Annotated in this window: 209 protein-coding genes, 2 tRNA genes and 2 pseudogenes (2 of these 213 running past the window's edge); 82 read left to right on the top strand and 131 right to left on the bottom strand. The window is 61.5% G+C overall.

Annotation, left to right across the window (positions count from 1 at the left end; genetic code table 11):
• A protein-coding gene (locus LUU92_RS15010; protein WP_222539634.1) for an amino acid permease crosses the window boundary here: on the top strand, positions 1-608 show its 3' end. The gene continues 790 nt to the left of window position 1, outside the view; 608 of the gene's 1,398 nt are visible here — the last part of the coding sequence; the start codon falls outside the window, past its left edge; it ends in the stop codon at positions 606-608.
• 203 nt (positions 609-811) lie between these two features.
• Here the strand turns inward: LUU92_RS15010 and LUU92_RS15005 are convergent, their stop codons facing one another.
• The 22 genes and pseudogenes from LUU92_RS15005 to LUU92_RS14905 form a co-directional block, all read right to left on the bottom strand.
• Positions 812-1,291, bottom strand: a complete 480-nt coding sequence (locus LUU92_RS15005) for a cytochrome P460 family protein (protein WP_071488155.1) — start codon at positions 1,289-1,291, stop codon at positions 812-814.
• Positions 1,291-2,319 carry an alpha/beta fold hydrolase gene (locus LUU92_RS15000; RefSeq protein ID WP_222539636.1) on the bottom strand — a complete coding sequence of 343 codons (1,029 nt, stop codon included), beginning with the start codon at positions 2,317-2,319 and terminating at the stop codon, positions 1,291-1,293. The genes LUU92_RS15005 and LUU92_RS15000 overlap by 1 nt, the downstream gene beginning before the upstream one ends.
• A gap of 131 nt (positions 2,320-2,450) precedes the next feature.
• Positions 2,451-4,862 carry an autotransporter family protein gene (locus LUU92_RS14995; RefSeq protein WP_257102195.1) on the bottom strand — a complete coding sequence of 804 codons (2,412 nt, stop codon included), beginning with the start codon at positions 4,860-4,862 and terminating at the stop codon, positions 2,451-2,453.
• 246 nt (positions 4,863-5,108) lie between these two features.
• Positions 5,109-5,870, bottom strand: coding sequence for a PIG-L deacetylase family protein (locus tag LUU92_RS14990; protein WP_257102194.1), 762 nt, complete (start codon positions 5,868-5,870; stop codon positions 5,109-5,111).
• A gap of 178 nt (positions 5,871-6,048) precedes the next feature.
• Positions 6,049-6,708, bottom strand: a complete 660-nt coding sequence (locus LUU92_RS14985) for a glycosyltransferase family 2 protein (RefSeq protein WP_071488159.1) — start codon at positions 6,706-6,708, stop codon at positions 6,049-6,051.
• Positions 6,705-7,304: an SAM-dependent methyltransferase gene (locus tag LUU92_RS14980; protein ID WP_071488160.1), complete on the bottom strand. Its 600-nt coding sequence runs from the start codon at positions 7,302-7,304 to the stop codon at positions 6,705-6,707. Before LUU92_RS14980 ends, LUU92_RS14985 begins: the two co-directional genes overlap by 4 nt.
• A complete protein-coding gene (locus LUU92_RS14975) occupies positions 7,301-8,059 on the bottom strand; it encodes a PIG-L deacetylase family protein (protein ID WP_071488161.1) in 759 nt (252 codons plus the stop codon). Before LUU92_RS14975 ends, LUU92_RS14980 begins: the two co-directional genes overlap by 4 nt.
• On the bottom strand, positions 8,056-9,054 hold the full coding sequence (locus LUU92_RS14970; protein ID WP_257102193.1) for an acyl-CoA dehydrogenase family protein: 999 nt from the start codon (positions 9,052-9,054) through the stop codon (positions 8,056-8,058). Before LUU92_RS14970 ends, LUU92_RS14975 begins: the two co-directional genes overlap by 4 nt.
• A 1-nt stretch (position 9,055) precedes the next feature.
• On the bottom strand, positions 9,056-11,215 hold the full coding sequence (gene glgX, locus LUU92_RS14965; protein WP_071488163.1) for a glycogen debranching protein GlgX: 2,160 nt from the start codon (positions 11,213-11,215) through the stop codon (positions 9,056-9,058).
• 120 nt (positions 11,216-11,335) lie between these two features.
• Entirely contained in the window at positions 11,336-11,584 is a 249-nt protein-coding gene (locus LUU92_RS14960) for a DUF2934 domain-containing protein (RefSeq protein ID WP_222539639.1), read from the bottom strand.
• Between the two features lie 25 nt (positions 11,585-11,609).
• Positions 11,610-14,360, bottom strand: a complete 2,751-nt coding sequence (locus LUU92_RS14955) for a malto-oligosyltrehalose synthase (RefSeq protein ID WP_222539640.1) — start codon at positions 14,358-14,360, stop codon at positions 11,610-11,612.
• Complete coding sequence (malQ, locus tag LUU92_RS14950; RefSeq protein WP_257102192.1) at positions 14,357-16,441, bottom strand: 4-alpha-glucanotransferase; 2,085 nt, start codon at positions 16,439-16,441, stop codon at positions 14,357-14,359. Before malQ ends, LUU92_RS14955 begins: the two co-directional genes overlap by 4 nt.
• Positions 16,438-18,183 carry a malto-oligosyltrehalose trehalohydrolase gene (treZ, locus tag LUU92_RS14945; protein ID WP_257102191.1) on the bottom strand — a complete coding sequence of 582 codons (1,746 nt, stop codon included), beginning with the start codon at positions 18,181-18,183 and terminating at the stop codon, positions 16,438-16,440. The genes malQ and treZ overlap by 4 nt, the downstream gene beginning before the upstream one ends.
• A 20-nt stretch (positions 18,184-18,203) precedes the next feature.
• Positions 18,204-19,757 (bottom strand): glycogen synthase GlgA, encoded by a 1,554-nt coding sequence (gene glgA / locus LUU92_RS14940; RefSeq protein WP_071488168.1) that lies wholly within the window; start codon positions 19,755-19,757, stop codon positions 18,204-18,206.
• 516 nt (positions 19,758-20,273) lie between these two features.
• Positions 20,274-21,227, bottom strand: a complete 954-nt coding sequence (locus LUU92_RS14935; RefSeq protein ID WP_257102190.1) for a D-2-hydroxyacid dehydrogenase family protein — start codon at positions 21,225-21,227, stop codon at positions 20,274-20,276.
• 26 nt (positions 21,228-21,253) lie between these two features.
• Positions 21,254-22,255, bottom strand: a complete 1,002-nt coding sequence (locus LUU92_RS14930; protein ID WP_071488170.1) for an alpha/beta fold hydrolase — start codon at positions 22,253-22,255, stop codon at positions 21,254-21,256.
• Positions 22,256-22,311: 56 nt separating this feature from the next.
• Positions 22,312-22,743 carry a YqaA family protein gene (locus tag LUU92_RS14925; RefSeq protein WP_257102189.1) on the bottom strand — a complete coding sequence of 144 codons (432 nt, stop codon included), beginning with the start codon at positions 22,741-22,743 and terminating at the stop codon, positions 22,312-22,314.
• On the bottom strand, positions 22,740-23,186 hold the full coding sequence (locus LUU92_RS14920; protein WP_092243878.1) for a DUF411 domain-containing protein: 447 nt from the start codon (positions 23,184-23,186) through the stop codon (positions 22,740-22,742). The genes LUU92_RS14925 and LUU92_RS14920 overlap by 4 nt, the downstream gene beginning before the upstream one ends.
• A gap of 87 nt (positions 23,187-23,273) precedes the next feature.
• Positions 23,274-23,732, bottom strand: a complete 459-nt coding sequence (locus LUU92_RS14915) for an SRPBCC family protein (RefSeq protein WP_071488173.1) — start codon at positions 23,730-23,732, stop codon at positions 23,274-23,276.
• A 78-nt stretch (positions 23,733-23,810) separates the two neighbouring features.
• Positions 23,811-24,623, bottom strand: coding sequence for a methyl-accepting chemotaxis protein (locus LUU92_RS29385; protein ID WP_503366965.1), 813 nt, complete (start codon positions 24,621-24,623; stop codon positions 23,811-23,813).
• Positions 24,624-24,671: 48 nt separating this feature from the next.
• Positions 24,672-25,805, bottom strand: a pseudogene (locus LUU92_RS29380) (HAMP domain-containing protein); the annotation flags it as partial.
• 134 nt (positions 25,806-25,939) lie between these two features.
• Positions 25,940-26,935, bottom strand: a complete 996-nt coding sequence (locus LUU92_RS14905) for an aldo/keto reductase (RefSeq protein WP_071488175.1) — start codon at positions 26,933-26,935, stop codon at positions 25,940-25,942.
• 119 nt (positions 26,936-27,054) lie between these two features.
• Here LUU92_RS14905 and LUU92_RS14900 point away from each other — a divergent pair, with 119 nt between their 5' ends.
• Positions 27,055-27,972, top strand: coding sequence for a LysR family transcriptional regulator (locus LUU92_RS14900; protein ID WP_071488176.1), 918 nt, complete (start codon positions 27,055-27,057; stop codon positions 27,970-27,972).
• Between the two features lie 23 nt (positions 27,973-27,995).
• On the opposite strand, the gene LUU92_RS14895 is transcribed toward LUU92_RS14900, so the two are convergent.
• Positions 27,996-29,363, bottom strand: coding sequence for a M91 family zinc metallopeptidase (locus LUU92_RS14895; protein ID WP_257102187.1), 1,368 nt, complete (start codon positions 29,361-29,363; stop codon positions 27,996-27,998).
• A gap of 272 nt (positions 29,364-29,635) precedes the next feature.
• Positions 29,636-30,547, bottom strand: a complete 912-nt coding sequence (locus tag LUU92_RS14890) for an AraC family transcriptional regulator (RefSeq protein ID WP_257102186.1) — start codon at positions 30,545-30,547, stop codon at positions 29,636-29,638.
• A gap of 102 nt (positions 30,548-30,649) precedes the next feature.
• Between LUU92_RS14890 and LUU92_RS14885 the strand changes: the two genes are divergently transcribed.
• Genes LUU92_RS14885 through LUU92_RS14865 form a run of 5 tightly spaced genes read left to right on the top strand, consistent with a single transcriptional unit; the run spans position 30,650 to position 35,054 of the window.
• Positions 30,650-31,210, top strand: a complete 561-nt coding sequence (locus tag LUU92_RS14885; protein ID WP_071488178.1) for a carboxymuconolactone decarboxylase family protein — start codon at positions 30,650-30,652, stop codon at positions 31,208-31,210.
• Between the two features lie 35 nt (positions 31,211-31,245).
• Entirely contained in the window at positions 31,246-32,307 is a 1,062-nt protein-coding gene (locus LUU92_RS14880; RefSeq protein ID WP_071488179.1) for an acyl-CoA dehydrogenase family protein, read from the top strand.
• Entirely contained in the window at positions 32,304-33,107 is an 804-nt protein-coding gene (locus LUU92_RS14875; protein ID WP_071488180.1) for an ABC transporter ATP-binding protein, read from the top strand. The genes LUU92_RS14880 and LUU92_RS14875 overlap by 4 nt, the downstream gene beginning before the upstream one ends.
• On the top strand, positions 33,094-34,293 hold the full coding sequence (locus LUU92_RS14870) for an ABC transporter substrate-binding protein (protein ID WP_071488181.1): 1,200 nt from the start codon (positions 33,094-33,096) through the stop codon (positions 34,291-34,293). The genes LUU92_RS14875 and LUU92_RS14870 overlap by 14 nt, the downstream gene beginning before the upstream one ends.
• Positions 34,294-34,304: 11 nt before the next feature.
• On the top strand, positions 34,305-35,054 hold the full coding sequence (locus tag LUU92_RS14865; RefSeq protein ID WP_173668608.1) for an ABC transporter permease: 750 nt from the start codon (positions 34,305-34,307) through the stop codon (positions 35,052-35,054).
• A 60-nt stretch (positions 35,055-35,114) separates the two neighbouring features.
• On the opposite strand, the gene LUU92_RS14860 is transcribed toward LUU92_RS14865, so the two are convergent.
• Positions 35,115-38,633: a membrane-targeted effector domain-containing toxin gene (locus LUU92_RS14860; protein ID WP_257102185.1), complete on the bottom strand. Its 3,519-nt coding sequence runs from the start codon at positions 38,631-38,633 to the stop codon at positions 35,115-35,117.
• Between the two features lie 338 nt (positions 38,634-38,971).
• On the opposite strand from LUU92_RS14860, the gene LUU92_RS14855 reads away from it, so the two are divergent.
• A complete protein-coding gene (locus LUU92_RS14855; RefSeq protein ID WP_010210250.1) occupies positions 38,972-39,160 on the top strand; it encodes a hypothetical protein in 189 nt (62 codons plus the stop codon).
• A 6-nt stretch (positions 39,161-39,166) separates the two neighbouring features.
• Here LUU92_RS14855 and LUU92_RS14850 read toward each other — a convergent pair whose 3' ends face one another.
• The gene (locus tag LUU92_RS14850; protein ID WP_071488184.1) at positions 39,167-39,547 is read right to left on the bottom strand and encodes a fe2+ zn2+ uptake regulation protein; all 381 of its coding nucleotides are present in this window, start codon (positions 39,545-39,547) and stop codon (positions 39,167-39,169) included.
• Between the two features lie 237 nt (positions 39,548-39,784).
• Between LUU92_RS14850 and pvdQ the strand changes: the two genes are divergently transcribed.
• Together pvdQ and LUU92_RS14840 are read left to right on the top strand one after the other, a co-directional pair.
• Positions 39,785-42,070, top strand: a complete 2,286-nt coding sequence (gene pvdQ, locus LUU92_RS14845) for a bifunctional acylase PvdQ (RefSeq protein ID WP_306459253.1) — start codon at positions 39,785-39,787, stop codon at positions 42,068-42,070.
• A 212-nt stretch (positions 42,071-42,282) separates the two neighbouring features.
• Positions 42,283-42,356 (top strand) — tRNA-Cys (locus tag LUU92_RS14840).
• Positions 42,357-42,503: 147 nt separating this feature from the next.
• Here the strand turns inward: LUU92_RS14840 and LUU92_RS14835 are convergent.
• The 5 genes from LUU92_RS14835 to LUU92_RS14815 all read right to left on the bottom strand — a co-directional run bounded on the left by LUU92_RS14835 (position 42,504) and on the right by LUU92_RS14815 (position 47,527).
• Complete coding sequence (locus LUU92_RS14835) at positions 42,504-42,890, bottom strand: DUF1090 family protein (protein WP_071488186.1); 387 nt, start codon at positions 42,888-42,890, stop codon at positions 42,504-42,506.
• Positions 42,891-43,087: 197 nt separating this feature from the next.
• Positions 43,088-43,342 carry a hypothetical protein gene (locus LUU92_RS14830; protein ID WP_257102184.1) on the bottom strand — a complete coding sequence of 85 codons (255 nt, stop codon included), beginning with the start codon at positions 43,340-43,342 and terminating at the stop codon, positions 43,088-43,090.
• Positions 43,343-43,441: 99 nt separating this feature from the next.
• Complete coding sequence (locus LUU92_RS14825; protein ID WP_093513307.1) at positions 43,442-44,860, bottom strand: efflux transporter outer membrane subunit; 1,419 nt, start codon at positions 44,858-44,860, stop codon at positions 43,442-43,444.
• Positions 44,857-46,425 carry a DHA2 family efflux MFS transporter permease subunit gene (locus tag LUU92_RS14820; protein ID WP_083351452.1) on the bottom strand — a complete coding sequence of 523 codons (1,569 nt, stop codon included), beginning with the start codon at positions 46,423-46,425 and terminating at the stop codon, positions 44,857-44,859. Before LUU92_RS14820 ends, LUU92_RS14825 begins: the two co-directional genes overlap by 4 nt.
• Positions 46,418-47,527 (bottom strand): HlyD family secretion protein, encoded by a 1,110-nt coding sequence (locus LUU92_RS14815; protein WP_257102183.1) that lies wholly within the window; start codon positions 47,525-47,527, stop codon positions 46,418-46,420. Before LUU92_RS14815 ends, LUU92_RS14820 begins: the two co-directional genes overlap by 8 nt.
• Positions 47,528-47,626: 99 nt before the next feature.
• Between LUU92_RS14815 and LUU92_RS14810 the strand changes: the two genes are divergently transcribed.
• Positions 47,627-48,340 carry a CerR family C-terminal domain-containing protein gene (locus tag LUU92_RS14810; protein ID WP_071488191.1) on the top strand — a complete coding sequence of 238 codons (714 nt, stop codon included), beginning with the start codon at positions 47,627-47,629 and terminating at the stop codon, positions 48,338-48,340.
• A gap of 14 nt (positions 48,341-48,354) precedes the next feature.
• On the opposite strand, the gene LUU92_RS14805 is transcribed toward LUU92_RS14810, so the two are convergent.
• From LUU92_RS14805 to gcvA, 3 genes are all read right to left on the bottom strand, one after another.
• Positions 48,355-49,116, bottom strand: coding sequence for an SDR family oxidoreductase (locus LUU92_RS14805; protein WP_071488192.1), 762 nt, complete (start codon positions 49,114-49,116; stop codon positions 48,355-48,357).
• 29 nt (positions 49,117-49,145) lie between these two features.
• A complete protein-coding gene (locus LUU92_RS14800; RefSeq protein WP_071488193.1) occupies positions 49,146-49,973 on the bottom strand; it encodes a DMT family transporter in 828 nt (275 codons plus the stop codon).
• Between the two features lie 75 nt (positions 49,974-50,048).
• On the bottom strand, positions 50,049-50,954 hold the full coding sequence (gene gcvA / locus LUU92_RS14795) for a transcriptional regulator GcvA (protein ID WP_092243828.1): 906 nt from the start codon (positions 50,952-50,954) through the stop codon (positions 50,049-50,051).
• 207 nt (positions 50,955-51,161) lie between these two features.
• Between gcvA and LUU92_RS14790 the strand changes: the two genes are divergently transcribed.
• The 3 genes from LUU92_RS14790 (at position 51,162) to souR (ending at position 53,960) form a co-directional block, all read left to right on the top strand.
• Complete coding sequence (locus LUU92_RS14790) at positions 51,162-51,626, top strand: hypothetical protein (RefSeq protein ID WP_071488195.1); 465 nt, start codon at positions 51,162-51,164, stop codon at positions 51,624-51,626.
• 250 nt (positions 51,627-51,876) lie between these two features.
• Positions 51,877-52,485 (top strand): LysE family translocator, encoded by a 609-nt coding sequence (locus LUU92_RS14785; protein WP_071488196.1) that lies wholly within the window; start codon positions 51,877-51,879, stop codon positions 52,483-52,485.
• A 467-nt stretch (positions 52,486-52,952) separates the two neighbouring features.
• The gene (souR, locus tag LUU92_RS14780; protein WP_371322020.1) at positions 52,953-53,960 is read left to right on the top strand and encodes a transcriptional regulator SouR; all 1,008 of its coding nucleotides are present in this window, start codon (positions 52,953-52,955) and stop codon (positions 53,958-53,960) included.
• A 217-nt stretch (positions 53,961-54,177) separates the two neighbouring features.
• Here souR and LUU92_RS14775 read toward each other — a convergent pair whose 3' ends face one another.
• The 5 genes from LUU92_RS14775 to LUU92_RS14755 form a co-directional block, all read right to left on the bottom strand.
• The gene (locus LUU92_RS14775) at positions 54,178-55,416 is read right to left on the bottom strand and encodes an NAD(P)/FAD-dependent oxidoreductase (protein WP_257102182.1); all 1,239 of its coding nucleotides are present in this window, start codon (positions 55,414-55,416) and stop codon (positions 54,178-54,180) included.
• Between the two features lie 3 nt (positions 55,417-55,419).
• Positions 55,420-56,991, bottom strand: a complete 1,572-nt coding sequence (locus LUU92_RS14770; RefSeq protein WP_222539654.1) for an aldehyde dehydrogenase (NADP(+)) — start codon at positions 56,989-56,991, stop codon at positions 55,420-55,422.
• A 61-nt stretch (positions 56,992-57,052) separates the two neighbouring features.
• Positions 57,053-58,000 carry a dihydrodipicolinate synthase family protein gene (locus tag LUU92_RS14765; protein WP_257102181.1) on the bottom strand — a complete coding sequence of 316 codons (948 nt, stop codon included), beginning with the start codon at positions 57,998-58,000 and terminating at the stop codon, positions 57,053-57,055.
• A gap of 33 nt (positions 58,001-58,033) precedes the next feature.
• Positions 58,034-58,960 carry a 4-hydroxyproline epimerase gene (locus LUU92_RS14760; RefSeq protein ID WP_257102180.1) on the bottom strand — a complete coding sequence of 309 codons (927 nt, stop codon included), beginning with the start codon at positions 58,958-58,960 and terminating at the stop codon, positions 58,034-58,036.
• A 14-nt stretch (positions 58,961-58,974) separates the two neighbouring features.
• On the bottom strand, positions 58,975-60,594 hold the full coding sequence (locus tag LUU92_RS14755; protein ID WP_257102179.1) for an APC family permease: 1,620 nt from the start codon (positions 60,592-60,594) through the stop codon (positions 58,975-58,977).
• A 186-nt stretch (positions 60,595-60,780) separates the two neighbouring features.
• Between LUU92_RS14755 and LUU92_RS14750 the strand changes: the two genes are divergently transcribed.
• Together LUU92_RS14750 and treS are read left to right on the top strand one after the other, a co-directional pair.
• The gene (locus tag LUU92_RS14750; RefSeq protein ID WP_222539656.1) at positions 60,781-61,548 is read left to right on the top strand and encodes an AraC family transcriptional regulator; all 768 of its coding nucleotides are present in this window, start codon (positions 60,781-60,783) and stop codon (positions 61,546-61,548) included.
• A gap of 86 nt (positions 61,549-61,634) precedes the next feature.
• Entirely contained in the window at positions 61,635-63,698 is a 2,064-nt protein-coding gene (gene treS, locus LUU92_RS14745; protein WP_222539657.1) for a maltose alpha-D-glucosyltransferase, read from the top strand.
• A gap of 18 nt (positions 63,699-63,716) precedes the next feature.
• Here the strand turns inward: treS and ppk2 are convergent, their stop codons facing one another.
• Positions 63,717-64,634, bottom strand: a complete 918-nt coding sequence (gene ppk2 / locus LUU92_RS14740; RefSeq protein ID WP_257102178.1) for a polyphosphate kinase 2 — start codon at positions 64,632-64,634, stop codon at positions 63,717-63,719.
• Positions 64,635-64,820: 186 nt separating this feature from the next.
• On the opposite strand from ppk2, the gene pstS reads away from it, so the two are divergent.
• The 6 genes from pstS (at position 64,821) to LUU92_RS14710 (ending at position 69,938) form a co-directional block, all read left to right on the top strand.
• Positions 64,821-65,849 (top strand): phosphate ABC transporter substrate-binding protein PstS, encoded by a 1,029-nt coding sequence (gene pstS / locus LUU92_RS14735; protein ID WP_071488206.1) that lies wholly within the window; start codon positions 64,821-64,823, stop codon positions 65,847-65,849.
• 74 nt (positions 65,850-65,923) lie between these two features.
• The gene (pstC, locus tag LUU92_RS14730; RefSeq protein WP_092243790.1) at positions 65,924-66,889 is read left to right on the top strand and encodes a phosphate ABC transporter permease subunit PstC; all 966 of its coding nucleotides are present in this window, start codon (positions 65,924-65,926) and stop codon (positions 66,887-66,889) included.
• The gene (pstA, locus tag LUU92_RS14725; protein ID WP_058427836.1) at positions 66,889-67,782 is read left to right on the top strand and encodes a phosphate ABC transporter permease PstA; all 894 of its coding nucleotides are present in this window, start codon (positions 66,889-66,891) and stop codon (positions 67,780-67,782) included. The genes pstC and pstA overlap by 1 nt, the downstream gene beginning before the upstream one ends.
• A gap of 76 nt (positions 67,783-67,858) precedes the next feature.
• Positions 67,859-68,620, top strand: coding sequence for a phosphate ABC transporter ATP-binding protein PstB (pstB, locus tag LUU92_RS14720; RefSeq protein ID WP_217649954.1), 762 nt, complete (start codon positions 67,859-67,861; stop codon positions 68,618-68,620).
• Positions 68,621-68,649: 29 nt separating this feature from the next.
• On the top strand, positions 68,650-69,348 hold the full coding sequence (locus LUU92_RS14715; RefSeq protein WP_071488208.1) for a hypothetical protein: 699 nt from the start codon (positions 68,650-68,652) through the stop codon (positions 69,346-69,348).
• A complete protein-coding gene (locus LUU92_RS14710; RefSeq protein ID WP_071488209.1) occupies positions 69,348-69,938 on the top strand; it encodes a hypothetical protein in 591 nt (196 codons plus the stop codon). The genes LUU92_RS14715 and LUU92_RS14710 overlap by 1 nt, the downstream gene beginning before the upstream one ends.
• Before the next feature lie 57 nt (positions 69,939-69,995).
• Here LUU92_RS14710 and LUU92_RS14705 read toward each other — a convergent pair whose 3' ends face one another.
• Positions 69,996-70,601 carry a cysteine hydrolase family protein gene (locus LUU92_RS14705; protein WP_222539658.1) on the bottom strand — a complete coding sequence of 202 codons (606 nt, stop codon included), beginning with the start codon at positions 70,599-70,601 and terminating at the stop codon, positions 69,996-69,998.
• A 197-nt stretch (positions 70,602-70,798) separates the two neighbouring features.
• On the opposite strand from LUU92_RS14705, the gene LUU92_RS14700 reads away from it, so the two are divergent.
• Positions 70,799-70,996 carry a hypothetical protein gene (locus LUU92_RS14700; protein WP_071488211.1) on the top strand — a complete coding sequence of 66 codons (198 nt, stop codon included), beginning with the start codon at positions 70,799-70,801 and terminating at the stop codon, positions 70,994-70,996.
• A gap of 247 nt (positions 70,997-71,243) precedes the next feature.
• Here LUU92_RS14700 and LUU92_RS14695 read toward each other — a convergent pair.
• Positions 71,244-71,330 (bottom strand) — tRNA-Leu (locus tag LUU92_RS14695).
• A gap of 271 nt (positions 71,331-71,601) precedes the next feature.
• Here LUU92_RS14695 and LUU92_RS14690 point away from each other — a divergent pair.
• Positions 71,602-71,787 carry a DUF2188 domain-containing protein gene (locus tag LUU92_RS14690; RefSeq protein ID WP_071488252.1) on the top strand — a complete coding sequence of 62 codons (186 nt, stop codon included), beginning with the start codon at positions 71,602-71,604 and terminating at the stop codon, positions 71,785-71,787.
• A gap of 20 nt (positions 71,788-71,807) precedes the next feature.
• On the opposite strand, the gene LUU92_RS14685 is transcribed toward LUU92_RS14690, so the two are convergent.
• Entirely contained in the window at positions 71,808-72,335 is a 528-nt protein-coding gene (locus tag LUU92_RS14685; RefSeq protein ID WP_071488212.1) for a DinB family protein, read from the bottom strand.
• A 125-nt stretch (positions 72,336-72,460) separates the two neighbouring features.
• Here LUU92_RS14685 and LUU92_RS14680 point away from each other — a divergent pair, with 125 nt between their 5' ends.
• Entirely contained in the window at positions 72,461-73,150 is a 690-nt protein-coding gene (locus tag LUU92_RS14680; protein WP_071488213.1) for a tellurite resistance TerB family protein, read from the top strand.
• Here LUU92_RS14680 and LUU92_RS14675 read toward each other — a convergent pair.
• The 4 genes from LUU92_RS14675 to LUU92_RS14660 form a co-directional block, all read right to left on the bottom strand.
• Positions 73,147-73,968 (bottom strand): PA4824 family protein, encoded by an 822-nt coding sequence (locus LUU92_RS14675; protein ID WP_257102177.1) that lies wholly within the window; start codon positions 73,966-73,968, stop codon positions 73,147-73,149. The two genes, LUU92_RS14680 and LUU92_RS14675, sit on opposite strands and share 4 nt — an antisense overlap.
• A gap of 18 nt (positions 73,969-73,986) precedes the next feature.
• A complete protein-coding gene (locus tag LUU92_RS14670; protein WP_025999705.1) occupies positions 73,987-74,334 on the bottom strand; it encodes a DUF2493 domain-containing protein in 348 nt (115 codons plus the stop codon).
• A gap of 65 nt (positions 74,335-74,399) precedes the next feature.
• The gene (gene mgtA, locus LUU92_RS14665; protein ID WP_252992366.1) at positions 74,400-77,114 is read right to left on the bottom strand and encodes a magnesium-translocating P-type ATPase; all 2,715 of its coding nucleotides are present in this window, start codon (positions 77,112-77,114) and stop codon (positions 74,400-74,402) included.
• Between the two features lie 237 nt (positions 77,115-77,351).
• Entirely contained in the window at positions 77,352-77,645 is a 294-nt protein-coding gene (locus LUU92_RS14660) for a hypothetical protein (protein ID WP_071488216.1), read from the bottom strand.
• Between the two features lie 440 nt (positions 77,646-78,085).
• Here LUU92_RS14660 and LUU92_RS14655 point away from each other — a divergent pair, with 440 nt between their 5' ends.
• Complete coding sequence (locus tag LUU92_RS14655) at positions 78,086-78,352, top strand: metal-sensing transcriptional repressor (protein WP_257102176.1); 267 nt, start codon at positions 78,086-78,088, stop codon at positions 78,350-78,352.
• 21 nt (positions 78,353-78,373) lie between these two features.
• On the top strand, positions 78,374-79,681 hold the full coding sequence (locus tag LUU92_RS14650) for an MFS transporter (protein ID WP_257102175.1): 1,308 nt from the start codon (positions 78,374-78,376) through the stop codon (positions 79,679-79,681).
• On the opposite strand, the gene LUU92_RS14645 is transcribed toward LUU92_RS14650, so the two are convergent.
• From LUU92_RS14645 to LUU92_RS14620, 6 genes are all read right to left on the bottom strand, one after another.
• Positions 79,682-80,293, bottom strand: coding sequence for a LysE family transporter (locus LUU92_RS14645; RefSeq protein ID WP_257102174.1), 612 nt, complete (start codon positions 80,291-80,293; stop codon positions 79,682-79,684).
• A gap of 75 nt (positions 80,294-80,368) precedes the next feature.
• Positions 80,369-81,160, bottom strand: coding sequence for an AraC family transcriptional regulator (locus LUU92_RS14640; protein WP_071488220.1), 792 nt, complete (start codon positions 81,158-81,160; stop codon positions 80,369-80,371).
• Between the two features lie 49 nt (positions 81,161-81,209).
• Positions 81,210-81,896 carry an arsenical resistance protein ArsH gene (gene arsH / locus LUU92_RS14635; protein ID WP_257102173.1) on the bottom strand — a complete coding sequence of 229 codons (687 nt, stop codon included), beginning with the start codon at positions 81,894-81,896 and terminating at the stop codon, positions 81,210-81,212.
• Between the two features lie 11 nt (positions 81,897-81,907).
• Positions 81,908-82,378, bottom strand: a complete 471-nt coding sequence (locus LUU92_RS14630) for an arsenate reductase ArsC (RefSeq protein ID WP_257102172.1) — start codon at positions 82,376-82,378, stop codon at positions 81,908-81,910.
• Between the two features lie 13 nt (positions 82,379-82,391).
• Positions 82,392-83,675, bottom strand: a complete 1,284-nt coding sequence (locus tag LUU92_RS14625; RefSeq protein ID WP_071488223.1) for an arsenic transporter — start codon at positions 83,673-83,675, stop codon at positions 82,392-82,394.
• A 19-nt stretch (positions 83,676-83,694) separates the two neighbouring features.
• Positions 83,695-84,051, bottom strand: coding sequence for a metalloregulator ArsR/SmtB family transcription factor (locus LUU92_RS14620; RefSeq protein ID WP_257102171.1), 357 nt, complete (start codon positions 84,049-84,051; stop codon positions 83,695-83,697).
• 177 nt (positions 84,052-84,228) lie between these two features.
• Here LUU92_RS14620 and LUU92_RS14615 point away from each other — a divergent pair, with 177 nt between their 5' ends.
• From LUU92_RS14615 to LUU92_RS14600, 4 genes are all read left to right on the top strand, one after another.
• Positions 84,229-84,444 (top strand): hypothetical protein, encoded by a 216-nt coding sequence (locus LUU92_RS14615; RefSeq protein WP_025856028.1) that lies wholly within the window; start codon positions 84,229-84,231, stop codon positions 84,442-84,444.
• A 71-nt stretch (positions 84,445-84,515) separates the two neighbouring features.
• Positions 84,516-85,211, top strand: a complete 696-nt coding sequence (locus LUU92_RS14610; RefSeq protein ID WP_071488225.1) for an AzlC family ABC transporter permease — start codon at positions 84,516-84,518, stop codon at positions 85,209-85,211.
• The gene (locus LUU92_RS14605; protein ID WP_071488226.1) at positions 85,208-85,519 is read left to right on the top strand and encodes a branched-chain amino acid transport AzlD family protein; all 312 of its coding nucleotides are present in this window, start codon (positions 85,208-85,210) and stop codon (positions 85,517-85,519) included. The genes LUU92_RS14610 and LUU92_RS14605 overlap by 4 nt, the downstream gene beginning before the upstream one ends.
• Positions 85,520-85,695: 176 nt before the next feature.
• Complete coding sequence (locus LUU92_RS14600; RefSeq protein WP_257102170.1) at positions 85,696-86,049, top strand: hypothetical protein; 354 nt, start codon at positions 85,696-85,698, stop codon at positions 86,047-86,049.
• Positions 86,050-86,193: 144 nt separating this feature from the next.
• On the opposite strand, the gene LUU92_RS14595 is transcribed toward LUU92_RS14600, so the two are convergent.
• The 8 genes from LUU92_RS14595 to LUU92_RS14560 form a co-directional block, all read right to left on the bottom strand.
• Positions 86,194-86,898 (bottom strand): YoaK family protein, encoded by a 705-nt coding sequence (locus LUU92_RS14595; RefSeq protein WP_071488228.1) that lies wholly within the window; start codon positions 86,896-86,898, stop codon positions 86,194-86,196.
• Between the two features lie 69 nt (positions 86,899-86,967).
• Positions 86,968-88,590 carry an ABC-F family ATP-binding cassette domain-containing protein gene (locus LUU92_RS14590; protein WP_257102169.1) on the bottom strand — a complete coding sequence of 541 codons (1,623 nt, stop codon included), beginning with the start codon at positions 88,588-88,590 and terminating at the stop codon, positions 86,968-86,970.
• 124 nt (positions 88,591-88,714) lie between these two features.
• Positions 88,715-89,752, bottom strand: coding sequence for a DNA topoisomerase IB (locus LUU92_RS14585; RefSeq protein ID WP_071488230.1), 1,038 nt, complete (start codon positions 89,750-89,752; stop codon positions 88,715-88,717).
• Positions 89,753-89,830: 78 nt separating this feature from the next.
• Positions 89,831-90,910 (bottom strand): molybdenum ABC transporter ATP-binding protein, encoded by a 1,080-nt coding sequence (gene modC / locus LUU92_RS14580; RefSeq protein ID WP_257103856.1) that lies wholly within the window; start codon positions 90,908-90,910, stop codon positions 89,831-89,833.
• A gap of 5 nt (positions 90,911-90,915) precedes the next feature.
• Positions 90,916-91,596: a molybdate ABC transporter permease subunit gene (modB, locus tag LUU92_RS14575; RefSeq protein WP_257102168.1), complete on the bottom strand. Its 681-nt coding sequence runs from the start codon at positions 91,594-91,596 to the stop codon at positions 90,916-90,918.
• Complete coding sequence (gene modA, locus LUU92_RS14570) at positions 91,597-92,355, bottom strand: molybdate ABC transporter substrate-binding protein (protein ID WP_071488232.1); 759 nt, start codon at positions 92,353-92,355, stop codon at positions 91,597-91,599.
• Positions 92,356-92,474: 119 nt separating this feature from the next.
• A complete protein-coding gene (locus tag LUU92_RS14565) occupies positions 92,475-93,533 on the bottom strand; it encodes an NAD(P)H-dependent flavin oxidoreductase (protein WP_222539735.1) in 1,059 nt (352 codons plus the stop codon).
• A 109-nt stretch (positions 93,534-93,642) separates the two neighbouring features.
• Positions 93,643-94,521, bottom strand: a complete 879-nt coding sequence (locus LUU92_RS14560; RefSeq protein ID WP_257102167.1) for an alpha/beta fold hydrolase — start codon at positions 94,519-94,521, stop codon at positions 93,643-93,645.
• Positions 94,522-94,694: 173 nt separating this feature from the next.
• On the opposite strand from LUU92_RS14560, the gene LUU92_RS14555 reads away from it, so the two are divergent.
• Positions 94,695-95,288 (top strand): CGNR zinc finger domain-containing protein, encoded by a 594-nt coding sequence (locus tag LUU92_RS14555; RefSeq protein WP_071488235.1) that lies wholly within the window; start codon positions 94,695-94,697, stop codon positions 95,286-95,288.
• 56 nt (positions 95,289-95,344) lie between these two features.
• Here LUU92_RS14555 and ada read toward each other — a convergent pair whose 3' ends face one another.
• The 4 genes from ada to LUU92_RS14535 all read right to left on the bottom strand — a co-directional run bounded on the left by ada (position 95,345) and on the right by LUU92_RS14535 (position 97,638).
• Positions 95,345-96,397, bottom strand: a complete 1,053-nt coding sequence (gene ada, locus LUU92_RS14550) for a bifunctional DNA-binding transcriptional regulator/O6-methylguanine-DNA methyltransferase Ada (RefSeq protein ID WP_257102166.1) — start codon at positions 96,395-96,397, stop codon at positions 95,345-95,347.
• 75 nt (positions 96,398-96,472) lie between these two features.
• Positions 96,473-97,138 carry a DNA oxidative demethylase AlkB gene (gene alkB / locus LUU92_RS14545; protein WP_071488237.1) on the bottom strand — a complete coding sequence of 222 codons (666 nt, stop codon included), beginning with the start codon at positions 97,136-97,138 and terminating at the stop codon, positions 96,473-96,475.
• A gap of 4 nt (positions 97,139-97,142) precedes the next feature.
• The gene (locus LUU92_RS14540) at positions 97,143-97,310 is read right to left on the bottom strand and encodes a hypothetical protein (protein WP_012724160.1); all 168 of its coding nucleotides are present in this window, start codon (positions 97,308-97,310) and stop codon (positions 97,143-97,145) included.
• A 25-nt stretch (positions 97,311-97,335) separates the two neighbouring features.
• Positions 97,336-97,638 (bottom strand): DUF1883 domain-containing protein, encoded by a 303-nt coding sequence (locus LUU92_RS14535; protein ID WP_003191319.1) that lies wholly within the window; start codon positions 97,636-97,638, stop codon positions 97,336-97,338.
• Positions 97,639-97,850: 212 nt separating this feature from the next.
• Here LUU92_RS14535 and LUU92_RS14530 point away from each other — a divergent pair, with 212 nt between their 5' ends.
• Together LUU92_RS14530 and LUU92_RS14525 are read left to right on the top strand one after the other, a co-directional pair.
• On the top strand, positions 97,851-98,204 hold the full coding sequence (locus tag LUU92_RS14530; protein ID WP_071488238.1) for a hypothetical protein: 354 nt from the start codon (positions 97,851-97,853) through the stop codon (positions 98,202-98,204).
• Positions 98,205-98,319: 115 nt separating this feature from the next.
• The gene (locus tag LUU92_RS14525) at positions 98,320-98,550 is read left to right on the top strand and encodes a hypothetical protein (RefSeq protein ID WP_071488239.1); all 231 of its coding nucleotides are present in this window, start codon (positions 98,320-98,322) and stop codon (positions 98,548-98,550) included.
• 9 nt (positions 98,551-98,559) lie between these two features.
• Here LUU92_RS14525 and LUU92_RS14520 read toward each other — a convergent pair whose 3' ends face one another.
• Positions 98,560-98,841, bottom strand: coding sequence for a hypothetical protein (locus tag LUU92_RS14520; RefSeq protein WP_071488240.1), 282 nt, complete (start codon positions 98,839-98,841; stop codon positions 98,560-98,562).
• 143 nt (positions 98,842-98,984) lie between these two features.
• Positions 98,985-99,170, bottom strand: a complete 186-nt coding sequence (locus LUU92_RS14515; RefSeq protein WP_012724166.1) for a hypothetical protein — start codon at positions 99,168-99,170, stop codon at positions 98,985-98,987.
• Between the two features lie 308 nt (positions 99,171-99,478).
• On the opposite strand from LUU92_RS14515, the gene galU reads away from it, so the two are divergent.
• Both galU and gorA read left to right on the top strand, forming a co-directional pair.
• Positions 99,479-100,318 carry a UTP--glucose-1-phosphate uridylyltransferase GalU gene (gene galU / locus LUU92_RS14510; protein WP_003173830.1) on the top strand — a complete coding sequence of 280 codons (840 nt, stop codon included), beginning with the start codon at positions 99,479-99,481 and terminating at the stop codon, positions 100,316-100,318.
• 105 nt (positions 100,319-100,423) lie between these two features.
• Positions 100,424-101,782, top strand: coding sequence for a glutathione-disulfide reductase (gene gorA, locus LUU92_RS14505; protein WP_257102165.1), 1,359 nt, complete (start codon positions 100,424-100,426; stop codon positions 101,780-101,782).
• On the opposite strand, the gene LUU92_RS14500 is transcribed toward gorA, so the two are convergent.
• Positions 101,783-102,790 (bottom strand): DNA-binding protein, encoded by a 1,008-nt coding sequence (locus LUU92_RS14500; RefSeq protein ID WP_257102164.1) that lies wholly within the window; start codon positions 102,788-102,790, stop codon positions 101,783-101,785.
• A gap of 170 nt (positions 102,791-102,960) precedes the next feature.
• Here LUU92_RS14500 and LUU92_RS14495 point away from each other — a divergent pair, with 170 nt between their 5' ends.
• The 3 genes from LUU92_RS14495 (at position 102,961) to ahpF (ending at position 106,294) form a co-directional block, all read left to right on the top strand.
• Positions 102,961-103,893 (top strand): site-specific integrase, encoded by a 933-nt coding sequence (locus tag LUU92_RS14495; protein WP_071488243.1) that lies wholly within the window; start codon positions 102,961-102,963, stop codon positions 103,891-103,893.
• 144 nt (positions 103,894-104,037) lie between these two features.
• Positions 104,038-104,601: an alkyl hydroperoxide reductase subunit C gene (gene ahpC / locus LUU92_RS14490; protein ID WP_010210361.1), complete on the top strand. Its 564-nt coding sequence runs from the start codon at positions 104,038-104,040 to the stop codon at positions 104,599-104,601.
• Positions 104,602-104,728: 127 nt separating this feature from the next.
• Entirely contained in the window at positions 104,729-106,294 is a 1,566-nt protein-coding gene (ahpF, locus tag LUU92_RS14485) for an alkyl hydroperoxide reductase subunit F (protein WP_257102163.1), read from the top strand.
• A gap of 50 nt (positions 106,295-106,344) precedes the next feature.
• Here ahpF and gloA read toward each other — a convergent pair whose 3' ends face one another.
• The gene (gene gloA / locus LUU92_RS14480; protein ID WP_071488245.1) at positions 106,345-106,866 is read right to left on the bottom strand and encodes a lactoylglutathione lyase; all 522 of its coding nucleotides are present in this window, start codon (positions 106,864-106,866) and stop codon (positions 106,345-106,347) included.
• 195 nt (positions 106,867-107,061) lie between these two features.
• Here gloA and LUU92_RS14475 point away from each other — a divergent pair, with 195 nt between their 5' ends.
• Positions 107,062-107,598 (top strand): DUF4946 domain-containing protein, encoded by a 537-nt coding sequence (locus LUU92_RS14475; protein ID WP_071488254.1) that lies wholly within the window; start codon positions 107,062-107,064, stop codon positions 107,596-107,598.
• A 113-nt stretch (positions 107,599-107,711) separates the two neighbouring features.
• On the opposite strand, the gene LUU92_RS14470 is transcribed toward LUU92_RS14475, so the two are convergent.
• From LUU92_RS14470 to LUU92_RS14460, 3 genes are all read right to left on the bottom strand, one after another.
• Positions 107,712-108,074 carry a histone-like nucleoid-structuring protein, MvaT/MvaU family gene (locus tag LUU92_RS14470; protein WP_071488246.1) on the bottom strand — a complete coding sequence of 121 codons (363 nt, stop codon included), beginning with the start codon at positions 108,072-108,074 and terminating at the stop codon, positions 107,712-107,714.
• Between the two features lie 198 nt (positions 108,075-108,272).
• Entirely contained in the window at positions 108,273-109,814 is a 1,542-nt protein-coding gene (locus LUU92_RS14465; protein WP_222539743.1) for an EAL domain-containing protein, read from the bottom strand.
• A 346-nt stretch (positions 109,815-110,160) separates the two neighbouring features.
• A complete protein-coding gene (locus LUU92_RS14460; protein ID WP_222539744.1) occupies positions 110,161-111,048 on the bottom strand; it encodes a LysR family transcriptional regulator in 888 nt (295 codons plus the stop codon).
• 78 nt (positions 111,049-111,126) lie between these two features.
• Here LUU92_RS14460 and LUU92_RS14455 point away from each other — a divergent pair, with 78 nt between their 5' ends.
• Both LUU92_RS14455 and hppD read left to right on the top strand, forming a co-directional pair.
• Positions 111,127-112,050, top strand: a complete 924-nt coding sequence (locus LUU92_RS14455) for a DMT family transporter (RefSeq protein WP_257102162.1) — start codon at positions 111,127-111,129, stop codon at positions 112,048-112,050.
• A 246-nt stretch (positions 112,051-112,296) separates the two neighbouring features.
• The gene (gene hppD, locus LUU92_RS14450) at positions 112,297-113,373 is read left to right on the top strand and encodes a 4-hydroxyphenylpyruvate dioxygenase (protein ID WP_058425843.1); all 1,077 of its coding nucleotides are present in this window, start codon (positions 112,297-112,299) and stop codon (positions 113,371-113,373) included.
• A gap of 57 nt (positions 113,374-113,430) precedes the next feature.
• On the opposite strand, the gene rarD is transcribed toward hppD, so the two are convergent.
• The 3 genes from rarD to LUU92_RS14435 all read right to left on the bottom strand — a co-directional run bounded on the left by rarD (position 113,431) and on the right by LUU92_RS14435 (position 116,577).
• Complete coding sequence (rarD, locus tag LUU92_RS14445) at positions 113,431-114,312, bottom strand: EamA family transporter RarD (RefSeq protein ID WP_093513417.1); 882 nt, start codon at positions 114,310-114,312, stop codon at positions 113,431-113,433.
• Between the two features lie 264 nt (positions 114,313-114,576).
• Positions 114,577-115,593, bottom strand: a complete 1,017-nt coding sequence (locus LUU92_RS14440; protein ID WP_257102161.1) for an aldo/keto reductase — start codon at positions 115,591-115,593, stop codon at positions 114,577-114,579.
• An 81-nt stretch (positions 115,594-115,674) separates the two neighbouring features.
• Positions 115,675-116,577: a LysR family transcriptional regulator gene (locus LUU92_RS14435; protein ID WP_071488270.1), complete on the bottom strand. Its 903-nt coding sequence runs from the start codon at positions 116,575-116,577 to the stop codon at positions 115,675-115,677.
• A gap of 100 nt (positions 116,578-116,677) precedes the next feature.
• Here LUU92_RS14435 and LUU92_RS14430 point away from each other — a divergent pair, with 100 nt between their 5' ends.
• On the top strand, positions 116,678-117,382 hold the full coding sequence (locus LUU92_RS14430) for an SDR family oxidoreductase (RefSeq protein WP_222539748.1): 705 nt from the start codon (positions 116,678-116,680) through the stop codon (positions 117,380-117,382).
• A 285-nt stretch (positions 117,383-117,667) separates the two neighbouring features.
• Here LUU92_RS14430 and LUU92_RS14425 read toward each other — a convergent pair whose 3' ends face one another.
• A complete protein-coding gene (locus LUU92_RS14425) occupies positions 117,668-118,978 on the bottom strand; it encodes an MFS transporter (protein ID WP_071488273.1) in 1,311 nt (436 codons plus the stop codon).
• A 160-nt stretch (positions 118,979-119,138) separates the two neighbouring features.
• Here LUU92_RS14425 and LUU92_RS14420 point away from each other — a divergent pair, with 160 nt between their 5' ends.
• From LUU92_RS14420 to LUU92_RS14405, 4 genes are all read left to right on the top strand, one after another.
• Positions 119,139-120,245 carry a sugar diacid recognition domain-containing protein gene (locus LUU92_RS14420; RefSeq protein WP_071488274.1) on the top strand — a complete coding sequence of 369 codons (1,107 nt, stop codon included), beginning with the start codon at positions 119,139-119,141 and terminating at the stop codon, positions 120,243-120,245.
• A 91-nt stretch (positions 120,246-120,336) separates the two neighbouring features.
• Positions 120,337-121,476: a glycerate kinase gene (locus LUU92_RS14415; protein WP_257102160.1), complete on the top strand. Its 1,140-nt coding sequence runs from the start codon at positions 120,337-120,339 to the stop codon at positions 121,474-121,476.
• A gap of 53 nt (positions 121,477-121,529) precedes the next feature.
• A complete protein-coding gene (locus tag LUU92_RS14410; protein WP_071488276.1) occupies positions 121,530-122,594 on the top strand; it encodes a DUF1176 domain-containing protein in 1,065 nt (354 codons plus the stop codon).
• Between the two features lie 61 nt (positions 122,595-122,655).
• Positions 122,656-123,168: a GNAT family N-acetyltransferase gene (locus LUU92_RS14405; RefSeq protein ID WP_257102159.1), complete on the top strand. Its 513-nt coding sequence runs from the start codon at positions 122,656-122,658 to the stop codon at positions 123,166-123,168.
• Here the strand turns inward: LUU92_RS14405 and LUU92_RS14400 are convergent.
• From LUU92_RS14400 to ccoN, 3 genes are all read right to left on the bottom strand, one after another.
• Complete coding sequence (locus LUU92_RS14400; RefSeq protein ID WP_257102158.1) at positions 123,165-123,854, bottom strand: aspartate/glutamate racemase family protein; 690 nt, start codon at positions 123,852-123,854, stop codon at positions 123,165-123,167. The two genes, LUU92_RS14405 and LUU92_RS14400, sit on opposite strands and share 4 nt — an antisense overlap.
• A gap of 90 nt (positions 123,855-123,944) precedes the next feature.
• Positions 123,945-124,154 carry a cbb3-type cytochrome c oxidase subunit 3 gene (locus LUU92_RS14395; protein ID WP_257102157.1) on the bottom strand — a complete coding sequence of 70 codons (210 nt, stop codon included), beginning with the start codon at positions 124,152-124,154 and terminating at the stop codon, positions 123,945-123,947.
• 1 nt (position 124,155) lies between these two features.
• Positions 124,156-125,583, bottom strand: a complete 1,428-nt coding sequence (gene ccoN, locus LUU92_RS14390) for a cytochrome-c oxidase, cbb3-type subunit I (RefSeq protein WP_071488280.1) — start codon at positions 125,581-125,583, stop codon at positions 124,156-124,158.
• Between the two features lie 166 nt (positions 125,584-125,749).
• Between ccoN and LUU92_RS14385 the strand changes: the two genes are divergently transcribed.
• The gene (locus LUU92_RS14385; RefSeq protein ID WP_071488281.1) at positions 125,750-126,244 is read left to right on the top strand and encodes a hypothetical protein; all 495 of its coding nucleotides are present in this window, start codon (positions 125,750-125,752) and stop codon (positions 126,242-126,244) included.
• 90 nt (positions 126,245-126,334) lie between these two features.
• Positions 126,335-127,003: a DUF3313 domain-containing protein gene (locus LUU92_RS14380; protein ID WP_071488282.1), complete on the top strand. Its 669-nt coding sequence runs from the start codon at positions 126,335-126,337 to the stop codon at positions 127,001-127,003.
• 60 nt (positions 127,004-127,063) lie between these two features.
• Here the strand turns inward: LUU92_RS14380 and LUU92_RS14375 are convergent, their stop codons facing one another.
• The 3 genes from LUU92_RS14375 to LUU92_RS14365 all read right to left on the bottom strand — a co-directional run bounded on the left by LUU92_RS14375 (position 127,064) and on the right by LUU92_RS14365 (position 132,855).
• On the bottom strand, positions 127,064-128,464 hold the full coding sequence (locus LUU92_RS14375; protein WP_257102156.1) for a DUF1254 domain-containing protein: 1,401 nt from the start codon (positions 128,462-128,464) through the stop codon (positions 127,064-127,066).
• A gap of 158 nt (positions 128,465-128,622) precedes the next feature.
• Complete coding sequence (locus LUU92_RS14370; protein ID WP_222539759.1) at positions 128,623-128,988, bottom strand: response regulator; 366 nt, start codon at positions 128,986-128,988, stop codon at positions 128,623-128,625.
• A gap of 330 nt (positions 128,989-129,318) precedes the next feature.
• The gene (locus LUU92_RS14365; protein ID WP_257102155.1) at positions 129,319-132,855 is read right to left on the bottom strand and encodes an Mcf1 protease effector domain-containing protein; all 3,537 of its coding nucleotides are present in this window, start codon (positions 132,853-132,855) and stop codon (positions 129,319-129,321) included.
• 278 nt (positions 132,856-133,133) lie between these two features.
• Here LUU92_RS14365 and LUU92_RS14360 point away from each other — a divergent pair, with 278 nt between their 5' ends.
• From LUU92_RS14360 to LUU92_RS14340, 5 genes are all read left to right on the top strand, one after another.
• Positions 133,134-136,631, top strand: a complete 3,498-nt coding sequence (locus LUU92_RS14360) for a response regulator (protein ID WP_222539761.1) — start codon at positions 133,134-133,136, stop codon at positions 136,629-136,631.
• Positions 136,632-137,462 (top strand): CheR family methyltransferase, encoded by an 831-nt coding sequence (locus tag LUU92_RS14355; protein ID WP_371322019.1) that lies wholly within the window; start codon positions 136,632-136,634, stop codon positions 137,460-137,462.
• Positions 137,459-138,064 (top strand): chemotaxis protein CheB, encoded by a 606-nt coding sequence (locus LUU92_RS14350; RefSeq protein ID WP_071488287.1) that lies wholly within the window; start codon positions 137,459-137,461, stop codon positions 138,062-138,064. Before LUU92_RS14355 ends, LUU92_RS14350 begins: the two co-directional genes overlap by 4 nt.
• Positions 138,058-139,251: a hybrid sensor histidine kinase/response regulator gene (locus LUU92_RS14345; RefSeq protein WP_071488288.1), complete on the top strand. Its 1,194-nt coding sequence runs from the start codon at positions 138,058-138,060 to the stop codon at positions 139,249-139,251. Before LUU92_RS14350 ends, LUU92_RS14345 begins: the two co-directional genes overlap by 7 nt.
• 78 nt (positions 139,252-139,329) lie before the next feature.
• A complete protein-coding gene (locus LUU92_RS14340) occupies positions 139,330-139,707 on the top strand; it encodes a response regulator (protein ID WP_071488289.1) in 378 nt (125 codons plus the stop codon).
• Positions 139,708-139,735: 28 nt separating this feature from the next.
• Here LUU92_RS14340 and LUU92_RS14335 read toward each other — a convergent pair whose 3' ends face one another.
• The 4 genes from LUU92_RS14335 to LUU92_RS14320 all read right to left on the bottom strand — a co-directional run bounded on the left by LUU92_RS14335 (position 139,736) and on the right by LUU92_RS14320 (position 145,037).
• Positions 139,736-141,406: an ATP-binding protein gene (locus LUU92_RS14335; RefSeq protein ID WP_071488290.1), complete on the bottom strand. Its 1,671-nt coding sequence runs from the start codon at positions 141,404-141,406 to the stop codon at positions 139,736-139,738.
• Positions 141,403-142,908, bottom strand: a complete 1,506-nt coding sequence (locus LUU92_RS14330; RefSeq protein ID WP_071488291.1) for an ATPase domain-containing protein — start codon at positions 142,906-142,908, stop codon at positions 141,403-141,405. Before LUU92_RS14330 ends, LUU92_RS14335 begins: the two co-directional genes overlap by 4 nt.
• A 106-nt stretch (positions 142,909-143,014) precedes the next feature.
• Positions 143,015-144,073, bottom strand: coding sequence for a tetratricopeptide repeat protein (locus LUU92_RS14325; RefSeq protein WP_071488292.1), 1,059 nt, complete (start codon positions 144,071-144,073; stop codon positions 143,015-143,017).
• Between the two features lie 70 nt (positions 144,074-144,143).
• The gene (locus LUU92_RS14320; RefSeq protein WP_071488293.1) at positions 144,144-145,037 is read right to left on the bottom strand and encodes a bestrophin family protein; all 894 of its coding nucleotides are present in this window, start codon (positions 145,035-145,037) and stop codon (positions 144,144-144,146) included.
• Positions 145,038-145,238: 201 nt separating this feature from the next.
• Between LUU92_RS14320 and LUU92_RS14315 the strand changes: the two genes are divergently transcribed.
• Genes LUU92_RS14315 through LUU92_RS14300 form a run of 4 tightly spaced genes read left to right on the top strand, consistent with a single transcriptional unit; the run spans position 145,239 to position 149,125 of the window.
• On the top strand, positions 145,239-146,006 hold the full coding sequence (locus LUU92_RS14315) for an SDR family NAD(P)-dependent oxidoreductase (protein ID WP_071488294.1): 768 nt from the start codon (positions 145,239-145,241) through the stop codon (positions 146,004-146,006).
• 12 nt (positions 146,007-146,018) lie between these two features.
• Positions 146,019-147,203, top strand: a complete 1,185-nt coding sequence (locus tag LUU92_RS14310; RefSeq protein WP_257102154.1) for an acetyl-CoA C-acyltransferase — start codon at positions 146,019-146,021, stop codon at positions 147,201-147,203.
• 9 nt (positions 147,204-147,212) lie between these two features.
• Positions 147,213-148,340, top strand: a complete 1,128-nt coding sequence (locus LUU92_RS14305; RefSeq protein ID WP_257102153.1) for an acyl-CoA dehydrogenase — start codon at positions 147,213-147,215, stop codon at positions 148,338-148,340.
• Positions 148,341-148,351: 11 nt separating this feature from the next.
• On the top strand, positions 148,352-149,125 hold the full coding sequence (locus LUU92_RS14300) for an enoyl-CoA hydratase (protein ID WP_017738134.1): 774 nt from the start codon (positions 148,352-148,354) through the stop codon (positions 149,123-149,125).
• A 56-nt stretch (positions 149,126-149,181) separates the two neighbouring features.
• On the opposite strand, the gene LUU92_RS14295 is transcribed toward LUU92_RS14300, so the two are convergent.
• The 12 genes from LUU92_RS14295 to arnC all read right to left on the bottom strand — a co-directional run bounded on the left by LUU92_RS14295 (position 149,182) and on the right by arnC (position 162,181).
• The gene (locus LUU92_RS14295; RefSeq protein WP_092243608.1) at positions 149,182-150,333 is read right to left on the bottom strand and encodes an acyl-CoA dehydrogenase family protein; all 1,152 of its coding nucleotides are present in this window, start codon (positions 150,331-150,333) and stop codon (positions 149,182-149,184) included.
• A 3-nt stretch (positions 150,334-150,336) separates the two neighbouring features.
• Positions 150,337-151,440, bottom strand: a complete 1,104-nt coding sequence (locus tag LUU92_RS14290; RefSeq protein WP_257102152.1) for an enoyl-CoA hydratase/isomerase family protein — start codon at positions 151,438-151,440, stop codon at positions 150,337-150,339.
• A 141-nt stretch (positions 151,441-151,581) separates the two neighbouring features.
• Positions 151,582-152,292: an HPP family protein gene (locus LUU92_RS14285; RefSeq protein WP_071488300.1), complete on the bottom strand. Its 711-nt coding sequence runs from the start codon at positions 152,290-152,292 to the stop codon at positions 151,582-151,584.
• Positions 152,293-152,467: 175 nt separating this feature from the next.
• Complete coding sequence (locus LUU92_RS14280) at positions 152,468-152,701, bottom strand: type VI secretion system contractile sheath small subunit (RefSeq protein ID WP_130898151.1); 234 nt, start codon at positions 152,699-152,701, stop codon at positions 152,468-152,470.
• A 168-nt stretch (positions 152,702-152,869) separates the two neighbouring features.
• Positions 152,870-154,492 (bottom strand): ArnT family glycosyltransferase, encoded by a 1,623-nt coding sequence (locus LUU92_RS14275; protein WP_257102151.1) that lies wholly within the window; start codon positions 154,490-154,492, stop codon positions 152,870-152,872.
• 3 nt (positions 154,493-154,495) lie between these two features.
• Positions 154,496-155,875 (bottom strand): UDP-glucose dehydrogenase family protein, encoded by a 1,380-nt coding sequence (locus LUU92_RS14270; RefSeq protein ID WP_071488303.1) that lies wholly within the window; start codon positions 155,873-155,875, stop codon positions 154,496-154,498.
• Complete coding sequence (arnF, locus tag LUU92_RS14265) at positions 155,872-156,285, bottom strand: 4-amino-4-deoxy-L-arabinose-phosphoundecaprenol flippase subunit ArnF (RefSeq protein ID WP_257102150.1); 414 nt, start codon at positions 156,283-156,285, stop codon at positions 155,872-155,874. Before arnF ends, LUU92_RS14270 begins: the two co-directional genes overlap by 4 nt.
• Entirely contained in the window at positions 156,282-156,629 is a 348-nt protein-coding gene (gene arnE / locus LUU92_RS14260) for a 4-amino-4-deoxy-L-arabinose-phosphoundecaprenol flippase subunit ArnE (protein ID WP_071488305.1), read from the bottom strand. The genes arnF and arnE overlap by 4 nt, the downstream gene beginning before the upstream one ends.
• Entirely contained in the window at positions 156,626-158,281 is a 1,656-nt protein-coding gene (gene arnT / locus LUU92_RS14255) for a lipid IV(A) 4-amino-4-deoxy-L-arabinosyltransferase (protein ID WP_257102149.1), read from the bottom strand. Before arnT ends, arnE begins: the two co-directional genes overlap by 4 nt.
• On the bottom strand, positions 158,278-159,162 hold the full coding sequence (gene arnD / locus LUU92_RS14250) for a 4-deoxy-4-formamido-L-arabinose-phosphoundecaprenol deformylase (RefSeq protein ID WP_071488307.1): 885 nt from the start codon (positions 159,160-159,162) through the stop codon (positions 158,278-158,280). Before arnD ends, arnT begins: the two co-directional genes overlap by 4 nt.
• The gene (gene arnA / locus LUU92_RS14245) at positions 159,162-161,153 is read right to left on the bottom strand and encodes a bifunctional UDP-4-amino-4-deoxy-L-arabinose formyltransferase/UDP-glucuronic acid oxidase ArnA (protein ID WP_071488308.1); all 1,992 of its coding nucleotides are present in this window, start codon (positions 161,151-161,153) and stop codon (positions 159,162-159,164) included. The genes arnD and arnA overlap by 1 nt, the downstream gene beginning before the upstream one ends.
• 2 nt (positions 161,154-161,155) lie before the next feature.
• The gene (gene arnC / locus LUU92_RS14240) at positions 161,156-162,181 is read right to left on the bottom strand and encodes an undecaprenyl-phosphate 4-deoxy-4-formamido-L-arabinose transferase (protein ID WP_071488309.1); all 1,026 of its coding nucleotides are present in this window, start codon (positions 162,179-162,181) and stop codon (positions 161,156-161,158) included.
• Between the two features lie 377 nt (positions 162,182-162,558).
• Between arnC and LUU92_RS14235 the strand changes: the two genes are divergently transcribed.
• Complete coding sequence (locus tag LUU92_RS14235; RefSeq protein WP_071488310.1) at positions 162,559-163,356, top strand: M949_RS01915 family surface polysaccharide biosynthesis protein; 798 nt, start codon at positions 162,559-162,561, stop codon at positions 163,354-163,356.
• A 25-nt stretch (positions 163,357-163,381) separates the two neighbouring features.
• Here the strand turns inward: LUU92_RS14235 and LUU92_RS14230 are convergent, their stop codons facing one another.
• Positions 163,382-163,879: a hypothetical protein gene (locus LUU92_RS14230; protein ID WP_130898152.1), complete on the bottom strand. Its 498-nt coding sequence runs from the start codon at positions 163,877-163,879 to the stop codon at positions 163,382-163,384.
• 284 nt (positions 163,880-164,163) lie between these two features.
• On the opposite strand from LUU92_RS14230, the gene LUU92_RS14225 reads away from it, so the two are divergent.
• On the top strand, positions 164,164-165,078 hold the full coding sequence (locus tag LUU92_RS14225; RefSeq protein WP_093513243.1) for a site-specific integrase: 915 nt from the start codon (positions 164,164-164,166) through the stop codon (positions 165,076-165,078).
• A 43-nt stretch (positions 165,079-165,121) separates the two neighbouring features.
• On the opposite strand, the gene LUU92_RS14220 is transcribed toward LUU92_RS14225, so the two are convergent.
• Both LUU92_RS14220 and LUU92_RS14215 read right to left on the bottom strand, forming a co-directional pair.
• The gene (locus tag LUU92_RS14220; protein ID WP_071488313.1) at positions 165,122-165,979 is read right to left on the bottom strand and encodes an SDR family oxidoreductase; all 858 of its coding nucleotides are present in this window, start codon (positions 165,977-165,979) and stop codon (positions 165,122-165,124) included.
• A 139-nt stretch (positions 165,980-166,118) separates the two neighbouring features.
• Positions 166,119-167,327 (bottom strand): multidrug effflux MFS transporter, encoded by a 1,209-nt coding sequence (locus tag LUU92_RS14215; RefSeq protein ID WP_071488314.1) that lies wholly within the window; start codon positions 167,325-167,327, stop codon positions 166,119-166,121.
• Positions 167,328-167,458: 131 nt separating this feature from the next.
• Here LUU92_RS14215 and LUU92_RS29225 point away from each other — a divergent pair.
• Both LUU92_RS29225 and LUU92_RS29220 read left to right on the top strand, forming a co-directional pair.
• Positions 167,459-168,238: pseudogene (locus LUU92_RS29225) on the top strand (MCP four helix bundle domain-containing protein); the annotation flags it as partial.
• Positions 168,233-169,096 (top strand): methyl-accepting chemotaxis protein, encoded by an 864-nt coding sequence (locus LUU92_RS29220; RefSeq protein ID WP_371322057.1) that lies wholly within the window; start codon positions 168,233-168,235, stop codon positions 169,094-169,096. The pseudogene LUU92_RS29225 and the gene LUU92_RS29220, both read left to right, overlap by 6 nt.
• 60 nt (positions 169,097-169,156) lie before the next feature.
• On the opposite strand, the gene LUU92_RS14205 is transcribed toward LUU92_RS29220, so the two are convergent.
• Positions 169,157-169,516, bottom strand: coding sequence for a winged helix-turn-helix transcriptional regulator (locus tag LUU92_RS14205; RefSeq protein WP_071488316.1), 360 nt, complete (start codon positions 169,514-169,516; stop codon positions 169,157-169,159).
• A gap of 101 nt (positions 169,517-169,617) precedes the next feature.
• Here LUU92_RS14205 and LUU92_RS14200 point away from each other — a divergent pair, with 101 nt between their 5' ends.
• Entirely contained in the window at positions 169,618-170,367 is a 750-nt protein-coding gene (locus LUU92_RS14200) for an SDR family NAD(P)-dependent oxidoreductase (RefSeq protein ID WP_071488317.1), read from the top strand.
• Positions 170,368-170,474: 107 nt separating this feature from the next.
• On the opposite strand, the gene LUU92_RS14195 is transcribed toward LUU92_RS14200, so the two are convergent.
• The 4 genes from LUU92_RS14195 to LUU92_RS14180 all read right to left on the bottom strand — a co-directional run bounded on the left by LUU92_RS14195 (position 170,475) and on the right by LUU92_RS14180 (position 173,984).
• Complete coding sequence (locus tag LUU92_RS14195; protein ID WP_257102148.1) at positions 170,475-171,089, bottom strand: dTMP kinase; 615 nt, start codon at positions 171,087-171,089, stop codon at positions 170,475-170,477.
• A gap of 134 nt (positions 171,090-171,223) precedes the next feature.
• The gene (locus tag LUU92_RS14190) at positions 171,224-172,120 is read right to left on the bottom strand and encodes an alpha/beta hydrolase (protein ID WP_071488319.1); all 897 of its coding nucleotides are present in this window, start codon (positions 172,118-172,120) and stop codon (positions 171,224-171,226) included.
• Complete coding sequence (locus LUU92_RS14185; RefSeq protein ID WP_257102147.1) at positions 172,117-172,989, bottom strand: LysR family transcriptional regulator; 873 nt, start codon at positions 172,987-172,989, stop codon at positions 172,117-172,119. The genes LUU92_RS14190 and LUU92_RS14185 overlap by 4 nt, the downstream gene beginning before the upstream one ends.
• A gap of 47 nt (positions 172,990-173,036) precedes the next feature.
• Positions 173,037-173,984: an MBL fold metallo-hydrolase gene (locus tag LUU92_RS14180; RefSeq protein ID WP_257102146.1), complete on the bottom strand. Its 948-nt coding sequence runs from the start codon at positions 173,982-173,984 to the stop codon at positions 173,037-173,039.
• A 604-nt stretch (positions 173,985-174,588) separates the two neighbouring features.
• On the opposite strand from LUU92_RS14180, the gene LUU92_RS14175 reads away from it, so the two are divergent.
• Positions 174,589-175,458, top strand: coding sequence for an oxaloacetate decarboxylase (locus tag LUU92_RS14175; RefSeq protein ID WP_071488322.1), 870 nt, complete (start codon positions 174,589-174,591; stop codon positions 175,456-175,458).
• A gap of 42 nt (positions 175,459-175,500) precedes the next feature.
• Here LUU92_RS14175 and LUU92_RS29025 read toward each other — a convergent pair whose 3' ends face one another.
• Entirely contained in the window at positions 175,501-178,500 is a 3,000-nt protein-coding gene (locus tag LUU92_RS29025; protein WP_306459234.1) for a type III effector HrpK domain-containing protein, read from the bottom strand.
• A 492-nt stretch (positions 178,501-178,992) separates the two neighbouring features.
• On the opposite strand from LUU92_RS29025, the gene LUU92_RS14160 reads away from it, so the two are divergent.
• The gene (locus LUU92_RS14160; protein ID WP_257102145.1) at positions 178,993-180,315 is read left to right on the top strand and encodes an OprD family porin; all 1,323 of its coding nucleotides are present in this window, start codon (positions 178,993-178,995) and stop codon (positions 180,313-180,315) included.
• A 48-nt stretch (positions 180,316-180,363) separates the two neighbouring features.
• On the opposite strand, the gene LUU92_RS29020 is transcribed toward LUU92_RS14160, so the two are convergent.
• Complete coding sequence (locus tag LUU92_RS29020; protein WP_071488325.1) at positions 180,364-181,719, bottom strand: methyl-accepting chemotaxis protein; 1,356 nt, start codon at positions 181,717-181,719, stop codon at positions 180,364-180,366.
• 114 nt (positions 181,720-181,833) lie between these two features.
• Complete coding sequence (locus LUU92_RS14145; protein ID WP_257102144.1) at positions 181,834-182,322, bottom strand: winged helix-turn-helix transcriptional regulator; 489 nt, start codon at positions 182,320-182,322, stop codon at positions 181,834-181,836.
• Between the two features lie 107 nt (positions 182,323-182,429).
• Between LUU92_RS14145 and fabF the strand changes: the two genes are divergently transcribed.
• The 3 genes from fabF to LUU92_RS14130 all read left to right on the top strand — a co-directional run bounded on the left by fabF (position 182,430) and on the right by LUU92_RS14130 (position 186,193).
• Positions 182,430-183,698: a beta-ketoacyl-ACP synthase II gene (fabF, locus tag LUU92_RS14140; RefSeq protein ID WP_071488327.1), complete on the top strand. Its 1,269-nt coding sequence runs from the start codon at positions 182,430-182,432 to the stop codon at positions 183,696-183,698.
• Between the two features lie 64 nt (positions 183,699-183,762).
• A complete protein-coding gene (locus tag LUU92_RS14135) occupies positions 183,763-184,143 on the top strand; it encodes a RidA family protein (protein WP_028616142.1) in 381 nt (126 codons plus the stop codon).
• Between the two features lie 70 nt (positions 184,144-184,213).
• Complete coding sequence (locus LUU92_RS14130) at positions 184,214-186,193, top strand: peptidase U32 family protein (protein ID WP_071488328.1); 1,980 nt, start codon at positions 184,214-184,216, stop codon at positions 186,191-186,193.
• Here LUU92_RS14130 and LUU92_RS14125 read toward each other — a convergent pair.
• A complete protein-coding gene (locus LUU92_RS14125; RefSeq protein ID WP_071488329.1) occupies positions 186,171-187,073 on the bottom strand; it encodes a DMT family transporter in 903 nt (300 codons plus the stop codon). The genes LUU92_RS14130 and LUU92_RS14125 overlap by 23 nt on opposite strands.
• Positions 187,074-187,182: 109 nt before the next feature.
• Between LUU92_RS14125 and LUU92_RS14120 the strand changes: the two genes are divergently transcribed.
• The gene (locus LUU92_RS14120; RefSeq protein WP_071488330.1) at positions 187,183-187,623 is read left to right on the top strand and encodes an Lrp/AsnC family transcriptional regulator; all 441 of its coding nucleotides are present in this window, start codon (positions 187,183-187,185) and stop codon (positions 187,621-187,623) included.
• A gap of 186 nt (positions 187,624-187,809) precedes the next feature.
• Entirely contained in the window at positions 187,810-188,268 is a 459-nt protein-coding gene (locus LUU92_RS14115; protein ID WP_071488331.1) for an REP-associated tyrosine transposase, read from the top strand.
• 189 nt (positions 188,269-188,457) lie between these two features.
• Here LUU92_RS14115 and xylB read toward each other — a convergent pair whose 3' ends face one another.
• From xylB to LUU92_RS14090, 5 genes are read right to left on the bottom strand one after another with little or no spacing between them, the layout of a single operon-like run.
• The gene (gene xylB / locus LUU92_RS14110) at positions 188,458-189,918 is read right to left on the bottom strand and encodes a xylulokinase (protein WP_257102143.1); all 1,461 of its coding nucleotides are present in this window, start codon (positions 189,916-189,918) and stop codon (positions 188,458-188,460) included.
• A gap of 7 nt (positions 189,919-189,925) precedes the next feature.
• Positions 189,926-190,927 (bottom strand): LacI family DNA-binding transcriptional regulator, encoded by a 1,002-nt coding sequence (locus tag LUU92_RS14105; protein WP_071488333.1) that lies wholly within the window; start codon positions 190,925-190,927, stop codon positions 189,926-189,928.
• A 21-nt stretch (positions 190,928-190,948) separates the two neighbouring features.
• Entirely contained in the window at positions 190,949-191,881 is a 933-nt protein-coding gene (locus tag LUU92_RS14100; protein ID WP_071488334.1) for an ABC transporter substrate-binding protein, read from the bottom strand.
• 34 nt (positions 191,882-191,915) lie between these two features.
• Positions 191,916-192,893 carry an ABC transporter permease subunit gene (locus tag LUU92_RS14095; protein ID WP_025854715.1) on the bottom strand — a complete coding sequence of 326 codons (978 nt, stop codon included), beginning with the start codon at positions 192,891-192,893 and terminating at the stop codon, positions 191,916-191,918.
• Complete coding sequence (locus tag LUU92_RS14090) at positions 192,886-194,418, bottom strand: sugar ABC transporter ATP-binding protein (RefSeq protein ID WP_257102142.1); 1,533 nt, start codon at positions 194,416-194,418, stop codon at positions 192,886-192,888. The genes LUU92_RS14095 and LUU92_RS14090 overlap by 8 nt, the downstream gene beginning before the upstream one ends.
• 323 nt (positions 194,419-194,741) lie before the next feature.
• Here LUU92_RS14090 and LUU92_RS14085 point away from each other — a divergent pair, with 323 nt between their 5' ends.
• Genes LUU92_RS14085 through LUU92_RS14075 form a run of 3 tightly spaced genes read left to right on the top strand, consistent with a single transcriptional unit; the run spans position 194,742 to position 197,689 of the window.
• Positions 194,742-196,082 carry a sensor histidine kinase gene (locus LUU92_RS14085; RefSeq protein ID WP_071488336.1) on the top strand — a complete coding sequence of 447 codons (1,341 nt, stop codon included), beginning with the start codon at positions 194,742-194,744 and terminating at the stop codon, positions 196,080-196,082.
• Positions 196,067-196,450: a response regulator gene (locus tag LUU92_RS14080; protein ID WP_071488337.1), complete on the top strand. Its 384-nt coding sequence runs from the start codon at positions 196,067-196,069 to the stop codon at positions 196,448-196,450. Before LUU92_RS14085 ends, LUU92_RS14080 begins: the two co-directional genes overlap by 16 nt.
• Positions 196,451-196,459: 9 nt before the next feature.
• On the top strand, positions 196,460-197,689 hold the full coding sequence (locus tag LUU92_RS14075; protein WP_071488338.1) for an EAL domain-containing response regulator: 1,230 nt from the start codon (positions 196,460-196,462) through the stop codon (positions 197,687-197,689).
• Here the strand turns inward: LUU92_RS14075 and LUU92_RS14070 are convergent.
• On the bottom strand, positions 197,675-198,520 hold the full coding sequence (locus LUU92_RS14070) for a LysR family transcriptional regulator (RefSeq protein WP_257102141.1): 846 nt from the start codon (positions 198,518-198,520) through the stop codon (positions 197,675-197,677). The genes LUU92_RS14075 and LUU92_RS14070 overlap by 15 nt on opposite strands.
• A gap of 114 nt (positions 198,521-198,634) precedes the next feature.
• Between LUU92_RS14070 and LUU92_RS14065 the strand changes: the two genes are divergently transcribed.
• The 4 genes from LUU92_RS14065 (at position 198,635) to LUU92_RS14050 (ending at position 202,716) form a co-directional block, all read left to right on the top strand.
• Positions 198,635-199,339, top strand: coding sequence for a haloacid dehalogenase type II (locus LUU92_RS14065; RefSeq protein ID WP_257102140.1), 705 nt, complete (start codon positions 198,635-198,637; stop codon positions 199,337-199,339).
• Between the two features lie 3 nt (positions 199,340-199,342).
• Positions 199,343-200,131, top strand: coding sequence for an aldolase (locus LUU92_RS14060; protein WP_257102139.1), 789 nt, complete (start codon positions 199,343-199,345; stop codon positions 200,129-200,131).
• 247 nt (positions 200,132-200,378) lie between these two features.
• A complete protein-coding gene (locus LUU92_RS14055) occupies positions 200,379-201,305 on the top strand; it encodes a LysR family transcriptional regulator (protein WP_071488342.1) in 927 nt (308 codons plus the stop codon).
• Positions 201,306-201,363: 58 nt separating this feature from the next.
• On the top strand, positions 201,364-202,716 hold the full coding sequence (locus LUU92_RS14050) for a cation:proton antiporter (RefSeq protein ID WP_257103828.1): 1,353 nt from the start codon (positions 201,364-201,366) through the stop codon (positions 202,714-202,716).
• Here LUU92_RS14050 and LUU92_RS14045 read toward each other — a convergent pair.
• The 3 genes from LUU92_RS14045 to LUU92_RS14035 all read right to left on the bottom strand — a co-directional run bounded on the left by LUU92_RS14045 (position 202,707) and on the right by LUU92_RS14035 (position 203,696).
• A complete protein-coding gene (locus LUU92_RS14045; RefSeq protein ID WP_257103827.1) occupies positions 202,707-202,841 on the bottom strand; it encodes a hypothetical protein in 135 nt (44 codons plus the stop codon). The two genes, LUU92_RS14050 and LUU92_RS14045, sit on opposite strands and share 10 nt — an antisense overlap.
• 11 nt (positions 202,842-202,852) lie before the next feature.
• Positions 202,853-203,065: a hypothetical protein gene (locus LUU92_RS14040; RefSeq protein ID WP_257103826.1), complete on the bottom strand. Its 213-nt coding sequence runs from the start codon at positions 203,063-203,065 to the stop codon at positions 202,853-202,855.
• A gap of 85 nt (positions 203,066-203,150) precedes the next feature.
• A complete protein-coding gene (locus tag LUU92_RS14035) occupies positions 203,151-203,696 on the bottom strand; it encodes a hypothetical protein (protein WP_071488345.1) in 546 nt (181 codons plus the stop codon).
• Positions 203,697-204,068: 372 nt separating this feature from the next.
• Between LUU92_RS14035 and LUU92_RS14030 the strand changes: the two genes are divergently transcribed.
• Together LUU92_RS14030 and LUU92_RS14025 are read left to right on the top strand one after the other, a co-directional pair.
• Positions 204,069-205,478 (top strand): circularly permuted type 2 ATP-grasp protein, encoded by a 1,410-nt coding sequence (locus LUU92_RS14030; RefSeq protein WP_058425921.1) that lies wholly within the window; start codon positions 204,069-204,071, stop codon positions 205,476-205,478.
• Between the two features lie 2 nt (positions 205,479-205,480).
• Positions 205,481-206,431, top strand: a complete 951-nt coding sequence (locus tag LUU92_RS14025; protein ID WP_012724311.1) for an alpha-E domain-containing protein — start codon at positions 205,481-205,483, stop codon at positions 206,429-206,431.
• Positions 206,432-206,444: 13 nt separating this feature from the next.
• On the opposite strand, the gene msrA is transcribed toward LUU92_RS14025, so the two are convergent.
• From msrA to msrB, 3 genes are read right to left on the bottom strand one after another with little or no spacing between them, the layout of a single operon-like run.
• The gene (gene msrA, locus LUU92_RS14020) at positions 206,445-207,143 is read right to left on the bottom strand and encodes a peptide-methionine (S)-S-oxide reductase MsrA (RefSeq protein WP_257103825.1); all 699 of its coding nucleotides are present in this window, start codon (positions 207,141-207,143) and stop codon (positions 206,445-206,447) included.
• Between the two features lie 15 nt (positions 207,144-207,158).
• Positions 207,159-208,859 (bottom strand): cytochrome c biogenesis protein DipZ, encoded by a 1,701-nt coding sequence (locus tag LUU92_RS14015; RefSeq protein ID WP_071488347.1) that lies wholly within the window; start codon positions 208,857-208,859, stop codon positions 207,159-207,161.
• A 32-nt stretch (positions 208,860-208,891) separates the two neighbouring features.
• Positions 208,892-209,392: a peptide-methionine (R)-S-oxide reductase MsrB gene (gene msrB / locus LUU92_RS14010; RefSeq protein WP_071488348.1), complete on the bottom strand. Its 501-nt coding sequence runs from the start codon at positions 209,390-209,392 to the stop codon at positions 208,892-208,894.
• A gap of 140 nt (positions 209,393-209,532) precedes the next feature.
• Here msrB and LUU92_RS14005 point away from each other — a divergent pair, with 140 nt between their 5' ends.
• Complete coding sequence (locus LUU92_RS14005) at positions 209,533-210,243, top strand: response regulator transcription factor (RefSeq protein WP_071488349.1); 711 nt, start codon at positions 209,533-209,535, stop codon at positions 210,241-210,243.
• Positions 210,240-211,706, top strand: a complete 1,467-nt coding sequence (locus LUU92_RS14000) for a sensor histidine kinase (protein WP_257103824.1) — start codon at positions 210,240-210,242, stop codon at positions 211,704-211,706. The genes LUU92_RS14005 and LUU92_RS14000 overlap by 4 nt, the downstream gene beginning before the upstream one ends.
• A gap of 74 nt (positions 211,707-211,780) precedes the next feature.
• On the opposite strand, the gene LUU92_RS13995 is transcribed toward LUU92_RS14000, so the two are convergent.
• Positions 211,781-214,036 carry an ATP-dependent DNA helicase gene (locus tag LUU92_RS13995; protein ID WP_257103823.1) on the bottom strand — a complete coding sequence of 752 codons (2,256 nt, stop codon included), beginning with the start codon at positions 214,034-214,036 and terminating at the stop codon, positions 211,781-211,783.
• Positions 214,033-215,679, bottom strand: a complete 1,647-nt coding sequence (locus tag LUU92_RS13990) for a VRR-NUC domain-containing protein (RefSeq protein ID WP_257103822.1) — start codon at positions 215,677-215,679, stop codon at positions 214,033-214,035. Before LUU92_RS13990 ends, LUU92_RS13995 begins: the two co-directional genes overlap by 4 nt.
• Before the next feature lie 186 nt (positions 215,680-215,865).
• Here LUU92_RS13990 and LUU92_RS13985 point away from each other — a divergent pair, with 186 nt between their 5' ends.
• The gene (locus tag LUU92_RS13985) at positions 215,866-216,090 is read left to right on the top strand and encodes a YgdI/YgdR family lipoprotein (RefSeq protein ID WP_071488353.1); all 225 of its coding nucleotides are present in this window, start codon (positions 215,866-215,868) and stop codon (positions 216,088-216,090) included.
• 47 nt (positions 216,091-216,137) lie between these two features.
• Here LUU92_RS13985 and LUU92_RS13980 read toward each other — a convergent pair whose 3' ends face one another.
• The 7 genes from LUU92_RS13980 to LUU92_RS13950 form a co-directional block, all read right to left on the bottom strand.
• The gene (locus LUU92_RS13980; protein WP_165447925.1) at positions 216,138-216,302 is read right to left on the bottom strand and encodes a hypothetical protein; all 165 of its coding nucleotides are present in this window, start codon (positions 216,300-216,302) and stop codon (positions 216,138-216,140) included.
• A gap of 184 nt (positions 216,303-216,486) precedes the next feature.
• Positions 216,487-217,917: a polyurethane esterase gene (locus LUU92_RS13975; RefSeq protein ID WP_257103821.1), complete on the bottom strand. Its 1,431-nt coding sequence runs from the start codon at positions 217,915-217,917 to the stop codon at positions 216,487-216,489.
• A gap of 87 nt (positions 217,918-218,004) precedes the next feature.
• Positions 218,005-221,115 carry an autotransporter serine protease gene (locus LUU92_RS13970; RefSeq protein WP_257103820.1) on the bottom strand — a complete coding sequence of 1,037 codons (3,111 nt, stop codon included), beginning with the start codon at positions 221,113-221,115 and terminating at the stop codon, positions 218,005-218,007.
• Between the two features lie 43 nt (positions 221,116-221,158).
• Entirely contained in the window at positions 221,159-224,116 is a 2,958-nt protein-coding gene (gene eprS / locus LUU92_RS13965; RefSeq protein WP_257103819.1) for an autotransporter serine peptidase EprS, read from the bottom strand.
• A 30-nt stretch (positions 224,117-224,146) separates the two neighbouring features.
• Positions 224,147-225,481 (bottom strand): TolC family outer membrane protein, encoded by a 1,335-nt coding sequence (locus tag LUU92_RS13960; RefSeq protein WP_257103818.1) that lies wholly within the window; start codon positions 225,479-225,481, stop codon positions 224,147-224,149.
• Between the two features lie 2 nt (positions 225,482-225,483).
• A complete protein-coding gene (locus tag LUU92_RS13955; RefSeq protein WP_257103817.1) occupies positions 225,484-226,797 on the bottom strand; it encodes an HlyD family type I secretion periplasmic adaptor subunit in 1,314 nt (437 codons plus the stop codon).
• On the bottom strand, positions 226,794-227,457 hold the end of the coding sequence (locus tag LUU92_RS13950) for a type I secretion system permease/ATPase (RefSeq protein WP_071488359.1). Its footprint extends 1,088 nt past the window's final position; 664 of the gene's 1,752 nt are visible here — the last part of the coding sequence; the start codon falls outside the window, past its right edge; the stop codon is at positions 226,794-226,796. The genes LUU92_RS13955 and LUU92_RS13950 overlap by 4 nt, the downstream gene beginning before the upstream one ends.

The raw sequence follows: 227,457 nt of genomic DNA, 5'->3' as shown, positions 1-227,457 counted from the left end.
CGGTGACCTCCTGGCAGCAGGTGTCGCCGAGCAAGAGCCCGTTTGTCGAGTTGTTCCTCGTCGCAGGGTTTCCCGCCGCAGCGGGCATCGTGAACTTTGTGGTGCTGACCTCGGCAGCGTCGTCGGCCAACAGCGGGGTGTTTTCCGCCAGCCGCATGTTGTTCGGCCTGGCCGACCTGGGTGATGCGCCGGATATCTTCCGGCGCTTGTCCAACAGCAGCGTGCCGTTTATCAGCCTGGCGTTTACCAGTTTGCTGATGTTGCTGGGGCTGGTGTTGCTGTTTGTGGTGCCGGAGGTGATGACCGCCTTCACCATCGTGTCGACGGTGTCGGCGATCCTGGTGATTTTTACCTGGTCGACCATCCTCGCGTCCTACCTCGCCTACCGCAAAAAACGCCCGGACCTGCACGCCCAATCCACCTACAAGATGCCAGGCGGCGTGCCGATGGCCTGGTTTGCCCTGGCGTTTCTCGCGTTTGTACTGGGCCTGCTGGCGTTGCGGCCGGATACGCGCCTCGCGCTGTGCGTGATGCCGGCCTGGTTCATCTGGCTGGGAATCGCCTATCAGTTTTCGCGTTTTCAGGGTCTGCGCTTTCAAGGTCGTTGAAAAACCGGCCATATCTGGCTGATACCCTCCCATTTGTGGTGAGCGGGCTTGCCCCGCGTTGGGTTGCGAAGCGACCCTGGAAGGAGGCATGCGGTGAATCAGGCACTCTTCGGCCGCTGGTGTTGGGGCTGCTCCGCAGCCCAGCGCGGGGCAAGCCCGCTCGCCACAGGGTACTTATCGCCAGACCTTTAACGGGCTGGCTTTCAGGGTGCCAGCCTGGTGAAGACGTAATCGCGGTCTTTCACCAACGCCTGGTGGCAGGCAAAACACGTCTGGTGCTGCGCTTCATCGGCGGGTTTGCCATTGATGAAGCGTCCAAACCCCCAGCCACCGGTGGAAGCGTATTTTTTCGAGTCCTTGACCATGAACTGCACCGTGGTCGCCGCGCCAGGGATGGACGCGGTCTTGAAGTCCGGTGACGGCTCGTGTTTCCACGCCAACTTGGCCAGGACGGTGCCATCCGGGAAAGGCAACTTGCCCTCCCGGTAAGCCTTGAGCGCAGCGCTGTTGCCCAGCACCACGCGCAGTTCGTTCAACGGGTCGGCTTCCTGGGCCGGCGCCACCAGTTCCCATTGGCGGTAGCCGTCGGGGATGGTCACGCCGTAGATCGGCGAGGCTGCGCTGTCGGCGAAGGCGCCGGTCGAACTCGCGAGGGCCAATGCGGCCATGCACAGGCGCTTCATCACAGGTGATCCGCATCGATGACCGCCTTGGCAAATGCCTCGGGCGCTTCCTGCGGCAGGTTGTGGCCAATGCCACCCTTGATCAGGCGGAACTCGTACTTGCCGGTAAAGCGCTTGGCGTAGTCCTCGGGCTGCGGGTGCGGGGCGCCGTTGGCGTCGCCTTCGAGGGTGATGGTCGGCACGCCAATGGACGGCGCCTGGGCGAGTTTCTGCTCCAGCGGGTCGTACTTCGTCTCGCCTTGGACCAGGCCCAGGCGCCAGCGGTAGTTGAAGAGGGTGATTGCCACGTGATCCGGGTTTTCCAGGCCTTTGGCGCTGCGGTCGAATGTGGCGTCATCGAATTTCCACTGCGGCGACGCCAATTGCCAGATCAGCCTGGCGAAGTCGTGGGTGTTTTTCTGGTAGCCGGCGGCGCCGCGCTCGGTGGCGAAGTAGAACTGGTACCACCATTGCAACTCGGCTTTGGGGGGCAGTGGGTTCTTGCCGGCGGCCTGGTTGCCGATCAGGTAACCGCTGACCGACACCAGCGCCTTGACCCGCTCCGGCCACAATGCCGAGACGATGTCAGCCGAGCGCGCGCCCCAGTCGTAGCCGCCGAGTACCGCTTGCTTGATCTTCAGGGCGTCCATGAAGTCGATCACATCACTGGCCAGCGCCGCCGGTTGGCCGTTGCGCAGGGTGTCATTCGAGAGGAAACGTGTGTCGCCATAACCCCGTGCGTAAGGGATCAACACGCGATAGCCCTTGGCCGCCAGTAACGGCGCGACCTGGGCGTAGCTGTCAATGTCGTAGGGCCAGCCATGTAGCAGGATCACCGCCGGGCCGGTGGCGGGGCCGACTTCGGCGTAGGCCACATCGAGCAGGCCGGCCTTGACGTGCTTGAGGGCACCGAAGGCGGTTTGCGCACTGGCGACAACCTGGGTCGGTGCCTCGGGCATTTCGGCGTGGGCCATGCCCAGGATGCCGAATTGCGCCAGGGCAATGGCCAGGAAAAGTGGTGTGGAGCGGCGGTTCAACTGAGCGTGCATGGCGAGCCTCCTGCGGCTGGATGTGTGCCGGTGCTCAGTTGAACGCCCGGCTGTATCTGGCCTGTTTCAGGAAACCCGCCGAGTTAAAGGCTGTGTATCGCAGCGGGCTGCGTACACACTGCGATACAAACCTAGAACGCCACCCGGACACCCACAGTGCCTTCGCGGCCGTTGTAAGTGTTGCTGTCCAGATTGCGGTTGTAGCCGACTTCGCCGTACAGGCTCACATCGGGCGCAACCTGCACAGTGGCGCCCAGGCTGACTTCCAGGGTGGTGGATTTCTGTTCGGTATCGATCCGGGTGGTGCGGTTGTAAATCACACTGTTGTCCCCGGCGCTGGCATGCCAGACGTTCGCGCGCGCATAGGGCTGCCACGGCATGCCACGGACGTTGTAATCACCGCGTAGCCTTACACCCAGGCGGGAGGTGACGCTGGTATCGGCGTCGTACTTGACGTCGGAAATGCCGTCGTTCTGGCTATCGAGCTTTGTCTTGCCGACGATCAATTGAGCCTGCGGCTCCACCGTCCAGTCCTGGGTGACCTGAACTGGCCAGCCGACTTCAGCGGACGCAGTGATGTTATGCCCACGGGTTTTCATCTTCACGCCACGGTCGGATTCGTTGTTGCCATTGAAACGGCTACCCGTCAGTACCAGGTCCAGATACGCCTGATTGGCACCGATCAGCGTCCAATACACTCCCAGGCTGTCAGCGCGCAAGGTGGTCTTGCCGGCGTCCAGATCTTGCCAGCCACCGTTGAAGCCCTTGACGCTGCCTTTGAGCGTACTGTGGCTCACAAACAGCCCCACGCGATGGGTACGCCCGCTGTCGTCGGTAGCGGTGTAGGCATCGCTGCCTGCCTGGAAGCCCTTGACCGTGCTGTCCAGCGTCGGGCTCACCGTGCCAGCAAACCCTTGACGGCTGCTGCTGCCGTAGACTCGGCCCCAGCCGGCCAAGCCGTTGCCGCTCTGTTGTTGGCTTTGGTCCCCCATGCGTTCGTGATAGGTCCCCAGCATGGCGCGCACGATCTGGTCGGCGGCCGGAAACAGTGCGGCGTAGATCGGCACTTCCTTGCGGTAGATAGGTTCTGGCTCGGTCCCTGGGTTAGGGGGTAAGGGACGCTCGCCCGGGCTCGGTAAAGGTACGATGATCTCAGGGCCTGGTGGCTGCACCGGGACAGTGGAGCGCAGGTAATAATTCTCTGCCGTGCCTGCGGTTACACCGCCCTTGAACAGGCGGTAGTCGAACGCACCCGCGGAGACCGGGGCGGCGAGGGTGATGGCGTTGGCACTGCCGGAGGCACCATTAAGGGCCTGCACCACCTGGATACCATCCTGCAGCGTCGCCGCGCCCGCTCCCCCCAGGTTGGTCACGCTGATCGCTGTGCTACCCCCAATGACACCTTGGTCAATCACCAGCCTGTCGCTGGGCGAACCGTCGCCCCCCAGAACACTTTGCAGTGCAAGGCGCCCGCCATTGCCGGTGTAATTGCCCTTGAGGGTCAGTGTATCGTTGGGGCTGGAACTGCCCGTGGTCATGTCGATCAGGCCGCTGTTGCTGACGCTCACCAATTGGCCGGCGGTAAAGGCTTCGATGACCCCGGTACCGACCAGCAATGTACTCGTGCCATCCAGCCCCAGCGTGCCGGTACCGGAGCCGCTGTCACCCAGCTTGAGCGTCGTACCGCTCAGCGTCAGTTCGGAACCGTTGTCCAGCTGGATGGTTTCCCAGTTGGGCAGCAGGCCTGGGTCCCCGGCCTTGGTGTTGTCCAGGGTAAGTTTGTCGTTGTCCAGGCCGCCGTCCACCAGTTGCGCTGCCGCCAATTGAGCGCTTGTCAGATTCTGCAGCAGTGCCGTGTCATCCCCCGCACCCATCAGCACAAACGAATGCAGGTTGCCGCCGGTCCAGATGAAGTCGTCATTGCCGAAACTGAGGAGGATCTGCCCGTTCACCTCACCGCCCGAGACGGTCACGTGGTCGTCACCGCCGCTGACACTGATGTTGCCGCCCACAAATGCGGTGCCCGAGATCAGGATGGTGTCGTTGCCTAAGCCGGTGACCAGGTTGCCGATGATGCGGCCACCCGACATATCAAAGATGTTGTTGTCGAGTTTCATGTCGACGCGGCCGATGGTGCCGCCGGTCATTTTGGCATCGTCGCCGTCTTCGAAGGCGCCTGTGATGGTGCCACCGCTCATTCTGAAGGTATCCCGACCGTCGCCTTGAGCCACGGACGCTACAGTGCCGCCGCTCTGGGCATAGCTGTCGATACCGGCCCCCTGGCTGATAGCGCCGACCTGACCGCCGCTGATCTCCACCTTATCTACCCCCCCGCCAAACGTTACATTGCCGTTCACCTGACCCGTTCCGGAAACATTGAGCGTGTTGTTGCCCCCAGTGTCGGTAAAGCCTGGTGCTGAGTCGCTGTCGCAGGTGGAGATGTCATCGCCGGCCGTATTGTTGATCGTGCAGGCCCCATAAGAGGCCAGCGGCCATACCGCTATGACAATCGGGTACAACCAGGAGAGTGTCCGTACGCGCATGATCGCTCCTCGCTCGAGGTGATGGTTGCCCGTGCCTGCAAAGGCAAGTGTGGGCCAGACCATGACAACGTGATGCGCGATACGGAGCAGGGACAGCGGGTTACCCGTTCTGAAAACACCGGCCAATGCAAAGGGTTGGCATGGCTTTCTCGACTGCACCTGACGTGGTGCAGCGCTTTTTCCACCCTAGCCACCCATTCGCCAGGCCGCCACTGTCAGAATTAACAGGTATGAACGAGTTGGGTGTCAGGACAGCACGATTTCATAAGGCTCACGCATTCGTTCCAGCAGCACCTGGGCCAGTATGGGCGGCAAGCCGATTTGCGGGTCACCGGCCAACTGGCTGGCATAGGCATGGGCGGCGTGGAGTTTGCGCGCCACGGTCCAGGTGTCCAGGCGTACTTTGCGCGCGCGTTGCCAGGGGATGAGCGCGCCTTCGCGAGCAGGCCAGTGCCAGGCCCAGATCGGCAGTTCGTGCAACTGCGCGCCCACCAGGCTGCACGCCTTGGCACTGGCACGACCGACCGCGTCATGGTCATCATTGCCGTCGTTGCGCCAGGTGCTGAACACCACGTCGCCGGGCTGCAGGTAACGCGCAATGAATTGGCTCAGTTGCGGCTCGCGAGCGGCGAGGGCGTTGTCGCAGAAACCACCGCGAATCCACTTCAGGCTGTGCAGCGGCATGCCCAGGCGGCGCAGGGCTTCAGCGCTTTCCTGGGGGCGGACCACGCTCAAGCGGCTCGCCGGCCACACGTTGGACCCAGGATGGCTGGCGCTGCCGTCGGTGATGGAGATCAGTTGCAGCCGGTGTTCCAGCGTGCTGAGCAATTGCAGCAAGCCGCCGCAGGCCAGCACTTCATCGCCGGGATGAGGCGCGATGATCACCACGCGTGCGCCAGGCGGCACTAATGAGGAGGGCGTAACGGGGGGGATCAGCGCCAGTTGCGGGGCGCTGTTCCAGACTTGCGCGGGGCCGCGGCGGCCGTCGCTTAAGGAAGCAAGCTTCATGGGGTGTCACATCCTTGTCGGTTGATGCGGGGTCGTGCCCCGTTGACGGGACGACTCTCTTGTTTCCACCACAGGCTCCGCCGCAGTGGCTGCATGGCATCCCAACCCTGGAATGCCAGCAAGGCGTTCTCAGCATAGACAAGGATTGCTCGGTTTCACATTCGGTAACGGCGTTTTTTCAAGTGGCGTGCATCAGGCTCTTCAAGTAATCACCGAATCCCCCTTGTGCACGGGCGTCCAGGCGCGCACTGGTAATCACCTGCGGGCCGTGGCTCCAGGCGATGGAGGCGCCGCATAGTTCCAGGTTGCGCACCAATTGCACATCCTCATGGCACGCCAACGGCTCGAAACCACCGGCGCGCACGTACGCACCGGCGCTCACCCCCAGGTTGGCCCCGTGTATATGCCGATGACCGTCGCGCGCCTCGTAGCCCTGGTGGTAGCGAATCTGCGCGACGGGGTCGAAACCCTCGCTCCACGCATCGACCGTGACGGTGCCGCACACCGCGTCCACCTCCAGCGCCAATTGGGCCACCAACCAGTCGGGGGCTACCCGGCTGTCGGCATCGGTGCAGGAGATCCAGCGTGCGCCCTGATTGAGCAAATGCCGCGCACCCACGCCACGCACATGCCCCACGTTGCGCGCCTGGGCTTCCAGGCACTGCACCGGGTAGGCCTGGGCAATGGCGGCACTGGCATCGCTGCAGCTGTCGAGCACCACCAGGATAGTCACGGTTTCGCCGAGCAAGCCAGGATGGCGGGCGGCGACCAACGCGGCTTCCAGGCAGTCGCCGAGCAACGCCTCTTCGTTATGCACCGGGATCAGAATGCCGATCATCGCAGGCCCTCAAGGGTGGCGACCGAGGTGCCGTCGCGGCTCCAGAGGTCGAGCAGGAAATCAGGTTCGTGGTGGCTGGCGACGCGAGGCATGTCCAGGCGTTCCTGGAGCAGGGCGTGTACCTGCTCCGCGGTTTGCGGGCAACCGTCGATAGGCGCGCGCCAGTGACAGGCCAGCAGTTGGCCGTCGGCGGTCAGCGCGGTGCGGACGCGATCGATCAGTTGGCGCAGGTCATCGGCGTCGAGGTAGTAGCACCACTCGCTCAATACGATCAGCTCGAACTGGCCCGCCGGCCACTGTTCGGGCAAGCGGCACTGCTGCACCTGGGCCTGGGGGAACCCCAGCAAGCGAGTGCGCGCCAGGGCCACGGCGGCCGCGGCGGTGTCGCAGCACAGCAGGCGATCACATCGCGGTGCCAGTTCGAAACTCAGCTCACCATTGGCGCAGCCGGGTTCGAACACCGAGGCGTAGCGTGGCCGCGTGAGTATCGCCAGGGTCAGCGCACGTTTGCGCCGCTCATACCAGCGTTGGCGAAAGGCCCAGGGATCATCGCTGTCGGCGAACAGTTGGTCGAAGTAAGGCGTGGCCACACTCATACAAATACCACTTCAAAGGGTTGCAGCAGACGCTCCACCACATAGGGCGCCAGCACCGGCGCGAGGCCGATCTGCGGGTCGCCTTCCAGTTGGCTGGCGAAGGCGTGGATGGCATGCCGTTTGCGGGCAACGGCTTCACAGGTCAGCGGAATCTTGCGTGCACGGTGCCAGGGCACCCCGCTGTCTTCGGGCGTTGCCCAGTGCCAGGTCCACACCGGCAGCTCATACAGGGTAGCGCCGACCGCCGTGCAGGCCTGGGCGCTTGCACGCCCAACGGCCTCATGGTCGCAATGGCCGTCTTCGCGCCAGGTGGTAAACACTACGTCGGTAGGTTTGAGGTAGCGCTGGATAAACCCTACAAGTTCCTGTTCCCGCGCCGCCACCTGGCTGTCGGTAAAACCGGCGCGCAGCCATTTCAGGCTGTGCAGCGGCAACCCCAAGCGGTGCAGGGCCTGTGCCGATTCCTGCGGGCGCACTACGCTCAGACGTTCCACCGGCCAACGCTGTGAACCGGGGTGGCTGGCGCTGCCATCAGTGACTGAGATCAGCTGGATCGGCCGACCCAGTGCCGCCAGGCCCTGCATCAGGCCGCCGCAGCCGAGGACTTCATCATCCGGATGTGGTGCGATGATCACCGCACGGTGGCCGGCGGGCACCAACTGCTCGACGCTGATCGACGGTAAATCGGCCATTTTAGGCGAGGCCTGCCAGTGATGCAGCGGCGTGCCCTGGCCAACGATTGGATTGGGTCTCATAACTGCCACCTCCCTGTGGGTTCACCGGCCACCAGCTCTCCGAGCCCGGCCAAGTCGCGTTCAGCATGACTCTGGCGTACATACACCGGCAGGTCTGCCATCAACTGGGCAAAGTGCGGGTCCTTGCAGTAAGGACCGGCGCCGACGGCGCGCCCGACATGGCGTATGACCTGTTCAACCGTGTCTTCGATACAGGCCCGCGTCTGCTGGGCCAATTGCCGGGCGTCAGCCTTGGGCTCAAGGTCGATCTGTGCCGCGCTGGCACGCAGCACACAGGCGGCGCTGTTCAGTGCGCTGTCGACGGCGCCTAGATGAGCCATGGCGTGGGGTTCCGGGCGTTTACTGCACTGCGCGCGCAAGACCTCAGCCAGGCGTTGCGCGGCGCCGTACCAGCAGGCGGCGATACCGATACCGCCTTGCCAGAAGCCTGGGCGGGCGAGGTAATCCCCCGGTCCGCCCACCGCCAATCCCCAGGCCCCGTCGAACACGACTTCCACACTGCCGGTGGCCGCCATACCCACCGCGTTCCACCCCTCATCCGTGACCACAATGCCGGGTTGATCCATGTGCACGGCCACCAACTGCTGGCGATCGTCTTCGTCCCAGGCGGTCAACAACCCATGGCTCACCACCGCCGCGCCGGAGCACCAGGCCTTGCGGCCTTGCACCCGCAGGCGATGGCCCTCCTGGCGCACGCGCACCATCGCCGTTGGCGGCTCGGCGGCCCACATGCCCCACGTGCTGCCCAGGGGCGGCAGTGGGGAGTTGAGCTCGGCAATGATTGCCAGGGCATCGGTGTGGCCTTCGAACAGCTTGCACAGGCGCAGGTCATGACCCGCCACCTGCGCCAGGCGACTGAATCGCGCCAGGGTCTGACCGCCGCCGGGCAACGGCAGTTGGTCCAGGCCTTCTTCCTGAAGGGCCTTCAGGGCGTCGCCCAGGGCTTGCGTGTCCGCATAGCCCTGGAAGCCTTGAAGGAATCCATGCAGAGCCATCTCACACCTCGTCTTCGCGCTGCAACTCGAACAACAACAGCGAGCGCCCGGTCACGGCGTACTCGTGATCGAACTCAAAGCGTTCCTGGCCGCGTACGGCGGGCTCGTTGGTGTCGAGCATGCAGGTCCAGAACTCACCTTCAGGCACCGGCGGCAAGCGGAAGTTGACCATGTCGTGATGGGCATTGACCACCAGCAGCAAGGTAGCGTCGGCGCCGGGACGGCGAATCCCGGTTTCCTGGGCACGACCATCCATCAACATGCCCAGGCAGCGACCGTTGCTGTCCTGCCACTGTTCGGTGGTCATCTCGTTGCCATCCGGCGCCAGCCAGGTGACGTCCTTCACGCCGATGTCTTCGTTGTAGTCGCCCACCAGGAAGCGGCCACGACGCAGGATCGGGTAGGCCAGGCGCAGCTTGATCAGGCGCTTCACAAACTTGAGCAGCGCCTTGCCATCTTCGTCCAGGTCCCAGTTGATCCAACCGATCTCACTGTCCTGGCAGTAGGCGTTGTTGTTGCCGTGCTGGGTGCGCGCAAACTCATCGCCAGCCACCAGCATCGGCGTGCCTTGGGACAGGAGCAATGTGGCGAAGAAGTTGCGCATCTGGCGCAGGCGCAGGGCATTGATTTGCGGGTCGTCGGTCGGGCCTTCGACGCCGTGGTTCCAGGACAGGTTGTTGTTGCTGCCATCCTGGTTGTTTTCGTCGTTGGCTTCGTTGTGCTTGTCGTTGTAGGAGACCAGATCATGCAGCGTGAAACCATCATGCGCGGTGATGAAGTTCACCGAGCTGTAGGGACGGCGCCCACGGTGGTTGAACATTTCGCCGGAGGCGGTCATGCGGGCCGCGAAGTCGGCCAGTTGGCCGTCATCGCCTTTCCAGAATGCACGCACGGTGTCGCGGAAACGGTCGTTCCATTCCACCCAGCCCGGCGGGAAATTGCCCACTTGATAGCCACCGGGGCCGCAGTCCCAGGGCTCGGCGATCATTTTCAACTGGCGCAGCACCGGGTCCTGGCGGCAAGCCACGAGGAAGCTGTGACGCTCGTCGAAACCCTCGCGGTAGCGGCCGAGAATGGTCGCCAGGTCGAAACGGAAGCCGTCGACGTGCATCTCGGTGGCCCAGTAACGCAGCGAGTCGGTGACCATCTGCAATACGCACGGGTGGCTCAGATCAAGGGTGTTACCCGTGCCGGAGTCGTTGATGTAGAAACGCTTGTCGTCCGGCATCAGTCGGTAGTACGAAGCGTTGTCGATGCCGCGCATGGACAGTGTCGGGCCGCGCTCGTTGCCTTCGGCGGTGTGGTTGTAGACCACGTCGAGGATCACTTCGAGCTTCTGTTCATGCAGGTGCGCGACCATCTCCTTGAACTCGGCAATCTTGCCGCTGGCCAGGTAGCGCGGGTCGGGGGCAAAAAACGCGATGCTGTTGTACCCCCAGTAGTTGGTCATGCCTTTTTGCAGCAGGTGCTGGTCATTGACGAAGGCATGCACCGGCAGCAGCTCCACCGACGACACGCCTAGTTGGCGGATGTGCTTGAGCACGTCGTCTTCCATCAGCCCGGCGCAGGTGCCGCGTACTTCATCGGCTACGGAAGGGTGACGCATGCTGATACCGCGAAGATGGGTCTCGTAGATGATCGTACGGTCCCACGGCACGCGTACCGGTTGGTCGTTGCCCCAGGTGTGCGCCGGGTCGATCACCTTGCACTTGGGCACGAAGGGTGCGCTGTCGCGCTCGTCGAAGCTGAGGTCGTCATCCGGGTGGCCGATGGTGTAGCCGAACAGCGCCTCCGACCATTTGAGTTCGCCCACCAGTTGCTTGGCATAGGGGTCGATCAGCAACTTGTTGTGGTTGAAACGGTGGCCGTTGGCCGGGTCGTAAGCACCGTACACGCGGTAGCCGTAGATCAGCCCGGGGTGGGCGTCGGGCAGATAGCCGTGGAAGGTCTCGTCGGTGTATTCGGGGAGTTCGATACGTTCCAGCTCGACCTCGCCGGAATCATCGAACAGGCACAGTTCGACCTTGGTTGCGTTGGCCGAGAACAGGGCGAAGTTGACGCCCAGACCATCCCAGGTGGCGCCCAGCGGGAAGGGCAAACCTTCACGGATCCGCGACGGTTCATTGCCCGGCGTCGGTGGGGTTTTATCGGGTTTGCTCATTGAAAACTTGCTCCTGCAAAGATGTTTTTCAGGCCGAACGCGGCCGTGCCGACGAAATTTCAGCTGAGAATCTGGAAGGTGGAATCACCTCTTGCCGACCGTGCCGACAAGAGGGGGGTATCAAGGCTTGGGTTTCTTCGGCGCGGGTGGTTTTTTCGCGGCCGGTGGCGCCGGCTTGCTGGCCGCAGGCTTGGCTTTGGCGGCTGGCTTGGGCTTGGCGGCCGCCTTGGGTTTGCTCGGCGTCAGCGCTTCAGCTTCGGCCAGTTTGCGCGCCATCTCCCAATGCCGCGCGTCTTGCCCATGGGGCTTGCCTTCGGACTCCCAGATCTGGTGCGCCAACTCTTTTATGCGTTTTTCGTCAGTACTCATCGCAATGCTCCTCAACAGAAAATTTTCAGCTTTCTTGATCATCAGGATTGATAAGGACATTGACCGGGAAATCCCCCAGGGCAGTGCTGATCAACAGCTCCTTGTCTGGTGTGACTGCGCCTGTATGAAAAAGTCCCTTCCAGTTTTTGTTTGTCGCGGCGAACGGTAATTTCACCCGTGTGTCGCCCCAAACCTGCGCATTGATCTTGGGATGCACACCGTTTTCAAGCAGGTCATGCGGCCATCTCGGCACCACCACCAGCAGATAGTTGCCCTGGTGCTCACGCGCGAACGCGACCACCCGTTCGGCGTGTTTGCCAAGCACTTGCAGCGGTGTGTAGGTTCCCTTGCGGAACAGCTCGGGACAGGCCTTGCGCAAGCCCAGCACCTGGGCAATCAATGCCTGTTTGATACGCCCGTCGCGCCAGTTGAACAACAGTTCGCCGATGTCCGGTGGGGTATCCAGCGCCTGTTGCCGGGCGTTGAAGTCCACCGGCCTGCGGTTGTCCGGGTCCACCAGGCTGAAGTCCCAGAACTCAGCGCCCTGGTACAGGTCCGGTACACCCGGCACCGTCATGCGAAGCAAGGATTGCGCCAGGCCATTGAGCGCACCGGCCGGCGCGATGGCCTGGGCCGCCGCGCCGATGGCAGTGCGCAACACCTGGCCTTCATCGCTGAGCAACAGCCGCGACAGGTAGGCTTCGACGCCTTGTTCATAGGCTTCGTTGGGCGCGCTCCAGCTGCTTTGCAACTTGGCTTCGCGCAGGGCTTTCTGTTGCCATTGCCACAGGCGCTGCCGGTAGCCCTCGAAGTCATCGGTCTGGTCCAGGGGCCAACTGCCCAGCAGCACCTGGTAGAGGATCAATTCATCGCCCGCTGAAGGCGTACTTGCATCCGTCTTCAGTGGCGCGGCGAGGGCGCGCCACTGCTCCACCTGCTCGGCGTACCACGCCGCGCACTCGCTCAGCACGGCCAGGCGCGCGCGGGTATCTTCGCCGCGCTTGTGGTCATGGGTGGCGGTGGCCAACAGGTTGTCAGGGAAGCTCTGCAGGCGTTGTTGGTTGACCCCATGGAAGTCGGCCAAGGGGGCGCTGAACTGTTCGGTGCTGAAGCCCACATCGTTGCGCGACAGCAACACCGCCGAGCGATAGAACGCGGTGTCTTCCACAGCCTTGGCGGCGGCGGGCGACGTCAGTTGCTGGAAGCGCACGCAGGCATGCTTGAGGATCTTGCGTTCACGGCCCACCGGGCGATTGCGCCACGGCTGGCCGCCCAGCCAGTTGGCCAGGTGGTCGAGCACCGGCCAGTCGCCTTCGCCCAGGGTGGTGCGGGCGCCATCCATGGCCTGTTGGAACAGCCTGTCGTCAGCGGTACTGCGGCCACGGGCGCTGATATAGGTGCGGTACACCGGGAAGTGCACGATCAGTTCCTGCAAGGCTCGGCGGATGGCGCCGAGGGTCAGGTCGCGGGTCATCACATCGTCGCGGGCCACTTGCAGCAGGGCCTGGGCCACGCTTTCAAAGTCGCCGCCGAGGGAGCCGTTGAGGATCTGCTGGCGGGCCAATTGCGCTTCTTCGATAAACGCAGCAGGCCGCTCGCTGTGACGGGTCCACAACGCGGCCAATGGCGCGAAGCCGTCCGGGTGATGTTGCAGCAGCGACAACTGGTTCATGAACTCGTAACCGGTGGTGCCGTCCACCTGCCAGTCGTCGCGCAGGGTTTCGCCCTCGCCGAGGATCTTCTCCACGAAGATCGGCAAGTGCCGTTCGGGTGACAGCGAGTCCACCCGACGGCGCAGCTTGCGGCAGTAACCACGCGGGTCGGCCAGGCCGTCGATGTGGTCGATGCGCAGGCCATCCACCAGGCCTTCGCTGATCAGTTCGAAGATCTTGCCATGGGTGGCCTCGAACACAGCGCTGCGCTCCACGCGCAGGCCACCGAGTTCGTTGACGTCGAAGAAGCGCCGCCAGTTGATATCGTCCGCCGCGGTGCGCCAACTGGCCAGGCGATAGGCCTGTTGTTCCAGCAACTGATGCAGGCGCTTGAAGCCCTCGGGCTGGCGGCCGTCGAAGGCCTTCAAGCGCTGTTCGATCGCCGGCAGCACGTCGGTGGCGCGCTCGGCCAGCGCTTGCTTGAGCGACGCGGCCGCGTGGTAAGCGTCGTCCTGGTGGGCGAGGGCGCTGAAGCGCTCGGCCAGGGGATGGAGCCGTTCATCGGTGCCCAGGATCGCCGCGTAATCCTTGGGGCAGATGGGGAAACGGTGTTCGTAATGCTCGACATAGAACGCGCCGTGGTCGGCATCGAAGTGCAAGGTCAGGGTGCCGGCCTGCAGGGCTTCGCCGTAGTCACTGCCGAGGAACGGCATCAGCAATTGGCCTTTGAGCAAGGGGTCGGGCGAATGCCACTGGATGTCGAAGAACTCGCTGTAGGGGCTCAGGCGGCCCCACTCCAACAAGTCCAGCCACCAGGGGTTGTCGGCCCCGCCGACGGCCATATGGTTGGAGACGATATCGAGGATCAACCCCATGTCGTGTTCACGCAGCGCAGCGACCAGGCGCCGCAGGGCCGGTTCGCCGCCGAGTTCCGGGTTGACCGTGGTGGGGTCGACCACGTCGTAGCCGTGCATGGAACCGGCGCGTGCACTCAGCAGCGGCGAGGCATACAGGTGGCTGATGCCCAAACGGGCGAAATACGGCACCAGGGGCACCGCGTCATCGAGGGTAAAACCTTTATGGAATTGCAGGCGCTGGGTGGCGCGCAGGGGCAGGGCTTTCATCGGTCACGCTCATAGGCTTGGTTGCGCGCGACGGCCAACAGTTCGAGGCGGCGGGCGGCGCCGGCATTGTCGAGCAGGCTGGACGCCTCGCCCGGCAGGCGGCGGCGCCAGTTGGGGTGGGTATCGGTGGTGCCGGGCAGGTTGGCTTGTTCCTCAACGCCGAGGGCGTCCTCCAGCGGCAGCAACACCAGTGGGGCCCGGGTGTGGCCGAGGTAGCGCACGCTGGCGTCGATCATATGGTCGGTTTCATTGCGGATCTCTTCGACGAAGTTCTGCGGATCCTGGCTCAAGGCCTGGCGCAGTGCCTGGCGTTCGCGCAGGCGGTGCTCGCTCCATTGCTCCACGGTCGGCGCATCGATCAGACCCAGCTGGATGTTCCACTCGATATCGCGGCTGTGCCACCAACCGTTGAGGGTCGGCAGGTCGTGGGTGCTGGTGGTGGCCAGGGCGTTGTCCGGCCAGTCGAGGATCGGCTTGAACTGGCCCTCGTGGTTCTGTTCGAACAGCAACACACGCATGCCCAGGATCGAGCGGGCGATGAGCTTTTCGCGCAGGCCATCCGGCACGGTGCCCAGGTCTTCACCGAGCACGATGGCCTGGTGGCGATGGGATTCCAGGGCCAGCAGGCGCAGCAGGTCGTCCACCGGGTAATACAGGTAGGCGCCGTCACGCGGCGAGGCGTCCATGGGCATCACCCACAGGCGTTGCAAGCCCATCACGTGGTCGATGCGCAAGCCGCCGGCGTGGGCGAAGTTGGCGCGCAGCATTTCGATAAAGGCGCGAAAGCCGTGGCGCTTGAGGCCTTCGGGGGAGAACGCGGAAATGCCCCAGCCCTGGCCGGCGCGGTTGAGAATGTCGGGTGGCGCGCCCACGGTCAGGTCGGCGAGCAATTCATCCTGGCGGCTCCAGGCCTGGCTGCCACCCCCGTCGGCGCCCACCGCCAGGTCGGCAATCAGGCCGACGCCCATGCCGCTGCCGCGTGCGGCTTGTTGCGCGCGCTCCAGGCAACGGGCTATCAGCCATTGGCAGAACGCGAAGTAGCCGATCTCTTCACGGTGGTCTTCGGCGAACAGGGCCAATGCCGGGCTCTCTGGGGTGCGCCACTCTTCTGGCCAATGGCGCCAGTCGAGGTCTTCACCGGCGGCGGCGCGGGCGGTTTGCACGGCTTCGAAGCGGCAGTGGTTTTCCAGGGCCTCACCGCCGGCCTGGCGGAAACTCTGGAAGTCGGCGTGTTGCGGGTGGTGGCCGTGGCGGAAGTCTTCGTACAACGCACGCAGCAGGCGCTGCTTGGCGTTCGCTGCGGTGGGCCAGTCGATCAGGCTGTGTTGCTCCAGGTCGTGCAGTTCATCCGCCAGACCGCTGGCTTCGATGGCGTTGCGCACTTCGCGCTCGCCCAGGATGCAACCCGGCGAGGCATACAGGCTGTTGAGGAACAAGCGGCTGGAGGGTGAGTACGGGCTGTAGCGCGCGGTGTCGGCGCTGAACATCGCATGCATCGGGCTGATCGCCAGGGCATCGGCGCCGCGCTCGGCCGCTGAGCGGGCCAGGTGTTCCAGGGCCAGGGTATCGCCGAAGCCGCCATCGCCCAGGCGCCGCAAGCTATACAGTTGCGCGCTGAGGCCCCAGGCGCGGGCAGGTCGGCTGTCGACCGCTTCGGCCACGCTGTAGCAATGGGTGGGCGCGACGGCCAGGGTGAAGGTCTGGTCGGCAATGTGCACCTGGTGGTAGCCGAGGGCGATGACGCCGGGCAGGACGGCGTCGCCATCCAGGCGCAGCTCCAGGGTTTCACCGTCTTCCAGGCAGACCCGGCACAGGGTGTCCGGTTCGAAGTAGCGGGCCAGGTCCAGGCCTGCGCCGCTGTCGATGGTCAGCAGGGGCGGCAGGTGTTTGTCTTGTTGCACCTGTTCCAGAGCCCGCAGGCTGGCGTTGACCTCGGCATCGGTGTCGGCGGGGTGGCCCAGGCCTTTGAGGACGGCGCGCAGGGCGTCGGGTTTGACACGTTGCGGGCGGCCGTTTGCGTCGATCCAATCGACGGCCAGGCCCGCTCGGCTGGCGAGGATTTCCAGGTTCGCTTCGCTCAAGGGTGCTCTCCAACAGGGGATAGGGTGACGCGTGCGCTATACGGCGGCAGGTGCGCGCCGGCGTTGGCAGGCGTTTCAAATAGCACAGGCGCCGTCGCCGGATGATCCAGCGGCGTGGCGCTCAGGTTGAGATCGATCTGCAACAGGCTGCCATTACCCAGGCGCCAACGAGCGCTGACGGCGCCTTCGGCCAGCACCTCGGCGCCCAGGGCCACGCTGCCGGGCAAGTGCGGCACGATGTGGCCGTGGCGCAGGCTCAGCAGTTGGCGGTAGAGCTCGGTGTGCTCGTTCTCGTGAAAGCTTGGCGTGGTCTGCAAAAAGGTCGTCAGGGCATTCGGGTCGGGGATGCGTTCGCGTCGCTCCGAGTCCTGGAACGCGGCGAAATCCTTGAACTCATTGCGACGGCCTTCGCGCACGGCTTCTGCCAGTTCGCCATGGTGATCGGTGAAAAACAGGAACGGCTCGCGGGCGTTCGATTCGTCGCCCATGAACATCAACGGGATCATCGGGGAGAGCAACAGCAGGGCGGTCGCCGCCTTCAATGCCTGCGGCGAGCAGAGTTGATGCAGGCGCTCGCCCAGGGCACGGTTGCCAATCTGATCGTGGTTCTGCAGGAAGGCCACGAACGCGCTCGGCGGCAGATGCCCGCTGGGTTCGCCACGCTCATGGCCATGCCGGGTGGTGTGGCCCTGGTAGATAAACCCTTCGCCCAGGCAGCGCGCCAGTTTGGCCGTGGGCTCTTCGGCGAAGTCGCTGTAATACGCGTCGGTTTCGCCGGTCAGCAGCACATGCAGGACGTTATGGAAGTCATCGTTCCATTGCGCGTCGAAATCCTGCTGCAGGAGACTGGCCTGGTTGAGTTCGTTTTCCAGCATCAGCCAGACGTGCCGGCCGGAGTCCACCTGTTCGCGCACCCGGTGCGCCAGTTCCTTGAGGAAGTCCGGGTTGTCGATGGCGTGGACGGCGTCCAGGCGCAGGCCGTCGAAGCGGTATTCGAGCAACCACATCAAGGCGTTATCCAGGAAAAAGTCGCGCACCTCGCGCCGGTTGAAATCGATCCCGGCGCCCCAGGGCGTGTGCACGTCTTCCTGGAAGAAGCCCTTGGCGTACTGACCCAGGTAGTTGCCGTCCGGCCCGAAGTGGTTGTAGACCACGTCGAGGATCACCGCCAGGCCGTGCTCGTGGGCGCTGTCGATCAGGTGCTTGAGCTGTTCGGGCGTGCCGTAGGAGGCTTGGGGCGCGTAGGGCAGGACCCCGTCATAGCCCCAATTGCGATCACCGGGGAATTGCGCCAACGGCATCAATTCAATCGCGGTAACGCCCAGCTCGGCCAGGCGTGGCAGGTGTTGCTCGATGCCGGCATAACCACCCATGGCGCCGACATGCAGTTCATAGATGACGGCCTCGTGCCAGGGGCGGCCTTGCCAAGTGCTGTGGCGCCAGTGATAGGCAAGGGAATCGACCACCACGCTCCAACCGTGCACATCCGCAGCCTGGGCCCGGGAGGCCGGGTCGGGTACATCCATTTGCCCATCGATATTGAAGCGGTAGCGCGTGCCCGCCGGGCACGCTATTTCGGTTTCAAACCAGCCATCTGCCTGCGGCAGCATGGCAACAGATTTGCCGTGTTCCAATTCAACGCTGACATAAAACGCGTCTGGCGCCCACAAGGCAAAACGCGTGTGTTGCGCGTCCAGCATGATTGCGCCGTGGGGCCAGGTTTCCAGAGTCCGTAACGGCATCTATAGAGACCTCCCGATGATTATTTAGCGGATTTCCCCAGTGCTTTAGCCACCAGTCGCTCGTACAGCTCGGCGTAGGGTTCCACCGCCTGGCTCCAGTTGAACGGTTGGGTCATTGCTCGGCTGCGCATGGCATTGAGCAGGCCAGGGAAGGCAAACACCTTGAACGCGCGGCTCAAGGCTTCTTTGTAGCTGTCGACCGTGGATTCATTGAACAGAAAGCCGGTCACACCGTTTTCGATGGTGTCGGCCAGGCCGCCGGTGTTGCGGGCGACGGGCAGGGAGCCAAAGCGCTGGGCGTACATCTGGCTCAGGCCGCAGGGCTCGTAGCGCGAAGGCATCAGCAGGAAATCGCTGCCGGCGAACATGCGGCGGGCATCGGTCTCGTTGAAGCCGATGCGCACACCGATCTGGCCGGGAAAGCGCAGCGCCAGTTCGCGCATGGCGTTTTCTTCTTCCGGCTCGCCGCGACCGATAATGGCGATCTGCCCACCTTGCTCGACGATAAAACTGGCCACCGCTTCGGTGAGGTCCAGGCCTTTCTGGAACACCAGGCGCGAGACCACGGCGAACAGCGGGCCGGTCGAGTCATGCAGGCCGAACAGGTTGCGCACCTGTGCGGCATTCACGGCTTTGCCTTCCCAGTCGCCGATGTTGAAGTTGTGCGTCAAGTGCGGGTCGGTGGAGGTTTCCCAGCTGTCTTCAATGCCGTTGGGAATACCGCTGAGCAAACCTTGCTGGGTCTTGCTGGCCAAAAAGCCATCGAGGCCGCAGCCGAACTCGGGCGTCGTGATTTCCCGGGCATAGGTGGCGCTCACCGTGGTGATATGACTGGAATACGCCATGCCGGCCTTGAGGAACGACATCTTGCCGTAGAACTCCATGCCCTCCTGCTGCAAAGCGTGAGGTGGAATGCCCAGCTCTGGCGTCGACGCCAGGCTGATCACGCCTTGATAGGCCAGATTATGGATGGTGAACAATGTCGGCGTGCGTGACCCACGCCAGTGCATGTACGCCGGGGCCAGGCCGGCGGGCCAGTCGTGGGCGTGCACCAGGTCCGGGCACCAGTGGATCTGTGCCAGGTTCGCGGCCATGTCGGCGGCGGCCAGGCCCAGGCGGGCGAAACGAATATGGTTGTCCGGCCAGTCGCGGCCGTTGTTGGCGCCGTAGGGTGTGCCTTCGCGCTCGTAGAGCTCGGGGCAGATCAGTACATAGATGACCAGGCCATCCTTGAGGTCCATGCGCCCGATCTTGCACGGCGGCAGCGCCGCGTGGCCGCCCAGCTCACCGATGATATGGATCGGGTTGTCGCTTTCCATCACCTGCGGATAACCGGGGATCAGCACCCGCACATCGTGCAGGTGGGCCATGGCGCGGGGCAGGGCGGCGGAGACGTCGCCCAGGCCACCGGTTTTCACCAGGTCGGCAAACTCGGAGGTCACAAACAGGACTTTCTTACGGTTGGGGTTGTGGCTCGGAACCGGCCGCACTGTGGTGAGGTCAGCCAACGCGGCGACCCCGCCAACGCTCTGACTAACACGCTCTCCCTGAATACTTGCAGCGGCACTGATCATAATTCTCTCCACGTGTTGGTCGGCTAATGGCCGGCTGCCATTAACTCCGTCGACCGCATCCTGCGGCCACGCGCACAAGCGCTGTACAGATCTGGCAAGGCTTATGCCAGTTGCACGGTTGGCAGATATAGATTGGATGGACGGGCATCGGGCTGGAACCGTGTGTGCTCGTCGTACCTTAAAACTTGACCAATGGCCGAGTTGAAAAGTTTAGATTTTTTGCGGGGTTTTTGTTTTGGAACGGACCCATCGGTCATGAGTCTAGGACAGATCCCAGAGCCTGTAGGCTTTCTGGGAATATTTTGTAGGACAAAATAATTGTAACCATATGCCAGGGTGGACCGGACTCTGTGGCGAGCAGGCTTGCCCTGCGTTGGGCTATGTAGCATGGGGGAGCGCTTCGCGCTCCAACGCGGGGCAAGCCCGCTCGCCACAACAAGCCCGCTCGCCACAACAAGCCCGCTCGCCACAGCAAGGCGGTTCGCTATAAGAGTGCGAACGCACAGAAACGGTGCGTCAGCCCAGCACGCGAATGGGCATGCCGTTCGTCCAGGCTTGAATGTCTTCGATCATCTGTGAATAGAACTGCCGGTAATTCTGCTCGCTCACGTAGCCCACGTGCGGGGTGGCCAGCACATTCGGCAACCTGCGCAACGGGTGATCCGCCGGCAACGGCTCCTCGGCATACACATCCAGCGCCGCCCCGGCCAGGCGACCGCTTTCCAGGGCCTGCACCAGTGCCTGCTCATCCACAATCGGCCCGCGTGCAGTGTTGACCAGGCGCGCGCCGGGTTTCATCCAGCCCAGCGCCTGGGCATCCACCAGCCCACGGCTACGGTCGCTGAGTACCAGATGAACGGTAAGGATGTCCGACTGTTCAAACAGCGCTTGCTTGCTGACCCAGGTCACGCCGGACTCGGCGGCACGTTCCGGCGTGAGGTTTTCACTCCAGGCAATCACGCGCATGCCGAACACCTGGGCGAACTGCGCGACCTTCTGGCCAATGCTGCCCAGGCCCAGAATCCCCAGGGTCTTGCCGTGCAGGTCGCCGCCGAGGCCCACCTGCCAATGGCCGGCACGCAGCGAATTGGCTTCGGCCACCAGGTTGCGGGTGGAAGCCATGATCAATGCCCAAGTCAGTTCCGGCGCGGCGTGTTTGTAGCTGTCGGTGCCACAGACCTGAATGCCCAGGGCCTTGGCGGCGGGGATGTCGATGGCGGCGTTGCGCATGCCGCCGGTTACCAGCAACTTGAGCCGGGGCAGGCCTTGCAGCAGTGCCTTGTCGAACGTGGAGCGTTCGCGCATCACGCAAATCACCTCGAACCCCTGAAAACGCTCGATCATCGTGGCGGTATCCGCCGGGTAATCGTGCAGGAAGTGCACCTGGCCCACCGTCTCAAGGACTGACCAATCCACCACGCCTCTGGCCACGTCCTGCCAATCATCAATGACTGCGATCTGTACCGACATTCACGAGTGCCTCGAAAAAGGTTGGATTAAAGGGCGTTCAGCCCCTGCAACAGTGCTGCGTGAAACCGGGCCGGCTCTTCCATTTGTGGCGCATGCCCCAGGCCTGGGAATTCCACCAGGGTGGCATGGGGGATCAGCTTGGCTGCCTGCTTGCCGAGCACGGCGTAGTTGCCGAGCTTGGCTTTGACGGCTGGCGGCGCGACGTCTTTGCCGATGGCGGTGTTGTCGGACGTGCCAATCAGCAGCAGCGTCGGCATCTTCAGGTCCTTGAACTCGTAGTACACCGGCTGGGTGAAGATCATGTCGTAAATCAGCGCCGAGTTCCATGCGACCCGCGTATGCCCGGGGCCGTTGCTGAGGCCGGCGTACATGTCTACCCAGCGCTCGTACTCCGGCTTCCAGCGCCCGACGTAATAAGTGTTGAGTTGGTACTTGCGGATGCCCTCGGCACTGACATTCAGCTCACGGGCATACCATTGGTCGACGCTGAGCGAGGGCACGCCCAGCGCTTTCCAGTCTTCCAGGCCGATCGGATTCACCAGCGCCAACTGTTCGGTTTGCCCGGGGTACATCAGGGCGTAGCGCGTGGCAAGCATGCCGCCGGTGGAATGGCCGACAAGGGTAGCCTTCTGAACACCGAGCTTTTCCAGCAGTTGGTGGGTATTGAGAGCCAGTTGCTGGAAGCTGTATTGATAGTGATCGGGTTTGCTGGAGCTGCAGAAGCCTATCTGGTCCGGCGCGATCACGCGGTAGCCGGCGTCGCTCAGGGCCTTGATCGAACTTTCCCACGTCGCGCCGCAGAAGTTCTTGCCGTGCATCAGCACCACGCTGCGACCGTTGGGCTTGCCATTGGCCGGAACGTCCATGTAGCCCATTTGCAGCGACTCGCCTTGGGATTGAAACTCGAAATGCTTGAGCGGATAGGGGTAGTCGAAGCCTTGCAGTTCAGGACCGTAGGTGGCGGCAAACACCGGCGCAGCGGTGGCCGTGATCAGGCCGGCGATGCAAAAAGCGCGGAACAGAGGCATGGGAAGGGCTCCTGGAAAGGTGGTTCGGATGCTGTTGCCCAAGGATTAAGCAGCGATTAAACCCATTGCAAAGTCACGGCGGCCAGCACGCCATAACGCAGGCCTTTGGCCAGGGTCACCAGCAACAGAAATCGCCACAACGGCTCGCGCAGCACTCCGGCTACCAACGTCAGCGGGTCGCCAATGATCGGCACCCAACTGAGCAACAGTGTCCAATGGCCCCAGCGCTGGTAATGCTGGCGGGCTTTGTCCAGTTGCTGGTCGCTGACCGGAAACCAGCGTCGCCCCTTGAAGTGCTCCACCCAGCGCCCCAGCCACCAGTTCACCACCGAACCGAGCACATTGCCCAGGGTGGCGATACCCAGCAACAGCCACAGGCTGTAATGCCCGCTGAGCAGCAGGCCGACCAGCACGGCTTCCGATTGCAGGGGCAGCAAGGTCGCGGCGCCAAACGCCGCGAAGAATAACCCCAGGTAGCCCGCGATCATTGCGCCGGGTATTCAGCCACGACGACATCTTTACCCTCACGGGTCAGGCCGATGACCTGATAGGCCTCGCTGCGGCCTTCCACTTCCATGCCGGGCGAGCCCATGGGCATGCCCGGCGCGGCGATTCCCAGCAGGTCGTCGCGCTTGCGCAAGGCCAGCACCTGTTCGGCGGGGACGTGGCCCTCGACGAATTTGCCGTCGATCACGGCGGTGTGGCACGAGCCCAGGCGCGGCGCTACGCCCAGGCGTTGCTTGACGGCACTCATGTCGGCTTCGACGTGGTCATTGACCTTGAAGCCGTTGCTTTCCAGGTGGCTGATCCATTTTTTGCAGCAACCGCAGTTGGCGTCGCGGTGCACGTCGATGGGGATCAGGTCGGCGGCCTGGGCCAGGGTGGCGGTGAACAGGGTCGACAGCAGGGCCAGGCGCAATGGGATTTTCATAGGATCTCGCGTGCAGGTGGGATGGCGGCGATCATGACGACGTCATCGCAGGCAGGCCAGTGTCCACAGGGCGAGAATGTTTCAAGATTATACGAGCGGTGGATTTTCCAGCCGGTGCTTGAGCTGGTCCAGGGCAAGTGCCGACAGTTCGATCATGCGTTTATGCAAGGTGGCAAGTTGCAATTCGGTTTCATAGGTCAGCACCCGTTTGAACAGCGTGCCGCCCTGGTGGGGCATGAGGAAGTAATGAATCGAACCATCCACGGCCAGGGACGTAAACACGGTCTTGAACTCGCCGGGGCGCCGGGCGATCTGCACGCGGTAGCTCATGGGCACGCGTACACCCAGCAGGTCGATCATTTCGGTGAAGCGGGCGCCGGCGGGGAGTGAGCCAGTGGTGCCGGTGTCGGCACCGAGGGACGTGGGGTGCCATTCGTGCCAGCGATCCGGCTGGGTCACATAGTCATAAACGGCATCGATGGGAGCCTGGATAAAGCGTTCCTGACTGATCCGTTCCAAGCGGACCGACTGCTCGGCTGCGCGCATGGCACACCTCCTGTGCGTCTTCGAACTGTCAGAATAGTCCCACTCCCGCACATTGCACGGGAGTGTTTCAGCCGTTTATCAGCACACCTTGAAACGACTCATCAGGGTAATCACCCGCCCATTCGCCTCGAGCAGGCTCTGGGTATTGTTTTCGGTGGCGTGGCCGCTCTGTACCAGCTCTTCGACCATTTGTCGGATCTGCACCATGCTGCGGTTGATCTCCTCGGTCACCGCGCTTTGCTGTTCGGCGGCCGTGGCGATCTGGGTGCTGAGGTTGTTGATATGGCTGACGGAGCCGGCCATTTCATCCAGCCCGGTATTCACCCGCGCCGTGGCGTCCGCCGCCGACTGGCAACTGGCCTGGGTGTTTTCCATCGCCGCCACCGAGGAACTCACGCCTGCGGTCAGGCGCGTGAGCATGTCGTTGATCTGCGAGGTACTGGCCTGGGTGCGTGCGGCGAGCGCGCGCACTTCATCGGCAACCACCGCAAACCCACGGCCTTGCTCGCCAGCCCGCGCCGCTTCGATGGCGGCGTTGAGGGCCAGCAGGTTGGTCTGCCCGGCAATCGCGCCGATCACGCCGAGGGTTTCGGTGATGCGTGCAGCGTCCTGGCGCATGTTCTCTACGCTGTGGGTAGCGCTGGAGACTTCGCCGATCAACGCGCTGACGCTGTTGGACGCCTCACCGACCACCACGCGGGAACGATCGGCATGCTCGTTGGCACGCAGGGTGAACGCGGCGGTTTCGGCGGCGTTTTGCGCCACGGTGTCGGCGGTGGAGCTCATTTCGGTAATGGCGGTTACCGTCTGGTCGGTCTCCGAGGCATGCCGCACCAGGATCTGGTTGGTGTGCGCCGAGGTCTGTTGCAACTGCGCAAGGCTCGACGACATGGCGCCGGTGGCCTGGGTCACTTCGCCGATCATGTTTTGCAGGTAGACGATAAAGCGGTTCACCGAATGGCCGATGGCACCCAGTTCGTCTTCGGCGCGGATGGTGATGCGTCGCGTGAGGTCGGCGTCGCCGGCGGAGAGTGCGTCGATATTGGTTTTCAGTGACTTCATGCGCTGCACCAGTTGGCGGATCGCATACACCGCGAGCAGCACCAGCAGCAACACCATGGGGATCTGCAACAGCGCCAGGCTGCCGAGCACGTCATTGCGCTGGGCGGTGATCAGCGAGGTGGGCAGGGCGGTGGCTAGGAACCACGGTGTGCCTTCGATAGGGCGCATGTAGAAGGTGCTGGCCACGCCCTGGTTGTCGAACTCATTACGTTGCAGGGCCTGGTCACGATGGGCCAGGGCTTTGCTGACCTGGGCGGCAAACGCGGAGGTGCCGGTGAGTTCGCTGATGTTTTTCAACACAACCGGGCCGCTGATGCGCGAGCTGTTGCTGATGATCTTGCCGTCGCCTTCGACGATCAGCATTTGCCCGCCGATGTCTTTCTCTTTGCTGGCCACCAGATCATTGAAGAAACCCAGGGTCACGTCGATGGTGGCGACGCCATAAGGCACGCCGTCGCGCTGGATTGCCATGGCGCAGTTGGTGCGCGGCTCCTGGCTGGCGTCGTCCTTGTAGGCGGCGGCCCAGGCACATTGACCGCGTGGCGAAGCGAGGCCGCCCTTGTACCAGCTCTGGTCGTAATAGTTGGGCGCCGGGTCGCTGTTCCAGAAGGTGTTCACGGTCAGCTTGCCCGATGCATCGCGGTGCCAGAACGTGCTGTGCTTGTTGCGCCCAGGGGTGCGCTGGTTGGGCAGCGGCCAGATGCCGCCGCCGAAGACTTTCAACTCGCCATATTGGTCGACCAGGCCCGGCAGGACCTTGTCGATGGCATCGCTGTCGAGCAATGGAATGGTCTGGGTGATGCTGCGTTGCTGGGACTGGACCTTGTTGAGTTCGCCCTGGATCTGCTCGGCGACCTCGGCGACACGGTTGAGCACTACCTGCTCTTCGGTGTGCTGTAGCTTGGGCGCGACCAACTGGCCGATACCCACCACGGTCAACACAAATAACACCAGGACGAACAGCACCAGGAACAGGGTATAGCGGGCTTGGATGGAGCGCAGTGGGGGCATGGGGTCGTCCTTACGAAGCGTTTATTGTCGACGCGGCTTTGTTAGAGCTTCGTAGGGCTATCGGCTTGGCAGGACAGAGCTTTAGGTACGATGGTGCAAGAAAATACCGCGCCGGTGACCGGCGCGGTATTTATTCAGATATCCAGCATAGCCATGACGGCCTCGGGGTAGCGCAAGCCGGCGGGCGCCTCGGCAGGGAAGATGGCCTCCAGCGCCGCCAGTTCGCCCGGGCTGAGGCTGACCGACAGCGCGGCGACATTCTCTTCCAGGTATTTGCGCTGCTTGGTGCCGGGAATCGGGATGATGAAATCACCCTGCGCCAGCACCCACGCCAACGCCAGTTGCCCGGCGCTGATACCCTTGTCGGCGGCCAATGCCTGCACGTTCTTCACCAGTTCGAGGTTCTTGCCGAAGTTCTCGCCCTGGAAGCGAGGGCTGAAGCGGCGGTAGTCATCGGCGCCGAAGTCGTCCGGGCTTTGCAGCGCGCCGGTGAGAAAGCCACGGCCCAGCGGGCTGTAGGGCACAAAGGCGATGCCCAGGCGCTGGCAGGCAGCGAGGCAGCCGTTGTGTTCCTGGTCGCGGCTCCACAGCGAGTATTCGCTTTGCAGGGCGCTGATCGGGTGCACCTTGTGGGCGCGTTCCAGGGTGGCGGCGGAGGCTTCGCTCAGCCCCAGGTAACGCACCTTGCCCTGTTGCACCAGCTCGGCCATGGCGCCGACGGTTTCTTCGATGGCGACCTCCGGGTCGATACGGTGCTGGTAATACAGGTCGAGGGTTTCTACGCCAAGTCGTTGCAGCGTGCCGTCGATGGCCTTGCGGATGTATTCAGGGCGGCCGTTCACACCCCGCACGGCGGGGTTGGCCGGGTCACGCACGATGCCGAACTTGCTGGCCAGGAACACCTGGTCGCGCTTGCCGACGATGGCCTTGCCGATCAGTGCTTCGTTGGTGTGCGGGCCATAGATATCGGCGGTGTCGAGGAGGTTGATGCCCAACTCCAACGCGCGGTGCAGGGTTGCCGTGGCTTCGCGGGTGTCGCTGCCGGGGGTGTAGAAATCGCTCATGCCCATGCAGCCGAGGCCAATGGCTGAGACGAGTGGGCCGTGGGTGCCGAGTGTGCGGGTATGCATGGGTTGTGCTCCTTGGGTGGGAAGGCCTGTATTGTCACGCTCGACAAAACCGGGATAAACCGGCTAAAAGCACTAACACTATTCGTAATATCTGAATAATCAGCGCAAGGAGCCGCCCCTTGGACCGTTTCAACGCGATGCGCGTGTTCACTCGGATTGTCGAATTGCGCGGCTTTGCCAAGGCCGCCGACAGCCTGCAATTGCCTCGCGCCTCGGTGACGGTGTTGATCAAGCAATTGGAGGCGCACCTGGGCGTGCAACTGTTGCAGCGCACCACGCGGCAAGTCAGCCCGACGCTGGATGGCGCGGCGTACTACCAACGCTGTGTGCAGTTGCTGTCGGACCTTGAGGAAACCGAGGCGGTGTTTTCCACGCAACGCCAGAACCCGCGCGGCACCTTGAGTGTTGACATGCCGTCAGGCATTGGTCGATTGATCGTGATTCCGGCCTTGCCTACCTTCACGGCCCGCTACCCGCAGATTGAATTAGAGATCAGCTTGAACGATCGCACGGTAGACCTGATTCGCGAGGGTGTGGACTGTGTGCTGCGCGGCGGTCAGGCGCTCGATGAGTCGCTGGTTGCCCGGCCATTGGCGATGATGGACCAGCTGACTCTGGCCAGCCGTGCTTACCTTGAGCGTTTCGGCGTACCGGAAACGCTGGACGATCTGGCCAACCATCGGATGGTGGAGTATGTCTCCCGTACGAGCGGCAAACGCTTTGGCCTGGAATTCCAGGTGGGCAGTGAGTTGCGCGAGATCAACTTGGAAAAGGTGATTGCCGTCAGCAGTTCCGACGGTTATTTCGCCGCGTGTGAAGCCGGCTATGGCTTGATTCAGGCCCCGTACTATCACGCCACGCGGCAACTGGCCCAAGGTTCGTTGGTGGAAGTGCTGCCACATCTTGCTCCCCCCGCCATGGCGCTCACTGCGTTGTATCCACCCCATCGCCAACTGTCACAGCGGGTGCGGGTATTTATCGATTGGCTGGTGGAGGTGTGCACCCATCCGGACAGCCCATTGCAACGCCAGACGTGAGTCTGGGCGCATTAGCAGGGTGTTCAGAAGAGGTAACTCTTGCGCTCAGGCAACCCTAGTTCCCGGCGCATGCCATTTTCCGTGAAGTGCTCGGGGTTGATGGTGGTGGGCGGGGTAGCAGGATCGTTATCGAAGTTATAGGGGCGCGCGCTGTTCGGCAAGCCGACCACCTGAAGCTCGCTGTTGGGAGTTAGATCTGAAATCTCTGGATCGGACGGCGAGTGCTCCAGGGTCCGGCCTGGCAGGTAGGTGCCTGTTGCGCCATTGTAGGCGTGCCCGATTTCGTGGACTAAACCGATGATGGGCGGTGCCAGGGTGTCTTGTCTAGGGGAACCCAGGTCCATCGGATCGAAATTCAACAGCCCCTTATCGGCGCGGGCTCCGGGCTGGCCGTCATGGACCCTGCCGCGTCTTGGGTCGTCACGTTCTATATTTCTGCCTATGTCGGGTGGCAGCTTAGCCAGTTCCGAGCTGCCAAAACCGTAGCTGCTGCCGTCTTCGGATTCCTCTTGAACGATGACTTTTCCTCCAGCATTTGCAGCTTCCCTGTCCATGTCCTCAAGCATCTTTTGCCCGGTAGGCGAACTGCGCAAGAACTCGAAATCATCGGCGACACGCTGCTCGAACTCAGGACGACCAACGACTCTAAAGCCTTCGTCACCGGCGTTGCTGGTCTTCACCTTGGTAAATGTGGAGCCTTGGGAGGAGTCGTAGGCATCACCCGCTTTTGCGTATATCAGATCGCCACGCCTATTGTTGAAGATCTGGTCTTTGCCTTTGCCGGTATAGAAGGTCGTTCGGTCATACCCTACCAATTGGTCGTTGCCCTTACCGCCATGGAGGATCGTATGTCCGTTGCCAGCATAGAGGCGGTCGTCACCACTTCCGCCATCCAAGTAGCTTTGCTTGTTCACGGGCCCGGCGCCGGCATACAGCCGATCATTACCATTGTTGCCATACATGACGGTGTTGCCGGAGCCGCCGATGAGGATGTCGTCGCCGTTATTACCTTCCGCGTAGCCAGTGCTGCTGCCGAGGCGAAGGGTGTCGTTGCCCGCACCACCCAGTAGGTGGGTTTTGCCACCGCCAGCAGTCAGGGCATCGTCCCCGTCACCGCCATCAATCGTGGCGGGGTTATTCACATCAGGGCTGATGGTGACGCTGTCATTCCCGCCGCGGGTGTTGATCTGCAAATTGATGGGCTGGCCCTTTTGGTCGGTGCTGTCGAATGCATAAGCATTGCCATTGATTTGCAGGTTCAGGCGACCGTCCGGGCTCTTGCCAACGTACACGGTGTCGGCTTTATTCCCCGTGTCGACAACCAAGCTGACACGCTTGAGTCGGGGCTCGTCTTCGGACAGGTCCCACATAGCCTCTCGCTTGATGGTCATGTAGCCGTTATCGACCAGTGTTTCGGATTTGGACCGAAAGGGGCCAATGCCGGGGTCGGAGAAACGAGCTGGGGTGTAGATCGAGTGTTGAGCGTCGGGGCGCGTTGGAAGGATAGGGGGATATTGTTTGCTCGTTGTGCTGATGAGATTGGGGAGATGGGGCACTGGATTGCATCCAAAGTCTGTCGAGTGAGAGCCTGATGGGTGGCATCCTCGCGCAGATCGTTCCATTTTCTTACTACCGCAGTCGCCGAATCTTCCTGTTTAGCGACTCAATTCTGCAGCTGGGTCCTGCGATACGCCCCAGGCTGTTGCCCGGTGACCTTGTGAAACGCCCGGGTGAACGCTGCCACCGACTGATACCCCACGGCCAGCGAGACGTCTGCCACCGTCTGGTCCTGCTTGAACAGTTGGCAGGCATGGCGCATGCGCATCATCAGCAGCACTTGCCCTGGCGACTGCCCGCACAGTTCATTGAAACGCTTGAAAAACGCCGAGCGCGACAATCCGGTGCAGGCGGCCATGCTTTCCAGGGTCCAGGCGTCGGCGGGACGGGCGATCAACTGCTCCAGCAGGTTGGCGAACGCCGGTTGCCGGGCCAGCGCCGCCAGGCCGCCGAGTTCACGGTTGTCCAGCACTTGTTGGCGCAGGACATACAGGAACAACAGGTGGCACAGCCGCTCAAGCAAGGCAGAGGAGGGCGCAGGCACGCGCTCGCACTCTTGCAGGATCAGGTCGAACAGGTTGCGCGCGGCGGTCAGCGAAGGGTCGCCTGCGCGCAGGATGATCCAGGCGGGTAGGGTGTCGACGATCATCGCCGACAAGCCGGACTGGAAGTGAAAGAACCCGCAGACCAGGCCGACGCCATCGCTGGCGGCGCTGTCCAGGGGCGCCATCGGTACTCGTGGGCATTCCTGGGCGCCGGCGGCGGTGGGCTCACCGGAGAGGCGATATTCCAGGTCGCGCAACAGGAACACCGCGTCGCCGTTATCCAAACGATGCGGCGCGGCGTCGCCTTCGATATGCAGCCAGCACTGGCCCTGCACAATCAGGTGGAAACTGGCGCTCGCCAGGCCGTGGGTGCTCGCATGCCAGTCGCCGCAGTAGCGGCCCACATGGAACAGACTGGTGTCGAGTTCGAGGCTGTCTAATAACCAATCGACAAGTGCACTGGACGAATTCATCTAATGGAAAGACTCAAGAGCAAGTAATCGCTACTTTAGCCTATTGAGACGATTTCTTATAACCAACAGACTGGATACACGAACCCATCAGGAGACCACTCCATGTCCCGTGTACCCCTGCTTACCCCTGAAACCGCGCCGGACGCGGCCAAGCCCTTCCTGGAAAACGCGCTGAAAGGCTCGGGTTTCATCCCCAACCTGTTGGCGGTACTGGCCAACGCTCCGGCGGCGCTGGAGACCTATATCACCGTGTCCGGGCTGAACGCCAAGGCCGAACTCAGCCTGGCCGATCGCGAAGTGGTGCAGTTGATTGCGGCCACCACCCACGGCTGCGATTTCTGTGTGGCCGGCCATACTGCCGTGGCACGCAACAAAGCCAAATTGCCGGAAGAAGTCATCGACGCCCTGCGCCAACGCGGTGAGCTGCCCAATGCCCGCTATGAAACACTGGCTGGGTTTACCCGCGAAGTGATCGCCACCCGTGGCGATGTCAGCGATGCCGGTTTTGATGCGTTCCTGGCCGCCGGTTATACCCGGGGCCAGGCGCTGGAAGTTATTTTGGGCGTGAGCCTGGCAACCCTGTGCAACTTCGCTAACGTGTTTGCGCGCACCCCGTTGAACCCGGAGCTGGCGCAATACCGCTGGGAAAAACCCGCAAGCTGAAGATGACCCACCCGCTGTGAAAAGGAGAAACATGAATGCTTGACCCAATCTTGAGCCGTTGGCTCGATGTTCAAGCGCAGGCCCTGGACGTGGGCAGTTGCGATCCACAGGAAGTGCTGCCACGGCTGGCAGAAGTCAATGTATTGCGTATCGGCGTGCCGGCTCAGCTTGGTGGCCTGGGCGGGGACGTGGCGGGCGCGGTGGAGGCTATCGCCAATGTTGCCAGCCATTCCCTGGCGGCGGCGTTTGTGTGCTGGGGCCAGCGTTCGTTTATCGAATATTTGCTGCAAAGCCCGAATGCGCAACTGCGTGAGCGACTGTTGCCGGACCTGCTCAGCGGCAAGTTGGCGGGGGCCACGGGGCTGTCCAACGCGATGAAGTTCTTGTCGGGTATTGAAGCCCTGCAGATCAGCGCCGAGCCTACCGACGACGGCTGGACCCTCAACGGCCGGCTGCATTGGGTGACCAACCTGCGCAAAAGCGGTTTTGTCGCTGCGGCTGCCATCGAGCATGCCGGCGGTGGTGCGCCGTTTATCCTGGCGATTCCGGATTCGGTGGCCGGCTTACAGCGCTCCCGCGACCTCGAACTACTGGGTTTGCAGTCCAGCAACACGGCGGCCCTGGGGCTGGAAGGCGTGGCGTTGAGTCGCGACTGGTTGCTGCATGAGGATGCGCGCAAGTTTTTACCTGCGGTGCGCCCGGCGTTCCTGGGGTTGCAGTGCGGCATGTCCATCGGCCTGGCCCGGCGCTCCCTGGCGGAAGTGGCCAACCATCTGGGCGCGACCCGTACGGTGTTGCGCGAAGAGCTGGAGACGCTGCGCGTCACCTTGGATCACTTGGTCACTGACTTGAAGAACGGCCTGTTGGTCGGGCGCTTTGCGGCCGAGCCGGCAGCGTTGTTCAAGCTGCGCATCGCCCTCGCCGAAACGGCCGCCAGCGCCGTGCAGCTGGAGTTGCAGGCCAGCGGCGGCAAGGCCTACCTCACTGCCCACGGCAGTGGCTTTGCGCGGCGCTGGCGTGAGTCCGCGTTCGTGCCGATCGTGACCCCGAGCCTGGTGCAATTGCGCACCGAGTTACAGCGCCAGGCCAACCTATGACGAACGCGGTATTGAATGCCCGGGGGATTTGCCTGGGGTACGCCGGCGGGCCAGTGTTGCAGGGCTTTGACCTGCAACTGCAGCCCGGCGAAGTGGTGTCGATCCTCGGTCCCAGCGGGGTAGGCAAGTCCAGCCTGCTGCGGGTGCTCGCCGGTTTGCAGGCGCCGCAAGGCGGCAGTGTGCGGGTGCTCGGTGAACCTGTGGATGGCCCTCACCCGCGTGTCGCAGTGGCGTTTCAGGACCCCAGCCTGCTGCCCTGGCTGAGCCTGGAAAAGAACGTTGCCTTCGGCCTGGACTTCGCCCGCCAGCCACACTTGAGCGTTGAGGAACGCCGCCAGCGTGTCGACCACGCCATCGCCGCCGTTGGCCTGGAGCATGCGCGCCAGCACTTCCCGGCGCAGCTTTCCGGCGGCATGGCCCAGCGTACGGCGCTGGCCCGTTGCCTGGCGCGCCAGCCCCAGGTGCTGTTGCTGGATGAGCCCTTCGGTGCCCTCGACGAGGTGACCCGCGCCGACATGCAGCACCTGCTGCTCAAGGTCAACCGCGAGCAGGGCTCGGCAGCCGTGTTGATTACCCATGACATTGACGAAGCGCTGCTGCTGTCGGACCGCATCCTGCTACTGGGCAACCGCCCGGCGCGGACGTTGGGCGAGTGGCTGATCGACCTGCCGCAACCGCGCGAAGAACAGGTGGAAGCCATCGGCGCGCTGCGCATCGACATCCTCAAAACCCTACGGCAGGCGAGCCGCCCTCAACTCAACCCCCTTGACCTGCTGGAGCCTGTCCATGTGCCTGGATGACCTGACCCACTCGCGTCGCGACTTTCTAAAACTCTCCGCCGTGCTCAGTGCCGCCGGCGCCTTGCCGCTGCTGAGCAGCCTGCAGGCCCGCGCTGCCAGCGAGCCGGACGCACCCGTGCGCATTGGCTACTTGCCAATCACTGACGCCACGCCGTTGCTGGTGGCGCATAACAATGGCCTGTTCGAAGCCGAAGGCATCAAGGCCGAGCGCCCGGTGCTGCTGCGCAGTTGGGCGCAGGTGATCGAGGCGTTTATTTCGGGCCAGGTCAACGTGATTCACCTGCTGTCGCCAATGACCGTGTGGGCACGCTATGGCAGCAAGGTGCCGGCGAAAGTGGTGGCGTGGAACCATGTGGGTGGCTCGGGCCTGACCGTGGCGCCGGGCATCACCGATGTGAAGCAATTGGGCGGAAAGTCCGTGGCGATTCCGTTCTGGTATTCGATCCATAACGTAGTGGTGCAGCAACTGTTCCGCGACAACGGGCTGACGCCGGTGGCGCGGGCGGCGGGCAGTGCGATTGCGGCCAATGAGGTCAACCTCATCGTGTTGCCACCGTCGGACATGCCACCGGCCCTGGCCAGCCAGCGTATCGACGGCTATATCGTCGCCGAGCCGTTCAACGCCCTGGCGGAAAACCTCAAGGTGGGTCGCGTGCAGCGCTTCACCGGTGACGTGTGGCGCAACCACGCATGCTGCGTGGTATTCATGCACGAGCACGACCTGACCAACCGCCCGGAGTGGTCGCAGAAGGTGGTGAATGCCATCGTCAAGGCGCAGGTGTGGACCCGCGACAACCGCGAAGCGGCGGTGAAGCTGCTGTCCAAGGACGGCCCTAACCGCTATACCCCGCATGCCGAGCCGGTGTTGAGCAAAGTGCTGGCGCCCGCCGCGGCCGACCGTGTGGCCTACCTGGCCGACGGCGCGATTCAGCATGGGAGTTGGGATGAGCACCGCATCGATTTCCAGCCCTACCCATTCCCCAGCTACACCGAGGAACTGGTGCGCCGCCTGAAGGACACGCTGATCGAGGGCGACAAGAAATTCCTCGCCGACCTGGACCCGGCGTTTGTCGCCAAGGACCTGGTAGACGACCGTTTCGTGCGCAACGCCATTGAGTCCGTGGGCGGCATGAAGACCTTTGGTTTGCCTGATGGGTTTGAGCGGCATGAGGAGATTGGCGTTTGAACAAACGGGAAATCCCGGGCTGGTTGCTCGGGTTGAGTGGCTTGGCGGGGTTGCTGTTGCTCTGGTGGCTGGGGGTGAAAGTGTTTGGCGCGGCGGGCGGCTTGTCGGCACGCTTTTCCCTGGCCGCCACGGCCGCCAGCCTGTGGGAATTGCTCGGGCGCGGGGAGTTGTACCTGCACATCGCCGTGAGCCTCAAGCGTATTTTCGTTGGGTTGCTCATGGCCTTGCTGGTCGGCGTGCCGCTGGGATTGCTGGTGGGCAGTTCGCGCAACCTGGAGGCGGCGACCACACCGGCGTTCCAGTTCCTGCGCATGATCTCGCCGCTGTCGTGGATGCCCATCGTGGTGATGCTGATGGGGGTAGGCGACCGGCCGATCTATTTCCTGCTGGCCTTTGCTGCCGTATGGCCGATCATGCTCAACACCGCCGCCGGGGTGCGTCAGCTCGACCCGCGCTGGTTGCAGTTGAGCGCCAGTTTGAGCGCGACCCGCTGGGAGACCTTGCGCCGGGTGATCATTCCCGGCGTGGTGGGGCATGTGCTGACGGGCGTGCGCCTGGCCATCGGCATTCTGTGGATCGTGCTGGTGCCGTGCGAGATGCTGGGGGTCAGTGCGGGGCTTGGGTATTACATCCTCGATACCCGTGATCGGCTCGCCTATTCGGAGCTGATGGCGATGGTGGTGTTGATCGGCTTGTTGGGCTTTGCACTGGATGCATTGGCGCGGTGGCTGCACCAGCGGTGGGTGCATGCTGGCCAATAGGGCAAACAACGGCCCGGATACATCCCCGGGCCGTTGTTTGCGGGAGAGCAGCGAGTAAGGTCAGGGTTCTACATAAATCTGCAGATCACCCGGAATGCCGCGTCCCCAGCCTACCGGTTGTGTAGGGTCTTGAGGCCGGCCAATTACCCGGGTGCCGATCTGTCCTGTGACGTTCTTATTGTTAAATACGCCGATGCCGATGGTGCCTGTCAACTCAGCCAGGCCTGGTACGTTTTCGGAGGTGTTCATATGGGAGCACCCAACCAGTGCGACCCATTTTTCAGTGCCTGAAGTCGCCTGGATGGTTTCCGAGGCGTAATAGTTGAACTCTTTGAGGCGGCGTTGCGAACGTTCGCCCGTTGTTGTAGGCACTTTATGGAGATCGCCTTTGTGGCGCGTGAGGTAGATGTGATCAATGGGCATGACTTCTATGCCATTGGCCTCAAGCTTTTCGCATAGTTCCTTGAACGTTGGATCAGTTCTAAGTGTTCTGCCATCCCCCAGGTAACCTATACCGTCATCGATCAGGCCATCCGGCGTATCGATAAGTGCTTCGAAATACACTTTCTTGACGCCTTGGTTCTTTAACGTTTCCACGTTATCGAAAAGCACCTTGAAACTGGCCATCTGCTTATGCGACTCCCCCAAGACTATGCCGTTAGACGCCTTGAATGCCTCTGCGAACAGTTCTGGCGCGCTGATGGGTTCAGGCACCGATGGGATGACAGGGCGTGGCGGTAGCCCTGTTTCGGCCAGGGCGTCATAGCAAGCGTTCATTTCGTCTTTGAACTTCTCCAGTGTTTGTGCCTTGATATCCGGCAGGAAGAAATGGTCAGTCTCGAATTTGCCCTGCAGGCTTTCTACGTAGTCGCCCTTGGGTAACGGCTTTCTGACGTGAACCTGAGGAGCGCCAGTATTCGAGGGGGGGCGTCGACGGCGACTGCTGGATTGCCTGGGGGAGTGTGTTTTGGGAACGGTGGGGCTCAAGGTCTCCAGCACGTTGAAATCCTTCAGTGGCGGGCCGTAAGGCCTCCTCGTGACCGGGTCATAGGCATACCGTTGCCCATTATGAATAACGCTGCTGGTCTCCAGGGTTTGCTCCCCAACCTTTAAGGTTCCCCATGTGACATCACCGTAAGGCGGCGGAGTCAAGCCGGCCGCAATCTTGGCTTTGGTAATGCCTTTGCTTGCGAGGCGGGTGCCTCCGAGCAACAAATCGCCTACACCACTCAATGGGTTGAACTCACTGATAACGGTGGTCCCGACGATTTTCGAGACTTGCAAAGCCTTCTTCGTCAGGCTGATGGCTTTGGAACCGACTTTGGTGGCTTTCGCTGCGGCCCCTGCACCAGCAGTGACAAAGCTGAAGACGTCCATGAACAGGTCTATAGCGCCGTCGGCGTAATGACCCTCCTGAAAGTTGCGAATGGCCGATCTGAAGGGAATCAAATCCAGGAAAAAGTTGGTCAAGTTCCATTCGGCATCCATCTGATTGTCGAAGCTGGTCGCGCCCTTGGCCTGCTTGATCACGTCCCGACTATCAATCTGCAGGTGTTTCACAAATGTATCTGCAATAGCCTGGGTTCGCGTGCTTGTGAAGTTCAAGGGGGTAGGCAGCGGTGATCCGGCTTTTGTGTTCTGGCTGAAGTCGGCGTTAGCAACGGGTGTGAATTTCTCGATCGGATAGACCCTATTGGCTTCGCGCTCACGCTCGTGAGTCAGCACGCTGTTACTGACCGCTGTGATAGCGTGTTTGCTAAGGTCCAGCTCATACGTGGCCGTGCCATTCGCGCTGGTGGCCTTGACGTACAGCTTTTCATTTTTATGGTCGAGGGTTTTGCCAGTAAACCCGGGGCCCAGGCGGTAGGTGTCGAGCTGGTAGAACTCAAGTTGCCCGTACTCTAGGTTCTGCCTGTCAGCCAGTGGAAGCTGGGCGATCATATGTTTGATCGCCACGCCAATGCCTTTTTTCTTGTCGCTGATGGCCTGGACAAGTTGGCTGTTGAATTCGGCATTGACTCCCAGATCGAGCGACTTACCTTTCAGCGCGGCATTGATGCGCGGGTCCTGGCTCACCCATTCGTAGTTGTGCAACCCACTCATGGCGATGTCCAGGAGCGACATCATGCCGGCAGGCGCCCGATTAGGGTCGTAGACCGGCTGGATGGACGGTTGCTTGTTGTCATGGACTTTCAGCAGCCATTCTTCAAACGGAACATTTTCGCCAAAACGCTCCTTGAGGCGGGCGAGGGCGATATCCCTGCGGCTGGGCATGTCGGATTGGATCAGGCTGGATGCTTCTATCTGTGCAGTGGCCTGTTGGTTAAACGCGCTTCTGGCCACCTCGATGTCGGCGTCGTTGTATCGACCGGCCCGCTCCGGCGAAAGGATGCCATTGACCAACCCCCACACCCGCAGGGCAGCAATCTGCGCACGCTGAGTGTCTTGCCGGTTGCTAAGGGCGGCAATGTCAGCTTCAGCCATGACCTGGTTAAAGGTCATGTTTTGCACTTTTCCTGGCGTCAGGGCCTCTATCGATGCTGCGGCGATCGACAGCCTGACCCAGGCGGCGCTGCCATACACCACCGTGCCAGGAATGTCTTTAATCAAGAGTTCGGGGGTTTTCTTTGACAGCAAGAGGTGCGCCCCGGTCTTGGCCATCTCGGCGGAGGTTCTGCCGGATTCGCTCAAGTGCGTACTCAAACCGTCCACAATCATCGACAAAGGCTTGCCCCAATGGGCTTTGTTGGACAAATCAAAACCTGCCACCTTATTGGGGGCAGGCTCGGCAAAGTACTCCGGGTCCAATTGCAGAATCATTGCTGCCATGAGGTAATCGTTGGCGCTCTCGGCGGTGTCAACTCCATTCATTTTCTGCTGCAGAGCTTTGCCCATCAATTGCCCCTGGGCAGAACCGATCAGGGTTTCCAGCACCCGGATGGGATCATTCAGGACGCCCTCGGGGAGTGGCGCCTGATAGCGCAAAAACTCTAATAACCCCCCTTTGGTTTGCATGACCAGGGGCTTTTCCTCGAGATGATGTTCGTGGCTCATGGCAATCAAACGCAGGCGCCGTTGATCGTCTCTGCTCAAGGGAATAGGCCAGCTCAAGGCACCCCCAAAATTGCCCAGGGGGTGTTCCAGGGCGCTGTCGACCAGGGCACTGGCCAGGGCGGTCAAGGACGCATGGCTGTCCGGTACGGGGAGGCCGTTGTAGGCGATGTAGTTCTCCAGTGTGGTTCTGCCTAGCTCCTCAAAGGAAGATGAGCCAGGCGCTACCACCATCGGTGTGGATTTGAGCGCCGCGAGGACAGCCTGCGGGGTGACCGCTTCACCCAATTGGGCAGCCAGCTCAGTGAGTTTGCGTGCCAGGGTCCTGAAGTTCTGCTGGTCTGCGAGCTGTTGCTTGAAGTCACCGCTGTCTGGGCTTTTGACTGTTTGTGGCAGAAGAGTGGGGCCTGCTGCCGAGTCGAGGTTTGCGCTGGCAGTGTCATGGAGGGCTGATAGAGATCGGCCGTTAGGGAGGGGCGGTTGATACGTGTATGACTGCTGAGGCGAGCGAGTATCTAGATGGGTCATTGTTGGGTACCTATTCAGACGTGCTGAGAATAAGCGCCTGTCAACGGGAGGTTCCCTTTTCCCATGGCGCACCGCTGTGTGCTGAAAACGCCCGTTCGCGTTCCGGCTGCGGGTACCAGGGTTTGTAAGATCGGATGTAGGCGGGGAGTAGGCGGGCTGGTCAAATGCAGTCAGTTCCGTACCGACGACAGCGTCAGCATTGCACTGTAAGGGAATATTTTCTGCTTACTCGGGGGGGCTGGTTTATCGTAGCGTGCGCCAGACGAGCCAAAGCTTTTCATCGCCTGTAATATGAGCGCCTATTGATCCCGATCCACTCCCAGATACAGGACCCCCTGATGACCCAAAAGCAGCGTTTGAAATATTCGATTCTGATTGCCCTGGCCGTATTGGCGACGATGTTTGGCCTGTCCTACTTGCAGAACACTGGGGTCATCAGCGAGAAGACATTCCAGACCATCGCCATTGCCGTCGCAGTGGTCGTGGTGGTGATCAACGGCATCATGCGCCGCAAGGTCAAGCTTTAACGGCGATCAGGCGCGGCCTTCGAGTACCTTGGCAGCCTCTTCATGGAGGCTGTAGCTTTTGTCCGCATTGAGGGTGATCACACCTTCGCTGCACAGGCGCTTGAGTACCTCGCGCACGCTGAGAAACGACAGTGGAATGCCCAGCTCCAGCAAGTGGCTGTGCACGCCGCGTACGCCAAGGGTGCGCTGGTTGTCGGCGGCGGTGAGCAGGGCGTCGATGACCTTCAGCCGGATCAGGCTGGTACGCAGGCCAAAACACTTGAGCAGATGGCGGATACGCTGGTTGCCTTGCTGTTCGGGCGTTTTGCCGAACGCTTGCGGGCCGCTGCCGAAACTGGCTTCGGCCGCGTGTGAATGTCCATCCGTGGGCACTTGCGGGTTGTACATGCAAAAACTCCTTATCAGAGCCTGATCAGGAAAAAATGAGCGCTCTTGGTTAATAAGACGAACGAGCGAGCGAAATCATGAAGTGTCGGATGTAGAAATTTCGTCGGTATCGGTTTTGTCACATCCCCACCGCCTTAAATAAACGACCCCGTGCGTTAAATTATTCCCGGTGATTTGCGTTCTTACGGTGGGGTTATTGCCCCTTGTGAGACGGTTAAATCTGACGGTGGAGTCTGCGTGATTATTTCCAATGGGTTGTCCAGGGTCTGCATGGCCGGAGTGTTGCTGGGGTTGGGCCTGGCCGCCTCTGCGCGGGAGCAGGTGACGCCAGCATCGGCGGACATCCGGCGCACCAGTTACGGCGTACCGCATATCCGCGCCAACGATGAACGTGGCCTGGGCTTCGGCATTGGCTACGCGTACGCCCAGGACAACCTGTGCCTGCTGGCCAATGAAGTGGTCACCGTAAATGGCCAGCGCGCCCGCTTCTTCGGCCCCGAGCAGGCGACCCTGGAAGAGCGCAACAACCTGGCCAGCGACCTGTTCTTTGGCTGGCTCAATACGCCGGATGCGGTGGCGGCATTCTGGAAGGCGCAGAGCCCGCAGATCCAGCAGCGTATTGAAGGTTATGTGGCCGGCTACAACCGTTATCTGAAAGAGCAGGGCGCGCCTGCGCAGTGCCAGGCCGCGTGGGTACGGCCACTGGTGGCTGAAGATCTGGTCAAGCTGACCCGCAGGCTGTTGGTCGAAGGCGGTGTCGGGCAGTTCGCCGAAGCCCTGGTGGGTGCGGCGCCGCCTCAAGCAACCGCCAATGTGTCGAGCAGTGTCAAGGCCTTTGAACGGGTCGCGGCCAATCAACAGCGTTTCGCCTTCGATCGTGGCAGTAACGCCGTGGCAGTGGGGCGTGACCGCTCGTTCAACGGGCGCGGCATGTTGCTGGCCAACCCGCACTTCCCCTGGGTGGGCGGCATGCGGTTTTACGAGATGCACCTGACCATTCCCGGCCAACTGGATGTGATGGGCGCTGCGCTGCCGGGCCTGCCGGTGATCAATATCGGCTTCAACCAGCATGTGGCGTGGACCCATACGGTGGACACGTCCAAGCACTTCACCCTGTACCGCCTGACCCTGGACCCCAAGGACTCCACGCGCTACATGCTCGACGGCAAATCGGTCGCCCTGGATAAAACGACGGTGACCGTGCAGGTCAAACAGGCCGATGGCAGCCTCAAGGACCAATCGCACACGGTCTATAGCTCACAGTTCGGCCCGGTGGTGCAGTGGCCGGGCAAGCTCGATTGGGACAGCCACTACGCCTTCAGCCTGCGCGATGCCAACCTGGGCAACGACCGTGTATTGCAACAGTGGTACGCCATGAACCGCGCCGACAGCCTCAATGAGCTGAAAACCTCGGTACACATCCTGCAAGGCATCCCGTGGGTCAACACCCTGGCCGCCGATGACCAGGGCCAGAGCCTGTACATGAACCTGTCGGTGGTGCCCAACGTCAGCGCGGCCAAACTGGCGCAATGCAGCGACCCACGCGCCGGCCTGCAGATGATCATGCTCGACGGCGCCCATAGCGCCTGTGCCTGGGACGTTGATCCGCGCGCCGCCCAGGCCGGCATCTTCCCGGCCGAGCAGTTGCCGCAATTGCAACGCACCGATTACGTGCAGCACTCCAATGACTCGGCGTGGCTGGCCAACCCCAAGGCGCCGTTGACCGGTTTCTCCCCGCTGATCAGCCAGGACCATATCGGCCTCGGCCCACGCGCGCGCTTTGCCCTGCAACGCCTGCAATCCCTGGCTAAACCGATCAGCGTCAGCGACCTGCACAACATGGTGATGGACAACGAGGTGTACCTGGCCGGCCAAGTCATGCCCGATCTGCTCGCGTTCTGCGCCAGACACCTCGGCAGCGACGCCACTGCCTTGCACGCCCTGTGCTCCAGCCTGAAAACCTGGGACCAGCGCGCCAACCTCGACAGCGGCCTCGGCCTGGTGCACTTCATCAACCTGGTGCAGCACCTGCAGCAAATCCCCGACGCCTGGCGCGTGGCCTTCGACCCGGCCCAACCCCTCACCACCCCACGCGGCCTGGCCATCGACCGCGCCGATGTGGCCAAAGCCCTGCGCGAAGCCATGCTGGCCTCCACCGCCGACGTCGCCAAACGCGGTTTGACCGCCAGCAGCACCTGGGGTGAGGTCCAAGTCGCCGGGCAAACTCCGATCCACGGCGGCCCGCAGGAACTCGGCATCTACAACGCCATGCAAACCGTGCCCCGCGCCGACGGCAAGCGCGAAGTGGTCAGCGGCACCAGCTACCTGCAAATCGTCACCTTCGACGACCAGGGGCCCCATGCCCAAGGCGTGCTCGCGTTCTCCGAGTCCAACAACCCGGCTTCCCCACACGCCAAGGACCAGACCCGAGCCTTCTCCCAAAAACAACTGCGCCCGCTGCCCTTCACCGAAGCCCAAATCAAGGCCGACCCGCAGTACCAACAACTGCGCATCAAGGAGTAGGGCAGGCCCGCAACCCCTTGATGCCAATACGAAATATTTTTGAAATCAAGGGGTTGCACGCCTAGGCAAATACGTACATAATGGCGCCCATCGAACGCAATGAAGCATTAAAAACTTCAATGTATTCAATGAGTTAGAGTAGAGGCAGGGTTATACAGCCCACTCAAGTTTTTATGCGATGAGTGTCAGCAGTCGGGACATTGATCGTTTGAGGCCGAGTAGCAAAATGGTTATGCAGCGGATTGCAAATCCGCCTACGCCGGTTCGATTCCGACCTCGGCCTCCACTCTTGAAAACCCCGTAGATTAACGTCTACGGGGTTTTTTATTGCCTGGGCGAAAGTACGGGCGTGCCGATCAAGGTTTTTGCATGGTCCGTCCCGCAGGCATAGAAAAGCCCGCAATTGCGGGCCTCTCGCACACGACTTTCCGGCTTATTTAAACAGCCCACCGATTGCATTGATCGCATCCGCTGCCTTGTTCACGTTTTGTTGGTGCTGCGGGTTGGTATTCACTTGGGCCTGGGTGTTGTAACTGGCGTTACTGCAGCTCTTGTTTGTCTGGGTCAGCGCAGCTTGATAGGCGGTTGCGCGCAAGGTATCGCCCTTGGCATTGGCTGCATTGATGTTCGCCTGCAGGTCGCGGACCTGTTGCTGGCAGGAGGAGGCGTTATTGGAGTAATTAGTGTTATTGGTGGTGTTGTTTGCACCACCCAGAGCAGAGGACAGAGCCCCTGTCAGGGCACTCAAGTCAGCGGCTTGTGCGGATAGGGCGATCAGACTGAACAGGGCGGCGGATGGAGCGAGCTTGGAAAGACGCATGGCAAACCTCAATGTTTTATTGTCTGCACGCGCGTGGCTCCCGAGCTGGTGCAGAGCAATATCCGTATAAAGGTGTGTGCTCGGTTGCGGCAAAATATTATTTGGTCAAATTTTGAGCTTCAATATCCAGTGTCAATAAATGTGAATTCTTTCACGTTGTTCGTCGGCTGCGCGCCATTGGGGTATGCCTCCTGTGATTACAGGATTTCAGACCTGGCGATGCGCTGGTCTTTCACCTCACCTGCATACGCGTGAAGCCTTTCCTGTTGCGCTGCCAGCAACGCGCAGATTTTCATCAGCGCCAGCGCCTCATCCGGCGTGCGACCGTTGGCGGCCAAAGCGCTCAACTCAACCACCGACCACCGAATCACAGCGGCGGCGTCCTCCAGGTCGTAGAACAATTCCTGCTGTGCCGTTCTGGGGCCGTCGAGCCCCTGGATCAATTCTTTCATTTATTGCCCCTCCCGCTTCAGGTCAAACCCCATGATATCCATCCCGATCTCCGCCAGATCGGTCTTGAATGGAATTTCTCCCATCAAACGCCTGATGTGTCACAACGTCCAGCCCAGCCCCAATGCCTTGTGCAGTGAAGCAAAATCCTTGAGCAGTTCCGCGTCCCCGGAAATCCGGTTCTCCTGGGCCTGGTAGCGGGTACGCTCCGCATCCAGCCAATCCAGGGTGCTGGCGGTGCCCGCACGGTAGCGCTGGCGAGTCAGGTCCGCCGCGCGTACCGCCGAGGACTCCACACTGCGCAACAGCACTACGTTCTGGCGTTGATGGCCGTACCGCGCCAGGGCCACATCGGCGTCGCGCAGCGCACTCAGTACCACACTTTTGTACTGCGCGAGCGCTTCGTCGCGACCGGCTTCGGCGCCTTTGACGCTGGCGGCCACGCGGCCGAAGTCCAGCGCGTTCCAGGTCAGGCGCGGCAGGATCAGCCAGGTGCCGTTGTCCTTGCGGGCGAGGTGGCCGGGGTCGCCGGCAGAGAATGACAGGTCGCCCATCAGGCTGAGCTTGGGAAACCAGTCGGCGGTTTTCTCGCCGATCTGCGCGTTGCTGGAGGCCAGTTTGCGTTCGGCGACGCGGATGTCGGGGCGGGCCTTGAGCAGGGCGGCGGGGTCTGCCACGGGTACCACACCGGGGATGGCGGGCAGGGCTTTGGCGGTGGCGAGGCGGCCATCCAGTTCGCCGGGCTCTCGGCCGCAGAGCAGGCCGAGTTGATCCAGGGATTCAACGATGGCGGCTTGCAACGGCAGGCGCTGGGCCTGGGTGTTTTCTGCCTGGGTGAGGACTTGTTCCAGTTGCAGCTGTGAGGCCACGCCACGGCTGCGACGTTGCTGGGTCAGGTCGAGAGCCTGGTTTTCGATGTCGACACTCGCGTCTACCAACGCCAGGCGTGCCTGTTGGTCGCGCAGGTCGGTGTAGGCCTGCACCACTTCGGCGGCCAGTTGCACCTGGGCGTCGGCCAGTTGCGCCTGGGCAGCGTCGGCTTCGGCTTGCGCGGCTTCGACGGCGCGACGTGTGCCGCCGAACAGGTCGGCCTCCCAACTGGCATCGAAGCCGGCCAGGTAGAGCGTCAACGGCCCGCGACCGGCACCGCCGCCACCCAGTGCGGAGGTGTCGGGCGAGCGCAGTTTGAGCATCGCGGCGTCACCGGTGACCTTGGGCAGGGCGTCGGCCCGCGCACCGCTGAGGCTGGCGCGGGAGTGTTTCAAGCGGGCCTGGGCGGTGGCGATGTCGGGGCTGTTGTTCAGCGCCATCTCGACCAGCTCATTGAGCTGCGGGTCATTCAACGTTCGCCACCACTGCGCCACAGCCGGGGCGCTTGGCGCTTGGCGGTCGGCATGGGGCAAATGCCCGGCGGCCAGGGTTTTCGGCGCGGCGTCGGGTGCGCCTGAGTAGTCCGGGCCTACGGTGCAGGCCGACAGCAGGCCAACGGTCAGGAGCAGAGGAAACGAGCGAGCAATCATGGCTGTACCGTGCGCTTTTTCAGGATGAAGATCAGGGGCAGGCACGCCAGCATTGCGAGTCCCAATACGTAGAACGAATCGTTATAGGCCATCACCGAGGCTTGGCGGGCGATGTCGTTGGCCAGTTGGGCCATGGCTTGCAACGAGGCGGTGGAGGCGTCGCCGGTTTGTGCCAGGTAGCTGGCGGTGTTGCTGGCCATGTGGTCCTGGGTCAACTGGCTGTTGGCCAGGATGCCTTCGCGCAGCCGGTCGTCATGGAAGTGGCTGCGCCGGTCCATCAACACGCCGAGCAACGCCAGGCCAATGGTGCCGCCGAGGTTGCGCGACATGTTGTAGAGCCCGGCCGCGTCGCCGGCGTCCTTGGTCTCGACCGAACGCATGGACAGTTGGCTGAGGGGCATCATCACCAGGATCTGCCCGAAGCCGCGCAGCAACTGCGACCACACAAAATCATGGCCGACGCTGTCGGCGGTCAACAGGGTGTCTACAAAGCAACTGGCCCAGTACAGCAGCAGGCCGGCGCCGACCATCCAGCGCAGGTCGTAGCGGCCGAGCATTCGCGGCAGGATCGGCATCAGCAAAAACGCCGGAATCCCCGACAACAGCATGATCGCGCCGGACTGCTGCGCGTTGTAGCCGGACAGAATCCCGAGAAATTGCGGCACCAGATACGCCGTGCCATACAGCCCCGCACCCACCGCCGTACCGATCAGCAACACGCTGCCAAAGCTTTTGTTGAGCACCAGTGGCAGGCGCAGGATCGGCGTACTGGAGCGCAATTGCCCCACGGCAATCAGGAAAAAACCGGTGACCGTGGCAATGCTCAGCCACACGATCAGCAGCGAGTCAAACCAGTGCTCGCGCTGGCCTTCTTCCAGCACCACGGTCAGCGAACTCAAGCCCATGGCCAGCCCCAGAATGCCCAGCCAATCGGCGCTGATAAAGCGCTGCAGGTTCATGCGCTCGCTGGGCAGGCCGGTGATCAGCAGGGTGATCAGCGCGATGCTGATGGGCAGGTTGAGAAAGAAGCACCAGCGCCAGTTGATGTTCTCCGTCAGCCAGCCGCCGATCACCGGGCCGAGCAAGGGGCCGAGGATCACGGTCATGCCGAACATCGTGGTGCCGATGGCCAGTTGGTGGGGCGGCAGACGCGTGCGCACGATGGTCTGCGCGGTCGGGATCATCGCGCCGCCGGCGAAGCCCTGGCCGATGCGCCCGGCGATCATCGCGCCAAGGCTGGTGGACAAGCCGCAGAACATCGAGAACAGGGTGAAGGTGAGTGCGGTGCCGATCAGAAACCGGCGCAGGCCGAAGACTCGGGTCAGCCAGGCCGCGAGCGGGATCATCACGATTTCCGACATCAGGTAGCCGGTGGCGATCCAGGTGCCTTCGGTGCCGGTGGCGCCGATCTGGCCCTGGATCTGCGGCAGCGCCGAGTTGGTGATCGACACATCCAGGGTCGCCAGCAAGGCGCCCAGTGCACCGGCGGCGACGGCGATCCAGTCGGTCAGCGAGGCGTTGCGCGGTTTCTCGGCAGCCACCCCGGCCATGCTCGCCTCAGCCATGGTTGGCGTCTGCGGCGTGGGTGCGGGTGTCGACTTCCACGGTGGCCGACAGGCCTGGCATCAATGCGGCACGCAGGTCATCCGGTATGTCCAGGGCAATGCGCACCGGTACCCGTTGCACGATCTTGGTGAAGTTACCGGTGGCATTCGACGGCGGCAGCAGGGCGAACTGCGCGCCGGTGCCGGGCGCCAGGCTGTCGATGTGGCCTTGCAGGTCGCGTCCGGGCAGGGCGTCGACATGCACGGTGACGGTCTGGCCGGGGCGCATGCCACCGATCTGGGTTTCCTTGTAGTTGGCGGTGAGGTAGATCGCGCTGATCGGCACCACGGTCAGCAAACGCGTACCAGGTTGCACGTACTGCCCCACGCGTACGCCACGGTCAGCCACACGGCCGTCCAGCGGGCTGCGGATGACCGCGTCGTCGACGTCCAGTTGGCTTTGCGCCTCGCTGGCCCTGGCTACGCCCAGTTGCGCCTGGGCCTGCTTGAGCTGGGCCTGCAACGTGCCGTAGCGAGTCTGGCTGGACCGCAGCGCCGCCTGTTTGGCCGCCACGGTGCTGCGGGCCTGTGCCAGTTGGTTGTTCAGTTGGGCCAGGCGCTCTTCCGGTTCGGCGCCCGAGCGGGCCAGCGGCGCGTAGCGGGCGACTTCGGTCTGCGCATGCCGGGCATCGGCCTCGGCGCCCTGCAATTGGGCGCGGGCTTCGGCGATGGTGGAATCCTGTTGCACCAGGTCGGCCTGGGCCTTGGCAAAGTCGGCGTTGCGTGCGGCGATGGTCGCGGAGGCTTCGTCGCTCACGGCCTGGTACTTGCGCGCATCCAGGCGCACCAGCACGTCGCCACGCTTGACGTTCTGGTTGTCGCTCACCAGCACGTCGGCCACGTAGCCGTTGATCTTTGGCGCCACGCTGATGCTGTCGGCTTGCAGGTAGGCGTCATCGGTGGTCTCGATAAACCGCCCGGTGATCCACCACCAGGCGCCCCATGACACGCCCGCCAGCACGGCAACGCCGGCCACGCTGAGCAGGATGCGCCGGGCCTTGCCACGTTGACCGTTGACGGTTTCTTCAGGCATGACCTGAGGGGAGGGAGGTGCAGCCGACATCGAGGTCACTCCAGATTTATAACGAGTGGAATAAATTCCTTTTTTCGCGAATTTTTGTCAACTGGTATATTTTGGTCCGGTATTCGAAGGGAGCTGCACATGGCACGACACAAACCTGCCGCCGAGGGTGGTTACCAGCGCGGCGAAGAAACCCGCGCCCGCATTATCGAGGCGGCCGTCGAGGTATTCGGCGCGCGTGGCTACGATGGGGCGTCCACGCGTGATATCGCCACGGCTGCCGGCGTCAACGCACCTGCGATCCAGTACTACTTCGATGGCAAGGAAGGCGTGTACCTGGCGTGCGTCGAGCACTTGATCACGCTGCTGTGGCGCAAGATGTCGCCGCCGGTGGAGGCGGCGGAAAGCGTGCTGGCCGATGCCGATTCCGGCGACAACGCGCTGATCGACGCCTCGCTGGGCATCCTGGGCACCGTGGTTTCAACCATCCAGGACAGCCCGCAAACCACGGCCTGGCGTGCGTTCATGGATCGCCACCAGGCCGGCTTGTGCCCGCAAAGCGCAACGATGGCTTTCGAGGAGCGTTTCAAGGCGCGTATTGCGCGGGTCATCCGCCAACTGATCGCTCGCGTGGCCGGCCTGGCGCTGGAGGATGAGCGCACGGTGATCCATTCCATGGCGCTGTTTACCCAGGGCCTGGCGTTCCGCATCCAGAAGCCCAAGCTGCTGGAGGCGTTGAAGTGGAGCGAAGTGAACCAGAAGGAAATGGAACAGGTGCGGGAGGTGGTGCTGATGCAAGCGCGGTTCACCCTGGAAGGGCTGGCCCGGCACCGGGACCAGCACGCCTCCCGTTAATCGGCGGTTGCCGCCTACTTGCCGCCTGTCACATCCAGAAAGGTCCCGGTGATGAACGACGCTTCCTTACCGGCCAGCCACAGGATAGCGCGGGCCACCTCTTCGGGTTCGCCGCCACGGCCCATGGGAATGCTGTCCTTGACCCGATCCACACGCCCCGGTTCGCCGCCGCTGGCGTGCATGTCGGTGTAGATATGCCCGGGCCGTACGCAGTTGACGCGTATGCCTTCACGGGCGACTTCCTTGGATAAGCCGATGGTGAACGTCTCCAGGGCGCCTTTGGAGGCAGCGTAATCGACATACTCGTTGGGGCTGCCTAGGCGGGCTGAGGCGGAGGACACGTTGATCACGCTGCCACCCGTGCCATTGTGGCGCAGCGACATGCGTTTCACCGCGTGCTGCGCGCACAGCATCGGGCCGATGGCATTGATCGCGAAGATGCGCTGCATGCGGGTAAAGTCGAGGTCTTCAAAGCGTGACTGCAGGGCAATGATCGCGGCGTTGTTGACCAGCACATCGATACGGCCAAATGTCTGGTCAATGGCTGCGAACAGCTGCGCGACCTGAGCAGGGTCCGCACTGTCGGCGCGGATGGCCAAGGCACGGCGCCCCAACGCTTGCACATCCGCCACCACGCCGAGCGCGGCCGCCTCGTTGCTGACGTAGCTGATCGCGACATCGTAGCCTTGCGCCGCTGCAAGGCGCGCGGTTGCCGCGCCGACACCGCGGCTGCCGCCGGTAATCAGAATCAGCGGTGTCGAAGACACAGTACTCATTGCTTGGACCTCCTTTGAGGGGTTAAGGATCAGCCTATCAGCATCGTGCCGGTCGCAATGACCACGCACGCCAGCACTTTGCGGACAGTCAGCGACTCGCCCAAAAACAAATAACCGATCAAGGCCGCGAACAGCACGCTGGTTTCGCGCAGGGCCGAAACGGCGCCCATCGGCGCGTGGGACATGGCGTAAATGACGATGCCGTAGGCCAGGAGGGACACAAGCCCCCCGATCAAGGCCGTGATGACGCCGGGGCGTGGTGCGAAGAGGCTGCGTGTATCGCGCAGGCCGATGTACACCAGGGGCATCAATACGCCCCAGAGCGCACACATCCATACGGTGTAGGCCATCGGTGCGCCGGACAGCCTCGCGCCAATACCGTCCGTGACGCTGTAGGCCGCGATGAAAAAACCCGTGCCCAGGGCGTAGGGCAGGCTGGGCACCGCCAGTCTGCGCTGTCTGAAGGCCAGAGAAATAATGCCGCCGGATACCAGCACGATGCCGATGAGGGCGTTCGTGCTGAGCGTTTCACCGGCAAACACCAAGGCGCAAAGCGTGATCAGAATGGGCGAGGAACCGCGGGCGATCGGGTACGTCTGCCCCAGGTCGCCCACCTTGTAGCTTCGCACCAGGAACAGGTTATAGCCCACGTGCAACACGCCCGACAGCACGGCGTAGGGCCAGCTGGCTGGCGCGGGAGGGGCGAGAAACAAGGCTATTACACTGCTGGCGATGGCGACCGCCACGCACATCATGGTCATTGACCACAGCCGGTCGGCGCCGACACGCAACAATGCGTTCCAGCTGGCATGCAAGAGGGCGGCGAAGAGGATGAGTAGAACGATGGGTAAAGGCATGCGCCATGTTAAACACCACAAGGGCGTGTTTAACAGCGAAGTACTTTCATCCTGTCATGAGTGAATGTTCATGCATCACTGATAATTTTGCTGTGCCTGCATCGACTCGGCCAACAGCCAGTTACGAAAGCTGATGATGTGTGGCTGGGTTTCGATCCCTTTGGGGCAGACAAAGTAGTAGCCGACCGGCGACGCGAACGGCAGCTCAAACAGCCTGATCAGGCGGCCGTCGTTGATTTCAGCTTCAACATGGCCGCTTCGTGCCAGCGCGATACCTTGGCCCAGCAGCGCCGCCTCGATGGTCATGTTGGTGTCAGCGAACCTGACGCTTTCCTTGAGGGGTGCAATGCTGACGCCGATATGCTCGAACCAGGCGTCCCACTTGGGCACCAGGTCTGCGCCGTCGCGCGTCAGCAACGGGTAACGCAGCAGCTCAGCGGGCTCGTGGGGCGCGCCGAAACGGTTGAGCAGATCCGGGCTGGCCACCGGGAAGATCTGCTCGCGGAGCATGAATTCCGAGTGCAGGCCGGGATAATTGCCGTTGCCCAGCCGGATGGCCACATCCGGGTCTGAGCTGGAGAACTTGATGGCCTTGTCGCTGGTCTCCAGCGTGATCAGGATTTCCGGATGTTGCTGCGACAGGCTGGGCAACCTGGGCAGCAGCCATTTCAAGGCAAACGAATACGTGGTGCTGACCTTCAGGCGAACCCGGCCTTTTTGTTCCCGCAGGTCAGCCAGGGTGGCCTCAAGGTTCATGAAAAACTCGCGCACAATGGGCGCCAGTGCGGCCCCGGCCGGGGTCAGCCGCAACGCCTTGCCGCGCTGGAACAGCTGCAAGCCCCACAGGTCCTCGAGGTGCTTGAGTTGGTGGCTGACGGCGCTCTGGGTCACATGCAACTCTTCTGAAGCCGATGTGAACGTCGCATGCCGGGTCGCTACTTCGAAAGCTCGCAGCGTGGCGGTGGGCGGTAGGTCTCTCATGACTGGGGTCCGGGTCGGCGGCTGGCAATTAATCGGCATGAATACAGGTTCATGGTAATGGATTGGCAGGCTTTCACAGAAGCTGTAGACCATGGCCTTGTGAATTGTTGTGAAGCACAGATTAATGGCCCATTGCCCATGCTAACGTCTGCTCCTGGCTATCGTCAGCACGACGATTTCATTCGTACCATCAGGGGAGCAGCGCCGATGTCTACCACCGTAACGCCCGCCGGCAGCGGGGCAAACACACCTAAAGCGTCACCGTCGGCGTTCGATGACAAGTTGAACATCGCCAAGTCCAGCAAAGTGATTGCCGACTACATGCGCCAGACCGGCAAGTCGGCCATTACCAAGCAGGAGCTGACCCAACTGGCCAACAACGCCTCGGGCAAGGTGCCGGCCGAAGTCTGCGATGCGGCCAAGTACATGGAGCGTCATCCCGACGTTTTCACCGCCATCGAAACCCACGATGTGCCGGGCGCCGATAACCTCTCCGGCGTGTGGAACTTCGATTGGGCCGCCAACGGTGGATTGAACGGCACGTCGACCGACGCGATTGCGAAGATGCAAGACACGTTCGATTTCGCGATTGCCAAGTCTGCGCAGATCACCGAGATTTCCACGGGTAAAAAAGCCGAGCTGGATTCGACCAAACAACGGCCGCAGAACTAAAACAGTGCGTTGTACTGTCCCTTGCCAACGGGTTACACGATAGCCCAGGCAAAGAAAAGCCCGCGTGGGGAGCGCGGGCTAAAGGGATGTTCATTAGGAGCTGAGGCCACCCTAGGCGCTTGTCTGTGAAAGGTTTGTGAAAACCACGGCAAAAAAGTGTATGCCTCAATCCCGCCATGGCTGTACGGGGCAGGGCGGTCGATAACCCTCTACTGTCGCAGGCATACCACTGCCGTTTGGATGCCGCGTCATGTTCATGTCTACCAGCCTGTTGTCCGCCTTTGTGCTGTTTGCCTTCGTGTCCTCGATCACGCCCGGGCCCAATAACACCATGCTGCTCGCCTCGGGGGTGAACTTCGGCTTTCGCCGCTCGATGCCCCATGCATTGGGGATCAGCATCGGTTTCATGCTGCTGGTGATTTCGGTGGGGCTGGGGCTGGGCGAAGTGTTCAAGGTGTTCCCGTGGGCCTACACGGTGTTGCGCTACGTGGGGGCTGCGTACTTACTGTACCTGGCGTGGAAGATCGCGACGGCGGGCGGCATGTCCGACAGCCCTGATGAACAGGGCAAACCCATGACTTTCCTCGGCGCGGCGGCGTTCCAGTGGGTGAACCCCAAGGCCTGGATCATGGCGCTGGGCGCAATCACCACCTACACGCCGGCCGAAGGCTACGTCACCAATGTGCTGGTAATCGCGCTGGTGTTCGCCGTGGTCAACCTGCCCAGTGTGTGCGTATGGGTCGGGTGTGGCAGCGGCTTGCGCAATGTGCTGCGTGAGCCGCGCTGGCTGCGCCTGTTCAACTGGACGATGGCCGGGTTGCTGGTGCTGTCGCTGTACCCGATGCTGTTTGCCGGCTGAGCGTCAGACCGGCGAGATGGTCGCGAGCAGGCCGATGCCGATGGTCAGTACCAAAAAGCCGAACAGGAAAAGTGCCATCTTGGTCATAAGGCCTCCGAAGGGAAGGGAGTGGGGATGGGGCCATTGTCCGCCCAGACGGCGTTTCGATACAGCTGCAGATAGCAAAGAAAAAACCGTATCAGATGCGCTTGCCGCTGTTCAGCCGGGGGCTTTCAGCGCGTGTGGCTGTTTCAGGATCAGCGCCGGACATCAAGCGATAAGTACGCTGTGGCGAGCGGGCTTGTCCCGCGTTCGGCTGTTAAACAGCCCCAAAACCAGCGGCCAAAGAGTGCCTGACTCAGCGCATTCCTCAATCCAGGCTCGCTTCGCAACCCAACGCGGGACAAGCCCGCTCGCCACAGCTACAGTGTTCGCCCTTAATGGCCGGTTTTTCAAAGACCTCAACAATAAGAGTGGGCCAACCCTCGATGGAAAGACGTCAATTCAGCGGTGGCATGAAAGGCAAGAACCTGCGCTACCTCAACGAAACCCAACAGCCGGCGTCGGTCACCCGCGTCGGCTTCCTGTTGCTTGAACATTTCTCCCTGCCGGCGTTCACCCAGACCCTCGACACCTTCGTTACCGCCAACCTGCTGCGCCCCGACCTGTTCGCCTCACGCACCTTCGGCTGTGACGATGGCGAAGTCATCAGCGACCTGGGCCTGGTGATACGCCCCGATGCGCGCCTGGATGCCGGAGCATTGCACGACTTGGACCTGCTGGTGATCTGTGGCGGTTTCCGTACCGAACTCAAGGCTGGCGAAGCCTTCATCCAGCTGCTGCACACCGCCGCCGAACAGGGCATCAGCCTTGCGGGGCTGTGGAACGGCGCCTGGTTCCTCGGCCGTGCCGGCCTGCTGCAAGGCTATCGCTGCGCCATCCACCCCGAACACCGTCCGGCGCTGGCGGAAGTCTCCAAGGCGACCCACGTCACCAGCGAACCCTACGTGATCGACCGCGACCGCCTCACCGCTTCCAGCCCGTCCGGGGCCTTCCATATGGCGCTGGACTGGATCAAGGGCCTGCATGACAAGGCACTCGTTGAAGGCATCGAAGACATCCTGGCCTTCGAAGAGTCCCGCTACCGCCGCATCAAACCCACCGAAAACGTCAGCGTCAGTGCGCCGTTGCGTGAAGTGGTGAAACTGATGGACGCCAACCTCGAAGAACCTTTGGAGCTGGACCAACTGGCGGTCTACGCCGGCCGCTCGCGGCGCCAGTTGGAGCGCTTGTTCAAGGAACAACTGGGCACCACCCCGCAGCGGTACTACATGGAACTGCGCGTGACCGAGGCGCGGCGGCTGTTGCAGCACACCGAGTTGTCGCAGGTGGAGGTGCTGGTGGCATGTGGGTTCGTGTCGCCGAGCCATTTCAGCAAGTGCTATAGCTCGTATTTCGGTTATCGCCCCTCGAAGGAGAAGCGGTTGGTCAAGTGACTGCACTCGTCAACCAAGACAGTCACATTCCTCCTGTGGTGAGTTGGCGTGTTGTGGCGAGCGGGCTTGCCCCGCGTTGGGCTGCGCAGCAGCCCTAAAAACGAACAACGCGTGCTGTCTGACAGGCCGCGGTGTTTTCTATTGGGGCCGCTGCGCAGCCCAACGCGGGGCAAGCCCGCTCGCCACAACAGGCAACTCACCGCAAAAAACGCGTTGGTCAGAATCGGTCCAGACGATAAGGCGTGAATAACGGAGTTTGACCCTTGCTCGCCAATTCCCCAATCATCTCCGCCGTCACCGCCGCCTGCGTCAACCCCAGATGCTGGTGCCCGAACGCAAGCAGCACCTTCCCGTCACACACCCGGTCAATCACCGGCAACGAGTCCGGCAGCGACGGCCGAAACCCCATCCACGGTGTCGCACCCTCTGCGCTGAGGTCATCGTGAAACAACCCCTTGCTCAACCGATGCAACTGCCAGGCACGCTGCATATTCGCCGGGCGGTCAAGGCCGGCGAATTCCACTGTACCGGCCAGGCGCAGGCCGTCGGTCATGGGGGTCATGATGAATTTTCGTTCCAGGGAAGTGACGGCAAACGGCAGGCGATGCGGCTCGTGGGGCAGCATCAGGTGATAGCCGCGTTCCGTGTCCAGCGGGACTTTTTTGCCGGTCAGGGCAGCGGTCAATCTGGCTGAGTGGGCGCCGCAGGCAATCAGCACCTGGCGTGCGCTCAGGGGGCCCTGAGCGGTGGCGAGGGAGACGCCGTGTTGGTCAAGCCGCCCATCCAGTACCTGGCGCTTGAGGAACTGCACGCCACTGGCCTTGGCGGCCTCGACCAGTTCGCACACCACCTGGAACGGGTCGAGGAAGTGCCCGGTGCCCGGAAAAAACAACCCGCCCTGGATGTGCTCGCTCAACTGCGGCGCAGCCTGGCGTATGGCATCGGCGGTCCAGAACGTCACGGGCACCTGCTGCGCTTGCATGCGCTGCTGCAAGGCCCGGAGCGCGTCGCGTGAGTCCGCTCGTTCGTACACCAACAATGACCCGTCTTCACGCAGCAGGTGCGCGCGTCCGATGCTGGTCAGCAGGCGCTGCCAGGCGCCCAGGCTGCCTTCGTTAAGCGCACGAATACCCGCGACGGTACGCTGATAGCGCGCCGGACGCAGGTTCAACAGCAGCCGCGCAAACCAGGGCAGGGCGCGCGGCAGGTATTTCCAATCCAGGCGCAGCGGGCCCATGGGGTCCAGCAGCATGCCGGGCAAGCGCTTGAGGATCGACACGTCGGCAATCGGGAACACCTGTTCGGTCGCCAGGTGCCCGGCGTTGCCATAGGACGCGCCCATGCCGGGTTCCTGTTGATCGACCACCACCACGTGCCGGCCCTGACGCGCCAGTTGCAGGGCGCAGGCGACGCCGATAATGCCGGCGCCGACTACGACGATATCGGGATCGGACATGGCCTATGCCTCTCTCTGGCCATCAAGCAAACGCCGCAGCCGCAACGGATTGCCCTGTTGGAGCGCATCCGGCAACAACGCGTCGGGGAAGTCCTGATAGCACACGGGGCGCAAGAACCGCTGGATGGCCGCCGTGCCCACCGAAGTGCTGCGCGAATCCGAGGTGGCGGGGAAGGGGCCGCCGTGGACCATGGCGTCACACACCTCAACGCCGGTCGGCCACCCATTGACCAGCAGGCGGCCAGCCTTGCGCTCCAGCACCGGCAGCAGGGCCCTGGCGCTTGGCACATCGTCGTCATCCATGTGCAGCGTGGCGGTGAGTTGGCCTTCCAGATGTTCGGATACCCGGCGCACTTCTTCGTTATTCGCGCACACCACAACCAATGAAGCCGCACCGAAGACTTCGGCTTGCAGGTGTTCGTTGCTCAAGAACGCAGTTGCCTGGGTCACGAACAGGTGGGCCTGGCCCTGGTTGGGACCTTCAGTCGCCGAACCCTGTGCGACGACCTCGGCGTGTCCCGTCAGTGTGTCTATGCCTGACGTGTAGGCACTGGCGATGCCGGGTGTCAGCATTGTTTGCGCCGCACAGTTCGGCAGTAACCCACTGGCGGCACTGATGAAGCGATCCAGGGCAGGCCCTTGTACTGCAATCACTAACCCTGGGTTGGTGCAGAACTGCCCCGCACCCTGGGTCAACGACGCCACAAAACCCTGGGCCAATGCTTCAGCCCTGGCTGCCAACGCTGCCGGAAACAGGTACACCGGGTTGATCGAACTCATCTCCGCGTAGACCGGAATAGGCTCCGGCCGTGCCTGCGCTGCCTGGATCAACGCAAGGCCACCGCTGCGCGAGCCGGTAAACCCGACGGCCTTGATGCGCGGGTCGGTCACCAACGCAATGCCCACCTCACGGCCCGAACCGTACAACAGTGAAAACACACCTTCCGGCAGACCGCACGCCTTGACCGCCTGCGCCACCGCACGCCCCACCAGTTCACTGGTGCCCGGGTGCGCGCCGTGGGCCTTGACGACGACCGGGCAACCGGCAGCCAGCGCAGAGGCGGTGTCCCCACCGGCCACGGAAAATGCCAGTGGAAAGTTGCTGGCGCCAAACACCGCGACCGGGCCCACCGCGATATGGCGTTGGCGCAGGTCTGGGCGAGGCAGGGGTTGGCGTTGCGGTTGTGCGTGATCGACCCGCACATCCAGCCATTCCCCGGCACGCACGGTGCGGGCGAAGGTGCGCAGTTGTCCGCAGGTGCGCCCTCGTTCGCCCTGGATGCGGGGGCGAGGCAGGCCGGTTTCGGCGACGGCGCGGTCGATCAACTCATCGCCCAGGGCCTCGATGTGCGCGGCGATGGTCTCAAGGAATGTGGCGCGCACTTCCAAAGAGGTTTCGCGATAGACATCGAATGCCGCCCACGCCAAGGCGCAGGCCTGCGCGACATGCTCGCCGTTGCCGCCGAGGTAGGCCGGTTCCAAGGCGGAATCGGTGGCGGGGTTGATCGCCTGGATTGCTTCGCGATTGCCGGCAGTGGCGTGCTGACCGATCAGCATCTTGCCCGTCAGAGTCATGGGGGATTTCCTGGATAAAAGAAGGTTGGCCGCTGCGAGCGTCGCAGCGGCGCGCGAAGGGTCAGGCGACGTTCTGTTCCGCCGACCAGTTGGCGTACCACTGGCGGAACAGGGCGTACTGGTGCTCTGCGTAACGACGCTGGGCATCGCTGAGGGCGTCGGTTTCGTTGAAGTGCAGGGCGTAGCCGTTGTCACCGTTCAGCACCATCAAATGCTTGTAATACAGCACCAGGTCGCAGCCCTCATCGAAGGACGACAGCACCGCCAGCGCGGCCTCCAGCTCACGCGCCTGGCGACGGGCCTTGGCATCGCCCCTGGCGGCTTTTTTACTCAGGGCCACCAGTTGCAGCACCTCCCGAGGCAGCGCGTTGCCGATGCCGGTGATGGCGCCGGTGGCATTGCAGTTGACGAAACCGTGCACCACCTGGGTGTCGACACCCACCATGAGCGTCACGTTGTCGTCCTGGGAGGTGATGTGTTCGGCGGCGTAGCGCAGGTCGGCACCGCCGCCGAATTCCTTGAAACCGATCAGGTTCGGGTGCTCGCGGCGCAGTTCGAAGAACAGCTCGGCGCGGGTCGCGAAGCCGTAGTAGGGGCTGTTGTAGATCACCGCCGGCAGGTTGGGCGCGGCCTTGAGGATCGCCGAGAAGTGCGCCTTTTGTGCGGTGGCGGAGGCCCCCCGGGACAGCACACGCGGAATCACCATCAAGCCATGGGCACCGACCTTGGCGGCGTGGGCCGCATGGGCCACGGCTTCACGGCTGTTCACCGCGCCGGTGCCGACGATGGTCGGCACACCGGCCGCCACCAGCCGTGCCACGCCTTCCTGGCGCTCGGCCTCGGTGAGCAACGGCCAGTCGCCCATGGAACCGCAGTACACCACGGCGCTCATGCCGATATCGATCAGCTCGCGGCCCTTGGCGACCAGGGCGTCGAAGTCCGGCTTGCGTTCGGCGGTGCACGGGGTCATCAGGGCAGGGATGCAGCCGGTGAAGATGTTGTCGCTCATTTTTATCACTCCAGTTTCCAGTAGGGGGAGGGCTCAGATGCCCCAGGCAAAAGGGTCTTGCGGGTCGATCAGCAAGGTGCTGTCGGCGGTCATGTGGGCACGGCCGGTGATGAAGGGGCGCACGCGTTCGCCGTCCCATTCGTAGCGACCTTCGAATTGGCTGTCGGTAATGCTGGCTTGCACCCAGGTTTCGCCGGGCGCGAGTTTTCCATCGGCGGCCAGGCAGGCCAGCTTGGCGCTGGTGCCGGTGCCGCAGGGCGAGCGGTCGTAGGCTTTGCCGGGGCACATCACGAAATTGCGGCTGTCGGCGTGGTCGTCGGCGGCGAACAGTTCGATGTGGTCGATCAGTGCACCGTCGGCGCCGTGGATGCCCTGGTCTTCAAGGGCCTTGAGCATTGCCCAGGTGTAGTCGGTGAGGGCATCGACGTTGTCCATCTGCAGGCGCTGGCCATGCTCCGACACCAGGAAAAACCAGTTGCCGCCCCAGGCGATATCGCCATGGACTATGCCGTGACCGGGCACGAGCACTGCAATCTGCTCGCGATAGCGGTAGGCAGGAACATTGCGCAAGGTCACCGCGCCGTCTTCATGCAAGGTCGCCGCGACCGGCCCGACGGGGGTATCGATTGTGTGCACGCCTGGCGCGATGCGACCCAAGTGATGCAGGGACGCGACCAGGCCAATGGTGCCGTGGCCACACATGCCCAGGTAGCCAGCGTTGTTGAAGAAGATCACCCCGCAGATGGCGCCCGGCGTGACCGGCGCGCAGTACAGTGCGCCGACCAGCACATCATTGCCACGTGGCTCCAGGATGCAGGCGCGGCGCCATTGGTCGTGCTCGGTGCGCAGGTGGTGCAGCTGATCGGCAATCGTGACGCCCTCCAGCGCCGGAAAACCGCTCATGACCAGCCGCGTCGGTTCGCCGCCGGTGTGGGAGTCGATCACATGCAATCGCTTCATAAAACGCTCCTGAATCAGTAGGTCGCGGGCGTCAGCGGGGCGCGAGGCTCGTCAACCGCTTCGCTTTCATCGGCTTCGTGTTCCAGCCGAACCAAGTGAGCTGGCACGCCAGTGGCGGCGCCCCAGTAGTAAATGCCGAGTGCGCAAGCCGCGACCACAATGGTGTCGAGCGGATGGCCGATCGCACCGATGCCACCAAAACTGCCGAGCTTGGACAGCAGGATGGTCACTGCGTAGAAGCCGATCAGCCAGGCAGACGAGCGCACCTGTTGCTTGAGGTTGAGGTGCGCGGTCGGTACCCAGCGCGCGCACAGCAGGTACACCACGAACATCAGGATTTGCAGGCCGAGCAGCCAGGACACCGTGCCCCAGCCGGACCAGTACACGATCAGCGCAGCGATGATGAACGACAGCGGACCGAGCACGGCCATGCCCTTGACCCGGAACGGCCGCGTCATCTGCGGTGCGTTACGGCGCAGTGCGGCGACGGTCACCGGGGCCACTGCGTAGCTGAGGATCAACGCGGCGGACACCACATTGATCAACGCTTCCCAGGACGGGAATGGCAGGGTCCAGAACACCGACAAGCCAAACGTCAGCCACAGCGCCGGACGCGGAATGCCGGACTTCTCATCGATGCGCGTGAAAATCTTGAAGAACGTGCCGGTCTGCGCCCAGCCATACACCACCCGCGGCGTGGCGTTCATGTAGATGTTGCCGCAGCCGCTGGGGGAGATCACCGCATCCGCCACCACCAGGTAGGCCAGCCAGCCCACGCCCAGTGCCAGGGCGATATCCCGGTAAGGCAGCGCCAGTTCCTTACTGATCCCGGCCCAGCCGTTGGCAAGCATCTGCGTGGGTACGCCACCGAGGAATGCGGTTTGCAGCAACACGTAGATGGCAGTCGACAGCAACACCGAAAGAATCAACGCAATCGGAATCGTGCGCTGCGGGTTCTTCACTTCACTGGCCACCGAGATGATCGGAGTGAGCCCCAGGTAGGCAAAAATCACCCCGCCGGCCGACACCGCCATCTCGATCCCGGACAGGCCGAACGGCGCGAAGCCCTGCACCTGAAAGTTCGCCGGTTTGAAGAAGGTGAACAGCACACCGATCACCAGCAACGGCACGATGAACTTGAACACGCTGACCAGGTTATTGGCGATGGCGAAGGTTTTCACACTGCGGTAATTGAGCACGAAAAAAACACAGAGCAGGGCGAACTGCACCAGCCAACCGAGGGTGGTCGGGTCGCTGGAACCGACCTTGGTCAGCTCGGGAAACCAGGCCGCCGCGTATTGGCGCGAGGCGACCACTTCGATGGCGACCAGGCTGGAAAACGCGATCAGCGTGATAAAGCCCATCAGGTAGCCCAGCAACGGGCCATGGGAGTAGACCGGATAGCGCACCACGCCACCGGCGCGGGGGAGTGCGGCGCCCAACTCGCAGTACACAATGCCCAGCAGCAACACCGCGAACCCGCCAATGAGCCAGGAGATGATCCCTGCCGGGCCGGCAATGGCCGACACATGACTGGCTGCGAACAACCAACCCGAACCGAAGATGGCCCCCAGCCCGATAAAAGTGAGGTCCATCAATGAAAGTTGTTTCTTGAACTTGCCTTGACCTGACATAGCGTCGCCTTCTTGTGAGTTATTGGATAGGCATGCAGTGGCCATACAGTGAACTCACAGGCGGCGGCGCGATTGATGTTTTTTGCCGACATCGATGACGAAATCGGCACAGTTTTCGTGGCTCGACAGGGCGCCGGGCATCGGGCAATCTGCGTGCGTCGAGGCACTCAACGGGGATCGAAAGTCATGTTGCAGACTGCGTTTGCGGCCCTGTGCCAAGGGAATGAGGCGAATCGGCCCCACAGTATCGAGCAGCTCCTGGCCGGCGTGGTGCAGCTCTTGCCGATGCTGGATGTGATCCCCAATGCGGCGATTTTCATCAAGGACACCCAGGCCCGCTACGTCCTCGCCAACCGCACCCTGGTGCACCGCTGCGGCCTCAAGCAGCTGCAACCGCTGCTGGGCAAGACCAGCGCACAAGTGTTCCCCGCACAACTGGGGCCGGGTTACACCGAGCAGGACCGGCGCGTGCTGGAACAGGGCTTTGTGCTGGAAGACCAGCTCGAACTGCACCTGTATGGCACCCGTGAACCCGGCTGGTGCCTGACCCACAAGTGGCCGCTGTACAACCACATGGGCGCGATCATCGGCCTGGCCGGCATCTCGGTCGACCTGCAAACCGCCAGCGAAAGCCACCCCGCCTACCAACGCCTGGCCGCCGTGGACGCGCATATCCGCACGCACTTCAACCGCCGCGTCACCCTCGGTGAGTTGACGCGCATTGCCGGGATTTCCGTGGCGCAGCTGGAGCGTTACTGCAAGCGCGTGTTCCACCTCACCCCCCGGCAGATGATCCAGAAAGTGCGGCTGGAACACGCCCATCGGTTATTGCACAGCGACCTGCCGATTACCGAAGTGGCGCTGCAGTGCGGGTACACCGACCACAGCGCGTTTACCCGCCAATTCAAGGCGTCTACGGGGTTTACCCCGAGGCAGTATCGTCAGTTGGCGTAGTCGGCCACATTGCAATGCAACGAATGCCTCCGGTTGTGGCTCCTATGCTTACGAGTAACCTTTGCACGACGACAGGTATCCGACTTATGACTGCGGCTGAAAACAACCATGTGAACTGGCTGGTGGACCAATCGATGCTGCACGCGGCCCGCCAGCGCGCCAAGCTCTATTCGGGCCAGGGCCGGTTGTGGCAGCAGCCTTACGCGCAGACCCGGCCTCGGGACGCTTCGGCGTTGTCGTCGGTATGGTTTACGGCGTACCCGGCGTCAATTGTGACCCGGGAAGGCGGCACGGTGCTGGAGGCGCTGGGGGATGAGGCGCTGTGGCATGCGCTGTCGAAGATTGGCATCCAGGGCATCCATAACGGCCCGTTGAAGAAGTCCGGTGGCCTGAATGGCATGCAGCACACGCCGACCATCGACGGCAACTTCGACCGCATCAGTTTCGAGATCGACCCGCAGCTGGGCACCGAGGCGCAGTTGCAGGCGTTGACGCGCATGGCCGCAGCGCACAATGCGGTGATCATCGACGATGTGATCCCGTCCCACACCGGCAAGGGTGCGGACTTCCGCCTGGCCGAGATGGCCTACGAGGACTATCCCGGCCTGTACCACATGGTGGAAATCCGCGAAGAAGACTGGCCGTTGCTGCCCGACGTCGCCGAAGGGCGCGATGCGCAGAACCTCAGCCCGGTGCAGGTCGATGCCTTGCGCGACAAACACTACATCGTCGGCCAGTTGCAGCGGGTGATCTTCTTCGAGCCCGGCGTCAAAGAAACCGACTGGAGCGCCACGGACGTGGTGCTGGGCGTGGATGGCAAGCCGCGTCGCTGGGTGTACCTGCATTACTTCAAGGAAGGCCAGCCATCGCTGAACTGGCTGGACCCGACCTTTGCCGCACAGCAGATGATCATCGGCGACGCTTTGCATGCCATCGATGTGATGGGCGCGAAGATCCTGCGCCTGGACGCCAACGGTTTCCTCGGCGTGGAGCGCAAGCTGGATGGTACGGCCTGGTCCGAAAGCCATCCGCTGTCGATCACCGGCAACCAGTTGCTGGGCGGGGCGATTCGCAAGGCGGGCGGTTTCAGTTTCCAGGAGCTGAACCTCACCGTGGATGACATCGCGTCCATGTCCCATGGCGGTGCCGACCTGTCCTATGACTTCATCACCCGTCCCGCTTACCAGCACGCGTTGCTGATGGGCGATGCCGAGTTTCTGCGCCTGATGCTGCGCGAAATGCACCGCCAGGGCATCGACCCCGGCTCACTGATCCACGCGTTGCAGAACCACGATGAACTGACCCTGGAACTGGTGCACTTCTGGACGCTGCATGCCCATGACACTTTCCTGTACCAGGGCCAGACCTTTCCCGGGAATATCCTGCGCGAGCATATCCGTGAGCAGATGTATGAGCGATTGACGGGCGAACAGGCACCTTACAACCTCAAGTTCGTCACCAACGGTGTGTCCTGCACCACCGCCAGCATCATCACGGCGGCATTGGGGATCCGAGACCTGGACGCCATCACCCAAGCGGATATCCAGCAGATCCGCCAGATCCATTTGCTGCTGGTGATGTACAACGCCATGCAGCCGGGGGTGTTTGCCTTGTCGGGTTGGGACCTGGTGGGTGCGCTGCCGCTGGCGGCCGAAGAGGTTGAACACTTGATGCAAGACGGCGATACGCGCTGGATTCATCGCGGGGCTTATGACCTGGTGGATTTGAACCCGGACGCCGAATTGTCCGCAGGCCAGATGCCGCGCTCGAAAAGCCTGTATGGCAGCCTCAATAGCCAATTGCAGGACCCCGAGTCGTTTGCCTCGCAGCTGCAAAAAATCCTCGCGGTGCGCCGTGCCTACGACATCGCCGCCAGCCGCCAGATCCAGGTGCCGGAAGTGGAAAACCCGGGGCTGCTGGTGATGGTCCACGAATTGCCCGCCGGCAAAGGCATCCAAATCACCGCGTTGAACTTCGGTGCCACGCCCATCACCGAAATCCTGCATTTGCCGGATATTGGCGCGGGCATGGTGGTGGACATCATCAATGAACGGGTCGAAGGTGACTTGACGGCGCAGGGCGAGTTTACGATTACGCTGGATGCCTATGAGGGCCTGGCGCTGCGGGTGGTGAGCAACTCGCCCCTGTGATTGCAGGCGCGAGCTGATTCAGTAGAGCTGCGGCACGACCAGTTCAGGCGGCGTGGGGCTGCGGGAATAATCTTCCTGCCGCACACGCTGTGGCAATTCGATCACCGGCAATTGCACTTCTTCATACGGCATCTGCCCGAGCAAATGGTGGATGCAGTTGAGGCGGGCCTTCTTCTTGTCATCGGCTTGCACTACCCACCATGGCGCTTCGGCGATGTGAGTGCGTTCGAGCATGATTTCCTTGGCCTTGGTGTAGGCTTCCCAGCGCCGACGGGATTCCAGGTCCATGGGGCTGAGTTTCCACTGCTTGAGCGGGTCGTGAATGCGGCTGAGAAAACGCAGGTGCTGTTCCTGGTCGGAGATGGAAAACCAGTACTTGATCAACTGGATGCCGGAGCGGGCCAGCATGCGTTCGAACTCCGGCACGCTGCGGAAAAACTCTTCGTACTGCTCGGCGTTGCAGAACCCCATGACCTGCTCGACGCCGGCGCGGTTGTACCAACTGCGGTCGAACAGCACGATTTCACCGGCGGCTGGCAGGTGTGAGACGTAGCGCTGGAAGTACCACTGGGTCTGTTCGCGGTCGTTCGGCGCGGGCAGGGCGGCCACCCGGCAGACCCTGGGGTTCAGGCGCTGCGTAATGCGCTTGATCACACCGCCTTTGCCGGCGGCATCCCGCCCTTCGAACAGGATCACCACCTTGTGGCCGGTCTTGACCACCCAGCTCTGCAACTTCACCAGTTCGCCTTGCAGGCGGAACAGCTCGCTGAAGTAGATGCGGCGCGCGGCTTTTTCGCGGCTTTCCCCGACGTGTTCGTCAAACAGCGCGTTGAGATCGTGCCCGTCTTCGGACAATTCCAGTTCCAGCTCTTCGTCACTGTGATCCAGCAGTTCACGGTGGATGCGTTGCATCAGGGCGTCTTCGCTCGAGGACATGGACGGAACTCGCGTGGTGGGAGATGGCAAAGTCTTAGTCTCAATTTGTTACGAACCAATGACGTTAAACTGCCGGATTGCGGCGGGAGAGGGGGAAAACCAGGCGTTTTGCCATTCCACATTCATAAAACCGTAACAAGATTGTTGCAGAGTTCCCCAGCCCGTAATTCACAAGGATTTTCCTGAATGAAACGTCTGATGAAGTCTGCTGCACTCGCCGTTGCGGTTTCTCTCAGTGCCACCTCGGTGTTTGCTGCCGAGAGCATCCGTCTGACCGGTTCCGGTGCGAGTTTCCCAGCGCCGATCTACCTCACCTGGTTCAAGGATTTCAGCAAGAAGAGCGAGGGCGTCACCGTTGACTACCAGTCCAAGGGTAGCGGTGCGGGTGTACAGGACTTCCTGAATAAAACCGTCGACTTCGCCGCCAGCGACTCGGCCATGAAAGACGAAGACATCGCCAAGGTGGCCGAAGGCGTGCAACTGCTGCCGATGACGGCGGGTGAAATCGTGCTGGCGTTCAACTTGCCGGGCAATCCTAAAGAGCTCAAGTTGCCGCGCGACGTTTACTCCAACATCTTCCTGGGCAAGATCACCAAGTGGAACGATCCGAAGATCGCTGCCGCCAACCCAGGCCTGAAACTGCCGGATCTGCCGATCACTGTGGTCGTGCGTGCGGACTCCAGCGGCACCACTGCGGTATTCACCAAGCACTTGGCAGCGATCAACCCTGAGTTCCAGAAAGACCTGGGCGAAGGCAACACCGTCAACTGGCCCGCCAGCGACAAGTTCATCAAATCGCCGAAGAACGACGGCGTGACCGCCACCGTACGCCAGACCCCAGGCGCGATCGGCTACATCGAATACGGCTTCGCCAAACTGGCCAAGGTTGACTTCGCCCAGTTGCAGAACAAGGCTGGCAAGTACGTGGTACCAAACGCCGAAAGCGGCGCCGAAGCCCTGGCTGCGGTGAAAATGCCGGAAAGCCTGGTGGCCTGGCTGCCGGATCCGGATGGCGCCAAGTCCTACCCGATCACTTCCTACACCTGGATGATCTTCCGCAAGGACAACGGCAACCCAGCCAAAGCCAAAGCCATGCGTGAAATGGTCGAGTACAGCCTGACCGAAGGCCAGAAAATCGCCGACTCGATGGGCTACATCCCGCTGCCTAAATCGGTAGTCGACCAGGTTCGCAAAGCTTCCGCCAACATCCAGTAAGGCTCGCCACGCCACTCCCGGCATGGGCGGTCAGCCATGTCGGGAGCGATCCCCCCTTGTTCCGGAATCAACCAATGAACAAACCCTTTGTCGTACCGGTCAACCCGGATTCTGCGTGCCAGCCACCCTCTACGAAGGATTTCCTGGTTGACCGTACCTTCCGTGCGCTTGCACGCATAGGCGTGGTGTTGGTGCTGGCGCTGGTGTTCGCGCTGGTCTTCGAAGTAGGGCGCAAGGCACTTCCCGGCATGGAAAAGCACGGTTTCGACGTGCTGTTCGGCAGTGTCTGGGACGTTAACCAAGGCAAGTACGGCATTCTGCCAGCTATTTGGGGCACGCTTTACAGCGCCCTTATCGCGTTGCTGATCGCGGGTTTTTTCGGCGTTAGCATGGCGATTTTTCTCACCCAGGATTTCCTGCCGGCAAAACTGGCGGCGGTGTTTCGCACCATCGTCGAATTGCTCGCCGCCATCCCCAGCGTGGTCTACGGCCTGTGGGGCATTTATGTGGTTATCCCGGCCATCCGCCCGCTCACTGCGTGGCTGAACAGCGAACTCGGCTGGATTCCTTTTTTCGGCACGTCCCTCAGCGGGCCTGGCCTGTTACCGGCTGCATTGGTGCTGGCGATCATGATCCTGCCGACCATCGCCGCCGTTTCCCAGGACGCCCTCACCGCAGTGCCTATGAAAACCAAGCAAGCGGCCTACGGCATGGGCACTACCCACTGGGAAGCGATTCTCAAGGTGATGGTGCCGTCCGCTGCGACCGGTATTTTCGGTTCCCTGGTGCTCGGCCTGGGCCGTGCCCTGGGTGAAACCATGGCCCTGGCCATGCTGGTCGGTAATGCCAACAACATTTCGCTGTCGCTGTTTGCGCCGGCCAACACCCTGGCGGCCCTGTTGGCGCTGAACTTCCCCGAAGCCGGCCCCAACGAGATCGAAGTGTTGATGTACGCCGCCCTGGTGCTGATGTTCATCACGCTGCTGGTGAACATCATCGGTTCGATGATCATGGTCTACGCCCAGCGGGGGACTAAATAATGACTGACCTTTCTACGCCTATGACGGCGATGCCGAGCCTGCAGCGCCGGTTCGAAGGCCGTGCCCTGCGCAGTCTGGTGCTGACCACCCTGGTGTGGTTCGGCGCGCTGCTGGCCAGCGTGCCGCTGATTTCCGTGCTCTACATGCTGATCACCCGTGGCGGTGCGCGCCTGAGCCTGGAAGTGTTCACCGAATTGCCACCTACCGGTTTCGAGACCGGCGGCGGTTTTGGTAATGCCATGGCCGGCACCTTCGTGATGGTCGGTATTGCCGCCGCCATCGCGGTGCCGGTCGGCATCCTGGCGGCGATTTTCCTCGCGGAATTGGGGCCGGACAGCAAGCTGGCGAACGCCTCGCGCTTTGCCGCCAAGATGCTCACCGGCTTGCCATCGATCCTGGCGGGTGTGTTCGCCTACGCCCTGGTGGTGATGACCACCGGTACTTACTCGGCCCCGGCCGGTGGCGTGGCGCTGGCCGTGCTGATGCTGCCGATCGTGGTACTTACGGCTGAAGAGTCGATGAAGATGGTGCCCAAGATCATGAAGGACGCCGCCTACGGCATGGGCTGCACCCGCTCGCAGGTGATCTGGAAAATCGTCTTGCCCACCGGCATGCCCGCGATCCTCACGGGCGTCATGCTCGCCGTGGCCCGCGCCGCCGGCGAAACCGCACCGCTGTTGTTCACCGCGCTGTTCAGCAACTACTGGATCTACCACGACGGCAGCCTGGCAGTGATGAATCCGACGGCGTCCCTGGCCGTGCTGATTTACAACTTCTCCGGCATGCCGTTCGACAACCAGCTCGAACTTGCCTGGGCGGCTTCGTTGGTGCTGGTGATGATCGTGCTGGTCGTGAATATCGTGAGCCGTATTTTCGGCAAGCCCAAGTACTAAGAACGGGAGCATCTGAATTTTGAACATGTCAACTGCGCAAGTAGCCGCTCCGTTTATCACCCAGTCGCCTGTGGTCATGGACTGCAAGCTGGACAAGATTTTCTACGGCAATTTCATGGCGGTGCGTGACAGCCATGTGCCGATCGAGAAAAACAAGATCACCGGCTTCATCGGCCCGTCCGGCTGCGGCAAATCCACTGTGCTGCGTAGTCTCAACCGCATGAACGACCTGGTGAAGGGCTTCCGTTTCGAAGGCCACGTGCACTTTCTCGGCCAGGACGTGTACGGCAAGGGCGTTGACCCGGTGGTCGTGCGCCGTTACATCGGCATGGTGTTCCAGCAGCCGAACCCGTTTTCGATGAGCATTTTCGACAATGTGGCCTTTGGCCTGCGCTTGAACCGCTACAAAGGCGACCTCGGCGACCGCGTCAAACACGCCCTGCAAGGCGCTGCGCTGTGGGATGAGGTCAAGGACAAGCTCAAGGTCAGCGGCCTCTCGCTGTCCGGCGGCCAGCAGCAACGCCTGTGCATCGCCCGCGCCATCGCCACCGAGCCGGAAGTGCTGTTGCTGGACGAACCGTGCTCGGCACTCGACCCCATCGCCACACGCCGTGTCGAAGAACTGATGGTCGAGTTGAAAAAGGACTACACCATCGCGCTGGTCACCCACAACATGCAGCAGGCGATTCGTGTGGCCGATACCACCGCGTTTTTCTCGGTGGATATCTCCCAGGGCACCCGTACCGGTTACCTGGTGGAAATGGGCGCGACCACGCAGATCTTCGAAAACCCGCGTGAACAAATGACCGGGGACTACATCAGCGGCAAGTTCAGCTGACCCGCCATTCATCGTTTTCAGGATTGCCAATGACTGCAACACGTCGTCTTGATTTGCTCGCCATCGAACGCGCCCTGCGTAAAGTCCAGAGCCGTTTTGCCCAGCTCAGCCGGGACTTTACCGAGCCACGCGACCCCCTGACGGACGAAGTGTTGCAGAATGTGCTTGAAGGCTACGCCTTGATTGACGACTATGTTGCGCGCGGTGTGGATCTGTTCGACCTTCAGCAGTTGAACCTGATGCTGGAGATCAACGCCACCGTGCTGTGCGGCACAGACCCGGGACGCCGGCGTGAATACGCCCAGCACCTGGCGGCCACCGAAGTGCACTTTTTCAATAATGTCGAAGGTGGCATCAAGGACTTGTACAACTGGTACTGCAAGCACCACAGCGAGTCGGTGTGGAAGCGGGCCGCCGGGGTGTATGTGCGAGTGCTCAGCAAGCCGCAGTTGTTCATTGAAGGCAACCACCGCAGTGGCTCGCTGATCGTCAGCTACCTGTTGATGCGCGAGGGGTTGGCGCCGTTTGTGCTGACGCTGGACAACGCCGAGGGCTATTTCAACCCGTCCTCGGTCATACGTAACTCCGCCAAGCATGGCGTCATGGCTTTGTACGAATTGCCCAAGATCAAGAAAAAATATGCCGCGTTCCTGGAAGACAAGGCCCCTGATCCAATGGAGTTTTTCCTGAGCGACACACCTGTGCCTGTGTATCAGGGAAATCAATGATGGGAAGGTACCCCGTGCTCGACACAATCAAGCAGGTGTTCAAGCGTCAACGCGTCCGTATCTCATTCGATATCGATGACACGCTGGCCTGCCAGCTGCACCACAGCGCGACCGAACACAGCCGCTTGCCAGCGTGTGTGCACCGTTGGCTGGGTGAGCCGCTGCGCAGCGGCACCCGGTCCCTGACCCGCGAGCTGCGCCGCCAGGGCTGCAGTGTGTGGGTCTACACCTCGTCGGGTCGTACGCCGTCCTACATCCGTCGTTGGTTGCTGCTGTACGGCATTCATGTGGACGGCGTGGTCAACAGCGTGCGACACAACCAGGCGCTCAGCGAGCGTGGGCTGACGAGTACACCGTCGAAATTCCCACCGGCCTTCGACATCGACCTGCACGTCGATGATTCCGAGGGTGTGCAGCTTGAAGGTGTCGACCATGGTTTTCGCGTGGTGGTCGTCGACCCGGAAGACGAGCAGTGGGCGCAACGCGTGTTGGATGCGGTCGCGCAGGTCCGGGCGCAGCTTGCACGCCAGCAACCGCAGCGCCACAAGGTGCCGGTGCAGGCTTATCCGGGGTTGACGCTGAACGGTTGAGCGCAATAACGGGCATCAAGCAAAAGGGGCAACTGATTGATCAGTCGCCCCTTTTTTCTACTTGGCGCTCAATGCGTCCAGGAACTCGGTATGCCGTAACGCCTGGGAAAACATCGGCAGGGTGAAGTTCTCGGCAGCCTTTTGCTGTTCTTCGGTGAATGTCGCCGTGCAATCGGTCAAGGTCACGACGTTGTAGCCTTTTTCGTAGCCTGAGCGCACGGTGCCCTCGACACAGCAGTTGGTCAGGAACCCTGCCACTACCAGGTTGTGGATGCCATTGTTGCGCAGCACCAAGTCCAGTCCCGTGGTTGCAAACCCATCCAGCCCGCGCTTGCCCTCCACGAGGATGTCGCTGGTTTCCCGGGGAATCGCATCGGTGATTTCGGCTCCCCAACTGCCTGTGCGAAACGCGCTGCCGTCGGCAACGCCTTTGAGAATCCCATAGTCACGCGTGGTCAGTTCGGGATAGCCATCGGTAAACTGGATTGGCAGGTGAATGATCCTTACGCCCAACTTGCGTGCCTGTTGCACCGTGGTTGCGGTGTTGGCCAGCATGTCGGACTGGTGCATGACGTCTTTGACGGCGTCATGAAACACGCCCCCTGGCGTGGTGAAGTCGTTCTGGAACTCGATCAGGACAAGGGCTGTGGCGTTTGGATTCATGTCGGGTCTCCGATAGGGTTGATGACACAGGGGCGGCGTGTCGCTTCAGCATAGACACCTCTGGCGCGTTATCCCGCAACCACCGGTTTGACCCTGGTTTTATATTTCGCCATTCGTCTAATGCCGGGCACTCCAGACGCCGTGCCGTCTCTGAACAATAAGCGCGGATAACCCGAGCGTACAAATGGAGAACCCGTATGGACATCAATGAAAACGCCCCAGGGAATATTTCACAACAGGACGTGACCCGCGGCACAGACAACGAGACCGGGCATGATCCAAGGCATGACGAGGATAATATCCCGCTCCCGCCAGACGACGAGGCACCGCTTGAAGAGGATATGTCTGACGTGGATGCTGCCGATTCAGTCGCCCGGGAACACCCCGACAATTGATGAGCCTCCCGGCACAAAAAATCCCTACCTTTGCGTAGGGATTTTTGTTGGGCCGGTCCGCTGCTGATCAGTAGAGGGTGCGATGCAGGCTACACATGGTTCCCTTCTGGAGATTGGCAAGCCTTGATTTGCACAGGGAAAGTACCGTCAGGCCAGGGGCGCTCTGAGGATTGAAACGAAAAAACCCGACCTGGGGCGGGTTTTAAAAGGCTTCATGGACGTTACTGGCTGCCCATGGAACAAGAGATGGTGCCCGAACCCGGAATCGAACCGGGACGCCCTTACGAGCGGGGGATTTTAAGTCCCATGCGTCTACCAGTTTCGCCATTCGGGCGGTAGCGCGGTGTAGCAGGGTTGGGAATATATAGATCCAGGCGCTTGGATGCAAGGTCGCAGAGGGGCTTTATTGCATTCGTGGGTGGGCGAAAAAGCTTGCCAGATCAGTGATCTAGAAAGGTTTTCGGCAGCGGCCCGGAGGATGTCGTCGGCCCGCGCTGTTGACCCTGGCATCAAAAGCCGACACGACATGCGGTCGTCCATTGAAGTATCCGGGGTGTAAGGTAAAGCCTGCAACGCTGGCAACATCTCAGGTAGACGAGGTGATTATGAGCACTCCAATGCTGAACAAGCTGCACATCAATGGGTACGACGTGGTACGGGTAAACTATGGACCCTGGCGGGTGTGCACGCCCAAGGACCGGTTGGCGTCGTTCAATTCCCGTGAGCAGGCACTGGCGTATGCTGCCACGCTGCCCGGGTATCGTGCCCGTAGCAGGCCGATGGCCAGGTAGATCGATGCTTGCTGCCGAACTCAGTCGATCAGCGCCAGTAAATCCGTAGTGCCCACATCCAGCCCCGCCTGGGACAGCAGCGTAGTGGCCTGGCCCCGGTGATGGGTCTGGTGGTTGAAGAAATGCACCAGCAGGCTGAAGAAGGGTTTGTCGGCTGTCACCCCGCGCATGTTGCTGTAGTGCAGGCGCTGATCCAGGTCGGGCTCGCGCACAGTGTGGGCCCAGTCGATGATCAACTGGTCCAGCCAGGCGCGGTGGGTGGCCAGTTCGCGGATATCGGCAAATGCCAACTGCCTCAGGTCGACCGGTGCGGCAATCGCCTCCAGCGGCGTCAGCGCTGTGTAGCCGGCTGGATGCCGGGCAAACCGCTTGAGCCACACAGTGTCGCCCAGCGCCACATGGTTGAGCGTGCCGAGGATCGAGCCGAAAAACGCCTGGCGATCCATCAATAACTCGGCGTCCGACAGCGTACTGGCCGCGTCGTAGAGCTTGCGGTTCATCCACTGGTTGTAGTTCGCCATCAATGCGATGTGTTCAATCCGGTTCACGTGGGTGTTTTCTCGAAGACGCGGTGACGGGATGATAAGCCGTGCCCGCCCGGCGGTCATGGTGTTCCGGCAAGGCCGGGCTATGGTTGTCAGACGCCAACACTGCGCTCTGGGAGGGTAGCACCATGAACACCAGCGACTTACTGGAACAACTCTTGCGCGCCGGGCAAGGTGGCAGTGCTTCCACTGGCGGCCTCGGCGGGCTGCTGGGCGGTTTACTGAAAGGCACCAGCACCGGCAACGCTTCCACCGGTGGCGGCCTGGGTGATCTATTGGGCGGCCTTGGCGGCATGCTGGGCGGTACGACGGGCGCTCGTCCTGCCCAAGGGCGTTCCGGGGGAATGAATTACGCGGCACTCGCGTCCCTGGGCATGGCCGCATTCCAGGCCTATCAAGCCTGGCAACGCCAGCAGGCCAACGCGCCACAGCAAGCCTTCCAGACGGTGGACCAGCTCGCCGGTCCCGCCGCCGAAGCCCACAGCCACGCGGTACTGCGTGCCTTGATCGCGGCGGCCAAGGCAGACGGGCGCATCGATGAGCAAGAGCAGCAGTTGATTTCCAATGAATTGGGCCGGCATACCGACGACCCGCAACTGCAACAATGGCTCGACGCTGAAGTGGCCAAGCCGCTGGATGCGACGGATTTCGCCGAGTTTGCCAGCGACCCGGCGGTGGCAGCCGAGGTGTACCTGGCCAGTGTGATGCTGGTGGACGATCAGCAGGACGCCGAACGCAATTACCTGGACGACCTGGCAGGGCAGTTGCAAATCGACCCGCAATTGCAACTGCACCTGGAACAACAAGCCAAGGCCTAGAAGCGCAGTGTGGCGCCGGTGGTCAACCACTGCGCCCGATCCCCGATCAGGCTGCGACCGACCACCAGGTCCACGTCGACGAATTCGCCCAAATGCAGCCGGGGCCCGGCCTGCCAGGCCTGGTCGCCGCCTTCCTGGCCGTAGCGCTCGGCGATCAGCGTCAACAACGGTGCCACCTGATACTCGAAACCGGTGCCCCAGGTCAGGCGGTGCTGCTGGTCACCATCGTTGTAGGCATGGGACCAGCCGGCATTCAGGTTCAGCCGCAGGGGCGTCAGCGGTTGCCAGGTCAACGGGATATTGAAGTCTGCGCCATCAAACCCGTGTTGACGACCCAGGGCAAAATGCACGCCGGTGGACAGGGCCAGCTCCAGGCCCAGATCCTCCCGCGACCACACCTGGGCCTTGAGCTGCGGGTTCACCTGGGTTTCGCCCTTGTCTGTGCTGGTTGCACGCGACAGGGCAGCGCCCCATTGCACCGACGGCAGCGCGGCGAAGGTGCAGGCCGGTGACAGCGTTTCTGTATGCGTAGTGCCGTCGTGGCGGTTAGCGGTGTACCAGGCGTCGACGTTGCATTCGCCCGGCGCGTTGATCGCACCGTCGTCGACCACATAGGAACCGCCGGCTGCGTTGGCTTTTGACAGCAAGGCAATCGTCAACAGGATGCCCAGTGTCAGGCCGATAAAGATCAAATTGCGCTGCAATGCGCGGCGTTTGGCCGGTGGCAGCAGCAGTAACGTGTGGCGTGCACCGCGGTAGTGACGCGCACGGTATTTGGCAAACCCGTCCTGGCGGGCTGGGGTGTGTTTTTTGTGCATGATGCACCTCACATGAATTCAGCTTTCTACGGTCAGTACCGAAATGCCGCTGGCCTTGGCCTGGCACACCAGCTCGCTGGTGTCGTCCCCGCCCGGCAGGGCGATGACCACATCGGGGCGGCTGTCGGTCAGCATGAAATGGTTGCGCTGGCGTTCCGCCTGTTTGCCGTGGCGTTGCCAGTTGGGCGGGTAGCGCACCACGTCGATGCCCAGTTCCCGCGCCCATTCCTCGACGTCACTGCCAAGGAATTGGTTGCCGCCGTGGATCAATACCTGCACCGGGCGCAGGCGGTGGTAAGCGTCCAGCACCTGGCGGGACATTTTGGTGTCGGCGTAATGACGACCTGCACAGATCAAGACGCGCATAGGGTGTTTCCTTGTAGTGCACGGTGGCGGCCGGGCGACCGCCACCGTTTAAACGGCGGGGGAGATCAGTACCACTGCTTGAAGCGGCGGATGTAGATCGTCTTCATCAGTTGGGCCACGCAGCAGTAGCTGAGCAGGGTGCCCACCAGCCATGGGAAGTAGGCCATCGGCAACGGTTGCAGGCCCACCAGGGTGCCCAGCGGCGAGAACGGCACATAGATCCCCAGTACGATCACCACGCAGGTCATCATCAACACCGGCCACGCGGCGGTGCTCTGGAAGAATGGGACCTTGCGGGTGCGCAACATGTGCACCACCAGGGTTTGCGAGAGCAGGCCCTCGATGAACCAGCCGGACTGGAACAGGGTCTGCATCTCGACGCTGTTGGCGGCGAACACGTACCACATCAGCGCAAAGGTGGTGATGTCGAAGATCGACGAAGTCGGCCCGATCCAGATCATGAAGCGGCCGATGTTTTTCGCATCCCACTTGCGCGGCTTGGCCAGGTATTCCTTGTCCATCTTGTCCCATGGCAACGCCAGCTGGGAGATGTCGTACATCAGGTTCTGCAGCAGCAGGTGGATCGACAGCATCGGCAGGAACGGAATGAACGCACTGGCCACCAGCACCGAGAACACGTTGCCGAAGTTGGAGCTGGCGGTCATGTTCAGGTACTTCATGATATTTCCGAAGGTTTCGCGGCCCTTGAGCACACCTTCTTCCAGCACCATCAGGCTCTTTTCCAGCAGGATGATATCGGCTGATTCCTTGGCGATATCGGTGGCGGTGTCGACCGAGATCCCCACGTCGGCATCACGCAGCGCCGGTGCATCGTTGATCCCGTCACCGAGGAAGCCCACGGTGTGGCCGTTGGCTTGCAGCGCCTTGAGCACCCGGGATTTCTGCAGCGGTGTCAGCTTGGCAAACACGGTACGTTCTTCCACGCGGCGCAGCAGCGTCGCGTCGTCCATCGCTTCGATTTCGGTGCCCAGCAACGGCTGGCCTGGATCGAGGCCGACCTGGCGGCAGATCTTGCTGGTGACCACGGCGTTATCGCCGGTGAGCACTTTGATCGCCACGCCAATCTGTTGCAGCGCGGCAATCGCAGGGCCGGCGGTTTCCTTCGGTGGATCAAGGAAGGTCAGGAAGCCCTGAATCACCAGGTTGCGCTCATCGGCCGTGGTGTACTGCTGACGCGCCAGGGATTTAGGGATGTGACGGGTCGCCACTACCAGCACGCGGAAACCGTCCTCGTTGTAGTCGTTGGCGATCGCCAGCAGTTCCTCGCGGCGACGATCATCCAGTGGCACCGCAGCGCCGGCTTCCATCACATGCGTGGAAATGCTCAGCATCTCTTCCACGGCGCCTTTGCACACCAGCAGTTGATCGTCGGCGGCATCCTTGACCACGATCGACAGGCGACGGCGGACGAAGTCGAACGGCAACTCATCCACTTTGCTGTAGGCAAACGGCACCTGGAACTTCGGATTACGTTCCGAGAACTCCACCACCGCCTGGTCCATCAGGTTTTTCATGCCGCTCTGGTGATGGCTGTTGAGCCAGGCCAGGGACAGCACGGCGTCGTCACGTTGGCCGAAGGCGTTGACGTGGTGTTCGAGGATGATCTTGTCCTGGGTCAGGGTGCCGGTCTTGTCGGTGCACAGCACATCCATCGAACCGAAGTTCTGGATCGCGTTGAGGCGCTTGACCACCACTTTGCGCTTGGCCATGGCCGTGGCGCCCTTGGCCAGGTTGGCGCTGACGATCATCGGCAGCATTTCCGGGGTGAGGCCTACGGCAACTGCCAGGGCAAACAGGAACGCATCCCCCCAATCACCCTTGGAGAAGCCATTGAGCAGGAACACGATCGGCACCATCACCAGCATGAAGCGGATCAGCAACCAACTGACGCTGTTCACGCCGCGGTCGAACGCGGTTTGCACCCGCGAGCCGACAATCGCCTTGGCCAGGGAGCCAAAGTAGGTGCGTGCCCCGGTGGCCACGACGACAGCCTGTGCCCGACCGCTGACCACGTTGGTGCCCATGAAGCAGATGTTGGGCAGGTCCAGCAGGTTGCCCTGGTCGGCGGCCATGGCGCTGGCGGATTTCTGTGTGACATCGCCGAGGGTGTCGTACTTTTCCACCGGCAAGGCTTCGCCGGTCAGCACCGCCTGGCTGATGAACAGGTCACGGGACTCGATCAGGCGGATATCGGCCGGGATCATGTCGCCGGCCGACAGCTGCACGATATCGCCGGCCACCAGCTCGCGCATCGGCACTTCACGCAGGGTCGGTTGCGAGCCCACTTGCTCACGGCGCAGCACGGTGGCCGTGGTGCGGACCATGGCCTTGAGGGCTTCGGCGGATTTGGCCGAGCGGTGTTCCTGCCAGAAGCGCAGCAGGCTGCTGAGCAATACCATGGTCATGATGATGATGACTTTGGTCGGGTCGGCGTCTTCGCCTTCCTGCATCGGCAGCCAGCAGTCAGTGAAGAAGCTGATACCGCCCAGGGTCAGCAGCACATAGATGAATGGGTTGTTCAGTGCCTGCAGGAACTGCACGATGGCGTGAGGCGGCTTGTCATGGGCAACTTCGTTGTAGCCTTCGCGTTGCAGGCGCGCCTGGGCGTCCAGCTCGGTGAGGCCGTCCTTGGTGGCGCGGACGTTGGCCAAGGTGGCCGACAATCCGTTCTGGGCTTCGCGGGCGGCGCGCATCGACAGTCTGGTGTCGGTGTGGCTGCTGCTCTTTTTGTTCAATGGGGCGTTTTTTACGGCGCTCATGGTGTGTGCTCCTGTCGCCAATTTTTCGACAAAACATACCCGTTACCGGCCTGATGACAGGCGAGCGAAAGCATGCCGAGTCGCTAACTTCGCGATCGGTTTAAATAAGGTGTTCACATAACTTCTACAGTGCCCGCTAACAGCGCGTTAATTAAGTAGCGCGCAGCGGGCTACTACTGGACGTGTTCATAAAAGAACGCCAGAACAATAATCAGGAAGTTGCTGTTTCCAGCCGGGTCAGGCGGCGCGAGCGCTCACATACAGACCGAGCATCAAGCTGGCCTTGGCCAGGCTGGAAACCTTGGGTCTCTGTGGGTCTTGAGGGTCGGCGTGATCCCAGTGCTGGACCAGTTGGCCACTGTCAGGGCAGATACGCCAATGCGCCAGCGGGTAGGCCGGGCGCACTTGGGGGGAGGGTGCAGCAAAGGTTGAGCGGGTAGGCGAAAAACCCACAGGCTCACGGCACAGCTTGGCACGCAGGGCGGCCGCGAGTGTGCGTACATCGGGCAAAGCAAGGGTTAGCAAGGTCATAACACACCTCGGGACCGGACAAGCGACCGGCGAGGCAGTTACGGTGGAGCATCAAGCTCTAGCGCAGCTTACCGGACCGGGGAGGCGAGTCCTGTCATGTTCTGGGTTTGGCGCCCGATGCCCGCCAAGGCGGTGCTCGGACAGCGACTAGATACTGTGTCCATTGGCTTCTTTTGTGAGGTTTAAAAAAGGCCCCAGCTGCAGGCACGGGCAATCTACTCAGGGCGATGCAGGATGTCAACGCTTAATGTATTAATTCATTAAAAGTTCAGAGTCTGTTCAGATAGAAGGCCTGTTTCAGTTCTGCTTCGGTTGTATCGTTACTTGCACTTCTTCAGCGTTGTGAGCGAGAAGTAGTTGTTTTTGAAGGTGGAGATGAACGGGCTTGTCTACATCCTCCCAGGGGGGATACGATCAGGCATCCTCGAAGGAGCCTCTCAATGAACGAGCATGTCCACCAAACCCATGACGCCATCGTCAAACGCCTCAAGCGTGCCGAAGGCCATTTGCGCAGCATCACCAGCATGATCGAGGCGCGGCGCCCGTGCGTGGATATCGCCCAGCAACTGCATGCGGTGGAGAAGGCGATCTGCCAGGCCAAGCGCACGCTGATCCAGGACCATCTCGACCATTGCCTGGAAGACAGCGTGACGCTGGATAGCCTGGCCTCGCTGGCTGAGCTCAAGCAACTGACCAAATACCTGTAGGCAACACGCCAGGGGGCTCCCATGTTCGACGTGCTCAGCAATAAAACTTACCGTCGCCTGTTCTTCGCCCAGGTGATAGCCCTGATCGGCACCGGCTTGACCACCGTCGCTCTGGGGTTGCTGGCGTTCGAGCTGGCAGGTGACCAGGCCGGCACCGTGCTGGGGACCGCATTGGCGATCAAGATGGTGGCCTATATCGGGGTGGCGCCAGTGGCGGCCGCCTTTGCCGAGCGCTTGCCGCGCCGGGCGATGCTGCTGGGCCTGGACCTGACACGCGCGCTGGTCGCGCTGGCGTTGCCCTTCGTCACAGAGGTGTGGCAGGTCTACCTGCTGATTTTTGTGCTGCAGTCGGCTTCGGCGGCCTTCACGCCGACCTTCCAGGCGACCATCCCCGACATCCTCACCGATGAGGTGCAGTACACCAAGGCGCTGTCTCTGGCGCGCCTGGCCTATGACCTGGAAAGTGTGGCCAGCCCGATCCTGGCGGCGATGCTGTTGAGCGTCATCAGCTTTCACAGCCTGTTCGCCGGGACCTCGATAGGGTTTCTGGTCTCGGCCCTGCTGGTGTCGTCGGTGCTCTTGCCCCAGGCGCGGATGGCGCTGCGGCGCGGTATCTATGACCGCACCACCCGTGGCCTGCGGATATTCCTGGCAACGCCGCGCCTGCGCGGTCTGCTGGCACTGAACCTGGCGGTGGCGGCTGCCAGTGCGATGGTCATCGTCAACAGCGTGGTGTTGGTGCAATCCGGGTTTGCCTTGCCGCAACGCTTCACGGCGTTTGCGCTGGCCGCGTTCGGCACCGGCTCGATGATGGCGGCGCTGGTGTTGCCAAGGTTGCTTGCGCGTCTCAACGACCGCGCGGCCATGCTGTCGGGCGGTGGGTTGCTGATCCTGGGGCTCAGTGTGGGCATCTACCTGTCTGAATACCGGCAAATGCTGGTGCTGTGGTGGGTGCTGGGGCTGGGCTATTCCCTGGCGCAGACCCCGGGCGGGCGCTTGCTGCGCCGCTCAGCCCATGCCGAGGACCGGCCGGCGCTGTTTGCCGCGCAATTCGCCTTGTCGCATAGCTGCTGGCTGGTGACATACCCCTTGGCCGGTTGGCTCAGCGCCAACTTCGGCATGGCGCAGACATTTGCCAGCCTCGCCTTCGTGGCCACCCTGGCTTTGATCGCATGCGCCAGTCTGTGGCGACCGGAACACGAGCAGGCAAGCGTGGCGCACGAACACCACGACCTGCCCGCCGGCCATCCGCACCTGCTGCACCATCACGCCGGCGTGCATGGGCATGCCTATGTGATCGATGACCTGCACCGCCGCTGGCCGGCCTGATCAGAGGCCTTGCCAGGCCAGCAGCGCCAGGTAGATCAGCACCAGCCCACAGGCGGCATAACTGATGCGCTGCCAAGTGGGCGAGGCGTTCTGCCGCAACAGGTTCACCAGAGCGGCAATCAGAAAGCATGACAAGATCGACGCGAGCATGAACCCGGCAAAGAACATCAGCGTCTGCCCGTGGCTGGGCGTGGTGCCGACAATCCCCGACAGCGCACTGCCCAGTGCGCCCCAGTAGACGATGTTCTTCGGGTTGGCCAGGGAAATTGCAGCGCCTACCGCCAGGGCATTTTGCCGAGTGCTGGCCGGCGCGCTGTCCGGTTGTGGCAGGTGCCAGGCATCGATCAGGCTGCGTACGCCCAGCCAGGCCAGGTACAACGCACACACCACCGTCAACGGCACACGCACCGTGTCATGCTGGATCAGCAGGGCGATCCCGGTCAGGCCGATCACCGCCCACACGGCATCGCCCACCAATGAGCCGAACTGCACCAGCAGGGCGGGTGTAAAGCCATGCAGCAAGCCACGGCGCAGGGTCTCCGCGAGCACGGCGCCGGGGGAGAGGCAAAACACAAAACCGAATATCAGTGCATAAAAAAAGATCTTCAGCATGCCCGCATTTCCTTCAAGTGAGGTGGGGCAGTGTGAGGATGTGCAGGTGCGGTGTCTTGGACCAGATTGCGCTGTTCAGCGCTTCACGGTGCTTTGATAGTGGCCAGGAGTGATGCCGTAGGCCGCCCGGAAATGCCGGTTCAGGTGACTCTGGTCGGCGAAGCCCAGGTCGTGGGCCGCCTCGCCGGCGGGAACCCCTTTGCGCAACAGACCTTTGGCGCGACGGGTACGCAACTGCATGGCCCACTCCCGGGGCGTCAGCCCGGTTTCTTTCTGGAAGGCACGCAGCAGGTGGAATTTGGACAACCCCAGTTCGCCGCCCAGGTGGTCCAGGGTCAGGGGTTGATGCAGGTGTTCGGCGAGTAATGCCTGGGCGCGGCTGATCAGGGGTTTGCCGGGGCTGGCGGTGCCGGGCAGACGTACGCCGCTGATGTTCACGACCTCTGCTAACAGCAGCACCAAGGCATCTTCATTCACGTCGCGAACCAGCGTGTCACCGTTTAGCGCACCCTTGATCGCGGCGGCCAGTCGCAGGGCAAGCTCGGGCTGAACACATAAGGCACGGTCAAATTCCAGATGCACCAGCCCCAGGTCCGCCGCCAATTGATCCGCCGTGGCGTACAGGCTCACAAAGTGCCAGGGCGCACCATCGGCCGCACCGCCGCCTTGAATCTGACCGGGGTTGTACAGGGTGATGGAGCCTGGGCCGGCGTGGAACTCGCGACGATCCAGCCAGACCTTTTCCTCGCCTGCCAGGTTCACGCCGATCACACATTCATCATGGCTGTGGCGGGCAAAAGTCAGGCCGGTGCAGGTGGTGCTGCTGACTTCATAGTTGCCCAGCCAGGCGTGTTGCACGGCGCTCATCGATTTCACTCAGTCGGGGACAGGCACGAGCATACGCTGGCAAGGGTGATCAAATCGACCGTTGATTGACCCGGCGCGACAGTTCACCGGCGCTTTCCTTGCGTTCCGAGTAACGGTCCACCAGGTCGGGACGGTCGCGCAGCAGCAGGGTGAAGCGCACCAGTTCTTCCATTACATCGACGACCCGATCATAAAGCGCCGAGGGTTTCATGCGGTCCTGTTCATCGAACTCCATGAAGGCCTTGGGTACCGAGGACTGGTTGGGGATGGTGAACATGCGCATCCAGCGCCCCAGCACCCGCAGCTGGTTGACGGTGTTGAAGGACTGGGAGCCGCCGGACACTTGCATCACCGCCAGGGTCTTGCCCTGGGTCGGGCGGACCGCGCCCAGGGTCAAGGGCACCCAGTCCAGTTGCGCCTTGAACACCGCCGACATCGAGCCATGCCGCTCGGGCGAGCACCACACCTGGCCTTCGGACCACTGCATCAGTTTCAGCAGTTCCTGCACCTTGGGGTGGTCGCTGGGCGCGTCATCCGGCAATGGCAGGCCGCTGGGGTTGAAGATGCGGGTATGCGCGCCGAAGTGCTGCAACAGCCGTGCGGCTTCTTCCACCAGCAGGCGGCTGAACGAGCGTTCGCGGGTCGAGCCGTAGAGCAGCAGGATGCGCGGCGGCTGGTCCGGGCTGGCCGGTTTTGAGTCGATCAGGGACAGGTCCAGATTGGGCAGCGTCGTCATAGGGCCTCCGATTACAACTGCGCAATGCGCGCGAGTTCCGCCTTGAGGTCGGCAGGGCTGAGTTCGCCGAAGGGCAGGACGAAGAACGCCCTGCAGCGTGTGGCGATGGTCTTCAGTGTGGCGTCGAATGCCGCTTGCACACTGGCGTCGTCACCCTGGACGTCCGACGGGTCTTCCAACCCCCAGTGCGCCTTCACGGCCGGCCCGAAGTACACCGGGCAGGCTTCGCCGGCGGCCTTGTCGCACACCGTAATCACCACATTCGGCGGGCTGCCTTCAAAGGCATCGTTGCCCTTGCTGTACAACCCTTCGGTACTGATCCCGGCCGCTTGCAACGTGCTCAAGCTACGTGGCAGCACCTGGCCCTTGGGAAAACTGCCGGAGCTGATCGCTTCGAAGCCTTCCGGCGCCAGGTGGTTGAACATGGCTTCGGACAAGATGCTGCGGCAGCTGTTGGCGGTACACATGAACAGGACTTTCATCGGGGTATCTCCGTTAGAAACTCAGGCGCAAGGCGAGGGCGGCGAGGGTGATCAACAGCACCGGCAGGGTCAGCACGATGCCGACCTTGAAGTAGTAGCCCCAGGTGATGCTGATGCCTTTGCGCGCCAGGATGTGCAGCCACAGCAAGGTGGCCAGGCTGCCGATAGGGGTGATCTTCGGGCCGAGGTCGCTGCCGATCACGTTGGCGTAGATCATCGCGTCCTTGACCACACCCACGGCATGGCTGGACTCGATGGACAGCGCGCCGATCAACACCGTCGGCAGATTGTTCATCGCCGACGACAGCAGCGCCGTCAGCACACCGGTGCCCATGGCAGCGCCCCACACGCCGTAAGTGGCAAACGTGTCGAGCCAGGTGGCCAGGTAGGTGGTCAGGCCGGCGTTGCGCAGACCGTAGACCACCAGGTACATGCCCAGGGAAAAGATCACGATCTGCCACGGCGCTTCCTTCAGCACTTTGCGCGTGGAAATCTTGTGCCCCTTTGCGGCGATCACCAGCAACAGCAGGGCACAGGCGGCGGAAATCGCACTGATCGGAATGCCCAGCGGTTCCAGGGCAAAGCACCCCACCAGCAGGATGCCCAACACCCACCAGCCGGCGCGGAAGGTCGCGCGGTCGTGGATGGCGCTGGCGGGGTCGTCCAGGTCGGCCGGGTCATAGGTTCGTGGAATATCGCGGCGGAAGAACCACAGCAACACCGCCAGGGTGGCCGCGACGCTGACGAAGTTCACCGGCACCATCACGGCGGCGTATTCGTTGAAACCGATCTTGAAGTAGTCGGCCGAAACGATGTTCACCAGGTTCGACACCACCAGCGGCAGGCTGGCCGTGTCGGCGATGAATCCCGCGCCCATGACGAAAGCCAGGGTTGCCGCCGGGGAAAAGCGCAGGGCCAGCAGCATCGACATCACGATGGGCGTCAGGATCAGCGCTGCACCGTCATTGGCAAACAACGCCGACACCAGCGCGCCGAGCAGCACCATGTAGGCAAACAAACGCCGTCCGCGTCCACGTCCCCAGCGCGCCACATGCAAGGCGGTCCAGGCAAAAAAACCGGCCTCATCCAGCAGCAGGCTGATGATGATCAGCGCGACAAAAGTACCGGTGGCATTCCAGATGATGTGCCATACCACTGGGATGTCGGCCAGGCTGATCACGCCGAAAGCCAGGGCCAGGATCGCGCCCAGGGTTGCGCTCCAGCCGACGCCCAGGCCTTTGGGCTGCCAGATGACCAGAACAATGGTGAAGATAAAAATCGCGATGGCGACAAGCATGGATAAACGCTCCGGTGGCTCAGCAGCAGGTACTGGCCCGTTGTGGTCGGTCGCCCATTGCATCCAGACGCAGTGCGTCGCTGTGCAACCAGGGCTGGTTGGCTTGCAAAGTGGTGTGCAGCACGGCAGTGACCCAGTCGGGTAATGCCGGATTGATGCGGTAATAGATCCATTGACCCTGACGACGATCCAGCAGCAAGCCGCAATTGCGCAGTTGCGCCAGGTGACGGGAGATTTTTGGCTGGCTGTCGTCCAAGGCATGGATCAGTTCGCACACGCAAAGTTCGCCTTCGCGCAGGATCAATAACGTCAGCCGTGCCCGGGTGGCATCGGCCAGGCATTTGAACAGGGTGGGCGGGGAGATGAGGTCCGACATGGTCAAGGCCTTCGTATATATGGTTATCCGAATATACGTATTTCCATATGTATCGGTCAAATCCTGTTTCAATTGACTTGGATCATATATCTCGAAAATCACCACAAGTGTCTGAAATTAAAATGAAACACGAATGTCCTAAAGTGCCTGCCCATTGCTGATGAAGGAAGACCCCGCGTGACCCGTGCCACTCGCAACCTGCGCAAGACCCTGGATTCCGTCGCGGAAAATAACGAAACCGCGGCGTTCGACCTGATGCGCGCCGTCGAAAAGCTCGGCGATGAAGTGCTGCGCCAGCGCCTGCTCAATACTATTCACCGACTCAACCAGGATGCCCACGAACTGCGCGAAGCGCGTGATTCGGTGGAACAAGTGTCGGTCCGGCTCGCCTGAGCAAGATCGTTCAAGACAACTCCATTGTTGCGCTGGCATGCTTGTCGACTGTCTGTCGATGAGCCGTTTCCATGCCTACTGCCTTACCTCATTACGCCTTCGCTCGCGGCGCCATTGCCGTCATTCCCTTGTCCCTGGCCTGCGCGCCCTGGGGACTGTTGGCCGGTTCCATGGCCATCGATGCACAATTCAGCCCGTTGGAAGCCCAGGGCCTTTCTGCCATCGTATTCGCCGGTGCTGCGCAACTGGTTGCCATCGGCATGGTCAAGAGCGGCGCCAGTCTGATTTCCATCGTGCTGACCACCTTGCTGCTGACCTCCCAGCATTTGCTGTATGGCATGCACTTGCGGCCGGTCCTTTCTCCCCTCAAGACCCGCTGGCGCATGAGCCTGGGCTTTCTGCTGACCGACGAATTCTTTGCGCTGGTCAGTCACTATGACCGCGAGACCTTCAATCGCTGGTATGCCTTGGGTGTCGGCCTGACGTTCTATATCGCCTGGAACCTGTTCACCCTGGCCGGCATCGTGCTTGGTAAAAGCATTCCCGGCCTCGACCAACTGGGCCTGGAATTTTCCATCGCCGCCACCTTCATCGCCTTGATTACGCCGGTGGTGCGTGACGTTCCCACGGTGGTCTGTGTGGCGGTGTCATTGCTGTTCTCGGTGTGGCTGAGCTTCCTGCATTGGGAATCGGCGGTGGTGGTGTCCGGCCTGCTGGGCATGAGCGCAGGGTATGCCTGCAAGCGACTGGGAGTAGGGCAGCAATGATCTACATCATGATTGTGGCCATGGGCCTGGTGGTGTTTCTCAACCGTTACCTGTTTATCGAGCCACGCCTGCCGGTGCGCCTCAACCGTGGCGCGCGGGAGTTTCTGGGATTCGCGGTGCCGGGGATGCTCACGGCGATTTGCGGGCCGATCATTTTCCTGGCTGACCACCAGCTCAACCTGAGCCCGGCCAACCCTTACCTGCTGGCGGGTATCAGCGCCGTGGCATTGATGTTCTGGACACGCAATGTGTTGATGACGGTGCTGCTGAGCATGGCGTTGTTCTATCTGTTCCGCTGGCTGCTCTGAGCACAACCGGGGCGAAAAAAAGCCCGCGGGAGCGCGGGCGGAAGGAAGACTTCTAAAAATGAGCGTGACCACTATAGGTCGCGCCTTGCCCCTTTACAGTGAAACAAAGTTCATGCGGCCATCAGTCCGGCCTGTGGCAATGGTACAGTCGCGTTTTTTTCCAACGGAGCAATGGCATGCACAAGGTGGTAATTGGCGCACTGGTACTGGCGGCCCTGGCCGGTTGCGCGGGTTCGAAGATGAAAGACGCGCGCGCAGGCACGCCTTACAAGACCCTGGCTTCGGACAAGGCCACCCTGGTCGTTGCCGAATGCGTGCAGTTCGGCTGGCAGGACGAAAGTGTGTTCGGCGTTGACGCCGGCGGCTTCAAGGAGCCGATCGGCGCGGGTGGCTTCACGGTGTACACCACCGCTGGCGATTACTTTGTCGATGTACAGAGCGCGGGCAGCGGTTCCACCATCAAGTACTACGCCATCGAAGACAACATGCCGGCCAAGCGCCGTTTGGCCGCACTGGCGACCTGCCTGTAATCCGTTGCCTTAGTCGATTTAGGAAATGCCTGGCACGACAGCCGCGAGGCATTCGCTTATGATTCACCGGCTCGCCCGACATGATGGCTCTTTACCAGTACACGGACGTCGAGGCCTAAACGTCGGGCGAGCTCCTTTTAACCTTCAGCGGGGCATGAAGCCCAGGTGCCAGCGCCGAGGGATCTTCAGCGATACCAGCCCCAGAAACCCCGCCAATACACCGCTGACGATCAGCGCCTTGAGCCCCAGCTGCTGCTCCAGCAGCGCACCGATCACCGCCCCCACAAACATCCCGGCCCAAGGGATCAACTGTACGCGCCAGCCATTGCGGCGCTCGCCGAGCAGCCAGCGCCCCAGCCCACGGCCAAAGCGTGACAGTGCACCGGTGACGTAAGTCAGTCCCACCGGCAGCCCGTTGACCTCTTCCACCGCAGCATTGAGCATGCCCATCGCGATGATCGCCGCCAGTAGCGCGGGCAACGTATCGGCGAAGGGCAGGAGTGCACCGCCGCACAGCAAGGCGGCAATACACAGCAGCAAGGGCAGGGCATGGCGACGGCTGAGTCGGCCGACCACCACGCCCAGCGCGTTACCCACCACAAAAGTTGCCACCAGCAACAGCAGCCGCCCGGTCAGGCCCAGGTCACCCGCGCTTATCGCCACCGCCAGGCGCGTAGTGTTCCCGCTCATGAACGAAACAAAGTCACCGCTCGCCATGAAGCCGATGGCATCGGTCATGCCCGCCAGCACCGACAGGCTGGCCACCAGCATCAGTCCGACGCGGCCACGCCAACGCTGTCGATGGGCCAGTGCGGCATTGACGTAGGGCTTTCGTGGCGAAGGCAACATAGGGCCGGGTTCCTCGGTGAGATTATCCGGCCACTACCGTAGGACGCTTTAAGCGCGCATGCAATGACCTCAGGCAGGCGTCAGGGTCCAACCCGCAGGATGCCAGTCCAGAAAGTGCGTCGGCCTGATCGCTTGCACAAACGCCGCGTCATGGGACACCACCAGCATTGCCCCGGCAAAACCTTGCATGGCTTGCTCAAACGCCATCACCGATTCCAGGTCCAAATGGTTGGTCGGCTCGTCCAGCAACAGCAATTGCGCCGGCACTGCGCGCCACAAGGCAACCGCAATCGCAGCCTTCAGGCGTTCGCCGCCGCTGAGTTGCCCGGCGGGTTGGGTCACACGCAGGGCATCCAGTTGCAGCAGGGCCAGGCGCGTGCGCAATTCGCCTTCCGCCAGCGGGGTGTCCAGCAGGTTCAGTTGTTCGACGATGGAACGGTGGTCGTCGAGCAGCGCGAGGTGCTGATCGATATAGGCGCTGGGCACGTGCACGTGGCATTCGCCGCTTTCTGCACGCCATTCTCCCGCCAGCACTTTGAGCAGCGTGGACTTGCCGCAACCGTTGGGTCCATGCACCGCCACACGCACCGGGCCGGTGAGGTGCACGTTGAGGCAGGTCGACGGCAGCCAGGGTAATTGCGCGTTGATCAACGACAGCACCTGTCGGCCGTTAGGTACCGCTGACGCAGGCAATGCCACCAGCGTCGGCGTTTCATCCTCGACCCGAGCATAGGCTTGGCGCACCTGGGCATCCAGCTCCTGTTTGTGTTGCTCATGCGCGCTGCGCACGGTGCTGACGATCTGCGAGGCAGCGCCTTTCCAGCGCGCTTTGGTGAAGCGATCGACTTTGGCCGTTTCCGCATGCTTGCGTGAGCGGGCGGCATGGCGTTGCAGGTTGTCGTGGCCTTTTTGCAGGCGCCGCTTTTCGCGGCTGCGTTCCAGGCGAGCGTGTTCCAGTGCGGCGACGGCGGCGTGCTGTTCAGCGTCGCGCTGTTGTCGATAGGCGTCGTAGTTCCCGCCATATAGGTTTACGCCGAGCGGCGACAGCTCAATGATGCGCCCCATTGCGTTGAGTAATTGCCGGTCATGGCTGACCACCACCAGGCCGCCACGCCATTCGTCGAGGACACGCAGCAGCCAGGCGCGGCCATCGCTATCGAGGTGGTTGGTGGGCTCATCGAGCACCAGCAACTGTGGCGCGGCCAGCAGCGCGCCGATGATCGCAACCCTGGCTAACTGGCCGCCGCTGAGTTGACGGGCTGGGGTATCAACAGAAAGCCGCGACAACCCTGCGGCATTCAAGCTACTGCGCAAACGCTCGGCCAAGTCCCAACGATCATCGATCAATTCGAGGTCATCGATCTGTGGGGCGCCTCGGGCCATGCGCTCAAGGGCGGTCAATATCGCTGCGGTGCCGGTAAGATCGGCGACGGTATCGCCCGGCGCTACCACGACGTTCTGCGCTACATAGATCACGCTGCGTGGGCAATTCAACGAGCCGGAGGAGGGCGACAACAGCCCCGCGATCAATTTGGCGAGTACACTTTTTCCTCGACCATTGCGCCCCACGATACCGGTGGGGGTGTAATCGATGGACAGGTTGAGGTCATCCAGCAGCGTCTCGCCATTGGCGAACCGGAAGGATAAATGTTGCAGGGAAACAAGCACAGGCAGCCGGTTGACGTCAGTCATCAGCACCTCCAAAAAAATGTCGGACAGGCCAACAAGCGCGCCAGGCGGCTCGTTGCGGGTACATTTTGGAAGGCTTAGTGGTTCACGTCGGCGGTCGTCCTGCGCATCAGAAGGGAGGCAAAGCCTAACCCGCCTTGGCTTTTTTCGGCAAGTCTTGCGCCAGTTGCTCCAGGAACATCGCCAAGGCCACTTCTTCGGCCTTGAGCCCTTTGCGCAGTCTTGGTTTGGGCAATTTGGAGAGTTCACCGAGGCTGAAATGCTCCAGCACGGCCGGGTGGATATAGCATTTGCGGCACACCGCCGGCGTGTTGCCCAGCTGCCTGGCGACGTCCTTGACCATCGCCACCACATGCCGCTTGGCATCCGACTCAGGCTGCCATTCCAGCTCGCGCAACACCGCCAGCGCCATGGCGGTGCCGGCCCAGGTGCGGTAGTCCTTGGCGGTGAAGTCGGCGCCGGTGAGGCGGTGCAGGTAGTCATTGACGTCCTGGGAACTGACGGTGTGCCGTACACCGTCTTCGTCCAGGTACTGGAACAGGTTCTGCCCCGGCAGCTCCATGCAGCGTTTGACCACCGTGGCCAGGCGCCGGTCCTTGACGCTGATCTGGTGCTCTACGCCGCTCTTTCCACGAAACTGGAACTGGATCTCGCTGCCTTTGACATCCACATGACGGGTGCGCAGGGTGGTCAGCCCGTAGGACTTGTTGTCCCGCGCATACTGAGTATTGCCGACCCGGATCAGCGTCGCGTCCAGCAGCATGACGACCGTGGCCAGGACTTTTTCGCGGGTAAAGCCGGGTTCGGCGATTTGCGCTTCCAACTGTTTGCGCAGCTTCGGCAAGGCGTTGCCAAATTCCTGCAGGCGCGAGTATTTGTCGCTGTCGCGCACCTCACGCCAGCGCGCGTGATAGCGATACTGCTTGCGCCCGCGCGCGTCGCGGCCGGTCGCTTGCAGATGGCCTTGCGGGTCGGCGCAGATCCACACATCGGTGTAGGCCGGCGGTACGGCGAGGGCGTTGAGGCGCTTGATCTCATCCGCATCGCGGATACGCTCGCCCTTGGAATCGAAATACTGGAACTTGCCCCGCAGCGTCTTGCGACGGATGCCGGGCTGGGTGTCGTCAACGTAATGCAGGTCGCGGGGCAGCGCAGAGTCGGACATGGGGCGGGTTCCTTGGCAACACATCAGGCCGGTATGTCTGATTGACCGCAGCCGTATGCGGTCGTGCCAAAAGATTGCTCAAGCCAGCACGGCGACCGCCTTGATCTGCGCCCACAACGTTTGGCCGGGGTGCAGTTGCAACTGGTCGCGGGAGAATCGCGTGATGCGCGCCAACAGCGGCGAGCCTCCCGCGTCCAGGCGTACCAGCACGTGAGCGCTGTTGTCCGCGGCAATTTCCTGGGTGACGGTGACCGGCAGGCGGTTGAGGATGCTGCTGTGCTCCTCGGCTTGCAGGCTGAGGCTCACGTCGCGCGCCTGCACCTTGATGCGCAGCGCCTTGCCCAGCGCCAGCGGTGCATGGGCTACGCGCATGTGCAGGGCGCTGGCGGGCAGTTGCAGCGTGAGCAATTGGTAGTGGTCGTCGTAGGCACTGACCGTACCATTGATGACCACACCGGCATCGTCACCCCGCGCCAGGGGCAGGTCGAGACGTGCCAGGGTTTCACCGATGGGGCCGCTGGCCAGGGCCTTGCCCTCGCTGAGCAGCACGATGTGATCGGCCAGGCGTGCCACTTCATCCTGGGCATGGCTAACGTACAGCACCGGGATATCCAGTTCATCGTGCAGGCGTTCGAGGTACGGCAGGATTTCACCCTTTCGCTGACTGTCGAGGGCAGCCAGCGGCTCGTCCATCAGCAGCAGGCTCGGGCTGGTGAGCAAGGCGCGGGCGATACCGATGCGCTGGCGCTCGCCGCCGGAGAGGTGTTGGGGATGGCGCTCGAGCAGATGACCGATGCCCAGCAACTCAGTGGCCTGGGCCATGTCCACACGACGCTGTTGACGGGCAATCCGCTTGAGGCCGAACTCCAGGTTGGCGCGTACCGACAGGTGCGGGAACAGGCTGGCCTCCTGAAACACGTAGCCCAGCGCGCGTTTATGCGGCGGCACGAACAGCCCGTTACGACTGTGTTGCCAGACGTCATCATTGATCTGGATGAAGCCGTCTCCGGCGCGTTCCAGCCCGGCGATGCAGCGCAGGCAGGTGGTCTTGCCGGAACCGGAATGCCCAAACAGCGCGGTTACGCCTCGGCCGGGCAGGTGCAGGTCCACATCGAGGGCAAAGCTTGTGTACTTGAGGTTCAGGCGCACATTGATCATCGACATCAGCTCCAGCCCATCCTGGTTTTACGGCTGGAGTAGAGCGCCAGCAACACGAGGAACGCGAACACCACCATGGAGCCGGCCAGCCAATGGGCCTGGGCGTATTCCATGGCTTCCACATGGTCGTAGATCTGCACGGAGACCACGCGGGTCTTGTCCGGGATATTGCCGCCGATCATCAGCACCACGCCGAATTCGCCGACGGTGTGTGCAAAGCCCAGGATCGAGGCGGTGATAAAGCCGGGGCGGGCCAGGGGCAGAATCACCGTGAGAAAAGTGTCCCACGGGTTGGCACGCAAGGTTGCGGCCACTTCCAGTGGGCGTGTGCCGATGGCGGAGAAGGCGTTTTGCAACGGCTGCACCACAAACGGCATGGAATAGATCACTGAGCCGATCACCAGTCCGGCGAAGCTGAAGGTGAGGGTGCCCAGGCCCAACCACTGAGTGAACTGGCCGAAATAGCCATTGGGTCCCATGGTCAACAACAGGTAGAAACCGATCACCGTCGGCGGCAACACCAACGGCAAGGCGACGACCGCACCAATGGGGCCGCGCCACCAGGAACGGGTGCGCGACAGCCACAAGGCAATCGGAGTGCCGATGACCAGCAGGATCACGGTGGTCAGTGAGGCCAGTTTGAGGGTCAACCAGATAGCGGAGAAATCGGCACTCGATAACGGCATTTACTTGGCCAGCTCGTAACCAAAGGACTTGATGACGGCAGCGGCTTTAGGCCCCTTGAGGTATTCGACCAGTGCCTTGGCAGCGGCGCTGTCTTTGCCCTTGTTGAGGATCACTGCGTCCTGTTTGATCGGGTCGTGCATGGACGCCGGGACGATCCACGCCGAACCGCTGGTGACGTTGCCGTCTTTATAGATCTGCGACAAGGCCACAAAGCCCAGCTCGGCGTTGCCGGTGGACACGAACTGATAAGCCTGGGTGATGTTCTGGCCTTCGACAATCTTGTCCTTGACCTTGTCGGTCAGACCTTCCTTGGCCAACACCTGAGTGGCAGCCAGGCCATAGGGTGCGGCTTTCGGGTTGGCAATCGACAGGTGCTTGAACTCGTTTTTCTTCAATACGTCGCCTTTGGCGTCGACGTAACCGTCCTTCGCCGACCACAGCGCCAGGGTGCCGACGGCGTAGGTGAAGCGCGAACCCTTGACGGTGTCGCCTTCGCTTTCAAGCTTCTGCGGGGTGGTGTCGTCGGCGCTCAGGAACACTTCGAACGGCGCGCCATTCTTGATCTGGGTGTAGAACTGGCCGGTGGCACCGTAGGCCGCGACCAGTTTGTGCCCGGTATCTTTCTCGAAGTCGGTGGCGATCGCCTGGATCGGTGCAGTGAAGTTGGCTGCGACGGCCACCTGGACTTCATCGGCGTGGGCCGAACCGAATGCCAGGGCAACGGCCAGGATGGCCAGGCGTGAGGCATGACTCTTCATGAAACAGCTCCTTTGAGGGTGTACGGCTTGTTATAGGTAGAAGGCTTAACCGCTATGTATGGGAATATATAGCGGTTGGCCTTTGCCGGTACAGTGCAAAGTTGCCACACAGCCGAGTGCTAGTTGAGCTTGGCCAGCGCCTGCTCCGCCAATTCACGGGTCAGTTCATAAGTCGTGGTGTCTTTGCCCAGGCGCAGTGCCTGACCGGACCACAGGTTGCTGAAGCCCGCTTCATCCTTGGCCTTGAGCGGTATCAACGCGCCACCGGAAGTGGGGAACGCCGGTGCGGCCGGGTTGATCGCGCCCAACTCGCGCATTACCCGGTTGACGATGCCCCGTGCCGGGCGACCGGTGAACAGGTTGGTCAGCGCGGTTTCGCTGGCCTGGGCATGGCGCAAAGCATAGTGATGTGAGGCCGTGACGTTGGCTTCGGGAGTAAACAGGTACGCCGTGCCAATCTGCACCGCCGAGGCGCCGAGGGCGAACGCTGCGACAATCCCGCGCGCATCACCGATGCCGCCGGCGGCAATCACTGGCACGCTGACGGCGTCGACGACTTGCGGCAACAAGGCGAACAGGCCGATCTGGGTATTGAGGTCGTCGCTGAGGAACAATCCACGGTGCCCGCCGGCCTCACTGCCCATGGCGATGATTGCATCGCAGCCATGCTGTTCCAGCCAGATCGCTTCTTCCACCGTGGTGGCCGAAGACAGCACGTTGGCACCAGTGGCTTTCACCCGATCCAGCAGGGACTTTTCCGGCAAACCGAAGTGAAAGCTGACCACTTCGGGGCGGAATTCTTCGACGACCTGGCACGCGGCGTCATTGAACGGTTCACGGTTGGAGACCGGGGTGGGCGCATCAAAGTCGGCGCCCAGTTCGCGGTAGTAGGGTTCCAGCAGTGCCTTCCAGCGGCGATCACGCTCGGGGTCTGGCGTGGGCGGTTGGTGGCAGAAGAAATTGACGTTGATCGGACGTGGGCTGGCCTGGCGGATGGCGGTCAGCGCTTCGCGCAGCTGCTCGATGCTCAGCGCAGCAGCCGGCAGCGAACCCAACGCACCGGCCTGATTCGCGGCGATAACCATGGCGGTGGTCGTGCCCACCGCCATGGGGGCCTGGATGATGGGCAACTGAATGCCCAGCAGGTCGAGAAGGCGGGTGTCTGGCCAGGTGCTCATGGGATGCGTCTCCAGCGTTAGTGAGGCTCTTCGCTGTTTTAACAGGGCCCATGGCCCCCGGCCACTCTGTTTTATTCACTGGACGATCGCGGCGTTTCGTGGTGCGTCATCAATCAATGGCGTTGCCGAGTACGGCGTGAATCCGCTCGGCGATATGGGCGGCATGGGTTTCCAGGGCGAAGTGACCGGTGTCGAGCAGTTCCACCACGGCATTCGGGTTGTCAGCTTTATAGGCGTGGGCGCCTGGCGGGATAAAGAACGGGTCGTTCTGGCCCCAGATCACCAGCGTAGGTACGAGTGTGGCCTTGAAGAACGCCTGGAACGCCGGGTACAGCGCCAGGTTGTTGCGGTAGTCGAGGAACAGGTCCAGTTGGATCTCGTCATTTCCGGGGCGCTGCATGAGCAGTACATCGAGCATGTAGGATTCCGGGGCTACCCGCTCGGGCTGCTTTACGCCATGCAGGTATTGGTAGCGCGTGCCTTCCAGGCTGATCACTGCGTTGCGAATCACCTCGCGGTTGGCCTGGGTCGGCTCGTTCCAATAGGTGCGAATCGGTGCCCAGGCATCCCCCAGGCCTTCCAGATAGGCGTTACCGTTCTGCGACACCAGTGCGCTGACCCGTTCCGGATGCGCCACCGCCAGGCGCAGGCCCACCGGCGCGCCATAGTCAAAGACATACAGGGCGTAACGGTTCAACGCCAGCGCATCGACAAAATGCCCGACCGTGATTGCCAGGTTGTCGAAGCTGTAGTGGTAATCGCGCTCAGCCGGCACCTCGGTGAAGCCGAAGCCCGGCAGGTCCGGCGCAATGACCCGGAAGCGCGTGGCAAGCAAGGGGATCAGGTCGCGGAACATGTGCGACGAACTGGGAAAGCCGTGCAGCAGCAACATGACCGGTGCCGATGCAGCACCGGCCTCGCGGTAGAACATGCGCACGCCGTCGGCATCGACGTGGCGGTAGTGAACGGCAGGGGTTGGAGTGGTCATGATGGAATGCCCTTTGTAACTAGATTGAGTTGATTTACGGGTTACTTTTTAAAAAGCTGCGCTGATTAATGTAACCTGTCAAATCATTTATTAGGGTTAGAATTGTTATTTTTGTAACTATCCTGATGTCGTAATAGCGGTTACGATATGGACGCTCACAAGAGGATTGCCCCATGACCCTTCCCCCATCCACTGCCGCCCCCTCGGAACCCTATGTCCTGGCCGATGATCCGGTGTTGGACATGCTCAATACCCTGGCGAACATCGACGGCGTGCCGTGGGATTTCTGGCAGGCCGATGCCGACGTGGCCGCCTGGTTGGTGCGCCTGCAATGGGTTGAACAACACGGTATTCCGCAGTTTGAACCGGGGGCGTTGCTCAGCGCCGCGCGGGAGTTGCGCGAGGTGATTCGTGAGTTGGTGGCTGCGCGCAAAGCGCGACAACCTGGCAATCCGGCTGCACTCAACGGCTTTTTACGCAAGGCGGTGAGCCATCCGCAGTTGGTGTGGACGGCGTCCGAGGCGCCAAAGCTTGAGCGCCAGCGCAAGCAGCAGACGGCGCAACAGTTCCTGGCCCCGATTGCCGAGGCGGCCGCCACGTTGCTGGTGGAAGGAGATTTCAATTTGATCCGGCGCTGCGAGCATCCGGAATGCATCTTGTGGTTTTATGACCGCACCAAGGCCCACAAGCGCCGCTGGTGCAGCATGGCGTTGTGTGGCAATCGGCATAAAGTCGCTGAATTTCGTAAACGCAAACTGAAGCTTTGAAGGAGATGGCCTTGCACACCATCCAGGAGCAGCACGTCGCGACAGTCAGGGATCCGCTAGGTCTTAGACGACTGTTCTCTGGCGAGCAATTGCTGCTTGCGCTCCACCCCCCAGCGGTAGCCCGATAGCTCACCATTGCTACGCACTACGCGGTGGCAAGGAATGGCCACCGCCAGGCTGTTGGCGCCGCACGCCTGGGCCACCGCACGGAACGACTTTGGTGCGCCGATGCGCTCGGCGATCTGCGCGTAGCTGGCGGTGCTGCCCGGTGGAATCTCACGCAAGGCTTGCCACACCCGTTCCTGGAATGCGGTGCCGCGCAGGTCCAGTGGCAAGTCCAGGCCGAGCGCGGGCGCTTCGATAAACCCCACGACCTGCGCAATCAGTTGCTCGAAACACGGGTCGGCGCCCACCAGTTCCGCGTTGGGAAATTGATCCTGTAGATCGCGCACCAGTTGGTCCGCGTCATCCCCCAGCAGAATCGCACAGACGCCGCGAGCGCTCTGCGCCACCAGGATCGCTCCCAGTGAGCACTGCCCGACGGCGAACAGTATCGCAGTGTTGGTGCCCCCGGCCTTGTAGTCGGCGGGCTTCATGCCAAGTAGTTGGTCGGCGGATTCATAAAAGCGACTGTTGGAGTTGAAGCCCGCGTCATAGAGCGCATCCGTCACTGAGTGCGCGCTCTTGAGACCGTCGCGCACCTTGCGCGAACGATGGGCACTGGCATAGCCCTTGGGTGTCAGGCCAGTAACGGCTTTGAACACACGGTGAAAATGAAAAGGGCTGAGATTGGCGTGCAGTGCCAGCGTATTCAGGCTGGGTGGAGTGTCGGCCTGTTCGATATGACGACAGGCATCGGCCACCAGCTGTGCATGCTGCGCCGCGAGCTGGGTCCGGTCGCCGGCCGCGCGTCTGCTGGCGCGATAGCCGGCGGCTTCGGCCTGCGCCGGGGTGTCGAAAAACTCGATGTTTTCCGGGCGCGGCAAGCGTGAAGCGCTACTGGCGCGGCAGTACACGCCGGTGGTCTTCACGCCATAGACGAACAGCGCATCGGCCTTGGGGTCACGGGCAAGTACGGCGGCCCAGCGCGGGTCTTGTTCGGTAGTCATGTTCGGCACTCTTGACGGATCCCGGCCAGATTAGCCGGGTCGCGAACGCCTGGCACTCTGAAGCTTGCGGTCAAATCAGCCGGCGGTGCGAAAGGTCAGGTTGATGCGTTGCGGACCCATCACCGGGTGCACGCCTTCCTTGATCGGCATCACGCCATGAAAGCGCAGGCGGTCCACGCCGCCCCAGACCACCACGTCGCCATGGAACAGCGAGACTTTGCGGGTCTTGTCGCTGCGCGCATGCCCACCAAACAGAAATATTGCCGGCAGTCCGAGCGAGACAGACACCACGGGTTCGCTGTAGCGACGCTCATTTTTGTCTTGATGCAGCGACATTTTTGCGCCGGGTACATAGCGGTTGATCAGGCAGGCGTCCGGGGCAAAGTCAGGGAACCCGGCGTCAGCGGCCGCCAGCACCGCCAATTCACGCAGGGCGTCCGGCATGGGCGGCCAGGGTTGCTGGCTACGTGGGTCCACGGATGAGTAACGGTAACCAGAGGTGTCGGTAGTCCAGCCCAGGTCGCCGCAACTGCTCAATGCGGCCGACATGGTAAAACCACCCGGTGTGACCATTTGCCGAAACGGTGATTGAGCCAGCACCTGCCGTAGTTCCGGTAGAAGGCGCTCAATCCAGGGCAGGGCGTAGCCTTTTAATACGCAGGACTGTTCGCCAATTTGCTCGCGCCCTGCGGGTTGCTGCAAGGCGTCTTCGGCGAACAGATCTTCGGTGGGGCCGGGCATTCGCCTACAGCGCCTTGCTCACATTGATGTCGGTGATTTCATCACTGGCATCGTGAATTTTCGCCAAGGCTTGCTTGGCTTCTTCGACGCTGTTGGTCTGCAGTTGAGCGAACTCAAAGCGGCGTTCGCCGTTGAGCTTGTACTTGATCACGTATTTGGTAGTAGCGGTCACGATCGTTTCCTGTGGTAGGGGCGGGTCAGCTCAGCTTGGAGCTGGTGCGACGCACAATGCGGATCTTGTGAGACAGCGCGGGTTTGCGGGTCACGCTGATGGCACGGCGTGTGACCACGTCCAGGGTGATATTCCAGAACCCGGTGCTCGGTGCGGTGATTTTGGCGGGGAACTTGTCGAATGCGCCGCCGTGGTAGGTGTGTCGGCCGCCATTCTTGAAGCTGCGAAAATTCGCATCGCTCATTAGCCGGATATTACAAGTCTGCGAGCATTCGATGACAACAATGTCTCCCTCGTTGAGGTGCTCGCGCTGGTGGATGAATTTCATGAGGGTGTCTCCAGAAGGGCTTTTTCTGAAAAATCAGAACGATACGTAGGTTAAGATGGAGTTTATCAGCCCCAGCGCGTTTATTATCGGCCCGTCTTCAACGACGTCGACAATTTAAAACAGTTATTTACCGAGTTATCAGGGATAAATCCTACGTGGGCGGGAGAAAAATACCATCCTCGCTGTCGTAGGGTCTTTATCGGAGGTTTTGTATGAAGTGGAGTGTGTTGGTTCTGGCCCTGGCGATTGGTGGGTGTGCTTCGGTTGCAGATATCAAGCAGACCCCGCCGACCCTGGCGGTTATTTCCGGGAAGAAACCGCAGGAATATGCTGCCTGTGTAGTGCGTAAACTGTCCACCACGCGCCGCCCGCCGCAGATCGAGCCGCATAAGGACGGTGTGCAGGTGATTGTGCCGCAGAAATTCTCGGCGGACCCGTCGGCGATTTTCGAGATCGAAGACCGCTCCAGCGGCAGCAGTATCAAGCTCTACGAGAGCATGTCCAATGTGCCGATCCGTCCCGGTGATGTGAAGAAGGCCGGCGAAGAGTGCATTTCCGGTTCATAAGCGCCGTTTCACCCACTGATCGGGCAGGGCATCCGTTAAACTCTCGTCCATTCAATGCAAAAATGCCGTGCAAACCCCCGGTTTGTGCGGCATTTGTTTTTTCGGGAAGTCTTTTATGAAGCGTGAACACGTCAGGGCTCGCCAGGCCGAAGGCCAGATATCGGCCACTCACATCATCCAGAACCCGGCTGACTTGGGGGAGTGGATTGTATTTTTCAAGAAAAGCGGTGGCCGCAGCTTTTTCCTGGTGGACGATCAGGATGAAGTCGAGTCGTTCTCGCGGCTGGATGACCTGGTGGAGACCATTCGTGGCCTGGGTATCAAGTTCGCCGATATCCAGTTGTAGGCGCTAAGCTTACTTGCACACGACTACGACACTGCGGCTTTTGAAGTTGCCGACGTCCTGGCCCAGGGTCTTTTCACTTTCCTTGAGCGAAGGCGTGCCTTCGGTGCCGACGATACGGTAGCCGGTGCCTGCGCAAGAAGCGTCGGCCTTTTCATAGCAGCTGGCCCAGGAATTGGCTTCGCCCGAGCAGTCGATGGTCAGGCCTTGCTCACCGTTTTTCAGGTAGACGTCAGAGGTGGTGGTGCATCCGGCGAGCGCCAGTCCTGCAGTCAGTGCCAGAATCTTGTTCATGTAGGTTCATCATCGAGGGTGTTGGAGGGCACGCTGACACTGTCGTGGGGCGTTTTGGCGAGATTATAGCGAACTGCCATCTACGTACAGACAAACACAAAAAAGCCCCGTTCACCGGGGCCTTTTGCACAGGGCATTGACGTTTACTTGCCCTTGGGCCGTTTGCTCGAAGCGTGGCCTGCTTCATCCACAAACACTTCGGCTACGGCAATAGCCTGGCTTTCGCTGGCAAATGCGCCGGCGACGCTGTCGCCGTGGAAGTTGATCAGGTGCCAACCGTCTGCTCGCTTGGTGATCAGGTAGCCGTTCACGCCTTTTGGTTCTGACATCTATCAAGTATCTCGTGGTCTGGTTCAGGGGCCTATGATAGCGCCAAATGTCGCGGGCACGCGCAAGTTATTCTAGGTCAGTGTTACCGCTGTAAAAGCATGCTAAAAAGGTCACAGCCCTTGGAAATACCCCGTGCAGGCTCATTTGGCCGTGCCGATGCAGATGCGCTTCGTAAGATACGCGGAACTTACGCCGAGATTTTTTCTCTATGATGACATCGCAACGCCAGCAGGACCCATTGTAAGGTGACTGCGGCCTGATTAGACTGCGCCGAATTCCGTACGCACAGCCCTTTGTAAGGACCCATATGATCAAGAAATGCTTGTTCCCAGCAGCCGGTTACGGCACTCGCTTCTTGCCAGCGACCAAGGCCATGCCCAAAGAGATGCTGCCGGTGGTGAACAAGCCACTGATTCAGTACGGCGTCGAAGAGGCACTGGATGCCGGCCTGAACGAAATCTCCATCGTGACCGGCCGTGGTAAGCGCGCGCTGGAAGACCACTTCGACATCAGCTACGAGCTGGAAAACCAGATCAAGGGCACCGACAAGGAAAAATACCTGGTCGGCATCCGCAAACTGCTGGACGAATGCTCGTTCTCCTACACCCGTCAGACTCAGATGAAAGGCCTCGGCCACGCCATCCTGACCGGACGCCCGCTGATCGGTGACGAACCGTTCGCCGTGGTACTGGCGGATGACCTGTGTGTGAACCTGGAAGGCGACGGCGTACTGACCCAGATGGTCAAACTGTATCAAAAGTACCGTTGCACTATCGTTGCCGTGATGGAAGTGAACCCCACCGAAACCAACAAGTACGGCGTTATTGCCGGTGACGACATTGGCGATGGCCTGATCCGCGTGCGTGACATGGTCGAGAAACCAGCGCCGGAAGACGCACCTTCCAACCTGGCGATCATCGGTCGTTACATCCTGACTCCGGACATCTTCAAGCTGATCGAGGAAACCGAGCCAGGCAAGGGTGGCGAGATCCAGATCACCGACGCCCTGCTCAAGCAAGCCAAAGACGGTTGCGTGATTGCCTACAAATTCAAGGGCCAGCGTTTCGACTGCGGTGGCGCCGAGGGCTACATCGAAGCGACCAACTTCTGCTACGAGCATTTCTACAAGACTGGCAAGGCTTACTGATTCACGGTGTAGGCAGCCTGTTCTAAAAAAGCCACCTTCGGGTGGCTTTTTCGTTTTTCAGCCCCATGTAAGTCGGTATGCTGATGTCCTGCCGAGGAGAGTGAAATGGCCTACGATTTTGACCTGTATGTAATTGGCGCCGGTTCCGGCGGTGTGCGTGCGGCACGTTTTGCCGCAGGCTTTGGTGCCAAGGTGGCCGTGGCGGAAAGCCGCTACCTGGGCGGCACCTGTGTCAACGTCGGTTGCGTGCCGAAAAAACTGTTGGTGTACGGCGCTCATTTTGCCGAGGATTTCGAGCTGGCCAGCGGTTTTGGCTGGTCGTTGGGCGAGGCGAATTTTGATTGGGCCACCTTGATCGCCAACAAGGACCGCGAGATCAATCGCCTCAATGGCATCTATCGCAACCTGCTGGTCAACAGCGGCGTGACCCTGCATGAAGGGCATGCGCGCCTGGTGGATCCGCATCAGGTCGAAATCAATGGCCAGCGCTTTACCGCCAGGCACATTCTGATCGCAACGGGTGGTTGGCCGCAGATTCCGGAGATTCCTGGGCGCGAACACGCCATTGTCTCCAATGAAGCGTTTTTCCTCAAGGAATTGCCCAAGCGTGTGCTGGTGGTTGGCGGTGGTTACATCGCTGTCGAGTTTGCCGGTATTTTCCACGGCCTGGGCGCCCAGACCTCGTTGCTGTACCGCGGCGACCTGTTCCTGCGCGGCTTCGACGGTTCGGTACGCACGCACTTGAAGGAAGAGCTGACCAAGCGCGGCCTGGACCTGCAATTCAATGCCGATATCGAGCGCATCGACAAGCAGGCCGATGGCAGCCTCAAGGCCACGCTGAAAGACGGCCGGGTGCTCGAAGCCGACTGCGTGTTCTACGCCACGGGGCGGCGTCCGATGCTGGATAACCTGGGCTTGGAGAACACCGGCGTCAAGCTCGACAAGCGTGGTTTTGTTGAGGTGGATGACCTGTACCAGACCGCCGAGCCCTCGATCCTGGCCATCGGCGATGTGATCGGTCGTGTGCAATTGACGCCGGTTGCCCTGGCCGAAGGCATGGCTGTGGCGCGTCGCTTGTTCAAGCCTGAGCAGTATCGTGCGGTGGATTACAAGATGATCCCGACGGCGGTATTCAGCCTGCCGAACATTGGCACCGTGGGGCTCTGCGAAGAAGAGGCGAGGGAGAAGGGCCACAAGGTGCAGGTCTTCGAAAGCCGTTTCCGGCCGATGAAGCTGACCCTCACCGAGTGCCAGGAAAAGACCTTGATGAAGCTGGTGGTCGACGCCGACACCGACAAAGTGCTGGGCTGCCACATGGTCGGCCCGGATGCGGGTGAAATCGTGCAGGGCCTGGCGATTGCGCTCAAGGCAGGCGCGACCAAGCAGCACTTCGATGAAACCATCGGCGTGCACCCAACGGCGGCGGAAGAGTTCGTCACCATGCGCACGCCCGTAGCGGGCTGATCAGGCCTTGGGCGTTGCCTCTGGCGCCGCTGCAACGGCGGCGGCCAGGCGCAGCGCCTCGACACTGGCCTGGGCCTTGATCAGCTCCAGTTCCAGGGTTTTATTGGCTTGCTGCTGTTCGCCCAGCGCTTCCTGGCGTGACTGGTTCTCCAGCGCTGCTACTCGCAGGCGCTCTTGAATCAGGGTGCGTTCGCTGTCAATCAGGCTCACCTGTTCAGTCAGCTTGAGCAGTCGGGCCTGATCCTTGCGGGATTGCTCTTGCAGTGCAGTCAACTCCCTCGCCGTTACCCGGTGCTCAATCAACAGGCGCTCATTGTCGCGATGCAGTTGGGTGATTTCATCCTGGCGCACCATGGCGCTCTGTTGGGCCTGGCGCAGTTCTGCCTGTACCTGTTGCAACTGGCCTTCATGGCGGCGCTGTTCCTGTTCGCGCTGCTCTTTTATGGCATTGCGGTAATGCTCCAGGGCGTCCCGGGCATGCAGGTGCTTTTCTTCCAGCGAGCGAATCTGCTCGTCCTTGTCGTTGATCCTTAGCTCGTAATCACTGCACGCCTGGCTCAGCCCGGCGTTGCGGGTCTGCTCGGTCTGCAGGCTGGTGCTGGCGGTTTGCAGGGCTGCGCTTTCTTCTGCCAGGGCGGCCGCCTGGATATCGAACCGCTGCTGGAGTTGGCCATGGGCCTCCTCAAGGGCTTGCACCTGGGCGAGCAGGGCGGCCTTCTGCTGTTCGAACTGCGCCAGGGCCAGGTCGATTGGCTCTTGGGCTTTCTCTTTCAGGCGCTGGGCCAGTCGCGCAACCAGTTCGCCAAGCTCGTCGTCGATCGGCGCTTCGGTGATGGTGGTGCGCGTTTCGCTTTCATCCAGCTCTTTCAAATAGCGGTGAATGGTGGTTTTCGAGCCCGTATTGCCCATCTCGATACGTACTGCGTCGATGCTGGGGTTCTCGCCGCGGGCGAGGATTGCCAAGCGGGCTGTTTGAACTACTGCTTTGTTGATGCCGCCGCGAGCCATGGGGTCTCCATCGATTTCGTAATGTAGTACGTGGTATGTATATACGTACCATATCATAAATAAAAATTTGTTGTGACTTAGCGTTTAACAGATGGGATATTGGCGTATTATCCCGTGTCATGCGTGTTTGATTTGCTAAAGTCCCCGCCAGTAGTACAAATAGGCTTCCCATGAGCGATCTGGATCGTTACCTCAACGCCGCCACGCGCGATAACACGCGGCGCAGTTATCGCGCGGCCATCGAGCACTTCGAAGTGAGTTGGGGCGGGTTCCTGCCGGCAACCAGCGACAGCGTGGCGCGCTATCTGGTCGCATACGCAGGTGTGCTGGCAGTCAACACGCTGAAGCTGCGGTTGTCGGCACTCGCGCAGTGGCATGCCAGCCAGGGGTTTCCTGACCCGACCAAGGCGCCCGTGGTGCGCAAGGTACTCAAGGGCATTCGTGCTGTGCACCCGGCGCAGGAGAAGCAAGCCGAACCGTTGCAGCTCAAGCATCTGGAACAAGTGGTTGCTTCTCTTGACGCTGAAGCGATAGAGGCGGCGCAGACACAGGACCAGCCCCGGTTGCTGCGTGTCAAGCGTGATACTGCGTTGATCCTGCTGGGCTTCTGGCGTGGCTTTCGCAGCGATGAGCTGTGTCGCCTTTCCATCGAGCATGTGCAAGCCACGCCTGGAGCGGGGATCAGCCTCTATCTACCCCGCAGCAAAAGCGACCGCGACAACCTCGGCAAGACCTACCACACCCCGGCACTGTTGCGGCTGTGTCCGGTGCAGGCCTATAGCGAGTGGCTCAGTGCCTCGGCTTTGGTACGTGGCCCGGTGTTTCGCGGTATTGATCGCTGGGGCAACCTGGGGGAAGAGGGCTTGCACCCCAACAGTGTGATCCCGCTGCTGCGCCAGGCCCTGGAGCGCGCCGGCATTCCCGCCGAGCACTACACCAGCCACTCGCTGCGCCGGGGCTTTGCCACCTGGGCTCATCGCAGCGGCTGGGATTTGAAGTCGTTGATGAGTTATGTCGGCTGGAGCGACATGAAATCCGCCATGCGCTATGTTGAAGCCACGCCCTTTCTCGGCATGACCCTGGCGACCCGACCGCTGCTTTGAGATTTCTTCTATTAATACAGTCACCTGATAGGGAAAACCAATCGTCAGCATCAGGTTTGCCAATGAGCCATCGGCGTAGAGAGTGGGTAGGATTCACCTCATCAACTTGCTAAGCCCTTCTACAAACCTGACGGAGAGTCAACGATGCCTATCATCAACAGCCAAGTAAAACCGTTCAAAGCTACCGCCTACAAAAACGGCAACTTCGTAGATGTGTCCGACGCTGACCTGAAAGGCAAGTGGTCCGTTGTGTTCTTCTACCCAGCCGACTTCACCTTCGTGTGCCCAACCGAGCTGGAAGACCTGGCTGACAACTATGCCGAGTTCCAGAAACTGGGCGTCGAGATCTACAGCGTTTCCACCGACACCCACTTTGCCCACGCTGCCTGGCACAACACTTCGCCAGCCATTGGCAAGATCCAGTACACCATGATCGGCGACCCGACCCTGACCATCTCTCGCAACTTCGACGTGCTGATCGAAGAAGCTGGCCTGGCAGACCGCGGTACTTTCGTGATCAACCCGGAAGGTCAGATCAAGATCGTTGAACTGAACGACGGTGGCGTTGGCCGTGATGCTTCCGAGCTGCTGCGTAAAATCAAGGCCGCTCAGTACGTTGCTGCCCACCCAGGCGAAGTGTGCCCAGCCAAGTGGAAAGAAGGCGAGGCTACCCTGGCTCCGTCCCTGGACCTGGTCGGCAAGATCTAAGTCTGTGAAGTCTCAAGGGCGGGAATCCGCACTTAAGTAAGCTGCATCCGCCCCCAAAACGCCCGGGCGAGATTCGCTCGGGCGTTTTTTTGTCTGCAATAAACCGAATGAACAGGAAATCGCCCGTATGTTGGACGCCAATCTTAAAGCTCAGTTGAAGTCATACCTGGAACGGGTCACCCAGCCGATCGAGATCGTCGCCTCCCTCGACGACGGCGCGAAATCCCAGGAAATGCTTGCCCTTTTGCAGGACGTGGTCAGCCTCACCACGCTGATTACCCTGAAAACCGATGGCAATGATGCGCGTAAGCCGTCGTTCTCCATCAACCGCCCGGGTGCCGAGATCAGCCTGCGTTTTGCCGGCATCCCCATGGGCCATGAATTCACTTCGCTGGTGCTGGCCCTGCTGCAAGTCGGTGGCCACCCGTCGAAGGCCAGTGTCGAAGTGATCGAACAGATCCGCGCCCTCAAAGGCGAGTTCAGCTTCGAGACTTACTTCTCGCTGTCCTGCCAGAACTGCCCGGACGTGGTCCAGGCGTTGAACCTGATGGCTGTGCTCAACCCTAACATCCGCCATGTCGCCATCGACGGCGCACTGTTCCAGGCTGAGGTGGACGAGCGCCAAGTCATGGCAGTGCCCAGCGTGTACCTTAATGGTGTGAACTTCGGCCAGGGTCGCATGGGCCTGGAAGAGATCCTCGCCAAGCTCGACACCAGCGGCATCGAAAAAGCCGCCGAGAAAATCAGCGCCAAAGAGGCCTTCGATGTACTCGTCGTCGGCGGCGGTCCTGCCGGTTCATCGGCTGCGATCTACGCCGCACGCAAAGGCATTCGCACCGGCGTCGCCGCCGAGCGTTTCGGCGGGCAAGTGCTGGACACCATGTCCATCGAGAACTTCATTTCGGTACAGGAAACCGAAGGCCCGAAATTGGCCAGCGCCCTGGAAGCCCACGTGCGCCAGTACGACGTGGACATCATGAACCTGCAGCGCGCCAGTGCCTTGACTCCGGCGAAAAACGCCGGTGACCTGCACGAAATTCGCTTCGAAAGCGGTGCGACTCTCAAATCCAAGACCGTGATCCTGGCGACCGGCGCCCGCTGGAGAGAAATGGGTGTCCCGGGCGAGCAGGAATACAAGGCCAAGGGTGTGTGCTTCTGCCCGCACTGTGACGGTCCGTTGTTCAAGGGCAAGCGTGTGGCGGTGATCGGCGGCGGCAACTCCGGCGTGGAAGCGGCCATCGATCTGGCCGGTATCGTCAGCCACGTGACCTTGCTCGAGTTCGACAGCAAGTTGCGCGCCGACGCCGTGTTGCAGCGCAAGCTCTACAGCCTGCCGAACGTCGATGTGATCACCAGCGCGCTGACCAGCGAAGTGAAAGGCGATGGCCAGAAAGTCACCGGTCTGGCGTACAAGGACCGTGACAGCGGCGAGTTCAAGACCATCGACCTGGAAGGGATCTTTGTGCAAATCGGCCTGCTGCCCAACACCGACTGGCTCAAAGGCACCGTGGAACTGACGCCGCGTGGCGAGATCATCGTCGATGCGCGTGGCGAGACGTCACTGCCGGGCGTATTCGCTGCCGGTGATGTCACCACAGTGCCGTACAAGCAGATCGTGATTGCGGTGGGCGAGGGCGCCAAGGCCTCCCTCAGTGCGTTCGACCACCTGATCCGGACTTCTGCCCCGGCGTAAGGAAGGCCGCGTAAATGAAAAACCCCATGAGCGATCATGGGGTTTTTTTGTTACAGCGGTGCCGGCTGGATAATTTCGACCCAATACCCATCCGGGTCCTTGATGAAGGCCAGGCTCTTCATGCGACCGTCGGTGAGGCGCTTCTGGAAATCGCAGCCCAGGGCTTCGAAGCGCTCGCAGGCAGCGACGATATCCGGCACCGAGATGCAGATATGGCCAAAACCACGTGGGTCGGTATTGCCGTTGTGATAGGCGAAGTCGGCGTCGTTTTCGGTGCCGTGGTTGTGGGTCAGTTCCAGGATGCCTGGAATCGACTTCATCCACTGGGTGCGCTCGGCAGCGTCGGCCGGAATCTGGGATTTATCGACCAGAGCGAGGAAGTACAGGCTGAATTCGGCTTCCGGGAAGTCGCGTTTTTCAACCAGGGAAAAGCCCAGGACACGGGTGTAGAAGTCCAGTGACTTGGTGATGTCCTTGACCCGCAGCATGGTGTGGTTGAACACGAAATTGGCGGTGGCGGTGTCAGGTTGGGCGGTAACGCCCGGGAAAGTGTTCAGTTCGTGCAGGCTCATGGGCCCTCCAGAAAAAATGGGGCAAACGCGGCTCTGAAATGTGAGCGGTTCCTTGGCTTGCGGCTGGCATCCGTGCAGCCGGACCATGATACGCAACGCTTGGCCCGGTCGCCAGATGAAAAAGCCATGCAGGCCTTGCGGCCTGTGGAGGCTGGGGCCCAAACTTTGGCCATTGAACCTTGGGTGTTTTTCGTAATGACTGAATTTCGTAAACCGCTGTTGGGCATGCTGTGCGTGTGGTTGGGCAGTTCCTGCGTAGTGGCCGCCGAGCCCGAAATTCATTGGCCTAGTGGGTGGCAGGTTGAGGAAGTCGTCGCGGATGGCCAGGCACCTGTCAAACCCCAGGCAGTGTCACGCCAGCGGGCAATCAAGAATGATGAAAACGGTACGACCCTGATGGTCATGGAGTTGACCGGGACACCGATTGAAGTTGGCCACAAGGTTAATCTTCAAGGCGTACTGCTGGAGATGCGTAAATCCATCCAGAAGGATTTTGCCCAGGGCGGTTATCAAAGCGTGTGCAGCAAGATGCGCCCTTCAACATTGAGCCGTCTTGAAGCGCTGGAAACTACTTGCGTGATAACCGAGAACGGGCGGCACGTGCTCTCGCAAACATTGGTGGGCGCGGTTGATACCGATAAGGCGTATGTATTTTCATACGCGGGTCAGGCCGATGCGTATGAAGCAAGCAAGGAGGAAGTCAGTTCGGTACGCGATAGCCTGAAACTTTAAGTGCGTGAGGGCTGTCGATTTTGAACAAAGTGAAATGTTATTTAAGTTCGATTTCGAACCTTACAAGATAAAAAAGCCCCGCGTCAGCGGGGCTCTTTATAAGTCCGGTACGATCAGCCGCGAAGCCAGGAATCTACAGTGGCAGGGCCGTACTGTTCTTTCCAGGCCTTGAGGCCACGGTGGTTACCGCCTTTGGTTTCGATCAGTTCACCGGTGTGCGGGTTCTGGTAAACCTTGACCACTCGCGCACGGCGCTGTTTGGGGGCGGCAGCGGCGGCGCTGGACTTGCCCGGGTTTGGATCAAGGATGGAAATGATGTCGCGCAGGCCTTTGCCATAGCTCTTCATCAGGGCTTGAAGCTTTTCTTCGAATTCGATTTCTTTCTTCAGGCCAGCATCGTTCTTCAGGGATTCCAGCTGGGCAAGCTGCTCTTGAAGGGCTTTTTCTGCTGCGCGAAATTCGGCGAGTCTGGACAAAATCTGTACTCCAATAGTGTAGTTGGCTGATATCAACTGCAGACAAAGCTATAAGCCAAGCGCTTTAAGGCGACCCAGGAAAGAAGTCGTCTCGCGAGTTCTGCACAGGCAGGAAAAATTGTAGTAGTTAATGCGCCACGAGTAAATCATGTCTTTTCTCTAGACCCAACTATTTCAGTACAGGTAGTGCATGGCTATTCAATGACGCGCCAGCGATTTAATAAATTCATCACAGGGTAAAGGCTTTCCAAACAGGTAGCCTTGCAGGAAGTCCACCCCTTGAGCGGCCAGGTAATCACACTGTTCGCGTGTCTCCACACCTTCTGCAACGATGCCCAAGTCGAGCTTGCCCGACAGCTCTATGATGCTGTCCAGAATATGCCCCGATAGTGCATCTGCACCGATCATGGCGACAAAACTCTGGTCAATCTTCAAGTAGTCCACATTGAAGTTGCGTAAATAGCCCAGGCTGGAATGGCCGGTGCCGAAATCGTCAATGGCAATCATCACTCCCAATTGATGCAAGGCATCGAACAAGCGGCGGGTAATCTCGGTAGGTTCGATCAACTCGCGTTCGGTCAACTCCAGCACCAGGGTCACCTGGCCCACGGGAAAGGCGGCGAGAAACTCACGGCAGTCCTCCACCAGTGCCAGGTCCTGGCAGTGGCGTGCAGTGATGTTCACACCAACATGGAATCCCGGGCTGAAACGCGTGGCATGGGGCGCCAGTTGCGCGGCGGTCTGGCGCAGGAGAGCACGAGTCATCGGCACGATCAGGCCCGAATGCTCGGCCAGGGGGATAAACAGATCGGGTCGCACCAGCCCTTCCTTAGGGTGTTGCCAGCGCATCAGTACCTCGCAGCCTGCCCATTCACGGGTATCACCGCGCACCACGGGCTGGAAGTACGGAATGAATTCGTTGGCGGCCAATGCCCGATACAGTTCATGGGTGGGGGCCGAAGAGCGTTTTTGCAGCCAATGCGCCAGCGCCCCAGCCAGCACGCCAAAGAACACCAGCAGGCTGAACAACGCCGGGTATCGAGCCTGCATGTAGCGCCAGACTTCGCCAGCCGGCATGCCTGCGTCGACGCTGTAGTGATAACGCGAGGATGCAAGATGATGGTGCGCTACGGCAAATAGCGGCACCGCGGTGTCATGCACTTTTCCATCGGCCCCCAGCCAATGGGGCCCGACTTGCAGTACCAGGTCGGCGTAGCGACTGATCAGGCGCAAGGCGTTGGTCAGGTGGTAGCCGTCGATCGACGCAAATGCGGCCTTGTCACCCTCGACCAGCCGGTACACCAGCAGAGCGGTATCCGGCGTCACCGGGTTGCCATCCATCAACCACAACTTGCCATCTACATAATCATCCGGATTGACCGGTGACGCGTATTGGTCACCAAACAGCGAGCTGCAGTAGATGTTTCTCTGCCAGGACAAGGTGGTCGCCCGCACGAATGGACGGCGCGTGACCTGCTCGCGCAATGCCAGCTGCGCGCCGTTATCACAGGGTTGACCTGCCAGTGGCAGCAACGCCTGGGCGGCGAGGGCGGTGTTATCGAGCATCAAGTCGAATTGGCGCACAGCTTCCTGCGCGGTCTGGGCGGTGCTTTGTTCAAGGGTGCGTTCGGCCTGCCAATGGAGGATAGCCACGCCCAATGCAACGGGCACCATGGCGCAAAATACGCTGATCAGGTTACGGGTGGCACGGCTGCGCGGGCCTTGGACGGTCAGGGGCATGGGGTAAAAGCCTGGTACGAGGTGAGAGAGGCGTCAGTACGGCGGGTCGGACATGACTCGATGATAGTTGCAGTCGCCGCAATAAGCTCGGGATACCTACCCGTTCGGTCAGTAGGCAGCCTTGCGGGCGTTATCTGGGACTGCTACTGGCAGTGCTGCTGCACGGTGGACCGGCGACGGTAGATGCCGGTGTGATCATCAACGGCACGCACCATATCTACTGATCGCCCCACGGTCCGCCACGCGCCTGTCCTTCGACGCGATCCTGAAGCTGCCATCCGGCGCTGCCAGCCTGCGCTTCAGTACCGTGGATGACAACGGCGCGCTGCGCCATCATCGCCAGCCGCTATAGCGGCGGGACATGCCCATAGTCCAGGCCTTGTGCCACGCGAATAAACGCCAGGGTAGCGGGTGACGCCTGGCGGCGGTCCAGCACCGCCAGTCCAATCGAACGGGTAATGGCCGGTGCCAGTGGACGTGCCACATAACGCGGGTCTGCCGTGACCGGCAGGGAACCCTGGGCCACCACGCTGACGCCATCGCCACGGCTCACCGCTTCCAGCGTGCTGAGCAACTGCGCGCAACGGTAACGCACCTTCGGGGTCAACCGGGCACCGGCGAACAGGCGCGAGACCAGCTCCGACGAGCCGGCCTCGGTCAGGATGAAGGGCGCGTCGCAGAGGTCCTCAAGGCGCAGGGCAGGGTGTGCGACCAGGGGGTGGTTGGCCGGCAACAGCGCGACCATCTGATCGGTGAACAGCGTGAAGGTGTCGAATCGCTCTTGCTCCAGCACCACGAAACCCACGTCGATGCGCCGCTCATCCAGCCATTGGATGACCTGGCGGTCCGGGCCTTCATCGACATGCACCTCAATGTCGGGGTAGGCCTGGCGAAACGGCCGAAGGATCTGCGGCAACAGCCGATTGGACGACGTTGGCCCGAAGGAGCCGATGCGCAGCGTGCCGCGCTTCAAGCCCCGGGCATCGGCGGCCTCCTGTTCGAGGGTGTTGGCCAGGCCGAGCATGGTGCGGGCGCGCAACAACAATTGTTCGCCAATATCGGTCAACGCCACATGGGCTTGATGACGACGGAACAGCTCCACCCCCAGTTCCTGCTCCAGACCCTTGATGGCATGCGACACCGCCGATTGGCTGATACCCAGGCGGTTGGCGGCATGGGTAAAGCCTTGCAGCTCAGCGACCAGGGAGAAAATTTCAAGTTGGGTCAGGGTCATGAGTATTTACTCATTTTACGATGATCAAGTATCAGGCAAACACTAGGCTAACTCGTTCAGCACCAGAGCAATACCACCATGAAACCTTCCAGCGATTGTTTGACCTACCTGAAGCTCGCTGCCGTCTCCATGATCTGGGGCGGCACCTTCGTCGCCGGGCGCTACTTGTCCGGTGCCATCGACCCGCTGCTGGCGGCCAGCCTGCGTTTTATGCTGGCCAGCGCAGCGCTGCTGCTGTTCATGGCGTTTGCGCGCATTCCCCTGGCCCGTCCAAACCTGCCGCAGTTGGGGCGACTGGCATTGCTGGGATTTTTCGGCATCTTTTTCTACAACCTGTGCTTCTTCTACGGCTTGCAGTACATCGGCGCCTCGCGGGCATCGCTGATCGTCGCCTTGAACCCTGCGGTGATTGGTCTGACATCCTGGCTGTTATTCAAGGAACGCCTCGGGCTTGGCAAGGCACTGGGGGTCGGGTTGTGCCTGGCGGGCGCGGCGGTTGTCATCATCAACCGCGACCCACAGGGGCTGCAGGGGGCGACCAACGCCTGGCGCGGCGATCTGCTGATCGCCGGCTGCGTGGCGGGGTGGGGCCTCTATTCGCTGGGCGCACGCGCGCTTAACCAGCGCCTGGGGCCTTTGCAGACCGTCACCTGGTCGGTGTTGCTGGGAACGCTGATGCTTACGCTCACCACGCTGTTGAGCGGGCGGGTGACTCTGGTTGCGCTCAGTGCTATCCACCTGCCGCAGTTGTACAGCTTGCTCTACCTCGGGGTACTGGGCTCGGCCCTGGCGTATATCGGCTATTACGATGGCATCCGGCGTATTGGCGCGACCCGCAGTGGTGTATTCATCGCGCTCAATCCGCTGACGGCGGTGATCTGTGGCGCCGTGCTGCTGGACGAGCCGTTCACCCTGCCCATGCTGATGGGCGGTGCGATCATCCTGGCGGGCATCTACCTGTGCAATAAACCCCTTGCACGGGTGCGGGTAATGGGGATTTGATAAGAGTACGGACAAACGCGGTTACGCTGTGTAGAATCGATTTACGCATACAAGAATATGGACTTGTGCTCACGCAAGCCTAAGCCGTCAGAGACCGATGACATCATGAAGCTACTCGGCTCCCCCCTCATCTTTGGTGACTTCCTCGCCCGCAGTGTGCGAGGTCTTTCCTGTGCGCCGCCCGTGCTCCCCATCCTTGCTGGCAATTGAAACCTTCAAAACACAAGAATGATGAGGCGCCAAATCATGGCAGATCTATACGAAAACCCAATGGGCCTGATGGGCTTTGAATTCATCGAATTCGCGTCGCCGACGCCAGGCACCCTGGAGCCGATCTTCGAGATCATGGGCTTCACCAAGGTCGCGACCCACCGTTCCAAGAACGTGCACCTGTATCGCCAGGGCGAGATCAACCTGATCCTCAATAACGAACCCAACAGCATCGCTTCCTACTTCGCTGCCGAACACGGCCCGTCGGTGTGCGGCATGGCGTTCCGCGTCAAGGACTCGCAAAAAGCCTACAACCGCGCGCTGGAACTGGGCGCCCAGCCGATCCACATCGAAACCGGCCCGATGGAGCTGAACCTGCCAGCCATCAAGGGTATCGGCGGCGCGCCGCTGTACCTGATCGACCGTTTCGGCGAAGGCAGCTCGATCTACGACATCGACTTCGTCTACCTCGAAGGCGTGGAGCGCAACCCAGTGGGTGCGGGGCTGAAGGTCATCGACCATCTGACCCACAACGTGTATCGCGGCCGCATGGTCTATTGGGCGAACTTCTACGAGAAGCTGTTCAATTTCCGTGAAGCGCGTTACTTCGATATCAAGGGCGAGTACACCGGCCTGACGTCCAAGGCCATGAGCGCGCCGGATGGCATGATCCGCATCCCACTGAACGAAGAGTCGTCCAAGGGCGCCGGCCAGATCGAAGAGTTCCTGATGCAGTTCAACGGCGAGGGCATCCAGCACGTGGCGTTCCTCACCGACGACCTGGTCAAGACCTGGGACGCGTTGAAGAAGATCGGCATGCGCTTCATGACAGCGCCGCCGGACACCTATTACGAAATGCTCGAAGGCCGCTTGCCGAACCATGGCGAGCCGGTGGATCAACTGCAGGCACGCGGCATTCTGCTTGACGGTTCCTCGGTTGAAGGCGACAAGCGCCTGCTGCTGCAGATCTTCTCGGAAACCCTGATGGGGCCGGTGTTCTTCGAGTTCATCCAGCGCAAGGGCGATGATGGGTTTGGCGAGGGTAACTTCAAGGCGCTGTTCGAGTCGATCGAACGCGACCAGGTGCGTCGTGGGGTGTTGACCACCGACTAACGCACACGAAAAAGCCCGGCCATGAGTAACCTGGCCGGGCTTTTTGCTGTCTGCCGATCAGGCTTTACGCTGGCGTACCAAGTGCTTGAACCCTTCAAACACCAGCACCATCACCGCCAGCCAGATCGGGATGTAGGTCAACCATTCGCCGCCCTTGATCCCTTCACCCAGGATCAACGCCACTCCCAGCAGTAGCACGGGCTCAACGTAGCTGAGCAGCCCGAACAGGCTGAACGCCAGCAGGCGGCTGGCGATGATGTAGCTCACCAGTGCTGACGCGCTGATCAGGCCCAGCGTCGGAATCAGCGCGTACAGCTTGGGGTGCGCATCCAGCACCGCAAAGCCTTGCTCGCCGCTTTGCACAAACCACCAGGCCACCGGCAGCATCAACGCCATGTCCAGCCAGAGCCCACCCAAATGGTCGGTCTTGAGGTACTTGCGCACGATGAAATAGACCGGGTAGCCGATGATCACCACCAGCGTGGCCCAGGAAAAACCACCGGCCTGGTACAGCTCGTTGAGCACCCCAAGGCCGGCGAAACAGACGGCGATCTGTTGTAAGTACGACAGCTGTTCGCCCCACACCAGGCGGCCGGTCAGGACCATGGTCAGCGGCAACAGGAAGTACCCCACCGACACATCCAGGCTGCGTCCATTCAGCGGTGCCCACATGAATAACCACAACTGCACGCCCAGCAAAGCCGAAGACACCAGCACGCCCGCGATCAAGGCAGGTCGGGCCGCCAACATCCGCAGCAGCTCCCACACCCGTCGCCATTCGCCGCTGACGATCATGAACACCGTCATGCACGGCACGGTGAGCAACATGCGCCAGCCGAAAATTTCCAGGCCGCTCAAAGGCGTGAGCAGTGACGTGAAGTAATACATCACGGCAAACAACACCGAGGCCAAGACCGATAACACCACACCTTTAGACACGCTGTCCTCGCGAAAAACCATTGATACGAAAGAGGGGAAATTTCAGGAGAGGATTATGGTGCTTTTAGCAGGAGAGGGGTGCGCTGTTTTGGGGCGTTTTTCAGCAAATTTTCGCGTTAGTTGGCTGCGGGAGCGGGCTAACTGTGGCGAGCGGGCTTGCCCCGCGTTGGGTTGCGTAGCAGCCCCAAAAAACTGGGAGCGCTTCGCACTCCAACGCGGGGCAAGCCCGCTCGCCACAATACTGTGTTCTGCTCAATAACAGGGTTACCGGCTTAAGCGCGCCACGCGCCCCGACACGAAGTGCCCGACGTCATTGAACCCTGGCGTCGACGAATGCCCCGGCGTCACCAGCGAATCGATGAACGCTTCATCCTCCGCCGTGATCTCCACGCCCAACGCCCCGAGGTAGGCATCCCATTGCGCTTCGGTGCGCGGCCCGACAATCGCCGAGCTCACCGCCGAATTGTTCAATACCCAGGCAATCGCAAACTCCACGATCCCCACACCACGCCCTTGGGTGTACTGCTGGATCTGCTGGGCGATGCGCAGCGATTCCACGCGCCATTCGGTTTCCAGGATGCGCTTGTCCTGGCGTGCCGCACGGCTGCCGGCCTCGGGGGTGACGTCCGGCGCGTATTTGCCACTGAGCACGCCACGGGCCAATGGGCTGTAAGGCACCACGCCCAGGCCGTAGGCGGCTGCGGCAGTGAGCTGCTCGACTTCGGCCTGACGGTTGACGATGTTGTACAGCGGCTGGCTGATGATCGGCTTGTCCACACCCAGGCGTTCGGCCACGCGAATCACCTCGGCAATGCGCCAGCCGCGATAGTTCGACAAGCCCCAGTAGCGGATCTTGCCCTGGCGGATCAGGTCGCCGATCGCCGATACCGTCACTTCCAGCGGGGTGTTGTGGTCTTCGCGGTGCAGGTAGTAGATGTCCAGGTAATCGGTATCGAGCCGGGTCAGGCTGGCTTCCAGTGCGTTGAAAATACGTTTGCGGCTCAAGCCGCTGCGGTTGGGCAAACCGTCCACCGGGCCGATGCCAACCTTGGACGCCACCACCCAATCCTGGCGATTGCGCACGATGGCTTCGCCGACGATTTCCTCGGAGCGTCCGCCGGTGTAGACGTCCGCCGTGTCGATAAAATTGATGCCCTGGTCCCAGGCCTTGTCGATGATGCGCAGCGAGTCCTCGGTGTTGGTCTGTTCGCCAAACATCATGGTGCCCAGGGTCAAGGCGCTGACCTTCAACCCGGACTGGCCCAATGTGCGGTAAATCATGGAAAACTCCTCAAGGCAGGGAAACGTGTCCCATGCAATACCAGACTCGGCCGCTCTGGGACAAGCCCTGCACGCGTTTCTTCATGGACTCAGCAGCACCTGACAACGCTGCTGCAGGAAACGGTGCAGCACCTTCACCCGTTCCGACACCTGCAGCCGGTGCGGGCACATCAGGTTGAAGGGCGTCGGTTCGCCTTGCCAGTCAGGCAGCAACGGCACCAGCCGACCGGCCTTGATGTCCTGGGCAATATCCAGGTTGGCCTTGTAGGCGATGCCGTGACCGGCCAATGCCCAGCGCCGCACGATTTCGCCGTCATCGCTCAAGTAGTCCCCGGACACTTCGACCTCCTGCAACACCGCGCCCTGACGGAAATACCAGGTGTTGTTGGCACGGCCCCGACGCATGTAGCGCAACGCGTTGTGTTGTGCCAGGTCGGCTGGAGCCCGTGGCGTGCCGTGGCGCGCCAGGTAATCCGGGCTGGCGCAGGGGATGCGGTGGTGGTCGGGCACCACCGGCAGCGCCACCAGGCTGGAGTCCCGGGGGACACCAAAGCGCAGGGCAATGTCCACGGTGTCGCGGAACAGGTCGGCATTGCTGTCGTTGAGCAGCAATTGCAGGCGGATATTCGGGTGTTCGAGCTTGAACGCATCCAGCCAGCCCAGCAGTACATTGCGCCCGAAGTCCGAGGGCGCCGCCAGTTGCAGCAGGCCACTGAGGCTCTGGCCCTGCTGCTTGATCGCCTGCTCGCCCTCGGACAGCGCCTCCAGTGCGACGCGCACGCTCTCCAGGTAGCGCCGACCTTCTTCGGTCAAGCGCATGCTGCGGGTCGAGCGCGCCAGCAGGCGAATGCCCAGGCGGGTTTCCAGGCGCTTGAGGGCGATACTCGCGGCAGCCGGGGTCAAGCCGAGGCCGCGGGCGGCGGCAGACAGGCTGCCGGTGTCGGCGGTGCGCACGAAGACTTCAAGGTCGAGGGTCGAGCTCATTTGTAAAAATCCTTTAAAGATCTTGTCGTTTTACCGGGATTTTTCGTCGATTGCCAAGCTGGGAAGATGAACCCTCACTTAATCAATCAGGAATTTCCCCATGACTTCTTCCCTCAACGGCAAAACCGTCATCGTGATTGGCGGCAGCAGCGGAATCGGCGCGGCCGTGGCCAAGGCCGCTGCTGCGCGCGGGGCGCAGGTGGTGCTGGCTGGGCGGCGCTTGACCAGCGGCGTGGTAAACGGCCTGCGCAGCGAACCGGTGAACGTCACCGATCCAGGGTCTTTGCAACAATTGTTCGAACGCGTGGGGCGGTTCGACCACCTGGTCTACACCTCAGGTCCAACCGTGCGTGCCAAGACCTTGATCGAAACCGATCTGACCGAGGCTCAGGACAACTTCAACGTGAAACTCTGGGGCTCGTTACGGGCGATCCAACTGGCGCTGCCATTCCTGGATAAGCACGGCAGCATCAGCCTGACCTCTGGGCAACTGGGACGTAAATTGGCGCCGGGCCAGTTCATCAAGACTGGGATCAACGCGGCGACCGAAGCTCTGGGCAAACAGTTGGCCAAAGAACTGGCCCCGCGTCGGGTCAATGTGATCAGCCCGGGCGTGATTGATACGCCAGCGTATGCGGGGTTGTCTGAAGAACAACGTCTTGCGATGTTCGCCAAGGTGGGAGAGGGGGTGCCGGTAGGGCGAGTGGGACAGGCTGAAGAAGTAGCACAGGTCTATGTGTTGGCGATGGAGAATGGGTTTATGACCGGTGCTGTGATCGATATCGACGGCGGCGGTACGCTGTAGCTTGTTAAGAAAGGTGATTGAACGAAATTGTCCGGCAGACCACATAGCCCATGAGGGCTGCTCGAGCCGAGCAGCCCTTCACGTTCATTTTCTGGAGAGAGCCCATGTCAACAGTGAATCACCCTACACCGTTCCTAGGGGCCAACGCCCTCATCGAGTCGATTATCGGCACGATTCAAGGCCGGCAACCCACCGAACAAAGACCACTGACGGATGACCAGAAGCGAGTGCTGGAGGGGAAACCCGTAGCACCCGATTCGAAAATCACTTATTGACGCAGGCCGCTTAGCCCTTAAGGGTACGCGTCATCCGCAACGCCAACACGCTGCCGGCGACAATCACCGCCGCCAGCAGGTACAGCGCCACATCCGTGGATCCGGTGGCATCCTTCACAAAACCCACGATATACGGGCTGAGGAAGCCGGCCATCTGGCCCATTGAATTGATCAATGCCAGGCCGCCTGCCGCCGCGCCCGCACTGAGCATGGCGGTGGGCACCGGCCAGAACATCGGCAGGCCGGTCAACGCACCCATGGTGGCGATGGTCAGGCCGAGGATCGCAATCGCCGGCGTGGTGGCGAAGTTCACCGCGATTACCAGGCCGATTGCGCCCATCAGCATCGGCACCACCAAGTGCCAGCGACGCTCCTTGCGCAAGTCGGCGGAACGGCCCACCAGCAGCATGAATAACGCCGCCAGCAGGTAGGGGATAGCACTGAGCCAGCCGATCACCAGGTTATCGCTGAATCCCAGGTTCTTGATGATCGACGGCAGCCAGAAGTTGATGGCGTACACGCCGCTCTGGATGCAGAAGTAGATCAGGCCGAACGCCCAGATCGCCGGGTTCTTGAACACTTCGGCCAGCGAATCGGTGGTGGTTTTCGGCTTATTGGCCAGGTCAGTCGCTTGGTCGGCTTCCAGCACCGCGCGTTCGTGGGGCTTGAGCCACTTGGCGTTGGCGAAACTGTCGCTGAGCAGGAAGTAGGCAAGGGCGCCCAGGATCACGGTCGGGATGCCTTGCAGCAGGAACATCCACTGCCAGCCCGCCAAGCCACCCTGGCCGGCAGCGAAGTGGTTGAGGATCCAGCCGGAGAACGGGCTGCCGAGCAAACCGGACACCGGAATGGCCGACATGAACAACGCCATGATCCGCCCACGGCGGAACGTCGGGAACCACTGCGAGAGGTACAGCACCACACCGGGGAAGAAGCCCGCTTCAGCGGCACCGGTGAACAGGCGCAGGGTGTAGAAGTGCGTCGGTGTGGTGACGAACAGCAGGCAGGTGGACAGCGTGCCCCAGACGATCATCATCAACGCAATCCAGCGGCGTGGACCGAATTTGGTCAATGCCAGGTTGCTCGGCACGCCGCACAGCACGTAGCCGATAAAGAAGATCCCGGCCCCGAGGCCGTACACGGTTTCGCTGAATTTCAACGCGTCGAGCATCTGCAACTTGGCAAAGCCGACGTTTACCCGGTCCAGGTAGTTGAACAGATAGCAGATGAAAATGAAGGGGATCAGGCGCAGGGTAATGCGCTTGTAGATGGCGTTTTTATCGTCATCGGTGGCCAGTGTGGCTGCGGCGCTCTGTGACATGGGAGTCTCTCTTTATTATGATTTTTCGCGATGCGAGGGTAACGTTGATCGCCTGAAGAGTCTCGGCCCTCTGGCAGGCCGCTGTCTTTGTGCTTGCGCACAGCGAACCCTGCTTTGCGCTGTGCCGATGAACAATCACCCTTTCAAGGAATTTAGCCGCATGTTCGAGCTGGATCATGACCTGGCGCAGGATATCGTCGATCGGACCATGGCGATCCTGCCCTACAACGTCAATGTCATGGACAGCCAGGGCCTGATTCTCGGCAGCGGCGAACCCGAGCGTATCAATACCCGCCATGAGGGCGCGCAACTGGTGCTCGCCAATGGCCGGGTGGTGGAAATCGACGGCCAGACCGCCAAGCACCTCAAGGGCGTACAGCCCGGTATCAACCTGCCGCTGCTGCACGACGGGCGCCTGATCGGCGTGCTGGGCATCACCGGCGAGCCGGAAGGCCTGCGCACCTACGCCGAACTGGTGCGCATGACCGCCGAAATGCTGGTGAGCCATCGCCACCAGCAGGCCGAGCAACAATGGCGGCGCCAGCGTTGCGATGACCTGCTGGCCCTGCTGCTGGCGGAAACCGGCGACTCGCCACGCCTGGTGGACGAAGCCCAGCAACTGGGGCTCAAGCCGCAGATGGCGCGCACCCCGTATCTGTTCGAACTCGGTGCGGGGCAATCGGCAGAGGCGTTGGGTAGCTGGCTGACCTCGCGTTATCCGGACAGTTGGTGTGTCAGCTCGGCGCAGTATTCATTGTTGTGGTGCCGGCCGGCGGCGGTTCCGGTCGACAACCCGCGCCTGCTGGAAAAACTCGACGGCCTCGGCTGGCATGTCCTGCGTGTCGCCGTGGGCGGGCAAGCGGATGGGCTGGCGGGGCTGCGTCGCTGCTATCGGCGCGTCGGTGATTTACTGGCCTACGGTCGCGATGTGTTGCCGCAGTCACGCTTGCTGACGCTCAACCGCTATCGCCTGCCGGTAATGCTCTGGCGCCATCGCAACGACGACGCCCTCGACGAACTGCTCAACCCGCTGCGCAAAGTACTGGCCAAGGACGGCAACGGCCAGCTGCTGGCCACACTGCGCAGTTGGTGTGAACACGACGGGCAAAGCCAGGCCTGCGCCGAGGCCCTGGGCATTCACCGCAACAGCCTGCGTTACCGCATGGAGCGGATTGCCGAACTCAGTGGCGTCGACCCGTTGACCCTGGACGGCATGCTCGCCCTCTACCTGGGCGTACAGCTGTTGCCCCAGGCTTTGTCGGAATGAACAACAAAGCACCGCCACACTTGTGCATTGGACCGGCGTCAGCAGCCGTGCCAACTGGCAGCATGGGCGTCATAAAAACTGGAGAAAGCCCATGAAGATCATCATCGCCCCCGACTCGTTCAAGGACAGCCTGAGTGCCGAAGGCGTCGCCCAGGCGATTGCCGAAGGGCTGGCACAGGTGTGGCCCGATGCCGAGTTGGTCCAATGCCCCATGGCGGACGGTGGTGAAGGCACAGTGGATGCGGTGCTCGCGGCGTGCAAAGGCCAATTGCGCCACCACGTCGTGCGTGGCCCGCTTGGCACCGCGGTTGAAGCACACTGGGGCTGGTTGGCCGACAGCCACACGGCGATCATCGAAATGGCCGAGGCTAGCGGCCTGCAGTTGGTGCCGCCGGGCCAGCGCGACGCATGCACCACCACCACCCATGGCACTGGCGAACTGATCCGTGCGGCACTGGATGCCGGCGCTGAGCGCATCATCCTGGCGATTGGCGGCAGTGCCACCAACGATGGCGGTGCCGGCGCGATGCAGGCGCTCGGTGTGCAACTGTTCGACGCCGACGACCAACCGCTGGCACCCGGTGGCCTGGCCCTGGCCCGCCTGGCGCGGATCAGCCTGGAACACCTCGACCCACGCCTGGCGCAGGTACGCTTTGAAATCGCCGCAGACGTGAACAATCCGCTGTGCGGCCCCCACGGCGCCTCGGCGATTTTCGGCCCGCAAAAAGGCGCGAATCCCGAGCAAGTCCAACAACTCGACGCCGCCCTTGGCCGCTTCGCCGATCACTGCGCCAACATGCTATCCAAGGATGTACGCGATGAACCTGGCAGCGGCGCCGCAGGTGGCTTGGGCTTTGCGGCCAAGGCCTTTTTCGGCGCGCAGTTCCGCGCTGGCGTAGAGGTAGTGGCCGAACTGGTCGGCCTGGACGCCGCCGTACGCGGCGCCGACCTGGTGATCACCGGCGAAGGCCGTTTCGACGCCCAGACCCTGCGCGGCAAAACCCCGTTCGGTGTGGCGCGCATCGCCCGGCAACACAAGGTGCCCGTTATCGTGATCGCCGGCACCTTGGGCGATGGCTACGAGCAGATGTATGCCCATGGCGTGGATGCGGCATTTGCCTTGCCCTCAGGACCCATGACTTTGGAACAGGCCTGCGCTGAGGCGCCGCGCCTGCTCAGTGAACGGGCAGCCGATGTTGCGCGGCTGTGGCGCACCGCAGGCAAGCACTGACGGACAAGCCCGAACATGGGACAATCCGCGCCTTTTCGACACGGAGAGTCCCCATGCTGCGTCCCGCATTCCTGGCCCTGTTGCTCACCGGCGCCACTGTCCCGGTCTTCGCCCAACCATCCTCCGAAACCGTACCGCTGCTGCGCGAGATCAAGCAGTGGGTGGTCGGTTGCGACAACCTGCGCAATTGTCACGCCCTCAGCGCGCCCAGCGGCGTGGATGAGGAGGACTACAGCTCGCTGACCTTGCACATCTGGCATCAGGCCGGTCCGCAAGGGTATCCGCGTCTGCGCTTTGATCATCGCGGTCAAGACGTAGACCTTTCCACCTTGCTGCTGGACGGCCAGCCCCTGGGCCAGGAACTGACGCGGGAATTGCACGTTGAGCTGGATGACCAGGGCGGTGATCCCGAGGTGCAGTCGTACGGGGTGATTGATGACGCAGCGACGCGGCGCTGGTTGCAGCGTCTGCGCAATGGCCAGCGCCTGCAGTTGCCAGGCGAGGGCGCCGCGCACGTATCGCTGAGCGGGTTGAGTGCTTCGCTGCTGTTGATGGATGCAGTACAGGGACGCGTGGACAACGTGACGGCCCTGGCTCGACCTGGCAAGGGCGCGGCCAGCGACGTGCCACCAAGGGCGCCAACGCCGATATTGCGCAAGTTTACGCCAGCGCCGCCGTTGACCGCGCAGGAGCAGGCCGGGTTGGTGGCGGCTGCATTGCAGGCCGTCACGCCGGAAGAGGGTGAGCCCGAGGCAAAAGCCGGTGCCCTGACGGCACGCCAGGCAATGACCGTGACACGTTATGACTGTGCGGCCTACAACTGCGAGTTCAATGTCAGCAGCCGTGAGCGGCAGGCGCCCTACACCGAGACGCTGATGGACCTGCAGCCGCTGCCTCTGGAAGACGCCGCGCTGCAAGGCTCGGTCGGCTATGACGAGGCTTCCGGCACACTGAGTTACTTCTACAAGCAGCGTGGCATCGGTGATTGCGGCGGCGGGGCCTCCTGGGTGTTCGACGGCAAGCGCTTCCAGCTCAGCGAGTTCCACCGGATGCCGCGTTGCACCGGGGTCGGTTACGGTGACTGGCCGTCGCTGTGGTCAACCGTGCCAGCCCCCTAGCCATCGGCTCAATGTCGCCCCTACACTGGCCGGCCACGTGTCTTTCAAAGGATGAAACACCATGCACACGCCTGAACCCCCTATCGTGATCCAGCGCTTCACCGAGGCCCACCTTGAAGGCGTCGCTGCGCTCTACAACGAACCGGCCGTGTGCCGTCAGGTGCTGCAAATGCCTTTCCAGTCGGTCGAGATGTGGCGCAAACGCCTGGTGATGGACAACGAGCGGCGGCTGCAACTGGTGGCGTTGCATGGCGGTGAGGTGGTCGGCCAGCTGGGCCTGGAACAGTACCTGCGCGTGCGCCAGGCCCATGTCGGTACGTTCGGCATGGGCGTGGCAACGGCGTGGCAGGGCAAGGGCGTCGGTTCGCGGCTGCTGACGGCCGCGTTGGACGTGGCCGACAACTGGATGAACCTGCACCGCGTGGAACTCACGGTGTACGCCGACAACGAAGCGGCGCAGCGGCTGTACCGCAAGTTCGGCTTTGCGGTCGAAGGCGTATTGCGTGATTACGCCCTGCGTGACGGCCAGTTTGTCGACACGGTGAGCATGGCGCGTCTGCGCCAGTCGGCCTAGTCCAGGGCAAACGCCACCGCAGCCTGCGCATGCAGCTCGGTGGTGTCCAGTAATGGCAGGTCGCTGTGTTCAGGCTTGATCAGCAAACCGATTTCCGTGCAACCGAGGATAATCGCCTGGGCGCCACGTGCGGCCAGGGACTCGATGACGCCTTGGTAGACCTTGCGTGACGCTTCGCTGATCACGCCGACGCACAATTCTTCATAGATGATCCGGTGCACGGCCTGACGCTCGTCGGCCTCCGGCACCAGCACGGTCAGCCCCTGGGCGGCCAGGCGCGACTTGAGGAAATCCTGTTCCATGGTAAACGCTGTACCGAGCAGGCCGACCGTCAGCGTGCCGGCCTCAACGGCAGCCGCACCCGCCGCATCGGCGATGTGCAGGAAGGGGATCGACACCGCCGCCTCGATACGTGGCGCCACCAAATGCATGGTGTTGGTACACAGCACCACACAGTCGGCGCCGCCGGCTTGCAGACGGCGCGCGGCGTCTTCGAGGATCAGCGCGGTGTCATCCCAGCGCCCGGCATGTTGCGCCTGCTCCACCGGGCCGAAGTCCACGCTGTACATCAACAGTTGTGCCGAGCGCAGCGGGCCGAGCTGGTCGCGCACGCGCTGGTTGATGATGCGGTAGTACTCGGCGCTGGACTCCCAGCTCATGCCGCCGATAAGGCCGATGGTGCGCATGCGATGCTCCTGACAAGGAAAGTCGCTTCACCTTACCCATCGGCCATTGATTAGTCATACGCAGTTGCCCGCGAAATGACCGGTGCAGTTTCACATGTCCAGGTTGGTCCAGCCGGGCTTGGCCTCATCCAGTGCCACTGCGTGCACCCGCTTGCCGGTCGCCAACTCCACACGCCGCGCCACTTGCGGGTCATCGGCAAAGGGCATCAGGCTGGCGTCGTCCAGGCTCTTGTCCGATTGACCGCGCAAGCAATACTCCACCGCGCCATACAGGCATACCACCATCAACAGGCCCCACATTTCAGGCGATCCGCGCATCAAGCTGCGCTATTTGCAGATCCGCGATGCGCACCGTGCGCCAGGTGTTGTAGGCCATCAGCAGCATGCCGGTCAGAAAGAACACACCACCGGCAAACCGCACCACAAACCCCGGGTGGCTGGCCTGCAAGGCTTCGACAAACGAATAGGTCAGGGTGCCATCATCGTTGACCGCCCGCCACATCAAGCCCTGGGTGATGCCGTTGACCCACATGGACGCGATGTAGAGCACGGTGCCGATGGTGGCCAGCCAGAAGTGCAGGTTGATCAGCCCCACGCTGTGCATCTGCTCGCGGCCGAACACCTTGGGAATCATGTGGTACAGCGAACCGAAAGTGATCATCGCCACCCAACCCAGGGCTCCGGCGTGTACGTGGCCGATGGTCCAGTCGGTGTAGTGGGAGAGGGCGTTGACGGTCTTGATCGCCATCATCGGGCCTTCGAATGTCGACATGCCGTAGAACGCCAGGGACAGCACCAGAAAGCGCAGGATCGGGTCGGTGCGCAACTGATGCCAGGCACCGGACAAGGTCATCATGCCGTTGATCATGCCGCCCCAGCTAGGCGCCAGCAGGATCAGCGACATGGCCATGCCCAGCGACTGCGCCCAGTCGGGCAGGGCGGTGTAGTGCAAATGGTGCGGACCGGCCCAGATATACAGGGTGATCAACGCCCAGAAATGCACGATGGATAAACGATAGGAGTACACCGGGCGCCCGACTTGTTTCGGCACGAAGTAATACATCATCCCCAGGAAACCTGTGGTCAGGAAAAACCCTACGGCGTTATGCCCGTACCACCATTGCACCATGGCATCGGTCGCCCCGGAATACACCGGATAGGACTTGAACCAATCCACCGGGATCGCCAGGTGGTTGACCACATGCAGCATGGCGATCACCAGTATGAACGCGCCGAAGAACCAGTTGCCCACGTAGATGTGCCGGGTTTGGCGTCGCACCACAGTGGTGAAAAACACTATGGCATACGCCACCCAGACCACCGCCATCCACACCGCGCCGGAGAATTCGATCTCGGCGTATTCCTTGGTGGTGGTGTAACCCAGCGGCAGGCTGACCAGCATGATCACGATCACCGACTGCCAACCCCAAAAGGTAAACGCCGCCAGGCGGTCGGAAAACAGCCGTACCTGGCAGGTACGCTGTACCGCGTAATAGCTGGCGGCGAACTGCGCGCTGCCGGCAAAACCGAAAATCACCAGGCTGGTGTGCAGGGGGCGTAGGCGGCCAAAGGTGGTCCATGGCAAATCCAGGTTCATCTGCGGCCAGACCAGTTGCGAGGCGATCCACACGCCCATGGCCATGCCCACCACGCCCCAGGCAATAGTGGCGATAACGAATTGACGGACGACTTTATAGTTATAGGCCTGCCCGATTGTTGCGCTGCTCATGCTCAGTCCTCCCACGGTTCCAAGTGGCGGCACTGTAGGAAGCATGGGTAAAACAAAACAGGCTCAGAAAAACCTCATTGTTGCGGATCAGTTTTTAGCCGTACGTCGAATGGCTGCATCTGCCATGATCAGGCTTCGCAACCAGGCTCACCCAAGGAACGCCGCAATGGACGATGTACAGCAACTGGGCGAGATGCTTCGTCATTACGCCGACAGCGAAGCGCACAAGAAGCAACAGTTCGACGTGCAGTCGGCCCGTTGGGCGCAGAAGCTCGATGAGCTGTTCGGGCAGATCGAGCAGTGGCTTGAGCCGGTGAAGACGGTGGGGTTGCTTGAAGTCCACCGTGAAGCTTATGTAGCCAGCGGCCCGAGCGTGCCAATGGAGACCTCGACATTCAAGACCGAGAAACTGACCGTGCAGATCACCGGCAAACCGGTGGAGTTCGTGCCGGATGTAATGGGCGCGGGCGGCTTGATCTCCGTGTCGGTCATGGGCCTGACCGCGGCGCGCCACGGCAGTGTGTCGCTGGTATTGCCCGCGGATAAGAACGACTGGTTGTGGAAGAAAACCAATGGCCTCAAAGATCCGGACACCTTTGGTTTCGACGCCAACTTCCTGGCCTCGCAGTTGCAAAGCCTGATCCCCCGCGAACGCAGCTGAAACGTCGAATGATGGGAACAGGGTTATTTTGCCAGGATTGGCTATACCTACAGCTCAGTGTTCCAACGTCGACCGCCAGGGAGTTCAAACATGACACTTAGGCATTTGCTCTGCACGTTGTGCATCGCTTCGCTCGGGCTGGCGGGGTGTGCCAGCAAGATCACCGCGCCGGATGAGTATTCCGGCTTTCTCTCGGACTACAGCCGGCTCAAGGAAGCCAAGTCTCCATCGGGGGCCGAGGTGATGCGCTGGGTCGATCCCGAGCTGGATCTGAGCCGCTATCACGCGGTGTACGTCGAACCGACCCAGTTCTACCCTAAGCCCCAGGCCACCGCGAAAATTCCGCTAACCACCCTCAACGGCATCAACACCTACTACAACCAGGCACTCAAGCGTGAGCTGGAAAAATCCCTGCCCCTGGCCAATGCGCCAGGTCCAGGCGTGATCGTGGTGCGTGCAGCAATCACCGCCGTGAGCAGCAAGACCGAAGGCCTCAAACCCTATGAGTATATTCCGGTGGCCTTCGTCGTGGCGGCGGTAAGCACCGGCACCGGGATCCGTGATCAGGAAACCACCCTGGGCACCGAGGCGCAGTTCCTCGATGGCGCCAATGGCAAGGTGCTCGCCCAGGTGGTGCGCAAAGGCACAGGCAAGCCGCTGTCCAACGATTCGCAGGTGATGAAGGCCGATGACGTGAAAAGCGTGATTGATGGCTGGGCGTCGGACCTGCATCAGTCGTACGTGAAACTTACCCGCTAGAACGTGCGAGAAGGTGAGGGCTGCGGTGCCCTCACCCTTGTTGCGACCGGGTACGTGGCGTTACTTGAGCGGCGTCAACGGCGGCAGCTTCCATTGGCCGTTACCCACCTCAGGCTTGGGCAGGTAAATGCGCAATACCGCGTAGAACGGACCGGGTGGCGCCGGCAACCAGTTGCTTTGCTCGGCTTTCGGCGGCTCGTGGTGCTGCAGGGCCAGTGTCAGGCCGCCATCGGCGTCAAGCTTGAGGGTGGGCAGCATCCGTGAATTGATCAGGTAGCGCTTCTTGTGGTTGGGCACCAAAAGCTTGGTCTTGGCGTCGTACATGGTCAGCGACCAGAACGCATCGGCCGGCGGCAGTTGGTCCTTGGCAAAGTGCACGGTGTAGCTGTGTCGTGCGCCGTTGGCAGGCTTGCCTTCGCTGTCGACGAAGTAGCTCATGTAGGCGGCTTCGTCGGCGGAATTGCCGAAAATGCCCAGGTTGGCGCCAGCATAGCGGTACAGGTAATTGTTGTTCAGGTGGTCGCGGCTGCCGAACAGATCACCGCTGGAGACCTGGTGAGTGTCCACTTTGTCTTTCTTGAACGCGGCAAATTCGGCATGGGCGTCGGCAATGCCTTCATCCAGAGCCTTGCGCTGTTCGGCGGTCAACTCTTTGACCTTGAACGGCGCGCCCGGGGCGATTCCGATCTTGGCAAACCGGGCCAGCAGGTCTTTTTCGCTGTCCTGCGGCGCGGCGAAGGTCAGCATGAAGTTCAGGTAGCGAAACAGTTGCGGGCCTTCGGTCATGGTCGCCGTGGGCTTTGGCCATTCGACCTTGGGCGCCTTGGCTGGCGCGGGTTGTTTCACGTAGCTGCTCAGTGGCTGCACTTTGTAGCCGGCCTGGATCTGCTTGACCTTGCCCAGGTCTTTTTCATCAAACAACTGCGTCCGGTACAGGGCGTAGGCGATAGTGCTTTCGCTGTAGATCACGCGGTCGACATTCACCGGCTGCTGACCCTTCCAGTCGGGGCCGGCGATCATGTAGTGGCCGCCGTTGTTACCGGTGCTGCGGGTGCCCAGGTAAGCGAAGTTCTGCGTATAAAGGTCGATCAACTGCACCGAGTAGTAGCGGTCGTCTTCGATCTTGGGCAGGGTCAGCACCAGCGGTTCGCGGCGCAGGTCCATCCAGACGAACGAGTAGGGCGTGTCGGCGTTGGGCGTGACGAAGGCCGTGTCCTTGGGCGTGAACACCTGCGCGGTATTGCCGATCTGGTTGAACGGTGCCTTGAAGTTGGCACCGCCCTTGTCAACGGCCTGGGTATAGAGCGTCTTGTACATGTCCACCACCGGAACCCCATACAGGTAGGCTTCCTTGGCAATGGCCCGGGCTTCGGCCGGGGTTGCCGTGAAGTCGGCCCAGGCGCCGGTACTCATGAGTATCGAGAGGCTCGCCAACAGCAGGCGCGTCGGTTTTCCAATCATGTTGTTGCGTCCTTCCTGAGTGCGTGTTGTAGGGGCGCGCGCTGAATAGCGCGGGAACGCGCTGAGTTTCCGATTTTATTCACCGAAGGTCACGTTAATCTCTGAGCGCCTGACGCGAAAATGCCGCCCATATAGGCGGCACCGGGTACAGGTCGGAATTAACGTGAGGGCAGCATCGATTTGACCTTGTCGCGTAATTGATCGATCGAGAACGGCTTGGCGATCACGTGCATGCCAGTCGGCACGTCGATGTTTTCCGCATAACCGCTGGCGAACAGGATCGGCAGGTCCGCACGCAGTTCCCGCACCTTGGTGGCAAGTTGCTTGCCATCCATGTCCGGCAAACCGACGTCGGTCATCATCAGGTCGATCACCTGGTCGGTGTTTCGCACCAGTGCCAGCGCTTCTTCAGCATCGCCGGCCTCCAGTACGTTGAATTCCAACTCCTCCAGGACATCGACGATGAGCATGCGCACGATGGCATCGTCTTCGACGACAAGGATGGTGGAGGCGGTGACGGACATAAAAAATTCCCGAGAGTGAAAAGGATTGGCCGTGAGCGGTGCAAAGACCCTCCTCTAATGAGTCGCGGCGATCTCGGCAAGTTCCCTCACCGACGCCGGTATTGTGCCGGTGTTGCAACAGAATGTCCCGCATGAGTCTGCGGTGGAGTTTCTGACGTCTCGCCGAGTGCTAGCTGCCGACGGTGTTCATCAGGTTTCTTCAGTCGTCAAACCGCGTTGCAAGGCCAGTTCCTGAAGTTCAGCGACAGTCAATCCTTATCAATGTCTTGCGTTGACGTGCAGCCACCATCCTTGTCGTCGAAGACGATGCCACCCAGGTTATTCCAAGGGTTACGCGGGCGGCAAAGGTCCGGTTGCAATGGGCGCGTTATAGAGTTCTTCGATGTCGGAGCGGAAAACACTGTTTTTTTTCTGCCAGTCGTCATTGTGATCAAACACGATGAACTCCAGACTGTTTTGATCGGTCCCGTGGGTTCTATATTGCGGTACCAGTTTCCTGTCATTGAACAACCTTGTCAGGCCCCCCTGCATGGCGTCTGCGCTGGAGAAGGTCGCATAGCCAAAGTTCGGGTCATAAAAATAGAAAACCTTCTTGTCGCCGTTGACTTTGACTCCAGCCGCCATGGCATGGCCGGGAGAGTCAATCATGATTGATTTTGAAACCGTGGAGTCACTCAGCTCTTTCACCATATTTTGATAAGTCAGTTGGCGAGTGGTCATACTGGCATGGAACGCTGTTTTACTGCCGACCTGAAGTTGCAGCTTCCTCAGCTTTTTCATGAACATGATCGACGCAGCGTCCTTGGGTAAAGCCGCAGCCCGATACATGTTACGGATTAACTCAAGTTCCTTTCCTTCCTCCACCGCCGTTGCCATGACTCGGGCGAGTGCGGCGCATTCTCCGTCAGACAGTTGCTTTGTCAGCGAGAAATAAAGAACTTGTGGTATCGGTGTCACAGTACCGAAACGCGGTTCCAGATTGTCGATAAAGCGGGCGCTGCCGATACGGCCCAGCTCGTATGCAAGATCATCGTATCGCCTGACCAGAATACCGACCTGCTCTGCGGTCAAGCTTTTATCCGAGCCCCGTATTATCAGATCCGCAATGCTTGAGGACTTGGAGATCCCCTTGATACTTCGCAGATCTCCAGCGTTGTACCCCGCTTCGAAGGCGGACGCTTCCGGGCCGGTTCTATGGCGTACGACCGATGATGTCCATCTCTTGAAAGTGTCCTCATCAATCGTTTTAGCCGAATCCCCCGATGTCGCCCATTTGCCCATGTTTTGCGCCTCCATGTGCGCGGAGGGTACAAAGTTCTCCAGCGGGGAGCCATAGGGTTGTCGGGTCGTTGGGTTGTAGGCATACCATTGGTCGTTGATGAGGACCGCCTGGCTTTCAAGAATATCGTCCTTGCGTGTGAATGTGCCTATCGAGGCGGCGTCGAAATGACGACTTGCCGCGATCAGGTCGGGGCGCGCTTTTATGCCGCTCATGCGTTTGAGGCCGGTGCTCACTGCGTTTGCGCCTTTCCAGACGCCCACTGCCAAGTCGCCCACGCCGTCCAGGGGGTTGAGCGCACTGATGGTTGCCGTTCCGATGACTTTGGCTGAGCGTGCCACCTTGGTGGCCGCGGAAACGCCAGAGCCCGCGATCTTGACCACCTTGCCGCCGATCCCGGCACCGGCCGTCACGATGCCGAACAGGTCAATGGCCAGGTCGAACAAGCCTGCACCGATATCGCCTTTACGAAAATTATTGATCGCCGAGCGAAAGGGGATCAGGTCCAGGATAAACCCGGTGACGGCTTCACCGCGCCTGTAATTGCTGTCGGCAGTAGTAAGGCCGCGAGCCTCTTGCTTGATTGCATCGTCATCCAGATCGACATGTTGCACGAATGCGTTGGCGATCAGGCCGGTGCGCTCTGAGCCGAAGCTGTTCGGCGGGCGTTGATTCGGGCGCTTTTGCTCTGCGCGGCGCGTGGCATCGTCCCCGGTGGGGGTGAAGGCTTTTGTGTCGTGCACAACGTTCGCCTCGCGGTGGCTGCGAGGGGTTGCCCGCGATGAATCGACTGCGTCTATCGTGCCCCTGTTAAAGCTGATCGCGTACACCTTGGTTATCCCGTTGCGCTCGACTCGAACCAGCAGTTCTTCATTTTTCGGGCGCGGCGTAGAGCCGGTAAACCCTGGCCCCAAGGTGCGTGAATGTTCCTGGAAGAAGCTGATCTTGCCGTACTCGAGATCTTCCCGGACCTCCAGCGGCGCCTGGCTGATCAAGTGTTTGATGTAGGTGTTGATCGCAGCCTTTTTTTCTTGAATGGCGTGGGTGAACAGCGGTTCAAAAGCGTCGGCTACCCCGAAATGCGGTGTGGCGGTCAAGGCGGCCAATGGAACACGTACGTCGTTCGAGGTAAACACCAGATCGACTTGCGGCAACTTCATCATGGCGATGTCCAGCATCGAATGAGGCCCGACCTCGACCGTTCGATAACCAACGTCGCCACTCGCCGTAGTTTCCCTGCGGCTGATGTGAATCAGCTTCTGATCGAACAGGGCTTCTTGCCCGGGGAAACGTTTTTTCAGTTCGATCAGGGCCATCTCTTTGCGCGACGGAATGTCTGCGTCCAGTGCTTGGTTCGCGGTACTGGTCAGCGCTTTGCGTGTGTTGAACTCAAGGAGCAGGGTATCAAGTTCGTCAGCACTGTAGAGATGATCATCTTTCTTGGGCAGTACCCCATTGATCACCCCCCAATCCACCAGGGCTTCACGTTGCGCACGCTGGGTCAAGGCCGGGTCCGCCGCGATGACGCTGGAAGCTGCCAGCATGACTTCGGCAAAGGTCATGTTCGCGACTTTGCCAGGGGTGAGTCCTTCAATAATGGCGGCGATTATCGACACCTCCGCCCACGCTGGGCTGCCGTAGGTAACGGAGGCTGGAATATCCTTGATCCCAAAGGCGGCTACGCGACTAGGCAAAAGTACACTCGAAGCGACGCCTGCCATGGCCGCGCTGGTCCTTTTTTCGGTGACCAGATGCTGTTCGAACGATTTGAGCACTGTGGACATCGGCTTGCCCCAGTGCTTGTCACTCATCATATCGAAGCCTGCGACCATATTGCGGCGTGTTTGCGTGATGGACTCCGGGTCCAGTTGCAAGATGACGGCGGCGAGCAGGTAGTCCATCGTGCTGCTGTCGGTGGCGACACCTCGCATGGTTTTCTGCAGCGTTTCGCCGAGCAATTGTCCTTCGGGTGAACTGAGCAGCGCGTCCCGTGCTGTGGCCGGGTCCTTCAGCGCCCCGGCGGGAAGCGCTGTGCGGCTGCGCAAGAACTCCAGTAACAGGCCATTGGTCTGCATCACGAGCGGATACTGCCCGTGGGGATCGCCATGGTTCATGGTAATGAGGCGAATGCGTCGTTTGTCATCTGCGCTCGGCGGGACGAGCCAGGACAGCGCGCCGGTCATATTGCCCAAAGGATGCACTTGGCCGCGGTCGGTGACGGCGGTCGCGAGACCGGTGAGCGCAAAGTGACTGTCTGGCAGTGGCAATCCGAGGCTACTGATGAATGCTTCAAGGGGGACGCGGTTGCCGGCGTCCTGGGGGGAGCGCGTATCGGGATGAATCACCATTGATGTTGCGTTCAGCGCTGCCAGTATCGCAGGAGCCGATGCGTTCTCGCCAAGTTGCTTGGCCAGTTTATTCAGTGCAATACCCAGGGTGATCAGGTTCTGTTTGTCGGCCAGGGCGCTCTTGAGATCAGGCTTTTTACTGTTTGCCACGGCGGTGGACGTGGACGTGTGTGGGTTATCAGTCATCAGGGGGGGAGGCGTCGGGGTTACGCGTGGCCGGGGTTGAACGGAAATTGCCATCTGTGAGCACCTGTATTGGAAGGAAGTGGCGCCTCTGTGGTCGAGCCTCCCTGTTCTTAAGACGCCTCTTTACGTGGAATGGCTGCTCTTTAACGTTCCGGAGCCTGACGCGAGGATGTGTGAAAAAGTACGACGTCCACCGGATGCAAGGGGTTGACCGAGCGGCTCTTTTCCGCGATGGCAGTCACCCTTTTCGTCGTTGTACGGTAGAAAAATGGCGTTCCTGTGCGACTTTGGGGCAAACTTCCGGTTTTTACACACTTGGCCAAGGCATGCCCATGACTCCCGCTTCGTCCGTCGATGAAAAGAGCTTTCGTAACCTGCTGAGCCGAAACGTCGCATTGCCCCTGGGTGTGGGCGTGCTCAGCGCGGTGTTTTTCGTCTGCCTCATCACCTACCTGCTGTCGGTGATCCAGTGGGTTGAGCACACCGATCGGGTTATCAATAACCTCAATGAATCGTCCAAGCTGACCGTGGACCTGGAAACCGGCATGCGTGGCTTCCTGATCACCGGCGACGAGCATTTCCTCGACCCGTATGAAGTGGCCAAGCCGCGCATCATCGCCGACCTGCGTAACCTGCAGGAGCTGGTGGCGGACAACCCGCAGCAGGTGGATCGCCTCAAGCGCCTGGAAGCCCTGCAGGCCGAGTGGAACAACTACGCCCAGTCGATGATAGATATGCAGCGCACCAGCGGTGACTACCGCAGCGCGGTCAAGGCCGGCCGTGGCAAGCGCCTGACCGATGAAATCCGCAAGGAATACGAAGACGCGGTGGCGATGGAGCAGCAGTTCCGCATCACCCGCAACGAACAAGTCACCCGCACCACGGTGATCAGCGTCACCCTGTATTTGGTCTTTGTGCTGGGCTTGAGTGGCTTCCTGGCATATATCGGCCGTAAAAATCTCGTATCTCTATCAGAGAGTTACAGCGCAAACCTCATGTCACAGCAGAAGATTGCGCGACGCCTGGAACAACAAGCCTGGCTGCGTAATGGCCAGACCGAACTGGCCGAGCAGGTGCTCGGCCAACTGACCCTTAATATGCTCGGGCGCAACATCCTTCAATTTTTTGCCCAGTACATGGGCTCGGCGGTTGCCGCGCTGTATGTGCGCGAAGAACACGGCGGTCTCAAGCGCGTGGCCACTTATGGTTTTTCCCGCGAACAGGAACAGCGGGAACAAGCGATCTACAGTGACGAAGGCATTGTCGGCCAGGCTGCCCAGCTCGATCGCCTGATTCGCCTGGATGACGTGCCGGTGGATTACTTCAAGGTCAGCTCCGGTCTGGGTGAAGGGCCGACGCGCAGCGTGCTGGTCATGCCCACCAGTGATGATGACCGCGTCAATGGCGTGGTCGAACTGGGCTTCCTGCGCCCGCTGGAAGAGCGTGACGAAGAGCTGCTGGAGCTGATCGCCGGCAATATCGGCACCTCCATCGAAGCGGCGCGGTACCGCCAGCGCCTGCAGGAAGTGCTGGCCGAAACCCAGCAGCTCAACGAAGAGCTGCAAGTGCAGCAGGAAGAACTCAAGACCGCCAACGAAGAGCTGGAAGAACAGTCGCGCATCCTCAAGGAGTCCCAGGCCCATCTGGAAACCCAACAGGCCGAGCTGGAACAGACCAACGAGCAACTCGCCGAACAGACCGAGACCCTGGCCGAACAACGCGACGCCATGGACCGCAAGAACATCGAGCTCAACCAGGCCCAGCTCGAACTGGAAGAACGCGCCGAAGAATTGCAGCGCTCCAGCAAGTACAAGTCCGAATTCCTCGCCAATATGTCCCACGAGCTGCGCACGCCGCTGAACAGCTCGTTGATCCTGGCCAAGTTGCTGGCCGAGAACCCCCAGGAAAACCTCAGCGCCGAACAGGTCAAGTTTGCCGAGTCGATCTATTCCGCCGGCAATGACCTGCTCAACCTGATCAATGACATCCTGGATATTTCCAAGGTGGAGGCCGGCAAGCTGGAGATGCGCCCGGAAAACTCCAGCGTGGCACGGCTTGTCGACGGCCTGCGCGGCATGTTCGAGCCGCTGGCGGCTGATCGCAAGCTGGGCTTCCAGGTAGAGGTGCAGGAAGGCACGCCGACCATGCTGTTCACCGACCGCCAGCGTTTGGAGCAGATCCTCAAGAACCTGCTGTCCAACGCGGTCAAGTTCACCGAACAGGGCGAGGTCAGCCTGTCGGTGTCGCGAGCATCGGAGGAGGGCATTGCCTTTACGGTACGCGACTCCGGCATCGGCATTGCGCCAGACCAGCAGGAAAGCATCTTCGAAGCCTTCCGCCAGGCCGACGGCACCACCAACCGCCGTTACGGCGGCACCGGCCTGGGCCTGTCGATTTCCCGCGACCTGGCGGCCCTGTTGGGTGGCTATATCAGCGTGACCAGTGCCCCGGGCAAAGGCAGCACCTTTACGCTGGTGCTGCCGGAACATTATGCAGAGCCAGGGGAGGACGCAGCACCGATCGAGCCGCCGCGCCAAGTGGTGGTGGTGCCCGCACCGGCTCCAGCCAAGGTGTCGCCGCTGCCGGTGGCCGATGCCAGCCAGATCCCGCGCTTCGCCGATGACCGCGACAAGGCCCCGTTCACCACACGTTGTATCCTGGTGGTGGAAGACGAACCTAACTTCGCCCGTATCCTGTTCGACCTGGCCCATGAGCTGGGTTACCACTGCCTGGTGGCCCACGGTGCGGACGAAGGCTACAGCCTGGCCGAGGAATATGTGCCCGACGCCATCCTGCTGGACATGCGCCTGCCGGACCATTCCGGGTTGACCGTGCTGCAGCGCCTCAAGGAACACGCCAATACCCGGCACATCCCGGTGCATGTGATTTCCGTGGAAGACCGCGTGGAAGCCGCCATGCACATGGGCGCCATCGGTTATGCGGTCAAACCCACCACCCGCGAAGAGCTCAAGGACGTGTTCGCGCGCCTGGAAGCCAAGCTGACCCAGAAGGTCAAGCGCGTACTGCTGGTAGAGGATGATGACCTGCAACGCGACAGCATTGCCCGCCTGATCGGCGACGATGACATCGAGATCACCGACGTCGGCTACGCCCAGGCCGCCCTGGACCTGCTGCGCACTAACGTCTATGACTGCATGATCATCGACCTCAAGCTGCCAGACATGCTCGGCAACGAACTGCTCAAGCGCATGGCCACCGAGGACATCTGCTCGTTCCCGCCGGTGATCGTCTATACCGGGCGCAACCTGACCCGCGATGAAGAAGCCGAACTGCGCAAGTATTCGCGCTCGATCATCATCAAGGGCGCCCGCTCGCCGGAGCGCCTGTTGGATGAGGTCACACTCTTTCTGCACAAAGTCGAATCCCAGCTGTCCCATGATCGCCAGAAGATGCTCAAGACCGCCCGCAGCCGCGACAAGGTCTTCGAGGGGCGCAAGATCCTGCTGGTGGACGACGATGTGCGCAACATCTTCGCCCTGACCAGCGCCCTGGAGCACAAAGGCGCGGTGGTGGTCATCGGGCGTAACGGCCGTGAGGCCATCGACAAACTCAATGAAGTCGAAGATATCGACCTGGTGCTGATGGACGTGATGATGCCGGAAATGGATGGTTACGAGGCCACTGCCCTGATCCGCCAGGACCCGCGCTGGAAAAAGCTGCCGATCATCGCGGTGACGGCCAAGGCCATGAAAGACGATCAGGAGCGCTGCCTCGCGGCCGGTTCCAACGATTACCTGGCCAAGCCGATCGACCTGGATCGCCTGTTCTCACTGATTCGCGTGTGGCTACCGAAGATGGAACGCATTTAAGTGGAGCGAAGTTTCTTGGAAAAAAGCAGCGATATTGAGCTGCGCCTGTTGATCGAGGCGATTTACCTCAAGTACAGCTACGACTTCCGGGATTACTCCGGGGCGTCGGTCAAGCGCCGCGTGGCTCATGCCTTGCGCCAGTTTGATTGCGCGACCATTTCCGCCTTGCAGGAGCGCGTGTTGCACGACCCGGCGGCGTTCATGCAGTTGCTGCAGTTCCTGACGATTCCGGTAAGCGAGATGTTTCGCGACCCGTCGCACTTTCTCGCGATCCGCCAGGAAGTGGTGCCGCTGCTCAAGACCTACCCGTCGATCAAGATCTGGATCGCCGGCTGCAGCACCGGCGAGGAGGTGTACTCCATGGCCATCCTGCTGCGCGAGGAGGGGTTGCTGGAGCGTACGATCATCTACGCCACCGATATCAACCCGGCGTCGCTGGACAAGGCCAAGCAGGGGATCTTTTCCCTGGAGAACGTACGCGCCTATACCGCCAACTATCAGCAGGCCGGTGGGCAACGTTCATTTGCCGACTACTACACCGCGGCTTACGATTACGCGATCTTCGATAAAACACTGCGTGAGAATGTGACCTTTGCCGATCACAGCCTGGCAACCGATAGTGTATTCTCGGAAACTCAATTAATTTCGTGCCGTAACGTACTGATTTATTTCAATAAAAAATTGCAGGATCGAGCGTTTGGATTGTTCCATGAGTCGCTGTGTCATCGCGGCTTCCTGGTGCTGGGCAGCAAGGAGACCCTGGATTTCTCCGCGTACAGCAAGCAATTCGAACCGTTGGTCAAACAGGAACGGATCTACCGAAAGCTATGAATCAAGCGGCTGCCAGCCCGGCACAGGTCCGGGGCATAGAGGCTATTGTTATCGGCGCCTCCGCCGGTGGCGTAGAAGCGTTGCTGACGGTATTTGCCCAATTGCCTGCGGACTTCGGCCTGCCCATCATCACCGTGCTGCACCTGCCCGACGAGCGCCGCAGCCAGCTGGCCGAGGTGTTTGATCGCCGCGTCGCCATGCCGGTGGTGGAGGCGCGCGATAAGGAAGTGCTCAAGCCCGGCACGCTGTACTTTGCCGGGCCTGGTTATCACCTGTCGGTGGAGCATGATCGCAGCCTGTCCCTGAGTCAGGAGGACCGCGTGCACCATTCGCGCCCGGCAATCGACTTCCTGTTTGAGTCCGCCGCCGATGCCTACGGCACGGGCTTGCTCGCCATCCTGCTGACCGGCGCCAACCAGGACGGCGCCCGTGGCCTGGCCCACGTCAAGCAGCAGGGCGGAACCACCGTGGTGCAGGAGCCCACTGAAGCACGTGTCGCCGTCATGCCCCGAGCAGCCCTGGCGCTGCACACACCCGACCACATTCTGACGTTGAGCCGCATTGGCTCATTGCTGGCTTCGCTGGAATATTCCCCATGTTAAGTACTGTCCAGGCCAAACTGCTGATCGTCGACGATCTGCCGGAAAACCTGCTCGCCCTCGAAGCGCTGATCAAGCGCGAGGACCGCCAGGTATTCAAGGCCTTGAGCGCCGACGAGGCCTTGTCCCTGTTGCTGGAGCACGAATTCGCCATGGCGATTCTCGACGTGCAGATGCCCGGCATGAACGGGTTCGAGCTGGCCGAACTGATGCGCGGCACCGAGAAAACCAAGAACATCCCGATTGTGTTCGTCAGCGCCGCCGGCCGCGAACTCAATTACGCCTTCAAGGGCTACGAAAGCGGCGCCGTGGACTTCCTGCACAAGCCGCTGGATATCCATGCGGTGAAGAGCAAGGTCAACGTGTTCGTCGACCTGTACCGCCAGAGCAAGGCCATGAAGCTACAGGTCGAAGCCCTGGAGCGCAGCCGTCGCGAGCAGGAACTGCTGCTGACACGTCTTCAGGCCACCCAGGCCGAGCTGGAGCAGGCGGTGCGCATGCGTGATGACTTCATGTCGATCGTCGCCCACGAAGTGCGTACGCCGCTCAACGGGCTGATCCTCGAAACCCAGTTGCGCAAGATGCACCTGGCCCGCGACAACGCCGCCGCGTTCACCCTGGACAAGATGCACGCCATGGTCGACCGTGATGAACGGCAGATCCAGAGCCTGATCCGCCTGATTGAAGACATGCTCGACGTATCGCGCATCCGCACCGGCAAACTGTCGATACGCCCGGCGCGGTTTGACCTCACACAGCTTGTCAGCAGCCTGGTGGAGAACTTCGCGCCCCAGGTCGCGGCGGCGGATTCATCCATGACCCTGACTGCCGAAGGCTCCGTGGAGGGTCACTGGGATGAGTTCCGCATTGAGCAAGTGGTCACCAACCTGTTGACCAACGCCTTGCGCTACGGGGCCAAGAGTCCGATAGAAGTGCGCGTGTACAGCGAGCATGACGAAGCCCGCGTAGAAGTGCGCGATCACGGCATTGGTATCAGTGAAGACAACCAGAAGCGTATCTTCCAGCAGTTCGAACGGGTATCGGCCAGCCAGGTTGCGGCCGGCCTGGGCCTGGGGCTGTTCATTTCCGAGCAGATCGTTGCAGCCCATGGCGGCACCATCGAAGTCGAGAGCCGGATAGGCGAGGGCGCCTTGTTCAGGGTGTGCCTGCCCTTGCAGGCGACGGCTTGAATTCAATCGTCACCTCGACGCAACCTCTGCGTGACCCCATGGTCGTAATTGCAGCTATTGACCGGACAAAGGCTTCCCATGAGTGAAGATGCACAAGATGTCGTTCTGATCGTCGAGGACGACGAATCCATTATGTTTGTGTTGGGTGAATACCTGGCCGGCCTGGGCTATCGGGTGTTGAAGGCGATCGACGGGGAGCAGGCTTTCGAAATTCTCGCGACCAAGCCGCACCTGGACCTGATGGTCACGGATTACCGTTTGCCGGGGGGTATCTCCGGTGTGCAGATCGCCGAGCCTGCGCTGCTGCTGAGGCCGGAGCTGAAAGTCATCTTTATCAGCGGTTATCCGCAGGAAATCCTCGACTGCAACAGCCCGATCACACGCAACGCGCCGATCCTGGCCAAGCCGTTTGATCTGGATACCCTGCAGGAACATATCCAGCGCTTGCTGGCCTGAAGCGCAATAGGGCTGCTCGCATGCAGCCCTAACCCCTGATCATTTCTCGGACTTTTGCCGTCAACAGATCAAACGTGAACGGTTTGGTGATCAGTTGCATGCCCGGGTCGAGGAACCCACCCCGCACGGCTGCATGCTCGGCATACCCCGTAATGAACAGAACCTTGAGTTGCGGGCGTATCTGCCGGCCGATTTCCGCCAATTGACGACCATTCATACCGGGCAGGCCAACGTCGCTGATCATCAAATCTATACGCTGTTCCGACTCGATAATGGGCACGGCGGAGTTGGCGTCGACAGCTTCCACAAAACCGTAGCCCAGCTCCTTCAGAACCGCGCTGACCAGCACCCGCACGGCCGGGTCGTCTTCGACAATCAGCACGGTTTCACCGGCATTGGCGAACGGCAACAACGCCGGATCCACCACGGCATCGGCGACAACTTCACCGATAAACCGTGGCAGAAACAGGCTCACCGTGGTGCCTTTTCCCACTTCACTATGGATGGTCACATGGCCATGGGACTGGCGGGCGAAGCCATAGATCATCGAGAGCCCAAGGCCGGTGCCCTGGCCGATGGGCTTGGTGGTGAAAAACGGGTCGAACACGCGGCCCATCACACTTTCCGGAATGCCACAGCCGGTGTCGCTGACGCTCAACTCAACGTAGTCACCGGGCTTCAAGGTGCCGTAGGCGGCGGTGAACACGCTGTCGAGATGCCGGTTGGTGGTCTCCACGGACAGGCTGCCGCCACCGGGCATGGCGTCGCGGGCATTGATGACCAGGTTGAGCAGGGCGCTTTCCAATTGGTTGGGATCGGCCTCGGCCGTCCATAGATCAGTCGCCAGACGCATATCCAAGCGAATACTTTCGTTGATGCTGCGTTGCAGCAGCTCCCCCATGGAGGTAACCAGGCGGTTGATCTGCACCGGTTTGGAATCAAGGGATTGACGGCGCGAGAACGCCAGCAGGCGGTGGGTGAGGCCGGCGGCACGGTTGGCCGAGGTCACCCCCAGGTCGATCAAGCTGTCGAGATCGTCCAACTTGCCTCGGGACACACGCCTTCGCAGCAGCTCCAGGCTGCCGATGATGCCGGTGAGCATATTGTTGAAGTCATGGGCGATACCACCGGTCAATTGGCCGACGGCTTCCATTTTTTGTGATTGGCGCAGTGCCTCTTCATTGCTGCGCAGTTGGGCGGTACGTTCCTCGACTTGCTGTTCAAGGGTTTCAAGCGTGCGTTGCAGGCGCAGCTCACTATCGCTGAGGTCGATCAGGCGGTCGCGGGCTTCGTATTGCCGGCGGCGACCGCGCAAGGCGGTGCTCACCAGGCTGATCAGCGTTACCGGGTGGAAGGGGCGCTCCAGGAAGGTCACATTGCCCAGCAGGCCGCTCAGGTGGGATGAGCCATTCTGTTCGGTCCCGCCGTGGTGGGTCATCAACACAATGGGCAAGTCCGACCATGCCGGCTGCTGGTGCAGGTAGGTCAACAGCGGGTCAAGATCCACCCCACGCAGGGCTTCGGCGGCGATGATCAGCAGCCCGGCGCCCTCCTGCAGGGCCTCGCACAATGCCCCAAGGTTGCTGGCGACGATGCCGGCGTACCCGGCTTCATTGAGCATCATCAGCGCCAGCGAGCCATCGCGTCCCATTGGCGCCAATACGATTGCACGCTCGGAGACCGGAATGAGGCCCGTCACACCCCCTCATCCTTGAGCAGCGGGGAGCCGGCGCCCATGTAGGTCGGAATACCGCGCAGGACCCCCTGGAAATTATCCAGCGGTTCGCCAACCGTCATCCCCTGGGCGCCAATCCGGTATTCACGAATAGTGGCTTCATGGCTGCCGGTGCGCTTCTTGATGATCGAGATGGCGCGGCGCACCTTGCCCAATGCTTCGAAGTAGCGCAGCAGAATGACCGTATCGGCCAGATAGGTGATGTCCACAGGCGCCTGCATGTCGCCGACCAGCCCGTGTTGGGCGACGGTCATGAACGTCGCTGCGCCGCGGCGGTTGAGGTAGAGCAGCAACTCGTGCATATGCAGGATCAGCGCATTTTCTTCGGGCATGGCCGCCTGGTAGCCGTTGATGCTGTCGATCACCACCGTCTTGATGCCGCGCTCATCGACACAGCGGCGCACCCGGTGGGAAAACTCGCCCGGAGACAATTCGGCCGCATCCACCTGTTCGATCAGCAGGTTACCGGTCGCCTGCAGGGCGGCGAGGTCGATCCCCATGTTTCTCATGCGTTCGAACAGCAGCCCCAGTTCTTCATCGAAGATAAACAACGCGGCTTTCTCGCCCCGCGCCACGGCGGCTGCGGCAAAGATCATCGAGATCAACGACTTGCCGGTACCGGCCGGGCCGAGGATCAGGCTGCTGGAACCGGTCTCGACACCGCCGCCCATCAACGCATCCAGCGCGGCGATGCCGCTGCTCAAGGTCTCGCGCTTGTAGCCGCCACGATGTTCGGCCGCCACCAGGCGCGGGAATACATGGACGCCGTCGCCCATGATGGTGAAGTCGTGAAAGCCGCCCCGGTATTTCTGGCCCCGGTACTTGACCACCCGCACGCGACGGCGCTCGGCACCGTAGTTGGGGGTCAGCTCTTCCAGGCGGATCACGCCATGCGCCACGCTGTGCACGGTTTTATCGAGGGATTCGGTGGTCAGGTCGTCCAGCAACAGCACTGTGGTGTCGTAACGCACGAAATAGTGCTTGATCGCGAGGATCTGCCGACGGTAGCGCAGGGAGCTTTGTGCGAGCAGGCGGATCTCCGAAAGACTGTCGATGACCACACGCTTTGGCTTGACCTTTTCCACCACTTCAAAGATCTGGCGCGTGGCCTCGCCCAGTTCCAGGTCGGAGGAGTACAGCAGGCTCTGCTGGTGGTCGGCGTTGAGCAGGCTTTCCGGCGGCGTCAGTTCGAAGATATGGATATTGTCATCCAGGTCCCAGCCATGGGACTTGGCGCCTTGGCGCAACTCACGCTCGGTTTCCGACAGGGTGATGTACAGCGATCGCTCGCCGTCTCTGGCCCCGGACTGCAGGAAGTGCAGGGCGACCGTGGTTTTACCGGTGCCGGGTTCACCTTCCAGCAGGAACAGGTGACTGCGCGAGAGCCCCCCGGCAAGAATGTCATCAAGACCGTCAATGCCAGTGGCCGCTTTCTCTTCGGGTAATTGCGCTTGGGATGTAGACAAGAAGTGCCCTCAGGTCACATACGAGTAGAGGATGCGCGCCCAAATGGACGCGCCATGTTCTCTTGACCGTAGCAATTTGTGGCGGTTCAACAAATTCCAGTCCGGCCTACAGGCCTTGCTGCAATGCAGGATCGTCCGGATTCTGTTGCTCGAGCTGGGCGAGCAGGACCTGGACGTTCTGCAACTGGCCGCTTTCTTTCCAATAATTGACCAGCAATACCCGGGCTTTGCGATTGGCCGGGTGGCGTTGGATGATCTCTTCGAGTTGGCGTTGCGCAGCCTCCAATTCCTCTTGCGCATGCAACGTCGTCGCGAGGTCGTAGCGGTAATCCTGATTATCCGGCTCCAGCTCCACCGCCTTGGACAGGCCGAGCAGGGCGTAGGGGCGTTCACCATGGTGCAGCAGCCACATGCCCAGCGCATGTTGCAGGTAGGCCGACTCCGGATGCGCGGCCAGCTGGCGTGCCAACAATTGGCGGGACTCCTCGGTCTTGCCTTGCTTGTCCAGCAGCTCGATCTGCGCGACCACGGCTTGCAGGTTATCCGGTTGCAGGCGCATGGCCTGCTCAAGCGCGTTTTGCGCGTCCGGCAGCAGGGCGCTGTGAATGTACAGGCGCGCCAGTTGAATCCAGCCTTCGGCGGTTTCGGGCTGGGCCTTGAGCTTTTTCACAAACTCATCCAGCACCTGCTGCAACGGCCCGAAGTACAGGCCCAGAGTATCGGGAGACAGGCCAAGCAAGGCATTGGCGGCGGCAAACCGTACCTCTTGCTCGGGATCATCCAGCACCGGGCCGAGCAGCAGCGTGCGCTGGCCGGTGGGCACCAGGCCGACAATGCTGTGGATGGCAGCCTCGCGTACCAGCGGTGAGTCACTGGCCAGGTCTTTGTCCGCCAGTTTCAGCGCCTGGGGGCTGGGGTAGTTGGGCAGTTCGGCGTGCAACGCGGCGCGGCGCTCGGGCGACAGATCCGGTCGACCCAGTTGCTGGTACAACACACGCGCCGCACCGGGCTCACCGTTGCGCGCCTGTTTCAAGGCTTTTGAATAACCGTGGGCAATAGCGGGGGGCACGACTGCCGGGGTGGCGCGAGAGAAATACCAGGTGAGCAGCACAATCAACAGCAGGGCGCACAGGCCGACGATGGAATAACGGCGTGACTTTGACATGCAGGCGTCCGAAAGCGAGGGCAGCAAAGCCGTCAGCTTCGGTCAGACCACGACGGGTGTCAAACTCGCGTCAGGTGAGCACGTAGTCCTCCGGCTCCAGGGGTGGCGGCAGGTCGGTTTCACCGAGGGCGGCCAACACTTCGCGTTCCAGGGTGCGCAGGAGGGCATTGCAGGGCAGGTCGTTCTCGTCAAAACCGAACGGGTCCTCCAGGTCATCGCCGATTTCATCGAGGCCGAAGAAGGTGTAGCTGACAATCGCGGTGAACACTGGCGTCAACCATCCCAGCGGCTCGGCCATGGCAAACGGCAGCAAAATGCAGAACAGGTAAATGGTGCGATGCAGCAGCAGGGTGTAGGGGAAGGGCAGCGGCGTGCTCTTGATGCGCTCGCAGGACGCCTGCACCTGGCTGAGGCTCACCAGTCGGGTTTCCCATTGTGTGTAGCGCCACTCGCTGATCACACCTTGCTCGGCCAGCACTGAAAACCGGGCGCCCAGCTGTTGCAGTAGGCTGTCGGGGAGGTTGGGGTGATTGGCCTGGACCGTCCCCCACGGCTTGATGGCCCGGGCTTCATCCTCATGGCGCAACCGTGCAACCAGGCCGTGGGAGAAGCCGCACAGGCTGCGCAGCAGGCCAGCACGCTCAGCCGGATCTGTGAGCACCTGGGTTTCGCGGATCAGCGAACGCACATCGATGATCATCTGCCCCAATTGCTTGCGGCCTTCCCACCAGCGGTCATAGCAGGCGTTGTTGCGAAAACTCATGAAAATCGACAACGACAGCCCGAGCAGGGTGAACGGCGTGGCATTGACCTTGGAGAAGTAGGCCGGGTGCAGGGTTTCCACCAGCACGATCACCGAGGCCAGCAGCGTGACCAGCAGGCTGCGCAGGGCGATGCGCTTGGCAATGGAACCCTTGAGCGAGAACAGGATGCCGAGGAGGTTGGGTTTGGGGCGGACTATCATGCAGAGATGGGCTTCTTCAGGTGGCGCAAGCCATCAGGTTAGAAGCAAGCGTCGCAAGCGTCCAATCGCTTGGGCCGACCGGATGATCGGTGGGGTCGATGACTGGCCAAAACAGTCAGGCAGGTTGAAGGCTTTGACCATTGTCGGCGGGCGGCTCTGGCGCGACTATTTCGACGATTCGGACCGTTCAAGGAAACAACAATGCAGATTGAGAACAAGAGCTTCCTGGTCAGCGGGGGCGCATCGGGCTTGGGCGCGGCGACTGCCGAGATGCTGATTGGCGCTGGCGCCAAGGTCATGCTGGTGGACCTGAATGCCGACGCCGTGGCAGCCAAGGCCAGGCAGCTTGGCGACAACGCACGCAGCTGCGTGGCGGATATCAGCCAGGAAGCGGCTGCCGAAGCGGCGGTGCGGGCGACGCTTGCGGCGTTTGGCGGTTTGCATGGGCTGGTGAACTGCGCCGGTGTGGTGCGTGGCGAGAAAATCCTCGGCAAGAACGGCCCCCATGGGCTGGCGAGCTTTGCCCAGGTGATCAACGTCAACCTGATCGGTAGCTTCAACCTGCTGCGCCTGGCCGCCGCCGCCATCGCCGAAACCGAGGCAAATGCCGATGGCGAACGCGGCGTGATCATCAATACCGCTTCGGTAGCGGCGTTTGACGGGCAGATCGGCCAGGCGGCGTATGCCGCGTCCAAGGGCGCCATTGCCAGCCTTACGTTGCCTGCGGCACGTGAGCTGGCGCGCTTTGGTATTCGCGTGATGACCATCGCCCCCGGCATTTTTGAGACCCCGATGATGGCCGGCATGACGCCGGAAGTGCGCGACTCCCTGGCCGCTGGCGTGCCATTCCCGCCGCGCCTGGGCAAGCCCGCCGAATACGCCGCGCTGGTGCGGCACATCATTGAAAACAGCATGCTCAATGGCGAGGTGATCCGTCTCGACGGTGCCTTGCGCATGGCGGCCAAATAAGGAGCAATTCCCATGACCGATCCTATCGTTATCGTCAGCGCTGTGCGCACGCCCATGGGTGGGTTCCAGGGCGACCTCAAGGGCCTGACCGCGCCGCAGTTGGGTTCCGCTGCGATTCGCGCCGCCGTCGAGCGTGCCGGTGTCGCCCCCGACGCCGTGGATGAAGTACTGTTCGGCTGCGTATTGACCGCAGGCCTCGGCCAGGCACCGGCACGTCAGGCTGCGCTGGGCGCCGGGCTGGACAAGGGCACGCGCTGCACCACCCTCAACAAGATGTGCGGTTCGGGCATGGAGGCCGCGATCCTGGCCCATGATTCACTGCTGGCCGGCAGCGTCGACGTGGTGATTGCCGGTGGCATGGAAAGCATGTCCAACGCGCCGTACCTGCTGGACCGTGCGCGCAGCGGCTACCGCATGGGCCACGGCAAGTTGCTCGATCACATGTTCCTCGACGGCCTCGAAGACGCCTACGACAAGGGCCGCCTGATGGGCACCTTTGCCGAAGACTGCGCCATGCACAACGGTTTTACCCGCGAGGCCCAGGATGCGTTCGCCATCGCTTCGCTGACCCGGGCGCAAGAAGCTATTACCCATGGCAGCTTTGCCGCAGAAATCGTCCCGGTGCAGGTCACCGTGGGCAAAGAACAGAAAACCATCCTGCATGACGAACAGCCGCCCAAGGCCAAGCTGGACAAGATCACCAGCCTGAAACCGGCCTTCCGTGAAGGCGGCACCGTGACGGCCGCCAACTCCAGCTCGATTTCCGACGGTGCGGCGGCCTTGTTGCTGATGCGCCAGTCCGATGCACAGAAACGTGGCCTCAAGCCTTTGGCGGTGATCCATGGGCATGCGGCGTTCGCCGACGAGCCGGGGTTGTTCCCGGTGGCGCCGGTGGGAGCGATCCGCAAACTGATGAGCAAGACCGGCTGGAGCCTGGGTGAGGTCGATCTGTTCGAAATCAACGAAGCCTTTGCCGTGGTCAGCCTGGTGACCATGAGCAAGCTGGAGATCCCCCATGCCAAGGTCAATGTGCATGGCGGTGCCTGCGCCCTGGGCCATCCGATCGGTGCCTCCGGTGCACGGATCCTGGTGACCTTGCTTTCGGCCCTGCGCCAGAAAGGCCTCAAGCGTGGCGTCGCCGCCATCTGCATCGGCGGCGGTGAAGCCACGGCCATGGCCGTCGAATGCCTGTACTAAGGAACCACCATGCTGCCCAATGAAGAACAACTGCAAATCAGCGACGCCGCCCGGCAATTTGCCCAGGAACGCCTGAAACCCTTTGCCGCCGAGTGGGACCGCGAGCACCGGTTCCCCACGCAAGCCATTGGTGAAATGGCCGGGCTGGGCTTTTTCGGCATGCTGGTGCCGGAACAGTGGGGCGGTTGCGACACCGGTTACCTGGCCTACGCCATGGCGCTGGAAGAAATTGCCGCCGGTGACGGGGCCTGCTCGACCATCATGAGCGTGCACAACTCGGTGGGCTGCGTGCCGATTCTCAAGTTCGGTAACGACCAGCAGAAAGAGCAATTCCTCAAGCCCCTGGCCAGTGGCGCCATGCTCGGCGCGTTTGCATTGACCGAGCCCCAGGCCGGCTCTGATGCCAGTAGCCTGAAGACCCGCGCACGCCTTGAAGGCGACCATTACGTGCTCAATGGCTGCAAACAGTTCATCACCTCCGGGCAGAACGCCGGCGTGGTGATTGTGTTTGCCGTGACCGACCCGGCGGCGGGCAAGCGCGGGATCAGCGCGTTTATCGTGCCAACCGACTCGCCGGGCTACAGCGTGGCGCGGGTTGAGGACAAACTGGGCCAGCATGCCTCCGATACCTGCCAGATCCTGTTTGAGGACGTGAAGGTTCCTGTCGCCAACCGTCTGGGGGAGGAGGGCGAAGGCTACAGGATTGCCCTGGCCAACCTGGAAGGTGGGCGCGTAGGCATTGCCTCGCAATCGGTGGGCATGGCCCGCGCCGCCTTTGAAGCAGCCCGCGACTACGCCCGCGAGCGCGAAAGCTTCGGCAAACCCATCATCGAGCACCAGGCCGTTGCTTTCCGTCTGGCGGACATGGCCACGCAAATCGCGGTTGCCCGGCAAATGGTGCATTACGCCGCTGCACTGCGCGACAGCGGCAAGCCGGCACTGGTGGAAGCCTCGATGGCCAAGCTGTTTGCGTCGGAAATGGCCGAGAAAGTCTGTTCGGCCGCCTTGCAAACCCTGGGCGGTTACGGTTACCTGAGCGACTTCCCTCTGGAGCGGATCTACCGCGACGTGCGGGTCTGCCAGATCTACGAAGGCACCAGCGATATCCAGCGCATGGTCATCTCACGCAATCTCTAAGGAGCCGATACATGAGTTACGAAACCATTTTGCTCGAAGTCCAGGGCCGCGTCGGGCTGATTACCCTCAATCGCCCGCAAGCCTTGAACGCCCTGAACGCGCAACTGGTCAGCGAGTTGAACCAGGCGCTGGATGGCCTTGAAGCCAACCCGGAAATCGGCTGCATCGTGTTGACCGGCTCGAAAAAAGCCTTCGCCGCCGGTGCCGACATCAAGGAAATGGCCGAGCTGACCTATCCGCAGATCTACCTCGACGATCTGTTCAGCGACAGCGACCGCGTGGCCAACCGCCGCAAGCCGATCATCGCCGCCGTCAACGGCTTCGCCCTGGGCGGCGGTTGCGAACTGGCGTTGATGTGCGACTTCATCCTGGCCGGTGACGGCGCCAAGTTCGGCCAGCCGGAAATCAACCTCGGCGTACTGCCGGGCATGGGCGGCACCCAGCGCCTGACCCGTGCGGTGGGCAAGGCCAAGGCCATGGAAATGTGCCTGACCGGGCGCTTTATCGATGCGGTGGAAGCGGAGCGCTGCGGGATCGTCGCGCGTATCGTACCCGCCGATGAACTGCTGGAAGAAGCGCTGAAAGTCGCGACGCTGATTGCCGGCAAGTCGGTGCCGATCAGCATGATGGTCAAGGAAAGCGTGAACCGAGCATTCGAAGTGAGCTTGTCGGAAGGCGTGCGCTTTGAGCGCCGGGTGTTCCATGCGGCGTTCGCCACGCAGGATCAGAAGGAAGGCATGGCGGCATTCGTGGCCAAGCGCGCGCCGGAGTTCAAGGACAAATAACCCGGTGTCAAAGACTGAGTATCAAAGGTGGGAGGGGGCTTGCCCCTCCCACGTTGCTAGAGCTGATAGTTCTTCAGCTCCCTGGCAATCACCATCCGCTGAATCTCACTGGTTCCTTCGTAAATCTGCGTGATCCGCGCATCCCGGTAGTAACGCTCCACCGGATAATCCTCCAGGTATCCGTACCCACCGTGAATCTGCATCGCCGATGAGCAAACCTTCTCGGCCATTTCCGAGGCAAACAGCTTGGCCTGGGACGCTTCCGACAAGCAGGGTTTTCCGGCACTGCGCAGCCGTGCGGCGTGCAGGATCAGCAAGCGTGCGGCGTTAAGCTGGGTTTGCATGTCGGCCAGCAAATTGGCCACGCTCTGGTGCTCGATGATTGCCTTGTTAAACTGCACCCGATCACGGGCATAGGCCAACGCTGCTTCAAATGCCGCGCGGGCGATGCCCAATGCCTGGGCGGCGATACCGATGCGGCCACCCTCCAGGTTGGACAGCGCGATGGCCAGGCCTTTGCCACGCTCACCCAGCAGGTTGGCCTCGGGCACGCTGCACTGGTTCAGGGTCACGGCGCAGGTATCGGACGCACGGATGCCCATCTTGTGTTCGGTACGATCCACCACGAATCCCGGGGTTGCGGTGGGCACCAGGAACGCCGAGATGCCTTTCTTGCCCAGGTCGGGATCAGTCACCGCAAATACAATCGCCAGTTTGGCGCGTTTACCATTACTGACGAACTGCTTGGCCCCGTTGATTACCCACTGGCCGTCGCGCAGTTCGGCACGGGTACGCAGGTTGTGCGCTTCGGAACCGGCCTGGGGTTCGGTCAGGCAGAAGCAGCCAATCGCCTGGCCGCTGGCGAGGTCGCCCAGCCAGGTCTGTTTTTGTTCATCTGTGCCGTAGTTGAGAATCGGCCCGCAACCCACTGAATTATGGATACTCATCAGTGCGCCAGTGGCACCGTCACCCGCGGAAATCTCCTCGACGGCGAGGGCATAGGCGACGTAATCGACATAGGTGCCGCCCCATTCTTCCGGCACCACCATGCCCAGCAGGCCCAGTTCGCCCATCTTTGCCACCAGGGCGTCGTCGATCCAGCCGGCTTTCTCCCAGGCTTGGGCGTGCGGTGCGATTTCACCCCGGGCGAAGTCACGCGCCATGTCGCGGATCATTACTTGTTCTTCAGTGTATTCAATGTCTTGCATGGCTTATTTCGCAACCTTCTCGAAGTGATGAAAGAAGCTCTCAACGTGGCTGAGGGCCAGCCCGTGCAGGGTGGGCGGGTTCCAGCGCGGGCTTTTGTCTTTGTCGATGATCAGGGCGCGCACGCCTTCGATCAGGTCGCCGCGCTCGAACCATTGGCGGTCCAGGTGCAGCTCCAAGGCAAAACAGTCTTCCAGGGGCAGGCGCCGGCCGCGGCGCAACATCTCCAACGTAACAGCCATGGCCAGGGGGGAGCGGGTCAGCATCAGGTTAGCGGTGCTCAACGCCCATTCATGGCTGTCGGCCACGGTGACTTGCTGCAATTGTTCAACGATGCTCGGCACATCCGGCAGCGCGAAAAAGTGGTCGATGGCGGGGCGCAGAGCGGCCAACGGCGGATCGGGCAATTGCTGCACGGCCAGTTTGGCGAGCACGCCCTGCAGGTCTTTGAGCGGCGAGTCGTGCCATTGCAGGCGGTCGAGCTTCTGGTCAAGGTCGGCGAGCTTGTGGCTTTCCAGGTACCAATCAGCCAACCCGCAATACAGCGCGTCGGCCGCGCGGATCTGTACCCCGGTCACGCCCAGGTAGATCCCCAGTTCGCCGGGGATGCGCGGCAGAAAGTAGCTGCCACCCACGTCAGGGAAATAACCGATGGCCACTTCCGGCATCGCCAGGCGGCTGCGCTCGGTGACTACGCGCAAATCAGCGCCCTGCACCAGGCCCATGCCGCCGCCCAGGACAAACCCGTCCATCAGTGCCACGACTGGCTTGCGGTAGTGGTGGATGGCCAGATCCAGAGCATATTCCTCGACGAAGAAGTCTTGGTGCAGGGTGTCGCCGTTCTTGAAGCTGTCGTACAGAGAACGGATATCGCCACCTGCACAAAAGGCTTTTTCACCGGCACCGCGCAGGACCACGGCATACACCTGCGGATCATCAGCCCATGCCTGCAACTGGGACGTGAGGCTGCGCACCATGTCCAGGGTAATGGCATTCAAGCCGGCGGGGCGATTGAGGGTGAGGTGGCCGATGTGGTTGCGGACCTCGGCGAGGACTTCGTCCTGAAGTATCTGGGCGTGGCTTGCTTCGGATGAAACCTGAGCAGTCATCGATAACTCCCTGCTTTTATTGTTCTTTATCAAGATGTTCACGGATGAACCTTCTCATGATCGTACCAGTGCAAATTTGCCTAGTACAACCTTCAATCCTGCAGGTCGTTTTTGCATTTATGCAGCAAGCGCACGACCGGCTCAGGGTAACCGGCTGGCCAGTGTTTCGCCGATGCTACGGCGCCTGGCGTGGGTTTGCGCCGCGTGGATGAGTTGTTCCAGTTCGCTGGGTTCCACATCGTAGAACTGCTCCATTTGCGCCAGCGCCAGTGTCAAATCAGCGGCGGTAATACCAGGGTCTCGGTCGGCCCTGGGGGTGAACGGTAGCGGTGCCGGTGCTTCCACCGCGCATTTGGGATAACGCGTGCGCGTGGCGTTGTTATACGCCAGTGCGCAGGCCAGCAGTGCACCGGCGCCGAGCAATACCGCACCCAGCTCATACCAGCCCAGGGCGGCGGACGCCGGGTCTGCCAGGACCAGCGTCATGGCCAGGCCACCGGCGGGCGGGTGCAGGCAGCGCAACCAGCACATCAGTATTACGGTCATGCCGGCCGCCAGGCAGGCGCCGCCCAGGGACGGGCCGAGGACACGAGTGACCAGCAAGGCAATCACGCCTGCGCACAGGTAGCTGCCGATAATCGACCAAGGTTGCGCCAAGGCACCCGATGACACGGCGAACAACAGGACGGCCGACGCACCCAGCGGGCCAAGCAGGTGCAACGCGACATCCATGCCAAACACCTGGGAGCACAACCAGACGCTGAACAAGGTGCCAAGGGCCATGCCGATCGCGGCACGGCTCCATTCGGTGGGGCGGGTATTGATAGCAGCGGGGAACCAGCGAGCGAGCATTGGGAGGCAGTCCATAAACAGCGGGCAAAAAAAAGGCTTGTCTGGTTGCCCGGAAAAGCCCTTTGAAAGTTCCAACATTTGGGGGAAGGAACCCATGCAGTGTGCCGCGCGTGGAACAGAGGCGCCAGTGCATATTAATGAGGGTTGAATGCAAAAATAATGAATTGGAATACGGTCAGACTACTATCGAGCAGCAGACTTTACCCAGCACTCGATTACTGGACTCTTCATCGAAAAAACGCTTGCGCAGGTTCTCCTGCAAACCGGGTTCACTGGCCAGCGGGCCTTTCAACGCCACCAACGCGTCGCGCAGCCCCATCAGCCGGTCCAGCGGTGGCAGGGGAATATAGCCGACATGCACTTCGGTGCTGGTCAAGGCTGGGTTATCAAGCGAAGCATCATCTGGCACGGCGTTGTCCTCTCGTCCTTGTGGTCACCCATGACCTGTGGCGGTAAATGAATACCGCACCCGGCAAGCGAGTTTACCGTCGGGTTTTGGACGCAGGAAAGAGAAACGGCACCAGTTATTACGTAAAGCTGCGTGGGAATTTTCCGCGCCGGCAGCGCCGGCGCAGACTCAAGGTTGCGCAGGTTTGGCCAGGTGCAGCAGCACGTAAGGGTTGCGGTCGAATTCGCCGGTCAGGGTCGGCGTGATGGAACGAAAGCGCGGGTCTTGCAAGCCTTCGTAATCCACTTGGCTCATCACCAGCCAGGCGGGTCCCTGGAGTGGCTTGAGGTCGGCGGCTTGCTGAGTGAACAACGGCACTTGGTCGCAATCGAGGTTGACCATGTACTTGATGGCCTTGGCGTCTTTGCCCAAGCCATGCAGCACCACCGGCGCGCGTTGCTGCATCACCTGCTCATGAACCCGTAAGGTAAAGGTGCGGGTGTCGTAGATACTGCGCTCCAGCGGCTCGACCACCAGGATATAGGAGGCCCACACTGCCAGCACCGCGGCAAAGGCCGGCCCGACCGGACGCAGGCGGCTCTTGAAGAGTGTCACCAAGGCCAGCACCTGCAGGCCGCCCAGCACGCCCAACACCCAGCCGAGATGGCTCAACTGCTCAGGGTAGCGCGATCGTGCCAACAGCAGGCCGACGATCAACAGCGTCGGCAACAACGTCCAGATCCCCAGCATCAGCCCACGCAGCCCGGCGAAGAGCCGTCCGTGTGCGACCTGGAACGGGTATGCCGCAATGATCGCCGCCATGGGCAACATCGGCAGCACGTAACGTGCTTTTTTCGCCTGGGGAATCGACAGGCCGACCATCACCAGCAAGCCGGCGGCGGCGCAATACCACACCAACTGCAATGCCGGTCCCGGCGCGCGGCGCCCGCTGAGCACCATGGCCAGCAGTACCAGCAGCGCCATCGGATACGCCAAGGCGTAATTGCCCAGCGAACTGGTGAAGTAGTACAGCATGCCGCTCGAACCTTCGCTGCCATCCATGCGGCCGAGGAACTGCATGCGGATCACGTCCTGCATGAAGCTTTCGCCACCGCTCGACTTGGCCATCAGCAGCAACAGGCCCACGCATGCCACCAGCAATGCCAGCGCCAGCAAGCCGAAACTGAACAACTGGCGCCATTGCCGGTTGATGAGGTAGTAGCTGCAGAGCACGCCCGTAGGAATCACCAGGCCAATCGGCCCACGCACGGCAAAGCCCAGGATCAGCAGCAGGTACAGCCAATGCAGGCGTTTAGCGGACCCGAAGTGATCATGGGCGTAACCCAGGTAAAACACCGCCAGGGCGATGGCTGCCAGCATCTGGTCGAGGGACACCGCACGGGTTTCGCTGATGAAGTTGCTGCTCAACAACAGGAGCGCAATGCTCAGCAGCCCCCAGCGCTGGGAGTAGGGCGCCGTCAGGCGATACACCAAGGTGACGATAAACGCCGAGGCGATCGCCGTGGGCAACCAGGCCGTGAGGCTGGTGACCTGGCCCAGGGGCAGTGAAACCAGCCAGGTCAACAGTGTCGAGGTGGCCAGGTAATCCGCATAAGGCTGCCCATAGGTGGTGGGGAAGACGCTGGGGCCATGACGCAGCATTTCCTGGGCAAACAACACAAAGCGCGAGTCGAAACCGATGATTGCCTGGTGCCAGTTGCCAGCGATAAACAGCAACAACGCCAGCAATCCCAGACCAAGGGACTGGCGGCGGATTGTTGCATTCAGCGGGGACGGTTGAGCTTTGTTCACGTCTCAGGCTTCCACAACCTGTGGCAGCCACTGTTGCTGGGGAATCGGCAACTGGCAGGAATCACCGCGGCCGATCGGGTAGTACTGGAAGCCTTTGCGTGCCAGGCGCTCGCCGTCGTAGAGGTTGCGGCCGTCGAAGATCACCGGGGTTTTCAGGCGCTGGTGGATCAGGTCGAAGTCCGGCGCCTTGAATTGCTGCCATTCGGTGCAGACGATCAGCGCATCGGCACCGCCCAGTGTGGATTCCGGGGTGCCCATGAGCATCAGCCGTGGGTCATCGCCATAGATGCGTTGGGTTTCCTGCATGGCTTCCGGGTCGAATGCGCGCACGTTGGCGCCGGCGGCCCACAACGCTTCCATCAGCACGCGGCTGGGGGCATCGCGCATGTCGTCGGTGTTGGGCTTGAACGCCAGGCCCCACAGGGCAAAGGTCTTGCCGCGCAGGTCGCCCTTGAAGAACGCATTGATCCGTTCGAACAACTTGCTCTTCTGGCGCTGGTTGATGGCTTCTACCGCTTCCAGCAGGTCGCTGGAGCAGTTGGCTTGCCTGGCGCTGTGGATCAGGGCGCGCATGTCCTTGGGGAAGCACGAACCGCCGTAGCCGCAGCCAGGGTAGATAAAGTGGTAGCCGATGCGCGAGTCGGCGCCAATGCCCAGACGCACGGCTTCGATGTCCGCCCCCAGGTGTTCGGCCAGCTCGGCGATCTGGTTGATAAAGCTGATCTTGGTCGCCAGCATGCAGTTGGCGGCGTACTTGGTCAGCTCGGCACTGCGCAGGTCCATGAAAATGATGCGGTCATGGTTGCGGTTGAACGGTGCATACAGGTCGCGCATCACGTCGCGCACTTCTTCGCGCTCACAACCGATGATGATGCGGTCCGGGCGGCGGCAGTCGGCCACGGCCGAGCCTTCCTTGAGGAATTCCGGGTTGGAGACGATATCGAACTCCAGGTGCCGGCCGGCCAGGTGCAGGGCTTTTTCGATGTGGGCGCGCAGGGTGTCGCCGGTGCCGACCGGCACGGTGGATTTTTCCACCAGGATCACCGGCTCTTTGCGGTGGCGGGCGACGGCGTCGCCTACCGACAGCACGTATTTCAGGTCGGCCGAGCCGTCTTCGTCCGAAGGCGTGCCCACGGCAATGAACAGGACTTCGCCGTGTTCCACCGCCAACTTTTCATCATGGGTGAAGTGCAGCCGCCCACTCTCCAGGTTTTCCTTGACCATCGCAGCCAGCCCCGGCTCGAAGATGGTCACATGGCCTTTTTGCAGTGACTCGACCTTGTTCTTGTCAACGTCCATGCAAATGACATCGTGGCCGACTTCAGCCAACACGGTGGCCTGCACCAGACCGACGTAACCGCTACCAAATACACTGATTTTCATGGGGCATTCCTGGGACTTGTGGCGCTAGCACGACGAGAGTTGATAACCAGAACACCGAGGATGACCAAGGCCACCCCCAGGGTTTTTGAAACGGAAAAATGTTCGTTGAACACCGGCAGGCTGGCCGCCAGCAGGTACACCAAGGCATAGCTGATGCTCAGTAGCGAATAGGCGCGGCCCAGCGGCAAATGCTTGAGCGCACCGAGCCAGCAGAGCATCGACAGTGCGTAGGCCAGGATCGCCAGGGTCACGACGCCGAGGGCGCCCAGGTCGATGCTGTTCTGGCTCAAGGCATCCAGCCATCCGCTGGGCGGCGGCAGGCGCGTCATGCTCCAGCGCATGCCCAGTTGGGCCGCACTGACCAGGCCGACGCTGCCCAGGGCCAGGGCAAACCCCTGGATCCGGCTCATACCTGGCGCCCCAGCAGCACGACACCGCCGATCACCAGCGCGACACCCAGCCAATGGCGGGTGTCGATGTGCTCTTTGAACACAAAACGCGCGACCAGCGTGACCAGCACGAAGTTGAGGCTGAGCATCGGGTAGGCAATACCGACTTCCAGGCGTTGCAACACCAGCAGCCACACCAGCAGGCCCAGGCCCAGGCACACCAGCGCCGACCACAACCAGGGCGAGCGCAGTTTCAGAGCCCAGCCATCCGGCAGGTCGCGCCAGCGTTCCACGGCGAACTTCTGGGAGACCTGTCCCATGCAGGTGAGCAGGCAGGCGGCCAGTAACAGCAGCAAGGTGATCATTGCGCGGCCTGCGGGAAGATCAGGATCACGATGTTGCCTTGTTCGTAGCGCTTGCCGTCCTTGGGCAGCAAGTCGACTTCGGCGATTTCATCGTCGCCCTTGACCCGCATGACCACGCCGACCGGCCCCTTTTGGCGCGCATCGCTCATCCATTGCTGGACTTGGGTGGTATCCACCTTGTGGTGCGTGGCGTCCGCGTAGGCCAGGCCGTATTTGACTTCGCCGACGGTGTTGTAGAGCGTCACGTCCGGGCGCGCCAGGCGCCATGACAGCGCCGACGCTGCGCCCAGGTCATTGCTCAGCAGGGCCGTGGCCGGTTGCAGCTCTTGCAGGTGATCAATGATGAATTGGTCAGGCGTCTTGTTGTACACCACTGAATGCGGCAGGGCAGCTGGCAACAAGGCCACCATCAGCCAACTGCCGAGTACCGGTGCGGCCCACAGGTGCAAAGGCCGGGCCGCCTGCAACAGGTTGACCAGGATCCAGGCAAACAGAAAGGTGAACACCAACACCAGGCTGAGGGTTTCCTGGCCGTGCTCGTACACCGGCTTCTTCATTTGCAGCCAGGTCAGCGCGAGCAATGCCACTACACCGATGATCAGGTTCAGCCAGCCGTTGATGCGCAGCGCACGGCTGCGTCCCTGGGCCAGTTTGTCCGCCAGGGTATTGCCCATCAACAAGGCCAGGGGCAGCAGGCACGGCATGATGTAGGACGGCAGCTTTCCCTTGGCCAGGCTGAAGAAGGCCAGGGGCATCAGCAGCCACAGCACGACAAAACCGATTTTTACGCTGCGTTTGTCCCGCCACGCCTGTTTGAGGGTAGACGGCAACAACGCCACCCACGGCAGGCAGAACGCAACCAACAGCGGCAGGTAATACCAGAACGGCTCGGCGTGCTGGGCATCGTCACCGGCGAAGCGCTGGATATGCTCGTGCCAGAAGAAGAAATTCCAGTAGTCCGGCTCTTGCAGGTGCACCGCCAGCGCCCATGGCAAGCTGACGACAATCGCCACCACCACGGCGACCACGCCGTAGCCCAGCAGCTCACGCAAACGCTTCTGCCAGATCGCATAGGGCAGGGCGATCAACACCGGCAGCAACCACGCCAGAAAGCCCTTGGTCATAAAGCCCATGCCGCAGGCAAAACCGAGCAACGCCCAGGACCCCAGGCGCCCATTGCGGGTGGTGCTGTCGAAGCAGAACCACAGGGCGGCTCCGGTCAGGTTGACCCAGAAGGTGAACTGCGGATCCAGATTGGCGTAGCCACCGAGCAAGGCCACGCTGACAAAACTCATGTACAGCACGGTGCTGACCAGGGTTTTGCGCGGGTCATTCCACAGCCGACGCGACACCCCGTACACCAGCAGGATGCTCAAGCCGGTACTCAGGGCCGAGGCAAACCGCACGCCGAACAGGTTCTGCCCGAAGATCGCCTGGCCCAGCGCGATCATCCAGTAACCCGCCGCCGGTTTTTCGAAGTAGCGGATGCCCATGAAGTGCGGCGAAGCCCACTTGCCGGTCAGCAGCATTTCCTGGCTGATCTGTGCGTAACGGGTTTCATCCGGGATCCACAGGCCATGGGTGGCCAGCGGCAGCAGGTAGAACACGCCAAACGCCAACAGCAGCAGGGGCAAGGCCCAACGGCGGATCATGCCTGTTGCACTCCGAGCCAACCCTCGCGGCCCGGCAACGCACCGCGTACCAGTTGTTGCTGGGGCAAGGTGGTCACGTCCACCGGCAACAGGTCGCCCAGTGGTTTGAAGTCGATGCCGCGCTGCCCGGCCTGGGCGAGCAACTGGCGAAAATCGTTGGCCATCAGAATCCCTTCTACTTCGGCGTGGATCGTATAGACATTGAGTTTCGACTCGGCAAAACGGTCGAGGATGAACCCATTGAAGTCTTTGGCAGCCACCACCGGCCCTACGACTTCGTCGAAGGTCGGCAGGTCTACCGGAATTTGTGGGGTGCCCGCACTGCCATCGGCCAGGGTTGGACGAAACAGGCTGGTGCCCCGGCAATCGCTGTTGTAGCGAAAGTTGAAACCTTGCTTGGCTTGCACCACGCGTTCATCCGCGCGCCAACCGGCGGCGGCGGAACAGTCGATGCGCTCACCGAGGATGTCGCTGAGGGTGTCGACGCCACGGCGAATCTGTTCGATCAACTGCGCCTCGCTCCAGCGCCCGGCGTTGGCCTGCCAGCCGTGGTGATCCCAGGCGTGCAGGCCCACTTCGTGCCCGGCGGCCTTGGCCTGGCGCATCAAGTGCCCCAGGTCGCGGCCGATCGGCTTGCCCGGCCAGGCGGTGCCGGCGAGCAAGATGTCCAGGCCATACAGGCCGACCGCATTGGAACGCAGCATCTTCCACAGGAATTGCGGACGGATGAGACGCCACAAGTGGCGCCCCATGTTGTCAGGCCCGACACTGAAGAAGAACGTTGCCTTCACCGAGGCTTCATCCAGGGACTCGAGCAACCGTGGCACACCTTCACGGGTGCCACGGTAGGTGTCGACGTCGATGCGAAGACCTGCATCCATTACTTTTTGTCCGCGATTTCGAGCATGGCTTCACGCAGGAAGAAGTCCAGGGTGTTGCCGATGGTTTCGCTCATTTCCACGGTCGGCTCCCAGTCCAGCAGGCGCTTGGCGTTTTCGATGCTTGGCTTGCGATGCGCCACGTCCTGGTAACCGGTGCCGTAGAACGCCTTGCTTTCTACGTCGCGGAAACCGGCGAACGGTGGGAAGTTGCCACGCAACGGGTGCGCTTCGAACTGACGCAGCAGTTCTTCGCCCAACTGACGGATGCTGGCTTCGTTTTCCGGGTTGCCGATGTTGATGATCTGGCCGTCGCACACGCCGTTTTCGTTATCAATGATGCGGGCCAGGGCTTCGATGCCGTCAGCGATATCGGTAAAGCAACGCTTCTGCTCGCCGCCGTCGAACAGGCGGATCGGCGTACCTTCCACCAGGTTCAGGATCAATTGGGTGATTGCGCGGGAGCTGCCGATACGTGCCGAATCCAGGCGGTCCAGGCGTGGGCCCATCCAGTTGAACGGACGGAACAGGGTGAATTTCAGGCCCTTGTCACCGTACGCCCAGATCACACGGTCCAGCAGCTGCTTGGAAACCGAGTAGATCCAGCGCTGTTTGTTGACCGGACCCACCACCAGGTTGGAGGTGTCTTCGTCGAAGTACTGGTCCTGGCACATGCCATAGACTTCGGAGGTCGACGGGAAGATCACGCGCTTGTTGTACTTGACGCAGTAGCGCACCAGCTTGAGGTTTTCTTCGAAGTCCAGTTCGAACACGCGCAGCGGGTTGCGGGTGTATTCGATTGGCGTGGCGATGGCCACCAGCGGCAGGACCACGTCGCACTTCTTGATGTGGTACTCGATCCACTCGGTGTGGATGCTGATATCGCCTTCGACGTAATGGAAGTTCGGGTGGCTGCGCAGGCGCTCGATGGCGTCCGAACCGATGTCCAGGCCGTAGATTTCATAACGGTCGTCGCGCAGCAGGCGCTCGGACAGGTGGTTGCCGATAAAGCCGTTCACACCCAGGATCAGTACCCGGGTACGCCGTGGCTTGCGGCCGGACTCGGCGCCGCGCAGCACGGAGCCGTCGACCAGGCCCAGTGCGTCCGCCAGGGCTGGGCCGGCGAGGAACAGGCCGTCGGCGTTGCGCTGGCCGAACTTGACCACCAGGGAGTCTTCACCGCAGGCGATGCGCAGCGGGTTGACGCTGATCACACGGCCCGGCGCCAGGCCTTCGTTGCCCTTGACCACTTCGGCCTGCCAGACGATCAACTTGTGTTCGCCCACGGCGCAGAAGGCGCCTGGGTACGGTTGGGTCACGGCGCGCACCAGGTTGAACAGTTCTTCAGCCGGTTTTTTCCACTCCAGCTTGCCATCGGCGGCAGTGCGGCGGCCGAAGTAAGTGGCCTGGCTTTCGTCCTGGGCGGTTTCCGTCAGCTTGCCCTGGGCCAGTTGCGGCAGGGCGTCGCGCAGCAGGGTGCTGGCGGCGTCGCGCAGTTTGGCGTGCAGGGTCAGGCCGGTGTCGTTGCGTTCGATGATGACTTTCTGCTGGGCCAGGATCGCGCCGGCATCGGCACGCTTGACCATGCGGTGCAGGGTCACGCCGGTTTCGGTCTCGCCGTTGACCAGTACCCAGTTGGCCGGGGCGCGGCCACGGTATTTCGGCAGCAACGAGCCGTGCAGGTTGAACGCGCCTTTGCTGGCGGTGGCCAGCAGGGCCTCGCTGAGCAGGTTGCGGTAGTAGAACGAGAAAATGTAGTCCGGGTTCAGCTTGGCGATGCGCTCGATCCACAGCGGGTGGTTGGCGTCTTCCGGGGCATGCACCGGGATGCCATTGCGCGCGCACAGTTGTGCGACGGAACCGTAGAAGTTGTTTTCCTTGGGGTCATCGGCATGGGTGAACACGGCAGCAATTTCGTAACCGGTGTTGAGCAGCGCTTCAATGCCTGCACAACCAATATCGTGGTACGCGAATACAACAGCTTTTGAACTCATGATTAGACCTGATCAGCAGAAGTAGAAGTATGGGAGGACACCAGGCCGTCTACGACGACCACGGGAGCCGGTGCTGCCGGTTGGTTGCGCAGCACTTTTTCGATAAAGAAGCGTGGACGGGCGCGCACGTCGCTGTACATGCGGCCCAGGTATTCACCCAAGAGGCCCATGCCGATGAACTGGCCGCCGGTGAACACGAACAACACCGCGAACAGCACGAACAAACCGTCGCCAGCCCAGTCGGCGCCAAAGGCCAGGCGCAGGATGATCAATGCGAAGGCAAACAGCACACCCAGCGCCGCCAGGCTGAAGCCGACGATGGACAGCAGTCGCAGTGGGGTAGTGGTCATGCAGGTCAGCAAGTCGAACATCAGGCTGATCAGGCGCATGGCGCTGTATTTGGATTCGCCGTGTTCCCGCTCGGCGTGGTGCACCAGGATTTCCGTGGTGTGCCGGGCAAAGCCGTTGGCCAGGATCGGGATGAAGGTGCTGCGCTCACGGCAGGCGAGCATCGCGTCGACAATGGTGCGGCGGTAGGCGCGCAGCATGCAGCCGTAGTCGCTCATGGCTACGCCGGTGGAGCGCTGCACGGCCAGGTTGATCAGGCGCGACGGCCAGCGGCGAAAGGCCGAGTCCTGACGGTTGTTGCGCACGGTGGCAACCACGTCGTAGCCCAGGGCAGCTTGCTCGACCAGGCGCGGGATTTCTTCGGGCGGGTTTTGCAGGTCGGCGTCTAGGGTGATCACCACTTCGCCTCGGCATTGCTCGAAACCGGCCATGATCGCGGCATGCTGGCCGTAGTTGCGGTTGAGAATTACCGCGACCACGTTGCTGCCGTCTTCCGAGGCGGCGTCTTCCAGCAGTTGGGCCGAATTGTCGCGGCTACCGTCATCCACCAGGATGATTTCGTATGCGTAGGCCAGTTGCTTGCAGGCTGCGGTGGTACGGCGCAGCAATTCAGGCAGGCTTTCTTGTTCGTTGTAGACCGGGATAACGATCGACACGCAATGAATAGGGTAGGGTTTCAAAGATTCATGACCTCGGGGTTAGAGCAACTTGGAGCGTGGAAACAGCAGCAATCATTAGGCAAACGTCCAGAATGCAGGTTGGAAAGCGGCACTGAAGATAGAACGTAATCAAGAGGTTAGACGATATAGCGCGGTTTGCTATGAAGTGCTGTATCCAAGATTAAGCGTAAAAATGTGGAACAGATATGAAAGGCAGATGAAAAACTCGTTTATTTGACAGGTAGACAGCTAGGGTTCAGCTAAGTGGACGAGGTGCCAGGCAAGGCGTCCGGGCGAGCGCGACGCGATGTTATTCAATCCGGTGTTCAGTAAAGAATATTCTCTGCAATGCCAGCCAAGTGCCGGTAAAGTAAGCCGTCTCTTGCCAGGGTGAACGGATGAATAGCGTGCAGCTTTTACGCGGCCAATTGCGGCCAGTGTTGATGGGGTTGTTGATGAGCGTCGCGTGCATCACCACCGTATGCGCCGATGATGGGGTGGCGCTGACCAGCATCGACCAGGTGCCGGACGGCGTGGAAGTGCGCGGCAAGCAGATCGCCGCGTATACCTGGGACGATAAACAAGGCAAGAACCTGCTGGTGCTCGCCGAACAAGTCAGCGAGCGCGATGACGACGGCACCCAGTCGGCATTCGTGTATGCGGCCCAGTACCTGATCGACGGCAACCGCCCCAAGCGCGTGTGGATGCTCTACGACGATGTGCAGCACTGCGAATTCGATGCGTCCCTGCGCTTTGACAGGGCTGCAACCAAAGTCACCGACCTCACTGGCGACGGCATCACCCAGGCCACCGTTGGCTATTCGCGCACCTGCACCAGTGATGTCAGCCCCAACGAATTCAAGTTGATCATGCACGTCGGCAAGTCGCAGAAGTACCGCCTGCGTGGGGTCGACCGCGTCGGTGCGGCCTGGTGGGACGAAGAGGCCGGCGCCCTGCGCGGCATGCCGCTGCCCAAGGACTGCAGCGTGGCCGCTCAGCAGGCGCTGGTCAGCCAGTACAAGGAGCAGGGCACCGAGTTGCCGTTGCCGGGGTGTTATGGCGATGAGAAGGACTTTGCCAAGGCGCCCGCTCCGTACTTGGATTTCATGCGCACCCAATGGTTTGCGTTGATGCAGAAACAGGATGAGACTTGGAGCCAACCGCAAACCGAGGACGGCCCGGTTGAGCCCGACTAGCTGCCAAGGCCTCAAGGTAAAACCATCAGTATTTTTTTTGCTGCATATTTTCGACATCTGAAAGCAATTGCAGATTCTGAGCGAAAGCCGGCGTGCCATGTTCACTCTTCTGCACGCCCTGTAACGCTTTCAGCGCAATGGCTGTCGTTTGATTGTTGACCGTTTGGGCCAATGCCTGCATTTCATTGCTTTTGCCGTTCCCAGTCGCTACATGGTTGCGCAGGTTGAGCATTGTCTGGCGCAATGTTTGAGTGTCTTTGCCTGTTATAGCGGCTGGATATCGGGTTGAAAATCGCTCTATCTTTTCGATTTTTCTATCGAGCGCATTGACCTGCTTATTGATCTGGTTGAAGTCATCCCGGGAGATATCAACCTTGGCTTTGTTTTCCACCGTCGCAAAATACGAGGGGGCATACAGTGTTGTGTTGTACGCAGGGGGCTGGCTGTCTGGAGCAATGGATGAGTGCTTGACAGCCCAGGGATTAGGGTTCGCATAACGCGAGGTAGGAGTGTCAATAGGCATAAAGTGACCTTTGTCTGAGTGAATGAGCAGGGATGAAAAGCTGAAAATAAAGCAAGGCGCCTACAAAGCAGCATAGGAAAATGCTTCGACCGGTAGTGATTAGGCTTATCGCTCCATAGGACAATACGGCGCGTACCTGACGCGTTGACGCACCGCCTCGCGGTACGTTTCAGTACTTTGTACCAGCGGTACTCATGGGCTAGACTTCTTTGCTCTGTTCAATCGTAAATATGTCGATTTAACAATCAGTTAAATGGTGTATTTAAACCAAAGGCTGATCTAGCTTGACTGAGTCTATCCGCAACCCGCTGACCCTCTACCTCACCCGCCTGGCCCCCTCCAGCCAATTGACCATGCGCTACGTGCTGCAAGATGCGGCCGATCGCCTGGGCTTCGAGGACATCAACCTCGAAGACATCGACTGGCACTTGCTGCAGCCCGAACACGTCATTGCCCTGGTCGCCGCCTTGCGCGAAGACGGTTATGCGCCGAATACCTCCTCGTTGTATGTGAACGCGGTGCGCGGGGTGATGAATGAGGCGTGGCGCCTGAACCTGATCAGCCAGGAGCACCTGTTGCGCATGCGCACGGTCAAGGCTGCACCCGGCACGCGCCTGGGCCAGGGCCGCAACCTGCGGCGCAGCCTGATCCGCGAAATGATGGAAGTCTGCGCCGCCGACCCACGGCCCCAGGGCCTGCGAGACGCCGCAGTGATCGGTATTCTCTACGGCTCCGGCATGCGCAAGTCGGAATCGGTCAACCTCGACCTGGCCCAGATCAACTTCGAAGAGCGCAGCCTGCGGGTGATCGGCAAGGGCAACAAGGAGTTGATCAAGTACGCGCCGGACTGGGCGTTCGCCAAATTGCAGGCGTGGCTGGCGTTTCGGCGCGAGCAGCTCAAGGAGGGCGAGCAGGATGACAGCTTCCTGTTCAACCGTATCCGCCGTGGCAGCCACATCACCCGCGAGCGCATCACCAAACATGCCATTTACTACATCGCCCGCCAGCGCGGCGAACAGGTGGGCGTGAAGATCATGCCCCATGACTTCCGTCGCTCGTTCATCACCCGGGTGATCGAGGAGCATGACCTGTCGATCGCGCAGAAGCTCGCACACCATACCAATATCCAGACCACCGCCAGCTATGACGTGCGTGACGACAATGAGCGACGGCGGGCGGTGGACCGGTTTGACCTGTAGGGTTGACGATTGCAGCCCCCCCTCAAGGGGGGGCGATGCAGTTTTAGAGAATAGGTTTGCCGCCAGTGACCGCGTAGCGCGATCCGGAGATGTAGCTGGCTTCGTCCGAGGCCAATAACACATAGATCGGCGCGACTTCCACCGGTTGGCCAGGGCGGCCCAGCGGGGTTTCGCTGCCGAAGCTCTGCACATCTTCATCGGTCATGGTCGCCACGATCAACGGCGTCCAGATCGGGCCCGGGGCCACGCTGTTGACGCGTATACCCTTGCTGCCGAGCAACTGCGCCAAGCCACCGGTGAAATTGGCAATCGCACCCTTGGTGGCTGCATACGGCATCAACGTCGGCTTGGGCATGTCTGAGTTGACGGACGTGGTGTTAATGATCGAACTGCCAGCCTTCATATGCGGCACCGCTGCCTTGCACAGGCGAAACATTGCGGTGATGTTGATATCGAAGGTCTTGACCCATTCCTCGTCCGAGATTTCTTCAAGAGTCTCGTGGCTCATCTGGAACGCTGCGTTATTGACCAGCACGTCGATACGGCCGAATTGCTCGACCGTTTTGTCGACCAGTTCGTGGCACACGCTTTTCTGAGCGATATCGCCGGGCAGCAGCAGGCATTGGCGACCGGCTTCCTCGACCCAACGCGCAGTTTCCCTGGCGTCCTCGTGCTCATCCAGATAAGCGATGGCCACATCGGCGCCTTCACGGGCAAACGCGATGGCGACGGCGCGCCCGATGCCGCTGTCGGCCCCAGTGATCAGGGCGATCTTGTTGGCCAACCGTCCGGAGCCCTTGTAGCTCTGTTCACCGCAATCCGGGTACGGGTCCATTTTCTTCTGCGAACCAGGTACGGTCTGCGCTTGGGGGGCGAAGGGAGGGTGAGGGTAATCAGTCATGTCAATCTCCATAGTTTCCAACGTGGTTATGGGATTAGTAGTTGCCGGCCGGTTGATAGTTGTAACGGATGCCGCCGAGGGCCGACGAGTGGTTGGCGTTGGCCCCAGGCAACGCCAACCTCAAGTGCATGGGCCGCCCTCAGGACGAGGGTGGGGCGCTCGCCAGGTGAGCCGGCAGGCGCCGCAGTGTCCACACCGTGGTGAACATCGCCGCTATGGCGCACAGCGCAATCCCGATCAGCATCGGCGCCGGCGTGTGATCGGCGAACACCCCGATCAGGGTCATGGACAGGGCCCCGATGATCATCTGGATCGCACCGAGCAAGGCCGAGGCAGAACCGGCCACGGCACCATGATCCTCCAGGGACAATACCCCGGCGGCCGGCAGCAGCAGGCCGAGAAAGCCGAAGCCGATAAACAGCAAGGCCATGGTCAGGGCCAGGCTGTCGACCCACAGCGTAGTGACGGCCAGGACAGCCATCACTGCAGCCACAGCCGCTACCGACCAAAGAATCAACGGCGCCAGGCCAAAGCGCGCACTGAGGCGCGCAGTGAGTTGGCTCATGGCGAAAAACGACGCGGCATTCAACGCAAAGGCCAGGCTGAACTGCGTGGGTGTGAGGCCGTAATGCTCGATGTACACGAACGGCGCGCTGCCGATAAACACGAAGAAGGTCGCCAGGCCAAAGCCGCACACCACCGACAGGCCGATGAATACCGGGTCACGCAACAACGCGCCATAACTGCTGAAGGCACTGCCCAGGGTCTTGCCCAACCGGCGTTCGGCAGGGTGGGTTTCGGGCAGTTGCACGATGGTCATTACCAGACACGCCAGCGCGAGCACCGCCAGCACGGCGAATACTTCGCGCCAGCTCCACAGCGAAATCACCAGGCTGCCGGCCAATGGCGCGAGAATCGGCGAGACGCTCATCACCAGCATCAGCAAGGACATCAACTTCGCGGCCTCATGCCCCGTGTACAGGTCACGCACGATGGCCCGGGGAATCACCATGCCGGCGCATGCGCCGAAAGCCTGCAGGGCGCGAAAGGCAATCAGGGTTTCGATCGTCGGCGCCAAGGCGCATCCGACACTGGCCACGGCAAAAATCACCAGGCCGGCATAGATCGGCGGTTTGCGCCCGAATACATCGCTGACCGGCCCGTAGAACAACTGGCATACGCCGACGATCACGAAGAACACCGTCAGGCTCATCTGCACCCGCGCCGGCGAGGCATGCAGGCTCGCGCCGAGGGTCGGCAGTGCGGGCAGGTAGATGTCGATGGCGAAAGGGCCGACGGCGGTGATCAACCCCAGTAGCAGGGCGAGGTGGGCGATACGTCGAGACATGAGCGGTTCCGCACGGAAAAGGGCGGTCAGCTTAAGGGATCCACGCAGATCCGCAAACTTAGGCTTCAATAACCAGGGACGGTGGCCGATAACATCAGAAGCGGGGCGTCTGCGGTTGGGCTCCCAACCGGATGACCAGGCAAGGGGATTTTTGCATGACGATCAAACTACGCTTGATGTTGTTGATAGCGACTGGCTTGCTCACTGCTTTGATCATGAGCCTTACCGGTTACCTGGGCAATTCACGGATGGGCGATGCCGTACAGGACAGCGAGGTCAGCATGACGGTGCTGCGCAACCACATGGAAGCCGACATGATGCACGACGCCCTGCGCGCCGATGTGCTGTCGGCGATGCTGGTGGGCCTGGGCAAAAGCACCAGCACACCGGCCGAGGTCAACGCTTCGCTCAAGGAACACGCCGAACACTTTCGCCAGGTACTGTCGGATAACCTCGCGCTGCCGCTGGACGCTTCGCTCAAGGCCAACCTGGAAAAAATCAAACCGAGCCTGGACAACTACATCGCCACCGGTGAGCGCATCGTCGCGCTGGCGCTGGACAATCCCGAAGCCGCTCGCGCGGAACTGGGCACGTTCAATGCCGCTTTCACCCAGCTTGAAGATCAAATGGCCGCGCTGAGCGAGCTGATCGAGACCAACACCCAGCAGACAAGTGTCGGCACACGGCAGACCATCAGCAACGCCAATTTCACCCTGGGCGCAGTGTTGATCGCCAGCCTTTTACTGCTGTTGGCCCAGGGGCGCTGGGTGATGCTCAGCATCATGGCGCCATTGCAAGCCGCCAGCCGCATTGCCGCCAGCATTGCGCGGGGCAACTTGAGCGAAGCGATTGTCGAACCCCGGCGCAAAGACGAAGCCAGCGCCTTGATTCGCAGCCTCGCCACCATGCAACGGGACTTGCGCGGCATGATCGAAGTGGTGCGCAGCAACGCCCACGGCGTCAGCGGCATGAGCGAGCAACTGAGCCACGGCTGCCATGAAGTGGCCGGCAGCAGCCAGCAACAGAGTGCGGCGGCCAGCACCATGGCCGCGGCCGCGAGTGAAATGACCGCCAGTATCGAGGAAATCACTCGGCATGCCGGGCGCGCATTGGACATGGCCAACCAGGCCGAGACCTTGGCCAAGGACGGTGGGCGGGTGATTCATCAGGTGGTCAACGACATGGGCGGCATTGCCCGCTCCGCGCAGCAGTCGGCCCAGGTGATTCGTACGCTGGACAAGGAGTCCGAGGCAATTTTCAGCATTATCCAAGTGATCAAGGGGATCGCCGACCAGACCAACCTGCTGGCCCTGAATGCCGCGATCGAGGCCGCCCGCGCCGGTGAACAGGGGCGGGGGTTCGCAGTGGTTGCCGATGAGGTTCGGAGCCTGGCTGGCCGTACCAGTGCCTCAACCCTGGAAATCGCCAGCATGGTCCAGCGTATCCAGCAAAGCACGCGCGAAGCGGTGACCAGCATGGAGGAGGGCGTGGCTCAAGTGGATAAGGGCATGGCGGTGACCGCCGAGGTGGAGCGGGCGATTCGCGAAATTCTGCAAGCCACCTTGAACACCACGGAAATGGTCAACGATATCTCCCGCACCATTGGTGAACAGAGCCTGGCCAGCAACGAAATTGCGCACCAGGTGGAGATGATTGCGGGCATGTCGGAAAACAACAGTCGCGTTATTGGCCAAACGGCGTCGACAACGGATGAGTTGTCCGGCCTGGCCGGTAAGCTTTCGCAGTCAGTTGATCGGTTTCACTTGTAACCTACTGATTTAACTCAACTAAATAGTCATTTAGTTGAGTTGGCAATCAGGGCAGGGGGCTCAGGATTGGGAGAGGGCAGACGTCCGCCGTGCAGCGATGCGCTCTACCGTTTGCATATGCTGCGTACCCCATTGGCACAATCCACCCAATGCCGACGCCAGGGACTCCCCGAACGGTGTCAGGGAATACTCGACTTTGGGCGGTATTTCCTGGAAATCCACGCGAAAAATGATCTCATCGCGCTCCAATTCCTTGAGTTGCTGGATCAGCACCTTATCGGTCACACCGCCAATCGCGCGTCTTAATTCTCCATATCGATGAACATTCTGCGCCAGGTTGAACAGCACCAGCGGCTTCCATTTGCCGCCAATCACCGCCAGGGCAGCCTCAAGTCCGCAATTGAATGAGTTATTGGCCATGATTGAAGTATCTCCCAAGGGTACTTACTAAAAGGTGCATACTATTCAAAAGAATAGAGCGGATCTAGAGTTGCGCCTCAACATTCTTTTTTGGAGTCATCATGAGCAAGCTCAACGGGAAAATCGCAGTGGTTACCGGCGGTAACAGCGGCATCGGCCTGGCAACCGCGATTCGCTTTGCAGCTGAAGGCGCACAGGTGGTGATTGTAGGTCGTCGACAGTCAGAACTGGACAAGGCGCTGACGCTGATCGGGCCTGGAGCCATCGCCATCCAGGCCGACATTGCCAAGCTGGACGACCTGGACCGTGTGTTCACCCAGGTAAAAGCTGCCAAGGGCCGGGTTGACATACTGTTTGCCAATGCAGGCCTGGGGGATTTCCAACCGATCGGCTCGATCACCGAGGAATCATTCGACCGCACGTTCGGCATCAACGTCAAAGGCACGCTGTTCACCGTGCAAAAAGCCTTGCCACTGATGCAGGCCGGCGGTTCCGTGATCCTGACTGGCTCGACCACCGGGACAATGGGCACCGCGGCGTTCAGCGTGTACAGCGCCACCAAAGCGGCTCTGCGTAATTTCGCCAGGAGCTGGGCGCTGGATCTCAAAGGCACCGGCATTCGTGTGAACGTACTGTCGCCAGGCCCGATCTCGACACCAGGTCTGGACTCGGCGTTGTCAGGCACGGGCCAGAAGGAAGCGATCATCGACGACATGACGGCGCAGGTTCCGCTGGGCCGTATCGGTCAACCTGAAGAAGTGGCAGCCGCCGCGTTGTTCCTGGCATCGGATGAGAGCAGCTTCATGACGGGCAGTGAAATGTTTGTCGATGGAGGCTTTGCTCAGGTTTAAGCATGACAGGGGTTTTGCCCGTTGAAATCTGACGGGCACTGCCTCTGATTGCGCAATACGGTATTACGCATAATGTATATTATGTTAAATCATGTATTACTCTAGGCTTATCGCTCAGTTAATTTATGGATCTCAGCAACCACCTGCTTCACTGCCTCTTCAATCGCACCCTCATTACGACACAACACCCAGCCCTGACCCACAATCGCCCGCTCGAACATCTCTGTGCATGCAACATGCTCTGCATACTTCTGAATCACAGTGCCGCCCAATCCTCGTGAACGTGCCGTTGCTCTCGCCCATGAAATATCCGGCGCGGTGATCACACCGACATGCAGATCCGGCACTCGCACGCTTCGCTCCAGGTTCAACTGCAGAATCTCTGCAAACGGAATCGTGTGTCGAAACGCAGCCTCAGACGGATACCAGCGATCAATCAATATGATGCTGCCCAACGGCTGCCGAGTCAGGACATTCCGGGATATCCAACTGCGACTCTCGGCAAAGCGCTCGCACACAGCCCATTCCAGATCCCGTGAGGGATTTCTGGCAAGTTCGTTCACCAGGGCCATGGTTTCCCCTCTGTAGGGATCGTTTTTTCGCTCGCAAAGCCGGATGACTTTCTTGTTGTCCGCCCTCAGCGCTGCCGTTACGGCCTCCAACAACGTGGTTTTGCTGGTGCCTTTGGGGCCGTCCAGAGAAATAAAAAGCGGAGCATTCATTTTTCACACAGCGGTCAGGACGATGATCACCACTCTAACTGCATTTGCAGCAGGCCACGCATCCAAACACTTTCACAAGTAATTTTCCTATCACTGATACCGGGATGCCCGCCCAAGTCAAGGCTTTGGTCATATCAGGTATTAAGGTGTTGATTGAACCAGCTGGCGGCGGCTTCACTGGTGACCTTGAAGTGTTCAACATAGGGGGTGAAGTGCCCTCCTTTGATCATCACAAGCTTCTTTGGCTCCAGCGCTTTTTCATAGGCTGTGAGGCATATATCCGTGGCGGTCAAAAGATCGTTATCCCCCACAATCATCAGGAACGGCGTGGGGCTGATACGCGAGATGAAATGCCCAGGTTCGTTCTCCCGAAACAGCTCAGTGCTCCTTAAGGTCACCTCATTCTTCCAATTCGGCGCAAACGACCGAGTGTTCATAAAATACTCATAACTATCTACGCCTACCATGGCACAGGCAACGCCAGGGTCATCGGATACCGCCGCAATGATTGCGGGTTGTGCACCTGCAAAACGGGCCTTCCGGTCATTGTCATAGCGTGCAAGCATGGCAGGCACAAGGTCCGAGCGCAGTCGACGTTTCGCCGACTCATGGCCACTGATGGAGGGAACCTGAGCAACAACACACTTTACGCGACGATCGATTGCGGCAACTTCTATGACATGCCCGCCGCTCAGACTTGTTCCCCAGATACCAATTCGCTGTGGATCGATGCCTGGAAGCGACTGCAGAAAGGTAATGGCGTCGCGATAGCCCCGGCGCTGCAATACAGGGTCCATCTCTTGGCGCGGCGTTCCTTCACTTTCGCCAAAGTTTGCATGGTCATAGACCAGTACATGAAAACCTTCCGAACAGAATACCTCCGCATATTTATCAAGATATTGTTCCTTGACCGAGGTAAAACCATGTGCCATGACAACAGCGGGTGTTGTAGACGATGTGTTTGCTGGCTCATAAAGCCAGCCTTTTAATAGAGTACCCTCGGACACAAAACTGATGTTGCTGCGTTTCATAACGTCCTCGTCATATTCAAACTAGTCGCCGATGCACTGAAGAGCGCGCGCGTAACGGCCTTTAATCGCGGTACATCACGCAAATCCCGATGGTAGCCAAGCCAGAGTTCCCGACCGGGTGGAGGCGTTTGCAGATCAATCACTTTAAGGCCCGGGATTTTTTCACCCACGACCACGGGCAATACGGCGAGCCCTAGCCCCGCCGCGCATAACTGTGCCTGAATAATCCGATCATTACTGCGTTGCATGACAGAGGCATCAGGCAGCAATTTCTGTATCCATGCCACATCCGGAAAATGGTTGAAGTCTGCATTCATCAGAATCAGGTTGACTCCCTCCCCTGTATGGCTAGCGACGCTGTAGTTCTGCGCCGCGTACACCGCATATCTCACGTCCATCAATTTGCGCTGAACGATATCAGGTTGGTCGAAGGGAACATTTCTAAGTGCCACGTCAGCTTCACGCCTCGATAAATCGAGCATGCGCGGCGAAGTCAGGATTTCCACTCGAATATTCGGATGTTTGCGTGCGACGCTCACCATCAAGTCAGGCATTACATAGCCAGCGAACCACTCCGGACAGGTAATTCTTATACCGCCCTCAAGGTGCTCATCATGTACTGCGATCTTTCGATGTAACGCCAAAGCGCTTTGCTCCATGCGTTCTGCCAGGTCGAGAATGGATTCACCTTCGGCTGTGATCACCAGTCCGTCTCCGGTGCGCTGGAACAGTTTCTGCCCCAGCGCTTCTTCCAGGGCCTGCACACGGCGGCTGACCGTAGGCCGGCTCACTCTCAGTTGCGTTGCTGCATCGGCATAGGTTCCAGCACGCACAACGGCAAGAAAGACCTTAACATCACCCCACTCCATATGATTGCTCCTTGTCTTTGGTGCCGTTGTGCTTAATCACGTAGCACTCATTTCTGAACGGGCTGCCAGAAGTAGTCTTCACCCTTCTTTTGCACCTTGCCAATACCAGGGAAATCAATGTGGGCGTCGGCAACCCAGTATGGGTGAGCGGCTGTGGAGGCAGCTTCCAAGGCCGCCTTGCGGGTGCTGATTGCCTGGCTCGGGGTACTGTCGTAGATGACAGTGACTTGCGGCTCAGGGAATTGAACCGGTTGCACATGGATTACATCGCCCCAGAACAGCAATTGGTCCCCTCCTTCACTGACCTTGAATCCGGTATGCCCTGGGGTATGCCCGCGCAAATCGATGGCTTCTATGCCCGCAAAAAGCTGGTCGCCCCATTTGAATGTCCTGACACGGCCAGCTTCCTGATAAGGCTTGAGATAACGTTTGACTGCAGAGAATGCCTCAGGTTTGTCCTCTTTGCCCTGCGCAACGGAGGGGTCTGACATCCAGTAGTTCAACTCTTGGTCGTTGACTTCCACTACCGCATTCTTGAACGCGCGTTGTTGCCCGTTCAACAACCCCCCGATATGGTCGGCATGCAGATGGGTCATCAGCACCACATCGATCTGATCGGCGCTGTAGCCTGCGGCCTTCAGGCTTTCCTGCAGGCGGCCGGCGGTGCTTCCGGTCAGTTCGCCACCACCGGTGTCTATCAGGATTTGCTGGTCCCCGGTATCGACCAGATAAACATTGACGGACATGCGCGCATCTTTATCCAGCCCTGCCTGTTCAAGCAGCGTGCTTATGCGGGCGCCATCGCCCCCCTCAAGAATCTTGACCATATCGGCAGGAAGGTAACCGTCATAGAGGGCGACAACCTTGAACTTGCCGACATTCATCGAATAACTGGCCTGGGCGTCGGGCAGTGCAGATGCGAACACGCTATTGGAGATAGACAGTGCAAATGCGAACGGCAGTACTGCTGAGTAAATGGATTTAAATAGCTTCATAGTGTGGTTCCTGAAGTAGGTTGTGTTGCACACACTGTCCGTTATTGCCCCCCCTGAAATAAACGGTTTTGTGTGAAACCCTCGCGTACAAAAATGTACGTCGCCCCCAGTTGTTCGTTCGCCAAATACGAATTGGGAGTGGACCTCGTCTCCAGTAATCAGGTGCGTGGATTCTTTCCCGACTGGAAAGACAATGAAGCCACTCCAGCGCCCTCGCCGTCGCGTTGCGCCAACGCGGGCATTCGGTGCAGGAGTATGTCGGGCGTTCACAGTTCCGCTGTGACTTGGCGAGCAGCGACGCCATCGGTGAATACTTCAGTCTGGGGGGCAGCGAATTCTGGCGTATCGGCGTCACCAGGTAGGCTGACGTGGTGGTGAGTTTCGGCCGCATCGGCAGCAAGGTGCCAGACCTTGATCGAGTGTCGTGCGCATGACGATTATGGCCATGTGAGGAGTGATGCACCTTGGACGCTCCAAAACCGTAAACCCGCATCCATCCCTAATGCTGAAACGTCATCATCTCCCCCTCGCCCGCATGTTAATCTCGCCCCACCACGAATAGACATTGATCGTCACAAGACGATGACCAGAACCAGGAAAGCCCATGCCAAAGATTTCTCACTCAGCCCTGCGCCGCAACTTCCGTGAATTGCTCGCCAACCCAACCTGCGTTGAAACCGCTTCCGTCTTTGACCCGATGTCGGCGCGTATCGCCGCTGACCTGGGTTTTGAAGTCGGCATCCTCGGTGGCTCCGTTGCTTCGTTGCAGGTATTGGCCGCACCCGATTTTGCGTTGATCACCCTGAGTGAGTTCGTTGAGCAAGCCACCCGTATCGGCCGCGTTGCCCAGTTGCCGTTCATTGCCGACGCCGACCACGGCTACGGTAACGCCCTGAATGTGATGCGTACCGTCGAAGAACTCGAGCGGGCCGGTGTGGCCGCGTTGACCATTGAAGACACGTTGCTGCCGGCGCAGTTCGGGCGCAAGTCCACCGATCTGATCTCCATTGAAGAAGGCATCGGCAAGGTCCGCGCGGCGCTGGAAGCACGTGTCGATCCCGAGTTGTCGATCATTGCCCGGACCAACGCCGGCGTGTTGCCGACCGAAGCCGTTATCGAGCGCACCCAGGCCTACCAGAAAGCCGGGGCCGACGGGATTTGCATGGTGGGTGTGGCCGATTTCGAGCACTTGGAGAAGATCGCGGAAAACCTGACGGTGCCGCTGATGCTGGTGACCTACGGCAACCCTAAGCTGAATGACGCCCAGCGTCTGGCCAGCCTCGGCGTGCGGGTGGTGGTGGCCGGCCACGGGGCTTACTTTGCCGCGATCAAGGCGACGTATGACAGCCTGCGTGCCCAGCGCCAGTTGACCCACAGCACCGATAACCTCAGTGCCACCGAGCTGACGCATACCTACACGTTGCCGGAAAGCTACGTGGCCTGGGCGGAAGAGTTCATGGACGTCAAAGAGTAAAGACAACCTCGGAGCGAGGGGGTCTCCCCCCTCCTCCCGTTCTCACGATGTCCACTGCTCCCCGCCTGGCCAATCCTTGGTGGGAATATCCGCAATGGTCCCGTCCTTGACCCCATCGATGCCATAACGCTCGATTGAATCCCCCAATATCTCGCCGAACTTGTCCGACTTGGCCTGTGCCTGTCCTTCCTTCACCAGCCCGGGCACGATGGCCGCCAGTACCGCCACGCCAGCCGCCAGGAAGCCCAGCACGCCCGCCGTGGCCGCCAGGCCCGGGAGAAAGCGCGGCAGGTTCGCCCCGAGCAAGCCAAGGCCGCCCTCTGCGGCCGAGGCGCTGCCGGCCAGTACACCCAGCGAGCCTGCGGTAATACCGAAGCCACCGCTCAGCTTGTCACCACGACGCAGCGCGTTGACGCCATCAAAAATGCCATAAGCCCCGGCGACGATACCGGCCAGGCCGCCGATACCTTTGGCGGCTTCCTCGAAGTTCTTCGCCACGACCTTGGCGTGCTTGCCGTCCTTGACGTTGTCCTTGACCTCATCGAGCAGGTCGAGCATGACCTTGCCGTCCTTCATATCCTTGAGGGTCTGCTCACCGTTCTTGATCGACTTGGCGAGGTGCTCCTGGTAGCCCTTGGTGCCGCCCTCGATCAGCACGGTGGTGGCCTGCACGGAACCGGTGGTGATGTCGACGATGTTGCGCGTGGTCAGCTTTCCACCGCTCTGCGCCCCGCGCGCAATGGTCACCCCCGCCAGGAACAGCCCGCTCACCCCGTGCAGCACACCGCTGCCGTAGGCGCCCTTGGCGCCGCCGTTGGGGTCGAAGTCCGACAGCTTGCCCATTTTGTCCAGGGCCTTGGTGCCCTGGCGGAGCATGTCCCAGTTACCACGAAAGCCCGCCAGGACCTGGTCGGTGGTGGCCACGGTCCCGTCCTGGTTCAGCAGCAGTTCGGGGCTTTCCTGGCGCATCTGGTCGACCAGCTTGCGGACCTTGTCTTCGTCCAGCTCCGCGCCGCCGTCCTTGCCGAACGCAGCCTTGATGTCGTCGAAGCCAGCGCCCTTGAACAGGTTCTGCTGGGCGATGCTGGAGAAATTGTCATTGAGCTGTTGGTCATACTGGGCCGTGAAGGTCGGATCAAGCGCGGCGTTATAGAGCGCCACTTCCAGGCTGAACTCCGAAGCGGCCTGCTCCGGCGTGTTGTCCTTGAGCAACTCGCGCAGGCGGTCGCCACTGGCCAACTGGTCCTTGTAGAAGGTCTTGAATGCTTCGTTATGCGAGGATTTGGCGACCGCGCCCTGGATCGCCTTGGCATCGTCAATGCCAAGCATCGACTGCAGGCTGGTGGCGGTGGCGTAGAAACCGGCCAGCGCTGTGTGCTGGTCGGTCTTGCCGTCCTTGGTGTTGGCATCCCACGCGGCGTCCAGTGCCTTGCCCGACTTCACCTGATCCTCGTAGGTCTTGGTGACCGCATCCTTCAGGCCGGGATTGTCTTCAAACAACGTCTTCACCGCCTGGTCGCCTGCGTTCCTGATGTACTCGGCGGTGGGTTTGTCGCCCTGCAAGATGGCCATGTGGTCGTTGATGTCCTGCAGCAGCTTTTGCGGCTCCCAGATCGCGCCGGAGCGGTTGGCGATGGAGACCTTGCCATAATCGCTGTTCCAGACCCCGGCGTTGGCGCCGTCGACCACCAGTTTCTGCGCTTCCTGCAGTTCCAGCAGCACCGCAGCCTTTTGTTCGGCCGTGTAGTTTTCCGGATGTTCGAAGATGTCCTTGTCGAGCTTGCGGGTGTCGACCTGGCCCGTGACAGTGCCGGTGGCCACGTCGGTGATCAGGCTGGCCAGGCTCTGGGCATCGGTGGGGGCGGCGGTCTTCAGCCAGGCTTGCACGTCGCTGCGGCTGACCTTGCCGTCGGGCTTGTCGCCGATACTGTTGCCGGCCGTATCGAGCTTGCGGAAGGCGCCGGGCTGGGCAAAGAAGTTGAGGGCCTCTTTCTCTTCCTTGCTCAACTGCGGATTTTGCTTGAGGTAGTCCTGGATGTTCTGTTCGGTGACGGCACTCTCGCCGCCAGTCTTGCCACGGATCGAATCGTACTTGGCATCCAGGATTGCGCCGTATTGAGCGATCTGCCTGGAGCCCGCGTCGGCATCCGGATGGGTGTCGAGAAAATCCTTATAGCTACCGATCTGGTCATTGGCCGAGGGCTTGGCCAATCCCTCGAAACCGTACTTGCCGAAGTCCTGCAGGCGCCCCGCTTCGGTGCCATGGCGCGCTTCCCCGCTCTTGGTAAAGCCGTCGATACTACCGTTGGCCACATCCTTGCCCGTCAGCGCGCGGCCTTGCTCGTCAAAACCCACCACCCGGTCGAGCACCTGGCTGGCACGGAAGGCCGCGTTCGGGTCCTTGTCGAAATCGCCGACCTGCTCCTTCAATGCATCTTTCACCCCACTCTGGTTGCCAAGGTTTTTCAGCAACGGGTTGTCATTGATGATGTCCTGGGCCGAGCGCGTGTCACCCTCGGGCAGTTCCCAGACGATGCCGACCTTTTCTGCGGCCTCACGGCGCTGGCCGTCCTGGCCCACAGCGTCCACCTGTTGCCGTTCACCCTTGAGGTTCTCCCAACCATATTTGCCGAAGTCTTGCAGGCGTCCGGCCTCGGTGCCGTGCCTGGCGTCACCGCCTTTGGTGAAACCATCGACGCGGCCGTTGTCGATGGCATTGCCGGCCAGGCGTGAGCCGTTTTCGTCGAAGCGCTCGACATGCTCCAGCACCTGATTGGCGCGGTAGGCCGCGTCCGCATCGTGCTCGAAATCGCCGACCCGTTCGCGCAACTTGTCCTTCACCCCGCTCTGGTTGCCAAGGTTTTTCAGCAGTGGGCTGCCATCGATGATGTCCTGGGCCGAGCGAGAGTCATCCTTGGGCCGCTGCCACTCGATGCCGGCATCCCTGGCCTTGGCCCGATCAACCGCGTTGCCCCATTCGGCGCTGGTGTCTTTGCCCGTGACGCTCCTGATCGTGGGGGACTTACTCACCGGTGCTGACATGCGTGTGCTCCTTGAAGACGGGGGCCGTGGCACGATCGTCAAAGGCGATCATGTCGGGCCAGTCAGGAGAGCAAAAACCTTGAGGGTTACTGAAAGATGACAGGCTGACTCACCGGGCCGGTGTTGCATGCCTTTCTGGTCACTGAGGTGCCCATGGCGAAGGGCCGAAACACGGCTGTGAAATCTTGTGAAAAAATCCGCCGCAGAGTCTGCGGCGGCAACCAAAGGATGTTGTCGAAGCAGAGCGGCTAAGACAGGTTCAACGTACACCCGCACGTGGTTAAACAGCGTGAAGTTTAATTAATCGAGTTTCATCCGCCCGCCCGCTGCAGGCCGTGCCGACTGTGCTTAGAATCAACCTCGGCAACCACGCCGGACACAATAAAAAACCGTAACAGCTCACCTAGAAACCTCTGCCCAAACAACGTTATGCGCCATCCAGTCAGTGCGGTGTTTCTGCGCGCGCCTTCATTATTCCGGGGAAGTCACAACATGATTAAACAGTCGAGCCTGTTGGCACTGGCGGTGTGTGCCGGTATCAGCCAGATGGCCTTTGCCGAGTCGGTCACCGACCAGGCGGATGCCAAGGGATTTGTCGAGGGCAGCAGCGTCACCGGCCTGTTGCGCAACTACTACATGAACCGCAACCGTGAAGGCGGCCGGGCCGATAATATCGACTGGACCCAGGGCGCGATGCTCAACTACGCCTCGGGTTTTACCCAGGGCACCCTCGGTTTCGGCGTCGACGCCTATGCCTACGGCGGACTGAAACTCGACGCCACCCACGCGGACGCCGGCACCGGCAACCTGCCCACCGACCGCCATGGCGATCCCGAAGACGCCTACGGCTCAGTCGGTGCGGCGGTAAAGATCAAAGTCTCCAAGACCCAACTCAAATTTGGTGACATGCAACCCACCGCCCCGGTCTTCGCCACCGGCGGCACGCGCCTGTTGCCCCAGACCGCCACCGGGTTTGACCTGACCAGCAGCGAAATCGCCGGCCTGGACCTGGAGGCCGGGCATTTCACCAGCACCAACAGTGGCATGACCAGCAACCATGACCACGATATCTACGCCACCTACGCCAACATCGCCGCCAACAGCGCCAGCTTCGTCGGCGGCAAATACACCTTCAGCCCGTCCCTGAGCGCGACCCTGTATGCCGGCGAGCTGGAAGATATCTGGCGCCAGTACTACACCAATCTCAACTACGTGATCCCATTGGCGCATGACCAGTCCCTGGCGCTGGACGGCAACCTGTACCGCACCCTCGACACCGGCAGTGCCAAGGCGGGGGCGATCAACAACACCACCTACTCGGTGGCGGCGGCGTATTCGTTCCTGCAAGCGCACACCCTCACGCTGTCGTTCCAAAAGGTGCATGGTGACACGCCGTTCGACTACATCGGCACCGGCAACAACGGCGCAGGCGAAGGCGGCGATTCGGTGTACCTGGCGAACTCGGTGCAATGGAACGACTTCAACGGCCCGGGCGAGCAGTCCTGGGGGATCCGCTATGACCTGAACATGGCCAGTTATGGCGTGCCGGGATTGAGCTTCATGGGCCGCTACATCAACGGCTCGGATATCGATGGCCCCCATACGCCGGCCCATAGCGCTTATGTCGGCGACTACGGTGCAGATGGCGCGCACCACGAGACCGATCTGGAAGCCAAGTACGTGATCCAGAGCGGTCCGGCGAAGAATCTGTCGTTGCGCGTGCGTGATGCGATCGTGGCGTCGAATGCCGACCAGCGCGATGGAGACCTGAACGAGCTGCGGCTGATCGTCGACTATCCGTTTACCCTGCTCTAAACCCGCCCCTGGAGGAGCGAGCTGGCTCGCTCCTCCCGCTGGAAAGCGTTAGCCCACCCAGCCGACCGCAGTCTTGGGAATGACTTCCGACTCATCCAGTTTCGACGCAAACATGCTCACCGCCTGCACCGCATCGCTGGTGCTGGTGCGAATCTGCAGGATCACCGACCCCGCCTGGTCGGCCAGGTTGACGCCGCGCTGTGCGCCTTCCTGGGTCGCGTTCATGCTGGTGACCGCGTCGCGGGTTTCCGAGAGGATCATGCCGATCATCTCGGCGATTTCCGCCGTGGAGCGGCTGGTGCGTCCGGCCAGTTGCCGGACCTCATCGGCCACCACCGCAAAGCCACGCCCCTGGTCCCCGGCGCGCGCCGCCTCGATGGCTGCGTTGAGCGCCAACAGGTTGGTCTGGTCGGCGATACCGCGAATGGTGTTGACGATGGCGGTGATCTGTTCGGAACGGTCGCCCAGTTGCCCCACCAGCCGCGCAGACGCGCCGATATTCTCGGCGATACGGCGCATTTCCGTGGCGGTCTCCTGGATCACCTGGGTGCCGTGCTCGGCAAAACGCTCGGTCTCGGAGGAAATATGGTAGGCCCGGGAGGCGCCACGGGAGTCTTCCTCGAACTTCTCTACGCGCTCGGTGATGTCGCTGGCAAACTTGGCGATCTTGATCAGTTTGCCGTCGCCGTCGTACACCGGGTTGTAGCTGGCCTCCAGCCACACCACACGCCCATGCTTGCCAAGGCGCTTGAATTGCCCGGTAAAGAACTCACCGTTATTCAAGCGGCGCCAGAAGTCGGTGTACTCATGGCTGGTAACCAGCGCGGGCTCGCAAAACAACCGGTGGTGCTTGCCTTTGATTTCCGCCAGGGAGTAGCCCATGACATTGAGGAAATTCGCGTTGGCGTCCAGCACCTGGCCACTCAAATCGAACTCGATAACGGCCATCGCACGGTCCACGGCCGTCAATTTGCTGCGGGTGGCCGCGTCCTGCTCCACTTGGGCGGTGACGTCCAGTGCGTACTTGACCACCTTCAACACCTGGCCACGCTCATCCAGCACCGGGTTGTAGCTGGCTTCCAGCCAGATGGTCCGGCCGTTGGCATCCACGCGTTTGAACGTACCGGAGACAAATTTGCCGGCTTTCAAATCACTCCAGAACTGGCTGTAGGCCGGGCTGCTGGTCAGCGCCGGCAGGCAAAAATCGCGATGGGACTTGCCGGCCAGTTGATTGGCGCTGTAGCCCAGGGCCTTGAGGAAGTTGTCGTTGGCCCGCAACACGTTGCCGTTGAGGTCGAATTCGACCACGGCCATGGAGCGTTCCAGTGCGCTGATCAGTCCTTTGTACTCGGTGGCCTCGGCCGTCCTGGCCGCCAGTTCTGTTTTGAGTGTTGTGTTGAACATGACGTACCCTCAGCCGTGCGAAAAAACCCGTGTCTTGATAGGGCTATCGGCTGTGGAATACGCGACTTTACCGGCCTTGAGTGGATTATTTTCTGGCGTCAAATACTTGCGCAATCAGGGTTTTGCGCCTAGCAAAGCGAGGCGCTCGCGCATGCCGGCACTGGCCGCCGGACCGGCCTGCAACACGCACTGGTCAAAAGCCACCAACTGCCCATCCGCACGGGCGAGCGTCGGCTGCACCGGCCGGCCTGTTTTACGCTCCACCAACTCGACACTGGCGCCCTCCTCGGCGTAATGCCGGTTGCCCCAGGCAACCAGTGATATCAGCACCATGCCGAAATCCTCACCCTTGGCCGTCGGCACATATTCATAGCGCGGCGGTCGTTCGCTGTAGGCACGGCGCTCCAGCATGCCCGCCTCCACCAGCGCGTTCAGGCGGCGCGTGAGCATATTCGGCGCAATGCCCAGGCTGCGCGAGAACTCATCGAAGCGGCGCAGGCCGTGCAACGCATCGCGCATGATCAAAATGCTCCACCACTCCCCTACCCGCTCAAGGCTGCGGGCGATGGGGCATTCGTCGCTGATGAGGGACTTGCGTTGCATGGGGATTCCTGTGGGTCAGTGCCAATGTGCGTGATGCCATGTTACTTTCATGATGATAGTGACGTCCATAAGGTCTGTTCCTTCACCGCAACTGGAGTCGATTGATCATGAGTAAACGCATCGTTGTAACAGGTATGGGCGCACTGACGCCGTTGGGCGCTGACGTGGAATCTACCTGGCGACGCCTGTTGGCCGGGCAATCGGGTATTCGTCGCCTGCCGCAAGCGTTGATCGGTGATTTGGCCGTCAGCATCGGTGGCCAGGTGCAGACCGTACTCGAGGACCCTGAAGCCGGATTTGATCCCGACCGCCTGCTGGCAGCCAAGGAACAGCGCAAGATGGACCGCTTCATCCTGTTCGCCCTGGCGGCGGCAGACGAAGCCTTGAAGCAGGCCGGCTGGGCGCCGAACACGCCTGAAGCGCAGGAGCGCACCGCGACCATCATCGCCTCGGGTGTCGGCGGCTTCCCGGCGATTGCCGACGCGGTACGCACCACCGACAGCAAAGGCCCACGGCGGTTGTCGCCGTTCACCATTCCGTCGTTCCTGAGCAACATGGCCGCCGGACACGTGTCGATCAACTACGGCTTGAAAGGCCCGCTGGGTGCGCCGGTGACGGCCTGTGCAGCGGGTGTACAGGCCATCGGCGATGCGGCGCGCATGATTCGCGCAGGTGAAGTGGATGTGGCGGTATGCGGCGGTGCCGAAGCGGCGATCCATCGGGTCAGCCTTGCCGGGTTCGCGGCGGCGCGGGCGCTGTCCAGTGACTTCAATGACAGCCCGGAGCAGGCGTCGCGGCCTTTCGACCAGGCGCGGGACGGTTTTGTCATGGGCGAAGGCGCCGGCATCCTGGTCATCGAGGAACTGGAGCACGCCCTGGCCCGAGGTGCGCAGCCGATTGCCGAACTGGTCGGCTACGGCACCAGTGCCGATGCCTATCACATGACCGCCGGCCCGGAAGACGGCGACGGTGCACGCCGGGCGATGCTGCAAGCCCTGCGCCAGGCCGGGATCGACGCGGACCAGGTGCAGTACTTGAATGCCCACGCCACCTCGACGCCGGTGGGTGACAAAGGCGAATTGGCCGCGATCAGGACGGTATTCGGTGCGAACGGCAGCCCTGCGATCAGCTCGACCAAATCCGCCACCGGCCATCTGCTGGGGGCTGCGGGCGGTATCGAGGCCATCTTCACCGTGCTTGCCCTGCGCGACCAGATCGCCCCGGTCACCCTCAACCTGCAACACCCCGACGCCCTCGCCGAGGGCCTAGACCTGTTGCGCGGTGCTGCCCGGCCGATGCCGATTGACTATGCACTGTCCAACGGCTTCGGGTTTGGCGGCGTGAATGCCAGCGTGCTGTTCCGCCGCTGGGCGTAGTTTGCCCCTGCCGTCATTTTCGGGGACCATGGCGCCTTTCTGAACCTGCCAACGAGAGGCGCCCATGGCCAACCACGACCTGCACTACACCCCGGACCCGGATGCCGATTCGATTTCCTCCGACGTGATCGGCTTCAACGGCATCCTGGTGTCCACCCAGATCCCGACCCGTGCCGATGGCAGCCTGGAACTGGGCGACATCACCCTGCAAAGCGAATGCACCCTGCAAGCCCTGAAAGTTGCCCTGGAAAAGGCCGGCAGCTCCATGGACCGGGTGATGCACCTGACCATTTATCTGACAGACATGGCCGATCGCGCCGCCTTCAACGAAGTCTACAAACGCTTCTTCGCCAAGCCCTGGCCCGTGCGCGCAGCGGTTGGCGTGGCCGCGCTGGCGGTAGACGGCATGCGCGTGGAAGTCACGGCGATGGCCGCTCAAGCCTGAGTGCGTGCCGGTCAGGCATTTCACAGCTACAATGCGCGCCTCAACCGTGACAAGCCTGACTAAAAAAACTATGTCCTTGCCCAAGCATCACCTGGAATTGCTCAGCCCTGCCCGCGACGTCGCCATCGCGCGCGAGGCCATCCTGCATGGCGCCGACGCCGTGTACATCGGCGGCCCGAGCTTCGGCGCGCGCCATAATGCCTGTAACGACGTGAGCGACATCGCGCAGCTGGTGGAATTCGCCCGCCGTTACCATGCCCGCGTGTTCACCACGATCAACACCATCCTGCACGACAACGAACTCGAACCCGCACGCAAGCTGATCCATCAGCTCTACGATGCCGGCGTCGATGCGTTGATCGTGCAAGACCTGGGCGTGATGGAGCTGGATATTCCGCCCATCGAGCTGCACGCCAGCACCCAGACCGATATCCGTACCCTGGGCCGCGCCAAGTTCCTCGACCAGGCCGGTTTTTCGCAGTTGGTATTGGCCCGTGAGCTGAACCTGCAAGAGATCCGCGCCATTGCCGACGAAACCGATGCCGCCATCGAGTTCTTCATCCACGGCGCGCTGTGCGTGGCGTTCTCCGGGCAGTGCAACATCTCCCACGCGCAGAATGGCCGCAGCGCCAACCGTGGCGATTGCTCCCAGGCTTGCCGCCTGCCGTATACGCTCAAAGACGATCAAGGCCGCGTCGTGGCCTTTGAGAAACACCTGCTGTCGATGAAAGACAACAACCAGAGCGCCAACATCCGTGCGCTGGTCGAAGCCGGCGTGCGTTCGTTCAAGATCGAAGGCCGCTACAAGGACATGGGCTATGTGAAGAACATCACCGCCTATTACCGCCAGCGACTGGATGACGTGCTTGAAGACCGCCCGGACCTGGCCCGCGCCTCCAGCGGCCGTACCGCGCACTTCTTCCTGCCTGACCCGGAAAAGACCTTCCACCGGGGCAGCACCGACTATTTCGTCAATGACCGCAAGGTCGATATCGGCGCCTTCGACACGCCGACGTTCACCGGCCTGCCGGTGGGTGTGGTGGAAAAAGCCGGTAAGCGCGACCTGCAAGTGGTCACCCACGAGCCATTGTCGAATGGCGATGGCCTGAACGTGCTGATCAAGCGCGAAGTGGTGGGTTTCCGTGCCAACATCGCCGAGCCTAAAGGCGAGTTCGAGGAAGACGGCGAGAAGCGCTACCGCTACCGCGTGGAGCCGAACGAGATGCCGGCAGGCCTGCATCAATTGCGCCCGAACCACCCGCTGAACCGCAACCTGGACCACAACTGGCAACAGGCGCTGCTCAAGACCTCATCCGAGCGTCGTATAGGCCTGACCTGGGCCGCTCGCTTGCGCGAAGCGCAGCTGGAAGTCACCGCCACCAGCGAAGAAGGCATCAGCGCCAGCGTCACCCTGCCCGGCCCGTTCGGCGTGGCCAACAAGCCGGAACAGGCGCTGGACACCCTGCGCGACCTGCTGGGCCAACTGGGCACCACCGAATACCACGCGACCGACATCCAACTGGATGCGCCGCAGGCGTTCTTCATCCCCAACTCACAGCTCAAGGCCCTGCGCCGTGAAGTGATCGAGGCGCTGACCGCCGCACGCGTGGCTGCGCACCCACGGGGTGGCCGCAAGGCGGAAACAACGCCACCGCCGGTGTACCCGGACGCGCACCTGTCGTTCCTCGCCAACGTCTACAACCAGAAAGCCCGCGACTTCTACCACCGCCACGGGGTGAAGCTGATCGACGCCGCCTTCGAAGCCCACGAAGAAACCGGCGAAGTACCGGTGATGATCACCAAGCACTGCCTGCGTTTCTCGTTCAACCTGTGCCCTAAACAGGCCAAGGGGGTCACGGGCGTGAAGACCAAGGTAGCGCCGATGCAATTGATCCATGGCGATGAAGTGCTGACCCTGAAGTTCGACTGCAAACCCTGCGAGATGCACGTGGTGGGCAAGATCAAGGGGCATATCCTGGGCTTGCCACAACCGGGCAGCGCGGTAGAGCACTTCAACCCGGAAAACATTATTTTCCAGGGCACGCACTGACCCTTTGCACGCGGGGCCACCACCAGCCCCGCTGCAACCCGGCAGCCGCCAGTAGAATTGCCGCCACCCCGAACCATTGCAGCCAGCCCAGGCGATGCCCGAAGGCGAACCAATCGACGAAGATCGCCGCAATCGGGTAGATAAACGACAGCGCACCGGTCAGGGCTGTCGGCAGTTTCTGGATTGCGCCATACAACAACACATACATCACGCCGGTGTGCACCACGCCGAGTGTCACCAGTGCGCCCCACGCGCTGGTTGTGGCCGGCAAGCTATTCCATGGCACCAGCGGCGCCAGTAACAACGCGCCGGTGGTTACCTGGATCAACGCCATCAAATGTGGCGGCACTGCCTTCAGACGTTTGATGATCAGCGCGGCAATCGCGTACAGCAACGCCGCGCCGAGTGCCAATGCGATGCCAGTCAGGTAATCGTCGCCGGTCGGTTGATCGCCATGGGCGGTGACAATCGCCAACATGCCCAGGAACGCCACGCTCAGCCAGGCGAGTTTCTGCACGGTGATCTTTTCACCTAGAAACACGGCCGCCAGCATCACCAGCATGAACGGCTGCACGTTATACACCGCCGTGCTGATGGCAATCGACGCGCGGGAATAGGATTCGAACAGCAGTAACCAGTTGCCGACAATCGCCACGCCACTGAGCATCGCCAGGCCGAGCCTGGTCCAACTGAGCAGGTCCAGGCGCAAATACCCCAGCAGTGCGCACACCACCAACAACGTCAGCCCGCCGATCACACAGCGCCAGAACACCACTTCGATCACCGATACGCCGGAGACCAGGACAAACCAGCCAATGGTGCCCGAGATCAGCATGGCGGCAACCATTTCCCACGACCCGCGACGGATGGATGTATCCATGATTGAAGCTCCTCAAGTGAGGCCCAATTATGGCAATCTGATCGAGACCGGCTCCAGCGACTAAAAAAGGCAAAAGCCTTGAGTTGCCTTTACTTATTAGGTGGACACCATGATTGACACCATCGACCAGCAACTGATCGCCGCTTTGATGGACGACTCGCGTCTGTCCCTCAAGGCCCTGGCCGGGATTACCGGGCTGTCTTCGCCGAGCGTCGGCGAACGCCTGCGGCGTCTCGAAGAGCGCGGCGTGCTGACCCACTACACCGTCGACATCGACCCCAGGCACTTCGGCTACCTGCTGCAGGCCATCGTGCGCATCCGCCCCTTGCCCGGCAAATTGCATGAGGTGGAGCGGCAGATCCAGGCGATCCCCGAGTTTACCGAGTGTGACAAGGTGACTGGGGAGGATTGCTTCATCGCACGCCTGCATGTGCGCACCATGGATCACCTGGACAGCCTGCTTGACCGGCTCAACGCCTACGCGGAAACCAACACGGCCATTGTCAAGAAAACCCCGGTGAAACGGCGTCTGCCGCCCTTGGGCGACTAGCGGCAGCAGCTTGTTGTGGGTCCTGATGTGGGGAGCGAACTTGTTGTGGAGAGCGGGCTTGCCACAACAAGTGCCATTATCAACGCTTGGTGTAATCGGGGTAACACCAGGATACTGAAATCAACATGGCTAAGCCGCACCCATTGCTAGCGTGAAAAGGCCAAATCCACTCAAAGGAGCAACGGATTGCCCCGTCAGCCCAACTCTCATTTGTTACGCCGTGGTCGATATTCGGAAACCGGCCGTGCTTACCTGGTGACCGCTGTGGTCCATCAACGCCAGCCCTTGTTCAGGGAGTTCCGGTTGGGGCGGTTACTGGTCGCCGAGTTCAAGCGACTTCATGATGCCGGCTTAGTGAACTCCCTAGCCTGGGTCGTCATGCCAGACCACTTCCACTGGTTGTTTGACCTTAACCATTCGACGCTTCCCGATGTGATGCGACAAACCAAGTCGCGCAGCACCTTGAGCATTAATAGAGCCCGTTGCAGTCGGGAAAGATTTTGGCAGCGTGGTTATCACGACCGGGCGGTGCGGGCTGAGGACGATATTCGGAAAATGGCGCGCTATATCATCGCCAACCCCTTGCGAGCCGGGTTGGTCGAGCACATTGGAGACTATCCACTGTGGGATGCTGCCTGGTTATGACGTGGCGAGCGGGCTTGCCCCGCGTTGGGGCGCGAAGCGGCCCCTTTTAGCATCACCGCGTTTCTACAGGAAAACCATGGCGCCTGGGTTTGGGGCTGCTTCGCAGCCCAACGCGGGGCAAGCCCGCTCGCCACAACAGGCCAGTTCACCAAAACAGGCCACCCAGACAAGCCCGCTCACTACAGAAGGCTACTCGTGAAGGGCCTTGGCCGCGCTCAGCAAACCTTGAAACTTGCGATATCGCGCCTCCAATACGGGCTGCGGCATAAGGTCTGGCCTGTACCGGGCCTTGACCGGCATCCCCGCCGCAAGCAATTGCGCGCCTTGCCCTATCGCCACAAACCCCAGCTTCGCCGCACCGATACACGCGCTCAATTCGCTGCCGTGCAGGGTGAAGATGTCCCGTTGCAGGATGTTGGCCAGCAACCGCGCCCAGTACTCACTGCGCGCACCACCACCCACCAACGCGCAGGCGCCCACGTCGGCCCCCGCTGATTGCACCGCGCGCAACGCATCCAGCAACCCGAACCCCACGCCTTCCATCACCGCATAACCGAGCATCGCCGGCGTGCAGTCATGGCCCAGGCCCATGAAGCCACCGCGCAGCAGCGGGTCGTTATGCGGGGTGCGTTCACCGGCCAGGTACGGTAGGAACAACGGCGTGTCGAGCGGCACTGGCTGCTCGATCGGCAGTTGTGCCTGCACCTGGTCCAGCAAGGTTTGTTCATCCGTCGTTCCCGTGAGGCGTGTGACCCAGCGCAGGCAACTGGCGCCGGCCAGCATGGCGCCCATGGTGTACCAGCGATCAGGCAGCGCATGGCAGAAGCTGTGCACGGCACTCGCGGGATCACCGGCCGCGTGATCGGTAATCGCGACAATGGCAGCGCTGGTACCGAGGGTGATGAAGCCATCGCCGGCATTGATCGCCCCGATCCCCACGGCCGCTACCGGGTTGTCACCCCCGCCACCGGCAATCACCACCGAGGCAGACAAGCCCAGCCCCTGCGCCGTCAACACAGCACTTGCGGCGCCGCCCTCGACCAGTCTTGGCATCTGCTCCGGCGACAGGCCCGTCGCCCGCAGCATCGGCGCGAACCACTCACGCCGCGCCACATCCAGCCACAACGTCCCCGCTGCATCGGACATCTCGCTGATGCGCTCGCCACTCAGACGCAAGCGCAGGTAATCCTTGGGCGACAGCACACAATCAATGGCCTTGAACACCTCGGGCTCATGGCGTTGCAGCCACAGCAGCTTCGGCGCCGTCAGCCCGGCCATGGGCAGGCTGCCGGTGATGTCGGCAAACGCCGGGCCCAACTCATCGGCCTCGGCGACGGCGCGGGAGTCGTCCCACAAGATCGCCGGATACAACACACGGTTGTCCTTGCCCAGCAACACCGCGCCGTGCATCTGCCCGGACAGGCCGATACAGGCCACGCGCGAAAACGCTTCATGTACACGCAACTGTGCCAGCGCCTGCAAACACGCCTGCCACCAGTCTTCCGGCGCCTGCTCGGACCAGCCGCTATGGCGCCGCGACACACTCAAGCGCACGCCGGCATGGGCCAGCACCGTACCGTCGAGGTCCATGAGGATGGCCTTGAGTTCCGAGGTGCCGAGGTCGATGCCGAGGGAAACGGGACTGCTCATAAGGGGGTCATTCCAATCCATTACAGCCACATGAATTACGCCATTGCAGGGTCGGCGCCAGGCGCACGCTGTGAGTGGGGGCGTCGGGCGACGCCATGCGCTGCAACAACAGGTTCACTGCCTGCGTGCCCAGTGCCTGGACCGGCTGCGCGATCAGGGTCAGGCGCGGCACGAAGAAATCCGCCCAATCGAAATCATCAAAACCCACCAGGGCCATCTGCGCCGGTACGTCGATCTGCGCATCACGCAGGGCCTGCATGGCGCCAAGGGTCATCAGGTTATTGCCGGCCATGATCGCCGTGGGTGGCTCCGCCAGGCCCAGCAACTGCACCGTCGCCTGACGCGCTGGCTCGGTGTTGGAGCCGCCATTGACCAATAAGTGCGGATCGAACGCCAGCCCCGCCCCTTGCAGTGCCGCACGGTACCCGGCAACCCGCTCATCGGTGGTGCTGAACCCCTCACGCCCGGCGATAAAGCCGATGCGCCGGTGCCCGTGTTTGATCAAGTGGGTAACCAAGGCCTGGGTAGACTGCGTGTTCTCCACCCCGACCTGGTCGAATTGCTCGCTCATCATGCGGTCCACCAATACCGCCGGGATTTCGTTGGCCCGCAGATACTCCAGGGCCTTGGAGCCATTCGAGGGCGCCAGCACAATGCCGTCCACCCGCCGATGGTGCAATGCCGTGACGACCCGCAGCTCGTGTTCCGGGTCGTCGTGGGTATCGACAAACAGCATCATGTAGCCGTGCCTGGCGCACTCGGTTTCAATCGCGTGCACGGTTTCGCTGAAATAATGGTTGGACAGCGCGGAGATCGCCACGCCAATCGTGCTGGTGCTCGACCGCGCCAGCGAACGCGCCAGGGTGTTGGGGATGTAACCCAGCGCCTGGATCGCTTGCTGCACCGCGTGCACCGTTGCCGGACTGACCTTGCGGGTGCCGTTCAACACATGGGACACCGTCGACGTCGACACCCCCGCCCTGCTTGCCACGTCATCCATGGTGACCACGACGCCGTTCCTCTCAATGGATCAATGTTTGCTCGACCAACCGCTGTACGTAGCGACGTTGTCACGGGTGATCAGTTTTGGCGTGAGCAGGGTAACCGCTTCGGCCGGGGCTTTGTCATTGAGAATATCGTTGCCCACGTTGACGGCGGTCTGCGCCATGGCCCAAGGGTCCTGGCTGGCCGACGCCTGAATCTGTGTGTCGGTTTTCAGCGCGTTCTCGATATCCGGCGCACCGTCCACCGAGGTAATAATGATGCCGCTGCGCTTGAGCTGTTTGGCCGCCAGGTCGCTGCCGATGGCTTGCGGGTCGTTGATCGCGAACAGACCGTCGATTTTCGGGAAGCGCGTGAGATAACCCTGCATCACGTTCAGGCCGCCTTCGCGGGAGCCTTTGCCGTCCTGGTCATCGGACAGCACCTTTATCTGCGGCGCGGCGGCCAGTGCGGCCTTGCAACCCTTGACGCGATCGGTCACGGCGGTGACCTGCGGACCGTTCTGGATGATCACATTGCCCTTGCCGGAGAGCTTGTCCACCAGGTACTGGCAGGCCAGCTTGCCGGCTTCGACGTTGTCGGTCTGCACCGTGGCGTTCACCCCTTTCGCGTCCACATCCACGGCCACCACAACGATGCCGGCATCGCGGGCTTTCTTGATCGCCGAGGCCATGGCGGACGGGTCGACGGCGTTGATCAGGATCAGGTCGACCTTGGACGAGATGAAGTTGTCGATCTGCGAAAACTGCTTGCTCAGGTCATAGTCGGCCGACACCGAGGTGACCTTGACGTTGGGGTTCAGCTCCTTGGCCCGGGCGGTTGCGCCATCGGCCAGGGTCACGAAATACGGGTTGCCCAGCGAGCCCATGCTGATGCCGAGGGCCTTCAACTCGCGGGCTTCGACGGCTTGGGACATCAGGGCAGCCAAGGCAATGACCGGAAAGATACGTTTGAGGTTCATAGGGGGCTCTCTTGTGATTGTTGTTGGAGTGAGTTCAGGTCCGTGCGCCGGACTGGCGATAACGATCCAGCGCCACCGCGCCGATGATCACGATGCCCTTGATGATGTACTGCCAGATGTCCGAGACGCCCAGCAGCACCAGGCCGTTGGTGAGTACCGCGATGATCAGCGCGCCGATCAGCGTGCCGCCGATGGTGCCGACACCGCCGGTAAAGCTGGTGCCGCCGAGGATCACCGCGGCAATCGCATCCAGCTCGTAGGATTGCCCCAGTTGCAGGCCATTGGCAGCGAACAGGCGCGACGCGCTCATCACCGCGCCCAGCCCGGCCAACGCGCCGGACATGGCGTAGACGAACAGCAGCACCTTCCACACCTTGATCCCGGACAGCCGCGCCGCTTCCGGGTTGCCGCCCACCGAGTAGATCTGTACGCCCATCACGGTGCGGCGCAGGATGAACCACGACAACGCCACCACTGCCACGGCGATTACCACCAGCCATGGCACCCCGAGGATCGAGTCGTTGCCGATAAAGGCAAACGGCAGGTCCGGGTTGAACACGGTCTTGTCGTCCGCCAATAGCCGGGCCAGGCCGCGCATGGCCGTGAGTGCACCGAGGGTGACGATAAACGGCGGCAGGCGCATAAAGGCGATCAAGCCGCCATTGACCAGGCCCAGCAACAACCCGAAGCCGATACCGGCGGCAATCCCGAACATGCCGAATTGCGGCGACATCGACGCCTGCAACGCCACCACCGCCGATGCGGCGAGGATCGCGCCCACCGACAGGTCGATGCCCGCCGTGAGGATCACAAAGGTCATGCCCGCCGCCAGCACCACGTTCACCGACGCCTGCTGGGTGATGATCGACAGGTTCTGTACCGTCAGGAAGTTCTCGCTGGCCAAGGCAAAGCCCACCAGCAGCAGGATCAGCACCGGCAACATGCCGACCGTGCGCATCAGCTCGCGGGCGCGCTCTGCCTTACCGGTTGTTGCGATATTCAATTCAGCCATGGGCCACCACCTGATCGCCACCGGTGGCGAGGTCAATAATACGTTCCTGGGAAATAGCGTCGCCGGAGGCGCCGCCGACTTCTGCGACCAACCGGCCTTCGCGCATGATCAGCACGCGGTCGCAGGTGCCGATAATTTCCGGCAGCTCGCTGGAGATCACCACGATGCCGACGCCGGCCTGGGCCAATTGGTTGATGATGCGGTAGATCTCGGACTTGGAGCCGATGTCGACGCCACGGGTGGGCTCATCGAGGATCAGCACGTGCGGCTTGACCTCCAGCAGCCGCGCCAGCAGCACCTTCTGTTGGTTGCCACCGGACAACGCACCGACATTGACCTTGCCCGACGCCACGCGAATCGACAGCGACTTGATCGCCTCGGTGGCGCGCTGCGCGGCATGGGCGCGATCAAGCACCCCGCCGGCATGGGCATCCGGCACGCAGGCGCAGACATTGATGTTGTCCGCCACGCTCATGTCCAGGAACAGGCCCTGGGCCTTGCGGTCTTCGGTGAGGTAAACGACGCCGGCGCGGATCGCATCCGCCGGGGTGCGCAACTGGGTGACGGTCTTGCCGACCACTTCCAGGGTGCCCGAGGTGCGTGGGTCGGCGCCGAAGATCAGGCGCGCCAGTTCGGTGCGCCCTGCCCCGACCAGTCCGGCGATGCCCAGCACTTCACCGGCGTGCAGGTCGAAACTGCACTGACGCACGCGCTTGCCATCGGCCATGTCGCGCACGCGCATCACCACGTTGCCGGGGTTATAGGCGGCGTGCTCCTTCTTGTAGAACCCTGACAAGTCGCGACCCACCATCATCTTCACCAGCACTTCGGCCGACAGCGCCTCGCGGGTCAGTTCGCCGATGTACTGGCCGTCGCGCAGCACCGACACGCGGTCCGACAGCTCGTAGATCTCCGCCATGCGGTGGCTGATATAGATGATCGCCAGGCCCTGGTTGCGCAGCTGTTTGATCAGCGCGAACAGGCGGTCGGTCTCCCGGGATGACAGCGGCGTAGTCGGTTCGTCCATCACCAGGATCTTGGCGTGGGCGTGCAAGGCGCGGGCGATTTCTACCAATTGGCGCTCGGCAATCGACAGGCTGCTGACCTGCGTGGCTGGAGTGAACTCCGCGCCCAGGCGTTGCAACACTTCGATGCACCCCGCCTGCATGCCCTTGCGGTCGATGGTCCAGCCGCGTCGCAGTTCACGGCCCAGGTAGATGTTCTCGGCCACGCTCAGGTTGGGGCAAAGGCTCAGTTCCTGGTAGATCACGGCGATGCCGAGGGCTTTGGCGGTGGCGGGGTTGAATGTGGGGATGAGCTGGCCGGCGATGCGGATTTCACCGCCGGGGTCGGCTTGGTAGGCGCCGGAAAGGATCTTCATCAGCGTCGATTTGCCGGCGCCGTTCTCCCCCATCAAGGCGTGGATTTCGCCTGGGTAGACCTTCAGGCCGACATTCTTGAGCACGCGCAAACCGTTGAAGGTTTTGCTGATGCCCTGCATCTCGAGCAAGGGTTCAAGGCTCATGGATGAGCTCCTGGTTTTATTATTTTTGTCGTCAGTGGGCCGACTCTAATGTAGAAACATTTCCTTACGCAAGCGCTTGCGTCGATCATTTATCGACAGGTGAATCGTTTCATCCGTCATTAATCCGAAAAGTACCAAATTTCACCCAAGGGTATCCATTTGAAGTGAAACAGCCCGTAGCCCGCCATCAAAACGCCACAATCTCTGCTATTGTCCAAGGACCTCATCTCCTCCTCGTCGCCCCCCAGCGATCTTCTGCGAGCATGCTCTGCGCCATCGCCGCTTGACGATGGCGGGCCTGAACGTCACGGAACGCCAAAGCGATGGACACACCGTTACCCGAACAACCGCAATCGCGGGCTGAAAAGATCGTCGAGTTCAAGCGGCAGAAAACCCTGCTCAAGACCGGCGCCCTGCAAGACGCAATCTTCAACAGCGCGTACTTTTCCAGCATCGCCACCGACGAGAAAGGCGTGATCCAGATCTTCAACGTCGGCGCCGAACGCATGCTCGGTTATGCCGCCGCCGATGTGGTCAACCGCATCACGCCGGCCGATATTTCCGACCCGATCGAGCTGATCACCCGCGCCGCCGCCCTCAGCCTGGAACTGGATACGCCGATCACGCCGGGCTTCGAAGCGCTGGTGTTCAAGGCCTCGCGGGGTATCGAAGACATCTACGAGCTGACCTACATCCGCAAGGACGGCAGTCGTCTGTCGGCCATGGTCTCGGTCACCGCCCTGCGCAACCGGCATGACACCATCATCGGCTACTTGCTGATCGGCACCGACAACACCGCGCGCAAGCAGGAAGAAGCCGAGCGCAAAGGCTTCGAGCGGGCGCTGGAAGAAAAGAACCTGGAGCTGGAACACGCCAGCCACATGAAGTCCGAATTCCTCGCCACCATGTCCCATGAGCTGCGCACGCCACTGAACGCGGTCATCGGCTTTTCCGAGGCGCTCAAGGATGGCCTGGTCGGCGACATGAGCGAGACCCAGCGCGAATACATCGGCGACATTTTCACCAGCGGCCAGCACTTGTTGTCGTTGATCAACGACATTCTCGACCTGTCCAAGGTCGAGGCCGGGATGATGGAGCTGGAACTGGAAAACGCAGAACTGGCGGGGCTGTTGGCCAACAGCCTGCTGATCGTGCGGGAAAAGGCGGCGCTGCAACGCATCCAATTGAAGCTGGAGTGTCCCGAAGACCTCGGCCTTTTACAGCTGGACCTGCGCAAGACCAAACAGATCGTCTACAACCTGCTGGCCAACGCCGTAAAGTTCAGCGCACACGGCAGCTCAGTGACCTTGACAGTGCGCCAGGTGCCCCGCGCACAGGTCGGGCACATTCCCGGCGACTGGCCGGTGTACCGCTTTGCCTTGCCCGACGGCGCTCATCAGCCGTTCCTCGAACTCAGCGTCAGCGACACTGGCATCGGGATCGCCGAGGCGGACATGGACAAGTTGTTCAAGGCGTTCAGCCAGATCGACAGCAGCCTGGCACGCAAATTCGAAGGCACTGGCCTGGGGCTGGCGATGGTCAAGCGGTTGACCGACCTGCATGGCGGCAGCGTCGCCGTGGCCAGCCGTGAAGGCTGCGGGGCGCGGTTCGTCGCCTGGCTGCCGCTGCACCGCGCCCCGGAGGCTGCATGCCCCACATCCTGATTGTTGAAGACAACGAAGCCAACATGCGCCTGGCGCGCCTGTTACTCGTCAATGCCGGTCACACTGTGCTGTGGGCCGCGGATGCCGAAACCGGCCTGACCCTGGCCCGCGAACAGCAACCGGCGCTGATCCTGATGGACATCCAGTTGCCCGGCATGGACGGTCTGGCCGCCACCGCCTTGCTCAAGCGCGACCCGCTCACCGCTCACATCCCGGTGATCGCCCTGACGGCAATGGCGATGAAAGAAGACCGCGAAAAGACCCGGCTCGCCGGGTGCGATGCCTACATCATCAAGCCACTGCGTTACAAAGAGCTGTACCAGGTGATCGACACCTTGCTGCAACAGCACATCCGCCCTCTCACATGAGTCCTCTCCATGGCCAGCCAACCCGCAACGTTGTTGATCGTTGATGATGAACCCCAGGTGCGCAAGCTTCTGGAAACCTTGCTGCAACATGAGGGCTACCAGACCCTGAGCGCGAGCAGCGGCGAAGAAGCCTTGCAGTTGGTGGCCCGGCAGCCGCCGGACCTGATCCTGCTGGACATCATGATGCCGGGCATGGACGGCTATGAAGTCGCCAGCCAATTGAAGGGCGATGAAACCACGGCGGGTATTCCGATCATCATGCTGTCGGCCCTCAGTGAACCGAGCGCCCGTGTCAGCGGGCTTGAAACCGGCGCCGAGGAATTCATCAGCAAGCCGGTGGAACGTGTCGAGCTATGGTTGCGGGTGCGCAACCTGCTGCGGCTCAAGGAACGCGGCGACCTGGCCAGCCACTCCCGTGAGCTGACGCAACGCCAGATCGGCATGAGCGTGCATGACCTGGCGCACCAGTCCCTGGAAAACGACTTGCGCCAAGCGGTAGCGCGTAATGACTTCACAGTGCATTACCAACCCAAGGTCGAGGTGCCGAGCGGTCGCATCTGCGCCCTCGAAGCGCTGCTGCGTTGGGAAAGGCCGGAATACGGCGCGGTGTCGCCAGCGGTATTTATACCGATCCTGGAAAGCCTGGGCTTGATCGTCCCCGTGGGGCGCTGGGTGATCGAGCAGGTCTGCCAGCAGATCGCAGAATGGCAACGCGGCGCGATTGGCCCGGTGGAGGTGTCGGTGAACGTCTCCGGCCATCAATTGATCGAAGGCGACCTGATCGCCGATATCGCACGCACCCTTGCCCGCACCGGGGTCGAGCCCCATTGGCTGGAAGTGGAACTGACCGAAGGTTCGTTGATGGAAAACACCCAGCACACCATCGCCAGCCTGCAGCGGCTGCACGCCATGGGGGTGAAGATTTCCATCGACGACTTCGGCACCGGCTATTCGAGCCTGGCGTACCTGCGGCGGTTTCCCATCGACACGCTGAAGATCGACATCGCGTTCATCCGCGAGGTAACCAGTAACCCGCAGGACGCGGCGATCACCCGTACCATCATCGAACTGGCCCACAGCCTCAGCCTGCGGGTAGTAGCCGAAGGCGTGGAAACCCAGGCGCAACTGGCGTTCTTGAAGGAGGCCGGCTGTGATCAGATCCAGGGTTATCTGTTCAGCCGGCCGCTGCCGGTGGAGACCCTGGAGCGGCTGTTGCTGGAGCGCTTAGAGAGTCCGTGAGATTTCCTCACGCAGGCACTCGATCAACCCCCGGTGGGTCGCACTCAAGCGCTGCGCACCGCTGACCAATGCCAGCTCCGAGGGCAGCACCGGCGGCAATTCGCTACAGATCCTATGACAGGGCAGAACCGCGCTGTTCGGCAAGATGCTGACGCCCAGGCCAGATGTCACCGCCGCCTGGATGCCCGTCAGGCTATGGCTGCCAAACGCCACGCGCCAACTGCGCCGGGCCTTGTCCAGGGTGCGGATGGCGCGCTGGCGGTAGATGCAGCCTTGGGGGAACAACGCCAGGGGCAAGGTTTCGGCGTGCACATCCTGGTCGTGGCCGCACACCCACACCAACGGCTCCGGCCAACTGGCATGGCATTCGCCGCTGCCGGCTTCGCGCTTGACCAGGGCGATGTCGATTTCGCCACTGTCCAGTTGCCGGCGCAGGTCGCTGCTCATGCCGCTGACCGTTTCCAGGCGCGCTTCCGGCCGGGCGCGGACGAACCCCGAGAGCATCGAGGCCATGCGCGTGGCGTCGAAGTCCTCGGGCACGCCCAGGCGCACTGGCACCACACTGGCCTCGGTGTTCAAGGCTTCGCGCGCTTCGCGGGACAGGTTCAGCAAGCGTCGGGCGTACTGGGTCAGCAGTTCGCCATGCTCGGTCGCGCTGACCTGCTGGCCCGAACGGTCGCGCACCAACAGCACCTGCCCCACGCTGTCTTCGAGCTTGCGAATCTGTTGGCTGACGGTGGATTGAGTGCGGTGCACGCGCTCGGCGGCGCGAGTGAAGCTGCCTTCGTCCACTACGCAGACCAAGGTGTGCAGCAGTTCAAGATCCAACATGGCAGCGACCTTCTTATCGACAATTCAACTGTGATGCAGAGGTTAATTTAATTTCCAACTGACTACCAGGTTTCCTATGCTCAAGCGCTCCCCCCTCTTGGCTGAAGGTGCCCCATGTCACTCGAACACTCCCCTCGCCCGCTGTGGCTGACCTTTGACTGCTACGGCACGCTGATCCAGTGGGACGAGGGCCTGCGCGCCGCCGTCGAGCGGATACTCGATGAAAAGGGTGAGCATCAGGTCGACCGCGAGACCCTGATCAGCATCTACGACCACCATGAACACGCCCTGGAACAAATCCCGCCGCACCGCAGCTTTCGCACCCTGGCGGGCCTGGGTTTGCAACTGGCGCTGAAAGAGCTGGGCCTGCCGGCCACTGACCGCGATGGCGCGACCCTGACCGACAGCATCAGCGCCATGCCGCCGTTTCCGGAGGTGGTGGCAACGCTCAAGCAGTTGAAGGACTTGGGCTACAAACTGTGCATCGTCTCCAATACCGACGACGACGTGATCGCCGGCAACGTGGCACAACTTGGCGGCACTATCGACCGCGTGATTACCGCCCAACAGGCCGGCGCCTACAAGCCCGACCGTCGACTGTTCGACTATGCCCACCAGCAACTGGGCGTGAGCCTCGATCAGGTGGTGCATATCTGTGCCAGCCCGCATCTGGACCACGCCGCGGCGCGGGACATCGGCTTCCGGTGTGTGTGGATCGACCGTGGCACCGGCCGACAATTGCTCGCCGATTACACCCCCGACGCGACCCTGTCGACCCTCGACGGTGTGCCCGACCTATTCAACTCCCTGGGGTGGTAAACCATGGCCCACATCTTTACGCCCTCCTCTCTTGGCCCGCGCGCCGGGCGCTTGAACCTCGACACGGTGACCGCCATCGAGGCCCGCGTGGAACTCGCCGCCTGCCTGCAACTGGCGGCGCTGCATGGGATGGAGGAAGGCATCTGCAATCACTTTTCAGCCACGGTGCCAGGGCATGACGGGTTGTTTTTCGTCAACCCGTTCGGCTATGCCTTCGAGGAAGTCACCGCGTCCGATCTGCTGGTGTGTGATTTCGCCGGCAATGTGCTCGACGGCCACGGCACGCCGGAAGCCACGGCGTTCTACATCCACGCCCGGTTACATCAACAGCAGCCGCGCATCAAGGCGGCGTTTCATACCCATATGCCCAACGCTACCGCGCTATGCCTGCTGCAAGGGCCGCCGTTGTTATGGCTGGGGCAGACGGCGTTGAAGTTCTACGGGCGCACGGCGGTGGATGAGGACTACAACGGCCTGGCCCTGGATAACTGTGAGGGGCAACGTATCGCCGCTGCGTTGGGCGATGCGGACATTCTGTTCCTGAAGAACCATGGTGTGATGGTGGCTGCGCCGACTATCGCTGAAGCCTGGGATGACGTGTACTACCTGGAGCGTGCGGCGCAGGTGCAGCTGAAGGCGATGGCCAGCGGGCGGCCGCTCAAGCCGATTGACCCGGCGGTGGCGCAGTTGGCGTATGAACAGATGCGCGCGGGCGATCCGGCGAGTGCACGGGCGCATCTGGACAGTGCGATGCGGCGGTTGAAGCGATTAGGCTCACACTTCGACCAATGACACATTTCGAGCGGTATCGACCGAACTTGGTGACCTCCGAACCCTGGTCCACCAGGCGCTCGCGGTGGCCAGTGACCATGCGGCCGGCAGACTGCTTGTCGATACCGGCGATTCTGAGGGTCGCAACGCGCATGAATACATCCTGTGGCTTGCAATAATGCTTGGAAAAACAATTACTCTAAGTCATCCACGGTTGAATCGAGCTCAACGCCGCATGCAGCCAAACTCCTGAATAAGAGACTTGAACATGGCTGCTTTCAACCGCTCCGAACTGGCCGATCTCAACGTGTTCATGGCCATCATCCGCCGCCGCAGCTTTCGCCATGCTGCCCACGAATTGGGTGTGACCACCTCGGCCCTGAGCCACACCATGCGCAACCTGGAAACCCGCCTGGGGGTCAAACTGCTGTACCGCACCAGCCGTGCCGTCGAACCCACCGATGCCGGCTCGCTGCTGGCAGAAAAACTCAACCAGGGCTTCGCCACCATCAAGGACGGCCTCGACACCCTGGAGTTGTACCGCGAAGCGCCGATTGGCCGGCTGCGCTTGAACGTGCCGCGGGATGCGGCGGTATTGCTGCTGGCGCCGATCCTCGGGGAGTTCTGCGCCGCCTACCCGCAACTGCGCGTGGACCTGATCGTACAGGACCAGATGATCGACATCATCGCCGAGGGCTACGACGCCGGTATCCGCTACGGTGCCACCGTGCCCCAGGACATGGTCGCCGTGCCCTTGACCGGTGAGTTGCGCTGGATCGTGGTCGCGTCGCCCGCCTACCTGGCCCGCCGGGGCACGCCGCAGGTGCCCAAGGACCTGCTGCAACACGCCTGCATCCGCATGTACCTGGGCGACAACACCACCTATAAGTGGGAACTGGGCAACGGCGCTCGCCAGCAACGCATCGACGTGCCCGGCCACTTCAGCGCGGCCGACACCGAGACCATTGTCAACGCGGCGCTGCAAGGGGTGGGCATCGCCTACTGCCTGTCCAACCGCGTGGAGCAGGAGCTCAAGGACGGCCGCCTGGTGGAGGTCATGCCCGACTGGGCCTGCATGGGCGAGCCGTTGTGCATGTATTACCCGAGCCGGCGCCAGCCGCAGCCGGGATTGCGTCAACTGATCGACATGATCCGCGTGAAAACCATTGGCTCGCAGTTGATCCAATCACATTGAACCCGTCACCGGCCGCGGTCCTCCAACCTGAACAGACCACGGCCTCGGTGCACGCTCGATGACTTTTATTCTATGGATGGCCGTACTGGGCGCTGTCTTGCTCACCCTTGCCCTCACCTCTTCCTACCTGCGCTGGATGCCGGTCACCACCTCGGCGGTGTGCCTGTTGTTGGGGGTAGGCATCGGCCCGCTGGGCGTCGACCTGTTGCACCTGGACATCAAAAACTCTGCGCGCTGGATGGAGCACCTCACTGAAGTCGCGGTGCTGTTTTCGCTGTTCGTCAGCGGCTTGAAGCTGCGTCTGCCACTCAAGCACCGGACCTGGCGCATCGCGTTCGGCATGGGCGGGCCGGTGATGCTGTTGACCATCCTCGGCATCTGCCTGGCGCTGCATTACCTGTTTGCATTGTCGTGGGGTGTGTCACTGCTGGTCGGGGCGATTCTGGCCCCGACTGACCCGGTGCTGGCAGGCCTGGTGCAGGTCAATAATGCCCAGGACTATGACGCACTGCGCTTCGGGCTGTCCGGCGAAGCGGGCCTGAACGACGGCACGGCCTTCCCGTTTGTGATTTTCGCCCTGCTGTTCATGCAGCACGGCGGGTTCGACGGTGACTGGCTGGGCGGTTGGGTGCTGAAGAATCTGCTCTGGGCGGTGCCGGCCGGGTTGTTGATCGGCTACTGGATGGGCCGTGGCATAGGCCGCGTGACCCTTTGGTTGCGCATCAGCAACAGTGACAGCACGCTCTCGCCCAATGACTACCTGACGCTCGCACTGATCGCACTGGCCTATGTGGTCGCCGAGGCGGTGGGCGGCTATGGTTTCCTGTCAGTGTTCGCGGCGGGGCTTGGCTTGCGCCAGGCGGAGTTCCGCTCGACCGGGAACTCGCAGACCCCGTCGGAGCATTTGGCGCTGCCGGTGGTGGGTCACCTGGAGGTAGAGCCAGAACACGCATTGCAAGGTGATGTCAGCGAGCTGAAAGACACCCAGATTGCCGCCGGCGTGATGATGGGCGACATGCTCTCGTTCGGCAGCCTGGTGGAGCGTTCGATGGAGGTGTTCCTGGTGACAGTGCTGGGCATCGTGCTGGTCAGCCACTGGGATTGGCGCGCACTGGCGGTAGCGGCACTGCTGTTCTGCGTGATCCGGCCGCTGGGCGTGCTGGCAATGCCTTGGGGCCGCCTGATTGATCTGCGGCAGCGCGGGCTGATGGGGTGGTTCGGTATTCGCGGGATCGGCAGTATTTACTACCTGTTCTACGCGCTCAACCACGGCTTGATTGGCACCAGCAGCGCGGTGGCGGTAAACCTGACCTTGTCAGTCATTGCCCTGAGCATCGTCGTTCATGGCCTGAGTACCCAGCCGATGCTGGTGTGGTATGAACGACGAGCCAAGGCGGACGCTCAGTCCTGACGCTCTGTATTGCCTACGTCTGCCGCGTCATCCAGGTCGTTGAGCGGCACTTCTGCATCATCCATCAAGGAACCGGGGTCTTCATTGCCCGGGTCGTTGAGTTCGTCGTCGAGTCCTTTGGACATGACCGTCTCCTCTAACCGCCCTGGGTATCGATATCGGCATCGGTTTCAGGCTTGGGCTCGCGCTCGGGCTTGAAGTCTGGACTGTAGTCGTTTTCCCTGGCTTTGGGGTCTTTGGCCGGGACCGGATCTTTCGGCACGTCGGCAGCGGTACCGGGAGCCGGTTCGCCGCCGTCGATGGCCGGGTCGTTGCGGTTATCGAGTTGCGGGTCTTTGCTTGTGCTCATGGGTCACCTCGTTACAGGCCGCAGGGAAATCAGCAGGGCCTACAGGTAAGGCGCTGCGCCACCCGGCGAAGTTCCGTCCGATTGCTCAGCGGATCGGGTTGTCGACCTGGATATAGAACGCGTATATCCCCAGCACCAGCCAGAACACCATGAACAGCCAGGGCGCACGCATGGAGAACAGCAGCGACTTGCGATAGCCCTTGTGGGACGACTCCATTTCGGAAAACAGCGGCGACTCATCATAGGCCATGCCCATCACCGGCTCGCTGCGCAGCAGTTCGCTCTGCTTGTAGTGCCAGTGATCGATGATTTCGTACGCCGCCCGAATGCCTGGCCAGGCATTCAGGGAGCTGAGAATGCCCAGCGAAACCAGGAACACCGGCACCACCAGGGTAAACAGCTTGCCCCACTCCGGGTTGAGGTTGCCCATACCGGAAACAAAGGCGATCACCAGGAACGATTGCGCCGTGAGATAAGCGTCGGTGCGGTTGGCCAGGATGGTGGTTTCGTACTGGATCTCGCGCCGGTAGAAGTCCAAACGGTCCTTGGGCGAACCGAAGATCTTGGCGTTGTGTTCGCTGTGGTCGGTCAGGGCCGCTTCCGGTGTATGGGGAGAGATGATTCTGGGCATGACGGTGCTCCCTGCGGGTTCAAGTCCTGTTAGAAGAATCAGCGGCGAGTGAAGTTCAAGTTTGTTCATGCACCAAGTCGGGGCGTCTGCCAGGCACTGCCCCCTTCTGGTGAACGGGCGTGTTGTCGTGAGCGGGCTTGCTCGCCACAACACGCCCCTCAGTACAAGCAATTCAGGGTTTCGGCACAGGCATTGCTTTATCCATTCATCTGCCCGGATACAGGAGCATTCGTTACCCCCCGACCCAGAGCCGACCCCACAAGAAAGTAAGGACCAGGCCCAGTGGCACCCTTAGCCACGGGCTCATAAAAAATGCGTTTTTTGAAACGGCAGTGCCACCCAAGCGTCCCTCGGCACTGACAAGGTACTGGAATGGCTCGATCTTTCTTCGATGAAATGAATGACGCAAACGGCGCCTGCCGTGCGCACTATCAGGACTTCTCCCGCTGGCTGGCGAATACGCCGCCGGAACTGCTGGCCCAGCGTCGCCGCGAAGCCGATTTGCTGTTTCACCGCGCCGGGATCACCTTCACCCTCTACGGCGACGAACAAGACACCGAGCGCCTGATCCCCTTCGACATCATCCCGCGCAGCATCCCTGCCAGTGAATGGAGCGTTATCGAACGCGGCTGTATCCAGCGCGTCAATGCGCTGAACATGTTCCTCGCCGACATCTACCACGACCAGCGCATCATCAAGGCCGGGATCATTCCGGCGGACCAGGTGCTGGGCAACGAGGGCTATCAGAAGGCCATGGTCGGCCTGGACCTGCACCGCGACATCTACTCGCATATCTCGGGTGTCGACCTGGTGCGTGACGGTGACGGCACCTACTACGTGCTCGAAGACAACCTGCGCACCCCCAGCGGCGTGAGCTACATGCTCGAAGACCGCAAGATGATGATGCGCCTGTTCCCCGAAGTATTCGCCAAGCAACGCATCGCGCCGGTGGACCATTACCCCAACCTGCTGCTCAAGACGTTGAAGAGCTCCAGCCGCCTGGACAACCCCAACGTGGTGGTACTGACCCCGGGCCGCTTCAACAGCGCGTTCTTCGAACATGCGTTCCTGGCCCGGGAAATGGGTGTGGAACTGGTAGAAGGCGCCGACCTGTTCGTGCACGACCTCAAGGTGTTCATGCGCACCACCGACGGCCCCAAGCCGGTCGACGTGATTTACCGGCGCATCGATGACGCCTTCCTCGACCCCAAGGCCTTCAACCCCGAGTCGATGCTCGGCGTCCCCGGCCTGGTCGCGGCCTATTGCGCCGGCAACGTAGTGCTGGCCAATGCCATCGGCACCGGCGTGGCGGACGACAAGTCGATCTACCCCTATGTGCCGGAAATGATCCGTTTCTACCTGGACGAAGAACCGGTGCTACAAAACGTACCGACCTTCCAGTGCCGCAAGCCCGATGAACTGTCCCACGTACTGGCTCACCTGCCGGAACTGGTGGTCAAGGAAACCCAGGGCTCCGGTGGCTACGGCATGCTGGTCGGGCCGGCTTCCAGCGCCGCCGAGATCGAGGACTTCCGCCAGCGCATCAAGGCGCGTCCCCACGCCTACATCGCCCAACCGACGTTGAGCCTGTCCACCTGCCCCACCTTCGTTGAAAACGGTATCGCCCCACGGCATATCGACCTGCGGCCCTTTGTGCTGTCGGGCAAGGAAACCCGCCTGGTGCCCGGTGGGCTTACCCGCGTGGCATTGAAGGAAGGCTCGTTGATCGTCAACTCGTCGCAGGGCGGCGGAACCAAGGACACCTGGGTGGTGGAGGGCTGAGTATGTTGAGTAGAACCGCCGCAGATCTGTACTGGATGTCCCGTTACCTGGAGCGTGCCGAAAACCTGGCGCGCATGCTCGAAGTCAGTTACTCGCTGTCGTTGATGCCACAAGCCGGGCGCAGCGACGGTCTGGACGAACTGGCCATGTCGTTGCTCAGCAGCGGCACCCTGGACAGCTACCTTGAACGCCATAAACAGCTGGATGCCGAGCGCATGCTGCACTTCTTCGCCCTCGACGAAGAAAACCCCGCCAGCATCTACAACTGCCTGCGCGCCGCCCGTGGCAATGCTCACGCCGTACGCGGGCGCATCACCGCCGACATGTGGGAAAACCTCAACGCCACCTGGCTGGAAATGCGCAGCATCGCCGCCGGCGGCCTGGCGCGACACGGCATCAGCCACTTCTGTGATTGGGTCAAGCAGCGCTCGCACCTGTTTCGTGGGGCAACCTCGGGGACGATCATGCGCAATGACGCCTATCGGTTCATTCGCCTCGGCACCTTTGTCGAGCGTGCCGACAACACCCTGCGTTTGCTGGATGCGCGCTACGAGATGTTCGGCGAGGAATCGGAAGAAGTCAGTGACTTGTCGGCACGCGGTTATTACCAGTGGAGCGCCCTGCTACGCGCGTTGTCGTCCTTCGAGGCGTATACGGAGCTGTACCCGAACGCGTTGAACGCCCGTTCCGTGTCCGAATTACTGCTGTTGCGCAGCGATGTGCCGCGCTCGTTGCATGCGTGCATCGAGGAGTTGAGCCATATCCTGGCGGACCTGCCTGGCAGTTATGGGCGCACGGCGCAGCGCCTGGCGGCGGAGTTCGAGGCGCGGCTGCGGTATACGGGGATTGATGAAATCCTTGAAGACGGCTTGCACAGCCGTCTCACGGAATTTATCGACACCGTGCGCGAGTTGGCGCGGGCGATTCATAGCTCGTACCTGGAGGTTGTGTAATCCACAACCGCGGTTACTGGTTTTTCACCAGCACCGGCTCGGCGCGGTATTGGTCGGGGAACAGCTTTTTGAGTTGCGCCACTTTAGGCAGGTCATTGATCACGATGTAGGGGTAGGACGGGTTCTCGGTGAGGAAGTCCTGATGATAGGACTCCGCCGGGTAGAACACCTTGCCCATCTCGATTTTAGTGACGATGGGTTTGTCGAAAGACTTGGCGGCGTCCAACTGGGCGATGTAGGCCTGGGCGACGTTTTGCTGTTCGGCGTTCTGCGCAAAGATCGCCGAACGGTACTGGGTGCCGGTGTCGGGGCCCTGGCGGTTGAGTTCGGTGGGGTTGTGGGCCACTGAGAAGTAGATCTGCAGCAGTTTGCCGAAGCTGATTTTGCTCGGGTCGTAGGTGACGGAAACCGCTTCGGCGTGGCCGGTGTTGCCGTCGCTGACGGACTCATATTGCGCTGTGCTTGCAGCGCCGCCATCGTAGCCGGACACGGCGTTCTTCACGCCTCGCACATGCTGGAACACCCCTTGAACACCCCAGAAACACCCGCCGGCGAACACAGCGGTTTGCAGGTTGCCAGCTTCGGCGGGCAGGTCCAGGGCGGGTGGCGCGATCACCACGGCGTCGTCGGCGGCAGCGCCAAAGGAAAAGGCCAGGCTTTGACCGACGAACGCTGCGAAGGCCAGGACTGGCAGGTATTTGAATACATTCATGGCAGGCACTCCGGGTTAACCAAAGGTGAAGGCATACGCCGACACGTTGGGGTCAAGGAATTCAATGGTGAAGGTGCGGTCCTGCACGGCGCCCGGCTGACGCACCAGCTGGTACAAACGCTGTTCGGTGACCGTGCCGCTGCCATCCGGTGCGACGTCGGTGCCATGGGCACCGCCCGGGGCCTGGCCGTCGATCGTGACCTTGAAACGCACCGGCTTGCCGTCGGCGCCCGGGCCGAGCACCAGGTGCAGGTCGCGGGCGTGGAAGCGGTAGACGATGCGCCCACCGGCCTGGTCGAGGGTGGCTTGCTGGCCGCCGACGTTCCATTGGCCTTGCAGGGTCCACTGGTTGAGTGCCAGGGGGCCGGACTTGACGAAGTTTTCGGCGCGCTGCGAACCCAGGTAGGTTTCCGGCGACTGCACCTCGTTCATGTCCGGCGCTTGTTGCACGCCCTTGGCATCGGCTTCGATCAAGCCGCCCGCGACGTTCTTCGCGCCGGCTTCACGCAACAACTGCTGGATCACCCGCTCCGACTCGGCGTAGTCGCCTTCACCGAAGTGGTGGTAGCGAATCTGGCCCTTGGCATCGGCGAAGTAATGGGCCGGCCAGTACTGGTTGTTGAACGCGCGCCAGATCTTGTAGTTGTTGTCGATGGCCACAGGGTAAGTGATGCCCAGGTCCTTCATGGCCTGGGTGACGTTGTTCACGTCGCGCTCAAAGGCGAACTCCGGCGCATGCACGCCGATCACCACCAGGCCCTGGTCGCGGTATTTCTCGGCCCAGGCCTTTACATACGGCAAGGTGCGCAGGCAGTTGATGCAGGAGTAGGTCCAGAAATCCACCAACACCACCTTGCCCTTGAGTGCTTCGGTGGTCAGTGGCGGGCTGTTGAGCCATTGCACGGCACCGTCGAGGGGCGGCAGCGCGCCTTCGATCGGCAAGGTGTCGCCGTGATTGGCGGCCATCATCATCGCCCCGCCCGGCTTCACCGGCTTGGCGCTCAGGCGATCCACCAGGCTTTGTTCCAGGCCACCGGTGGACGCGGTCGACAGCCGCGACAGCACGCCCGTGTCGAGGCCCAGCGCAATCGCGGCCACACCGGCCAGCATCAACCCACCCAGGCCCCGGCGCAGCCATTCGCCGGCACCGAGGGACTTCTTCATGAAACCAAAGACCTTACCGCCGACCAGCAACGCCAGCGCGAGGGAGGTGGCAGCACCGGCGGCGTAAGCCAGCAAGAGCAAGGTAGTACCGATGCTGGCGCCCTGCAGCGCCGCGCCGGTGAGCACCAGCCCCAGGATCGGCCCGGCGCACGGTGCCCAGAGCAGCCCGGTGGCCACGCCGATCAGGAACGACGCGCCCGGCCGCGGCCGGGCATCGGCCCCGGCGGCTTGCGACAAACGACTGCCGGCGGCCACCAGCGGGCGCGTCAGGCGTTCCGACAGTTGCGGCAACAACAACGTGAGTCCGAACAGGGCAACGCACAGCAACGCGAGCCAGCGCCCGTATTGATTGACCTGCACCACCCAACCGCCGCCCACCGCCGCCAGCGAGGCCACCAGGGCGAATGTCACCGCCATCCCCGCTAACAGCGGCAAGCCACTGCGCAAAAACGGCTGCCCGGTGCGAGCGAAGACAAAAGGCAGAACAGGCAGGATGCACGGACTGACGATTGTCAGCACGCCGCCCAGGTACGCGAGAACCAGAAGCCACATGGGATGGACCCTTATAAGAAAAAGACATTGGCTTACGCCGCCGCGAACGTCATGGCGGCGCCGTTCATGCAGTAGCGCAGGCCGGTGGGTGGCGGGCCATCATCGAACACGTGCCCCTGGTGGCCGCCACAGCGACGGCAGTGGATTTCCTTGCGCAGCACGCCGTAGGACGTATCGGTACGGCTGGCCACCGCGTTCTCCAGCGGTTGCCAGAAACTGGGCCAGCCGGTGTGGCTGTTGAACTTGGTGGCCGAGGCAAACAGCGGCAGCGCGCAACCGGCACAGGCAAACGTACCGGCACGGTGTTCATCGTTGAGCGCGCTGCTGTAGGGGCGTTCGGTGCCCTCTTCGCGCAGGATGGCGTATTGCTCGTCGGTGAGCAGGCTGTGCCATTGCGCGTCGGTGTGGCTGACCTCGAAGGTTTCGGCGGCTTCGGCGTCAGCGACCCTATTGAGTTGCTTGAGCAGGCCGCCCGCCAGGACGGCGACACCCAGGCCGCCACTGGCCAGGAGTATTTGTCGGCGTGAGTACATGGTGCTTTCCCTCTTTGAAGTGAGGGAATCTTGGGCTGTTTACGGTCGCGGAATCCTCACGCAGAGTTAAACAATTCGTGATAACTACACTGTTGCAAAAGCCGCACAATGCGCGAACTACAAGCGAAGGTTTCTCTTACATGGATCAGCCCAAACGTGTCCTGGTGGTCGAGGACGATGCCCATATCGCCGACCTGATCTGCCTGCACCTGCGTGATGAACAGTTCGACGTGGTGCACAGCGCCGATGGCAATGAAGGCCTGCGCCTGCTGGAGCAAGGCGGCTGGGATGCGCTGATCCTCGACCTGATGCTGCCCGGCGTGGATGGCCTGGAGATCTGTCGGCGCGCCCGTGCCATGACGCGCTACACCCCGATCATCATCACCAGCGCACGCTCCAGCGAACTGCACCGCATCCTAGGCCTGGAGCTGGGCGCGGATGATTACCTGGCCAAGCCGTTTTCCATGCCGGAACTGGTGGCCCGGGTGAAAGCGTTGCTGCGCCGGGTCGACGCCATGGCGCGCAACCTGAAGATGGACGCCGGCAGCCTCGACCTCGGCCAATTGTTCATCAACCCGCTGACCCGTGACGCCACCCTGCAAGGCCAGCGCCTGGACCTTACCCCACGGGAATTCGACCTGCTGTACTTCTTCGCGCGCCAACCGGGCAAAGTGTTCTCGCGCATGGACTTGCTCAACGCGGTGTGGGGCTACAGCCACGAAGGCTATGAACACACGGTCAACACCCACATCAACCGCCTGCGGGCCAAGGTCGAAGCCGACCCGGCCAACCCGGCGCGCATCCTCACGGTGTGGGGCCGTGGCTACAAGTTTGCCGAGAGCCCGCCATGAAGCTCACCCTCACCCAGCGCCTGTCGCTGGTGTTCGCGGTACTGCTGTTGATCTGCAGCGGCACCTCGGCGTGGCTGCAGGTTCGTTCCAACCGCATGCACGAGCTGGAGGTGGTGCAAGGCCTGTCCCGCGATCTCGCGGCGCACATCGCCCGCGACACCCAATTGATGGACGCCGACGGCCTCAAGCCCGACGCCGTGCGCAACCTGTTCAGCCAGTTGATGCTGGTCAACCCCAGCGTCGAGGTGTACCTGCTCGACATCGACGGCCGCGTGGTCGGCAACGCCGCACCCAGCGGCCACCTGTTGCGTGACAAGGTCGACCTGGCGCCCATCCGGCGCTTCCTCGCGGGCTTCATGCTGCCGATCCTCGGGGACGACCCGCGCAGCGTCGATGGGCGCAAGGTATTCAGCGCCGCGCCACTCACCGCCGGCGGGCAGCAGACCGGGTTCCTGTATGTGGTCCTGCTCGGTGAAGCCCACGATGCGTACGACGCCAAGGACGCCACCGGCATGGCCTTGAAGATCGCCCTGTGGTCCATCGGCCTGGTCGCCCTGCTCTGCCTGATGGCCGGCCTGATCGCGTTTGCCTGGATCACCCGACCGCTGCGTCAACTCACTGACAAGGTTGGCCAGTTCGACATCAATGGCGCGCCCAAACCGGCAGAATCCGTCGCAGTGCCACTCGCCAGCGGCGATGAAATCGCCGTGCTGGACCACGCCTTCGTGCAAATGGAAAACCGCCTGGGCGAACAGTGGCGCGCCATCACCCACCAGGACCAGGAACGCCGGGAAATGGTCGCGAATATCTCCCATGACCTGCGCACACCGCTGGCCTCGTTGCACGGTTACCTGGAAACCCTGTCGCTCAAGGATGCCAGCCTCAGCCCGGAAGAGCGCCGTCGCTACCTCGGGATTGCTTTAGACCAGAGCCGTAAAGTCGGCGGCCTGGCCCAATCGCTGCTGGAACTGGTGCGCCTGGAGCATGGCTTTGTGCAGCCGGTGATCGAAGGTTTTTCATTGCCGGACCTGGTGCAGGACATCTTCCAGAAATTCGAACTGACTGCCGAGGCACGCGGCATCACGCTGACGGCGAGCCTGCCGCCGCAGGTGCCGACGGTGCAGGCAGACCTGGGGTTGATCGAACGGGTGCTGACCAACCTGCTGGACAATGCCCTGCGGCATACCCCGGTGAACGGCGAAATCGAGGTCATCCTGTCGCCTCAAACCCATGCGGTAGCCGTCACCGTCAGCGACAGCGGCCCGGGCATCGACGCCGAATTACGCGAAGGCCTGTTCCTGCGCGCATTCACCATTGGCGGCGCCCGGCGCGACGGGGGGTTGGGCCTGCGAATCGTGCACCGCATCCTGCAACTGCACGGGCGCAGCATCAGCCTGGTGGACCGCCCCGGCCGAGGCGCAACCTTTACGTTTTCCCTGGAAACCCGAGCATCAGCGCGTTGACCCGCTCCGGTTCGAGCAACGCCGGGTGCGGGAGGACCGACTCCGGCACCAGCCTCATTGATGGCAGGAAAAACTCACGCCAGCGCCCACCAGCGCGGCAACAACTGGCGTACCTGGCCTTCGCCGAAACGGTCATCGATCAGCATCACCACGCCACGGTCCTGCTGGCTACGGATCACCCGCCCCGCCGCCTGCACCACTTTCTGCAGGCCGGGATACAGGTAGGTGTAGTCGTAGCCAGCGCCGAAGATCGCGCCCATGCGCAGTTTCATCTGTTCATTGACCGGGTTCAGTTGCGGCAACCCGAGGGTGGCAATGAACGCACCGATCAAGCGTGCCCCCGGCAAGTCGATGCCCTCGCCAAATGCGCCGCCCAGCACGGCAAAGCCGATGCCCTGGCTGTGTTCGGTGAACTGGTCGAGGAACGCCTGGCGCTCGGTCTCGGCCATGCCGCGTGACTGCTGCCACAGCACGATCTGCGGATGTCGCTCGGCGAGCAACTGCGCAACCTGTTGCAGGTAATCAAAGCTTGAGAAAAACGCCAGGTAGTTGCCTGGTTGTTGTGTGTACTGGCGGGCAATCAGCTCGACGATTGGCTCCAGCGAGGCCTGGCGGTGCACAAAGCGCGTGGAGATTTCAGCGACGATGCGCACCTGCAACTGCTCGGCCTTGAACGGTGATTCCACGTCGACCCACGCCGTATCCGCCGGCAAACCCAGCAAGTTGGCGTAATAATGTCGGGGGCTCAGGGTCGCGGAAAACAGCACGCTGCTGCGGGCAGCCGTCAATCGCGGGCGGATGAATTCGGCGGGCACCACATTACGCAGGCACAGGGTGGAACTGCTGCGTTTGCCGCTGAGCTGGCGCTTGCTGATGTCGAAAATGAAGTGCTCGTTGAACAGCTCCGCCACCTTGGCAAATTGCAGCACATCGAAATAGAAGGCCTGCAGGTCGCCGCTGAGGGACTCGGGGTGCTCGTTGAAGTATTCGCCCATGGCGCTGACGCACACGCTCAGGGCCTGCAACAGTTTGTCCGGGCGGGCGGCGTAGGCCTGGTACGGCGCAAGCTGGTCCTTGTGCAGCGCGTTCCACTCACGGTTGAGGCGCTGCAAGGGTTTCTTCAACGGCTGCGGGGCGCTGTCGCGCAGGGTCTTGAGGTGGTACTGGTCGAGGCTGGCGCTGTACATCGAACGCGCCCGTTCGACCAGGTTGTGGGCCTCGTCCACCAGCACCGCTACACGCCATTGGTTGAGCTGGGCCAGGCTGAACAGCATGGCGCCAAAGTCGAAGTAGTAGTTGTAGTCAGCGACCACCAGGTCAGCCCAGCGCGCCATTTCCTGGCTCAGGTAATACGGGCAGACCTGATGCGCCAGGGCCACGTCACGCAGGTTGCGCTGGTCGAGCAGACGCACCTTGGACGCGGCGATGCGCGCGGCGGGCAAGCGGTCGTAGAAGCCCTTGGCCAATGGGCAGGAGTCGCCATGACAGGCTTTGTCCAGGTGCTCGCAGGCTTTGTCCCGCGCCACCAGTTCCAGCACACGCAACGGCAAGCCGGGGCTGCTGGCATACAGCACTTGGGCGGCGTCCAGGGCGAGTTTGCGGCCGGGAGTCTTGGCGGTGAGGAAGAACAACGTGTCCAATTGCTGGGGCGCCAGGGCCTTGAGCAACGGGAAAATCGTGCCGATGGTCTTGCCAATGCCGGTCGGTGCCTGGGCCATCAGGCAGCGGCCGGTGCTGACTGCCTTGTACACCGACTCGGCCAGTGAGCGCTGGCCAGGGCGAAAATCCGCATGGGGGAACGCCAGGGTCTGCGCGGCGTCGTTGCGCGCTGCGCGGTGTTGCATTTCCTGCTCGGCCCAGCCGAGGAACAGCGCGCATTGCTGGTTGAAGAACGGCTCCAGTTCACTGGCTTGAAAGCGCTGGTTGAGCAAGGTTTCGCCCTCACCGACGATATCGAAGTACACCAGCGCCAGGTCGATTTGCGCGAGCCCGAGTTTGCGGCACATCAACCAGCCATACACCTTGACCTGGGCCCAGTGCAATTGCCGATGGTTGGCGGGCTGGGCATCGAGGTCACCGCGATAGGTCTTCACTTCTTCAAGGCGGTTGGCATCCGGGTCATAGCCGTCCGCCCTGCCCCGCACCGTGAGCTGCTGGTATTGCCCCTCCAGCGCCACTTCATTCTGGTAGTGCTGACTGCGCCGCGACGCTACGGTACGGTGGCCGGCGATGCCTTCCTGGGCACTCGGCGATGGTGTGAAGCGCAGGTCGAGGTCACCGACCTTAGCCGTGAACTCGCACAGCGCCCGCACCGCGACGGTGTAGCTCAAGCGGATTGTGCCCAGCGCACATAGCAGACCGTCACCGGCATCTGGTACTCGCCGCAGAACTCCAGCCAGCGCAGCTGGTTGTCTTGCAGGCGATCGCCGGGGCCTTTCACCTCGATCATGCGGTAGGTCTTTTGCGCGGGCCAGAACTGGATCAGGTCGGGCATGCCGGCGCGATTGGCGCGGATGTCCAGCAGCAGCCGCTCGAACCAGTAGCGCAGGTGCTCGGCGGGCAAACAGGCCAGGGCCTGCTCCAGCAGCTCTTCGCTGAGCAGGTTCCAGAACACGAAGGGCGACTGGATGCCCCATTTGTCGCGGTAGCGTTGGCGGAGAGTGGTTTTGTAGCGCTCGTCCTGCAGTTGCTCGAAACACGCGGCGAACAGCGGCGCACGGCGCTGGTGAAAATCCGCGCTGTGCAGGTCGGCGGGGCCGCGCTGGAACGGGTGGAAAAACGAACCCGGCAACGGCGCAAAAATCACGTCCCAGCACAGCAGGCCGAACAACGAGTTGATCAGGCCGTTTTCCACGTAATGCACCGGCCCATCCGGCTCGCTAAGGTGCGCCTGCACGCAGTACTCCACCGACATCAAGGGTTCCGGCGGAGTGAGGGCCAGATCCAGGCGCGTGACCGGCCGTGGCTTGACCTTGGGCAATGCCGGCTCGCCCAGTTTGCGGCGCAGGCGTGGGATGACACGCAGCAAGTGCTGCTGTTCGGCGGCGCTTTCCGGGGCCTGTTGGGCCGTGTTCGCCAGGGCCATGGCCTGGGCGTAATCCTCCTGGCGCTCCAGCACGCGGATCAACCGTGAGCGGGCACCGGGGTAGGTGCAGTTCCGGTAAATCCGCTCCGCCACGGCCAGCTCGGCAGTGCGCTCGCAATATTGACCAATCTGGAACAACAGCTTGGCGCGGCGTTTTTCCAGCCAGGGGTTATCGGTGTCCAGCGTGGCAACCCCGGCCAGTACATCTTCCAGCGGCTCACCGGCATCGAAGGCCTGCTGGCAGTGGTGCAGGAACAGATACCCCTGCACATCGTCACGATGGCGCAAACCACGGGATCCGGCGCAGAACTCGACCTTTTCATAGGTGTAGATGCCCAGGTCAGCCAATACAAACTCGGACCAGTCCTGATGCAGGTTGCCGAAGAACATCAGGCGCAGACGGTCGCACAGCTCCATCACCGTGAGGCTGAACAACCTGTCGGCCAGCTCGGGGCACCAAGTGGCAAAGCTGCGGCTGTCCATGAATTGCGCCGACAGCCCTTCCAGCCAATCGGTTTTCTTGCCTTTGGGCTGGTCTATCCAGGGCTTGAACGCGGCCAGGATTTCACCTTTTTGCAGCACGGCGAACAGCTCTTCAAAGGCCAGCAGGTACTGATCGTCCACCCAACCCAGTTCCATCAGCGGCCCGGCAGCGGCATGGGGGCAACCAATCTCCAGGTAATTGAGCTTGCCGGCCCGAAAATGCACGCCCTTGCGCATCACCATACGCACCAAAAGCGCCTGGGACGCCTGCGGCAACCTGTCAAATTGCTGAATAAAAAGCTGTTCGTCCGGGTCGAGCAAATCGGCATAGCGCTGTGCCAGCCAGAGCAGCACTCGGCGGAAGTTATGCAGGTAATACAGGGGATCGTCGAGGGGGTTGGCCATTTCACGCGCTGATCGAATACTGGTTATGCATACAGAGTGCCGTCCCAAATGCCCTGTTGCAATCGGTAATAGATAAATGGCACCTGCAACTTTTCTTATAAAAGTGATCAGATGGGAGAATCGATGGCGTAACATTTGTCGCCCGCCGCCTCTGGCGCGGGACTTTTCAAGGTCAAGGTAAGGGTTATGAACATGAAGAATCTGGGGCTGCCGCTGGTTGCACTCACTTTTCTGGTACTGGCCGGTTGCGCAACGCAAACCGTAGTAACGCTGCAAAATGGCACGCAGTATTTGACCAAGGACACCCCCAACGCCAAGACCGCCGACGGGTTCTACGAATTTACCGATATCGCCGGCAAGCGCATCCGAGTCAAAGCCGCCGACGTCGCGACGGTTATCAAAGAAAAATAACAATGAAAAGCCCCGCAGTGCGGGGCTTTTTTTGCATTATCGCTCGGTTAATACCGGTAATACGGGTGGTAGTACGGGTGATAGTAGGGATGGTAATAGTACGAGTGGTAGTACGGGTGATAGCAGCACGGGCCAGGATACGCCGGGTACACCGCACACCCAGCCAACCCCAGCAGTACCAGGGCGCACAGCAACAATCGCAATCGGGACATGCTCGGTTCCTCCCACGTCATCACGCGAAACGGCTCGCTTGATCGTTAAACGCAGGCACACCGAGCGATCCGTCGCGACAACCAGGTAGATATTTATTTACCGAAGGATTTTCCACGCCGCTGCATTCAGCCGATACCCCAGGCCTTCCTGGGGGATTGGCTGGCTGAACGCCATAAGCATCATTCACCCGATACTCACACCGTCCGCCCAGAGGCCGCCTTGCCCGATGCCGACCAAGGTCACTGAGTCGGCGCCAAAGGTGAGCACCGTATCCGCGCCGACCACTTTTGCATGGTCACGCAAGTCGGCGCTGCCTGCCACATCCTTGAACACCAACTTGTCCGTGGGCTGATAGCCGATCACCCGATCGTTACCGAAGTGGCCGCTGAACAGGAAGGTGTTGTGCCCACTGTTGTCGCGAATGGTGTCATTACCCTTGCCCCCCTCGATAAAGTCCACGCCCTTGCCGCCCTGGATCAGGTCATTGCCGTCGCTGCCGATGATGAAGGTATCGCCTTTGTGCGGCTCGGCATTGCGGTTGAGGTCCTGCACCCAGGTGTTGGCCCGTGCCGGGTCGGACAGGTTGGCCACGATCACCGTGGAATCGCGGGTCATCTGCTCGTAGAAGCCCGACTCCAGGATGCGCGTCATGCCATCGCCATAGCCGGTGGGCAGGTGCGAGATCCAGGTCGGCAGGTTGACGATGGAAAACGGCATTACATTCCACAGCGTCGACGCATAGTGGTCGTTGAAGCTGACGATGTTGTCGGTAGTCGACACATGGGGTGTGTCGTGCACGCCCAGGGACGACAGGTTGAAGGACGAGCCATCCAGGGCCCGGAACACTGGGTCGTTTTCGTAGCCGATATTGAGCACCTTGTCGCCGGCACTCTGGGTCGGCGAGGCATAGGCCACGTAGTTGGCGTCCTTGTAGAAGCCGGACCATTTACTGTTGCTCAGGTCGGCCATGCTGTTGACCGCCAACCCACCCAGGCTGTGCCCACTGACCACCACATCCTTGCCGCTCAGGCCATGGGCGCTGGCGTAGTCGGCGACATTTTTGAGCAAACCACCGAAGGCTTCGCCGGCGTAGTTCTTCGCGTAGTCCTTGGGCCCCAGGGCCGCGAGCAAGTCGCTGACCAGATCGCCGATAGAATCGCTGATCAGGGTTTCCCGTGGTCCGGAGGTGCCGCGAAAGCCAATGCCGATTTCCAGCAGCTTGCCGGCATCATCGTACTTGCCCAGCACCTCGACCTGGGCCGTGGTGTAGCCGGCCTTTTCGCCGAAGAAGGTACCTCGCGCATCGACCTTGCCGCCGTAGCCCAGGGCACTGGCGCTGATCGGCGTCCATCCGGCCTTGTGCACCGCGTCCAGGGCGGCTTTTTCCGAATCCGGGTTCCACGGGATGCCGGGAATCACGCCCTGGGAATCGGTGCTGCCGAGCAATGCGCCGACCAGCGTGGCGGGCAGGCCAAGCCCCAGGCCATTGTGCTGGTACCCCACGGCAAAGCCGTTATCCAGGTTGTGATAGGTGTACAACGTGATCGCCATTGCATCGGCGAACAACGCCTTGGAGCCCTCGGCACCGAGGTTTTTATAGTCAAAGATCCCCATGGGGTGTGCCTCTCTTTTGTTGGAGTTGTCGAGAAAGCCAAACCTGCGGGTGCCGGTGTGCCGGCACCCGCAAAGGTCGCTGAACCCTCAGAACGCCCAGTCCAGGCTCAAGCCGACGCCATGGACTTTTTCCTTGCTGGCCAGCAGGCCGTTGTAGTCAAAGTTCACTCGCGCCTGCTTGCTTAACGCCAGGCTCACCCGCGCCCCGACCAGCGCCGCATCACGCACCATCGGCGCACTTTCCACCGCAAACGACGGGCCGCCCGAGGCAAACGCCAGGTGCTGTTCAGAGTCATTGCTGCTGAGGTTGTGCTGCCAGCCCAGGGTGCCGGACACCTCCAGTTGCTGGTGGTCATTCACGGTGAAGGTTTTCAAGGCACGCATGCCCAGGGTGCTTAGCACCAGGTCGCGGCTGTCGTCGCGACTTTTGAGTGCAGCAGCGTCGCCTTTTTCAGTCGCGCCATCGCTGTCCAGGTGCACGTAGGCCAGGTTGGCGAACGGTTCCAGGGCCAGCGGTTGCAGGGTCACTCGGTAGGCCGCTTCGCCGAACAATTGGGTGCTGCGTGCATCAACCTTGGCTTTCTGCTTGCCTGAAACATCGCCGTATTGCAGGTCACGTTTCACGTCTGCGCGGTGCCAGCTGTAGGTGGCGCCGCCGCTCAGGCGCCAGGCGCCGATCTCATGCCCGGCGTACGCACCGAAGTGATAGCTGTCGACCGAAGCACGGGAATGGGTACCGCTGCCCATGTTGAGTGACGTGTCGCTGTAACCGGCGACCAGACCGATGCGCGTGGCCTCGTCGAGCGCACCGTCCACCCCGGCGAGCATGCCGCCGACGGACGTGGTGTAGCCGGCCGTATCGCTGCGACTGTCGGTCTTGCCCCAGGCGCCCAGGGCCTTCACCCACACGTTGCCACGGCTGTCGAGCGTCTCGCTGGGTGCGCCCATCTCGCCATTGCGCAGGCGCTCGCCCACGGCTTCACGCACGTAGCGGCTGTCGTTGACCAAGGCCGTTTCCAATGCCGGGTAGATTTCTCCAGACAGCTGCTGGAAAGCCCCTTGCGCCGATGCCGCGTTCGGCGCCGACAGCAGGCTTTCATACACGGCGTTGCCCGCGCCCAGTTGCTCAGCGGCGCTGGCCACGGCGCGCTGGTTGTCCGTGGCGCCCACGCTGGCAAAACTGTTGGCGTTACGCGCCACGTCCAGTTGCACGCCGTTGGCCGCGTAATTCAGGTTGCCGCCAAGGAACAGGTAGTTGGGCAGCACCGCGCCAAAACTGCCGGTAATGCCGCCGGCGGCTTGCAGGATGTTGTACTGGCGCCCGATCAGGCTTTGCGCCTGGGCACCGCTGAGCAGTGTCGGGCTGTTTTCCAGCGCGAGGGTCACCGTGCCGCCGTTCAAGGTGGCAGTGCCTCCCGCCACAATGCGATCGCTGTTGGTGGGCGACAGCTCCACGGCATAGGTCGACCCGGGCTCAAAGGTGACGTCCCCGGCCACGTTCAGCGTGCCGATGGAATTGCCCGGCGCAACGGTGCCGCCGTTTTTCGCCAACAGCGAACCGATGCGCCCGCTCCCCCCAACCACCCCACTCTGGCTGACGGTGACGTTCGAAATGACTGAGCCGTTGATGGCCAGCAGGCCCTGGTTGACCAGCGTCGGGCCGCTGTAGGTGCTGGAGCCGGTGAGCACCAAGGTGCCGATACCTTGTTTGGTCAAGCCGCCGTGTCCGGCGATGTCATTGCTCCACACATCCAGCCCGCAATGCACATCGTTGCACAGCCGCTGTGTCGGTTTGCCGGCATCGACCACCGCGCCCACGCCCGGCAGATCCGCGACAAACTGGCCGCTGCCATAGGCGCCGTCGATGCGGAACTCGGCCGGGATGTCCTCGGCCGTGACAAACATGCCTGGGCCATTGATGGCTTTGCCCAGGTTGATCATGCCCCAGCCATACAGCGAGTCGATGCCCGGTGCGCCGAGGTCGGTGGCGGTGGTCTTGAGCAGCGTCGAGATCTGGTCGCCGCTCATGTACGCAAAACGCTGCATCAGCACGGCCGCGCTGCCGGCCACGTGGGGCGCGGCCATGGAGGTGCCGTTGAAGTTGGCATAGTCGGTGGTGAGGTTGTCCAGGTTGGTGCCATTGATGACGGAACTGTAGATCCTGGTACCGGGGGCCGACACGCAGAAGCTCGCCGCGTAGCCGCAACGCGAGGAGAACGTACTGATCACATATGGGTCGGCGCTCGCCGTGTCCGGGTTCTGCTGCAAGGCCGCGACGGACAGCCAGTTGGGCGCAATCTCGGGCACAAAGTACGCCAGCCCGGAAATCGCATCCGGGTTGTTGCGGTTGTAGTCGTTGCCGGCGGCGAAGATCGTCAGTACGCCGCTGCGGGCCGCGTCGATGGCGCCCTGGTAGGCGCCCCCGGCGATCGTACCGAGGATCGGCCGGATGTTATTGAACTGCGCCTGCGCTTCATTGACCGTGAAATTCGGGAACGCCGGGTCGCGCCCACCCTTGGCGTACTGGTCACCGATGCCGATGCCCCAACTGTTGTTGATGATCCGTGCGCCACTGGCGACCAATGCGTCCCAGCCGGCCTTGTACACCGCGCCATCGTTGCCAAGGATGATGCCGTCTTCCGGGCCTGGGTCGCCGTTCTCGGCGCTGATGATTTGCGCATCGAACGCCACGCCATGCATCGGCCCGCCATCGCGATTGCCCGCGGCGATACCGCCGACATGGGTGCCGTGGTTGCCCAGCTTGCCGTTGGAGCCCAGCGACGGCGTGCCGTCATAACGAAACGCATCGCCGGCCTTCACCGGGATATACGGGTCGGTGTACTGGCGTATGCCTTCAGTGACAATCGTCACGACTTTGCCGGGGCTGGCGAACTCCGGATGCTGGGCGTACACCGGCTGGTCGAAGATCCCCAGCTTGACCCCCTTGCCGGTATAGCCCGCGGCATACGCGGCGTCGGCATGCACGGCGCCCAGGCCCCAGTCGGCCTTGAATTCAGTGCTGCGCCAGCTGGCGGCGTCACCCAGCTTGCCGGTTTCCACATAGGGTGCGGCCTGGGCGGTTCCCAGGCTTGCCAGGCAGCACAGCAAGGCACCGTATGGCGCGCTGCGGGTCGCGTTGAGCGGGTAGCCCAAGGCGGTGTGGATGGCGGTTGTTAACCCTGACTTGCTTTTGTTCACGCTGACCTTCCTTAGTTTTCTTATTGAACGTGTGTAAGTCGCTTCAGAACTGCCAGTTGAGGCTCAGCCCCACCCCCTGGGTTTTCTCCCGTCCACCCAATTGGCCGTTGTAATCAAGGTTGACCCGCATGGCGGGGCTCAACGCCAGGCTGGCCTGCACGCCGACCAGCGCGGCGTCCCGCAGCAAGGGTGAACTGCCCACGGCGAATGACGGTCCACCGGCGACAAACGCCAGGTGCTCTGCGGATTCGACGGCGGTGAGGCTGTGTTGCCAGCCCAGCGAAGCGGAAAGCTGCAGTGGCTGGTGATCGTTCAGGGCAATGGTTTTCAACGCACGCACGCCAAGGGTGCCGAGCACGGCGTCCCGGCGATCACTGCCACGCTCAAGCGCGGCGGCGTCGCCTTTTTCGTGGAAGCCGTCACTGTCCAGGTGCACATAGGCCAGGTTGGCGAACGGCTCCAGCGCCAAGGGTTGCAGGTTGATCCGGTAGGCGGCTTCGGAGAACAGTTGCGCCGTGCGCGCCTCCAGTTTGGCTTTCTGCTTGCCGCTGACCGCGCCGTAGTGCAGGTCGCGCGTCACGTCACCACGATGCCAGCTGTAGGCGCCACCGGCACTGATGCGCCAATCACCCAGCTCGCGCCCGACATACGCGCCGAGGTGATAGCTGTCGATGGACGCCGAGGCATGCGTGCCGCTGCCCATATTCAATGAGCTGTCGCTGTAACCGGCGACCAGGCCCACGCGCGTCTGCTCGTCCAGCGCACCATCGACCCCGCCCAGCAGGCCACCGAGGGACGTGGTGGAACCCGCCGTTTCGCTGCGGCTGTCGCGCTTGCCCCAGGCACCGAGTGCCTTGAGCCACAGGTTGCTTTCAGCAGTGACCGGCACGTGGCGCAAGCGCTCGCCCACGGCGTCGCGCACTTGCAGGCTGTCGTTGGTCAGCATGGCGCCGATGGCCGGGTAGATTTCACCGGACAGTTGCTGCAAGCCTTGTTGCGCCACCTCGACGGAATCGGACTGCAGGATGCTTTCATACACCGGGTTGCCCGCGCCCAGTTGCTCGGCGGCGATCGCCACATTGCGTTGGTTGCGGGTCGCCGCGGCGCTGGCAAACGTGGCGGCGCTGCGGACCACGTCCAATTGCACGCCATTGGCGGCGTAACCCAGGGTGCCACCGAGGAACAGGTAGCCGGGCAACACCTGGCCAAATCGGCCCTGGATGCCACCCGCCGCCTGAAGGATGCTGTACTGGCGGCCGATCAGGCTTTGCGCCTGTGCGCCGCTGAGCAGGGTCGGGCTGTTTTCCAACGCCAGGCTCACGTTGCCGCCGTCCAGGATCGCCTTGCCCCCGGCGACGATACGGTCGCTACTGGTGGGCGTGAGCTCCACCGCATAGGTGGAACCCGCGCCCAGGTTCACGTCACCCGCCACCTGCAAGGTGCCCACCGAATTGCCCGGCGCCACTCGTCCACCCGTGTTGACCGACAGCGCGCCGATCCGTCCGGAACCGCCCAATGTGCCGCGGTCATTGACGGTCACCGCAGACGTCAGTGAACCGTTGACCGCCAGCAGCCCGCCGTTGACGGTGGTCGCACCGCGATAGGTGCTGTCGCCGTCGAGTACCAGCGTGCCTGCACCGGACTTGATCAGGCTACCTTCATAAATCCGTGTCGCGGCCGCCTGGTCGCGTGCTGTGCCGACCGCGTAATCGGTCTGGTCCTGCTGGCTGGCAGCGGCGCCCACACCGTTTTGCCAGCCCTTGTCGATCAGGGTCTGCTGCCAGGCGCTGTGCTCGGCGGCGTCTTGCGCCTGGCGCTGGAGCAGGGCCTGGTCGGAAATGCCATTGCTCCAGACATCGCCCTGCCCGGCCGCGAGGCTGACGTTCATCGGCCCGAGTAACTGCCCCGGACCGTGCATGGCCCGGCCCAGGTCCGGTACGCCCCAACCCACCGTGGTGTTGGGCGCCTGGGTAATCGAACCATCGAGCTGCGTGGCGGTGGTCAGCAGCACCTGCAACGCCTGTTCGTTGGTCATGTAGGGATAACGTTCCATCACCAATGCCAACGCACCCGTGGCATGCGGTGCCGACATCGAGGTGCCGGACTTCACGCCGTAGCCACCGCCGGGAACGGTACTGTTGATCAGCGCGCCCGGCGTAGAAATGCACCAGTACTGGGCGATGCCGCATTTGTTGTATTTCTGGCTATTGGCTTTATCCAGCCCCGATACCGCCAGCCAGTGCCCCTCCAGTTCCGGCTGGAAATACGGCAACGCCGAGCGCACGCTGGCATTCGCGTAACCACTGTTGCCGGCACTGAACACGTTGATGACACCGGCCTTGGCCACGTCCGCCGCCGCATCCAGCCAGGTGCCCTGGTTGTAATGCTGGGCGTAGGCGGCGTGCAGATCACCCAGGGTCTGGTAGCTGACATCCTTGGGTTGGCTGCCCCAACTGTTGTTGATGGCGCGCACGCCGGAATCCACCAGGGCGCTGTACACCGCCTTGAAGTACTTGGGGTCTGGGGTCGGACCAAACAGAAAGCTGTCGTTGGCGTTGGTATTGCCCACGAAGATGTGCGCGTTATAGGCCACGCCGTGCATGCCGACGCCATCACGGGCTGCGCCCATGGTGCCGGTGACATGGGTGCCGTGGGAGTCATTGTTGGGGTTGAGCGCGCCGCTGGTGCTGAAGGGGCGGCCATCGACGTAACTGCCATTGGCGGTGACGGCGTGATAGCGATCCTTGGCGGCTTCCGGGTGGTCGGGATCGAAACCTGAGTCCAGCGCACCGATCTTCACCTCGTTACCCGTGATACCAGCGGCGTAAGCTTCATCCGCCTTCATGCGGCCCAGCCCCCAGTCGCTCTGGAATTCGGCGGAACGCCAACTGGCGGCGTTCCCCGGTTGACCGGCCTCGGTATAGGCCGCCTGCGCCGCAACGGACACCAGCAGCAAGGAACCGGCGGCAAGCGGTTTGAAACGGTGTGAGTCGCAGAGCATTGAAACCCTCCTTATTGTTGTTATGGCGGCTTATTTCATCGGGCCGAACGCTTCATCCACTTTGGCCAGATCGGTATCGCGCAGGTTGCCCGCGTAGTAGTGCAACTTGGTCCAGGCCATCAGGTAGTCATACCGCGCCTGGGCCAGGTCGCGCCGGGTGCTGTAGAGCTGCTGCTCGGCGTTCAAGGCGTCGAGGTTGACCCGCTCGCCGCCGAGGATGCTTTGCCTGGTCGACACCACCAGCGCTTCGGCTGATACCAGGGCTTTCTGATACGCGCGCAATTTGCTCACCCCCGACAGGCAGGCGCTGAACTGCCGGCGCAGTTCGATCAGGGTTTCCCGGGTCTTGCCCTCAAGCTCGTACTCGGCCTGCTCCATGGCGCGGCTGGCCTGGCGGGTGGAGGCCGAGACGCCACCACCGGCATACAGCGGCAGGCTGACTTCGACGCCAATGGTGTTGGTGTCGTAGCGCTGGTTGTAAGTGTTACCGCTGTCGGATTCCTGCTGGCGCGAACTGGCATACGCCGTGACCTTGGGCAGATGCCCGGCACGGTTGCGCTCCACTTCATAACGCGCCACTTCCAGGGCCTGGCGCTGGGAGGCCAGCTTGGGGTTGTTGCTGATCGCCAGCTCATGCCAGGTGTCGTAGTTGGCCGGGGTCAGGGTGAACGCGGCAAAACCCTGGTTCAGTGGCGCCAGGTCGTGGATGTCGACGCTCTGTACGCCGATCAAGGCGCCCAGCTCGCGCAAGGACGCGTCCTGTTCATCCAGCGCCTGGATCTCTTCGGCGGTGGCCAGCTCGTAGCGCGATTCGGCTTCCAGAATGTCCGTGCGAGTGCCCTCGCCCTGTTGGAACAAGTGCCGGTTCTGCTGGAACTGTTGCTCGAAGGCCTTCTTCTTGGCGCGGGCGATGTCGATCTGGTCCTGGGCGAACAAGGCCTGGGTGTAGTAGGTCAGCACCCGCACCAGCAACGCCTGGCTCTTGTCACGAAAGCTTTCATCGGCAAACAGCGCCTGGGCCACGCCCTTGCGGTAGTTGGCGTAGGCCTCGTAGTCGAACAGCGGCTGTTGCAGGCTGAAGGTGGAGCCGTAGCTGTTGTAGTTACGGTCGTCGTGATAATTGCCACCGCGCCCGTCTGGCAAGGTGGCCTGGGAGTTGTTACGGCCCTTGTTGTAGTTGTACGACAGCCTGGGCAGTAGCCCGGCGCGGCCGATGGTGCGGTTTTCCAGGCCGGCGTCGCGCTCCTTGATCGCACCGAGAAACACCGGATCGTTACGCAGGGCCTGCTCGTACACATCGAACGGGCCCATGGCCGCCTGGGCACTGGCGCAGGTCAACAGCAAGGCAATAAACACGGGTTTCATGCTCATTCCTCGGTCAGCGCCGAGCCGGCACGGTCGAGCAGCGGCTTGAACAGGTAATTGAGCAACGAGCGCTCGCCGGTGCGCACGAACATCTCGGCGGGCATGCCCGGCTTGATCACCAGCCCACGGAGTTTTTCCAAGGCCGCTTCGCTGACCGTGGTGCGCAGCACGTAGTAAGGCGCACCGGTCTTTTCATCGAGCATCTGGTCCGCGGAAATCAGGCTGACCTCCCCCGGCACCCGGGGCGTGCGGCTCTGGTTGAAGGCGGTGAAAAGGATGTCCACCGGCAGGTGCGTGCCGACCTTGTCCACCAGGTGTACCGGCAGGTGCCCTTCCACTTCCAGGCGCGTGCCCTGGGGCACGATTTCCAGCAAGGTTTCGCCGGCGCGGACCACGGCGCCCTCGGTGTGCACGCTGAGATTGACCGCAATGCCATCCGCCGGGGCGTTGATTTCGCTGTGCTGCAGGTCGAACCCGGCCGAGGTGAGTTGCTGCTCCAGGGTCAGGCTGCGCAGTTGCGCATCGGCCAACTGGCTGCGTACCTCTTTTTGATACTCCTCACTGTGTTGTTGCAGCTTGAGGCGCGACTCGAGAATGCCCTGCTCCACACGGCCACTTTCGCCGGTGTTTTGCGCCAGGTCCTGTTGCACCTGGGACAACTGCCGCTGGTACTCCATCAAGCGGTTGCGCGGGATGTAGCCGTTGTCGGCCAGGGGTTGCAGGTTGCTCAGTTGATCGCGCAGGGACTGGGCCTGGGCGGTCAGGTCAGTGCGCGCACGGCGCATACCGCCCAGCTGTGCGGTGGCGCCCTCGATATTGGCGCGGATGCCGGCCTGCTCGCGGGCAAAAGCTTCGCGGCGACTGCTGAACAACTGGCGCTGGCCTTCCAGCACCAACGCCAGGGCGGGGTCGGGATCGGCACTGAGTTCGACGGGAAAGCGGATGCTGGCGAGGTTGTCGCGCTCGCTCTGCCAGCGCGCCACGCTGGCCCAGGCCATGCGGTACTGGGCTTGCAGGGATTGCACGTCGGCCTGGTGCTGGGTCTGGTCAAGGCGGAACAGCGGTTGGCCTTGTTTTACAAGCTCGCCCTCCTTCACCAGGATCCGGCTGACGACGCCCGGGCTGAGGGTTTGCACGGCCTTGCGCTTGCCCGACACCACCACCGTGCCCTGTACCGGGATGCCCTGGTCCAGTGGTGCCAGGCTGGCCCACAGGAAAAACCCGCCGGCGCCGACCACGGTCAGCACCCATCCCATGCGCGTAAAAAACCTGGCGTCGTGCTCTTTGAAGCGTGGTTCAACTGTGATGCTGCTCATGCGCCTGGATTCCTTGCGGCCTGGTACTGACGACTGAAACTCACGCCCGTTTTCTCCCTGGGCGTTTCCTGCTGGCCGGACAATGCGCGCAGCACCTCCTGGCTCGGCCCGAACGCTTGCAAATGACCGTCGCTGAGCACCAGCAACTTGTCGGCCTGGGCCAGCGCCGACGAACGATGGGTCACCAGCACCACGCTGCTGCCCTGGGCTTTCATCTGCACGATGGCGCTGGCCAGGGCGGCTTCGCCCACGGTGTCGAGGTTGGAGTTGGGCTCATCCAGCACGATCAGGCGCGGCCCGCCGTACAGGGCGCGGGCCAGGGCCACCCGTTGCTTCTGGCCGCCGGACAGGCCGCCGCCGTTGTCGCCCAGCACGGTGTCGTAGCCCTGGGGCAAACGCAGGATCAGTTCATGTACACCGGCCTGCTGTGCGGCACGCACCACCTGCTCGGGGTCGGCCTCGCGAAAGCGTGCGATGTTGTCGGCGATGCTGCCGCTGAACAACTCGATGTCCTGGGGCAGGTAGCCGATGTGCGGGCCCAGGTCGTCGCGGTCCCAGCGATGGATGTCGGCGCCATCCAGGCGCACGGTGCCAGCCAGTGTCGGCCATACGCCCACCAGCACACGGGCCAGGGTGGATTTGCCGGAGCCCGACGCCCCG

It is taken from the genome of Pseudomonas extremorientalis (genome assembly GCF_024584605.1).
GTDB lineage: Bacteria > Pseudomonadota > Gammaproteobacteria > Pseudomonadales > Pseudomonadaceae > Aquipseudomonas > Aquipseudomonas extremorientalis.
This window is presented reverse-complemented; position numbering and strand designations above follow the sequence as displayed.

Bases quoted from the DNA above. Each gene is read 5' to 3' on its own strand.
- LUU92_RS15005 (WP_071488155.1), bottom strand. From the start codon at position 1,291: ATGAAGCGCCTGTGCATGGCCGCATTGGCCCTCGCGAGTTCGACCGGC.
- LUU92_RS15000 (WP_222539636.1), bottom strand. From the start codon at position 2,319: ATGCACGCTCAGTTGAACCGCCGCTCCACACCACTTTTCCTGGCCATT.
- LUU92_RS14995 (WP_257102195.1), bottom strand. From the start codon at position 4,862: ATGCGCGTACGGACACTCTCCTGGTTGTACCCGATTGTCATAGCGGTA.
- LUU92_RS14990 (WP_257102194.1), bottom strand. From the start codon at position 5,870: ATGAAGCTTGCTTCCTTAAGCGACGGCCGCCGCGGCCCCGCGCAAGTC.
- LUU92_RS14985 (WP_071488159.1), bottom strand. From the start codon at position 6,708: ATGATCGGCATTCTGATCCCGGTGCATAACGAAGAGGCGTTGCTCGGC.
- LUU92_RS14980 (WP_071488160.1), bottom strand. From the start codon at position 7,304: ATGAGTGTGGCCACGCCTTACTTCGACCAACTGTTCGCCGACAGCGAT.
- LUU92_RS14975 (WP_071488161.1), bottom strand. From the start codon at position 8,059: ATGAGACCCAATCCAATCGTTGGCCAGGGCACGCCGCTGCATCACTGG.
- LUU92_RS14970 (WP_257102193.1), bottom strand. From the start codon at position 9,054: ATGGCTCTGCATGGATTCCTTCAAGGCTTCCAGGGCTATGCGGACACG.
- glgX (WP_071488163.1), bottom strand. From the start codon at position 11,215: ATGAGCAAACCCGATAAAACCCCACCGACGCCGGGCAATGAACCGTCG.
- LUU92_RS14960 (WP_222539639.1), bottom strand. From the start codon at position 11,584: ATGAGTACTGACGAAAAACGCATAAAAGAGTTGGCGCACCAGATCTGG.
- LUU92_RS14955 (WP_222539640.1), bottom strand. From the start codon at position 14,360: ATGAAAGCCCTGCCCCTGCGCGCCACCCAGCGCCTGCAATTCCATAAA.
- treZ (WP_257102191.1), bottom strand. From the start codon at position 18,183: ATGCCGTTACGGACTCTGGAAACCTGGCCCCACGGCGCAATCATGCTG.
- glgA (WP_071488168.1), bottom strand. From the start codon at position 19,757: ATGATCAGTGCCGCTGCAAGTATTCAGGGAGAGCGTGTTAGTCAGAGC.
- LUU92_RS14935 (WP_257102190.1), bottom strand. From the start codon at position 21,227: ATGTCGGTACAGATCGCAGTCATTGATGATTGGCAGGACGTGGCCAGA.
- LUU92_RS14930 (WP_071488170.1), bottom strand. From the start codon at position 22,255: ATGCCTCTGTTCCGCGCTTTTTGCATCGCCGGCCTGATCACGGCCACC.
- LUU92_RS14925 (WP_257102189.1), bottom strand. From the start codon at position 22,743: ATGATCGCGGGCTACCTGGGGTTATTCTTCGCGGCGTTTGGCGCCGCG.
- LUU92_RS14920 (WP_092243878.1), bottom strand. From the start codon at position 23,186: ATGAAAATCCCATTGCGCCTGGCCCTGCTGTCGACCCTGTTCACCGCC.
- LUU92_RS14915 (WP_071488173.1), bottom strand. From the start codon at position 23,732: ATGCGCGCAGCCGAGCAGTCGGTCCGCTTGGAACGGATCAGTCAGGAA.
- LUU92_RS29385 (WP_503366965.1), bottom strand. From the start codon at position 24,623: ATGTCGTCGAGCCTTGCGCAGTTGCAACAGACCTCGGCGCACACCAAC.
- LUU92_RS14905 (WP_071488175.1), bottom strand. From the start codon at position 26,935: ATGCATACCCGCACACTCGGCACCCACGGCCCACTCGTCTCAGCCATT.
- LUU92_RS14895 (WP_257102187.1), bottom strand. From the start codon at position 29,363: ATGACCATCAAGCGAGAGGCTATGTGGGACCTGTCCGAAGACGAGCCC.
- LUU92_RS14890 (WP_257102186.1), bottom strand. From the start codon at position 30,547: ATGAATTCGTCCAGTGCACTTGTCGATTGGTTATTAGACAGCCTCGAA.
- LUU92_RS14885 (WP_071488178.1), top strand. From the start codon at position 30,650: ATGTCCCGTGTACCCCTGCTTACCCCTGAAACCGCGCCGGACGCGGCC.
- LUU92_RS14880 (WP_071488179.1), top strand. From the start codon at position 31,246: ATGCTTGACCCAATCTTGAGCCGTTGGCTCGATGTTCAAGCGCAGGCC.
- LUU92_RS14875 (WP_071488180.1), top strand. From the start codon at position 32,304: ATGACGAACGCGGTATTGAATGCCCGGGGGATTTGCCTGGGGTACGCC.
- LUU92_RS14870 (WP_071488181.1), top strand. From the start codon at position 33,094: ATGTGCCTGGATGACCTGACCCACTCGCGTCGCGACTTTCTAAAACTC.
- LUU92_RS14860 (WP_257102185.1), bottom strand. From the start codon at position 38,633: ATGACCCATCTAGATACTCGCTCGCCTCAGCAGTCATACACGTATCAA.
- LUU92_RS14855 (WP_010210250.1), top strand. From the start codon at position 38,972: ATGACCCAAAAGCAGCGTTTGAAATATTCGATTCTGATTGCCCTGGCC.
- LUU92_RS14850 (WP_071488184.1), bottom strand. From the start codon at position 39,547: ATGTACAACCCGCAAGTGCCCACGGATGGACATTCACACGCGGCCGAA.
- LUU92_RS14835 (WP_071488186.1), bottom strand. From the start codon at position 42,890: ATGCGTCTTTCCAAGCTCGCTCCATCCGCCGCCCTGTTCAGTCTGATC.
- LUU92_RS14830 (WP_257102184.1), bottom strand. From the start codon at position 43,342: ATGAAAGAATTGATCCAGGGGCTCGACGGCCCCAGAACGGCACAGCAG.
- LUU92_RS14825 (WP_093513307.1), bottom strand. From the start codon at position 44,860: ATGATTGCTCGCTCGTTTCCTCTGCTCCTGACCGTTGGCCTGCTGTCG.
- LUU92_RS14820 (WP_083351452.1), bottom strand. From the start codon at position 46,425: ATGGCTGAGGCGAGCATGGCCGGGGTGGCTGCCGAGAAACCGCGCAAC.
- LUU92_RS14815 (WP_257102183.1), bottom strand. From the start codon at position 47,527: ATGTCGGCTGCACCTCCCTCCCCTCAGGTCATGCCTGAAGAAACCGTC.
- LUU92_RS14810 (WP_071488191.1), top strand. From the start codon at position 47,627: ATGGCACGACACAAACCTGCCGCCGAGGGTGGTTACCAGCGCGGCGAA.
- LUU92_RS14805 (WP_071488192.1), bottom strand. From the start codon at position 49,116: ATGAGTACTGTGTCTTCGACACCGCTGATTCTGATTACCGGCGGCAGC.
- LUU92_RS14800 (WP_071488193.1), bottom strand. From the start codon at position 49,973: ATGCCTTTACCCATCGTTCTACTCATCCTCTTCGCCGCCCTCTTGCAT.
- gcvA (WP_092243828.1), bottom strand. From the start codon at position 50,954: ATGAGAGACCTACCGCCCACCGCCACGCTGCGAGCTTTCGAAGTAGCG.
- LUU92_RS14790 (WP_071488195.1), top strand. From the start codon at position 51,162: ATGTCTACCACCGTAACGCCCGCCGGCAGCGGGGCAAACACACCTAAA.
- LUU92_RS14785 (WP_071488196.1), top strand. From the start codon at position 51,877: ATGTTCATGTCTACCAGCCTGTTGTCCGCCTTTGTGCTGTTTGCCTTC.
- souR (WP_371322020.1), top strand. From the start codon at position 52,953: ATGGAAAGACGTCAATTCAGCGGTGGCATGAAAGGCAAGAACCTGCGC.
- LUU92_RS14775 (WP_257102182.1), bottom strand. From the start codon at position 55,416: ATGTCCGATCCCGATATCGTCGTAGTCGGCGCCGGCATTATCGGCGTC.
- LUU92_RS14770 (WP_222539654.1), bottom strand. From the start codon at position 56,991: ATGACTCTGACGGGCAAGATGCTGATCGGTCAGCACGCCACTGCCGGC.
- LUU92_RS14765 (WP_257102181.1), bottom strand. From the start codon at position 58,000: ATGAGCGACAACATCTTCACCGGCTGCATCCCTGCCCTGATGACCCCG.
- LUU92_RS14760 (WP_257102180.1), bottom strand. From the start codon at position 58,960: ATGAAGCGATTGCATGTGATCGACTCCCACACCGGCGGCGAACCGACG.
- LUU92_RS14755 (WP_257102179.1), bottom strand. From the start codon at position 60,594: ATGTCAGGTCAAGGCAAGTTCAAGAAACAACTTTCATTGATGGACCTC.
- LUU92_RS14750 (WP_222539656.1), top strand. From the start codon at position 60,781: ATGTTGCAGACTGCGTTTGCGGCCCTGTGCCAAGGGAATGAGGCGAAT.
- treS (WP_222539657.1), top strand. From the start codon at position 61,635: ATGACTGCGGCTGAAAACAACCATGTGAACTGGCTGGTGGACCAATCG.
- ppk2 (WP_257102178.1), bottom strand. From the start codon at position 64,634: ATGTCCTCGAGCGAAGACGCCCTGATGCAACGCATCCACCGTGAACTG.
- pstS (WP_071488206.1), top strand. From the start codon at position 64,821: ATGAAACGTCTGATGAAGTCTGCTGCACTCGCCGTTGCGGTTTCTCTC.
- pstC (WP_092243790.1), top strand. From the start codon at position 65,924: ATGAACAAACCCTTTGTCGTACCGGTCAACCCGGATTCTGCGTGCCAG.
- pstA (WP_058427836.1), top strand. From the start codon at position 66,889: ATGACTGACCTTTCTACGCCTATGACGGCGATGCCGAGCCTGCAGCGC.
- pstB (WP_217649954.1), top strand. From the start codon at position 67,859: ATGGACTGCAAGCTGGACAAGATTTTCTACGGCAATTTCATGGCGGTG.
- LUU92_RS14715 (WP_071488208.1), top strand. From the start codon at position 68,650: ATGACTGCAACACGTCGTCTTGATTTGCTCGCCATCGAACGCGCCCTG.
- LUU92_RS14710 (WP_071488209.1), top strand. From the start codon at position 69,348: ATGGGAAGGTACCCCGTGCTCGACACAATCAAGCAGGTGTTCAAGCGT.
- LUU92_RS14705 (WP_222539658.1), bottom strand. From the start codon at position 70,601: ATGAATCCAAACGCCACAGCCCTTGTCCTGATCGAGTTCCAGAACGAC.
- LUU92_RS14700 (WP_071488211.1), top strand. From the start codon at position 70,799: ATGGACATCAATGAAAACGCCCCAGGGAATATTTCACAACAGGACGTG.
- LUU92_RS14690 (WP_071488252.1), top strand. From the start codon at position 71,602: ATGAGCACTCCAATGCTGAACAAGCTGCACATCAATGGGTACGACGTG.
- LUU92_RS14680 (WP_071488213.1), top strand. From the start codon at position 72,461: ATGAACACCAGCGACTTACTGGAACAACTCTTGCGCGCCGGGCAAGGT.
- LUU92_RS14675 (WP_257102177.1), bottom strand. From the start codon at position 73,968: ATGCACAAAAAACACACCCCAGCCCGCCAGGACGGGTTTGCCAAATAC.
- LUU92_RS14670 (WP_025999705.1), bottom strand. From the start codon at position 74,334: ATGCGCGTCTTGATCTGTGCAGGTCGTCATTACGCCGACACCAAAATG.
- mgtA (WP_252992366.1), bottom strand. From the start codon at position 77,114: ATGAGCGCCGTAAAAAACGCCCCATTGAACAAAAAGAGCAGCAGCCAC.
- LUU92_RS14660 (WP_071488216.1), bottom strand. From the start codon at position 77,645: ATGACCTTGCTAACCCTTGCTTTGCCCGATGTACGCACACTCGCGGCC.
- LUU92_RS14655 (WP_257102176.1), top strand. From the start codon at position 78,086: ATGAACGAGCATGTCCACCAAACCCATGACGCCATCGTCAAACGCCTC.
- LUU92_RS14650 (WP_257102175.1), top strand. From the start codon at position 78,374: ATGTTCGACGTGCTCAGCAATAAAACTTACCGTCGCCTGTTCTTCGCC.
- LUU92_RS14645 (WP_257102174.1), bottom strand. From the start codon at position 80,293: ATGCTGAAGATCTTTTTTTATGCACTGATATTCGGTTTTGTGTTTTGC.
- LUU92_RS14640 (WP_071488220.1), bottom strand. From the start codon at position 81,160: ATGAGCGCCGTGCAACACGCCTGGCTGGGCAACTATGAAGTCAGCAGC.
- arsH (WP_257102173.1), bottom strand. From the start codon at position 81,896: ATGACGACGCTGCCCAATCTGGACCTGTCCCTGATCGACTCAAAACCG.
- LUU92_RS14630 (WP_257102172.1), bottom strand. From the start codon at position 82,378: ATGAAAGTCCTGTTCATGTGTACCGCCAACAGCTGCCGCAGCATCTTG.
- LUU92_RS14625 (WP_071488223.1), bottom strand. From the start codon at position 83,675: ATGCTTGTCGCCATCGCGATTTTTATCTTCACCATTGTTCTGGTCATC.
- LUU92_RS14620 (WP_257102171.1), bottom strand. From the start codon at position 84,051: ATGTCGGACCTCATCTCCCCGCCCACCCTGTTCAAATGCCTGGCCGAT.
- LUU92_RS14610 (WP_071488225.1), top strand. From the start codon at position 84,516: ATGCCTACTGCCTTACCTCATTACGCCTTCGCTCGCGGCGCCATTGCC.
- LUU92_RS14605 (WP_071488226.1), top strand. From the start codon at position 85,208: ATGATCTACATCATGATTGTGGCCATGGGCCTGGTGGTGTTTCTCAAC.
- LUU92_RS14600 (WP_257102170.1), top strand. From the start codon at position 85,696: ATGCACAAGGTGGTAATTGGCGCACTGGTACTGGCGGCCCTGGCCGGT.
- LUU92_RS14595 (WP_071488228.1), bottom strand. From the start codon at position 86,898: ATGTTGCCTTCGCCACGAAAGCCCTACGTCAATGCCGCACTGGCCCAT.
- LUU92_RS14590 (WP_257102169.1), bottom strand. From the start codon at position 88,590: ATGACTGACGTCAACCGGCTGCCTGTGCTTGTTTCCCTGCAACATTTA.
- LUU92_RS14585 (WP_071488230.1), bottom strand. From the start codon at position 89,752: ATGTCCGACTCTGCGCTGCCCCGCGACCTGCATTACGTTGACGACACC.
- modC (WP_257103856.1), bottom strand. From the start codon at position 90,910: ATGATCAATGTGCGCCTGAACCTCAAGTACACAAGCTTTGCCCTCGAT.
- modB (WP_257102168.1), bottom strand. From the start codon at position 91,596: ATGCCGTTATCGAGTGCCGATTTCTCCGCTATCTGGTTGACCCTCAAA.
- modA (WP_071488232.1), bottom strand. From the start codon at position 92,355: ATGAAGAGTCATGCCTCACGCCTGGCCATCCTGGCCGTTGCCCTGGCA.
- LUU92_RS14565 (WP_222539735.1), bottom strand. From the start codon at position 93,533: ATGAGCACCTGGCCAGACACCCGCCTTCTCGACCTGCTGGGCATTCAG.
- LUU92_RS14560 (WP_257102167.1), bottom strand. From the start codon at position 94,521: ATGACCACTCCAACCCCTGCCGTTCACTACCGCCACGTCGATGCCGAC.
- LUU92_RS14555 (WP_071488235.1), top strand. From the start codon at position 94,695: ATGACCCTTCCCCCATCCACTGCCGCCCCCTCGGAACCCTATGTCCTG.
- ada (WP_257102166.1), bottom strand. From the start codon at position 96,397: ATGACTACCGAACAAGACCCGCGCTGGGCCGCCGTACTTGCCCGTGAC.
- alkB (WP_071488237.1), bottom strand. From the start codon at position 97,138: ATGCCCGGCCCCACCGAAGATCTGTTCGCCGAAGACGCCTTGCAGCAA.
- LUU92_RS14535 (WP_003191319.1), bottom strand. From the start codon at position 97,638: ATGAAATTCATCCACCAGCGCGAGCACCTCAACGAGGGAGACATTGTT.
- LUU92_RS14530 (WP_071488238.1), top strand. From the start codon at position 97,851: ATGAAGTGGAGTGTGTTGGTTCTGGCCCTGGCGATTGGTGGGTGTGCT.
- LUU92_RS14525 (WP_071488239.1), top strand. From the start codon at position 98,320: ATGAAGCGTGAACACGTCAGGGCTCGCCAGGCCGAAGGCCAGATATCG.
- LUU92_RS14520 (WP_071488240.1), bottom strand. From the start codon at position 98,841: ATGAACAAGATTCTGGCACTGACTGCAGGACTGGCGCTCGCCGGATGC.
- LUU92_RS14515 (WP_012724166.1), bottom strand. From the start codon at position 99,170: ATGTCAGAACCAAAAGGCGTGAACGGCTACCTGATCACCAAGCGAGCA.
- galU (WP_003173830.1), top strand. From the start codon at position 99,479: ATGATCAAGAAATGCTTGTTCCCAGCAGCCGGTTACGGCACTCGCTTC.
- gorA (WP_257102165.1), top strand. From the start codon at position 100,424: ATGGCCTACGATTTTGACCTGTATGTAATTGGCGCCGGTTCCGGCGGT.
- LUU92_RS14500 (WP_257102164.1), bottom strand. From the start codon at position 102,790: ATGGCTCGCGGCGGCATCAACAAAGCAGTAGTTCAAACAGCCCGCTTG.
- LUU92_RS14495 (WP_071488243.1), top strand. From the start codon at position 102,961: ATGAGCGATCTGGATCGTTACCTCAACGCCGCCACGCGCGATAACACG.
- ahpC (WP_010210361.1), top strand. From the start codon at position 104,038: ATGCCTATCATCAACAGCCAAGTAAAACCGTTCAAAGCTACCGCCTAC.
- ahpF (WP_257102163.1), top strand. From the start codon at position 104,729: ATGTTGGACGCCAATCTTAAAGCTCAGTTGAAGTCATACCTGGAACGG.
- gloA (WP_071488245.1), bottom strand. From the start codon at position 106,866: ATGAGCCTGCACGAACTGAACACTTTCCCGGGCGTTACCGCCCAACCT.
- LUU92_RS14475 (WP_071488254.1), top strand. From the start codon at position 107,062: ATGACTGAATTTCGTAAACCGCTGTTGGGCATGCTGTGCGTGTGGTTG.
- LUU92_RS14465 (WP_222539743.1), bottom strand. From the start codon at position 109,814: ATGCCCCTGACCGTCCAAGGCCCGCGCAGCCGTGCCACCCGTAACCTG.
- LUU92_RS14460 (WP_222539744.1), bottom strand. From the start codon at position 111,048: ATGACCCTGACCCAACTTGAAATTTTCTCCCTGGTCGCTGAGCTGCAA.
- LUU92_RS14455 (WP_257102162.1), top strand. From the start codon at position 111,127: ATGAAACCTTCCAGCGATTGTTTGACCTACCTGAAGCTCGCTGCCGTC.
- hppD (WP_058425843.1), top strand. From the start codon at position 112,297: ATGGCAGATCTATACGAAAACCCAATGGGCCTGATGGGCTTTGAATTC.
- LUU92_RS14440 (WP_257102161.1), bottom strand. From the start codon at position 115,593: ATGATTTACCGCACATTGGGCCAGTCCGGGTTGAAGGTCAGCGCCTTG.
- LUU92_RS14435 (WP_071488270.1), bottom strand. From the start codon at position 116,577: ATGAGCTCGACCCTCGACCTTGAAGTCTTCGTGCGCACCGCCGACACC.
- LUU92_RS14430 (WP_222539748.1), top strand. From the start codon at position 116,678: ATGACTTCTTCCCTCAACGGCAAAACCGTCATCGTGATTGGCGGCAGC.
- LUU92_RS14425 (WP_071488273.1), bottom strand. From the start codon at position 118,978: ATGTCACAGAGCGCCGCAGCCACACTGGCCACCGATGACGATAAAAAC.
- LUU92_RS14420 (WP_071488274.1), top strand. From the start codon at position 119,139: ATGTTCGAGCTGGATCATGACCTGGCGCAGGATATCGTCGATCGGACC.
- LUU92_RS14415 (WP_257102160.1), top strand. From the start codon at position 120,337: ATGAAGATCATCATCGCCCCCGACTCGTTCAAGGACAGCCTGAGTGCC.
- LUU92_RS14410 (WP_071488276.1), top strand. From the start codon at position 121,530: ATGCTGCGTCCCGCATTCCTGGCCCTGTTGCTCACCGGCGCCACTGTC.
- LUU92_RS14405 (WP_257102159.1), top strand. From the start codon at position 122,656: ATGCACACGCCTGAACCCCCTATCGTGATCCAGCGCTTCACCGAGGCC.
- LUU92_RS14400 (WP_257102158.1), bottom strand. From the start codon at position 123,854: ATGCGCACCATCGGCCTTATCGGCGGCATGAGCTGGGAGTCCAGCGCC.
- LUU92_RS14395 (WP_257102157.1), bottom strand. From the start codon at position 124,154: ATGTGGGGCCTGTTGATGGTGGTATGCCTGTATGGCGCGGTGGAGTAT.
- ccoN (WP_071488280.1), bottom strand. From the start codon at position 125,583: ATGAGCAGCGCAACAATCGGGCAGGCCTATAACTATAAAGTCGTCCGT.
- LUU92_RS14385 (WP_071488281.1), top strand. From the start codon at position 125,750: ATGGACGATGTACAGCAACTGGGCGAGATGCTTCGTCATTACGCCGAC.
- LUU92_RS14380 (WP_071488282.1), top strand. From the start codon at position 126,335: ATGACACTTAGGCATTTGCTCTGCACGTTGTGCATCGCTTCGCTCGGG.
- LUU92_RS14375 (WP_257102156.1), bottom strand. From the start codon at position 128,464: ATGATTGGAAAACCGACGCGCCTGCTGTTGGCGAGCCTCTCGATACTC.
- LUU92_RS14370 (WP_222539759.1), bottom strand. From the start codon at position 128,988: ATGTCCGTCACCGCCTCCACCATCCTTGTCGTCGAAGACGATGCCATC.
- LUU92_RS14365 (WP_257102155.1), bottom strand. From the start codon at position 132,855: ATGGCAATTTCCGTTCAACCCCGGCCACGCGTAACCCCGACGCCTCCC.
- LUU92_RS14360 (WP_222539761.1), top strand. From the start codon at position 133,134: ATGACTCCCGCTTCGTCCGTCGATGAAAAGAGCTTTCGTAACCTGCTG.
- LUU92_RS14350 (WP_071488287.1), top strand. From the start codon at position 137,459: ATGAATCAAGCGGCTGCCAGCCCGGCACAGGTCCGGGGCATAGAGGCT.
- LUU92_RS14345 (WP_071488288.1), top strand. From the start codon at position 138,058: ATGTTAAGTACTGTCCAGGCCAAACTGCTGATCGTCGACGATCTGCCG.
- LUU92_RS14340 (WP_071488289.1), top strand. From the start codon at position 139,330: ATGAGTGAAGATGCACAAGATGTCGTTCTGATCGTCGAGGACGACGAA.
- LUU92_RS14325 (WP_071488292.1), bottom strand. From the start codon at position 144,073: ATGTCAAAGTCACGCCGTTATTCCATCGTCGGCCTGTGCGCCCTGCTG.
- LUU92_RS14320 (WP_071488293.1), bottom strand. From the start codon at position 145,037: ATGATAGTCCGCCCCAAACCCAACCTCCTCGGCATCCTGTTCTCGCTC.
- LUU92_RS14315 (WP_071488294.1), top strand. From the start codon at position 145,239: ATGCAGATTGAGAACAAGAGCTTCCTGGTCAGCGGGGGCGCATCGGGC.
- LUU92_RS14310 (WP_257102154.1), top strand. From the start codon at position 146,019: ATGACCGATCCTATCGTTATCGTCAGCGCTGTGCGCACGCCCATGGGT.
- LUU92_RS14305 (WP_257102153.1), top strand. From the start codon at position 147,213: ATGCTGCCCAATGAAGAACAACTGCAAATCAGCGACGCCGCCCGGCAA.
- LUU92_RS14300 (WP_017738134.1), top strand. From the start codon at position 148,352: ATGAGTTACGAAACCATTTTGCTCGAAGTCCAGGGCCGCGTCGGGCTG.
- LUU92_RS14295 (WP_092243608.1), bottom strand. From the start codon at position 150,333: ATGCAAGACATTGAATACACTGAAGAACAAGTAATGATCCGCGACATG.
- LUU92_RS14290 (WP_257102152.1), bottom strand. From the start codon at position 151,440: ATGACTGCTCAGGTTTCATCCGAAGCAAGCCACGCCCAGATACTTCAG.
- LUU92_RS14285 (WP_071488300.1), bottom strand. From the start codon at position 152,292: ATGCTCGCTCGCTGGTTCCCCGCTGCTATCAATACCCGCCCCACCGAA.
- LUU92_RS14270 (WP_071488303.1), bottom strand. From the start codon at position 155,875: ATGAAAATCAGTGTATTTGGTAGCGGTTACGTCGGTCTGGTGCAGGCC.
- arnF (WP_257102150.1), bottom strand. From the start codon at position 156,285: ATGAGCCGGATCCAGGGGTTTGCCCTGGCCCTGGGCAGCGTCGGCCTG.
- arnE (WP_071488305.1), bottom strand. From the start codon at position 156,629: ATGATCACCTTGCTGCTGTTACTGGCCGCCTGCCTGCTCACCTGCATG.
- arnT (WP_257102149.1), bottom strand. From the start codon at position 158,281: ATGATCCGCCGTTGGGCCTTGCCCCTGCTGCTGTTGGCGTTTGGCGTG.
- arnD (WP_071488307.1), bottom strand. From the start codon at position 159,162: ATGGATGCAGGTCTTCGCATCGACGTCGACACCTACCGTGGCACCCGT.
- arnA (WP_071488308.1), bottom strand. From the start codon at position 161,153: ATGAGTTCAAAAGCTGTTGTATTCGCGTACCACGATATTGGTTGTGCA.
- LUU92_RS14235 (WP_071488310.1), top strand. From the start codon at position 162,559: ATGAATAGCGTGCAGCTTTTACGCGGCCAATTGCGGCCAGTGTTGATG.
- LUU92_RS14230 (WP_130898152.1), bottom strand. From the start codon at position 163,879: ATGCCTATTGACACTCCTACCTCGCGTTATGCGAACCCTAATCCCTGG.
- LUU92_RS14220 (WP_071488313.1), bottom strand. From the start codon at position 165,979: ATGACTGATTACCCTCACCCTCCCTTCGCCCCCCAAGCGCAGACCGTA.
- LUU92_RS14215 (WP_071488314.1), bottom strand. From the start codon at position 167,327: ATGTCTCGACGTATCGCCCACCTCGCCCTGCTACTGGGGTTGATCACC.
- LUU92_RS29220 (WP_371322057.1), top strand. From the start codon at position 168,233: ATGCAACGGGACTTGCGCGGCATGATCGAAGTGGTGCGCAGCAACGCC.
- LUU92_RS14205 (WP_071488316.1), bottom strand. From the start codon at position 169,516: ATGGCCAATAACTCATTCAATTGCGGACTTGAGGCTGCCCTGGCGGTG.
- LUU92_RS14200 (WP_071488317.1), top strand. From the start codon at position 169,618: ATGAGCAAGCTCAACGGGAAAATCGCAGTGGTTACCGGCGGTAACAGC.
- LUU92_RS14195 (WP_257102148.1), bottom strand. From the start codon at position 171,089: ATGAATGCTCCGCTTTTTATTTCTCTGGACGGCCCCAAAGGCACCAGC.
- LUU92_RS14190 (WP_071488319.1), bottom strand. From the start codon at position 172,120: ATGAAACGCAGCAACATCAGTTTTGTGTCCGAGGGTACTCTATTAAAA.
- LUU92_RS14185 (WP_257102147.1), bottom strand. From the start codon at position 172,989: ATGGAGTGGGGTGATGTTAAGGTCTTTCTTGCCGTTGTGCGTGCTGGA.
- LUU92_RS14180 (WP_257102146.1), bottom strand. From the start codon at position 173,984: ATGAAGCTATTTAAATCCATTTACTCAGCAGTACTGCCGTTCGCATTT.
- LUU92_RS14175 (WP_071488322.1), top strand. From the start codon at position 174,589: ATGCCAAAGATTTCTCACTCAGCCCTGCGCCGCAACTTCCGTGAATTG.
- LUU92_RS29025 (WP_306459234.1), bottom strand. From the start codon at position 178,500: ATGTCAGCACCGGTGAGTAAGTCCCCCACGATCAGGAGCGTCACGGGC.
- LUU92_RS14160 (WP_257102145.1), top strand. From the start codon at position 178,993: ATGATTAAACAGTCGAGCCTGTTGGCACTGGCGGTGTGTGCCGGTATC.
- LUU92_RS29020 (WP_071488325.1), bottom strand. From the start codon at position 181,719: ATGTTCAACACAACACTCAAAACAGAACTGGCGGCCAGGACGGCCGAG.
- LUU92_RS14145 (WP_257102144.1), bottom strand. From the start codon at position 182,322: ATGCAACGCAAGTCCCTCATCAGCGACGAATGCCCCATCGCCCGCAGC.
- fabF (WP_071488327.1), top strand. From the start codon at position 182,430: ATGAGTAAACGCATCGTTGTAACAGGTATGGGCGCACTGACGCCGTTG.
- LUU92_RS14135 (WP_028616142.1), top strand. From the start codon at position 183,763: ATGGCCAACCACGACCTGCACTACACCCCGGACCCGGATGCCGATTCG.
- LUU92_RS14130 (WP_071488328.1), top strand. From the start codon at position 184,214: ATGTCCTTGCCCAAGCATCACCTGGAATTGCTCAGCCCTGCCCGCGAC.
- LUU92_RS14125 (WP_071488329.1), bottom strand. From the start codon at position 187,073: ATGGATACATCCATCCGTCGCGGGTCGTGGGAAATGGTTGCCGCCATG.
- LUU92_RS14120 (WP_071488330.1), top strand. From the start codon at position 187,183: ATGATTGACACCATCGACCAGCAACTGATCGCCGCTTTGATGGACGAC.
- xylB (WP_257102143.1), bottom strand. From the start codon at position 189,918: ATGAGCAGTCCCGTTTCCCTCGGCATCGACCTCGGCACCTCGGAACTC.
- LUU92_RS14100 (WP_071488334.1), bottom strand. From the start codon at position 191,881: ATGAACCTCAAACGTATCTTTCCGGTCATTGCCTTGGCTGCCCTGATG.
- LUU92_RS14095 (WP_025854715.1), bottom strand. From the start codon at position 192,893: ATGGCTGAATTGAATATCGCAACAACCGGTAAGGCAGAGCGCGCCCGC.
- LUU92_RS14090 (WP_257102142.1), bottom strand. From the start codon at position 194,418: ATGAGCCTTGAACCCTTGCTCGAGATGCAGGGCATCAGCAAAACCTTC.
- LUU92_RS14085 (WP_071488336.1), top strand. From the start codon at position 194,742: ATGGACACACCGTTACCCGAACAACCGCAATCGCGGGCTGAAAAGATC.
- LUU92_RS14080 (WP_071488337.1), top strand. From the start codon at position 196,067: ATGCCCCACATCCTGATTGTTGAAGACAACGAAGCCAACATGCGCCTG.
- LUU92_RS14075 (WP_071488338.1), top strand. From the start codon at position 196,460: ATGGCCAGCCAACCCGCAACGTTGTTGATCGTTGATGATGAACCCCAG.
- LUU92_RS14070 (WP_257102141.1), bottom strand. From the start codon at position 198,520: ATGTTGGATCTTGAACTGCTGCACACCTTGGTCTGCGTAGTGGACGAA.
- LUU92_RS14065 (WP_257102140.1), top strand. From the start codon at position 198,635: ATGTCACTCGAACACTCCCCTCGCCCGCTGTGGCTGACCTTTGACTGC.
- LUU92_RS14060 (WP_257102139.1), top strand. From the start codon at position 199,343: ATGGCCCACATCTTTACGCCCTCCTCTCTTGGCCCGCGCGCCGGGCGC.
- LUU92_RS14055 (WP_071488342.1), top strand. From the start codon at position 200,379: ATGGCTGCTTTCAACCGCTCCGAACTGGCCGATCTCAACGTGTTCATG.
- LUU92_RS14050 (WP_257103828.1), top strand. From the start codon at position 201,364: ATGACTTTTATTCTATGGATGGCCGTACTGGGCGCTGTCTTGCTCACC.
- LUU92_RS14045 (WP_257103827.1), bottom strand. From the start codon at position 202,841: ATGTCCAAAGGACTCGACGACGAACTCAACGACCCGGGCAATGAAGAC.
- LUU92_RS14040 (WP_257103826.1), bottom strand. From the start codon at position 203,065: ATGAGCACAAGCAAAGACCCGCAACTCGATAACCGCAACGACCCGGCC.
- LUU92_RS14035 (WP_071488345.1), bottom strand. From the start codon at position 203,696: ATGCCCAGAATCATCTCTCCCCATACACCGGAAGCGGCCCTGACCGAC.
- LUU92_RS14030 (WP_058425921.1), top strand. From the start codon at position 204,069: ATGGCTCGATCTTTCTTCGATGAAATGAATGACGCAAACGGCGCCTGC.
- LUU92_RS14025 (WP_012724311.1), top strand. From the start codon at position 205,481: ATGTTGAGTAGAACCGCCGCAGATCTGTACTGGATGTCCCGTTACCTG.
- msrA (WP_257103825.1), bottom strand. From the start codon at position 207,143: ATGAATGTATTCAAATACCTGCCAGTCCTGGCCTTCGCAGCGTTCGTC.
- LUU92_RS14015 (WP_071488347.1), bottom strand. From the start codon at position 208,859: ATGTGGCTTCTGGTTCTCGCGTACCTGGGCGGCGTGCTGACAATCGTC.
- msrB (WP_071488348.1), bottom strand. From the start codon at position 209,392: ATGTACTCACGCCGACAAATACTCCTGGCCAGTGGCGGCCTGGGTGTC.
- LUU92_RS14005 (WP_071488349.1), top strand. From the start codon at position 209,533: ATGGATCAGCCCAAACGTGTCCTGGTGGTCGAGGACGATGCCCATATC.
- LUU92_RS14000 (WP_257103824.1), top strand. From the start codon at position 210,240: ATGAAGCTCACCCTCACCCAGCGCCTGTCGCTGGTGTTCGCGGTACTG.
- LUU92_RS13990 (WP_257103822.1), bottom strand. From the start codon at position 215,679: ATGGCCAACCCCCTCGACGATCCCCTGTATTACCTGCATAACTTCCGC.
- LUU92_RS13985 (WP_071488353.1), top strand. From the start codon at position 215,866: ATGAACATGAAGAATCTGGGGCTGCCGCTGGTTGCACTCACTTTTCTG.
- LUU92_RS13980 (WP_165447925.1), bottom strand. From the start codon at position 216,302: ATGTCCCGATTGCGATTGTTGCTGTGCGCCCTGGTACTGCTGGGGTTG.
- LUU92_RS13975 (WP_257103821.1), bottom strand. From the start codon at position 217,917: ATGGGGATCTTTGACTATAAAAACCTCGGTGCCGAGGGCTCCAAGGCG.
- eprS (WP_257103819.1), bottom strand. From the start codon at position 224,116: ATGCTCTGCGACTCACACCGTTTCAAACCGCTTGCCGCCGGTTCCTTG.
- LUU92_RS13960 (WP_257103818.1), bottom strand. From the start codon at position 225,481: ATGAAACCCGTGTTTATTGCCTTGCTGTTGACCTGCGCCAGTGCCCAG.
- LUU92_RS13955 (WP_257103817.1), bottom strand. From the start codon at position 226,797: ATGAGCAGCATCACAGTTGAACCACGCTTCAAAGAGCACGACGCCAGG.